The sequence below is a fragment of the Ensifer sp. R-19 genome, from assembly GCF_049905105.1.
GTDB lineage: Bacteria > Pseudomonadota > Alphaproteobacteria > Rhizobiales > Rhizobiaceae > Ensifer.
The window spans coordinates 396,196-621,035 of record NZ_CP184571.1 but is presented as its reverse complement, the minus strand read 5'-3'; the positions used below and the strand labels follow the sequence as shown (position 1 = coordinate 621,035).

General features: G+C 60.6%; 211 protein-coding genes and 28 pseudogenes (1 of these 239 running past the window's edge). 75 read left to right on the top strand and 164 right to left on the bottom strand.

The features are described from left to right. The 4 genes and pseudogenes from ACN9MO_RS33525 to ACN9MO_RS33510 form a co-directional block, all read right to left on the bottom strand. Window positions 1–129, bottom strand: partial view of a hypothetical protein gene (locus ACN9MO_RS33525; RefSeq protein ID WP_057252163.1) — the 5' portion only. The gene continues 96 nt to the left of window position 1, outside the view; only the first 129 of its 225 coding nucleotides appear in the window; the start codon lies at window positions 127–129; its stop codon lies off the left edge, out of view. Between the two features lie 124 nt (window positions 130–253). Next, complete coding sequence (locus ACN9MO_RS33520) at window positions 254–463, bottom strand: cold-shock protein (protein WP_034806062.1); 210 nt, start codon at window positions 461–463, stop codon at window positions 254–256. A gap of 219 nt (window positions 464–682) precedes the next feature. Then, a pseudogene (locus ACN9MO_RS33515) lies at window positions 683–1,608 on the bottom strand (alpha-hydroxy acid oxidase); the annotation flags it as partial. 151 nt (window positions 1,609–1,759) lie between these two features. After that, complete coding sequence (locus ACN9MO_RS33510) at window positions 1,760–2,158, bottom strand: MerR family transcriptional regulator (protein ID WP_057252164.1); 399 nt, start codon at window positions 2,156–2,158, stop codon at window positions 1,760–1,762. A 79-nt stretch (window positions 2,159–2,237) separates the two neighbouring features. On the opposite strand from ACN9MO_RS33510, the gene ACN9MO_RS33505 reads away from it, so the two are divergent. Continuing rightward, the gene (locus ACN9MO_RS33505; protein WP_113133429.1) at window positions 2,238–3,281 is read left to right on the top strand and encodes an SDR family oxidoreductase; all 1,044 of its coding nucleotides are present in this window, start codon (window positions 2,238–2,240) and stop codon (window positions 3,279–3,281) included. 506 nt (window positions 3,282–3,787) lie between these two features. On the opposite strand, the gene ACN9MO_RS33500 is transcribed toward ACN9MO_RS33505, so the two are convergent. Next, window positions 3,788–4,432 (bottom strand): TetR/AcrR family transcriptional regulator, encoded by a 645-nt coding sequence (locus ACN9MO_RS33500; RefSeq protein WP_082615933.1) that lies wholly within the window; start codon window positions 4,430–4,432, stop codon window positions 3,788–3,790. An 89-nt stretch (window positions 4,433–4,521) separates the two neighbouring features. Here ACN9MO_RS33500 and ACN9MO_RS33495 point away from each other — a divergent pair, with 89 nt between their 5' ends. Then, window positions 4,522–5,205: a DAPG hydrolase family protein gene (locus tag ACN9MO_RS33495; protein ID WP_057252167.1), complete on the top strand. Its 684-nt coding sequence runs from the start codon at window positions 4,522–4,524 to the stop codon at window positions 5,203–5,205. 62 nt (window positions 5,206–5,267) lie between these two features. Here the strand turns inward: ACN9MO_RS33495 and ACN9MO_RS33490 are convergent. From ACN9MO_RS33490 to ACN9MO_RS33475, 4 genes and pseudogenes are all read right to left on the bottom strand, one after another. Then, window positions 5,268–5,411 (bottom strand): annotated as a pseudogene (locus tag ACN9MO_RS33490) (fumarylacetoacetate hydrolase family protein); the annotation flags it as partial. Window positions 5,412–5,427: 16 nt separating this feature from the next. After that, a complete protein-coding gene (locus tag ACN9MO_RS33485; RefSeq protein WP_112997388.1) occupies window positions 5,428–5,859 on the bottom strand; it encodes a DUF2721 domain-containing protein in 432 nt (143 codons plus the stop codon). 55 nt (window positions 5,860–5,914) lie between these two features. Next, on the bottom strand, window positions 5,915–6,574 hold the full coding sequence (locus ACN9MO_RS33480) for a hypothetical protein (protein ID WP_113133599.1): 660 nt from the start codon (window positions 6,572–6,574) through the stop codon (window positions 5,915–5,917). Continuing rightward, window positions 6,571–6,732, bottom strand: coding sequence for a hypothetical protein (locus ACN9MO_RS33475; protein WP_156414656.1), 162 nt, complete (start codon window positions 6,730–6,732; stop codon window positions 6,571–6,573). The genes ACN9MO_RS33480 and ACN9MO_RS33475 overlap by 4 nt, the downstream gene beginning before the upstream one ends. A gap of 491 nt (window positions 6,733–7,223) precedes the next feature. Here ACN9MO_RS33475 and ACN9MO_RS33470 point away from each other — a divergent pair, with 491 nt between their 5' ends. Further along, window positions 7,224–7,454 carry a hypothetical protein gene (locus tag ACN9MO_RS33470; protein WP_425988729.1) on the top strand — a complete coding sequence of 77 codons (231 nt, stop codon included), beginning with the start codon at window positions 7,224–7,226 and terminating at the stop codon, window positions 7,452–7,454. Between the two features lie 113 nt (window positions 7,455–7,567). Here ACN9MO_RS33470 and ACN9MO_RS33465 read toward each other — a convergent pair. Further along, window positions 7,568–8,459 (bottom strand): annotated as a pseudogene (locus ACN9MO_RS33465) (LysR family transcriptional regulator). Window positions 8,460–8,550: 91 nt separating this feature from the next. Here ACN9MO_RS33465 and ACN9MO_RS33460 point away from each other — a divergent pair. After that, window positions 8,551–8,793, top strand: a complete 243-nt coding sequence (locus tag ACN9MO_RS33460; protein ID WP_057251547.1) for a helix-turn-helix domain-containing protein — start codon at window positions 8,551–8,553, stop codon at window positions 8,791–8,793. Here ACN9MO_RS33460 and ACN9MO_RS33455 read toward each other — a convergent pair. Next, window positions 8,769–8,936 carry a hypothetical protein gene (locus ACN9MO_RS33455; RefSeq protein ID WP_425989419.1) on the bottom strand — a complete coding sequence of 56 codons (168 nt, stop codon included), beginning with the start codon at window positions 8,934–8,936 and terminating at the stop codon, window positions 8,769–8,771. The genes ACN9MO_RS33460 and ACN9MO_RS33455 overlap by 25 nt on opposite strands. Between ACN9MO_RS33455 and ACN9MO_RS33450 the strand changes: the two are divergent. Beyond that, window positions 8,856–9,056: pseudogene (locus tag ACN9MO_RS33450) on the top strand (helix-turn-helix domain-containing protein); the annotation flags it as partial. The gene ACN9MO_RS33455 and the pseudogene ACN9MO_RS33450 overlap by 81 nt on opposite strands. A 384-nt stretch (window positions 9,057–9,440) precedes the next feature. On the opposite strand, the gene ACN9MO_RS33445 reads toward ACN9MO_RS33450, so the two are convergent. The 4 genes from ACN9MO_RS33445 to ACN9MO_RS33430 form a co-directional block, all read right to left on the bottom strand. Next, entirely contained in the window at window positions 9,441–10,412 is a 972-nt protein-coding gene (locus ACN9MO_RS33445) for an ABC transporter permease (protein WP_113737824.1), read from the bottom strand. A gap of 11 nt (window positions 10,413–10,423) precedes the next feature. Then, window positions 10,424–11,404, bottom strand: coding sequence for an ABC transporter permease (locus ACN9MO_RS33440; protein ID WP_192495080.1), 981 nt, complete (start codon window positions 11,402–11,404; stop codon window positions 10,424–10,426). After that, the gene (locus tag ACN9MO_RS33435) at window positions 11,401–12,942 is read right to left on the bottom strand and encodes a sugar ABC transporter ATP-binding protein (RefSeq protein ID WP_425988724.1); all 1,542 of its coding nucleotides are present in this window, start codon (window positions 12,940–12,942) and stop codon (window positions 11,401–11,403) included. Before ACN9MO_RS33435 ends, ACN9MO_RS33440 begins: the two co-directional genes overlap by 4 nt. A 69-nt stretch (window positions 12,943–13,011) precedes the next feature. Further along, complete coding sequence (locus ACN9MO_RS33430) at window positions 13,012–14,136, bottom strand: sugar ABC transporter substrate-binding protein (RefSeq protein ID WP_057251580.1); 1,125 nt, start codon at window positions 14,134–14,136, stop codon at window positions 13,012–13,014. A 350-nt stretch (window positions 14,137–14,486) separates the two neighbouring features. On the opposite strand from ACN9MO_RS33430, the gene ACN9MO_RS33425 reads away from it, so the two are divergent. Genes ACN9MO_RS33425 through ACN9MO_RS33415 form a run of 3 tightly spaced genes read left to right on the top strand, consistent with a single transcriptional unit; the run spans window position 14,487 to window position 16,690 of the window. Further along, the gene (locus ACN9MO_RS33425) at window positions 14,487–15,398 is read left to right on the top strand and encodes an SMP-30/gluconolactonase/LRE family protein (RefSeq protein WP_057251551.1); all 912 of its coding nucleotides are present in this window, start codon (window positions 14,487–14,489) and stop codon (window positions 15,396–15,398) included. A gap of 15 nt (window positions 15,399–15,413) precedes the next feature. Next, window positions 15,414–15,638 carry a tautomerase family protein gene (locus ACN9MO_RS33420; RefSeq protein WP_113133881.1) on the top strand — a complete coding sequence of 75 codons (225 nt, stop codon included), beginning with the start codon at window positions 15,414–15,416 and terminating at the stop codon, window positions 15,636–15,638. After that, on the top strand, window positions 15,635–16,690 hold the full coding sequence (locus tag ACN9MO_RS33415; RefSeq protein ID WP_309140397.1) for a LacI family DNA-binding transcriptional regulator: 1,056 nt from the start codon (window positions 15,635–15,637) through the stop codon (window positions 16,688–16,690). Before ACN9MO_RS33420 ends, ACN9MO_RS33415 begins: the two co-directional genes overlap by 4 nt. 385 nt (window positions 16,691–17,075) lie before the next feature. Here ACN9MO_RS33415 and ACN9MO_RS33410 read toward each other — a convergent pair whose 3' ends face one another. From ACN9MO_RS33410 to ACN9MO_RS33400, 3 genes and pseudogenes are all read right to left on the bottom strand, one after another. Further along, a complete protein-coding gene (locus ACN9MO_RS33410) occupies window positions 17,076–17,378 on the bottom strand; it encodes a DUF982 domain-containing protein (RefSeq protein ID WP_082615891.1) in 303 nt (100 codons plus the stop codon). Window positions 17,379–17,787: 409 nt separating this feature from the next. After that, window positions 17,788–17,979 (bottom strand): annotated as a pseudogene (locus ACN9MO_RS33405) (hypothetical protein); the annotation flags it as partial. Further along, a pseudogene (locus tag ACN9MO_RS33400) lies at window positions 17,971–18,168 on the bottom strand (hypothetical protein); the annotation flags it as partial. The pseudogenes ACN9MO_RS33405 and ACN9MO_RS33400, both read right to left, overlap by 9 nt. Window positions 18,169–18,536: 368 nt before the next feature. On the opposite strand from ACN9MO_RS33400, the gene ACN9MO_RS33395 reads away from it, so the two are divergent. The 3 genes from ACN9MO_RS33395 to ligD (ACN9MO_RS33385) are packed head-to-tail and all read left to right on the top strand — an operon-like array spanning window position 18,537 to window position 21,409. Further along, window positions 18,537–19,430 (top strand): Ku protein, encoded by an 894-nt coding sequence (locus tag ACN9MO_RS33395; RefSeq protein ID WP_112996537.1) that lies wholly within the window; start codon window positions 18,537–18,539, stop codon window positions 19,428–19,430. Between the two features lie 15 nt (window positions 19,431–19,445). Then, entirely contained in the window at window positions 19,446–20,255 is an 810-nt protein-coding gene (locus ACN9MO_RS33390) for a Ku protein (protein ID WP_057251555.1), read from the top strand. Then, the gene (gene ligD, locus ACN9MO_RS33385) at window positions 20,252–21,409 is read left to right on the top strand and encodes a non-homologous end-joining DNA ligase (RefSeq protein WP_082615893.1); all 1,158 of its coding nucleotides are present in this window, start codon (window positions 20,252–20,254) and stop codon (window positions 21,407–21,409) included. The genes ACN9MO_RS33390 and ligD (ACN9MO_RS33385) overlap by 4 nt, the downstream gene beginning before the upstream one ends. Here the strand turns inward: ligD (ACN9MO_RS33385) and ACN9MO_RS33380 are convergent. From ACN9MO_RS33380 to ACN9MO_RS33365, 4 genes and pseudogenes are all read right to left on the bottom strand, one after another. Beyond that, window positions 21,380–21,998 (bottom strand): annotated as a pseudogene (locus ACN9MO_RS33380) (DUF4334 domain-containing protein). The gene ligD (ACN9MO_RS33385) and the pseudogene ACN9MO_RS33380 overlap by 30 nt on opposite strands. Before the next feature lie 452 nt (window positions 21,999–22,450). After that, a complete protein-coding gene (gene ligD / locus ACN9MO_RS33375; RefSeq protein WP_425988716.1) occupies window positions 22,451–25,084 on the bottom strand; it encodes a DNA ligase D in 2,634 nt (877 codons plus the stop codon). 2 nt (window positions 25,085–25,086) lie between these two features. Continuing rightward, complete coding sequence (locus tag ACN9MO_RS33370; RefSeq protein ID WP_057251557.1) at window positions 25,087–25,392, bottom strand: hypothetical protein; 306 nt, start codon at window positions 25,390–25,392, stop codon at window positions 25,087–25,089. Between the two features lie 38 nt (window positions 25,393–25,430). Next, window positions 25,431–25,664, bottom strand: a complete 234-nt coding sequence (locus ACN9MO_RS33365; RefSeq protein WP_057251558.1) for a hypothetical protein — start codon at window positions 25,662–25,664, stop codon at window positions 25,431–25,433. Window positions 25,665–26,200: 536 nt separating this feature from the next. Between ACN9MO_RS33365 and ACN9MO_RS33360 the strand changes: the two genes are divergently transcribed. The 3 genes from ACN9MO_RS33360 to ACN9MO_RS33350 all read left to right on the top strand — a co-directional run bounded on the left by ACN9MO_RS33360 (window position 26,201) and on the right by ACN9MO_RS33350 (window position 28,109). Continuing rightward, window positions 26,201–26,395 carry a hypothetical protein gene (locus ACN9MO_RS33360; RefSeq protein ID WP_082615894.1) on the top strand — a complete coding sequence of 65 codons (195 nt, stop codon included), beginning with the start codon at window positions 26,201–26,203 and terminating at the stop codon, window positions 26,393–26,395. After that, entirely contained in the window at window positions 26,379–26,603 is a 225-nt protein-coding gene (locus ACN9MO_RS33355; protein WP_156414657.1) for a hypothetical protein, read from the top strand. The genes ACN9MO_RS33360 and ACN9MO_RS33355 overlap by 17 nt, the downstream gene beginning before the upstream one ends. 1,254 nt (window positions 26,604–27,857) lie before the next feature. Continuing rightward, on the top strand, window positions 27,858–28,109 hold the full coding sequence (locus tag ACN9MO_RS33350) for a hypothetical protein (protein ID WP_425988712.1): 252 nt from the start codon (window positions 27,858–27,860) through the stop codon (window positions 28,107–28,109). Between the two features lie 204 nt (window positions 28,110–28,313). On the opposite strand, the gene ACN9MO_RS33345 is transcribed toward ACN9MO_RS33350, so the two are convergent. The 3 genes from ACN9MO_RS33345 to ACN9MO_RS33335 all read right to left on the bottom strand — a co-directional run bounded on the left by ACN9MO_RS33345 (window position 28,314) and on the right by ACN9MO_RS33335 (window position 30,772). Continuing rightward, window positions 28,314–28,619: a DUF1236 domain-containing protein gene (locus ACN9MO_RS33345; protein WP_057251561.1), complete on the bottom strand. Its 306-nt coding sequence runs from the start codon at window positions 28,617–28,619 to the stop codon at window positions 28,314–28,316. Window positions 28,620–29,411: 792 nt separating this feature from the next. Continuing rightward, window positions 29,412–29,765 (bottom strand): hypothetical protein, encoded by a 354-nt coding sequence (locus ACN9MO_RS33340; protein ID WP_255571637.1) that lies wholly within the window; start codon window positions 29,763–29,765, stop codon window positions 29,412–29,414. A 320-nt stretch (window positions 29,766–30,085) separates the two neighbouring features. Continuing rightward, on the bottom strand, window positions 30,086–30,772 hold the full coding sequence (locus ACN9MO_RS33335) for a hypothetical protein (protein ID WP_057251565.1): 687 nt from the start codon (window positions 30,770–30,772) through the stop codon (window positions 30,086–30,088). A gap of 123 nt (window positions 30,773–30,895) precedes the next feature. Between ACN9MO_RS33335 and ACN9MO_RS33330 the strand changes: the two genes are divergently transcribed. Both ACN9MO_RS33330 and ACN9MO_RS33325 read left to right on the top strand, forming a co-directional pair. Then, entirely contained in the window at window positions 30,896–31,216 is a 321-nt protein-coding gene (locus tag ACN9MO_RS33330) for a hypothetical protein (RefSeq protein WP_162770928.1), read from the top strand. A gap of 359 nt (window positions 31,217–31,575) precedes the next feature. Next, window positions 31,576–32,309 (top strand): annotated as a pseudogene (locus tag ACN9MO_RS33325) (transporter). A gap of 24 nt (window positions 32,310–32,333) precedes the next feature. On the opposite strand, the pseudogene ACN9MO_RS33320 reads toward ACN9MO_RS33325, so the two are convergent. From ACN9MO_RS33320 to ACN9MO_RS33300, 5 genes and pseudogenes are all read right to left on the bottom strand, one after another. Further along, a pseudogene (locus ACN9MO_RS33320) lies at window positions 32,334–32,750 on the bottom strand (DDE-type integrase/transposase/recombinase); the annotation flags it as partial. A gap of 14 nt (window positions 32,751–32,764) precedes the next feature. Next, window positions 32,765–33,211 carry a hypothetical protein gene (locus ACN9MO_RS33315; RefSeq protein ID WP_057251567.1) on the bottom strand — a complete coding sequence of 149 codons (447 nt, stop codon included), beginning with the start codon at window positions 33,209–33,211 and terminating at the stop codon, window positions 32,765–32,767. Window positions 33,212–33,292: 81 nt separating this feature from the next. After that, on the bottom strand, window positions 33,293–34,552 hold the full coding sequence (locus tag ACN9MO_RS33310) for an MFS transporter (protein ID WP_425988707.1): 1,260 nt from the start codon (window positions 34,550–34,552) through the stop codon (window positions 33,293–33,295). Between the two features lie 16 nt (window positions 34,553–34,568). Then, window positions 34,569–35,846, bottom strand: coding sequence for an amidase (locus ACN9MO_RS33305; protein ID WP_425988704.1), 1,278 nt, complete (start codon window positions 35,844–35,846; stop codon window positions 34,569–34,571). A gap of 94 nt (window positions 35,847–35,940) precedes the next feature. Next, window positions 35,941–36,108: pseudogene (locus ACN9MO_RS33300) on the bottom strand (LysR family transcriptional regulator); the annotation flags it as partial. Between the two features lie 127 nt (window positions 36,109–36,235). Here ACN9MO_RS33300 and ACN9MO_RS33295 point away from each other — a divergent pair. After that, the gene (locus tag ACN9MO_RS33295) at window positions 36,236–36,964 is read left to right on the top strand and encodes a hypothetical protein (RefSeq protein ID WP_425988701.1); all 729 of its coding nucleotides are present in this window, start codon (window positions 36,236–36,238) and stop codon (window positions 36,962–36,964) included. Next, complete coding sequence (locus ACN9MO_RS33290) at window positions 36,965–37,087, top strand: hypothetical protein (protein ID WP_425989416.1); 123 nt, start codon at window positions 36,965–36,967, stop codon at window positions 37,085–37,087. Window positions 37,088–37,139: 52 nt separating this feature from the next. On the opposite strand, the pseudogene ACN9MO_RS33285 reads toward ACN9MO_RS33290, so the two are convergent. Further along, window positions 37,140–37,265, bottom strand: a pseudogene (locus tag ACN9MO_RS33285) (BBE domain-containing protein); the annotation flags it as partial. Between the two features lie 206 nt (window positions 37,266–37,471). Here ACN9MO_RS33285 and ACN9MO_RS33280 point away from each other — a divergent pair. The 3 genes and pseudogenes from ACN9MO_RS33280 to ACN9MO_RS33270 all read left to right on the top strand — a co-directional run. Next, entirely contained in the window at window positions 37,472–39,391 is a 1,920-nt protein-coding gene (locus tag ACN9MO_RS33280) for an adenylate/guanylate cyclase domain-containing protein (protein ID WP_112996608.1), read from the top strand. A gap of 681 nt (window positions 39,392–40,072) precedes the next feature. Next, a pseudogene (locus ACN9MO_RS33275) lies at window positions 40,073–40,291 on the top strand (tyrosine-type recombinase/integrase); the annotation flags it as partial. A 19-nt stretch (window positions 40,292–40,310) separates the two neighbouring features. Next, a pseudogene (locus ACN9MO_RS33270) lies at window positions 40,311–41,223 on the top strand (IS91 family transposase); the annotation flags it as partial. A gap of 72 nt (window positions 41,224–41,295) precedes the next feature. Here ACN9MO_RS33270 and ACN9MO_RS33265 read toward each other — a convergent pair. Continuing rightward, on the bottom strand, window positions 41,296–41,565 hold the full coding sequence (locus tag ACN9MO_RS33265; RefSeq protein ID WP_112996552.1) for a hypothetical protein: 270 nt from the start codon (window positions 41,563–41,565) through the stop codon (window positions 41,296–41,298). A gap of 299 nt (window positions 41,566–41,864) precedes the next feature. Beyond that, on the bottom strand, window positions 41,865–42,776 hold the full coding sequence (locus tag ACN9MO_RS33260) for a LysR substrate-binding domain-containing protein (protein ID WP_425988696.1): 912 nt from the start codon (window positions 42,774–42,776) through the stop codon (window positions 41,865–41,867). 129 nt (window positions 42,777–42,905) lie between these two features. Here ACN9MO_RS33260 and ACN9MO_RS33255 point away from each other — a divergent pair, with 129 nt between their 5' ends. From ACN9MO_RS33255 to ACN9MO_RS33220, 8 genes are all read left to right on the top strand, one after another. Beyond that, the gene (locus ACN9MO_RS33255) at window positions 42,906–43,142 is read left to right on the top strand and encodes a hypothetical protein (protein ID WP_112996553.1); all 237 of its coding nucleotides are present in this window, start codon (window positions 42,906–42,908) and stop codon (window positions 43,140–43,142) included. A 199-nt stretch (window positions 43,143–43,341) separates the two neighbouring features. Continuing rightward, the gene (locus tag ACN9MO_RS33250; protein WP_112996554.1) at window positions 43,342–43,596 is read left to right on the top strand and encodes a hypothetical protein; all 255 of its coding nucleotides are present in this window, start codon (window positions 43,342–43,344) and stop codon (window positions 43,594–43,596) included. Between the two features lie 34 nt (window positions 43,597–43,630). Continuing rightward, a complete protein-coding gene (locus ACN9MO_RS33245; protein ID WP_425988693.1) occupies window positions 43,631–45,019 on the top strand; it encodes an epoxide hydrolase family protein in 1,389 nt (462 codons plus the stop codon). Window positions 45,020–45,097: 78 nt separating this feature from the next. Next, window positions 45,098–45,838 carry a DUF6875 domain-containing protein gene (locus ACN9MO_RS33240; protein WP_425988690.1) on the top strand — a complete coding sequence of 247 codons (741 nt, stop codon included), beginning with the start codon at window positions 45,098–45,100 and terminating at the stop codon, window positions 45,836–45,838. Window positions 45,839–45,969: 131 nt separating this feature from the next. Beyond that, a complete protein-coding gene (locus ACN9MO_RS33235; protein WP_112996557.1) occupies window positions 45,970–46,440 on the top strand; it encodes a DUF6130 family protein in 471 nt (156 codons plus the stop codon). 221 nt (window positions 46,441–46,661) lie between these two features. After that, window positions 46,662–47,000 (top strand): carboxymuconolactone decarboxylase family protein, encoded by a 339-nt coding sequence (locus ACN9MO_RS33230; RefSeq protein ID WP_112996558.1) that lies wholly within the window; start codon window positions 46,662–46,664, stop codon window positions 46,998–47,000. Between the two features lie 20 nt (window positions 47,001–47,020). Further along, window positions 47,021–47,782, top strand: coding sequence for an SDR family oxidoreductase (locus ACN9MO_RS33225; RefSeq protein WP_425988686.1), 762 nt, complete (start codon window positions 47,021–47,023; stop codon window positions 47,780–47,782). A 139-nt stretch (window positions 47,783–47,921) separates the two neighbouring features. Next, complete coding sequence (locus ACN9MO_RS33220) at window positions 47,922–48,503, top strand: TetR/AcrR family transcriptional regulator (RefSeq protein WP_425988683.1); 582 nt, start codon at window positions 47,922–47,924, stop codon at window positions 48,501–48,503. A gap of 77 nt (window positions 48,504–48,580) precedes the next feature. Here the strand turns inward: ACN9MO_RS33220 and ACN9MO_RS33215 are convergent, their stop codons facing one another. Then, window positions 48,581–49,057 carry a MarR family winged helix-turn-helix transcriptional regulator gene (locus ACN9MO_RS33215; RefSeq protein ID WP_425988680.1) on the bottom strand — a complete coding sequence of 159 codons (477 nt, stop codon included), beginning with the start codon at window positions 49,055–49,057 and terminating at the stop codon, window positions 48,581–48,583. Window positions 49,058–49,219: 162 nt separating this feature from the next. Between ACN9MO_RS33215 and ACN9MO_RS33210 the strand changes: the two genes are divergently transcribed. From ACN9MO_RS33210 to ACN9MO_RS33180, 7 genes are all read left to right on the top strand, one after another. After that, window positions 49,220–49,666, top strand: a complete 447-nt coding sequence (locus ACN9MO_RS33210; RefSeq protein ID WP_425988677.1) for a tautomerase family protein — start codon at window positions 49,220–49,222, stop codon at window positions 49,664–49,666. A gap of 23 nt (window positions 49,667–49,689) precedes the next feature. Further along, window positions 49,690–51,354, top strand: coding sequence for an MFS transporter (locus tag ACN9MO_RS33205; RefSeq protein ID WP_425988674.1), 1,665 nt, complete (start codon window positions 49,690–49,692; stop codon window positions 51,352–51,354). Window positions 51,355–51,434: 80 nt separating this feature from the next. Continuing rightward, on the top strand, window positions 51,435–52,526 hold the full coding sequence (locus ACN9MO_RS33200; RefSeq protein ID WP_425988671.1) for a threonine aldolase family protein: 1,092 nt from the start codon (window positions 51,435–51,437) through the stop codon (window positions 52,524–52,526). Window positions 52,527–52,777: 251 nt separating this feature from the next. Continuing rightward, window positions 52,778–52,966, top strand: coding sequence for a hypothetical protein (locus ACN9MO_RS33195; RefSeq protein ID WP_112996565.1), 189 nt, complete (start codon window positions 52,778–52,780; stop codon window positions 52,964–52,966). Between the two features lie 451 nt (window positions 52,967–53,417). Further along, window positions 53,418–55,337 carry a PAS domain-containing sensor histidine kinase gene (locus ACN9MO_RS33190; RefSeq protein ID WP_425988664.1) on the top strand — a complete coding sequence of 640 codons (1,920 nt, stop codon included), beginning with the start codon at window positions 53,418–53,420 and terminating at the stop codon, window positions 55,335–55,337. Between the two features lie 98 nt (window positions 55,338–55,435). Next, complete coding sequence (locus ACN9MO_RS33185; protein ID WP_425988661.1) at window positions 55,436–55,789, top strand: response regulator transcription factor; 354 nt, start codon at window positions 55,436–55,438, stop codon at window positions 55,787–55,789. 46 nt (window positions 55,790–55,835) lie between these two features. After that, window positions 55,836–56,495, top strand: a complete 660-nt coding sequence (locus ACN9MO_RS33180) for a response regulator transcription factor (protein WP_112996568.1) — start codon at window positions 55,836–55,838, stop codon at window positions 56,493–56,495. Between the two features lie 35 nt (window positions 56,496–56,530). Here the strand turns inward: ACN9MO_RS33180 and ACN9MO_RS33175 are convergent, their stop codons facing one another. From ACN9MO_RS33175 to ACN9MO_RS33135, 9 genes are all read right to left on the bottom strand, one after another. Continuing rightward, the gene (locus tag ACN9MO_RS33175; RefSeq protein ID WP_425988658.1) at window positions 56,531–58,027 is read right to left on the bottom strand and encodes a cyclic nucleotide-binding domain-containing protein; all 1,497 of its coding nucleotides are present in this window, start codon (window positions 58,025–58,027) and stop codon (window positions 56,531–56,533) included. A 91-nt stretch (window positions 58,028–58,118) separates the two neighbouring features. Next, entirely contained in the window at window positions 58,119–59,069 is a 951-nt protein-coding gene (locus ACN9MO_RS33170; protein ID WP_112996570.1) for a 3-hydroxyacyl-CoA dehydrogenase NAD-binding domain-containing protein, read from the bottom strand. Between the two features lie 23 nt (window positions 59,070–59,092). Beyond that, window positions 59,093–60,013: a 3-hydroxyacyl-CoA dehydrogenase gene (locus tag ACN9MO_RS33165; RefSeq protein WP_425988655.1), complete on the bottom strand. Its 921-nt coding sequence runs from the start codon at window positions 60,011–60,013 to the stop codon at window positions 59,093–59,095. Between the two features lie 79 nt (window positions 60,014–60,092). Next, window positions 60,093–60,878 (bottom strand): enoyl-CoA hydratase, encoded by a 786-nt coding sequence (locus tag ACN9MO_RS33160; protein WP_112996609.1) that lies wholly within the window; start codon window positions 60,876–60,878, stop codon window positions 60,093–60,095. A gap of 48 nt (window positions 60,879–60,926) precedes the next feature. Next, a complete protein-coding gene (locus tag ACN9MO_RS33155; RefSeq protein WP_425988651.1) occupies window positions 60,927–62,153 on the bottom strand; it encodes a CaiB/BaiF CoA transferase family protein in 1,227 nt (408 codons plus the stop codon). Between the two features lie 33 nt (window positions 62,154–62,186). Next, on the bottom strand, window positions 62,187–63,038 hold the full coding sequence (locus ACN9MO_RS33150; protein ID WP_425988648.1) for an enoyl-CoA hydratase-related protein: 852 nt from the start codon (window positions 63,036–63,038) through the stop codon (window positions 62,187–62,189). A 51-nt stretch (window positions 63,039–63,089) separates the two neighbouring features. Next, on the bottom strand, window positions 63,090–64,292 hold the full coding sequence (locus ACN9MO_RS33145; protein WP_112996610.1) for an acyl-CoA dehydrogenase family protein: 1,203 nt from the start codon (window positions 64,290–64,292) through the stop codon (window positions 63,090–63,092). Between the two features lie 380 nt (window positions 64,293–64,672). Continuing rightward, window positions 64,673–65,509, bottom strand: a complete 837-nt coding sequence (locus ACN9MO_RS33140; RefSeq protein WP_425989388.1) for an alpha/beta fold hydrolase — start codon at window positions 65,507–65,509, stop codon at window positions 64,673–64,675. 292 nt (window positions 65,510–65,801) lie between these two features. Continuing rightward, window positions 65,802–66,035, bottom strand: coding sequence for a DUF1127 domain-containing protein (locus ACN9MO_RS33135; protein WP_425988645.1), 234 nt, complete (start codon window positions 66,033–66,035; stop codon window positions 65,802–65,804). Window positions 66,036–66,229: 194 nt separating this feature from the next. On the opposite strand from ACN9MO_RS33135, the gene ACN9MO_RS33130 reads away from it, so the two are divergent. From ACN9MO_RS33130 to ACN9MO_RS33105, 6 genes are all read left to right on the top strand, one after another. Next, the gene (locus tag ACN9MO_RS33130) at window positions 66,230–69,661 is read left to right on the top strand and encodes a PAS domain S-box protein (protein WP_425988642.1); all 3,432 of its coding nucleotides are present in this window, start codon (window positions 66,230–66,232) and stop codon (window positions 69,659–69,661) included. Continuing rightward, window positions 69,624–69,998: a response regulator gene (locus ACN9MO_RS33125; protein ID WP_112996577.1), complete on the top strand. Its 375-nt coding sequence runs from the start codon at window positions 69,624–69,626 to the stop codon at window positions 69,996–69,998. Before ACN9MO_RS33130 ends, ACN9MO_RS33125 begins: the two co-directional genes overlap by 38 nt. Before the next feature lie 41 nt (window positions 69,999–70,039). Continuing rightward, on the top strand, window positions 70,040–70,723 hold the full coding sequence (locus ACN9MO_RS33120; protein ID WP_112996578.1) for a response regulator transcription factor: 684 nt from the start codon (window positions 70,040–70,042) through the stop codon (window positions 70,721–70,723). A gap of 299 nt (window positions 70,724–71,022) precedes the next feature. Next, window positions 71,023–73,104, top strand: coding sequence for an FUSC family protein (locus tag ACN9MO_RS33115; protein ID WP_425988638.1), 2,082 nt, complete (start codon window positions 71,023–71,025; stop codon window positions 73,102–73,104). After that, window positions 73,101–73,301: a DUF1656 domain-containing protein gene (locus tag ACN9MO_RS33110; RefSeq protein WP_425988636.1), complete on the top strand. Its 201-nt coding sequence runs from the start codon at window positions 73,101–73,103 to the stop codon at window positions 73,299–73,301. The genes ACN9MO_RS33115 and ACN9MO_RS33110 overlap by 4 nt, the downstream gene beginning before the upstream one ends. Before the next feature lie 15 nt (window positions 73,302–73,316). Further along, window positions 73,317–74,183 carry an efflux RND transporter periplasmic adaptor subunit gene (locus ACN9MO_RS33105; protein WP_425988633.1) on the top strand — a complete coding sequence of 289 codons (867 nt, stop codon included), beginning with the start codon at window positions 73,317–73,319 and terminating at the stop codon, window positions 74,181–74,183. A gap of 144 nt (window positions 74,184–74,327) precedes the next feature. Here ACN9MO_RS33105 and ACN9MO_RS33100 read toward each other — a convergent pair. The 6 genes and pseudogenes from ACN9MO_RS33100 to ACN9MO_RS33075 form a co-directional block, all read right to left on the bottom strand. Further along, window positions 74,328–75,131: pseudogene (locus tag ACN9MO_RS33100) on the bottom strand (transposase); the annotation flags it as partial. 154 nt (window positions 75,132–75,285) lie between these two features. Beyond that, window positions 75,286–76,047 (bottom strand): SDR family oxidoreductase, encoded by a 762-nt coding sequence (locus tag ACN9MO_RS33095; protein ID WP_112996581.1) that lies wholly within the window; start codon window positions 76,045–76,047, stop codon window positions 75,286–75,288. 42 nt (window positions 76,048–76,089) lie between these two features. After that, window positions 76,090–76,983, bottom strand: coding sequence for an alpha/beta hydrolase (locus ACN9MO_RS33090; RefSeq protein ID WP_425988630.1), 894 nt, complete (start codon window positions 76,981–76,983; stop codon window positions 76,090–76,092). 14 nt (window positions 76,984–76,997) lie between these two features. Beyond that, window positions 76,998–77,816 carry an enoyl-CoA hydratase/isomerase family protein gene (locus ACN9MO_RS33085; protein ID WP_112996583.1) on the bottom strand — a complete coding sequence of 273 codons (819 nt, stop codon included), beginning with the start codon at window positions 77,814–77,816 and terminating at the stop codon, window positions 76,998–77,000. Window positions 77,817–77,970: 154 nt separating this feature from the next. Further along, window positions 77,971–78,729 carry a sulfite exporter TauE/SafE family protein gene (locus tag ACN9MO_RS33080; RefSeq protein ID WP_425988625.1) on the bottom strand — a complete coding sequence of 253 codons (759 nt, stop codon included), beginning with the start codon at window positions 78,727–78,729 and terminating at the stop codon, window positions 77,971–77,973. 196 nt (window positions 78,730–78,925) lie between these two features. Then, complete coding sequence (locus ACN9MO_RS33075; protein ID WP_425988622.1) at window positions 78,926–79,078, bottom strand: hypothetical protein; 153 nt, start codon at window positions 79,076–79,078, stop codon at window positions 78,926–78,928. A gap of 270 nt (window positions 79,079–79,348) precedes the next feature. Here ACN9MO_RS33075 and ACN9MO_RS33070 point away from each other — a divergent pair, with 270 nt between their 5' ends. After that, complete coding sequence (locus ACN9MO_RS33070) at window positions 79,349–80,692, top strand: PLP-dependent aminotransferase family protein (RefSeq protein WP_112996586.1); 1,344 nt, start codon at window positions 79,349–79,351, stop codon at window positions 80,690–80,692. A gap of 165 nt (window positions 80,693–80,857) precedes the next feature. Here the strand turns inward: ACN9MO_RS33070 and ACN9MO_RS33065 are convergent, their stop codons facing one another. Continuing rightward, entirely contained in the window at window positions 80,858–81,625 is a 768-nt protein-coding gene (locus tag ACN9MO_RS33065; protein WP_112996587.1) for an alpha/beta fold hydrolase, read from the bottom strand. Between the two features lie 839 nt (window positions 81,626–82,464). Here ACN9MO_RS33065 and ACN9MO_RS33060 point away from each other — a divergent pair. Next, window positions 82,465–82,716, top strand: a complete 252-nt coding sequence (locus ACN9MO_RS33060; RefSeq protein ID WP_112996588.1) for a hypothetical protein — start codon at window positions 82,465–82,467, stop codon at window positions 82,714–82,716. A gap of 20 nt (window positions 82,717–82,736) precedes the next feature. Here the strand turns inward: ACN9MO_RS33060 and ACN9MO_RS33055 are convergent, their stop codons facing one another. The 7 genes and pseudogenes from ACN9MO_RS33055 to ACN9MO_RS33025 form a co-directional block, all read right to left on the bottom strand. Further along, on the bottom strand, window positions 82,737–82,877 hold the full coding sequence (locus tag ACN9MO_RS33055) for a hypothetical protein (RefSeq protein WP_425988617.1): 141 nt from the start codon (window positions 82,875–82,877) through the stop codon (window positions 82,737–82,739). Between the two features lie 235 nt (window positions 82,878–83,112). Continuing rightward, window positions 83,113–83,427, bottom strand: a pseudogene (locus tag ACN9MO_RS33050) (alcohol dehydrogenase catalytic domain-containing protein); the annotation flags it as partial. 19 nt (window positions 83,428–83,446) lie between these two features. Then, on the bottom strand, window positions 83,447–84,526 hold the full coding sequence (locus ACN9MO_RS33045) for a quaternary amine ABC transporter ATP-binding protein (RefSeq protein ID WP_112996589.1): 1,080 nt from the start codon (window positions 84,524–84,526) through the stop codon (window positions 83,447–83,449). Beyond that, window positions 84,519–85,406 carry an ABC transporter permease gene (locus ACN9MO_RS33040; protein WP_057251574.1) on the bottom strand — a complete coding sequence of 296 codons (888 nt, stop codon included), beginning with the start codon at window positions 85,404–85,406 and terminating at the stop codon, window positions 84,519–84,521. Before ACN9MO_RS33040 ends, ACN9MO_RS33045 begins: the two co-directional genes overlap by 8 nt. Before the next feature lie 88 nt (window positions 85,407–85,494). Continuing rightward, window positions 85,495–86,497: pseudogene (locus ACN9MO_RS33035) on the bottom strand (ABC transporter substrate-binding protein). A gap of 117 nt (window positions 86,498–86,614) precedes the next feature. Then, entirely contained in the window at window positions 86,615–89,128 is a 2,514-nt protein-coding gene (locus tag ACN9MO_RS33030; protein ID WP_425988612.1) for a CoA transferase, read from the bottom strand. 24 nt (window positions 89,129–89,152) lie between these two features. Further along, entirely contained in the window at window positions 89,153–90,841 is a 1,689-nt protein-coding gene (locus ACN9MO_RS33025) for a GMC family oxidoreductase (RefSeq protein WP_057251582.1), read from the bottom strand. A 160-nt stretch (window positions 90,842–91,001) separates the two neighbouring features. On the opposite strand from ACN9MO_RS33025, the gene ACN9MO_RS33020 reads away from it, so the two are divergent. After that, window positions 91,002–91,928 (top strand): LysR family transcriptional regulator, encoded by a 927-nt coding sequence (locus ACN9MO_RS33020; protein WP_425989385.1) that lies wholly within the window; start codon window positions 91,002–91,004, stop codon window positions 91,926–91,928. Between the two features lie 705 nt (window positions 91,929–92,633). Here ACN9MO_RS33020 and ACN9MO_RS33015 read toward each other — a convergent pair. Further along, window positions 92,634–92,992 (bottom strand): annotated as a pseudogene (locus tag ACN9MO_RS33015) (winged helix-turn-helix transcriptional regulator). A gap of 126 nt (window positions 92,993–93,118) precedes the next feature. Here ACN9MO_RS33015 and ACN9MO_RS33010 point away from each other — a divergent pair. Further along, window positions 93,119–94,070 (top strand): annotated as a pseudogene (locus tag ACN9MO_RS33010) (aromatic alcohol reductase). An 853-nt stretch (window positions 94,071–94,923) separates the two neighbouring features. Then, window positions 94,924–95,523 (top strand): hypothetical protein, encoded by a 600-nt coding sequence (locus ACN9MO_RS33005; protein WP_425988608.1) that lies wholly within the window; start codon window positions 94,924–94,926, stop codon window positions 95,521–95,523. A 148-nt stretch (window positions 95,524–95,671) separates the two neighbouring features. Here ACN9MO_RS33005 and ACN9MO_RS33000 read toward each other — a convergent pair whose 3' ends face one another. Genes ACN9MO_RS33000 through ACN9MO_RS32990 form a run of 3 tightly spaced genes read right to left on the bottom strand, consistent with a single transcriptional unit; the run spans window position 95,672 to window position 98,139 of the window. After that, window positions 95,672–96,454: an SDR family oxidoreductase gene (locus tag ACN9MO_RS33000; protein ID WP_113736929.1), complete on the bottom strand. Its 783-nt coding sequence runs from the start codon at window positions 96,452–96,454 to the stop codon at window positions 95,672–95,674. 15 nt (window positions 96,455–96,469) lie between these two features. Further along, entirely contained in the window at window positions 96,470–97,663 is a 1,194-nt protein-coding gene (locus ACN9MO_RS32995) for an aminotransferase class V-fold PLP-dependent enzyme (RefSeq protein ID WP_425989382.1), read from the bottom strand. Next, window positions 97,660–98,139: a RidA family protein gene (locus tag ACN9MO_RS32990; RefSeq protein ID WP_057251578.1), complete on the bottom strand. Its 480-nt coding sequence runs from the start codon at window positions 98,137–98,139 to the stop codon at window positions 97,660–97,662. Before ACN9MO_RS32990 ends, ACN9MO_RS32995 begins: the two co-directional genes overlap by 4 nt. A gap of 87 nt (window positions 98,140–98,226) precedes the next feature. Between ACN9MO_RS32990 and ACN9MO_RS32985 the strand changes: the two genes are divergently transcribed. Further along, window positions 98,227–99,183 (top strand): LysR substrate-binding domain-containing protein, encoded by a 957-nt coding sequence (locus ACN9MO_RS32985; protein ID WP_425988604.1) that lies wholly within the window; start codon window positions 98,227–98,229, stop codon window positions 99,181–99,183. Window positions 99,184–99,744: 561 nt separating this feature from the next. Continuing rightward, window positions 99,745–100,839 (top strand): nucleotidyltransferase family protein, encoded by a 1,095-nt coding sequence (locus ACN9MO_RS32980; RefSeq protein ID WP_057251579.1) that lies wholly within the window; start codon window positions 99,745–99,747, stop codon window positions 100,837–100,839. A gap of 334 nt (window positions 100,840–101,173) precedes the next feature. On the opposite strand, the gene ACN9MO_RS32975 is transcribed toward ACN9MO_RS32980, so the two are convergent. The 10 genes from ACN9MO_RS32975 to ACN9MO_RS32930 all read right to left on the bottom strand — a co-directional run bounded on the left by ACN9MO_RS32975 (window position 101,174) and on the right by ACN9MO_RS32930 (window position 112,321). Beyond that, window positions 101,174–102,607, bottom strand: a complete 1,434-nt coding sequence (locus tag ACN9MO_RS32975) for an aldehyde dehydrogenase family protein (RefSeq protein ID WP_425988600.1) — start codon at window positions 102,605–102,607, stop codon at window positions 101,174–101,176. Window positions 102,608–102,669: 62 nt separating this feature from the next. Then, window positions 102,670–103,578, bottom strand: a complete 909-nt coding sequence (gene kdgD, locus ACN9MO_RS32970) for a 5-dehydro-4-deoxyglucarate dehydratase (protein ID WP_057248675.1) — start codon at window positions 103,576–103,578, stop codon at window positions 102,670–102,672. Between the two features lie 78 nt (window positions 103,579–103,656). Continuing rightward, the gene (locus ACN9MO_RS32965; RefSeq protein ID WP_425988596.1) at window positions 103,657–104,862 is read right to left on the bottom strand and encodes a pyridoxal phosphate-dependent aminotransferase; all 1,206 of its coding nucleotides are present in this window, start codon (window positions 104,860–104,862) and stop codon (window positions 103,657–103,659) included. Window positions 104,863–104,934: 72 nt separating this feature from the next. Continuing rightward, entirely contained in the window at window positions 104,935–106,572 is a 1,638-nt protein-coding gene (locus ACN9MO_RS32960; RefSeq protein ID WP_425988593.1) for a hydantoinase B/oxoprolinase family protein, read from the bottom strand. A 14-nt stretch (window positions 106,573–106,586) separates the two neighbouring features. Then, window positions 106,587–108,677 (bottom strand): hydantoinase/oxoprolinase family protein, encoded by a 2,091-nt coding sequence (locus ACN9MO_RS32955; protein WP_057248672.1) that lies wholly within the window; start codon window positions 108,675–108,677, stop codon window positions 106,587–106,589. Between the two features lie 167 nt (window positions 108,678–108,844). Further along, on the bottom strand, window positions 108,845–109,690 hold the full coding sequence (locus ACN9MO_RS32950; RefSeq protein ID WP_057248671.1) for a transporter substrate-binding domain-containing protein: 846 nt from the start codon (window positions 109,688–109,690) through the stop codon (window positions 108,845–108,847). A 38-nt stretch (window positions 109,691–109,728) separates the two neighbouring features. Continuing rightward, entirely contained in the window at window positions 109,729–110,379 is a 651-nt protein-coding gene (locus tag ACN9MO_RS32945; RefSeq protein ID WP_057248670.1) for an amino acid ABC transporter permease, read from the bottom strand. A gap of 10 nt (window positions 110,380–110,389) precedes the next feature. Then, window positions 110,390–111,058, bottom strand: coding sequence for an amino acid ABC transporter permease (locus ACN9MO_RS32940; RefSeq protein WP_057248669.1), 669 nt, complete (start codon window positions 111,056–111,058; stop codon window positions 110,390–110,392). A gap of 9 nt (window positions 111,059–111,067) precedes the next feature. Further along, window positions 111,068–111,823 carry an amino acid ABC transporter ATP-binding protein gene (locus tag ACN9MO_RS32935; protein WP_057248668.1) on the bottom strand — a complete coding sequence of 252 codons (756 nt, stop codon included), beginning with the start codon at window positions 111,821–111,823 and terminating at the stop codon, window positions 111,068–111,070. A 24-nt stretch (window positions 111,824–111,847) separates the two neighbouring features. After that, window positions 111,848–112,321: a RidA family protein gene (locus ACN9MO_RS32930; RefSeq protein ID WP_112997251.1), complete on the bottom strand. Its 474-nt coding sequence runs from the start codon at window positions 112,319–112,321 to the stop codon at window positions 111,848–111,850. Window positions 112,322–112,795: 474 nt separating this feature from the next. Between ACN9MO_RS32930 and ACN9MO_RS32925 the strand changes: the two genes are divergently transcribed. Next, the gene (locus ACN9MO_RS32925; protein ID WP_057248798.1) at window positions 112,796–113,542 is read left to right on the top strand and encodes a FadR/GntR family transcriptional regulator; all 747 of its coding nucleotides are present in this window, start codon (window positions 112,796–112,798) and stop codon (window positions 113,540–113,542) included. Between the two features lie 430 nt (window positions 113,543–113,972). Here the strand turns inward: ACN9MO_RS32925 and ACN9MO_RS32920 are convergent, their stop codons facing one another. The 10 genes from ACN9MO_RS32920 to ACN9MO_RS32875 all read right to left on the bottom strand — a co-directional run bounded on the left by ACN9MO_RS32920 (window position 113,973) and on the right by ACN9MO_RS32875 (window position 123,256). Further along, a complete protein-coding gene (locus ACN9MO_RS32920) occupies window positions 113,973–114,725 on the bottom strand; it encodes an SDR family NAD(P)-dependent oxidoreductase (RefSeq protein WP_057248666.1) in 753 nt (250 codons plus the stop codon). A 5-nt stretch (window positions 114,726–114,730) separates the two neighbouring features. Next, window positions 114,731–115,483 (bottom strand): SDR family NAD(P)-dependent oxidoreductase, encoded by a 753-nt coding sequence (locus ACN9MO_RS32915; protein WP_057248665.1) that lies wholly within the window; start codon window positions 115,481–115,483, stop codon window positions 114,731–114,733. After that, a complete protein-coding gene (locus ACN9MO_RS32910; RefSeq protein ID WP_057248664.1) occupies window positions 115,480–116,511 on the bottom strand; it encodes a proline racemase family protein in 1,032 nt (343 codons plus the stop codon). The genes ACN9MO_RS32915 and ACN9MO_RS32910 overlap by 4 nt, the downstream gene beginning before the upstream one ends. Further along, window positions 116,508–117,977, bottom strand: a complete 1,470-nt coding sequence (locus tag ACN9MO_RS32905; protein ID WP_218374410.1) for an aldehyde dehydrogenase family protein — start codon at window positions 117,975–117,977, stop codon at window positions 116,508–116,510. The genes ACN9MO_RS32910 and ACN9MO_RS32905 overlap by 4 nt, the downstream gene beginning before the upstream one ends. A gap of 37 nt (window positions 117,978–118,014) precedes the next feature. Continuing rightward, window positions 118,015–119,247 (bottom strand): NAD(P)/FAD-dependent oxidoreductase, encoded by a 1,233-nt coding sequence (locus tag ACN9MO_RS32900; protein ID WP_057248662.1) that lies wholly within the window; start codon window positions 119,245–119,247, stop codon window positions 118,015–118,017. 63 nt (window positions 119,248–119,310) lie between these two features. Further along, a complete protein-coding gene (locus tag ACN9MO_RS32895; protein WP_057248661.1) occupies window positions 119,311–120,189 on the bottom strand; it encodes a dihydrodipicolinate synthase family protein in 879 nt (292 codons plus the stop codon). 35 nt (window positions 120,190–120,224) lie between these two features. Next, window positions 120,225–120,890, bottom strand: coding sequence for an amino acid ABC transporter permease (locus ACN9MO_RS32890; protein ID WP_057248660.1), 666 nt, complete (start codon window positions 120,888–120,890; stop codon window positions 120,225–120,227). A 12-nt stretch (window positions 120,891–120,902) separates the two neighbouring features. Further along, window positions 120,903–121,571: an amino acid ABC transporter permease gene (locus ACN9MO_RS32885; RefSeq protein ID WP_057248659.1), complete on the bottom strand. Its 669-nt coding sequence runs from the start codon at window positions 121,569–121,571 to the stop codon at window positions 120,903–120,905. 10 nt (window positions 121,572–121,581) lie between these two features. Next, window positions 121,582–122,352, bottom strand: a complete 771-nt coding sequence (locus ACN9MO_RS32880; RefSeq protein ID WP_057248658.1) for an amino acid ABC transporter ATP-binding protein — start codon at window positions 122,350–122,352, stop codon at window positions 121,582–121,584. 73 nt (window positions 122,353–122,425) lie between these two features. Further along, window positions 122,426–123,256 (bottom strand): substrate-binding periplasmic protein, encoded by an 831-nt coding sequence (locus ACN9MO_RS32875; RefSeq protein WP_057248797.1) that lies wholly within the window; start codon window positions 123,254–123,256, stop codon window positions 122,426–122,428. A gap of 199 nt (window positions 123,257–123,455) precedes the next feature. Between ACN9MO_RS32875 and ACN9MO_RS32870 the strand changes: the two genes are divergently transcribed. The 3 genes from ACN9MO_RS32870 (at window position 123,456) to ACN9MO_RS32860 (ending at window position 125,380) form a co-directional block, all read left to right on the top strand. Beyond that, a complete protein-coding gene (locus tag ACN9MO_RS32870; protein ID WP_057248657.1) occupies window positions 123,456–124,175 on the top strand; it encodes a GntR family transcriptional regulator in 720 nt (239 codons plus the stop codon). A 2-nt stretch (window positions 124,176–124,177) separates the two neighbouring features. After that, complete coding sequence (locus tag ACN9MO_RS32865) at window positions 124,178–124,963, top strand: pyrroline-5-carboxylate reductase (protein WP_057248656.1); 786 nt, start codon at window positions 124,178–124,180, stop codon at window positions 124,961–124,963. A gap of 213 nt (window positions 124,964–125,176) precedes the next feature. Then, window positions 125,177–125,380 (top strand): cold-shock protein, encoded by a 204-nt coding sequence (locus tag ACN9MO_RS32860; RefSeq protein WP_057248655.1) that lies wholly within the window; start codon window positions 125,177–125,179, stop codon window positions 125,378–125,380. Window positions 125,381–125,408: 28 nt separating this feature from the next. Here the strand turns inward: ACN9MO_RS32860 and ACN9MO_RS32855 are convergent, their stop codons facing one another. Further along, window positions 125,409–126,299 (bottom strand): LysR family transcriptional regulator, encoded by an 891-nt coding sequence (locus ACN9MO_RS32855; RefSeq protein WP_057248654.1) that lies wholly within the window; start codon window positions 126,297–126,299, stop codon window positions 125,409–125,411. Window positions 126,300–126,467: 168 nt separating this feature from the next. Here ACN9MO_RS32855 and ACN9MO_RS32850 point away from each other — a divergent pair, with 168 nt between their 5' ends. Then, entirely contained in the window at window positions 126,468–126,686 is a 219-nt protein-coding gene (locus ACN9MO_RS32850; RefSeq protein ID WP_255571634.1) for a helix-turn-helix domain-containing protein, read from the top strand. A 225-nt stretch (window positions 126,687–126,911) separates the two neighbouring features. On the opposite strand, the gene ACN9MO_RS32845 is transcribed toward ACN9MO_RS32850, so the two are convergent. From ACN9MO_RS32845 to ACN9MO_RS32835, 3 genes are all read right to left on the bottom strand, one after another. Further along, window positions 126,912–127,460: a hypothetical protein gene (locus ACN9MO_RS32845; protein WP_425988575.1), complete on the bottom strand. Its 549-nt coding sequence runs from the start codon at window positions 127,458–127,460 to the stop codon at window positions 126,912–126,914. A gap of 109 nt (window positions 127,461–127,569) precedes the next feature. Further along, window positions 127,570–127,983, bottom strand: coding sequence for a SyrB-like regulator (locus ACN9MO_RS32840; protein ID WP_192495105.1), 414 nt, complete (start codon window positions 127,981–127,983; stop codon window positions 127,570–127,572). Between the two features lie 90 nt (window positions 127,984–128,073). After that, the gene (locus tag ACN9MO_RS32835; protein ID WP_057248642.1) at window positions 128,074–128,442 is read right to left on the bottom strand and encodes a hypothetical protein; all 369 of its coding nucleotides are present in this window, start codon (window positions 128,440–128,442) and stop codon (window positions 128,074–128,076) included. Between the two features lie 907 nt (window positions 128,443–129,349). Between ACN9MO_RS32835 and ACN9MO_RS32830 the strand changes: the two genes are divergently transcribed. The 5 genes and pseudogenes from ACN9MO_RS32830 to ACN9MO_RS32810 form a co-directional block, all read left to right on the top strand. After that, complete coding sequence (locus ACN9MO_RS32830) at window positions 129,350–129,721, top strand: hypothetical protein (protein ID WP_192495106.1); 372 nt, start codon at window positions 129,350–129,352, stop codon at window positions 129,719–129,721. A gap of 135 nt (window positions 129,722–129,856) precedes the next feature. After that, window positions 129,857–130,606, top strand: coding sequence for an exonuclease domain-containing protein (locus ACN9MO_RS32825; RefSeq protein WP_112997268.1), 750 nt, complete (start codon window positions 129,857–129,859; stop codon window positions 130,604–130,606). Continuing rightward, window positions 130,603–130,761 carry a hypothetical protein gene (locus ACN9MO_RS32820; protein WP_156414582.1) on the top strand — a complete coding sequence of 53 codons (159 nt, stop codon included), beginning with the start codon at window positions 130,603–130,605 and terminating at the stop codon, window positions 130,759–130,761. The genes ACN9MO_RS32825 and ACN9MO_RS32820 overlap by 4 nt, the downstream gene beginning before the upstream one ends. A gap of 38 nt (window positions 130,762–130,799) precedes the next feature. Next, complete coding sequence (locus ACN9MO_RS32815) at window positions 130,800–131,141, top strand: hypothetical protein (RefSeq protein WP_425988569.1); 342 nt, start codon at window positions 130,800–130,802, stop codon at window positions 131,139–131,141. 757 nt (window positions 131,142–131,898) lie between these two features. Continuing rightward, window positions 131,899–132,080 (top strand): annotated as a pseudogene (locus ACN9MO_RS32810) (DUF6494 family protein); the annotation flags it as partial. Window positions 132,081–132,458: 378 nt separating this feature from the next. Here the strand turns inward: ACN9MO_RS32810 and ACN9MO_RS32805 are convergent. The 8 genes from ACN9MO_RS32805 to ACN9MO_RS32770 form a co-directional block, all read right to left on the bottom strand. Then, window positions 132,459–133,109, bottom strand: a complete 651-nt coding sequence (locus tag ACN9MO_RS32805; RefSeq protein WP_425988566.1) for a GntR family transcriptional regulator — start codon at window positions 133,107–133,109, stop codon at window positions 132,459–132,461. A gap of 198 nt (window positions 133,110–133,307) precedes the next feature. Beyond that, complete coding sequence (gene proC / locus ACN9MO_RS32800; protein WP_425988563.1) at window positions 133,308–134,114, bottom strand: pyrroline-5-carboxylate reductase; 807 nt, start codon at window positions 134,112–134,114, stop codon at window positions 133,308–133,310. A gap of 25 nt (window positions 134,115–134,139) precedes the next feature. Continuing rightward, window positions 134,140–135,042: a DMT family transporter gene (locus ACN9MO_RS32795; protein WP_425988560.1), complete on the bottom strand. Its 903-nt coding sequence runs from the start codon at window positions 135,040–135,042 to the stop codon at window positions 134,140–134,142. Window positions 135,043–135,051: 9 nt separating this feature from the next. Next, a complete protein-coding gene (locus ACN9MO_RS32790) occupies window positions 135,052–135,489 on the bottom strand; it encodes a VOC family protein (RefSeq protein ID WP_425988557.1) in 438 nt (145 codons plus the stop codon). Between the two features lie 103 nt (window positions 135,490–135,592). Then, a complete protein-coding gene (locus ACN9MO_RS32785) occupies window positions 135,593–136,384 on the bottom strand; it encodes an amino acid ABC transporter ATP-binding protein (RefSeq protein WP_425988554.1) in 792 nt (263 codons plus the stop codon). Continuing rightward, window positions 136,381–137,229, bottom strand: coding sequence for an amino acid ABC transporter permease (locus ACN9MO_RS32780; RefSeq protein WP_425988551.1), 849 nt, complete (start codon window positions 137,227–137,229; stop codon window positions 136,381–136,383). The genes ACN9MO_RS32785 and ACN9MO_RS32780 overlap by 4 nt, the downstream gene beginning before the upstream one ends. 15 nt (window positions 137,230–137,244) lie before the next feature. Next, a complete protein-coding gene (locus tag ACN9MO_RS32775; RefSeq protein ID WP_425988549.1) occupies window positions 137,245–138,111 on the bottom strand; it encodes an ABC transporter substrate-binding protein in 867 nt (288 codons plus the stop codon). 83 nt (window positions 138,112–138,194) lie between these two features. After that, complete coding sequence (locus ACN9MO_RS32770; protein ID WP_425988546.1) at window positions 138,195–138,710, bottom strand: gamma-glutamylcyclotransferase family protein; 516 nt, start codon at window positions 138,708–138,710, stop codon at window positions 138,195–138,197. Window positions 138,711–138,849: 139 nt separating this feature from the next. Between ACN9MO_RS32770 and ACN9MO_RS32765 the strand changes: the two genes are divergently transcribed. Continuing rightward, the gene (locus ACN9MO_RS32765; protein WP_425988543.1) at window positions 138,850–139,113 is read left to right on the top strand and encodes a hypothetical protein; all 264 of its coding nucleotides are present in this window, start codon (window positions 138,850–138,852) and stop codon (window positions 139,111–139,113) included. Between the two features lie 18 nt (window positions 139,114–139,131). Here ACN9MO_RS32765 and ACN9MO_RS32760 read toward each other — a convergent pair whose 3' ends face one another. The 5 genes from ACN9MO_RS32760 to ACN9MO_RS32740 all read right to left on the bottom strand — a co-directional run bounded on the left by ACN9MO_RS32760 (window position 139,132) and on the right by ACN9MO_RS32740 (window position 143,646). Continuing rightward, window positions 139,132–139,968, bottom strand: coding sequence for an ABC transporter permease (locus tag ACN9MO_RS32760; RefSeq protein WP_425988540.1), 837 nt, complete (start codon window positions 139,966–139,968; stop codon window positions 139,132–139,134). Beyond that, a complete protein-coding gene (locus tag ACN9MO_RS32755) occupies window positions 139,958–140,998 on the bottom strand; it encodes an ABC transporter permease (RefSeq protein WP_425988537.1) in 1,041 nt (346 codons plus the stop codon). The genes ACN9MO_RS32760 and ACN9MO_RS32755 overlap by 11 nt, the downstream gene beginning before the upstream one ends. A 102-nt stretch (window positions 140,999–141,100) precedes the next feature. Continuing rightward, window positions 141,101–142,111 carry an ABC transporter substrate-binding protein gene (locus tag ACN9MO_RS32750; RefSeq protein ID WP_425988534.1) on the bottom strand — a complete coding sequence of 337 codons (1,011 nt, stop codon included), beginning with the start codon at window positions 142,109–142,111 and terminating at the stop codon, window positions 141,101–141,103. A 31-nt stretch (window positions 142,112–142,142) separates the two neighbouring features. Next, a complete protein-coding gene (locus ACN9MO_RS32745) occupies window positions 142,143–142,532 on the bottom strand; it encodes a cupin domain-containing protein (RefSeq protein ID WP_425988531.1) in 390 nt (129 codons plus the stop codon). A gap of 49 nt (window positions 142,533–142,581) precedes the next feature. After that, the gene (locus tag ACN9MO_RS32740; protein WP_425988528.1) at window positions 142,582–143,646 is read right to left on the bottom strand and encodes an ABC transporter ATP-binding protein; all 1,065 of its coding nucleotides are present in this window, start codon (window positions 143,644–143,646) and stop codon (window positions 142,582–142,584) included. Window positions 143,647–143,766: 120 nt separating this feature from the next. On the opposite strand from ACN9MO_RS32740, the gene ACN9MO_RS32735 reads away from it, so the two are divergent. Next, on the top strand, window positions 143,767–144,432 hold the full coding sequence (locus ACN9MO_RS32735) for a GntR family transcriptional regulator (protein ID WP_425988525.1): 666 nt from the start codon (window positions 143,767–143,769) through the stop codon (window positions 144,430–144,432). Between the two features lie 3 nt (window positions 144,433–144,435). Here the strand turns inward: ACN9MO_RS32735 and ACN9MO_RS32730 are convergent, their stop codons facing one another. The 6 genes from ACN9MO_RS32730 to ACN9MO_RS32705 form a co-directional block, all read right to left on the bottom strand. Next, a complete protein-coding gene (locus ACN9MO_RS32730) occupies window positions 144,436–145,173 on the bottom strand; it encodes an MBL fold metallo-hydrolase (protein WP_425988522.1) in 738 nt (245 codons plus the stop codon). Window positions 145,174–145,278: 105 nt separating this feature from the next. Next, window positions 145,279–146,841 carry an ABC transporter substrate-binding protein gene (locus tag ACN9MO_RS32725; protein WP_425988519.1) on the bottom strand — a complete coding sequence of 521 codons (1,563 nt, stop codon included), beginning with the start codon at window positions 146,839–146,841 and terminating at the stop codon, window positions 145,279–145,281. Between the two features lie 43 nt (window positions 146,842–146,884). Continuing rightward, on the bottom strand, window positions 146,885–147,745 hold the full coding sequence (locus ACN9MO_RS32720) for a 2OG-Fe(II) oxygenase (RefSeq protein ID WP_425988516.1): 861 nt from the start codon (window positions 147,743–147,745) through the stop codon (window positions 146,885–146,887). A gap of 23 nt (window positions 147,746–147,768) precedes the next feature. Then, on the bottom strand, window positions 147,769–149,580 hold the full coding sequence (locus ACN9MO_RS32715) for an ABC transporter ATP-binding protein (protein ID WP_425988513.1): 1,812 nt from the start codon (window positions 149,578–149,580) through the stop codon (window positions 147,769–147,771). Next, the gene (locus ACN9MO_RS32710; protein ID WP_425988510.1) at window positions 149,580–150,479 is read right to left on the bottom strand and encodes an ABC transporter permease; all 900 of its coding nucleotides are present in this window, start codon (window positions 150,477–150,479) and stop codon (window positions 149,580–149,582) included. Before ACN9MO_RS32710 ends, ACN9MO_RS32715 begins: the two co-directional genes overlap by 1 nt. Beyond that, window positions 150,476–151,423 carry an ABC transporter permease gene (locus ACN9MO_RS32705; RefSeq protein ID WP_425989379.1) on the bottom strand — a complete coding sequence of 316 codons (948 nt, stop codon included), beginning with the start codon at window positions 151,421–151,423 and terminating at the stop codon, window positions 150,476–150,478. The genes ACN9MO_RS32710 and ACN9MO_RS32705 overlap by 4 nt, the downstream gene beginning before the upstream one ends. 508 nt (window positions 151,424–151,931) lie before the next feature. Between ACN9MO_RS32705 and ACN9MO_RS32700 the strand changes: the two genes are divergently transcribed. Beyond that, window positions 151,932–153,011: a LacI family DNA-binding transcriptional regulator gene (locus ACN9MO_RS32700; protein ID WP_425988507.1), complete on the top strand. Its 1,080-nt coding sequence runs from the start codon at window positions 151,932–151,934 to the stop codon at window positions 153,009–153,011. Between the two features lie 197 nt (window positions 153,012–153,208). Here ACN9MO_RS32700 and ACN9MO_RS32695 read toward each other — a convergent pair whose 3' ends face one another. The 20 genes from ACN9MO_RS32695 to ACN9MO_RS32600 all read right to left on the bottom strand — a co-directional run bounded on the left by ACN9MO_RS32695 (window position 153,209) and on the right by ACN9MO_RS32600 (window position 172,061). Then, window positions 153,209–153,973: an SDR family NAD(P)-dependent oxidoreductase gene (locus tag ACN9MO_RS32695; protein ID WP_425988504.1), complete on the bottom strand. Its 765-nt coding sequence runs from the start codon at window positions 153,971–153,973 to the stop codon at window positions 153,209–153,211. Between the two features lie 20 nt (window positions 153,974–153,993). Continuing rightward, window positions 153,994–154,578 carry a helix-turn-helix domain-containing protein gene (locus ACN9MO_RS32690; RefSeq protein ID WP_425988501.1) on the bottom strand — a complete coding sequence of 195 codons (585 nt, stop codon included), beginning with the start codon at window positions 154,576–154,578 and terminating at the stop codon, window positions 153,994–153,996. A gap of 119 nt (window positions 154,579–154,697) precedes the next feature. Continuing rightward, window positions 154,698–155,465 (bottom strand): SDR family NAD(P)-dependent oxidoreductase, encoded by a 768-nt coding sequence (locus ACN9MO_RS32685; RefSeq protein ID WP_425988498.1) that lies wholly within the window; start codon window positions 155,463–155,465, stop codon window positions 154,698–154,700. A gap of 21 nt (window positions 155,466–155,486) precedes the next feature. After that, entirely contained in the window at window positions 155,487–156,188 is a 702-nt protein-coding gene (locus ACN9MO_RS32680; protein WP_425988495.1) for an ABC transporter ATP-binding protein, read from the bottom strand. Then, window positions 156,127–156,951 carry an ABC transporter ATP-binding protein gene (locus ACN9MO_RS32675; RefSeq protein WP_425988492.1) on the bottom strand — a complete coding sequence of 275 codons (825 nt, stop codon included), beginning with the start codon at window positions 156,949–156,951 and terminating at the stop codon, window positions 156,127–156,129. The genes ACN9MO_RS32680 and ACN9MO_RS32675 overlap by 62 nt, the downstream gene beginning before the upstream one ends. After that, entirely contained in the window at window positions 156,927–157,922 is a 996-nt protein-coding gene (locus tag ACN9MO_RS32670) for a branched-chain amino acid ABC transporter permease (RefSeq protein ID WP_425988489.1), read from the bottom strand. Before ACN9MO_RS32670 ends, ACN9MO_RS32675 begins: the two co-directional genes overlap by 25 nt. A 3-nt stretch (window positions 157,923–157,925) precedes the next feature. After that, a complete protein-coding gene (locus ACN9MO_RS32665) occupies window positions 157,926–158,876 on the bottom strand; it encodes a branched-chain amino acid ABC transporter permease (protein ID WP_425988486.1) in 951 nt (316 codons plus the stop codon). Window positions 158,877–158,944: 68 nt separating this feature from the next. Further along, on the bottom strand, window positions 158,945–160,063 hold the full coding sequence (locus ACN9MO_RS32660) for a branched-chain amino acid ABC transporter substrate-binding protein (protein WP_425988483.1): 1,119 nt from the start codon (window positions 160,061–160,063) through the stop codon (window positions 158,945–158,947). Window positions 160,064–160,196: 133 nt separating this feature from the next. Beyond that, window positions 160,197–160,958: an SDR family NAD(P)-dependent oxidoreductase gene (locus ACN9MO_RS32655; protein WP_425988480.1), complete on the bottom strand. Its 762-nt coding sequence runs from the start codon at window positions 160,956–160,958 to the stop codon at window positions 160,197–160,199. Window positions 160,959–161,013: 55 nt separating this feature from the next. Continuing rightward, window positions 161,014–161,709: an acetoacetate decarboxylase family protein gene (locus ACN9MO_RS32650; RefSeq protein WP_425988477.1), complete on the bottom strand. Its 696-nt coding sequence runs from the start codon at window positions 161,707–161,709 to the stop codon at window positions 161,014–161,016. An 87-nt stretch (window positions 161,710–161,796) separates the two neighbouring features. After that, on the bottom strand, window positions 161,797–163,230 hold the full coding sequence (locus ACN9MO_RS32645; RefSeq protein ID WP_425988474.1) for an NAD-dependent succinate-semialdehyde dehydrogenase: 1,434 nt from the start codon (window positions 163,228–163,230) through the stop codon (window positions 161,797–161,799). A gap of 25 nt (window positions 163,231–163,255) precedes the next feature. Beyond that, complete coding sequence (locus tag ACN9MO_RS32640; RefSeq protein ID WP_425988471.1) at window positions 163,256–164,359, bottom strand: zinc-binding dehydrogenase; 1,104 nt, start codon at window positions 164,357–164,359, stop codon at window positions 163,256–163,258. Between the two features lie 52 nt (window positions 164,360–164,411). After that, window positions 164,412–165,938, bottom strand: a complete 1,527-nt coding sequence (locus ACN9MO_RS32635) for an AMP-binding protein (RefSeq protein WP_425988468.1) — start codon at window positions 165,936–165,938, stop codon at window positions 164,412–164,414. Between the two features lie 51 nt (window positions 165,939–165,989). Next, on the bottom strand, window positions 165,990–166,763 hold the full coding sequence (locus tag ACN9MO_RS32630; protein ID WP_425988465.1) for an enoyl-CoA hydratase/isomerase family protein: 774 nt from the start codon (window positions 166,761–166,763) through the stop codon (window positions 165,990–165,992). Window positions 166,764–166,894: 131 nt separating this feature from the next. Then, a complete protein-coding gene (locus ACN9MO_RS32625; RefSeq protein ID WP_425988462.1) occupies window positions 166,895–167,701 on the bottom strand; it encodes an IclR family transcriptional regulator in 807 nt (268 codons plus the stop codon). 107 nt (window positions 167,702–167,808) lie between these two features. Further along, window positions 167,809–168,501, bottom strand: coding sequence for a GntR family transcriptional regulator (locus ACN9MO_RS32620; RefSeq protein ID WP_425988459.1), 693 nt, complete (start codon window positions 168,499–168,501; stop codon window positions 167,809–167,811). Between the two features lie 29 nt (window positions 168,502–168,530). After that, the gene (locus tag ACN9MO_RS32615; protein WP_425988456.1) at window positions 168,531–169,280 is read right to left on the bottom strand and encodes an amino acid ABC transporter ATP-binding protein; all 750 of its coding nucleotides are present in this window, start codon (window positions 169,278–169,280) and stop codon (window positions 168,531–168,533) included. A gap of 1 nt (window position 169,281) precedes the next feature. Further along, window positions 169,282–170,391 carry an amino acid ABC transporter permease gene (locus ACN9MO_RS32610; RefSeq protein WP_425988453.1) on the bottom strand — a complete coding sequence of 370 codons (1,110 nt, stop codon included), beginning with the start codon at window positions 170,389–170,391 and terminating at the stop codon, window positions 169,282–169,284. After that, window positions 170,388–171,236: an ABC transporter substrate-binding protein gene (locus tag ACN9MO_RS32605; protein WP_425988450.1), complete on the bottom strand. Its 849-nt coding sequence runs from the start codon at window positions 171,234–171,236 to the stop codon at window positions 170,388–170,390. The genes ACN9MO_RS32610 and ACN9MO_RS32605 overlap by 4 nt, the downstream gene beginning before the upstream one ends. 84 nt (window positions 171,237–171,320) lie before the next feature. Beyond that, complete coding sequence (locus ACN9MO_RS32600; RefSeq protein ID WP_425988447.1) at window positions 171,321–172,061, bottom strand: acetoacetate decarboxylase family protein; 741 nt, start codon at window positions 172,059–172,061, stop codon at window positions 171,321–171,323. Between the two features lie 310 nt (window positions 172,062–172,371). On the opposite strand from ACN9MO_RS32600, the gene ACN9MO_RS32595 reads away from it, so the two are divergent. The 3 genes and pseudogenes from ACN9MO_RS32595 to ACN9MO_RS32585 form a co-directional block, all read left to right on the top strand. After that, on the top strand, window positions 172,372–173,136 hold the full coding sequence (locus ACN9MO_RS32595; protein ID WP_425988444.1) for an acetoacetate decarboxylase family protein: 765 nt from the start codon (window positions 172,372–172,374) through the stop codon (window positions 173,134–173,136). A gap of 16 nt (window positions 173,137–173,152) precedes the next feature. Further along, complete coding sequence (gene proC, locus ACN9MO_RS32590) at window positions 173,153–173,974, top strand: pyrroline-5-carboxylate reductase (RefSeq protein ID WP_425989376.1); 822 nt, start codon at window positions 173,153–173,155, stop codon at window positions 173,972–173,974. A 296-nt stretch (window positions 173,975–174,270) separates the two neighbouring features. Then, window positions 174,271–174,498, top strand: a pseudogene (locus ACN9MO_RS32585) (flagellin); the annotation flags it as partial. 217 nt (window positions 174,499–174,715) lie between these two features. On the opposite strand, the gene ACN9MO_RS32580 reads toward ACN9MO_RS32585, so the two are convergent. Beyond that, window positions 174,716–175,606 (bottom strand): LysR family transcriptional regulator, encoded by an 891-nt coding sequence (locus tag ACN9MO_RS32580; protein ID WP_425988441.1) that lies wholly within the window; start codon window positions 175,604–175,606, stop codon window positions 174,716–174,718. Window positions 175,607–175,845: 239 nt separating this feature from the next. Here ACN9MO_RS32580 and ACN9MO_RS32575 point away from each other — a divergent pair, with 239 nt between their 5' ends. Continuing rightward, window positions 175,846–176,055: a helix-turn-helix domain-containing protein gene (locus ACN9MO_RS32575; protein WP_192495032.1), complete on the top strand. Its 210-nt coding sequence runs from the start codon at window positions 175,846–175,848 to the stop codon at window positions 176,053–176,055. A gap of 134 nt (window positions 176,056–176,189) precedes the next feature. Here ACN9MO_RS32575 and ACN9MO_RS32570 read toward each other — a convergent pair whose 3' ends face one another. The 12 genes and pseudogenes from ACN9MO_RS32570 to ACN9MO_RS32515 all read right to left on the bottom strand — a co-directional run bounded on the left by ACN9MO_RS32570 (window position 176,190) and on the right by ACN9MO_RS32515 (window position 186,806). After that, entirely contained in the window at window positions 176,190–176,552 is a 363-nt protein-coding gene (locus ACN9MO_RS32570; RefSeq protein WP_425989373.1) for a LysR substrate-binding domain-containing protein, read from the bottom strand. A gap of 237 nt (window positions 176,553–176,789) precedes the next feature. Beyond that, window positions 176,790–177,373: pseudogene (locus ACN9MO_RS32565) on the bottom strand (transposase); the annotation flags it as partial. A 318-nt stretch (window positions 177,374–177,691) separates the two neighbouring features. Beyond that, window positions 177,692–178,184: pseudogene (locus ACN9MO_RS32560) on the bottom strand (nucleotide-binding domain containing protein); the annotation flags it as partial. Between the two features lie 325 nt (window positions 178,185–178,509). Further along, entirely contained in the window at window positions 178,510–178,803 is a 294-nt protein-coding gene (locus ACN9MO_RS32555; RefSeq protein WP_425988437.1) for a type II toxin-antitoxin system RelE/ParE family toxin, read from the bottom strand. Beyond that, window positions 178,800–179,108, bottom strand: a complete 309-nt coding sequence (locus tag ACN9MO_RS32550; protein WP_425988434.1) for a type II toxin-antitoxin system RelB/DinJ family antitoxin — start codon at window positions 179,106–179,108, stop codon at window positions 178,800–178,802. Before ACN9MO_RS32550 ends, ACN9MO_RS32555 begins: the two co-directional genes overlap by 4 nt. 238 nt (window positions 179,109–179,346) lie before the next feature. Continuing rightward, window positions 179,347–179,541 carry a 4-oxalocrotonate tautomerase gene (locus ACN9MO_RS32545; RefSeq protein WP_425988431.1) on the bottom strand — a complete coding sequence of 65 codons (195 nt, stop codon included), beginning with the start codon at window positions 179,539–179,541 and terminating at the stop codon, window positions 179,347–179,349. 69 nt (window positions 179,542–179,610) lie between these two features. After that, window positions 179,611–180,513, bottom strand: a complete 903-nt coding sequence (locus ACN9MO_RS32540; RefSeq protein ID WP_425988428.1) for a pyrroline-5-carboxylate reductase family protein — start codon at window positions 180,511–180,513, stop codon at window positions 179,611–179,613. 18 nt (window positions 180,514–180,531) lie between these two features. Continuing rightward, entirely contained in the window at window positions 180,532–182,001 is a 1,470-nt protein-coding gene (locus tag ACN9MO_RS32535) for an APC family permease (protein WP_425988425.1), read from the bottom strand. A 48-nt stretch (window positions 182,002–182,049) separates the two neighbouring features. Further along, entirely contained in the window at window positions 182,050–183,630 is a 1,581-nt protein-coding gene (locus ACN9MO_RS32530) for a hydantoinase B/oxoprolinase family protein (protein WP_425988422.1), read from the bottom strand. Further along, entirely contained in the window at window positions 183,627–185,651 is a 2,025-nt protein-coding gene (locus tag ACN9MO_RS32525) for a hydantoinase/oxoprolinase family protein (protein WP_425988419.1), read from the bottom strand. Before ACN9MO_RS32525 ends, ACN9MO_RS32530 begins: the two co-directional genes overlap by 4 nt. A 47-nt stretch (window positions 185,652–185,698) precedes the next feature. Further along, complete coding sequence (locus tag ACN9MO_RS32520) at window positions 185,699–186,037, bottom strand: antibiotic biosynthesis monooxygenase family protein (RefSeq protein WP_425988416.1); 339 nt, start codon at window positions 186,035–186,037, stop codon at window positions 185,699–185,701. A gap of 190 nt (window positions 186,038–186,227) precedes the next feature. Beyond that, window positions 186,228–186,806, bottom strand: coding sequence for a helix-turn-helix domain-containing protein (locus ACN9MO_RS32515; RefSeq protein WP_425989370.1), 579 nt, complete (start codon window positions 186,804–186,806; stop codon window positions 186,228–186,230). 258 nt (window positions 186,807–187,064) lie between these two features. Here ACN9MO_RS32515 and ACN9MO_RS32510 point away from each other — a divergent pair. Together ACN9MO_RS32510 and ACN9MO_RS32505 are read left to right on the top strand one after the other, a co-directional pair. Further along, a pseudogene (locus tag ACN9MO_RS32510) lies at window positions 187,065–187,337 on the top strand (DUF2726 domain-containing protein); the annotation flags it as partial. A gap of 259 nt (window positions 187,338–187,596) precedes the next feature. Then, a pseudogene (locus ACN9MO_RS32505) lies at window positions 187,597–187,710 on the top strand (hypothetical protein); the annotation flags it as partial. A 110-nt stretch (window positions 187,711–187,820) separates the two neighbouring features. Here ACN9MO_RS32505 and ACN9MO_RS32500 read toward each other — a convergent pair. From ACN9MO_RS32500 to ACN9MO_RS32455, 10 genes and pseudogenes are all read right to left on the bottom strand, one after another. Next, entirely contained in the window at window positions 187,821–189,404 is a 1,584-nt protein-coding gene (locus tag ACN9MO_RS32500; protein ID WP_425988413.1) for an ABC transporter substrate-binding protein, read from the bottom strand. 107 nt (window positions 189,405–189,511) lie between these two features. Next, window positions 189,512–189,784 (bottom strand): hypothetical protein, encoded by a 273-nt coding sequence (locus ACN9MO_RS32495; protein WP_425988411.1) that lies wholly within the window; start codon window positions 189,782–189,784, stop codon window positions 189,512–189,514. Beyond that, window positions 189,781–190,911 carry a DUF917 domain-containing protein gene (locus ACN9MO_RS32490; RefSeq protein ID WP_058320654.1) on the bottom strand — a complete coding sequence of 377 codons (1,131 nt, stop codon included), beginning with the start codon at window positions 190,909–190,911 and terminating at the stop codon, window positions 189,781–189,783. The genes ACN9MO_RS32495 and ACN9MO_RS32490 overlap by 4 nt, the downstream gene beginning before the upstream one ends. Next, window positions 190,904–192,463 (bottom strand): hydantoinase/oxoprolinase N-terminal domain-containing protein, encoded by a 1,560-nt coding sequence (locus ACN9MO_RS32485; protein WP_425988408.1) that lies wholly within the window; start codon window positions 192,461–192,463, stop codon window positions 190,904–190,906. Before ACN9MO_RS32485 ends, ACN9MO_RS32490 begins: the two co-directional genes overlap by 8 nt. 47 nt (window positions 192,464–192,510) lie before the next feature. Beyond that, window positions 192,511–194,181, bottom strand: coding sequence for an ATP-binding cassette domain-containing protein (locus ACN9MO_RS32480; protein WP_425988405.1), 1,671 nt, complete (start codon window positions 194,179–194,181; stop codon window positions 192,511–192,513). Window position 194,182: 1 nt separating this feature from the next. After that, entirely contained in the window at window positions 194,183–195,043 is an 861-nt protein-coding gene (locus ACN9MO_RS32475; protein ID WP_425988402.1) for an ABC transporter permease, read from the bottom strand. Next, window positions 195,043–196,071, bottom strand: a complete 1,029-nt coding sequence (locus ACN9MO_RS32470; protein WP_425988399.1) for an ABC transporter permease — start codon at window positions 196,069–196,071, stop codon at window positions 195,043–195,045. Before ACN9MO_RS32470 ends, ACN9MO_RS32475 begins: the two co-directional genes overlap by 1 nt. 182 nt (window positions 196,072–196,253) lie before the next feature. Next, window positions 196,254–198,581 carry a response regulator transcription factor gene (locus tag ACN9MO_RS32465; RefSeq protein ID WP_425988396.1) on the bottom strand — a complete coding sequence of 776 codons (2,328 nt, stop codon included), beginning with the start codon at window positions 198,579–198,581 and terminating at the stop codon, window positions 196,254–196,256. Window positions 198,582–198,728: 147 nt separating this feature from the next. Next, window positions 198,729–198,947, bottom strand: a pseudogene (locus ACN9MO_RS32460) (IS110 family transposase); the annotation flags it as partial. Window positions 198,948–199,689: 742 nt separating this feature from the next. Continuing rightward, on the bottom strand, window positions 199,690–200,592 hold the full coding sequence (locus ACN9MO_RS32455; protein ID WP_425988393.1) for a LysR family transcriptional regulator: 903 nt from the start codon (window positions 200,590–200,592) through the stop codon (window positions 199,690–199,692). A gap of 84 nt (window positions 200,593–200,676) precedes the next feature. On the opposite strand from ACN9MO_RS32455, the gene ACN9MO_RS32450 reads away from it, so the two are divergent. Further along, window positions 200,677–201,474 carry a phytanoyl-CoA dioxygenase family protein gene (locus tag ACN9MO_RS32450; RefSeq protein WP_425988390.1) on the top strand — a complete coding sequence of 266 codons (798 nt, stop codon included), beginning with the start codon at window positions 200,677–200,679 and terminating at the stop codon, window positions 201,472–201,474. A 512-nt stretch (window positions 201,475–201,986) separates the two neighbouring features. On the opposite strand, the gene ACN9MO_RS32445 is transcribed toward ACN9MO_RS32450, so the two are convergent. The 11 genes and pseudogenes from ACN9MO_RS32445 to ACN9MO_RS32395 all read right to left on the bottom strand — a co-directional run bounded on the left by ACN9MO_RS32445 (window position 201,987) and on the right by ACN9MO_RS32395 (window position 213,190). Further along, a complete protein-coding gene (locus ACN9MO_RS32445) occupies window positions 201,987–202,973 on the bottom strand; it encodes a hypothetical protein (RefSeq protein WP_425988387.1) in 987 nt (328 codons plus the stop codon). 197 nt (window positions 202,974–203,170) lie between these two features. Continuing rightward, window positions 203,171–205,630, bottom strand: a complete 2,460-nt coding sequence (locus ACN9MO_RS32440; RefSeq protein ID WP_425988384.1) for a hypothetical protein — start codon at window positions 205,628–205,630, stop codon at window positions 203,171–203,173. A 152-nt stretch (window positions 205,631–205,782) separates the two neighbouring features. Beyond that, window positions 205,783–207,573 carry a 7TM diverse intracellular signaling domain-containing protein gene (locus ACN9MO_RS32435; protein ID WP_425989367.1) on the bottom strand — a complete coding sequence of 597 codons (1,791 nt, stop codon included), beginning with the start codon at window positions 207,571–207,573 and terminating at the stop codon, window positions 205,783–205,785. 25 nt (window positions 207,574–207,598) lie between these two features. Next, window positions 207,599–208,294 carry a response regulator transcription factor gene (locus ACN9MO_RS32430; RefSeq protein WP_425988381.1) on the bottom strand — a complete coding sequence of 232 codons (696 nt, stop codon included), beginning with the start codon at window positions 208,292–208,294 and terminating at the stop codon, window positions 207,599–207,601. Next, window positions 208,294–208,476: a hypothetical protein gene (locus ACN9MO_RS32425; RefSeq protein ID WP_425988378.1), complete on the bottom strand. Its 183-nt coding sequence runs from the start codon at window positions 208,474–208,476 to the stop codon at window positions 208,294–208,296. The genes ACN9MO_RS32430 and ACN9MO_RS32425 overlap by 1 nt, the downstream gene beginning before the upstream one ends. A 441-nt stretch (window positions 208,477–208,917) precedes the next feature. After that, a pseudogene (locus ACN9MO_RS32420) lies at window positions 208,918–209,265 on the bottom strand (histidine kinase dimerization/phospho-acceptor domain-containing protein); the annotation flags it as partial. Window positions 209,266–209,417: 152 nt separating this feature from the next. Then, complete coding sequence (locus ACN9MO_RS32415; RefSeq protein ID WP_425988375.1) at window positions 209,418–209,618, bottom strand: hypothetical protein; 201 nt, start codon at window positions 209,616–209,618, stop codon at window positions 209,418–209,420. 110 nt (window positions 209,619–209,728) lie between these two features. Beyond that, window positions 209,729–210,754, bottom strand: a complete 1,026-nt coding sequence (locus ACN9MO_RS32410) for a mechanosensitive ion channel family protein (RefSeq protein WP_425988372.1) — start codon at window positions 210,752–210,754, stop codon at window positions 209,729–209,731. Window positions 210,755–210,825: 71 nt separating this feature from the next. Next, complete coding sequence (locus tag ACN9MO_RS32405; RefSeq protein WP_425988369.1) at window positions 210,826–211,242, bottom strand: cupin domain-containing protein; 417 nt, start codon at window positions 211,240–211,242, stop codon at window positions 210,826–210,828. A gap of 59 nt (window positions 211,243–211,301) precedes the next feature. After that, a complete protein-coding gene (locus tag ACN9MO_RS32400) occupies window positions 211,302–212,054 on the bottom strand; it encodes an SDR family oxidoreductase (protein ID WP_425988366.1) in 753 nt (250 codons plus the stop codon). Window positions 212,055–212,221: 167 nt separating this feature from the next. Beyond that, window positions 212,222–213,190 carry an MBL fold metallo-hydrolase gene (locus ACN9MO_RS32395; RefSeq protein ID WP_425988363.1) on the bottom strand — a complete coding sequence of 323 codons (969 nt, stop codon included), beginning with the start codon at window positions 213,188–213,190 and terminating at the stop codon, window positions 212,222–212,224. A gap of 549 nt (window positions 213,191–213,739) precedes the next feature. Between ACN9MO_RS32395 and ACN9MO_RS32390 the strand changes: the two genes are divergently transcribed. Next, on the top strand, window positions 213,740–214,060 hold the full coding sequence (locus ACN9MO_RS32390) for a hypothetical protein (RefSeq protein ID WP_425988360.1): 321 nt from the start codon (window positions 213,740–213,742) through the stop codon (window positions 214,058–214,060). Between the two features lie 265 nt (window positions 214,061–214,325). Here the strand turns inward: ACN9MO_RS32390 and ACN9MO_RS32385 are convergent, their stop codons facing one another. After that, on the bottom strand, window positions 214,326–215,255 hold the full coding sequence (locus ACN9MO_RS32385) for an MBL fold metallo-hydrolase (protein WP_425989364.1): 930 nt from the start codon (window positions 215,253–215,255) through the stop codon (window positions 214,326–214,328). 401 nt (window positions 215,256–215,656) lie between these two features. Here ACN9MO_RS32385 and ACN9MO_RS32380 point away from each other — a divergent pair, with 401 nt between their 5' ends. Beyond that, window positions 215,657–216,628, top strand: a complete 972-nt coding sequence (locus ACN9MO_RS32380; RefSeq protein WP_425988357.1) for an alpha/beta fold hydrolase — start codon at window positions 215,657–215,659, stop codon at window positions 216,626–216,628. Window positions 216,629–216,633: 5 nt separating this feature from the next. Here the strand turns inward: ACN9MO_RS32380 and ACN9MO_RS32375 are convergent, their stop codons facing one another. Next, the gene (locus tag ACN9MO_RS32375; RefSeq protein WP_425988354.1) at window positions 216,634–216,975 is read right to left on the bottom strand and encodes a hypothetical protein; all 342 of its coding nucleotides are present in this window, start codon (window positions 216,973–216,975) and stop codon (window positions 216,634–216,636) included. 49 nt (window positions 216,976–217,024) lie between these two features. Between ACN9MO_RS32375 and ACN9MO_RS32370 the strand changes: the two genes are divergently transcribed. The 4 genes from ACN9MO_RS32370 to ACN9MO_RS32355 are packed head-to-tail and all read left to right on the top strand — an operon-like array spanning window position 217,025 to window position 221,952. After that, window positions 217,025–220,231 (top strand): PAS domain-containing protein, encoded by a 3,207-nt coding sequence (locus ACN9MO_RS32370; protein ID WP_425988351.1) that lies wholly within the window; start codon window positions 217,025–217,027, stop codon window positions 220,229–220,231. Beyond that, window positions 220,228–220,869 (top strand): response regulator transcription factor, encoded by a 642-nt coding sequence (locus tag ACN9MO_RS32365; protein ID WP_425988348.1) that lies wholly within the window; start codon window positions 220,228–220,230, stop codon window positions 220,867–220,869. Before ACN9MO_RS32370 ends, ACN9MO_RS32365 begins: the two co-directional genes overlap by 4 nt. Before the next feature lie 2 nt (window positions 220,870–220,871). Further along, window positions 220,872–221,249, top strand: coding sequence for a response regulator (locus ACN9MO_RS32360; RefSeq protein ID WP_425988345.1), 378 nt, complete (start codon window positions 220,872–220,874; stop codon window positions 221,247–221,249). A 1-nt stretch (window position 221,250) separates the two neighbouring features. Further along, the gene (locus tag ACN9MO_RS32355) at window positions 221,251–221,952 is read left to right on the top strand and encodes a response regulator transcription factor (protein WP_425988342.1); all 702 of its coding nucleotides are present in this window, start codon (window positions 221,251–221,253) and stop codon (window positions 221,950–221,952) included. Here ACN9MO_RS32355 and ACN9MO_RS32350 read toward each other — a convergent pair. From ACN9MO_RS32350 to istA, 4 genes and pseudogenes are all read right to left on the bottom strand, one after another. Further along, window positions 221,885–222,162, bottom strand: a pseudogene (locus ACN9MO_RS32350) (hypothetical protein); the annotation flags it as partial. The gene ACN9MO_RS32355 and the pseudogene ACN9MO_RS32350 overlap by 68 nt on opposite strands. Next, the gene (locus tag ACN9MO_RS32345; protein WP_164829399.1) at window positions 222,138–222,275 is read right to left on the bottom strand and encodes an LPD7 domain-containing protein; all 138 of its coding nucleotides are present in this window, start codon (window positions 222,273–222,275) and stop codon (window positions 222,138–222,140) included. The pseudogene ACN9MO_RS32350 and the gene ACN9MO_RS32345, both read right to left, overlap by 25 nt. A gap of 344 nt (window positions 222,276–222,619) precedes the next feature. Continuing rightward, the gene (gene istB, locus ACN9MO_RS32340) at window positions 222,620–223,501 is read right to left on the bottom strand and encodes an IS21-like element ISRel3 family helper ATPase IstB (protein ID WP_425988338.1); all 882 of its coding nucleotides are present in this window, start codon (window positions 223,499–223,501) and stop codon (window positions 222,620–222,622) included. Then, window positions 223,498–224,758, bottom strand: a pseudogene (gene istA, locus ACN9MO_RS32335) (IS21 family transposase). Before istA ends, istB begins: the two are co-directional and overlap by 4 nt. Between the last annotated feature and the right edge of the window lie 82 nt (window positions 224,759–224,840).

Below are 224,840 nucleotides of genomic sequence, written 5' to 3'. Positions count from 1 at the left end.
CTTGGCATCCCGGGCCTGAGCGACGGATTCCACCTCTTCTATCGCGTTGTTTTTGGAGAAGAACTGCGTCCGGACTTTCATGAAGGCGATCTCCGCCTGCTGACGGGATTTGCTGTGTGCTTCTATCATTGGAACCTCAACTAGTTCGGCTTAGCAACCGAAACAAAAAAGGCCAGGCAAAACGCCTGGCCTTGTTGAAACAGCTTCCGGCAGTGCCAGTACATCCGTGGTCAAAGGGAAGCAAATCTCGATTTTAGGCGGACTGCAGATTGGTAGCAGACATCTTGCCCGACTTATTGTCGCGCTCGAGCTCGAAGCCGATCTTCTGCCCTTCGACAAGTTCGCGCATTCCGGCGCGCTCGACAGCGGAGATGTGCACGAACGCGTCTGCGCCACCGTTATCAGGCTGGATGAAGCCGAAGCCCTTGGTGGAGTTGAACCATTTTACTGTGCCTGTGGTCATGATGAACCCTTTCAAAGCATAGAGTGAGGAACCGCGCAGCCTATGCTGCGCAGGTAGAAACCGACTGTTTTTGAAAGGGAAGTTCGCTTAAGGCGCGGTGCCAATCGCGCGGTAGACAAAGCTCGGCAAGCAAAAGATCGATGCCGCATCTATAAGGGACTTGGATTGCCGCGTCAACGATTAGTTTTCCAACATGCAGAATACATCCTAAGATTGTGCTCATTTCACACTTCCAGACGCCGATACAGCGCTGTCGCGATCACGGCAAACGACAAAACTGCCATCGATGTCGTCTAGCGCCACGGCTCCGAGGAGCGCCATATTCTGATGAATTTCGGTTTTTAGGATGTCGATAGCTTTGAGGATACCTGGACTGCCGGAGGCGACCGCCGCATAGAGGAATGGGCGCCCAACAAAGACGAAGCGCGCACCCAGGGCGATTGCCTTGATTACATGGGTGCCCCGCCTGAAGCCACCGTCGATCATGACAGCGGTTTTGTTGCCGACCCGCGCAACAATCGCAGGAAGCGCACTTAAGGGCGACATGGTCCCGTCGAGTTGACGGCCGCCGTGATTGGACACTATCAGCCCATCCGCACCAACTCATGAACCCGCAACGCGTCATCCGGATGCATAACGCCTTTGACGACGAGCTTTCCCGGCCAACGCGCGCGGATACGCTCGAGATGGACCCAATTCAGGTGATCCCTCCGCCCGAAGTCGCGCATGAAGTTCGATGAGATGATCGGTGCGCCACGGTCCCCATAGGAGTTCTCAAAATGTGGAACGCCATGCACTGCCAGAGTGCGTAAAAAGGTTCCAATCGTCCATCGGGGATGAGTGATGCCTTGCCATGCCAAGCGTAAGCTCGGCCGCAAAGGAGTCGAGAAGCCGGCGCGAATATTGTTCTCGCGGTTTGCCAAAGTAGCCGTGTCGACCGTGAGTACCAACGTCTGAAAACTGGCGCGTAGTACCCGGTCGACCAGCGCGTCAATCCGATCTGGTTCTCCCGGGAGATATGCCTGGAACCAGGCGCCCGGGGCGGTGGCGGCGACTTCTTCGAGCCGTGTCAGCGACGATCCACTCATGATCATGGGAATTCGACGCTCATTGGCCACCTTGGCCAGCACGACGTCACCAAGATAGAAGCGGACATGATACATGCCGCCGAGCTGCAGGTTTGCCCACTTCCAGACCTTACCTCGGAAGCTGCGATCGACGCGTTTCGACCCAGCGCTGCCATTCGCCGATAGCGCCCGACGGCTGGTCGATCGAAGATTCCGTGCGTTTCGCAGGTTAGCAAATCCTGTCATCGGTAAATCGCGGTTCATCGCCCGGCTTGCCGCACGCGACCCAGTCGCGCTTCGCCCGCAGGTAATTGGTCAGTTCGGCCAATTCAGTTGCCTTCTGCTCAAGCCTGACGAGCTGGACGTCCATGATCTCGATCTCACGCGCCGGCGATAAGCCCTCTCGTTGCAGTTCCGTGGCAATCTCCGCGATCTCTTTGAGTGGCAGACCCAGTGATTGTGCGAAACGGATCATCCGAACCGTCGAGGCGTCCTGGGCAGTGAAGATCTGATAGGGATTGCGACCACCTTTGGCGCCGAGTTGCGGCCTGAGCAGACCTTTGCGGACATAAAAGCGGACAGTGTCCTGGCTCAATCCTGTTCGCTGGGCGAATTCTCCGATCAGCATTTTTTCACACCTTAAGCTGTTGACCATGGACCTTAGTCCAGCCTTATATGATGCGTTCCCTCAATTGTGGAACACTTTCATGCTGAACTATCCTAATAACGATTCCCATGAGCCGACTGCCTTCGTGACTGGGGCAACCGGCCTTCTGGGCAATAATCTGGTCCGCGAACTAATCGCCGACGGCTGGGGCGTGCGCGCGCTGGTTCGCTCGCACGAGAAAGCAGCAATGCAGTTTGCCGGGCTGGATTTAGAGATCATCGCCGGCGATATGCTCGACGTGCCGGGTTTTGCGGACGCACTTAGGGGCGTCGACGTGGTTTTCCACACAGCGGCTTATTTCCGGGACTCTTACAAAGGCGGGAAGCATTGGGACGCGCTCTACGCGGCCAATGTCGCGGGTACGCGTGGCTTGCTCGATCACGCTTATCGTGCCGGCGTGCGGCGCTTCGTCCATACCAGCTCGGTCGCAGTGCTGCGCGGTGCAAAGGGACAAACCATAGACGAGTCCATGTTGCGGGACGAGCGGGACGCCGATGATTATTACCGCAGCAAGATCCTGTCGGACCGCGTGGTGCTTGATTTTCTCGACAAACATCCCGATTTCTGGGCGGCCATGGTGCTTCCGGGCTGGATGCACGGGCCGGGGGATATCGGGCCGACGTCGGCTGGCCAAACAGTGCTGGATGTGGCGCTCGAGCGCTTGCCCGGCGTTCCACCCGGCTCCTTCTCGGTGGTCGATGCGCGCGATGTGGCGCGGGCGATGATCCTCGCTAGCCACAGGGGGCAACGCGGCGAACGTTACCTCGCCGCCGGACAGCATATGACCATGGCCGATTTGTTGCCGTTGATCGCACAAGCCACCAGGGCCAAGGCACCGACCCGCCGCATTCCACTCTTCTTGCTTTACCTGATCGGCGCCGGCAATGAGCTCTACGCGCGGATGACTGGCAAGCCTGTACTCTTGAGTTGGGCCATGGCGCGAACAGTTGCCACGGAGAATGACCGATCTCGCTACGATTGTGCGAAGAGCACACGAGAATTGGGTCTGGAGTTCCGGCCCGTGAGCGAAACCCTGCGTGATGAAGTGGCCTGGTTCCGTACGCACGGCTTCTTGCCTAGCTGAAACCTCGCCATACGGCGTTAAAGGGCTACAGCCAAGACAGAGGTTTCAGCCAAAGACCCTTGAAGGCCGGCGACATTCGTTGATTTCGGTCTTAGTGCCCTTTTCTCCTTAGAAATCGCGCACGGATACGAAGGCGTCGATTCATTTTCGCTTCGGTTAATTGTGGCCCGATCTACTGGGCGATCGCAACGCGATCACCCACACTCACGCTGGCTCATCAGTAGTCGTCAACTCAGACGTGAAGGGGCATCAACGTGAACAGGAACGGGAACGATTCTTCCAGAGTTTGACCAGGTTTCGGCTTCGGCTTGGCCAGCCAGCGTGGCGGGGCGACGGCAAAAAACAATGCGCCCGGCGGTATGCATGTGGATTACAACCCCGGAACATTGCGCCGATTGATTGTCGCACCATCTGATCCGGCATTCGTCGCGCTCGCCACCCAATTGCTGTGACACCGCCTCGGCATCCGCCACGAAACTTTAACGCCAGATGCGCCACGATGGCCGCTATGGTGCCGTGCCCAACTCTTTGAACAATATACTTGCGTAGAAATCCACGCACTCTCCAACCCGTGCGGTGACCTCCTCATCGCTATCGTTCCATGGCGTTTCAAGGCCGATAGCGGCCCTGCGCAAGGGCTCAGCAACCAGAGCAGCAAGGATCATCCGGGCAAATCGGATGACATCAAATGACTGGACATCGGCTTGGTACTCGCGCAGCCAGTTCGCCACGGCCAGCACTCCCCGCTCGACTCCATTTCGATTATAGATTTCTGCCAGCCGTTCTCGGCCCTCCTTTTCAGCACAGATGAGACGGAAAAGGGCTACAGCTTCCTTGGATAGGGCGATCCGATATATCCTGCTCAATAGCTCTTGCAGGCTCCCCGGATCAGGACGCGGCTCGCTCGGCCGGTGATCTCCACTCGTTTGGAGTTGCTCAGTCCAAGACGCTACGATTTTCCCGACCAGTTCCTCACGATTGGCCGCCACAGCGTAAACAGTCTTTTTGGCAACTCCTGCGCTACGCGACACCGCATCGATGCTGAACTTGGCAAATCCCTGGTCAAAGAGAAGTTGTGTTGAGGCTTGGAGAATTTTGTTTTCCACCTCAAGCCGATTACGGGCCGGACGCCCTCTCGCTCGCTTTTCCAAATCTTGATCCCCTTGACCAACGTCGTACGAAGGATATACCGATCATATTTAGGAAACGCCATACGTTTCCTAAATATAGGAGATAGGAAATGCAAGAGGATTTGGAAGCAGCAATCCCTGTCGCGCTGCTGCACGCCGACCCAATTAGACTCGAAATGGGTATCAAGCGCTTCGCCTCCGGCACCCTCACGGTCGCCTGCAGAACGATAATGCCAGGGTGCAATGGAGCGATGCTGGAATGGTGGTTCAAGTATTTTGAAACCGACGAACACCTTCGCTGGTGGCACCCGATTGATCACAAGCGCCATTTTGGGTGGGACGAGCTTTGGAAAAAAGGGGAGAACTACATCGGCGCGACGATCAGGGCGACGGAGTCGCTAGGAGAGGTTCCTCCGGTCAAAGCAACCATCAAGTTCCTAAGCCCAGCCGCATACTTCAGTGCCACGGACATCGATGCCGCAAAGCGGGTGGGCGGCGTATCCGCACTTTTCTACGCTGGAATTGGCTTTGGCGATGATGTTGAGATTGACGAGCATGGAATTCCAATAGGCGGCCGGATGATGCACGTCACACGGGACACGCCCGATGGCCTCGTTCTGCGAAGCAGATTCGTTCTTGGTCTCGATAGCGACAAGGGCGGCCACCCTGTCCCGGACGAGATCGGACTGGGGCTGATGCGCCATTGCCATTCGGAGTTCTCGTTCCTCGCGAAGGCACTTCCGTCTGCATATTATGGTGATCTCGCAAATTCTCGACCTGCCGACAACTGGTAGCTTCGCCCGACTGAAATAACGCAAGATAGCCGAGCGTCGAAGCATCAGGAACGCTCGGCCTTCTAAGCTGCCTCGTCGATGATTGTGTTTTTGAGCACTCCTAACTTGTCGACTTCGACTTCAACAACGTCGCCGGGTTTCGTTCAAAGCGGTGGATTGCACTTGGCCCCAACACCAGCGGGGCTGCCGCTTGCGATGACGTCGCCTCCACCAGCACGGCGATCATCGCAACTGACGATCGTCGTGTTCACCTTGCGACAGCCGGATGTCCTGCAGGAATCGGAAGAGCGACCCCGCCAGGAAGCAGAGTGCCGCAACGAATAGCACGGCGGCGCCCGGTTCGTGACGGTATCCCAAAAAGGCTACGACGAAGCCGAAGAGGAGCAGAAGCGTCACGCCGATTCCGGCTAGCAACGCCAGGTACAATGCGCTGTTCAAGAGGCGTTCACGCCGCCTCAGTTCCCCGATTCCCTTCTTCAGCGGGGCTCGGGCGACGTCACCCTCGTCGATCTCGCGGAGGTTTCTGATCCGCTCGGTTACGCCGGAAATCCGATTGACCAGGACCGCCACCATCGCCGCGACGCCATTCAGCATGAACGCCGGCGCGACCGCGTGATTGATCATCGTTGAAAGCTGATCGGCTTCGACTGACATACGGGCACCTTCGATCGGTACGGCACGAATGGACGACCGCGGCGCCGTGGAGGCGCTACGGAATGACATTGACTGCACGCGCAGCCACGAGCACGAGTGTCAGCAGTGAAATGGCACTTTCGAGCATCATCAGCCCCTTCGCACGCCGGGTGAGTGGCAGCACGTCGGTAGGACTGAAAGCGGTCGCCGTATTGAACGCCAACGACAGGTAATCGACGTAGAGCGGCCGCCAGTCTGGCGGCGCTAGTTCGGGAGCCGACGCCTGGGGAAACAGCCAGTCGGGTCTTCCCGCCATCCCACGCGCGATGCGCGACGGGCCACCCGCGTCGATCTGCCAGTAGAGTAGCGAGAAGGTGAGAACGTTGGTGACCCAAATGGTAAATGACGACGTCAAGAGCGACACTGAGCGCGTCTCGGGAGGGTGCACGGTGATGATCCCGACCATATCTCCGAGTTCCGCCGCCGTATTCCCCGCGTAGACGCTGGCAAGCAGCATGACGGCGACGTGCTCGATCCGTAGCCACACAGCGTTGCCGGTCGATAGCGTTACTTGGACCATTGGAACGATAGCTGCTACCAGAACCACGTACGATATCCATCGCGGCATGGCATAGACGTGATGCGGCAGCACCTCCAAGAAGGCGAATACCGCAAGGATCGCCACCACCGGAGGCCAGCGTGGTTCGTCACGGCCTGTTTGGATGACATCGCTCATCGCTGCGCCGTCTGCGGACCTTGGGACATGCTGTCGTCACCCATGATGAAGAGGATGTTGGGTTTCCGGGTCTCCTGCGCGTGCATTGTCGCGGTACTCGCCAGCAGGCTGCCGGCGACGGCAGCCGCCTCTGTGAAGATTTTTGCAGTTCGTCTCATTTCTGATGCCTCCCTCAAAGGCCTCCGCGTAGATGGCCACATTGGTTGAAAGACGTGTCAAGGCAAAAAGAGAGACAATTCGGAGAGCTCCAAGTTGTGACCCAGCAAAATGGACAGAACATGGCGCTTGGTGGCGCGCATATTTGCCTCTCGACTTGCCGAACGAGGGCATCTCCACTCTTCCATAAGTATTCTACACTGTACTAGCGGGCGCAGATATTGCCCTTTAGGGAATCAGCATGGAAGCAATTCTCCTAGCGCGGCTCCTCACGACGCATTAACTGCGGTACTGAGATTGGAGTGTGCACTTCAGGATGCTGCCCAGATTTCGATGCGAACAAAATAACCGAAGCCAACCACGAATCTATCGCCTTGAGCGGATACGAACCGGCGGCCCACGTCTGCAGCCGCCATACAGGGCTCCCGAGGTCCTCGCTGGGAACAGGCGCCATGAAAGCTCGTTATCTAGCTGAAGCCTAGAGGAGCCTACCATGTCCGATTCAGCAGACTTGCCTCTTCTTGCAGATGACCTCGAAGCCGGGCTCGCGGCCTACATGACCGATCCGGACCTTTCACCGCCGCCCGCCGGCCGGGCCGCCGCGATTGAGACTATCTTGCGCGACTGGCTTGTCGCTCATCGGTACATGGCCGACGTGCCGGAGCCCACTCCGGTTCGGTTGGATTCCACGGGAGTGAACCAGTATCCGGGTTTTATCAAGTAGCATCCCTGACACATGTCCGGCTCCTGTCGGCCAAAGGTCGGGGATAGGGCGGAGACGCCGGCAAGCCGCTCCGTTCCTTCGAGGGTCTTACCACTCGTTATGATTTCTTGCCCTCACCTTCCCGGCCGCGCCAGCGAACGGGCAATGTCGATGATGTCGTCGCGGGATGCGGTCGGGTCCTCTTTGTTCCAGGCAACACCGAGCCCGATCTTCAGATCGACGCCACGAACGGGTCTGAGCTCGAAGTTGCGGTTCGGCAAGATCCTTCGTCCATTCCGGCGCAAAGCCGATGCCCAACCCCGCTGACACGAGCGACACCAGCGAGAAGGTATCATCGCAGCTATAGGCAATGTTGCCGGTCAGACCATGGGCCTCGAACATCTCGGAGAAATAGCGCTCCGAGTAGGAGAGATTCTGACGGGAAAAGGCAATGATCTTCTCGGAGCGCAGCTCCTCGATATCGATCTCGCTTCGAAGCGCCAGCGGGCTCGCCTTTACGACCGCCAGCAGATAGCGCTCATGGGCGATCGAGAAGAAGCGCAAGGAACCGATGTTTTCGACCGGGCGGATGAAGCCGAGATTGATCTGGCCGTTTTCGATGGACCGGATGATGTCTGAGGTCGAGCCGCTCGTCACATGCAAAGCGACTTCCGGGAACTTCCGGCCGATGCGCGCCAGAAACGTCGGCAACACGCCTATGGTTGCCGGATAGACGGTTCCGATCTTGATCGTGCGGGCAGCCTTGCCGGCAACCGAGCGCGCCATCTCGGCCGACACACCGACATCGCCAATGATCCGGACCGCCCGATCGTAGAACACCTCCCCTGCCCGCGTCAGCTCGACCCTGCGCGTCGACCGCTCCAGCAACCGGACACCAAGCTCCTTCTCCAGCGCCTGGATGTGCGCACTCAATGCCGGCTGGGCGATGCACATGCGCGCCGCCGCTCGGTTGAAATGCAGCTCTTCGGCGACTGCAACGAAATAGGAGAGTTGGCGTAGTTCCATATGAGCACACTGAAGCTGAGAGCATTATCTGAATTTAAGATAAAAAATCAGATATAAATGAAGTCCCCATCTCAAGGCGGGTGGGCAAATCGTGGCCAAAACTCTCGGTACGGCACGGCATAGAGCGCTAATCGCGCTGCTTATTGCGAGGCGTGAGGCCGCAGGACTCACGCAAACAGAACTTGCGGCAAAGTTAGGCGAGTATCAGTCCTTCGTGGCCCGCCTTGAAAGCGGTCAACGTCGCGTGGACGTCGTGGAGTTTCTACAGCTCGCAGGTCTCCTAGGCTTCGACCCCCACGAAGCTATGGATCAGCTCTCGCGTATCCAGGAATAGTCGTATTCACGGCGAGGTGACGGGCGTATTTTGGCATGTCCCGACGCTATTCGCAGCTGAATCTGGCCGATCGACGCCGCCTCTTCCACTTTGTCGAACGCAAGCTGCCGATCAAAGAAATGGCGCGCGAACTCGGTCGTCATCGATCGACGATCTATCGTGAGATCCGGCGCAACACCTTCCACGATCGCGAGCTGCCCGACTATAGCGGCTACTTCCCAACGGTTGCTGATGATATCCGCAAGGAGCGGCGGCAGCGTCTGACTTTGATCTCGGCGAGTGTTCGCCGTCCAAGCAAAACATATGAAGGGCCCGCTTCGCCCGCTCCGGCAGCGCCTCCATCCTTCTGCGGCCTTCACAGCTGCTCTTCCAACAGGTACCCGTCCTCGCGCGTGTCAATCGTTTGCGGCACGACCCACGAGGACAGGTCGCCGAGGGTAGATCCTTCCGTGACGTTTCTGCCGCGAGCGCCTGGTGGACGGCAGGTCCGTACGATCCGAAATAGAGCGAGGTGAGGACCGGCGAAAGGCTTTGACGGCCCATGTATCATCCAACTCGCGGGTTGGCCTTTCGAGCCCATTGCCGGATCGACTGCCTGGCGAGAAGCCAGATGGATGCGTGTGGCGCTTCCTCTGTTCTCCGCAAGTTTAACGGCTGGCTGGCGCACGACCATAGAGCAGGAGCATGAGTATGATCACCACGCCGTAGATGATCTGGCGACCGGCCTCGGGCATCTGCGTGACGGAAAGGATCGATTGCAGCAGCGTGATGAGGATGACGCCGGCGACCGTGCCGAGATAGGATCCCCGTCCGCCGAGGATCGAGGTGCCGCCGAGCACCACGGCCGCTATGGCAGGAAGAAGGTAGGCGTCGCCCATGGATTGCGCGGCCTTGGAGGCATAACCTGCAAGCAGAACCCCGCCAAAGGCCGAGAGCCCGCCCGAGGCGGCAAAGGCGGTCATGACGATGCGGCGGGTATTGATCCCGGAAAGATAGGCCGCACGCTCGCGATTGCCGATACCGTAGACCGCGCGCCCGAAGCCCGTCCGGCGCAGAAGGAAGACCATCGCCGCGCCGATCAGCGCCCAGATGAAGACGACATTCGGGATGCCCGGGATCAAGGCGCCGGTGGCGAGATAGCGCATGGCTGCGGTCGCGGAATCCTGTGGCGAGAAGCCGCCTGTGTAGACCACCATGACCCCTTGCGCGACGGCATTCGTCGCGAGCGTCACGATCATCGAGGGTATGCGCAGGTATGCCACTCCAACGCCGTTGAAGAGCCCGATGCCGATGCCGCAAAGGATGCCGAATGGTATGGCAAGCGTGGTGCCAAGGGGGCCGTATGCTGCAGCGGCGCAGGCCATCATTGCGCCCGTTGCCACGGTCCACGGCACCGAAAGGTCGATCTGCCCGAGCAGGATGACAAGCATCATGCCGGTGGCAATGATGCCGAGGAAGGATGCCACCTTCAATTGCTGCAGCAGATACTCCGGTGACAGGAAGCTGCGCGAATAGAAGCTGCCAAGGACAAGCAGCAGTACGATGCAGCCAAATGCGGTGAGCACCGCCGGATCGAGACTGCGCATGAAACCCTGCTTCCGCTCCGTTGCCCGCGTCATTGCCGTCTCGCTCACAGAAACCACTCCAATCGATTGCGCACACGAAAGAGGGCGAGCGCGCCGAGGCTGATGGCCGCAAGCAGGATCAGCCCCTGAAACAGCGGTTGCCAGAGCGGATCGAGATCGAAAACGAACAGAAGGTCGCCGATCGTCCGGAACGCCAGCGCGCCGAAGACGGCGCCTATGGCGCTGCCCTTGCCGCCGAACAGCGACACGCCACCCAGCACCACTGCGGCGATCGAAAACAGCGTGTAGGCATTGCCGCTCGCAAAGGCCGCGTCGCCGGTATAGGTAAAAAAGGTGAGGAACAGCCCGCCGAGGGCGGCCACCAGGCCCGAAAGCGTATAGGCCAGCAGCTTGCCGCGGCGGATCGGCATGCCGGACATGTAGGCCGAAGTTTCGGAAGAGCCGGCGGCATAGGCCGCGCGGCCGTAGACCGAGCGGCTGAAGGGCACCCATATCAGGACGACCACTGCCGCGAGCGCCACAAGGCTCGCAGGGACGACAGCGAAAATACGTCCCGTCAGGGCATCCGCGAGGTGCTCGTTGACCGACCCTCCCGGAAAGGGCCGCAGCAACAGCGCGATCCCGAAATAGACCGCCCCCGTTGCGATCGTCGCCACGATCGGCTGCAGACGCCCGTATATCACGATGGCGCCGTTGGTCGCCCCGCACAACGCCCCCACGGCCAGGACGACGAGGACGCCGAAGGCCGTCTCGAGCGGCGAGCCCACGACCAGCCACGAGGCCAGGCAGTTGGTGAGCAGGAAGATCATGCCGACGGAGAGGTCGATGCCTGCGGTAATCACGACCATGGTTTGCGCCATCGCGACGAAGGCGAGCAGCACCCCCTTGTTGGCCGCCGTCTGGATGACATTGGCCGTGAAACCAGCCGGATGGTTCGCGGTGTAGATGATGAACATGACCACGAAGATCGCCAGCGCCGTCAACGTGCCCCGGTGCTCCGCCAGTCGGTATTCCCAGTCCTTCATTGCGCCGGCTCCCGCTGGGTTGGTTCTGCAGACGGAATGTTGAGTGCGCTCGCTATCAGGGCGCGCTCCGTTATCTCTGCTCCTGCCAGTTCCCGTTTCACCGTTCCGTCATAAAGCACGAGCACCCGGTCGCAGCAGCCGATGAGCTCGGCATAGTCGGTCGAATAGAACAGGATGGCTGCGCCCTCGTCCGCAAGGCGCCGCAGCAAGAGGTAGATCTCCTGCTTGGTTCCCACGTCGATGCCGCGCGTGGGATCGTTCAGCAGAATGATGCGCGGCTGCCGCATCAGCCATTTCGCGATGACGACCTTCTGCTGGTTGCCGCCCGAAAGGGCACCGACGGGCGCGTCAATATTACCTGCCTTGATGGCGAGTAGCGTCATCATCTGATTGATGGCGCTCTCCTCTTTCGCCCTGTCGATGATCCCGCCACGCGTCAGCCGATCGAGCGACGCAAGCGAGAGATTGTCGCGCACCGTCATCGGCTGCATCAGCCCCTCGGTCTTGCGGTCCTCGGGGATGAGCGCCATGCCGATGCCGTGCCGGCGCGCCTGCGCAGGGCTGCCGATGCTGATCGGGCTGCCGTCGACGAGAACCGTGCCGCGCAACCCGCGCAGGACCCCGAATAACGCCAGAAGGAGATCGCGCTGCCCTTGCCCGTCCAGCCCACCGAGACCGACGATCTCACCCGAGCGAAGCGAAAACGAGATGTCGTGAAGGCGATCCGCCCAGGACAGATTTCGTGTTTCAAGCACAGGCGCAATCTGTGCAAGCCGGCCGGGCTTGGGAGGATAGACGCTGTGATACTCGCGGCCGATCATCATCTCGATGACCTCCGCATCGCTCCTTGTGCCCGCCGCGTAGCTCGCAACCTTGCTGCCGTTGCGAAACACTGTGCAGTCGTCCGCAAGTTCCGCAATCTCGTTCATGCGATGCGAGATGTAGACGAGCGCCAGCCCTTCCGCACGCAATCGCTTCAGTACGGCAAAAACCTTCGCCACGTCGGCCGCCGTCAGCGCCGATGTCGCCTCGTCGAGGATGAGGATGCGCGGCTTGCGGGCCAGTGCCTTGGCGATCTCGACGATCTGCTTGCGCGACAGCGGCAGGTCCTTGACCAGCGCCAGAGGATGGATGTCGGCGGCACCGGCGCGCGCCAGCGCCTCCTCTGCGATGCGCCGTTGGGCCTTGCGGTCGATCATGCCGAACCGCGTCGGCGGATTGGAAATGACGATATTGTCGGCAACGCTGAGTTCCGGGATCAGCGACAACTCCTGAAAGACGCAGGCGATCCCGGCGGCGTTGGCGGCAGCCGGCGAAGCGAATTTCACCGGCTGTGCATCGAGCGTCATCTGGCCTTCGTCCGCAGCCACGACGCCGGCCATGATCTTGATGAGTGTCGACTTTCCGGCGCCGTTCTCACCGAGAACGGCGTGGATGGCCCCAGCCCTGACCGACAGTCCGGCATTTTCAAGCGCGCGAACCCCACCATAGCGCTTCGATATCCCCTCCATGCGAAAGAGCGGGCCGCCATTTTCCATTGCTCTCTCCGGGAAACCGTTACGGACGACGGGCACTGCACGGCTGTGCAACGCCCGTTCCTGATCGACCTACTGGTTTTCCTTGCTCTGCTTCATGATTTCCTGGGCGGAGAAATTGATCCCGCAGGTAGGGAAGGAATTACCGACGAAGAAATTGTCGGATTCGGACTGGAAGTAGTCCTGGCCCTCCTTGAAATTCGGATCCTCGACAATGGCCAACGGCAACTTGACCGACTGCGGCACCACCTGTCCCTCGAGCGCGGCGATCGCCGTCTTGATGGCAACGGCCACCTGTGCGGGTCCGGTTCCGGCCGACGAGCATTTCAGGCCGTCTGCGGCATGTGCTGCACAGAACTTGCGAAACCCGTTTTCGGTTTCGCCGCCAAACGGCACGAACGGATGTTTGGCGTCGATCATCGCCTGGACAATGCCGGTATCGCCGCCCTGGCCGGTAATGCCGTCGAAGGGACCGCTGGTGGCGATCGCATCCGCCGTCACCTTCTGGGCCACCCCGTCATCCCATTTGCCCACGACCTCGATGACCTCGAAGTTCTTGCCCGACGCCTGGAGTCTCTCATGGATGCCGTTGTGCCGATCGGTGTCGACCGAAGTGCCGGCCACACCGCGCACCTCGAGTACCTTGCCGCCGTTCGGCAGGTGTTTGACGAGCCATTCGCCCCACAATTGGCCGAGCCCCTTCTGGTCGACGTTGACGTTGATCGCGTCCTGGGTGTCGAGGATATTGTCGAAGGCAACCAGCACCACGCCGGCTTCCTTCGCCCGCTTGATGACGGGCGCGAATGCCGTCGGGTTCTGGGCGTTGACGACGATGGCGTCATAGCCGGAATCGATGAAGTTGTTGATCGCCGAGATTTGGGCGGGCACGTCCTCACCCGTCGAAACGACCTTGAACTCCTTTAGCTTCGCCGCGACGTCGGGCTGGGCGGCATAGGCCTTTGCCGTCTGCACCATCTGGATACGCCAGGTATTGGCGATGTAGCCGTTGGCAAGCGCGATGCGGTACGGGCCTTCCTTTTTCGGAAACTTGAAGAATTTTGTGTCCGCCGACCATGGCGCGAAACATTCCGGCTCCGCCGCGGGCCCTGAAACCACTTCCGGCTCCGCGTAGGCGGCCGATCCCAACATAAAAAAGGCAGTGGCAGCAACGATGCCGCCAGCGAGTGACTTCACCATCGACATTTCCTCCCATTGGCGCGCCACTGATTTTGTTCTCCGTTTCGAGAGGGAACTCCTTCCCCCGGAACGGCACGAACTTCTCTGGCACCGGCACGCTGGATGCCTGCTTTCACCATTGACGAGGCGCTCTGGTCTCCTCCCGAAAACACCGCTGTCTCTTAATTAGGTAGCGCTACCACAAAAAATTGTAAAGTAACATTTGCGGATTACCGAGAACCGAACTCCTCAATTTTCAAGTGAAATTCGGCGACGTCGACAGCGATGCAGGAAGGCTATTCCCTTCCGTGATGATAGCGCTATCATGCGATCAGCAGTCAGAGTGCGATCGTTGCCGCATGAGGGTACCCATGGCCGAGGATTTCGAGATCGTAGACCAGCGCTTTGCCAGCCTGGTCAACCACAGCGCCCGAGTGGAACAGCTCTATACGGGGTGTCGCTGGGCCGAAGGGCCGGCCTATTTCGCCGCCGGGCGCTATCTGGTCTGGTCGGATATTCCCAATGACCGGATGCTGCGTTATGACGAAACCGACGGGCATGTGAGCATCTTTCGCCAGCCGTCGAACTTCGCGAACGGCAATACCACCGACCGGCATGGCCGTCTGGTGACCTGTGAGCACGGTGGCCGCCGTGTCAGCCGCACCGAACATGACGGGAGCATCACCACCGTCGCCGATCGCTGGAACGGCAAGCGGCTCAACTCACCGAACGACGTCGTCGTGCGATCAGACGGGTCGATCTGGTTCACCGATCCCGCCTACGGCATCGAGTCCGATTACGAGGGCCACAAGGCCGAAAGCGAAATCGGCGCCTGCCACGTCTATCGTGTCGACCCGGCGACGGGCGCAGTTGCGGCCGTCATTACTGACATGGTTCGGCCGAATGGCCTCGCCTTTTCGCTTGATGAAAAAAAGCTCTACGTCGTCGACACCGGCCGGACGCATGGGCCCGACCTTCCTGCGCATATGCGCGTCTTCGATCTGAACGAGGCGGGCGCGATATCGGGCGGGCGGGTCTTTGCCGATTGCACCGTTGGCCTCTTTGACGGGTTCCGCCTGGACGACGAAGGGCGGATCTGGACAAGCGCCCGCGACGGCATCCATTGCTACCACCCGGACGGCACCTTGCTCGGCAAGGTGAGAGTGCCGGAAAACACCGCCAATTGCGTGTTCGGCGGGCCTAAGCGAAATATCCTCTACATCTGCGCGACCAGCTCGCTTTATGCCGTTCGGCTGATGGTCAACGGCGCAAAACTCGACTGAGACAGGAGGCCAGCCATGCCGTTGGTGCGGATCACCATCGTGCGCGAGACCCTCGCCGACGATCCTGCGGCCAAGAAGGCGGCAATCCGCAGCCAGGTCACTGCGGCGATTGCCGAGGCAACCGGATTGTCCGAGCGCGAAATCTCCGTCGTCTTCGATGAGGTGGACGCAAGGAACTGGTATGTCGGCCGCACCGATGTCGGGACCCTGCGCTCACGCAGCCAGAAGGAGTCGACGTGAAGGACGACATCACTCCCAAAGACCAGAGCCGGAGGGCAAGCCGACGCGGCAGTGGGAGACCGACCATAGCCGACGTCGCAAAACTGGCAGGGGTCGCCGCGATTACCGTGTCGCGCGCGCTACGCGATCCCTCTCTGGTTTCGGCCGAACTGCGCGCGGGGATCGATACGGCGGTGGTCCAGCTCGGCTATGCGCCCGACCCCAATGCGCGCGCGCTCGCCTCCTCCCGAGCCGATGTGATCGGTGTTCTCGTGCCGTCACTGACAAACATCGTCTTCGCCGACACGGTGAGAGGCATCTATGACGAGCTCGGCGACGGTCCGTTGCAGATACAGATGGGCAACACCCACTATTCGCCCCGGGAAGAGGAACGCCTGATCCGGATGTTTTTGAGCCAGCGGCCGTCGGCGCTGATCGTGTCCGGCATCGACCAGACCGAAACGACCCGCAAACTGCTCGAGAGCGCGGATTGCCCTATCGTGCAGATCATGGAGTATGGCGACGATCCGGTCGATATGCTGGTCGGGTTCTCACACTTCGATGGCGGCAAGGCGGCGACCAACCATCTGATCGAGGCTGGATATCGCCGTATAGGCTTCATCGGCGCGCGAATGGATCCTCGCTCGCAGCGTCGCCTCGCCGGTTACCGCTCGGCTCTGGAGACCGCTCAGCTCTTTGATCCCAAGCTGGTAACCACCACGCTGACGCATTCACGCGTATCGCTCGGCGGGCCGCTCCTGGCCGATGCGCTTGGCAAGGTCACCGATCTTGACGCGGTCTTCTGCAACAATGATGACCTTGCCATGGGCGTGCTGTTCGAATGCCAGCGGGCGGGCATCGCCGTGCCGCACAGCATGGCAATCTGTGGCTTCAACGACCTCGACATGATGCACGTCGCCTATCCGTCGCTCACCAGCGTACGCACGCCGCGCTATGAAATCGGCCGGCGCTCGGTGCAGATGGTGCTGGATCGACTTGCCGGCCGGCCAATTGAATCGCCGATCGTCAACTTGGGCTTCGAGCTTCAGATTCGCGAAAGTACGGCGCGATGAAACGGCACATTCTCAAGGATCGGCCGCAGCGCACAATCCAGATGATACATTGTCCGTGAAAGCATTGCGCCGGCACTTCGGTCGTCCGGCATTCTTTCCCAGTTCTCTGCAAGCCGCCGTCCCGCCACCATGGCGGCGGATGGGAGACGAGAAGGTCTAAGCTTTGCCAGCCTTCTGAGGTTTTGTGCCGTAAGTCGATGCCGACATTGCCGTCGTCGGGCGCGATGATTGCGGTGTTGACGCCGACCAGCATGCCGTCTGCTGTCACCAGTGCGCCTCCCGAGTTGCCGGGGTCATTTTTGGCCCGCGGTCGCGAATTGCTATGGTGCGCCGCGGAGCGAATGTTCGAAAGTCGGGCCCTAAGAAGCGCCCGACCCCAGCCATTCTAGATAGGCGAATGTTGACCGCCAGCGCCGGTCTTCGTCGCGAGCAGCCCATCCGCGCTCGTTGACATGCCCGCATCTCGGCAGGCGTCAATGAACGCTTCGCGTGCGATGGCGACTGGCGTCATTCGGTTTAGCGCACGGCGGCACGTTTGAACCGCCCGATTGTATTGTCTGCCGCGATAGATGGCCCAATCGCCTTCCAGGAAATCGAGTGCGTCGTTGACAGAAGCGAAGATATGGGACGCCCCGTCCTTCATGCGGACGGTGACGGGCGTCATCCAAACCAATTCCGGGTGCAGCATGATGTCCTCCTTTCGCATTCACGCCGGATGAAAAAGAAGTGAAAAAAATATTGGCTGCGCCAGAGCGAATTTCAAGACTTTCAAACACCTACCGCATGATCACGTCGACTACCGTCACGCCAGCTTTGGCCGCTTCCAAGGCCCCGGCATTGGAGCAGGGATCGCTCCCACTGCGGAATATGATCACTGATGGGTTCGCTACGCAGCAGTTGCGTTGCAACGGACGGATTTCGGGCGTGCGCATGCCAACATGCGATTGAGGGTGGACACAGACGATGGGTACTTCTGTCTGCTGAGATCGCCCGCGGGCGGCGGCCGATGACTGACGGTCTGTGAGTCCGACCGATCGGCGGCGTTAGAGCGCGCGGGAATGAAGTCAAGAAAACGTTCGTGCCCTTCCTCGCCTTGACTACTTTGAACGGTCCGGCTCGGTTTCATCGAACCCTACGTCCCAGTCTTTTGCGGGTTCCTTATGACCGGGCGCGCTACGGTCGTCGGACATGTCCTCGGACCCAGTCACCACGGTGGGCTTTGCGCTCGATACGCCGGTGCTCTTGCGATCCGCCTGAGATTTGGCGAACTGGCCTTTTGCATCTTGTTTCGTCTTAAGGGCATCAGACGCCCGGCTGCGCTCCGGATCCCGGTTATTTTCGCCCGCGGCGTCTCGATCACTATCCGGGTTATCCTTTGCCGGAAGATACCCACGCGGTCTGCTTTCCTCGGGGCCTTCCCAGCGCGGAGACTGGTCGGTAGTGCCCGGAGCGCCGTCTTTCGGTTTGTTCATTCCCATGTCCACCTCCTGTCAGTCGAGCAAAACTGGTGACGGACGTGGAAGTTCCTCAATCGGCGCCGCGCCTTGAGAGATCTCGTCGCCGCAAGTCACATAACAAAATCGCGCGCGGCCCTCCCACCTACTTCTGGAACACTGCGGCGCAGAACCAACGAGGTGTTTCGACGCTGTCCGCCGTTCTCCTGGAGGTTGGTAAACCCAGAAAATGCGAGTCGCCGCCAAAAGACGAATTGTATCAGGAACCTAGGCGGGGCTCGCAAAACGCGCAGCCGAACAGAGCTAAGTCATTGAAAAATGATTCGTTTCGAGTCGGAACGAATCGCCTCCGAATCACTTGAATCGCTTGATTGTGGTGGAGTGTCGGTGTCATGGCGGGCCCAAGAGCGAATTGGAAGGGTTACATCAAATTCGGAGAGGTTTCCTGTCCGGTGGCGCTCTACACGGCCGCCTCCTCATCCGAGCGCATCGCCTTCAACACGCTCAATCGCAAAACCGGAAACCGGGTTAAACGCGAGTTCATCGACAGCGAGACCGGCGATCCGGTGGAGCGAGAAGATCAGGTCAAGGGCTATGAAGTCGACAATGGCCAATATGTCGTGCTCGAGCCCGACGAGGTCGCCGCGGCAATCCCGGAGAGCGACAAGACTCTCAGGATCGAGGCCTTTATTCCCTGCTCCCAGATCGACACCACCTATTTCGACAAGCCCTACTATCTCGCGCCCGACAAGATGGGCACGGATGCCTTCCTGCTGTTGCGGGACGGCATGAAAAAGCAAGGGGTCGCCGCAATCGCCCAGACCGTGCTCTTCCGCCGGATGCGCACCCTCCTCATCCGCGCGCATGGCAAAGGCCTGATCGCCTCGACGCTGAACTTCGACTACGAGGTCCGCTCGTCGGAAAAGGCATTCGAGGAGATCCCGAATCTCAAAATCGAGGGCGAAATGCTCGAGCTCGCCGAACACATCATCGGAACCAAGAAGGGCACCTTCGATGCCAGCACGTTCGAGGATCGCTACGAGGCCGCGGTCGCCGAACTGGTGAAGGCTAAGATCGAGGGCCGCACGTTGCCGAAGAAGAAGGCGCCGGTGGCCTCCAAGCCGAGCAATCTATTGCAAGCGCTTCGCGAAAGTGCTGGGCTGGGCGCCAAGGAGACGAAGCCGAAGCGCACGGCCGCCAACGCCAACCGCCGCGCCGGTCGCCAGAAGGCAGCAGAAACTGCCGCGAAGTCGAAGCAGGCCGCGCCGCCGCGTCGCGCCGGCTGATCGGAGGGTGTCGTTATGGCCATCCGCCCGCACTGGAAAGGCTATCTCAAACTTTCGCTCGTTACCTGCCCGGTGCAGATGATGCCGGCGACATCCGAAAGCGAGAAGGTCCGTTTTCATACCCTCAATCGCCAGACCCAGAACCGAGTCGTCAGCCATTATGTCGACGCCGTCACCGGCAAAGAGGTGAAAGAAGAAGACGAGGTCAAAGGCTATCAGCGCGGCGAGGACGAATACGTCATTCTCGAAGACGAGGAACTTGAGAACGTGGCGTTGGAGAGCACCAGGACGATCGACATTTCCACCTTCACGCCACGCGACAGCATCGAGTGGATCTGGCTCGACACGCCCTATTATCTTTCCCCCGACGACCCGGTCGGCGAGGAAGCATTTTCGGTCATCCGCGACGCGATGGACGCCCAGAACATGGTCGGCATTTCCCGGCTGGTGATCTCGCGGCGCGAGCGCGCCGTCATGCTGGAGCCACGCGGAAAGGGTATCGTGCTCTGGACCCTGCGCTATGGGGACGAGGTTCGCGAGGAGGATAGCTATTTCGAGGCGATCGGCGATGGGAAAGCCGATTCCGAGATGATGCCGCTGGTCCAGCAACTGATAAAAAAACAGACGAAGGACTGGAGTGCGAAAATGGTAGCCGACCCTGTCCAGGAGCGGCTGCTTGATATCATCGCCGCCAAGAAGAAGACGCTGAAGAAGCCGGTCAAAGGCAAGGCCAAACCGCAGCCGTCGTCACCAGCCAGCAACGTCGTCAATATCATGGACGCCCTGAAGAAATCGGTCGCGGCCGAAAAGCGGGGCGGCAGATGAGACGCCGCACCAAGCCGTTGCTTCAGAACGAACAGCTTTTGAAGTTGAAACCGGCCCGGCCGCGCGATGCAGCGCAACCCCATCTTCCGTTCGATCCGATGCCCGAGCGCATCGAGCCATGCCTGGCCCTCCTGAAGACCGTGCCGCCCAAAGGTCAGGATTGGGCCTTCGAGGTAAAATGGGACGGCTATCGGCTGGCGATCCACATCAAGCCGAAGGGCGTGCGGATCATCACCCGCGGCGGTCACGACTGGACGCACCGTTTTCCGGCGATCGCCGCGGCAGCACGAAAGCTGGGCGCAGGAACGGCCATCCTCGATGGCGAGGCTGTGGTTTTGGACAAAGACGGGCGCTCCGATTTCGGGGCGCTGCAGCGTTCGCTTGGCGGACGCGGCGGCAAGCGCTCGTCGACGGAGTCGGTGTTCTTCGCTTTCGATCTTTTGTATTTCGACGGCCACGATCTCACACGAACCGAGCTTTCCGTCCGCCGGCATCTGCTCGATGGTTTCCTCGACGGCGCCACCGGGGCGATCCAGGTGTCGGAGGAAATCCATGGCGATGGCGCAGCACTTCTGGCAAATGCCTGCTCGCTTGGGCTCGAGGGCATCGTTGCCAAACATCGGGATCAGCCCTATCGCTCCGGCCGTACCGGCGACTGGCTGAAGATCAAATGCGTCCAGAGCGAAAGCTTCATGGTCGTCGGCTACGAGCAGTCCGCCGTTGCACGCGGCGGCATCGGCAGCCTGCTTCTCGCCGGTCGCAAGGGGCATGACTGGGTCTATGTCGGCTCAGTTGGCACCGGGTTCAACACCAAGGATGCCGAGGAACTGCGCGCCAAGCTCGACAAGCTGAAGACCAAGCGGCCGACCGTACCGCTCAAAGGTAAGGACCTGGTGTTCGCCCAGCCAACATTGATTGCCGAGATTGAGTTTCGCGGGTGGACCCACGACGGCAATTTGCGGCACGCATCCTACAAGGGCCTGCGCGAGATCCAGGATAATGCCGCTGTCTTCAACATGAACGAGAAGCCACCCCGGCTGACCGGGCGCTCGGCTCCCCTTGCGGGGAGCGCCCTGTCGGAGCCGGACGACCGTGCGCTTCAGTCAAGCTGCTGGGCAAAACAGTTATTGAAACGGGTGATGCCCGACAGATGATATCCCACCGTCCAGTTTGCAAGGTTCGTCGACGCGGTCGAGTTCGAAGAAATAGATCCGCTCGTCGCCGGTGATCGTCATCGCCCCCATTATCGTGTGCTCGTCGATACGACGGAAATGATCGACGATCGGCTGGTGGTCATAGACCATCGCCGAACTCTCGATTCCGCCAAACACCCTCATCTTCAGCGAAGCGACCGGCCCCCTCGCTCGAAGCCGGCGCTGAAGATAGGAAAACAGGTTTTTCGCCACACGCGTCCGGCCGAGCACGTGCAAACGCAGCGCCAAGGGAAGCGGTATCCATTTGGGATCGATGGCGACCAGACGCGCTCCCCAAGCGGAACAGCAAGGCGTCCGCCCGCATGTCCGGCGTGAACCGCTTGCCGAACCAGCCGAGATTTTCCAGCACACCGTCGAATGGATGTCCGGCCGGAATGCCGCGTCCCTTCCATAGGCCGACGAGATCGCGCGGCTCGATCGGGGCCAAGCTTCGGAATGCCTCAAGGGTGATCTGCTGTTCTCTCACCGGAGACTTTGTCCTTCTGTTCGGCTCGCCGCCTTGATCCAAGTCGCGCCACGCGCAACTCATCGAGCGTTGGCATCCACCAGCCGCGCTCCAGTTCGCGTTGCTCCGGTAGCGTCCACGCCGGCCAGGTTGTCACCAGTTCTTCCAACGTGCCTGTTCGCCAGGACGTCCAGCCCTATTCCTCGCCATTCGCCGCGCGAAAGTATAAGCCATCGAGCAGGGCCCTGTCCGCCAACGCGCCGTCCGTAGCAGAAAATCGCCCCGACCAGCGGGCCGATTGCGCCCGCTGGAGTGGGCCTCATTGGCAGGGACCGGATAGCGTTTCCGCCGGCACTCCCTCGTCCTTGCTTGGACGCCGCCTCTTCCGCCGTGCCCTTGATCGCCTCGCGCCGCACCCGCCGTGCCTCCGGCTCGCTACGCTCCACGGCAGCCTCGATTTCCTTCAAGCGCTTCCGCAACTCCTGGAACGAACGGTAGGGCACGGTCCAGAGGCGACCGTACACACGGTTCATAGATCACGCTGCCCGCCTTGATTTCCCGAGCCGCGTGATCGCCTGCTCAAGCGGACGCTCGCCGTCGCAATAGTCCTGCCAGGCCGAGGTTTTCGCAAGCAGCGCCGGCACGGTGCGCACGGTAAATCGCTTCGGGTTGAGATCGGATTTCACCTGAGTCCAGGTCAGCGGCATCGAAACCGTGGCGCCGGGCCGCGCGCGCGGCGACAGTGGCGCCACGGCCGTCGCCATACGATCGTTGCGGAGATAATCCAGGAAGATCCTGCCGCCCCTCAGGCTCTTGGTCATTTTGATGAGATAGAGGTCGGGATTATCGCGCGCCATCTGCTGACACACGTCGTGCGCGAAGCCTTTGGCCTCAGTCCATGACAGCGGTTTGCGCTTGTTGACGGCAAGAGGCGTGACGACATGCAGTCCCTTACCGCCGGTCGTCTTGCAGAAACTGACGAGGCCGAGTTGGTCGAGCCGGTCGCGCATTTCACGGGCGGCCGCGACCACGGTCGAGAACGGCACGTCGGGCCCGGGATCGAGGTCGAACACCAGCCGGCCGGGTACTTCCGGCTTGCCGGGCTCGCAATTCCACGGATGCAGCTCGACGCCGCCGATCTGGGCGATCGCCGCCAGCCCCTCGATCCGATCAATCTGCAGGTAAGGCCTCTTGTCGCCGAAGACTTGCACCAGCTCGAGGAGGTTGGAGGTGCCGGGCATCGCATGCCGCTGGAAGAACTGTTCTGCGCCGATCCCGTCGGGCGCCCGAATGATCGAACAGGGCCGGCCCTTGATGTGCTCGATCAGCCAGACGCCAACCGCCTCATGATAGCGCGCCAGATCTTCCTTAGTGACGGGCTCGCCATCACCCGCGTCCGGCCACAATGGCTTGTCCGGGTTGGAAATGAGGACGCCCATGACCTCTGCCTTGGCGCCTTTGCGCCGGACGGAGCTGTCCCTCGCAGTCGCCGCCGGCTCCGGCGTGTCGGTTTTGCCGGGCGATGCCGGCTTCTCGGCCTCGACCTCCTTCGCCGGCTTGTCCTCGCGCAGCCCCTTGAACGCTGCCTGACGGACGAGGCCGTCTGCCGTCCACCCTTCGAATTCGATTTCGGCGACCAGCTCGGGCTTCAACCAGACAACTTCGGCCTGCTTCTTCGGAGCGCCGATACCTGTGAACGGCGATCTCGCCGTCTCGATCGCCTTCAGTTTCGGTAGCAGCAACTCGACTTTCCTGGCGCCGTAGCCGGTTCCGACACGACCGACATAGACGAAGTGTTCACCACGATGCACGCCGACCAGAAGAGACCGGAACTTGCCGTTGGTTTTGGCGTAACCGCCGATAACCACTTCATGGCCGGCGCGGCATTTCGACTTCGCCCAGGTTTCGGTGCGGCCCGATTGATAGGGCGCATCCATCTGCTTGGAGATGACGCCCTCGAGATGCAGCTTGCAGGCGGACCGCAGCACCGCGTCGCCGCCGGATTCGAAATGTTCGACATAGCGGATGCGGCGATCGTCAGTCGTCTCATGGAGCAGGCTCTGAAGCCGCTCCTTTCGCTCGACCAATCGCATCGACCGCAAGTCCTTCTCGCCGTCGAACAGAAGGTCGAAGGCGAAGTAGACCAAATTGCCGGTCGTTCCCTCCGCCAGGGCCGCTTGCAGGGCCGCAAAATCGGGGGCGCCGTTCTCATCGAGCGCGCAGATCTCGCCATCAATGATGCAATCGGGCAATACGGAAGCAGCCTCCGCGATCTCGAGGTATTTCGCTGTCCAGTCCAGGCCTTTGCGGGTCTTCAGCGTCGCCTTGCCATCAGCAACCCGCACCTGGATCCGGTAGCCATCGAACTTAATCTCGTGCAGCCAGTCATCGCCGGCCGGTGGCCGGTGAAGCTTATCGCAAAGCTGCGGGTCAATGAACTCCGGCAGGTCGGCGGTGACGGAAGTCGCAGCATCCTTGCGCAACCGCTTCTTACGCTGGCCGGCCGCCAGGCCGTGCTTGCTGTCCCAGACGGCGTCGGCCTCGGCACGTGCATTCGCCATCATGAACGGGCGCGGTTTTCGACCCTTGCCTTCGGCGATCTGCTCCATGCTGCGGCCGGAGGCCACCGAGGTGGCATTTTCCTCAAGGATCGCGGCGCCGTTCTCCTCGACGGAATGATCGTCGTGATGCTTAATCAGCAGCCAGCTGGTCCTTTTTTCGCCGTCGCGGTTGCGCATCCGGACCAGAACGAAGCTGCCGTGCAGACGCTTGCCCTCGAGCGTGAACTTGAAGTCTCCCTTCCTCAAGGCATCTTCCGGTGACTTCCTGCCTTCCGGCTCCCAATAGCCACGGTCCCACAACATCACCGTGCCGCCGCCGTACTGGCCCTTGGGGATCGTGCCTTCGAAGTCACCATAGTCGAGCGGGTGATCTTCGACCTCAACCGCCAGCCGCTTGTCGTGCGGGTCCAGCGACGGTCCCTTGGTCACGGCCCAGGACTTGAACACCCCGTCGAGTTCCAGCCGCAGGTCATAATGAAGACGGGTGGCATCGTGCTTCTGGATCACGAACCGCCGGCGACTGGAAGGCTTGACGTGTGCTTCACCGCTCGGTTCGCGGGTCTTCTGGAAATCGCGCTTGGCACGATATTTCGAGAGATTGTCGGTCATGCTCAGCGGCTCGATATACGGAGTGCGCCGGCGTCACCGAGACTGCGCCGAACGGTCGCTACATCACTGGATGCGATATCCGCCAAGGCCTCGATCTCGCCTGCGACCGGCATGTCGCAACGAGCGCGTCCCCCAGGAGAAGCGTCCCCACCCGGTAGCACGGAGCCCGCTGTTTTGCGGTCACTTGCCGACGCGATGAAGATGTCAGGCCTCGAGATGCAGTTTTGAACGAGGTGTTCGACGGCAAGATCGGCCGCTTCTAGGGTTTGGACCGTCGCCCTGATCTTAGTGTTGCTGACGTCGGCCATTGGGTGTCTCCTGATATGGTTTTATTCAGGGGCTCATTTCAGCGGTTGCGTTTTTTCCAGTCCTGATACGGCGCCAGCAATTGACCCGGAAAGCGCTTTCCGATTTCTTCCTCGATTAATCCAATCCGCGACAGCACCTCATCGCGTTCCGTGCCTTCAACGGATTCGCTTGCAGCTTCCAGATCGCTCATGACAGAAAAAACCTCGTCCTCTGTCATCGCTGTAAGCCGGGCGGCAAATTCTGCGACGGGGATGCTGTTGAAGTTCGTCATGAATAATCTCCAACCTTCCAAGCCATAAATCTTGATGTCGGCCCGAAGTTCCAACGAGACGGGAATCATAAGACTTGCGGCAGGTTTGCGCCTAGGCTCAAAGGCGATCGTAAACGGAGCACACTTGCGCGAAATCGGTGTGTGGGCCGGGATCCTCGCTCGAGGCTGCGGCTGATCTGTCCACCTGCATAGCGCCGGCGCGGGAGCGTTCGGTTCCGACAATCCCGGGAACGCCCGCCGCGACCGGTTCGTGAAAAGGACAGCAAAGCAAGGCGATGGTCCAACCCGATCATAGCCCGGCGTCGCGAAGTATTCCCGCTTCCTCTCATAGAAGCCTCTTGGCAATGCATCCTCACCTCGGCCCCGTGGTCACCCGGAACCAACTGCTAATGCATCTTTTATCCGTATCGACCCCGTGCATCTCGGCTCAAGAAATGACGACCTCAATATTTACGGTGCTGTCGGAACCTTATCGATCGGCCGGGCTTGGGTTCGTCTCGGTCAAATCGACTGGGCACAAACCAAGGAGAACGATAATGGCAAATCAAAGCGGCAGCAGCGAACAGCAGCGAAAAGCTGGTGAGCAAAGCCACAAGAATGATAATAAACGGCAATCCACGAGCCGGAACAGCGGAAGCAGCAAAAGCTCCGGCTCCGGCGGCAAGAGTGGCTCGGGCGGCTCGGGCGGCTCTGGTGGTTCCGGCGGTCGCAGCAGTGATCGAAAAAGCTGAGGGTATGACCGTGGTAAGTGGCCAAGGACGCGAGCGGCCCGATGAACTTCCAGAAGATGGACTGCTTGGCAAAGAGGATTTTCTTGAACCTCGGAACCCGGTTCCGGATGCGGAAGACCAGGACGAGGAGGACGACACCGAGGAGGTCGATGTGCCGCCCCTGGACCCAGACATGGACGACACCGATGATTTACCCCCTCGGGAGTAGACGTATTGCGTGAACCAATACGATCGCCCGTCCCTGGCGATTTCGTTTTACGGACGACTGCAGTTTGAAACTGTCGTGATCACGAGGCGGGGAGGAGCCGCCTCGTTTCACGAGCGCGGTAGTGCCCGGACGTCGACGCTATTCCTGAGTTACCTGCGGCATGTAGACGGCCACATTCCGGCTTCCGTCGCCGGAAAATGCGCCGCCAATGAATAGGTATGCAGCAATCGCCAGCATCGAAAACAGCATTACGCCTATCGGCAATCCGATCGATGCTCTCCGCTCAGGCGCGCCATAACGTTCTCTGTGGTACTTCGCGAGAGTCTTCCTGGTGTTAAAATCGAGTGGTGCCAGAACTGCCCGGAAGGGTCGATGCGGACAGCTCTGGAACCATTATGCGCCCTTGGCCGCAAAGGTGGATGCTTCGCCATGGGCCTGAGTGAAATATGTGTCGCCGGGACAACGCGACAACTGATCTCAGACCTTTGCCGGTGGCGTGTGAGACTGAAGTCCTATGGCGGAACTATAGGGGGGGGTCGCGGGTTCTGCTCCGCTACTTCGATCTTCCCCGATCGAAAACGCCTCTAGGCCCCACCCATCATCAAGTGTCCCCGCGCGGATGGGGCCTACTGCGCCCGTCCGAATTTCGTGGAAACTTGGGAGCCCCGGCAGCGGGGCAGTTCTCTTGGATCTCTGTGCGGAGGCGATTTATGGCTGACGATCTGAGAAGAAGGCTCGGAGCAGAAGGGTTGCCCCAGCCAAGAGCCTGAGGTCGTCTTCATGCAGAGGATCGTTAATGACGCGATCGCCTACAACGCGCAGCTGGCCCGCATCTGGCAGCTCACTTTCGAGGACTTTGCGACGGACATCAAAGACCCCGATAGCCTCGGGAATCTCAGAATCCAGTCACAAGCTGTGTGGGGTTAACAAGGTATCGGTGTAGCTTCGCGAACTGAGCGTGGACGCAGGACGGAAAGCTCCGGCATCCCTCGTTCAAGGGCGTGCGCGAGATGGAAGGGCTGACCGAAGTCTTCGAAATCGATCGCGACGCATAACGTCGTGTAAACGAGATAGGCTGCCCGGCTCACGTGCCGTTGAACTGGCGCGCCGCAACCCGGTTGAACTGGTGGGTCGCGCAGGCCTCATCCTTTCGAATAAGGGGCTACGCTCAAAGATTTAGGAATCAAATCTAAGGTCTGGATGGTTCCTACACGGACAGGATGTATACTGTGTGTTTGCAAAGGAGCCAGGGCCATGGAGAAGAGAAACGACTCAGAAAAGGTGCCTGAGGGACTGGAAACTGAAGCGCAGGCGCGGAGAGATTTTCTCAAGAAGGCCGGGCGTTTTGCCGTTGTAACACCTCCGGCGATTACCCTCCTCCTTGGTACGAGCCTGAGTTCGCGCGCCATTGCCAAGTCCAGTGGCACACGTCCCGGCTGGGGTTTTGGGGACAAGAACCATACCCACAACGGACCTCCGGGTCTCTGGAAGCGGTTGGGCGGCTGATCGGTGGTCCTTCGCCTCACACTCAGTTTTTGATCGTCTTCTTCCACGACTTGGTGTCCACTTATTTTGGTGGACAACCTTATGCGTCAGCTTACTCAAGAGAAGACGGCGCGGGGAATTTCGCGCTTGGCGTTTCCTAGAGCAGAGGTGGCCCTGAACCTGAGCCCCTGACCAGTCAGCAGGGGCTCAGCGAGCCTGCGACGGTTAGTCGATAATCCGGACGATCTTGCGTGTTCCTGGGTCTACCAGCACCGTTCGGTTGTCAACGACGACATAACGATACTTGATGTCCGGCGCATCAATCGTTTGCAGTTCCACGGTTTCCGGAACCGTCGAGCCGACATTGAGCTCCACTCCAGGAAGTTTGATGGAAGCAAGCGGCTTTTTCTTCACGTATTCGCGAACGACCGTTTCCTGCTCTGGCGTGATAACGACCGTCTGAGCCAGGGCAACGCTAGAAGCACTGACCAGAAACAGCCCTGCGAGGGCGGAGCTGACAAGCTTTTTCATGTTCTCCTCCAAGTCTGGTTGTTGTAGTTCCCACTCTCAATGCGGGAACCGCTTACTAAACCTCGTGGCGGAGTTTCCGTTCCGGTGGTCAGACTTTGGACGCATGGGGGTTCGACCTTAGTCTGAGACCTCGAAAATTACGCAAGGCGGTGTGGAGGTTCCTCCCGCAATTGCGCGAACTGGTGATCGAGCGCGGACGCGCCTTCCTCAAGCCGGATGGTGACAGGACCGACGAGATCTCGGCACGGGAGATTGGCTTGGTCGCTGGCGGCTCCACCACGGGCGTCTCGATCTTGGCCTTCACCTCGTCTGGCCATTGGCGATGCCCCTCACGCCCCGACTTCCTAGCCGTGAGAACCTCCAACGTACCCTCAATGGAGAAACTCCTTGTCGCTTTGTTGCGCTGGGCATCGGCTATGAGTTCAACGATCGAATATCGGCAATCGCCGGCTATCGTGCACTGGGCGTTGACTACGACGACGATGGTTTCCTGTTTGATACGGTCCAGCAGGGTCCAATCCTCGGGCTCGCCGTAAAATTCTAAGGCTTGTCGAGTTTAATTCGCCTCATATCCGGCCGCCTCTGCACCGACACGAGATCATGTTGCCATTGGCAACCCGCAGAGCATGTAGCGGCTCGGCCCTGCATGTTGTGCAACCATCAGGCCGATAGACCTGGAGCGCCGCCTCGTGATGTATGTTCCGGAGGAAATTGCGCGGAGATTGCTTTATGGAGTGAGAGAAGAAGCGGGACGCGGTATGTCCCGCATCCCGCTTCAGCGGCTAGGGACGCTCAGCGAACGTAGATCGTCAGTCCGCCGTCAGTGGCCTGTTCGGCGCCGCCGATATTTTCTATCTCGACATTTTGCGCCTTCAACTGTTCCGCAAGCGGCTTGTTGGCTTCGATCGCCGTGACCAGGGCTTTACGCTGCTCCGGCGTCGCGTTTTCCACCCACAAGCGGGTCTGATTCTGTTCCGCCAGCGTGCTGATCTGAACGACGTTGACTTTATCGCCCTTGAATTCACTCACCGATTTTTCGATATTGGCCGGCCAGTTCATTTCAGCCTGAGCATAAGCTATTCCGCCAAAGCTAATGGCGGACAGGGCGGCAATTACGGAAAACACTGCAATGCGTTTCATGGTCATGCTCCTCTCTTGGGTTGCGCTCGTGGCCCAAGAGGCAACGAAACGCGTGGTTACCGGCCTATCCCGTCGCGACCGCACGGGCCGGAACGGCGCCGGATGGCTATTTTTTGTTGAGGCGGTGCAAATACAGCCTTGCTGGTGGCGATTGAATGATGATCGCCCTTACATGTCGGAAGCTGCGTGATCGAGCTTCGCACCCTTTCTTCGTCGCAAGTTCCAATACCGGCGCGTTGTGAACGTATATAGCTTCACACAAGAATGGCCCTGCCAGGTTTGCAAGGGGACGGCTCTCGCGCGCTGGCACATGCCCAAACGCGCTCCTAGTAGCAGGGCGGATAGGGATAGTAGCCACAGGCCCCAGGAGCGTAGTAGCGACGCTCGGCAGCTGCCGCGCCGATCGCAGCCCCGGCGACTACGCCTGCACCGTAATAGGCTCCCGGGTGCGCATACCATCCCCCGCGCCAGACCGGGGCACGTCCACCCACCGCTACCCCGCCGTATGGGCCTCGAGCAGCAAACCAGTCGATAAACAGCGATGCCGGGCCGTCCGCCCCAACCAGATCACCTTCCAGGACGGCAACTTCGAAAGTCAGATTACCACCCTCGAGCTTGGGCGCCTTCAAGACGACCACTGCATCGGCGACCGAGTCACCTCTGCTGCTCAGGACTGATATTGTTGCATTAGGAGGGTCCTTGGCGAAGCTGTCCGTTCCCTCACCCCATTGCTTGATGAACTCGGAGGTGAGGACGTGACCTGCAGATCGCACCGGCCGATCGGCGAAGACGATCGAACTGGCGGTGATGCCGGACATCGTGAGCTTGCCGTTTTCGAGTTTTGCTCCCGCAGAATTAAGAACGGCAAGAGACGGTACCATTTGCGATTTTGTCGCCCCGATCGTCTTTTGCGCCGGCGCTGACATGGCGTCCTGTGCGAACATTGGCGCGGTGGATAGCAGGCCCGCCGCCAGAGCGACCAGGCATATGCATATGCAGGATAATTTGTTCATCTGTATCACTCCCTCTTGTCCCGGTTGGCCCTATTGCGGGAGCCCCAGATTGATTAGCAGTGCGCACCTGTTGTCGGCTGACACGGAATGGCCGGGGGTGTCAGTCGGCCACTCTGCGCGTTCATGATCCGTGATCTGAAAGATAGTTTCCTCGGATTAGTATGGTTTTGCGAAAGGGCCCTTGCCGAACCTTTCCAGTTCCCGCTCGATGTCGATAAGGATGCTGTCTATGAGCTCCTGATACTCGGCGATCCGCTGTTGCCGTCCGGAAGATGTGGAGCGCCGCCATCGGTCCTTCTCCTCATTGGCTATGGCGAAATCCTCACAGAGTTCGCGAAAGGCCTCGCATTGGGCGGCGAGTTCCTCGATCGCCTGACCGCTCGTTTTGAAGTAGCTCGTTACGAATTCGACACCCTTTCCCATTTGATCTATCCGTTTGTGTGAGGCCTGAGTTCAAAGGAAGGACAATGCCAAATACCGGCGCTGCTTTTCGGCCATCGTGAGCGCTGGCAGGAGAGACGCAAGGTACGTAACTGTAACCTACAGTGAGCACGACACGTTTTACTCGCGTAAGATGTGGCTTTCTGGTTGCCGATGAGGCATTGAACCTTTGGCGTTGGAGACTTAGGCTCGATTTCAACAAATTACGAATTTGAAGCCAGATTGAGAGACAGTGGCAGCATCCCCCAAGGGGAGGACGCGACGCCGCATCCAGAGCCCAGCGCCGAAGATATCCCGTGCCAGCTGCAAAATGCTGTCTCCAGCCCCGAATCTCGCACGGGGACCTTGGCGCTGCCTTCCTGATGACGCAGGACGCCGATCTAGCGAAGAAACTGTCAAATCCGATTGCCTCGCTGGTGAGTGTACCCTTCCAGTTCAACTACGACAGCGGATATGGTCCAAGCGACGGGCACAAGGCGGTTCTGAACATTCAGCCGGTCATTCCATTTGAGCTGAACGACGATTGGAACGTCATCTCGAGGACTATTGTCCCGGTAACATCACAGGACGACATCGCAGGGGGCAGCGGAAGCCAGTTTGGACTTGGAAATACGCTCCAGAGCTTTTTCTTCTCGCCCAAGGAATCCGCGGCCGGCGGGCTGATCTGGGGCGCTGGTCCCGCCATCCTTATTTCAACTGCGACGGAGCCTCTGCTTGGCGGGGGGAAGCTGGGGCTCGGTCCCACAGGTGTTTCTTGAAGCAGGAGGGACCATGGACCTACGGCACGCTTGCCAATCATATCTGGTCGTCGCGGGAGACGGCGGGCGTGCGGACATCAGTTCGACGTTCCTGCAGCCGTTCGCTTCCTACACGACGCATGATGCCTGGACCTTCACGTTGGACACCGAAAGCACGTACGACTGGAAAAGCGACCAATGGAGCGTGCCCATCAACTTCTCGGTGTCGAAGCTCGTCACCTTTGACAAGCAACCCGTCAGCTTCCAGGTCGGAGCACGTTACTGGGCGGAATCCCCGGAGGGCGGGCCGCAGGGCTGGGGCGTTCGCGCCCGCCGTTACATTCCTGTTCCCCACGTGAGCGCCACATAAGTGCGTCGAGTGCCTAAGGGTCAGAAAGGCTACGCAAAAGCGCTCCACCACCGGAGAACGGAACTTCCAGTCGATAGATGGCTTTTATCAACCAAAGACAGCGGTAGCCTTGATACACAAGGGCTACCATGCGATTCTTCGGGCATGATCCGAAGGAGATGAGAATGTCGGAGATGCTTGCAGCGCTTACCAACATTCGGACTTGGCGGCGCGGTTTGATCAGTTGCTTCAGCTTGCCCTGATCGGCCTCAACGACGTTGTTCAGATATTTGACCTGCCGGTGCACAAGGCCTCCGGGACATTTGCCTTCGGCCTTCAATTGGGCAATAGCAATGCCATAAGTCGGAGCCTTGTCGGTGTTGATGACGGTTGGCTGTTCCCAGTCCTTCAGGCCATTCAACGCCTTGCCGAGAAAGCGTTTGGCCGCTTTGGCATACGACGCTGCTAATCCCCACACGCTTTGAGCACCGTGACTTTCCCTCCAGGCGCAAGCACAAAATGGCAAACAACTGTCGTGCCTGGCGCAAAAGTCGCGGTACCCCCAAGCTCAACGCGTGCTCCACCTTTGGAAAATTCGATCTCGGGGGCACCAACGCTGTAGAAGCCGCCCTTGACGAGTTCCACGGAATGAATAATCCGGGCCCGGCCCTTTTCGTTCGCCGCTAGCTTCCATTCCGCCACGACACGCGACGAAACGTGTTCGAAACCCTGTCTTACAACGATGATGCGATAGCTGCCTTCTCCAACGCCGTCTTCTCTCCAGTACCCACCTTCCACGACCGCCATAACGTCGGGATCCACCAGCACCTCGGCGAGGGACTCGTGGGCAGCGAACAGAACAAGGCACCCGAACAATTTGCCAAGAATGCGGCCCCTGCTTGCGATGCTCATTGATCGTTCCCCCTTGAATGTTGATTGGCCGGTCTCGCGGTTCCTGCCCCTATGTTTACTCCCGGTTGAGAAGGACCGCCATCAGCTGCAATTCATCTGGTCGTCATGTAGAATGTGCCGTGGGAGGCCGCTCGTCACGAACGCCACAAGCGCGGCCACCGCGTTGGCACCTCTACTGATCACAATGGCCGAGAAGTAACTGTTGCTGGCGTCATAGATAAAGCCAGCGAGGCTCGGACCGATCAGCGTGCCGATTGCGACGCTCGTGTAAAGGAGGCCGATTATCCCACCGACATTGCGGCGACCGAAATGATCGGCAACCACGGCCGGCAGTACCGCGACCCAGCCACCGTAGAACAATCCGAACAGCAAGGCGAAGGCAGCAAGTGCCCAAGATCCGGCAGACGAAGCCCAAATTGCAAGCGAAACGGCGATGCCTGCGTACATTATCACCAGGAAGGTGTCCCGACCCAAACGATCCGCAAGGCCCCCAAGGCAAAAGCGCCCCGCTGTGCTTCCAACGCCGATCACACTCAAGAGTAGGACAGCGACCGCTGGAGCGATCTGGTGATCGACTGCAAACGGCACAAGATGAATAAACGGAACGAATACGCCGACTGCGCTCAACAGACATGCCACGTACATGCCAAGAAAATGCGGCGTGCGTATTGCATCCTTGACTGAGACGCCCTCCTTTGCCGCCGAACTTTCGATGCCGGGTTCGTCCGTGGCCCCGTCCGGCCGCAGTCCACGTTGCCCCGGATCGTCTTCGAGCAGCAGCGAGGCGCCGACGCCGACCGCCGCGGCCGCTCCACCAAGCACCAAATAGGCCCCTCTCCAGCCCAGGGTCGAAATCAACCACGTCGCCAACGGCGGCATGATAAGGGTACCAAAACCGATACCGCTAACCGCGAGCCCCGATGCCAGGCCACGTCGCGCGACAAACCAGCGCTGCACTGCCCCAAGGGCTGGCACATAGGCGCATCCCACGCCAAGACCTATGCCGAGACCGTAAGCTGCATAGGCCTCAGCAATGGTGCGCGCCTGCCCCGCCAATGCAAGGCCGAGACCGACAAGCGCCATGCCGACAACACAGAGCGATCTTGCTCCGAACCGATCGGCAAGCGGACCAGAGATAACGCCCAGGCTAAAGTACAAGAAACCCGCCGTCGAAAAAACAAGCGAAATGGAGCCACGCGATGCCCCGAGATCCCGCTGTAACGCTTCGATGAATGCACTGAAGGTATAGGCACTGCCAAAGCCCACGAATGTCACTGCAAATGTCGCGGCAACGACAACCCATCCGTAAAAGAAGTCCCGGCGTTGATGGAAAGCGATCATGATGTTTCCCTTTCTATCAGCCTTTTGCCGGGTGTCTCTGGTGCCAGGTCGTATGCTCCTGGAATGCAGCTACCGCGCGCACCAGGGTCAGTTCCTGGAACTGCCCCGCCAGCAATTGAACGCCGATCGGCATACCGTCCCTTGCGAAGCCTGCAGGAAACGTCAGTGCCGGATGGCCGCTCATATCGAGGGGGCAGGTGTAGCGCTGCAGCCTGGCGATCAGATCCGGCTGCTCGCCAAGTGTTGCGAGGGAAGCGAGCGTCAGCGGGGCGAACGGCTGTACGGGGGTCAGGATCAAATCGACCGCCGCAAACAAGGCTTCGACCTCACGGCGGAAAATCGCCCGTCGCAGGAGGATCTGCTGATACTCCGCCTCTGAGACGGTTCTCCCCATTTCGATGACGCCGGCAAGGATAGGTCCGTACAAGTTCCTGTTTTCTGCAAAGTCTCGCGCGTGAACCGCTGCCGCCTCCACGGCGCAGTTAGGCACCCAATCGGAGACGGCCTGCCCCACGTCTGGGAACTTGATCTCGACCATGAGCGCGCCGAGATCCGAAAAGACGACGGCGGCGTCGTCGAGAGCAGCTTGTGTCTGGGGCTCCACATCCTCGCTGTTCCAACGTGGATCGAGACCTATCCGTAAACCGCCGATCCCACCGCGCGAAGCGGAAGCGAAATCCGGTACCGGTTGGGCGGCCGCCGTAGGGTCTTTCGGATCAGCCCCCGCGATGGCGGCAAGAATGATCCCCGCATCGACGGCACTTCGCGCAATCGTGCCTATGTGGTCGAGCGAAGGTGCGAGATCGAAGACGCCGTGGCGGCTGACCCGTCCCCATGTCGGCTTGAGGCCGGTGACGCCATTTGCAGCCGATGGCCAGCGGATCGATCCGCCCGTGTCCGACGCTATCGCGCCGAAACAAAGGCCCGCTGCCGCAGCGACTGCTGAACCGCTCGAGGAAATCCCGGTCCAGTAGTCCGCGTTCCACGGATTGACAGATGGGGTTATTGCCGGATGGTAGTCCGAATAGGCCCCCTCGGTCATTTGCGTCTTGCCGATAATGATCGCGCCTGCTTGCCTGAGGCGTCTGACGACGGTGGCGTTTTCGTCGGGTATGAAATCGTGATGGACGAGTGTCCCGGCCCTGCTTGGCACACCTTCGACCCAGCACAGGTCTTTGACGGCAACAGGAACGCCGTGCAGCGGACCGCGATGGCGTCCGGCGGCGATTTCTTCGTCTGCCACTTTCGCCTGTTCCAGCGCGCTTGTGTCCATCACCTGCGCATAGGCAAACATGTCCGGCTCCTGTCGGCCAAAGGTCGGGGATAGGGCGGAGACGCCCCGTTCCTTCGAGGGTCTGACCACTCGTTATAAGGGTGATTTCTTGCCCTCACCTTCCCGGCCGCGCCAGCGAACGGGCAATGTCGATGATGTCGTCGCGGGATGCGGTCGGGTCTTCTTTGTTCCAGGCAACACCAAGCCCGATCTTCAGATCGACGCCGCGCACGGGCTTAAGCTCGAAGTTGCGGTTCGGCAGATCCTTCGTCCATTCCTTCGCCGGACATGTTGGTGAATGGCATGACCGCAATGGACGGCCTGTCGGGCAAGGGGAATTCCATCCGTGCCCTTGAGGCCAACTCAACAGGCGGCGCGCGGTTCATCAGTTGTGGGCGACCAAATTCTATATGGGCGACTATCTGGCCGCCGAGAAGCACGCGGACTGGGGAATGGCGACCTACGACCCCGACAGGGATCATCGTTTGACCTATATCTTTACAGGCCATGATCCCGACTTCTCTGCGCTGATGCTCTGGATTCGTGGGTATCCAGACCAAGCTCTTCAGCGCGGTCGAGAGGGGATGTCGCTGGCAGAGCGAGAATCTCATTCGGTCACAATTGCCCTCGCGCAGTCCACCCTGGCCTTTGTCCACCTCCTGCGGCGCGAACCCGAGGCTGGACTAGAATGGGCGCAACTTCAACTTGACGTAGCCTCTAAGTATGATTTGCCGCTCTTGGCAGGGACAGCCCGTTTCTGCTTTGGGTGGGCGCTCGCTCAGCAAAGAGAATTGCAGGACGGTATTCGGGAAATGCGCAAGGCGGTCGAAGGAATTGCCGCGACCGGTGCAGAAGCGGGTATGAACTTTTATCTTTGTGTCCTCGCACATGCCTATGGTGAGCTCGGCGACGCAAGCGAGGGGTTGACCTTGCTGGAGAAGGCGTTCGGCATTATCGCCAAATCCGGAACGAGGCATCTGTTGCCTGAGTTGCTGCGCACGAAGGGTGAGCTGTTGTCGCGGCTGCATGCGCAGGACGATGCCGTTGAGGGATGGTTTCGGCAATCTCTGATGGCCGCTCGCTCCGAAAGCACGAAATTGCCGGAGCTGAGAGCCGCAACAAGCCTCGCGCGCCTCTAAATGGACCGCGGCCGGGACAAAGAGAGCCGAAGCCTTCTCGACCCCGTCTACGCCTGGTTCACCGAAGGCTTCGATATACTCGACCTTGTCGATGCCAAGGAGCTGCTCGACCATCTGCAATAGGCGATCGCAACGGCCGGGGCTCGAATGTTCTGATCCATAGGAAGAGGTTATCTGGGTCATAAATGCCCTTGACCTCCTGAAGCCGCGCGTAGGTTTCAGCACCGAAAGCATCTCGAACGAAGTTGTCACCCTCCCCAAGGCTGGGGGAATTGGTGGAAGACGTTGGCGTTAAGCTCACAAATGGATCTGAGGGAGATTACGGCAAAATCGCGCACATCACACTTGATGAACGCTGTTTGTCGAATGGCCGGCTTGGGCCGGACGCGGAAATCATTTCCGCTTCGCGCCCCAAAGCAGTCATGCCGTTTTGCCGGTGTGCTAGTTGCGGCGTTTCGATTTGTGTAGACTGCCGACACTATTGCATGTTCATGCAAGGCAACGATGATGAGTACCCCTGCGCTCGACCGTAAGCTGCTCGCGATCCTAGCGGCGGATATGGTCGGCTACTCGAAGGCGATGGAGGCCGATGAGGCCGGCACCATCAAGCGACTGAAGGCCATCCGCGCCGATCTGATCAATCCCGCCATCTCCCAGCGCCATGGCACCGTTATCAAGCTGATGGGCGACGGCGCGCTCGTCGCCTTCGACAGCGTGGTTGACGCGGTTGCCTGCGCCGCGGAGTTTCAGAATACCGTGGCCGCGCGCAACGCCGACCTACCGGAGCCTGAGCGCGTCGTATTCCGCGTCGGTATCAATCTGGGCGATGTGGCTTTGGTGGATGGCGATGTCTATGGGGATGGCGTGAATGTCGCCGCGCGGCTGGAGCAGTTGGCCGAGCCGGGCGGCGTGATGGTGTCGGGGACGGCCTACGATCATCTCCAGGGCAAAATCGACTGGCCGCTCGATTTCGCCGGCGAGCAGCAGGTCAAGAACATCAGCCGCCCAGTGCGGATGTACCGGCTGAGACTCGACGGCAAATGGGCGCGCCGCCCGCTTCTCGGAATGATGCCGCGCTGGGCTAAGACGGCTGCGGCGGCGATCGTGGCGCTGGCTCTGGCGGGCAGCGGGGTCTGGCGGTTCTTGCAGCCCGAACCTTGGAGCGGCAAGCCGTCGGTGGCGGTGCTGCCCTTCAACAACTATGGCGGCGACGAGGCTAGCGGGCGTCTGGCCGATGGCCTGACTGAGGACATCATCACCGACCTCGCGCGTTTTCCGGAATTCGAGGTGGTGGCGCGGAATTCGACGGAAGTTTATAAAGGCAAGCTGGTCGATGCCCGCAAGGTCGCCAGTGCGCTCCATGTCGGCTTTGTACTTGAAGGCTCGATCCAGCGGCAGGGGGGGCGGGTACGGATCACAGCACAGTTGATCGATGTAAAAACCGGCCACCATCTTTGGTCGGAGAATTGGGACCGGCCCGCTGAGGACGTGTTCGCCGTTCAGACAGAAATCGCAGAGCAGCTCAGCAACCGCCTCGGCGGCGGAGTGGGACTGATTCAAGAATCTGAGCGGGCTGCAGCCAAACGTAAACGGCCTGAAAACCTGAATGCCTATGATTACTATCTGCTCGGGTCCGAGAATATTGAAAAGCTCACCAAAGCGGATGCGGCGAAGGCAGTCACGTTTCTCAACCGCGCTATCGAGCTGGACCCGGGGCTGGCACGGGCCTGGGTAGAACTTTACCATGCTCATGATCTATTGGGTGTGTTTGGCGTCGATCCCGAGGGCAACCGCAAGGCTGCTGCTGATGTGGCTGAACGCGCGGTGCAACTTGATCCGAGCGACGCTGAAGCACATGCGGTGTTTGGTATGAGCCTTGCCAATAAGGGCGACATGGGCCGCGCCAAGGCTGAGATGGACACGGCCGTTCGTCTAGCTCCCGGTTCGTCCGAAATCCTGACTTTCTATTCCGGCTTTGCAGCACGCTTCGGTGAACCCGAACGCGGCGCTCAAATGGTCGACAAGGTAATGCGGCTCGACCCGAACTATCCAATGTGGACGTCGAACTTCTTCTCACCTGCCTATTTTATGGCGGGCCGGTATGAGGACGCGGTGAAGATGCTGGAGCGCATGACGCCTAACAACTACCAAAAGTGGAACTGGGTGGTGCGTAGCAGTTCCCTCGCAGCGCTGGGTCGAACCGATGAGGCGAATGCTTCGGTTATAGAAACTCTCAAGCGGCACCCGGACCTGACTGTCGAGAGCATGATCAATGAACCCGGCCTGAGCACAATTGAGCGCACTCGGTTCATAGAAACAATGCCGCTAGCTGGCTTCCCGGCGTGCGCCAAGCCCGAAGCGCTGGCGAAACTCGCCAAACCTGTGCGACTGCCGGAATGCGAGGTGGGGAAGGCGCAGCCGCCATAGAACAGCCTGAGCAACGCGCGCGAGCCCGCTGATCGCCCCGGTATCGGCGAGCGCTGTCGCTGAGGGTTTGGCGCGATTACGCAAATGGTTGCAACGCTGCGCGAAGCAACCACGTAGTCGGCGTTGGGTCATCCACGCCGCCCCGGCTTGTCCGACAAATATCCCTTTCTGCAGCCTGTTGTTGTTCTGTGGCTCAGCCGGCATCTCGTTGACCAAGCTGGAGCAGTGCGAACCTGGTCGCTCGGGTTCTCAGCCCGCAACTTTTTCAGCGCGTTTTCACGAAGGATTTCAGTGTCGGAACGAAGGCCCAGGTCGCAATTCAGACACTGCGGCTGAAAGTTCTCTCTGTTGTTCCGGAGCGTTTTTCGAATGGGCATAGGAATCAGTGCGTTGGGCGTTTTGGCGGGCCGGACGAGATGAAACTGGGCACCGCTTTGTCATTGCGCCTATTGATTTCTGAGATCACCGCTCGGAGCGGAAGGTCCGCTTTGCGCCTTCATGCACGAACCCGCTTCGCGGGAGGGCGCGCGCGGTGAGTTTGGTATGATTATCTGAGGTTCTAGGCAGCCTGTTGGTGTTGCCTAACCATGGCGTTCCCTTCAATGAGAGGAACGTTCAATGGCCAGCTTTCAATACGATGCCCCGACCACACCGCTTCGCCAGCGCATGCAGGAAGACATGGTGATGCGAGGGTTGGGATCCCACACTCGGCAGGACTACATCCGTCACGTCAGCTTTGCCACCCATCTTCTGGAGGATGGCACCGATATCCGCGTCATCCAGGTTCTGCTCGGACATAGCAAGCTGGAGACGACCGCGCTCTATGCGAAGGTCTCCACCCGGACCATTCACGCGGTTGCCGGGCCCCTCGACCGGCTTATGGCGCTGATGGAAGGCAAAAACGCCCAACGGCTGAGCCATGCGCACCTCGGTCGAGGTCGCCGATATCTTCCGTGCCGCCGGGCCAGCTTACCGGATAGCCCACAAAGGACATCTCAGCTTGACCCAGCTTAAGGTGATGTCGGCCGTTTGAGCACTGCCGCACCGCTGCACTGGGCGGCCATGTCGAGGCCTGCGAGGATTGCGGAGAGTGGCGCATTGCCTACAATTCCTGCCGGAACCGGCACTGCCCGAAGTGCCAGGGCGCCGCTGCACGCACATGGCTCGCCGAACGAGAGGCTGATCTCTTGCCGGTCGGATACTTCCATGTCGTCTTCACATTGCCAGCCGAGGTCGCCGCCATTGCCTTCTACAACAAGACGCTGGTTTACGACCTTCTGTTCAAGGCCGCTTCCGAGACGATGCTGACGATCGCCGCCGACCCGAAGCATCTCGGCGCACGCATCGGCATTACTGCCGTCCTGCACACATGGGGATCGGCAATGACCCATCATCCCCATGTTCACATGATCGTGCCAGGCGGTGGTGTCGCACTCGACGGGTCGCGATGGATCTCGTCACGTCCGGCATTCCTCCTGCCGGTGCGTGCGCTCGGCAAGCTGTTCCGTCGCCTGTTCCTCACGCGGCTATTCCAACTCCATGATGCCGGCCGGCGCGCCTTCTTCGGTTCGGCTGCGCATCTCGCTGATCGCCGGGCATTTGGAAGGTACCTGTCGCCAGTCCGCAGGAAGCGTTGGGTCATTTATGCCAAGCCGCCCTTTGCAGGTCCTGAGGCGGTTCTTGCCTATCTGTCGCGCTATACCCACCGGGTTGCCATCTCGAACAGTCGCCTGATCTCGTTCGACAAGGCTTGCGTCACCTTCCGCTATAAGGACTACCGCCGCGACGGCCGCGACCGGCAGCAGATCACGACGCTCGCGGTCGATGAGTTCGCTGTGGCTACCAACATGGGCGAAAGCCGATAAGCAGCCTGGTTCTTCCCGCTCTTGTAGAATCGTCACAGCTCAGTTCCTGAAATACGCGAGGGAGCCATCGGCATTCAGCGCAACCTCTTTACCCGCGAGATAGTCCCTGTTGGTCCAGCCCATGCCTGAAGGGTCAAAGACCGAAATAATCCGTTCGTCGTCGAGCGTGAGAGCGAGCATGTCGCAGGCGGTTCGCTTGATGGATGCGACGCGGGCGGGGGGCATCACGCACCTGCCTTCGCGAGTGTCGCGGACTGCCGCAAGAAGCGTCATTTCTTCGACTGCAGTCCCGTGTTGCTCGAAGTCCATGGAAGCTCCTGTGATTATGATCTGATCGCTGGCTAGCCAGTCAGCGTGAACACAACCTAGACCGTTCCGAAATCGCCGATCCAGTCGCTAAAATCGGGAAGGTTCCTTTCACAAGTGGAAGGCATCGATCGCCTCGGCTGCCGCCGGGAAGTCGGTGCTGTGCGAGGCTGCCTTGCGGACCGGTCCCAGCTTCGTGACCTCGGTGAGACCTCACAGCTCTTTCTATCGGTTTTTCTGCGATGAAAGCCGGTTTGTCGAGGTCGAATGCCGAATAGGAGAAAACGAATGGTCGAAGCTGGTTACGCGCCAAGCCGCTCCCTCAGACGCGGGACAGCAAAGTCCAGGAAGGCGCGTAGTTTCAGTGGCACCTGCCGTTGGCTGGGATAAATGAAGCTGACGGGTATAGGCGAGGGCTCATACGCCTCCAGCAATGTCACCAGTTGGCCCGAGTTAACCAAATCGTCGATCTGGGATGACAACACCCGGGCAATTCCGGCCCCGGCGACTGCGGCGCTAACCGCCGCCTCGAGCGAGTTCACGACGAGCCGGTAGGGGATCGGGACAAACTCAAGAGTCCCTCCCGAACCGAATTCCCAATTTGTCCCGGTCAGGCCCTGCGGGACCACCGCCCCCTCGTACGCCACACAGTCGTGCGAGGCTAGGTCAGTGGGTTTCTGCGGCAATTCCCCGTCTTTCAGATAAGCAGGGCTGGCACAGAGCACCCGGCGTTCCCACCCAGCGCGCAAGGCAATCATGCTGCTGTCGGGTAGTTCGCGTGCGCGGAGTGCCAGATCGACATCCTCCTCGAGGAGATTGACGTTCCGATCAGTCAGCTGCACGCGCATGCGAATGTCCGGATAGGTGCGCAGAAAATCCGCGACCACCGGCATGAGATGGATGCGCCCCATGACCTGGGGCGCGCTGATGGTCAGTTCCCCCCGGGGCGTCAGATATTCGCCGGCGGCAGTGCGTTCAGCCTCCGCAATGTCTTCCATGATCCGTCGACATGAGGCGACGTAGCTGCGCCCAGAGTCGGTGAGCGTCAGTTTGCGGTGCCCGCGCAGCAGCAAACGGATTTTCAGGTGCTCCTCCAGGTCAGAGACCCGTCTGCTGACCGTTGCCAGGGGAAGGCGCAGTTGGCGGCTGGCAGCGGAGAGGCTCCCCGTGTCTACAGCGGCAAGCAGAATGGTCATGGCGTCGAGACGGTCCATAGCCTTTCACCAGTGAAAGGATGCCTCCCGATATTACCGTCTGATCGCCCAAACTGGAACGGGCTAAGTTCTTCACGTCGGCTCCGAAAATTCGGCAAATCCCAACGCTGCTTGGAAGGAGACAATGCAATGACCATGCTCATACAGACGCTTGCCGCCGTCGGCACAGTGCTCGCCACGAGCGCCTTCGCCCACGCCACTACTCAGACCACCAGGGAAATCCGCGGCGCTCTACCCTGCGCCGTGGTCGGGACCGGGACCACACACAAGCCGGTCTTAGATCCCACGCCTCCCCGTTTTCCGAGACGATGGCCGAAACCACCCTCGCTGTGGTCGATTGGCCGCGAATACGAACACGTCACCTGACGAACCGCAATTATTAGCGTGGCCCCCAATATTCGATGCATGTACATCTAATATTGCTTGCATATACATCGATAATCACTAATGTGACCCCGCCGACACGGAGCGCTCCGGAGCGACAGATGTATCTACATCTATATCGACCGGATCAAACCGCCGGCTTGAACACTCGATCTCACAATCGAAAACCAGGGAGAAGCATATGTCCACTGCACCGTCATCACCCAACCGGCGCGGTTTCCCCGCCGCATTGACCCTTCTACTCGCCCTTACTGCGGTTGTTGGCAGCCTGTCCGCATCCGCTGCCATCGCCACCTCCGACCAGGGGTGCTGGTACGCCTTTAAGAAGGGCGTCAACAAGCCCGGCGATCACTGCACCGAAAGCGGCTCGCTCCAGAACGATCGTGACGAGGACCGAGAGAACGCTGCTCTGTCGGCCACCCGCACCAAGAAGTAGCGCCTTGCACCGGCCGGAGCGCAGAGAGGCCGAGATGGGCCCCACTGATTTCTCTGGTCTGAGGCTCGTTAGAAACAAAGGGAACAAATCGATGCGTAAGCAATTTCTTGCCGCCGCTTTTGCGGCACTCTCATCAAGTGCAGTTTTTGCACATGCGGAACACATGTCCAGTGGACAGCCATCCAACAAAACTGCGCCAACCGAAGAAAGCACCAAGTCGGGCGCAATCCGACCATTCCAGGTTCATGTGCCGGATGCCGATCTTGTAGACATGAAACGGCGCCTCGCGGCGACCCGCTGGCCTGACAAGGAGACGGTGACCGACAAGTCGCAGGGTGCACAGCTCGCAAACCTGCAGCAACTCGTGCGCCATTGGGCCACGGAATATGATTGGCGCAAAGGCGAGGCCAAGCTGAACGCGCATCCGCAATACATGACGACCATTGATGGCGTCGACATCCATTTCATCCACGTCCGCTCCCGGCACCCGAACGCCATGCCGCTGATCGTCACGCATGGCTGGCCCGGTTCGATCTTCGAGCAAATCAAGATCATCGGCCCGCTTACGGATCCAACTTCATATGGCGGTCGGGCGGAAGACGCCTTCGACGTGGTGATCCCTTCCCTGCCTGGCTACGGCTTTTCTTCAAGACCCACCGAGACCGGATGGGACGTGGAGCGCATCGGCCGCGCTTGGGACGTACTGATGAAGCGGCTTGGCTACGCGCGCTACGTTGCCCAAGGCGGCGACTGGGGAGCGGGCGTCGTGGAGGCAATGGCTCGGCAGGCACCCAAGGGGCTGCTTGGCATCCACACCAATCTGCCGGCGGTGTTTCCGCCCGAGGCTGCAGATGCAATAGCGAGCGGCGGGCCGGCGCCTGACGGGCTGACAGCCAAGGAGCAGGTGGAGTTCGTTGCGATGCAGGGATTCATCAAGAACGGCGGCTGGGGGTATCTCACAATGATGAGTGCCCGACCCCAGGCCGTTGGTTACGGATTGACGGATTCCCCCGCCGGTCTGGCTGGTTGGATGCTCGTGCACGGCGGCTTCGGAAAGTGGTCTTACGGCAAGGATCCCGAACAGCGGCCAACGCCGGATGAAGTGCTGGACAACTTTTCACTGCATTGGCTGACCAACACCGTATCGTCCGGCGCGAGGCTCTACTGGGAAAACCGCAACCAGAACCTCATCAGTGCCGCCGCACAGAAGACCAGGGAGATCACGATCCCGGTGGCGATCACGACGTTCCCGGACGACGATCTCTTCCGGGCGCCTGAAACGTGGGCGCGTCGCGCGTTCCCCACCCTCAACTACTTCCATGACGCCGAAAGGGGCGGCCATTTCCCTGCCTGGGAGGAGCCGACGATCTTTACGCGTGAGCTCCGCGCAGCATTCAAGCCGCTTCGCGCAAACCTCGATTGACGCGGTGGCGGAGTGGGCTCTCCCACTCCGCCCTTTCCTCAGAGGCAGGTGGAAATAAGCAAACCAGAGGAGAAATTGATGAGAACGAACATTGAGACGCCAATAGCTATCGCGACCGACACCTTAGATGTCATCGCGCCAGGCGGAGATTTTGCGCCGGCACAGACCGCCAATCTCTTCCGCCTCACAGACCTCGACGACCCCACCAGGCCACACAAGCTTGCGGAGGTCGATCTTCGTGCGCTTCGCGCCGTTGCAGACTGGATCACGAGCTTCATCGCCAAGCCTAATGGGGATCTCGGTCGCGCCGGGCCCGTCTGTCCCTTCGTGCCGCGCGCCCTGGAGCTGAATACACTCTGGCTCGCTCCCGAACGGGTCGGTGGACGGGATGCTCCCGACGTTGCCCAGCTTGTAGTAGGTTACGAAAAACTGTTCCTCGATGCCAAACCTGTGGAAGGCGAGGACGCCGACTACAAGTCGATCATCGTCGTTTTCACCGACCTGCCGGCGGATCGCGCAGGCGCCCTCTTCGACGATGTCCTGCAGCGGCTAGCTCTTCCGTCTTACGCGGACGATGGGATGGTGCTGGGCGGATTCTTCGAAACCAACCAGGGGGCCGCGCTCTACAACTCCAGCTTTCGACCGTTTACAGCGCCCGTGCCATTTCTGCTGATGAGAAAGACAGTCGTCACTGACTGGAAGTTCTTCCTGGACAAGGAGGACTGGCTCGCACTTTGGGCGCACAGGCACGGAAGGTCCGCGGTCTCGGCTCTTGCCGAAGAGCTTCGCCGCTTGCCGTGGCAAGCGAAGCGGGACTAGCGGAAGGCGCTTCCCGCAAGTCCACGATCTTTACCCAATCCTTGAAACCAACGCGCCGCCCAAGACCGGGCCCGCGCCGATCCACTGACGCCCCCGAGAAGGTGCGCAACTCATTTTGGAAAGACGATGCCATGAATACCACCATGACAATTGCCGCCGCGGCGATCGCCACCCTGTTCGCAACGAGCGCCTTCGCCCAGAGCGCGAGGGAGATCCGCGGCGGTTCACCTTATGTCGCGATCGAAAACGAGCCCGCGCCGAAGCTGATCGTCGATCCACCGCTTCCAGAAGGTCTGTCCCAGGGCGTCTTCTGGGCGCAGTATCGGGTCGAGAATCTACGTATCCAACAGGTATTCGGGAAAGGCGCGCTCCAGGTTTCGCCGCGCGTCGGACATCTGCACATCATTGTCGACGACCTGCCCTGGTGGTGGGCCGATGCAAGCGACAACAATACGGTCGACATCGCCGGACTGCCGCCCGGCCCGCACAAGGTGACAATTGCCCTTGTCGACCCCAATCACAATGTCTTCCCCGGCCAGGTGCTAACGGTGCCCTTCACGGTGCCTCAGTCCGCCAAACTGTCTCATGACCATCTGAAGTGAGGCGTTAGCGAAAGGGAACACTAGGCTTCGCCACGCACGCGAGGGCCGCCAAGGGAACAACTTTCTCTGTTTGCCACGGAGATAAATTACTGCCCAGGCCGCAAGTTGACATTCTACCTACTAGTAGGTAGACGCACTTCGCGTCGCGGTTTCGAGGGCTCCAGACGGACGCGACCGTCTCCGCCGAACCGCACGCAAAACACAACAGGAAGGACGCCAAATTGATCGACTGGAAGAAGAGAATCCAAGACGTGAATGCGCGGCTGAAGGAACTAGCCTCCCGCACCCCCGATACCATCCGCGGCGCAGCGCTGCTCGCAGGCGCCGGGGCCAAAACCAACCATCTTGATGCCAAGACACGTGAGCTGATCGCCCTGGCAGTCGCGGTCACGACGCGGTGCGACGGCTGCATCGCCTTTCATTCGGCCGAGGCGGTGAAACTCGGCGTTAGCGACGACGAGATCGCGGAGGCTCTTGGCGTCGCGATCAACCTCAATACCGGCGCGGCCATGGTCTACAGCAGCCACGTGCTCGACGCCGTCAGCAAACTCAAAGCCTAACGACAAGGAAGGAATCCAACATGGTCAAAGGCAAAACAACACTTATCACCGGCGGCACCTCGGGCATTGGCCTTGCAACAGCCAGACTCCTTTATCAAAACGGTGCGCGCGTTGCGATCACCGGGCGCGAGCGGGCATCACTTGAGCAGGCGCGAGAAACAATTGGGCAGGATGTTCTGCTCCTCCAGACAGACGTACTTTCTCGGGACGCTCTGAAAAGGATGGCGGATGACGTTCAAAGGGCCTTCGGCGCACTGGACGTCCTCTTTGCAAATGCCGGTGTGGCATATGTGACGCCCCTTTCCACCACCGACGAAGCGCAATACGACCGCCTCATGGATACGAACGTCAAGTCCGTGTTCTTCTCCATTCAAGCGGTGGAACCGATCATGCGGGACGGCGGCTCGATCATCCTGAACACCGCCTGGCTCAATCACGTCGGCGTGCCTGGTCGGGCGATGCTCTCAGCCTCAAAGGCGGCGGTCCGCTCTCTCGCCCGCACCTTGTCGGCCGAATTGCTCGACCGGCGCATTCGCGTCAACGCCGTCAGTCCGGGCCTCATTGAGACACCTATCCTTCGCGGCGTCGGCCAGTCGGAACACCCCGGGCAGACAGAAGCGGAGTTTCGCGACTACCTCTCGGCGGCGAGCAAACTGATCCCGGTCGGGCGCCTGGGACAGCCGGAAGAAATTGCCGCTGCGGTGATGTTCCTTGCCAGCGATGCATCGAGCTACATGCTCGGGTCCGAGCTGGTCGTCGACGGCGGTTTCGGCGAACTCTGAGTGCGCTACAGCCGGGGGCCTTTCCGCCCCCGGCCTTTCCGCATCACTCCAGATGCCGGCCACAGCCAACAATTGACGGATGGACCGATTGATTGGTAGTTCGATCGCTCTTGCGGTTCGACGCATAGGGAGAAGCTAGATGACGGGAAGCACGCGTGGCGCGATCATGGACGCTGCTGAGCGATTGCTCCGTTCAAAGGGTTACTCCGCTTTCAGTTATGCTGATCTCGCCGAGACAGTCGGGATCAGGAAGGCGAGTATTCATCACTATTTCCCGACCAAGGAAGATCTCGGCGTCGCGATCGTCGAGGACTATGTTCGTCAGGTCAGAGACAGGTTCAGCCAGATCGAGGCGGCCTCGGATAAGCTGGACAGCAGATTGGCAGGCTTCAGAGAGGGCTTCCGAGCCGGCGCGGAGGTGGGCATGCTTCCGCTTTGCGGCGCGCTCGCCGCAGAGATGGCCGCCCTTCCCACGCGATTGCAGATACTTACTCGGGAATTCTTCGACCTGCAGCTTAAATGGCTGACGAAAGTCCTCGATGCGGCAGCCGCAACTGGAGAACTTCCTCCGGGCAGCGATAGCGCGCAAAAGGCCTATCTGTTGTTAAGCCTGATGGAGGGCTCCAGCTTCATCGATTGGGCGATGCAGGATGGCCGTCGCATGGATCTGTCTGCCCTTTTGCAACTGGCCAGGTTGCCGCTCAGCGCCTCTCTCAAATAGCACTCGTCCGCCCACACGGTTGTGCCTCGGCGCAATTCGGCGGCGCGTGTCCCAAAGTTTAAGCGCCCGGCCAGGACCTATGCCTTTTGACGCCGCCGCGGCATCTCTGCTGGTTCCGTGAAATCGGCGTCGCCCGAGAGTGCCTGCAACTTTTCAAGCGTATCGATGAGCGGATCATCGATTGAGAGAGCAAAGATCTCTTTTGCGGAGGAGAGGATCTGCCCCTGGGCGACACGCCAGCTTTCCGTTGCGGCATCGAGCTTGCGCGCGCCGGCCTCGCTGAGCTTGATCTTCTTTTCACGCCCGTCGTCGGTTGCTTCAAATGTCACCCACCCTGCCCCGTCGAGAACCTTGACGTTCCTCGATATCGTCGTGGTGTCCAGCACCACCTCCTCAGCGAGTTCGCGAAAGGTCGCAGCACCGAGACGCCTGAGCGCACGTAGCAGCGAAAACTGGGTTATTCGAATGCCGTGGTCCTTGAGCGCCGCGTCGTAGAGCTTCGTCAACGCACGGGCAGACCTGCGGAACTGGGTACAATAGCAGTCAGTGAACATGATTGGTTGCAGTCCTCATTTGTGGCGACTCTAGCATGAGATCGATGCATGTACAATAAATTTTGCTTGCATATACATCGATAACGGGTATCCTCGTTTCGCTCGCAACAAGGGCACCTCGATCATACGCATGTATATGCATCGATATTCGAAGGAGATGTAATGCCCACCTACACAGTCACTAGCGCCAACCTCACCCTTTCGACTTCCCAGAAGGAAAAGATCGCTGAAGCGATCACACAAGAACACCACGGCAGCACTGGCGCTCCCGGTTTCTTCGCACAGGTGATCTTCCGGGCGCTCGACGAAGGCGAGCACTTCATTGGCGGCAAGACGAACCGCTCGCCGCACGTCTTCGTGCACGGATTGATACGAGCCGGGCGCACGGAAGAGGTCAAGCAATCACTGATGTCCGGCGTCCGTGACCGACTGCTGGAGATCGCAGATGTCGGCCAGGAGGATGTCTGGATCTACCTGCAGGACATTGCTGCTCCCCAGATGCTGGAGTTCGGCAGGTTTCTTCCCGAACCGGGTGCCGAGGATGAATGGCGAAGAGGCATTTCACCGCAAAAGCTGGCCGATTTCGCGCGGGCCGGTGTTGCGGCCTGAGAGCTCATTCCTGGGAGGGAACCATGACGGCAATCATCGAAACCACAATCGGGAAACCTTATGCGCGTAGCAGCGAGCGAAAGGTCATTCTCGCTTCATCACTTGGCACGGTCTTCGAGTGGTACGATTTCTATTTATACGGCTCGCTGGCGGCAATCATCAGTGCGCAGTTCTTCTCGGGCGTGAACGAAACGGCAGGTTTCGTCTTTGCTCTTCTCGCGTTTGCAGCAGGCTTCGCAATTCGTCCGTTTGGCGCCCTGTTCTTCGGCCGATACGGAGACATGATCGGCCGCAAGTACACGTTTCTCGCAACCATTGTCCTCATGGGTCTTTCCACCTTTCTCGTGGGCATACTGCCATCCTATGAAAGTTGGGGCATTGCGGCGCCGGCCTTGCTCATCGCCTTGCGCATCGTTCAGGGCCTTGCGCTTGGCGGTGAATATGGGGGCGCTGCGATTTACGTCGCCGAACACGCACCAGAGGGTCGCCGCGGATTCCACACCGCCTGGATCCAAACCACGGCCACCTTGGGCTTCCTGTTGTCGCTCATTGTCATTCTGGTCGTTCGCACCGGTCTCGGAGAAGAAGCGTTTGCGTCCTGGGGCTGGCGTGTCCCGTTCCTGTTTTCGATCTGCTTGCTGGCGATTTCCGTGTGGATCCGTCTGTCGCTCAACGAATCCCCGCTGTTTCTGAAGATGAAGGCTGAAGGTAAGACCTCGAAAGCCCCGCTGACGGAAACCTTCGCGTCAGCCAGCAACGTCAAGCTGATCCTGATTGCACTTTTTGGCATCGTCGCTGGCCAGGCGGTGATCTGGTACACTGGGCAGTTCTACGCACTCTTTTTTCTGACCCAGACCCTCAAGGTCGACTCGGTGACCGCCAGCCTGTTTATCGGGTTCGCGCTCGTCGCCGGCACGCCACTCATTCTATTCTTCGGATGGCTCTCCGACAGGATTGGCCGCAAGCCCATTCTGGTGGCGGGCTTCCTCCTCTCGGTCGTCTTCTACTTTCCGCTGTTTTCACAGCTGACGATCGCCGTGAACCCCAAACTCGCCGCGGCTATTCAATCGTCTCCGGTGGTGGTGGTGGCAGACCCTGAAACCTGCTCGTTCCAGTTCAACCCTGTTGGGACCTCGGCCTTCACCAGTTCCTGCGACATCATAAAATCGTTCCTGGCAAAGGCATCGGTCAACTATTCGAACAAGGAGGCCGCCCCAGGCGACACCGCCCATGTGCTCGTCGGCGATCGACGCATTGACGGTTTCGAGGCGCGAGGACTTGATCCCGCAACCGCAAAGGCACGCAGTCAAGTCTTCGGCAAGCAGCTTGGCGAACTCTTGGCGAGTGTCGGCTATCCTACCAAGGCCGACCCTCACGAGATGAGCTTTGGCCGGATCATGCTGGTCCTCATATGCCTCGTCACGCTCGTCGCCATGGTCTACGGCCCGCTCGCGGCGACGCTTGTCGAGTTGTTTCCAACCCGCATCAGGTATACCGCCATGTCTCTCCCCTACCACCTCGGCAACGGATGGTTGGGTGGTTTCCTGCCGACAACGGCCTTCGCGATCGTCGCCGCCACGGGTAATATCTACTATGGCCTCTGGTACCCGGTGGTTATCGCCACCCTGTCCCTTGTGGTGGCCATTTTCTTCCTTCCCGAGACGGCGAAGAACCGCCTCAGCGATTAGCAATATGGCGCGGCCGTAGCGACGACGCGGACGGCCGCGCCGGAATTCGTCACAAGCCCCATTGGGGTTGGGAGGTTAAAATGATTGATCTGAGAAGTGACACCTGCAGCCGTCCGACGAAAGCGATGCGCGAGGCTATCGCCAATGCCGATGTCGGCGATGACGTCTATGGCGACGATCCTACGGTGAAGGCGCTGGAAGCCGCAACCGCAGAACTGCTCGGCAAAGAGGATGCGGTCTATATGCCGACCGGCACCATGACCAATCAGGTCGGCATCCGCGCTCACACAGAGCCGGGCGACGCCGTGATGTTCGACCAGAACGCACATGTCTACATCCTCGAAGGCGGCGCCCCTTCAGCCTTTGCCGGCGTCTTGCCCAGGCTTCTTCCGGGCGTTCGGGGCATCTTCAGCGCCGGGGACGTAGCGGCGGCCCTGGGCCAGCCTCATCCCTTCTTCCCGGCAACGATCCCCGCCCCTGTTCGGCTGCTTTGCCTGGAAAACACCCATAATATCGGCGGCGGATCGGTCTGGCCGATGGAGGCAATTTCGGCAGTCGTCGACGTGGCCCGTGCGCGGGGCGTGGCGCTGCATCTCGATGGTGCCAGGCTCTGGCATGCGACTGCCGCCACCGGCATTCCGGAATCGCAATACGCCGCCGGCTTCGACACGGTCAGCGTATGTTTTTCCAAGGCGCTCGGCGCACCGGTTGGCTCATGCCTGGCGGGCACCAAGGAGTTCATCACGCGTGCGCGACGCTTCAAGCAGCAGATCGGTGGCGGGTTCCGCCAAGCTGGGATCATCGCAGCTGGCGCGCTCCATGCTCTTGAGAACCATCGCTCGCGGCTGGGAGAAACGCACGCCAATGCGCGCCGCTTCGCCGAACGACTGGCAGAACTCGACGGCATCGCCCTTGATCTTTCAACCGTCGAAACGAACATCGTCCGCTTCCGTCTGACACGATCAAGGGCATCGGATTTTGTCGAAGAGGCGCACAGGCGCGGGCTCTTCATGCTACCCTCCGGAGCAGATGCTGTGCGCGCGGTGTTTTATCTGGACATCGCAGAGGACGATGTCGTTAAGGCCTTGAAGATTGTCGAAGAGAGCCTCTCAGCAGTACCGGTTGTTACCAGCGTCGCCGAGGAAAAAATGCAGCGCGGCGCAGGGTACTAACCCGTTCATCGCAATCCGCGGGGATGGTTCGGACGGGCGACGACAAGGTCGGTTCCCGTCGATACATTATGCGACGCCAAAAGAACGCGACAAGCACATTTAATGTTCGAATTTGCGATCACGTTCAAAGCGACGCGTTGGGTATTCCAATCGGCGATGCGATCATACTTTGAGTCGATTTCCTCAATTCAGATGCAATGGCAACCTTCTCTCAACGCCGGATGGTCTGGCGTTCAAAAAGGAGAAATCAAATGATCGCCAAGCACCTTATCATCGCCGCTGTTGCCTCGTTCGCCGCAATCGCAAGTGTCGGCACCGCATCCGCCACTGGCCGTTATTACGAAGGCATTGACTCGCACGCTTCGCACCGGGCCACATCGTTTGTTCAACAGGCTGGCAAATCTGCGAGCACCAACACCAGCGCAAAGGCGGCCAACTGATGGTTTCTGGGTATCGCCGTCCGTAGCGTTACGGCGGAGAACAAGGGCCGGAAGCGTGTTTACAACTTCGAGCCCGCCAGCTGCCAGCATCGCAGGCGCTTCGGCGCCCGCGATGCATATCCGACAGCAGGGAAACAGTGTCGTGTTCAAGATTGGCCGGCGCCTACGGCCATCGCGGACCCGGTCTCATCGGGTGTGTTGATCGTTCCGCCCCGGATCGCAAAATGAGAACAACATCTGACTAACCCGCCCGGTGCGCCCCCGAATTACTCCTTCCACGCAAGTTCGACTGCACGGCCAATACTATCGTGCAATAGCTTTACCTCACCTACTGGGCGATCTGTGTTGAATCAGATCAACGGCAGGAGCGGACCATGTCATCGCCGTCGCTAGTCACCAAGGGATGCGAACAACAGGGAGACAGGATCGGCAACCGAACATGAACCGCGGTATGGGTGATCTGACAACTGTAGCCGCATCCCGAAACCTACGGCGCAAGCGGCTTGTTGCCACGGCCGCCAGCTTGATCACCCTTGCGGTGTTTGCACTCGACCTATGGAGCCCATTGCAGGGTGCCGTCGCCGTCCTATACGTCATCGTCATACTTCTGGTCGCGCAAATCAGTCCGCATCGCACAGTGCTACTCGCGGGTGTCGCTTGCGCTGTACTTGCCCTGTTCGCCTTCCTTATCGATCACATGGGGAATTTGCTTGACTCGGCTACGGTACGGTTTGGGGTCAGCCTCGTCGCCATCTCGGCCGCGACACTATTGTCGATGCGGGATCGATCAGCTCGCACCACACTTGCCGAGCAGGCACGCCTACTCGAACTCAGTCACGACACGGTCATCATTTGCGATAGGAACGACAACATCATCTACTGGAACGACGGTGCACAGGCTCTTTATGGATGGGCCCGTGACGAAGCCATCGGCCAAAGCTGCAATCGCTTGCTTCAGAGCAACTTCCTGATGCAGGACGTGGGTGCCGCACTGGAACAGGCGGGGCAGTGGTCGGGAGAACTTACCCGCACACGGCGAGATGGCACACAAATCGTTCTTGCCAGTCGCTGGCTGCTGCGCCGTGATCCAGAAGGGAATGCGATTGGCGTGATCGAGAGCAGTGCCGATGTGACCGAGCACAAGCGTGTCGAGGCCGAGCGGCAACGATCAGAGGAACGGTACAAGACCATTTTCAACGGCGCTGCCTTTGCAATGTGGGAGGCGGATTGGACCGAACTCCATGCGCACGTATGTCGGACGTTGCCGGCTGGCGCGAACTGGGCTGATTGGCTCGGCAACCACCCCGAAATCTTGCGGGACGCCCTCGCCCGCGTCTACGTGCGCGATGTCAACACAGCAGCGCTTTCGCTGTTTGATGCACCTTCGCGCGAAATGCTGCTCGGCAATAGTACACTTGCCCGCGTCCCGACCGGCTCGGAGGCAGAATTCGCCAAGGTTCTCGCTTCATTGATGGGGGGGGGGGCCGACCTTCCGGAATACGAAGTGCGCTACCTGGCGCTTTCGGGACGTTCAATCGACGTGCTGTTGCGTGTACGACAGCTTCCAGATGCCGAGCCCTGGTCGCGGGTACTGGTGATGGCGCTCGATATGACCGAGCGCAATGAAGCGCGCGCCAAGCTGGAGCAAACGTCCGCCGAGCTGGCGCATGCCGCGCGGATCTCCACCCTCGGCCAATTGGCCACCTCAATCGCCCATGAGGTGAACCAGCCGCTTTCCGCCATCATCACCTATGGCAAATCGGCCAAGCGTTGGCTGTCGAGACAGGAGCCCGACATAGTCGAGGCGATCAACTGCCTCGATGAGATCGTCTCTAACAGTAGCCGCGCCTCCGATGTGATAGCGGGGGTTCGTACGCTCGCCAAACGCGGCCCCATCGAGACGGTACAGTTGGACCTCGCCGAACTGGTGGACGAGTCCCTGGCACTCATCGAGCGCGAGGCGCGCCAGCATCATATTGCCGTACGTGTTACGAACCGCGAAGGACCGGTGTCGGTGATGGGTGACCGGGTGCAGATCCAGCAGGTTCTGGTAAACCTGGCCATCAACGCCATCCACGCCATGCGCGGCATCGACGGCCGCAGACATGAGCTGCGCGTCGATTTCACGGCCGATACCGATGGGATGGTGCGCGTCAGCGTTCGAGATACCGGCAGCGGCATCCCCGGTGATCCTGCCCGGATCTTCGAACCGTTTTTCACGACGAAGCGTGAAGGCATGGGAATGGGGCTTTCCATTTGCCGGTCGATCGTTGAGGCGCAAGCCGGACGAATTCACGCAGTCAACAACGCCGGTCACGGCGCGACGATATCCTTTACTCTTCCCCCAGCAGCACCGGAAATGAAGACTTAGCTACGACTAGGGTATGATAGTGATGGGACCACGAGGGGCGTATTTTTGGACATCCGGACGTCAAATGGCCGGGCAGGAGCACCCCTTTGAGACATCCAGTGACCATCTGCATTGTCGACGACGATGACGGCGTCCGATCCAGCCTCGCAAACTACCTTCGAGCGGCAGGGCTGTACGTGCGTGCATTCGACTCCGCGGAACTCTTTCTGACGTCTTCCTACAGCACGACTGCCGATTGCCTCATTACCGATCTGCATATGCCGGACCTTGATGGCTTGGGCTTGCAACGGGAGCTGAACAGGATGGGCAGGCGTTTCCCGGTTGTGGTCATGACGGCATTTCCGGCAATGGCTGCTCGGAGGGTCTCGTCCCAGCTTGGCGCTGCGGCCTTTTTCGAAAAACCGCTCGACCCGGACGCATTGCTTGAGAAACTTGAGGAAATCCTGCGATAGCCGAAGCACTGGCATCTGGTGACGGCAAGAACGATGAGGACGTATAATGACCATTCCAGGTGAAACAGCCAACTTGATTTGTGTCATCGACGACGATGCAGATATCCGCGGATCGCTGGACAGCCTGTTGCGCGCGACAGGTTTTGCAGTACGGACATTCGCCACGCCCGACGAATTCTTGGCCTGCGCGGAGGCCGATCACGCGACCTGCCTCCTCCTCGATATCCGCCTGCAAGGCGCGGACGGGCTGGATTTCCAAAAGCTCCTGTCGGACAACCTGGTTCCCGTACCGGTCATCTTGATTACCGGCCATGGCGACATTCCGCAGACGGTGCGCGGAATGAAGGCAGGTGCCGTGAACTTTCTCTCCAAGCCCATTGATGAGGACGCGTTGCTGACGTCCATACGGGAGGCCATCAGCAAGGATCGTGATCGCCGCCTCGCAGAGCGAAAGGGCGAGACTGTGCGCGCCTGCTACGAACTGCTAACCCCGCGAGAACGGGAAGTCATGTCGCTGGTGACCGCGGGCCTTTTGAACAAACAGGTTGCCGGTCAACTCGGTCTCAGTGAAGTCACCGTCAAGATCCATCGCGGCAATATGATGCGCAAGATGCAGGCCCAATCGCTTGCCGATCTGGTTCGCATGGCGGAAGAGCTGGGCGTCCGCGATACGTCCGCTGCCCGATACCGCGCACTGACGCAGTAGATCGCCTCGTCACCCGACACGCAGCCTATCGCTTATTATTGCAAGTCGAAGAGGTGCCGCATGCGCTCCGTCAGTCCGGGGGCCGAAGTTGCACCGAGGTCGTGGGCATGGGCCAACCGCAGCGATTGCGTTGCGACCCGTTTCGACAAGACCGCGCCGAGTGCGTCGGCAATGGCCGGCCGGTCGCGCAAAAGCGGAGAAAGGCCCTCCTGCGTGATCTCGTAGACGACCACGAAGGTCAGCGCCTCGATGGTTCCGGGTTCGCCAGCGCCGGTCAAAAGCCCGGCCTCGCCGAAATAGTCGCCCGGAGCGAACCGTGTCAGCTCCGTCTGCCGCTCGTCTTCGCGGCGGGTAACGGAAACGGTGCCGGTGCGAATGACCATCAGCGATGTCAGTATCGCCCCCTGCTGGACAAGAATGTCGCCCTTGCGGAAGGTCCGGCGGACCATGGTCGCAGCCAGCGCCTCCTTTTCGTCTTCGCTCATGGAGCCAAAAAGCGCGATGGCGTTGAGAAGACGATGCGGGGTTGTGTGTTGGCCAAGCGCCATATCCTCCCTCGTTCCCGGTGTATAGGTAGCGCCGTTGCTTTCTGCCAGCGGCGCGAGGAGCAACCCGCTTGCCTTGGCGTGCCGGTAGATCAGATCGAAGATCTCGGTCTTGGCCCGTCCCTCCTGTGCGATATCGGTGACACTGAACGAAAGCTCCAATTCGACCGCGTTTCCGTCCAGCATCGTGACCTGGATGCCGGGTTCCGGGACCGAAAGGATCGAATTGCTGCTGAGTAGGACCGAGCGCAACACCTCGATCATCGCCGAGGGTGCTCGCGTCGGGCGAAACCGCACGGCAAGTGTCACGCCATGACGCCGTTCCGGGCTACTGATATTGGTCAGCCGCGCCTTCGCCAGGTCGCTGTTCGGGACGATGATGAGGTCGTTGGCGCCAGTCAGAAGATGCGTTGCCCGCCAGTTTGTCTCGCTCACCCGTCCCACCATACTGTCGCCGAGCACCAGCCAGTCGCCGACTGCGTAGGGCCTGGAGAAGTTGAGCGCGATGCCGGAAAATAGGTCGCTCAAGGTGCTCTGCAGCGCGAGGCCGAGGATGATGGCGATAGCGCCGGAGGTTGCGATCAGCGTGCCGACGGGCGCGTTGAAGACATAGGCAACCACCGAAAGGATCGCGCCCACATAGATCACCCCGACGATCAGGTCCTGCAGAAAACGCACCTCGCTCGGCTGCCGCTCGAAGATCAGAAACACTCGGACGACGCTGATCAGCGACCAGGCTCCGTTGATCCACCAGATGGTCTTGGCAACGCCGACAAAAAACCTCTGCAGGATCGAAGTGCCGGCCGGGCCTGGCGCGTAGGGCACGATGTCGTGATAGAGGAGCAGCGTCGTTAACGCCACGAAGAAGACCAACTGCCCCACCATACGGCGCTTTGGATGGTTGCGAAGCAACAGGCGCGTGACGAGCGCGCCCACTGCTGCAAGCAGACCGGTCTGCACCATCGGATCGGCAATGGCATCCAACATCTCGCGGTTCTCTCAGTACGACCGGGCTGGTGAGCCCGGAGGCTTTAGGATCAGGAATCGGTGGGTCCGCGGTCGCTGCCGCAACCCTGAACTACCCAAGCGAGGCGGCTTTGGCGCGCAACTCCAGCAACCCCAGCAACAGCTCGTCGCGCTCTGCCTCCAGTTCTTCGATGGTGCGCGATCCAACTTCGGCGTGAACACTGTCGATGAGCCTTTTTTGCACGTCCGGTGTAAGCTGCGGCGATCCAAGGGATTTCCAGGAAGCCGTCATCGGGCCGGCAAATTGCTGCAAGAAGTGCTCGATGCCGCCCGGTCCGCCGCCGAGGTGGTTCAGCATCATGTTGCCCATGATGCCCCAGCGCAGACCCGGCCCATAGGTCAAAGCCGTATCAACGTCCCTTGCACTCAGAACGTTTTCGGCGACGAGATAATAGACCTCACGCGCCAGTGCTGCCTGCAGCCGGTTGGCGACATGACCAGGCAGTTCCTTGTTGATGCGCACCGTCCGCTTGCCAATCGTCGTGTAGAAATGGTCCGCCTGCTTGACGGTATCTTCCGAGGTTTTTGTGCCACCGACGATTTCGACAAGCGGCATGAGATGCGGCGGGTTAAACGGATGGCCGATGACACAGCGCTCGGGATGGGAGGCGGCACCCGATTGGATCTGGCTCATGGGAAGTCCAGAGGAGCTGGACGCGATGATGACATCCGGCGGCAACATTAAGTCGAGCTGGCGATAAAGGTCCTGCTTGAATTCGAACCGCTCAGGCCCGTTTTCCTGGACGAAATCGGTGTCCTTCACTGCTTCGGCAAGGTCGGGCGTAAAGACCAGCCGCAAGGGAGAAGCCCCCGGCGTCAGCCCCAACCTTTCGAGCGCCGGCCACGCGGCCTCGACAAACCGCCGTAGCGATGCTTCCGCATTCGGTGCAACGTCGGTAGCAACGACGTCAAGTCCCTTAGCCAGAAAGAGCGCTGCCCAGCTGGCTCCAATAACTCCCGTTCCGATCACTGCTACCTGATTGATGGGTTTAATATGAGACATGGATCGATCTCCCTTTAAATTGGTCAAGCAAAGGCGATGCCGGCGAGGTTGCCCTGGGCATAGAGAAGCATGCGTTTTTCGGAGCCATCGAGTTTGGCGGTGTAGATCGATCCGCCGAAGTCGGTGACGAACATTCGGTCGCCCTCTACGTCAAGGGCAATGCCGATGCCCTCCATCAGGCTCCCGAGCACGATCTCCAGCGATCGGGCGTTGCGGCTCGACGGGTCGATGAAAGCGCGGTTGACCGTGTTGCCGAGCGGCGGATTGCCGCGGTCGGTCCAGTACAGGACGCGGTTTTCGAGGTCGAGCTCAAGGTCGATCGGCTCCGGCAGGTTCTCGAACAGCGTCTCGATATCCGAGCGGGTAGCCGCCGTCTCGCCCTCGGGGATGTCCAGCCCCGCGCGGAAGATGCGACCGCAGCCAGAATTGTCGGGCCCCTTCTGCGTCCAGTAGACGTGTCGTCGCTTGGGATCTACCGTAATTCCGACGCACCAGCGGGCAGGATCGCGGCGATCGTCGTCGCCCTCGCCCGTTTGGACCAGCGTCTCGACATCCGTACCGTCGAGATTGGCCCGCATGACGCGCATGCCTTCGCGGTCACACCAGTACAGCTTGCCGCTTCTCTTCTCCAGATGAAGCTGCTTCGGCGTATGCGTGATGCCGGGAGCAACGATGACCCTGCGATTGCCGCCATCGAGATCGACGCGCTCGATGGAGCCGTCGTTCAGCTTGGGCACCCCCATATTGGTCCAATAGATATGACCGGCCGCCCGGTCGACCACGATGCCATCGGGCAGACGGCAGCCGGACACGATGACCTTCTGATCGGTGCCATCCGTCTTCATCGAGTGGATCCGACCGCCGCTCAGTTCGAGGACGAACAGCCGGGACAAGGCATCCTCGTGCTTGGGAGCTGGTTTCGGCTTTCCTGACACAACGTCCATTATCGTCGTTCCTTTCATGGGTGGTGGCTCGATGCCCGCTTGTTCAAGGCATCTCTCACATTGCTGAAGGGCAACAGCCCTATCGGGCCGTCATTGACTTCATGGCTCTGGAGAAATCGGGCGGCCGCTTCTCCAGGAAGGCAGCGAACGCTTCCTTCGCCTCTTCGGACCGGGTCTGCAGGCTGAATGCCCCATTCTCGGCATCCATCGCGCCGCGCACCTGATCACGGAACGGACGCTTCAGAAGACGCTTGGCGGCACGAAGAGCATCTGACGGCTTGGTCGCGAGCTTGTGTGCAGTTTCCATTGCCACCTGCAGGACATCCGGGTCGGGCACGATCTTTGTGACCAGTCCCATCTCCTGCGCACGTCCCGCGTCAAACGGCAGCCCCAGCAAGATCAGCTCCGCCGCGCGGGCATGACCGACGGTCAAAGGTAGCAGGTAGCTCGATCCGAATTCCGGCAGCAGCGCGAGGTTGATGAAGGGCAGCTGGAAGCGGGTGTTTTCGGATGCATAGACAAAGTCGCAATGCAGCAGCATTGTCGTCCCGCCCCCGACCGCAATACCCCTGACGGCTGCGATCAGCGGCTTGTCGAATTCAAGCAGCATATGCATCAGCTTGGACTGGGGGGATCCTCCCGCTTCTGGAGGATTTCCCAGGAAATCGCCGATGTCGTTACCGGCGGTGAACGCATCTCCCGCGCCGTGCCAAAGCACCACACGCACGCTCTCGTCCTTTGCCGCTTCATTGAAGATGCCGGCGAGATCCAGATACATGCTCGAGGTCATCGCGTTCTTTTTCGCGGGCCGGTTCAACGCGACGCGAAGAATGCCTTCGCTCCGTTCGGTGACGATGTCGCCCATCATAAAACTCCTCATCTCGATCGCTTTTGCCGTTGTCGCAGAGCCGCTCTAGGCGGCTCGCCCCACGGCCTTCGGAATGGCGCCACTTGTTCTCAGGCCCTCTATGGCGCTCTTCTCAAAGCCGAGTTCCTCAAGGATTTCATCGGTGTGTTCGCCGAGGTCGGGTGCGCGCCTGGCGGGGACCTTTTCGACACCATGAACGCGGATGGGGCTGCTGATGGTCGATGTCAGCCCGCCCCCGGCCCCATCAAGGGAAACGACGATGTCATTGGCGACGAGCTGCGGGTCGTCGATCACCTCCTGGGGACCGCGGACCTCACCGAACGTGACATCCACGCCGGCAAAAACAGCATGCCAGTGCGGCATCGGCTGCGCGCCGAAAACCTCGTCGAAAATGGCGGTGAGCTGCGGCATGTTCACGGCGAGTTGCGCCGGTTCGGTGAAGCGCGGATCCGTCAGAAGATCAGGGCGACCGATCGCATTCGCCACAGCGGGGAGTTTGTCCGGTGTGACGATGAGCACGAACCAGGTGCCGTCGGCAGCCCGGTAGACGTTCATCGACGCATTGGCGGGATGCGCTCGATCGTGCATTGGCGGGAACTTGGCGCCAGCCAGCGCCGCCTGGATGGAAACGCTTGCCGACCAGACGCCCTCGGCAAGCAGCGATGTCGTGACATAGGAGCCCTTGCCGGTGCGCTCACGGCGATAGAGGGCGGTAACGATCGCCGAATAAAGACCGACCGCGGTCGCATTGTCGCCGCTGCCGCTCACGGGCCAGGTCGGCGGCGCACCGGCGTCACGGGTGAGCGACAGCAGGCCGCTCCGCGCCCAGTAAGAGGTGATGTCGAAACCCGGCAGATCCGCATCGGGGCCCTTTTCGCCGAATCCCGTCAGATCAGCATAGATCAACCGTGGGTTCCAGCCCACGATATCCGCGTATTCGAGACCGAGCCGCTTGCGGGCGACATGCGGGGTGTTGACGATGAGCACGTCCGCCCAGACGACGAGCTCGCGCAGAACCTGGCGAGCGCTCGGCGACTTCAGGTCGAGCGCGATGCCGCGCTTGTTGCGGTTGGCGAGATGCCATTGATAGGGCTTGTCGGCGCGTGGCTGGATCGGGGTCCTGTGCGCCTGTCGCCACGGGTCGCCCCGGGGCGGCTCGACCTTGATCACGTCTGCGCCGAAATCGGACAGGATGACGGCGGCGCTTGGGCCGGCTATGAAGCTCGATAGATCGACGACCTTGAGACCCGTAAAGATGTTTTCGCTTGCCATTGGAATTCTCCCTGAATGTCTGATGAGCTCGGTTCAGCGCCCGCGAAACTGGGGCGGTCGCTTTTCGATGAAGGCTAAGGTGCCCTCCCTCTTGTCTTCGGTGCCTGCGCACAGGCCGAAGTAGGCGGCCTCCAGCGCTAGCCCCTCGCTCTGCGTCGTCTCCATGCCCCTGTTGACCGCTTCGAGCGCATAGCGCACAGCGAGGGGACCGTTGGCGGCGATCTCAAGGAGGATCGCTTCAGCGCGTTGTATGAGTTCGGTAGCGGGCACGATCTCATTGACGAGCCCGATGCGGTGCGCTTCCTCCGCGCCGATCATTCCGCCGGTCAGGACGAGCTGAAGCGCCCGGCCCTTGCCCACCAGGCGCGGCAGTCGCTGGGTACCGCCGCCGCCAGGCAGCAGCCCGAGCCGGACTTCCGGCTGGCCGAACCTTGCATGCGGGGCGGCGATGCGGACGGTGCAGGCCATTGCCGTTTCGCAACCGCCGCCGAGGGCAAAGCCATTTATCGCCGCGACCACCGGCTTGCCGAGGTTCTCGATGGCGTCGAGAACACTTTGCCCGACGCGGCTCGACGCTTCCGCCTCGACTGCTGTCAGATGCGCGAGTTCGGTGATGTCGGCACCGGCGACAAAGGCCTTGTCGCCGGCGCCGGTCAGAATGACGCCTCGGATGGCAGCGTCATTGCGCGCATCCTCGAATGCGGCGCCAAGCTCCTGCCAGGTCGACCCGTTCAGCGCATTCAGCACCTTCGGTCGGTTGACGGTCACGTAGGCGATCGCACCTCTTTTTTCGTAGACAAGGTTGCTAAGGTTCAACCCACTCCGCTCGCCTGTGGTCAGGCTTGTGACAGTTGCGGGCATGGGGGTAACGGCTGACGAACCCATGGTCGTCTCCTCGGTTCACGTTTGATGTTGAATGTCCGGTAGCGCGACGGCTCAGACGAAGGCGCTGAAGCCCGAAACCGCCTTGCCGACGATCAGGTTCTGCATTTGGAAGGTGCCTTCGTAGGAGTAGAGCGCCTCCGCATCGGCAAACAGCCGCCCGACATTGTTGTCGACGATGATGCCGTTTGCGCCGCAGATCTCGCGGGCCCAGGCAACGGTTTCGCGCATCCGGGCCGTGGTAAAGGCCTTAGCCAGCGAGGCATGCTGGTCGAGCAGCTTGTTCTCGTCCTCGATCTCGGAAAGCCGCAGCATCATCGATTGGCATGCCGTCACGTTCGCCAGCATCCGGGCGATGAGATCCTGCATCATCTGGAAGGCGGCAATCGGTTTGCCGAACTGCAGCCGCTCCTGGGCGTATTTCAGCGCGGCTTCGTAGGCGCCCATCTGAACACCCGTTGCCATCCAGCCGACGCCGGACCGGGTAAGACGCAGCACGTGCGCCGTGTCGCGGAACGAGTTCGCATTCTGCAGGCGATTTTCTTCAGGAATCCGGCAGTCCTGCATGGTGATCATACCGTTCTGGACCACCTTGAGGGCCATCTTGTTCTCGATCTTTTCGACGCTGAAACCGGGCGTCGTCTCGTTCTCGACGATGAAGCCCTTCACCTGATTGTCAGCGACGTCGCGTGCCCAGATGATCGAGATGTCGCACCAAGGGGCGTTGCCGATCCACTTCTTCTGGCCGTTGAGGACCCAGTTGTCGCCATCGCGCTTGGCGGTCGTGGTCAGCCCACCGCCGGTTCCCGAGCCGACCAGTGGTTCTGTCAGGCCGAAACAGCCGATCTTTTCCAGACGCGCCATGGTCGGGAGCCATTTCTGCTTCTGCTCCTCCGAGCCGAGGACAGCGATCGACCCCATGGCAAGGCCGGTGTGAACGCCATAGAAGGTAGCGAAGGAGGCGTCTATCCGGCACATCTCCATGATCAGCATGCCGCGAAGCTTGTAGCTGTAGGCGTCACCGATCCCGCCGATGTCCAGTTTCTTCAGCGGCTCGATCAGTTCAAAGGGAAAGGCATCTGCGACCCAGTACTTGTTGATGATGGGCGCAACCTTCGTCTCCATGAAGGCGCGCACCTTGTCCAGGATCACGCGCTCGTCGGCGCTCAAGGTGTCCACGATGTTGTAGAAATCGCCATGGGGGGTCGGCAGCGGCTTGTGCTCGGCGGCCTGCTTTGCGAGGTTTGCAGAAGGCATCTCGGTCTCCATCTCAATGCACCGCTGCTAGTTCGGCTGATTGCCTGGACGGTGCGGTTGACGCCTGAAGAAGATGACAAAGCAAAGCGTCAAATTCCATGACACAAAGGTATCGATTATACTTTAGTATTTCGACAAAAATACATTAGTACCAATATTTATCTGAAAATAAATCGAGACATTAGAAGACAATATTTCGATTTTTCGATGGGTAATATTGGAGGCGGCACGCTCAGGCAGTTCAGCGTCGAGCTGGCACCCAGCGCGATCACAGGCGTGACGACGTCACGCCGCAAGCGACGCACGACAGATACGTGGCCTGCCCAGACTGAGGATGGCTTGACCGGACCGGCTGGGAGGCGCCGATCCGGTCACCGGGCTTACGCGCGGATGAAGGCGAGCAGATCGGAATTGATCGCGTCGGCGTTCACTGTGCACATGCCATGCGAAAACCCGGGGTAGACCTTGAGTGTACTGTTCTTGAGCAACTTGGCTTGAAGCAACGACGCGTCCTGGTAGGGCACGACCTGGTCGTCGTCGCCTTGCAGCACCAGTGTCGGTACCGTGATTGCCTTCAAGTCATCCGTCTGATCCGTCTCCGAGAAGGCCTTGATGCCGTCGTAATGCGCCTTGGTGCCCCCCATCATGCCCTGGCGCCACCAGTTGCGGATGATGCCATCCGAAACCTTCGCACCGGGGCGGTTGAAGCCGTAAAACGGCCCGGAGGCCAGATCGAGGAAGAACTGCGGCCGGTTGGCGGCAAGCGCCGTTCGGAAGCCATCGAACACTTCGATCGGGGTGCCGCCGGGATTGTTATCGGTCCTGACCATGAGCGGCGGAACCGCGCTGATGAGGACGGCCTTTGCGACCCGGCCTTGCGGCTGGCCATACTTTGCGACGTAGCGGGCCACCTCGCCTCCTCCGGTCGAATGACCGACATGGACAGCTTTTTTCAGGTTGAGGTGCTCGGCCACCACAGAAGCATCCGCCGCGTAGTGATCCATGTCATGGCCGTCGCCAACCTGTGTCGAGCGACCGTGCCCACGGCGATCGTGGGCGACGACGCGAAAACCCTTCTCGAGGAAGAACAGCATCTGCGCGTCCCAGTCGTCAGAGCTGAGCGGCCATCCGTGATGAAACACGATCGGCTGGGCATCTTTCGGCCCCCAATCCTTGTAGAAAATCTGAACCCCGTCCTTCGTCTCGACGAACGTCATGGCGTCGCCTCCTTGATGTTGAAGTGATGAACGCGCCGTCGTGCTGCGGGCGATCGTGATTGAGGGCGCGAGCAACGGCACGGAAGCGGCAGCAGCGCCGATTGCGAGAACGGTTCTGCGAGAGAGCGTTGTCGTTTCGTCATCTTGCGGTTTCATGCGGGTCTCCCTTGAAAAATCGAGCATGGTGTCACGGATGCCCGGATCTACGCATCACGCCGGATTGGGCTTGCGCGCGGTCTCGAGCGATGAAAGTGCTATTGTTGATGCGTCGGCGCGCAACCGCGCGAAACCGTCAGTCCCAGAATCGGCGATGCGCCTCGCGGTAAGCGTCGGAGCGCGACAGAGCGAGATCCTTCAGCTGATCGTCGCTCATCGCGAGCAGCGCTCTGCGGGAACGGCGCTTGTCGATTTGCGCTCCCAGCCTTGCCAGCATGGACAAGATGGAGAGATGTGATCCGGAGCGCCGCAAGATGTCGTCATTCCGTTCCCGTGCCACTGGATAGTAGTCTGTTTCAATGGTTGTCATAGTCGTATCCTCGGTTCCAATTACGCCGCCTAATGAATTGCGCCGGTGGAACGAGGATGGCCATTGCACGATGGTATGGCCGATACTTTCGGATGTGTGCGTAGTTGCTCAACCACCGCCCGCATCGACACCAAGGTACAATAGACGTCGGCGGAAACGGTTCTTAGGCTCAGGCTGAGCTTGAAAGGATGGCTATGGACACCGATCCGAGCGGCGTACTGAACGCACTCCCGATCATGGCGCTGACGGCCCTGCCGGATGGAACCATCGATTTTGTCAACACGGGCTGGACCGATTATACGGGCCTCGGTCCGCAGGACGGTAGCGCGTGGCACATGGTCATCGCGGTCAATGATCTCCCCCAAGCCCTTGCTGAGTGGCAGACGATCCTCACGTCCGGGCAGCCCGGCGAGTTCGAGACTATCATCCGGCGTTTCGACGGACAAAAGCGACGGGTTCTCATTCGATGCAACCCAACGCACGATACCGACGGCCGTCGCGACAAATGGTATCTGGTAGCCACCGACATTGAGGATTCACGGCGTGCCGCGCATACGTCGAGGCAACACAACATCGACTTCCAGCGTGTCGTCGACAGCATTCCGTTGCCGGTCGCCGTCACAACGCCATCCGGCGAAGTCGAGGGACTCAATCAACCTACGCTCGACTATTTCGGGAAGACCTTCGAGGAGTTGAAGGACTGGAAAGCCTCGGAAGTCGTGCATCCTGATGACCTGCAGCTTACGATCGAAGCGCAGATTGCCGCGCATCAGAAGGGAAGCTCCTACCGCGTTGAAAGCCGGCATCTGCGTGCAGATGGCGCTTACCGCTGGCACAGTGTTCACGGCCTGCCGCTGCGCGATCGAGAGGGGAAGATCCTCCGCTGGCTGCATCTGCTGATCGACATCGACGACCGCCGGCGAGCCGAGGAAGCGCTGCGGGAAAGCGAACGCAAGGCGCGGGCCGTCATCGACGGCATTCCGGGCTTTGTGGCCATCCTGACACCTGACGGCAAGACCGACGTCGTGAACCAGAGAATGGCGGAGTATCACGGCCAGACGCCCGAACAACTGAGCCAGTGGGAGACGAACGGAACGATACATGACGATGATCTTCCTGCTGTGACCGAGATCTTCAACAGGGCGATTGCCACCAGCATGCCCTATGACATCGAATACCGATTGCGGCGCGCCGATGGCGTCTATCGTTGGTTTTCGAGCCGGGGCGTGCCTCTTCGCGACGATGCTGGAAACGTCGTGTGCTGGTATGCCCTGCAGACAGACATCGAAGATAGAAAGTGCGCCGAACAGGCCGTTGTGGAGCGCGAGCGCGAGCTGAGGCTTACGCTCAACAGCATCCCTGTCCGGGTCAGCATCTACGATGTCAACGGTGTCAGACGCTCCGCCAACAGGCACGCGATCGAGTGCAGCGGCCTACCGGGTGATGCGGATTGGAGAGAGCTTTACCATCCGGATGATCTGGACGCAGCCAAGAAGCAGTGGCGCCGGTGCCTGGAGAAGGAGGAGCCCTTTGAGCGCGAGTATCGCGCGCATATGGCTGATGGCACCTATCGTTGGCATTTGTCGCGCCGCGTGCCGATGCGCGACGAAAACGGTAAAGTGGTGCAATGGTTCGGCGTCAGCCACGACATCGAAGATCTGAAGCGAGCCGAGCAAGCCTTGCAGGAGAGCGAGCGCAACCTGCAGCTCACAATCGACACCATCCCGGCGCTCGCCTGGGCGGCGCGCACAGACGGAACCGCAGCCTTTCTCAGCAAGCACTATCTGGACTATATTGGCATGTCGGCAGACGAGGCACGAGACTGGGGCTGGGCTTCGGCCGTTCATCCTGATGACATGACGGCACTGACTGCGATCTGGCAGTCGGCCTTGGGGTCCGGCGATGCGGCCGAGGCAGAAGCTCGCTTACGCCGCTTCGACGGAGAGTATCGGTGGTTTCTGTTTCGCGTTAATCCGCTGCGTGACGATCAAGGCAACATCGTCAAATGGTATGGGGTCAACACCGACATCGAGGACCGCAAGCACAGCGACGAGATCTTCCGAACGATCGTGGAGACGACCCCCGACTGCGTGAAGCTGATCGCACGGGACGGGACTGTTCTGCGCGTGAACTCGGCCGGTGCGGCCATGGCCGGCGTACCCTATTCGGGCCAGGTGATCGGTCACAACTTCTTCGATTTCGTCGCACCCGAGCATCGCGAACGGTACCGGTCCTTTCACGATAGCATTTGCTCGGGGGAGCGTGGCGTCCTGGAATTCGACCTGATCAACGCGCTCGGTATTCGGCGCCACATGGAGACGCGCGCCACGCCCCTGCGCCGCAGCGACGGATCGATCGCGCAGATGGGGGTCACGCGGGACATCACCGAGCGCAAGCGCACCGAGGACAGATTGCGCCGAAGCGAAGCGTTCCTTGCCGAAGGTCAGCATCTGGCTCGAATGGGCAATCTTTCCTGGAAGGTGGCGAGCGGCGAGATCGTCTGGTCGGAACAGCTATATCGCATCTTCGAGTTCGAACCGGATACGGCTGTAACGCTTGACCGGATTGCCACCCGGGTGCATCCCGAAGACATACCGCAGATGGCGGACATGATCGAGCAGGTGCGGCGCGGCAGAAGCGATTTCGAGTATCAGCTGAGGATCGTGCTCCCCGACGAAACCATCAAGCACCTGCATCTGATTGCACATCGCGTCCACGACCAACAGGACGAGGCCGAATACATCGGGGCAGTCCTTGACATCACCCAGCGCCGGCTCGCGGAAGAGGCGCTTGAGAAGCTAAGATCCGAACTTGCGCAGGTCAGCCGCTTCGTCAGCCTCGGCACTCTTACGGCCTCGATCGCGCACGAAGTCAACCAGCCGCTGTCGGGTATCATAACGAATGCCAGTACCTGTCTCCGCATGCTCGCTGCAAACCCACCGAATGTCGAAGGCGCCCAGGAGACGGCGCGGCGCACGATACGTGACGGCAAGCGCGCGGCGGATGTCATCGCCCGTCTGCGCGCGCTGTTCGCCAATCGCGCCGTGACCATTGAAACGGTTGATCTGAACGACGCCGTACGCGAAGTCGTTGCACTGTCGTTCGGCGATGTGCGACGCTATCGGGCCACCCTTCGAACCGACCTCGACGAGAATTTGCCCAAGGTTTCCGGAGACCGCGTCCAGCTGCAGCAAGTGATCATGAATCTCTTGCGCAACGGCGTCGATGCCATGAATGCCGTCGAGGGACGCCCGCGACAGCTACAAGTCATTACCGCCCGCGAGAATGAGGGACAGGTTCGTCTTTCAGTGCGCGATGCCGGGGTCGGGTTTGCTCCAGGGGAGAGCGAACGCCTGTTCGAAGCATTCTACACCACCAAGAGCGATGGCATGGGTATCGGTCTTTCGGTCAGCCGCTCGATCATCGAAAGGCACAATGGCCGGCTGTGGGCTGAAGCCAATGAAGGACCTGGAGCAACATTCTCGTTTTCGATTCCCTGCTCCCTTGGGGATGCGATGTCTGAGCAATATGGGACAGCGACCCGGGCGGCGGCCCGTGGCGGCTTCCAAAACATGCAGCGGAGTTTTCATGACAGTTGCGAATCCCCTGGTCTCGATCGTCGATGACGACGAGTCCGTACGCGAGTCTTTACCAGATCTGGTCAAGGAGCTCGGCTTCAACGCCGAGGCGTTCTCGTCGGCCGAGGAGTTTCTTGCATCCGAGCACGTCCACCAGACCAAATGCCTGATCCTCGACGTTGCGATGCCCGGCATGACGGGGCCTGACCTCCAGCGCGAACTGACACGCCGGGGCCAGGGGATCCCGACGATTTTCATCACTGCGCTCAAGGACGACAGGGTCCGGCCGCGCCTCATCGAACTTGGCGCCGTCGACTGCCTGTTCAAGCCGTTCAGCGATGACGCGCTTCAGGAGGCGCTGAATGTAGCGCTTCACCTAAACTGACCCCGCGGCTTGATGGTCGCCTGGAAAGAAGGAAGACTGCGATGATTACAGGCTTGTCGACATCCACCGGCGGCTCGCAGAGCCTTGTCTCGGTGCCAACGGAAACACCGGTTGTGTTCGTCGTCGACGACGATGTTTCGGTGCGCGATTCGCTCGAATTGCTCATCCGCTCTGCGGGTTGGGAACCACTCTTGTTCGATTCCGCCAGGCAATTTCTGTCTCAGCCGCGCGCATGCGTTCCGAACTGCATGGTCCTCGATGTTAATCTTCCTGATCTGAGCGGCCTGGATCTGCAGAAAATGATTTGCGTCGAACGGACCGAGATGCCGATCGTTTTCGTTACGGGATACGGTGACGTTCCGATGACCGTGAAGGCGATGAAGGCAGGCGCCATCGAGTTCCTGACAAAACCTTTTGACGACCAGTCTATGCTGAAGGCGATCGAACAGGCCCTTGCACGCAGCACGGTTGCACTTGCCCTCGATGCCGAGATGCGGATGCTGATTAATCGTCACGCATCGCTGAGCCGCCGCGAGCAGGAGGTGATGGCGCTTGTGATCACAGGCCTGATGAACAAACAGGTCGCCTACGAACTCGGCATCAGCGAGGTCACGGTCAAGGCGCATCGCGGCAAGGTGATGGAGAAGATGCAGGCGCGTTCCTTCGCCGAACTTATCAACATGGCCAGCAAGCTCGGCTTAGGAGACCAGCCGAACACCGGCTAATTCTCCCGGAACCACCGTCGTGCGATGAAACTCTAGAATCGGACGGCGTCCGTCACGGCCCCAGCGGCACCCGCCAGCCGCGAACTTGCCCAAAAATTCGGGACCAGTCTTGCGACAACGGCCAAGTGCCTTCGCACTGAAATCGCCGTTTGCTTGCCGGCGTCTTGCATTCCGGGCGTGCGTCCCCGCAAGACCTCTTACTCCGCTCGGCCCGGTTCGCGCGAGCCGTTGGCGCTCACACCAAGGTATTAGCGATACGTTCGTGTAATTGTTTTTAGAGCTCCGTAAGTCGAATTCTGATGGCGACGTTTATCCTGAAAGACAAGCGTGAGATGACAACGGCTCTACCCCTATCTTTTTGGCAACGCGCCACGTCCAACGTGCTACTGCCGCTCGGGATGAACTGGGCGTCCATCGGCTTCGCGGTGCGCACGACCGCGGCATCGCTCACCGCCCTTTACATCGCATTGGCGCTTGACTTTGGCGAAGCCAAATGGGCCGCAATGACCGTCTGGATCGTCGCCCAGCCGAACCGTGGCATGAGCTTGTCCAAGAGCCAGTATCGCCTCGCCGGCACGCTGGCCGGCGCATCGGTTGGTGTCACGCTGATCATCGCCTTCGACCAAATGCCGGAGATGTTCTTTCTGGCGCTGGCACTGTGGCTCGCCCTGTGCACAGCGATATCAACTGCCCTGCGCAATTTTCGATCCTACGGCGCAGTACTCGCCGGTTACACGGCGGCAATTATAGGCATTGCCGGAGCAAGCCAACCTGCAGCCCTCTTCGACATAGCGGTCGCGCGGGTTGCCTACATCAGCCTTGGCATCGCCGTCGAAGCCGGCTTCACAGCAATTTTCTCGCCCGGATCGCCGCTCCAGACAATCGAGCAGGGCCTGGCCAATTTCCTGCAACTGGCCATAACCACGACTGCTCGCACCTTGCGCGGCGAAGACACGGGCGCAGCGTCCAGAAGCGTTTTTGCCAACGCGGTCGCCTTGGATGCCGCCGGCGAATACGCCGCGGCGAGTTCGCCGGTAGTGCGTCGCTATATCGGTCACCTGCGCGCCAGCATTGCGTCCGCTCTGGCACAGATCGTCGCGGCCCACGCGGCAAGGAAATGCCTCATCGAACTTCGAGACGCCGAGCGGTGCCTGGCAGCGAAGTTGGCGAGCGCAGTAGCGACCATCGGGGATCGTCCTCTGGACGCGGCAAACCAACTTGAGAAGATCCGCAACCAGATCCATGGCTTACGCGATACGCGAGCCATGCCCCGGTCAAACGAGATCACTGCGATCCGCCTGCCAGGGATAACCGATCGGCTTGAGCTTCTGCATTTTCATGCCGAAGAAGCGCTGAGCCGCATGACGCTCGGCGGCGATCGAAAGCGGCTGACCCCGCGGACGCGGTTCGCATTCCACATCGATTTTACCGCGGCCGCACTCAATGCCGCGCGCGCTTTCCTTTCACTGCTTGCAGCAGCGACCTTCTGGGTGGAGAGCGCATGGCCCTCGGGTGGCTCTCTCGTGGTGACAGTCGCCATTGTCACCGGTCTGTTTGCATCGCGCCCCGACGGCATTGCTGCCGGCATCGGGTTCATCAAGGGCGCGGCCACCGCTGTGATAGTCGCAGGGATCTGCAACTTCGTGATTTTGCCTGGCCTGTCCGGCTTTGCGGCACTTGCTGCAGTCACCGCGCCGTTTTTCATCCTGGGCGGCATCGGCATGCGCGCGCCGACGATCGCCGCTCCGTCAGCGAGCTTCACGCTCTTTGTATGGGATCTGATCGCCCCGGACAACGCGTCTCGACCCGATTTTGCTGATTTCGCGAACGGTGCGTTGACGCTGCTCATTGCGATAGCCTGCGGCACGCTTATGTTCGCACTGATCTTCCCTTACCGGCCCACGGTTGTGAGACAGCGCCTTCTGGGTGCCGCCCGCCGAGATTTGAAGACGATAGGGGCGAACCGATACCGGTCGACGCCGCAGGAATGGCTCAGTCGTGCCGCCGATCGAATTGGTCGACTTGCCGCTGCAAGCGTCGCTTCGTCGCCGGAACTGCGCGAACGCGAATATCGCGGGTTACTTGCCAATACGATCATGGGCCACGCGGCGATCGCTTTGTTGGACCTATCGAAATTTTACGATCCCGCCGCCTCGCGAACCGTAGGCAGTGTGGTGCGCAGGCTCGCGAGTGGCAGTTCGATTAAGCTTGATGCACAAGCCTCGCGAGCCGCTGCGCGCTTGTCACGCATGGCGGCCGACCCTATGCGTCCTGTCGCCGAGCGGCGCCAGCTCGCACGTGGTGCGGTCCACTGCGAAGACCTGGCGCGCGCTTCTGCAGAATATTCGCGCTTCCTTGCACCCGCAGGAGGCTCGTCATGATTTACCGGGAACTCGACATCTACGGCGTGCTGTTGCCGGGACTGCTGGTGGTGGCCTTGAGCGCACTGATTGCATCTATCGTGCTTCGTCGCGCATTTTCCCGCTTCGCTTTGGACCGGTGGGTCTGGCACCCCGAGTTATTCAATATCGCCATCTTCGTTCTTGTGCTCGCTTCGCTTGCACAAGCTTTACCCTAAATCCGGAACTCGGCCATGAAGAGCATCTCTGCCACTGCTTTCCGCGTCGCCATCACCGGCGTCACCGTCATTCTGGCGGCTTTTGCCGCGTGGCGCCTTTGGGACAACTATACGACGTCACCCTGGACCCGGGACGCGCGCGTCAGAGCCGATGTCGTTTCGCTTGCGCCCGACGTCAGCGGGCTCGTCGATAGCGTTGCGGTCGACGACAATGCCGTGGTTCGCAAGGGCGACGTTCTCTTCACCGTCGACAGGAGCCGGTTCACGATAGCTCTTGAGCGGGCAGATGCCGCCGTCGATGCGGCCGAGGCGACCCGTGATCGGACTGCAACCGACCTCGTCAGGACGGAGAGGCTGCTCGGAACCGCGACGACCGAGAAGCAGCGGGACGAGGCCCGCGAGAGCGCTGCCAAGGCGGATGCGGACTATCGCAGCGCAGTTTCGCAACGTGCTGCCGCCGCGCTCGACCTAGAGCGTGCGCAAGTGCAGGCACCGCACAATGGCGTCATCACCAACCTCTCGCTCCATGCAGGCGACTATGCCGTTGCCGGGAAAGCCGTCATGGCTCTTGTCGACAGCGACACATTCCGGGTCGAGGGCTATTTCGAGGAGACGAAATTGCCGGGCATACGGATTGGAGCCGCAGCCGAGATCAAGCTACTGGGCCGGCCCTCCCCCATAAGCGGGCATGTCAAGAGCATCGCGGCTGGCATCGAGGACCGCGAGCGTTCCGATACAACAGGCAGCCTTGCCAACATCAATCCGTCCTACAACTGGGTCCGCCTGGCGCAGCGGGTCCCGGTGATCATCTCTGTAGACGCGCCGCGCGACGGAACACCGCTCGTCGCCGGCCTATCGGCCACGGTGGCCATCAAGCCTTGAGAGCGCGCGGCCGTCAGCAGTGGATTGCCGTCGCGCAGGTTTGATTATCTCCCGGATTCGCTGACCTGACGGAGCCTTCGCCGATGGGACGCCGCTTTCGATCGCGGCGATGGTGACGGTTTCGGATTTCGTGAGGTTGTCTCAGCTGGTTGTTAAAGGCGAGCAATCGTCCTGGCTGAGGGAGTGCTGGTCAACGATTCCGCATCCGCCTCGTCGGCCCGCGTCACGACCCGGCGCGAACGGGGAAAGCGCCGTGTTCTCATACGCCGCCATGGTCAGTGCCTTTCCGCTTGCCGGCAGCCCATTGTCGAGCCATTCCAGATTCATTTCCAAAGAACTTTCTCGGGATCGAAATACATCGTTTCGTTGCCCTCTGAGTACCTGGCGGACCAAGCCGCGGCTATGATCGGTGCGGCGCACGATTTCCTTGATCGTCATGCCATCCTTTGCCAGTGCCATGATAGCCGCGTCGGTCTGTTCCCGTCGGATATGCCCTTCGTCTTGAAGGCGTTCGGCCGCAGTCAGCAGCTTCGGATCGACGCGCGTTGCGCCGGGCGTCTTGCGGATTTGCCGCGTCGATTTGCGGACCGCGTCCAGGGATGCGCGGCTGGCATTCTCCATCCAATGCCATCGATCAGCGACTGCACTGCATCAGGTATCGCCGTTGCGGCCGCCAGCCCGTAAGCGCCGCCACGGTCGCGGGCAACGATTTGGATTTTGAAGTTCTGCCGCAGCCAAGCCTCCGCCGTCGCTGGCTCGCGGTCTGGCAGCAGACCGACCGGCTGCATAGCGACTTCGGACCGTTCGAGACATTCGTCCGCATGCTGGACAAGCCGCCGTTGCGCTGGATCGGGAAAGCAGGATGCAGGTCTCATCGCCAACGCGCGTGATGCGTTCAGCCATGAAGCCAGCCGGTACCAAGTCAGAAACGCAGAGCTTAGTGCCCATCATGCTGATTCCTTGGTGGACCAGCAAAGCAGCATCGTTACAACTGCATCAAAAATGAGTCAGAGCCAAATTTGCACGCCGAAACACAGGCGAGGGAAGGACAGCGCCAGTACCTCGAGCCCCACGAGGGCCGGAATAGAGGCTCGAAAAGCTCTTAGAGTTCTCCAAATCCGCCATCGACTACCAATTCGGATCCCAACATATAGCTCGACGCATCGCTCGCCAGGAATAGGACCGCCGCCGCAACCTCTTCGGGTTGGCCGAGACGCCCGATCGGAATCCGTTTACTCGCCCCTGCGAGATAGTTTTGGAATTCGGCTTCGCTCTGACCCGGATGTTCGGACTGGCCGACGCCGCGGAGAAGCGGCGTCTCGACAAGGCCGGGGCTGACAGCATTCACGCGTATACGCCGGCTGAGCAGTTCTGCGGAAAGGGTTCGAGCAAACGACCGCACCGCCGCCTTCGATGCCGACAGTATCGCGCGCCCAGGCAAACCAACATGATTGAGCCACGCGGTGTTCAAAATGATGGAGCCGCCCTCTCGGATGAGAGGTTCCACCGCCTGGATCGAAAAGAAGACCGATTTCACATTCGTATCCATCAGGCGGTCGTATTGATCCTCGTCTGTCGTGGTCAACGGTGTCACATAGGCGATACCTGCATTGGCAAAAAAGATGTCGAGCCCACCGAAAGCTGCTTTGACCCCGTTTGCCATGTCCTGAAGCGCGCTACGCGACAGGACGTCCGTCTGAAATGCGACGACGTCTGCCCCGATGCTCGCACGCGCCTTCTCAAGGGATGTTGGGTCGCGACCTGTTATCGCGACGCGCGCGCCGTTCTCATGAAGGAGCCTGGCTGTCGCGAGACCAATGCCGGAGGTTCCCCCTGTGACGAGTGCTGTCTTTCCGTTTAGCATTTTCCATTCCTTTCGGGCGGCCGATCGCTGTCCACGTTCGGGCTACAGGTGGGAACGGAACCATTCGATGGCGGCTCCGGACGCGGTTTCGATTTCGCGGTCGTAGGGATCGAAGTGCCCGCCTTTGAGCATCACGAGGCGCTTGGGGTGCAGAGCACGCTCGTAAGCCTTCAGTGCAAGGTCGGTCACCGCGATATGGTCGTGTTCGGCAACGAGCATCAGAAGCGGCGTCGGCGAGACGCGATCCACCCATTCGCCCGGAGCGTACATTCGAGCCCAGCGGGTCGAGCGCAGGGTCACCTTGTTCTCCCACAATCCGGGAGGCGCCTTCTTCAGATAGTAGTCCACTGCATCGGTTGCCTTGTAGGACGAGTTCTGCGCTGTCTCGGGGCTGACGATCAGCTGTGTCGCCAGCGGTTCCCCCCGAAGCTGCGCACGATCGTCGGCGGCGAACAATTCCTCGAGGTGGGAGACGTTTTCCGGAGAGACGCGGCGCAGGCCCGCGGCATGTCCATCGATTGTCGGAACCTGCGAGACAATCGCTTTCAATCGCCGATCTGTCGCACCGAGAACAAGGGCGTGGCCGCCTGCGAAGCTCGTTCCCCATAGTCCCACGCGGTTCTCATCCACTTCCGGCCTGTCTTGCAGATAGGAGATTGCTCGACGCCAGTCGGTGATCTGTTGCCAGGGATTGATGTCGTGCCGCGGTTCGCCGCCGCTTTCGCCGAAACCCCGGTGATCGTGCACAAGCACGACGAATCCGGCCTTTACAAAGGCTTCGGCTATGGGTTCGATGCCATGATATTTCGTGCCGGCGTATCCGTGCGCCATGGTGATGGCGGGAAGAGGCTGCTTATGCCCCTCCGGAACGAACAGCCACGCGGAAAGCTCGATTCCTCCCTCGGCGGGGAAGCGTACGTCGTGTTTCTTGAACATTAATCGAATCCTTTTCACCGGTTCAGAGAAGCCAGCAGCGGAGCCAGAGCCAGCTCCGCCTCTCGTGTCTGGAACCCTCGTTCGAATGCCTTGCGCATCTGCAACTGAGCGGTTTCATCTCGCACACGCTCGCCAAACAGGTCGGAGTCATGTCGGAATTCCTCGACGGAGGCGAGCGTCACTGCGTTCACTCGGTCCTTGATCACTGCACCGCCTGCGACGGGGAAGCGTGCGATGCGATGTGCAAGCTTCGACACAAAGTCGGCGAGTTCAGAGGCTGGCAAGGAGCGATTGATCCAGCCGTATCGTTCGGCTGTCTCGGCGTCGTAATCCTCAGCGCCGAGCAGGATCTCCAGCGCGCGCCCGCGTCCGAGAAGCCGGGCCAGGTGCTGGACACCGCCGGCGCCGGGAATGAGACCAAACGCTGCTTCGATTTGACTAAATACCGCCGTCTCACGTTCTGCGAAACGCATGTCGCATGCGAGGACGAACTCGCTTCCAGCTCCTCGCACGCGGCCTCTGATCTCTGCGATAGAGATCAGTCGGCTAGCGCTCAGGTATCGGAAGAGCAGACCGATTGATGGCTCGCCGGTGAGCCTGGCGGCTTCGGCGCGGTATTCGCTGACGCGGGTAACGTCGACATGCGGAATGAAGTATTCGGGATCCGCGCTGCGGAAGACGACCACCCTGATGGCCGGATCCTTCTCGGCGCTCTGGATGAGCGAAACGAGATCGCGAACCAACTCGGGACCAAGCAGGTTCATCGGTGGAGCGTCGATGTCCGCAAACAGGACGCCTTCCTCGATCTTTGTCTTGATGGTTTCGAAGTTCATTGCAGTTCTTCCTTCTATCACGTGTGACCGGCCTATGTGGCCGCGTATTCATCGAACCTGGTCGTCCAATTCACGATGGGCAGTGGCGATCCGGAGGGCATAATGGGAGGGTTACTCGCCAAGTCATCGAGTGCTCGGAGGGGCTAGATCTCGCTCATGCGAGATATCCCGCCACTCCGTCCCAAAGCAGCTTCACAGCGGTAACGACCAATAACCCGTAGCAGATGCGGTAGATCTGGCGCTGGTCCAGGACACCGTGTAGCCGCCAACCGAGCGACACCCCGCTGGGGACGGCAAGCAGACAGATTGCCATAAGTTCCCAGAGTTCGGCCGAGGGCCTTGCTAGCAGCAGCCATGGAGCGGCCTTGGTTGCGTTTCCGACGGTGAAGAACATGCTTGTCGTCCCCGCGTAGATCTCTTTGGTGAGGCCGAGGGGCAGCAGGTACATCGCAAGCGGCGGTCCGCCGGAATGCGCAACCATGGTCGTGACGCCCGAGGCAAGGCCGGCGGTGATGGCCTTGGACGTCGAACGTGGACGCGTGATGACATCGGCGCCTCTCACAAGCCATAGACCGACGAAGATCAGAGTGATCACAGCCATCATAATCGCGATCGCGCGGTGGTCCAAAGCGCGGAACAGCAGGTAGCCGCACCCGATCCCGAGCAAGAGCCCCGGCAAGAGCAGCACGAGGTCCGGCCTCGACCATGTCGAGCGCTTGAAGTAGCGCAGGGCGTATAGATCCATCGCGATGAACAGGGGAGCGAGCAAGCCTCCGGCACTGACCGGATCCATTACGAAAGACAGCAGCGGTATGCCGATGATGGAGAAGCCGCCTCCGAACGCGCCCTTCATGAAGCAGATGAGGAACACGCCCGCGAAGGCGACGAGGATAGTGGTAGCTGTCAGTTCCATGTGACTTGCCTTAAAAAAAGGGCGCCAATGACTACGTCAGATGTGCCGAGTTCTCACCGCAGCCTCTGCTGACCTGCCGCGCACAGCAACGATGTTGAAGAGTGGCCCATCGGCCGGGCCTCGCTGATCGAGGCATCTGGTCTCGCGAACACACAGGCGTGTCGCGGTATTAAGCGCTCGCGCCTAGGCCGAAACGCTAGTCTCGCCGAAGCGTTCTGTCGTTCGAAACTGTTATCAGCCCGAATGCCGCCGCCCGGATCTCCGAACGCGCGAGGCCAATATCCCGCAGTTCGTCACCGTCGAGTTCCCGAAGCCGGGCAGCGCCGGCACGACGACTCAGATGGCGCATGATCACTTTCCAAGGTGCACTTAAGATCCGAGAGGATGAAGCGAGGCTTTTTGAAACCTCGCGTCGGTTTGTTGTGATTGATATGCTTCCAGACATTTGCCTTCTCCAATGCTTCTCCATTCCGACGCGATGGCGTCGGGCGGACTGTCGAGTTCCTGCATGGCGTAAGGTTTAGAGGCCTTCGCCGTTTCTGGTACAATGCATTTGATGTAGGTAGAATGTTCCGATATAGATGTCGGTGCAATCGAAACATTGAACTCGGAGCAATAAATGTCGCGATCCGAATATCTGAGGCTTGCCGACACCGTTGCCGCCGAAATAGCCGACGGCACTTTTCGACCCGGCGATCGCCTGCCTCCGCAGCGTACCTTTGCCTATGAGCGCAAGATTGCCGTGTCGACAGCAAGTCGCGTCTATGCCGAACTCCTGCGCAGGGGACTCGTCGTCGGTGAGGTCGGGAGGGGTACTTTCATCTCTGGCGAAGCGAGGCGAGGCGTTGCCGCTCCGGGTGAGCCCCGTGGCATCCGTACCGATCTCGAGTTCAACTATCCGATGCTTCCCGAACAGACTGCGCTTATTGCGAAATCCCTAGCAGGGCTGGAGCAAACTGCCGCCTTGGATGCAGCGTTGCGGCAGGCGACCAGCATTGGCACGCCGTCGATCAGGAGGGTCGCAGCCCTGCACTTATCTAAAGGCGCATGGACCGCCGACGCTGGCCAGTTGATCTTCACTGGCAACGGGCGGCAAAGCATCGGTGCCGCATTGGCTGCTGTGGTCCCCACCGGCGGTCGCTGCGGCGTGGAAGCTTTGACTTATCCGTTCATTAAAGGCATAGCCGCCAGGCTGGGGATCACATTGGTACCATTGGCGATGGATGGAGAAGGCGTGCGGCCGGACTCGGTGCAAAGGGCGCACCGGGAGGCCCACCTTGCAGCCATCTACGTTCAGCCCGCGGTCCAGAATCCATTGGGTACGACAATGTCGCCAGCGCGACGCGTCGATCTTGTTCGCGTCGTGGAAGAACTCGGTATCCCTATCATCGAGGACAATGTCTACGCCTTCCTTGATGATGTGCAGCCCCTTGCTTCTATTGCTCCGGACACCTGTATCGTCATTGATAGCCTGTCCAAGATGGTGGCGCCTGGATTAACTCTCGGCTTCATTGTGTCGCCGCGTCATTTGCGAGAAAGTGTCATGGCCTCGGTGCGGTCGGGCGGTTGGACAGCATCCGGATTTGCCTTTGCTGCCGCCGAGCGGCTGATGGGCGATGGCACCGCCGCCGAGCTCGCAAGACTGAAACGTATCGATGCACTTGCGCGTCAGAAGCTGGCAAGCGAACGTCTCGCGGGGTACGAGATACAATCTCATGCGGGATGCTATCATTTGTGGCTGACGCTGCCATCGCACTGGCGATCGCAGAGTTTCGTCGCGGCTGCCGCCAGACGTGACATTGCATTGACGCCTTCTACGACGTTCGCAGTCAACTCCGGCCACGCGCCAAACGCCGTCAGGCTTGCGCTGGCGGCTCCCACGATGGACCAGCTTGATGCCGGACTTGGCGTGCTGGCCTCCATGCTCGGTGTTGGCGAGGACAATTTCGACTCAACCGAATAGCGGAATCCTAGCAAGGCGAAGCTCGAGCAAGAGAGACAGGACGATCTTGCCAGGAGACACGAGCATTTTCGGTCCGCCCACGCCACTGGCTTTGGGCTCTTTTGGTGAAGTCACGGGGTCAGATGGCGACCGATCAAAGTGACCACCAGCCTGTTGAAAGCGCGCCTAGTTCGCGGATGCCGCCTCTTCGATGATCTTGGCTACCGCTTTCGGATGCGAAACCATCACGACGTGCGAGGCGCCCTCGACGACTTCGGTTTCACGCGCACCCGCGCGCTCGGCCATGAAGGCCAAAGCCTTTGGTGGGATCGCCGTGTCGTGGTCGCCATAGACGAACCAGGATGGAATGGTCTTCCACGCAGGCTCGCTGGCGGCTTCACCAAAGGCGATGTCCGTGATCGGGCGCTGTGTGACCGAAGCCAGTTTCGCCGCCGCTGCCGGAAGGTCTGGCGCGAAGGCTTCTCTGAACTTGTCCTGCTGGACATAGAGATCGTGACCGCCCGCTGCCAGCGGAACTGGCATCAATGCCGAACCGAGAACGCTGCCGGGGAACTTGGTATCGAGGGCGCCGGCGTTCTCGCCCGCTTCCGGTGCAAAGGCCGCGACATAGACCAGAGCCTTCACATTCTTCTCCCCATTTGCAGCATTGCTGATCACCATGCCGCCATAGGAATGACCGACCAGCACTATGGGGGTCTTGATGGTATCGAGAAGCGCGCGTACGCCATCGGCATCGCTTTTCACGCTGCGCAAGGCATTGGGGGCGGCAATGATGGGATAGCCGTCTTTCTCGAGAATGGCGATGACTCCATTCCAGCTCGACGAGTCTGCAAAAGCACCGTGCACAAGCACGATTGTTGGCTTGGTGGGCTCTGCCGCTGCCGCCGTGCTCGCCAGCAGCAAGCCAGCCATGATTGTGGTGATGATCTTCATTTCGGTCTCCTTTGAGGGTTCCACGCGATTATACGATGCCCGCATGCCTTGGCTGGAGCGGGCCATGCCTTCGGCGCTCTGTGGATCAGACGGGGTTGAAGTGCCCGTCGCCCCGCTATCCGTAAAATGCGGAGTCGTCCGGAAAACCTCAGGTCCCTTGCGAGCCACATAGAGGATGGCTTCCGCGCTGCAGAAAGAAAATCATACCTAGGTCTTGTCGAGACCTAGGTATCATGCCGACAGGAGACGGGAATTGATGCCCGTGGCAGCTCGGCGAGGCAGCAGCCGCCGGATGCTCTAGCTAGCATGCGAGGGCCACCGATGGGGGCCGACGGCTTCGAAACTCGGCCGCATGAGACTCACACCTAAGGATGCGTTGCGAGCCATAGGTGCGAGGCTTAGGTGAAGGGTAGCTAAATTATCGCTGGTACACGAGATGAAGATTTCAGAACTGTCCTCGACGCAAAAGGTGCGCTCGATGAAGGGCTCAGCAAGACCAATACGCCTTGTAACCCCTGCCAACTCCAACATTCCAAGTCCGGTGCTGCCCATGAGCCTGCCGATCAGTCAAGAGGCCCGGCCTCGTCCGTCATGGCGTCCGTCGCAGTGATTGTCCTGAGCGTTGTGTTCATCGTTTTCGCGATGGCGGTGATCTTCGGTCCTGATCGTTTCGGCGAACTTAGCGACATGATTTCGAGCCTGCAATTCAGACTGACAAGGTGACGCTGCGCATTGCCCCTTCGATTTTGTCACGACCTTCAGACGTTTTTCACACCATGGTATCATGGACAGCGGAGATGGCCCCTCCTAGGCTTCTCCCAAGACCTGAAGGGCATGCCATGGAGACCGATCAGAGAGACGTACTCGATGCACTCCCTGCCATTATCCTGTCGATGGACATGAACGGCGAGATCAAGTTCCTAAATCAACGGTGGATGCAAAGGGTCGTCGGTTTATCCGACGCCCACGAGACGAGTCTCGAATGGCGGGATCTCATCGATCCCCGCGACCTCTCGAAGGTTTTGAAGCATAGCAATCGATCAGGGCATCTCAGAAGCCAGGCGAAGTGGAAGTGCGCATCCGAAACCTGAACGGCGACTATCGCTCTCGTCTACTCCAGGTCAGTCCTGCTGAGAGCCGCCATGAAGTCGTTCCCGGGCGGTACGTGGTGGCGACAGATGTCGAAGATCTGCGACGCGCCGGCGAACGGCTGCGCCGCAAGGCGATCGAGTTCGAGCAGCCGGAAGGTCAACCGTCCCCTCTTGATCTCGCAAGAGCTGTTTAGACTGCTCCCGAGCAGCCGCTACCTTCGAGGACCTCGGGCCGTTCCGACTGCGCGGCGTGCGGCGCAGGAAGCGGCTGCACGCCGCGCGAAGGGTGCAAGCCTGACACCTAGAGTTTCATTTGATACATTTATGCGATCGTAGACGCACGAAACCGGAACAAGCAGTGTACAGGCGGCGCCGTCGAGACAGTTTCATCACTGGCATTGCCGTGTAGCCGCCGGTCCTTATCGCCATGGCGTCCCGGAGGCTGACGCTTTCCGGTAAAGGCACCAGCCAGTCTCCACTCACACGCGCCCTGGCCGCCAGTCCACCCCACAATGCCGTTCCCCAACGCCCCAGCCGTTCAGACAACCCGATCACCCGGCTCAAAGGCGGAATTGGAACTTTCGGCAACGACGCCCTCAAAATCGATCCCAGGCACCATCGGGAAACTGCGACCACCGGCGAGGCGCCGGTGATCGCAAGAGCTTCCTCCTGCCCGCTGTCGGAGTTCTCGATCAGGACGGCGTCAAACATCTGAGCTTCCCATTCTTGCCTACGCGACTTTCTTTGCGTTGGGCGTAGAGCAGGCCACTTGCGAATTGACCATGGCGTCAACCGCTTGGGGCAGCGTCAGCACACCTATGGCCTGACCGGCGGCATCGACAACGGCGATCTCGTTTTCCCCGGCCAGCGTCATCGCTCTTGCGGCTTCCTCCAACTTCGCGCCGGCCGGCACCGAGATCTTTAACTCACGGGCCGAAGCATTCAGCGCGGTGGCAACCGTCTCAACATTGATGACGCGGGAACGGTTCACCTCCCGAACAAAGTTGGCGATGTAATCGTCGGCAGGGTTCATCACGATGTCCTGCCCGGTGCCCTGCTGTACGACTTCTCCATCCCGCAAAATCGCAATGCGATCTCCAAGCCTGAGCGCCTCGTCAAGATCATGGGTGATGAATACGATCGTCTTCTTGATCTCCTTCTGTAGATCGAGGAGTACGGTCTGCATGTCGACGCGAATGAGCGGGTCCAGCGCAGAAAACGCCTCGTCCATCAGCAGGATCGGCGCATCGTTCGCCAGCGCACGGGCAAGACCGACACGCTGTTGCATACCGCCCGACAACTGATTGGGATATTTGCTCTCGAAACCCTTGAGTCCGACACGTTCGATCCACCGCATGGCGCAGTCGACCTGCCGGTTACGAGGTGCCCCTTGTATCTCCAGGCCATAGAGGGTGTTTTCGAGAACGGTGCGATGCGGGAGAAGCGCAAACTTCTGGAACACCATGGCGGTCTGATGCCGACGGAACTCACGCAACTGCACGGCATCCATCTTGACCACATCCTCGTCGCCGATGACGACCTCGCCTGACGTCGGATCGATAAGGCGATTGATGTGGCGGATGAGCGTGGACTTTCCTGATCCCGAAAGTCCCATGATCACCTGAATGCCACCAGCAGGCATCGAGATGTTGATGTCTCTCAGACCGAGGACATGGCCATGTTTTGCGTTCAATTCCGTCTTCGTAACGCCTTGCTCGACAAGCTTTACACAATCCGCACCGTTGGGGCCGAAGATTTTGTAGAGCTTTTTGATTTCGATGCCGAAGCCACCAATTTTTTTATTACCCATGAACCACCTCCCGGTGCTTTTGAAGGCGCGCACCAAAGGCTTGGCTGACGCGGTCGAAGATAATGGCGATGCCGACGATCGCGAGACCGTTGAAGATGCCCAGCGTGAAATACTGGTTCGAGATCGCCTTCAGCACCGGCTGTCCAAGGCCCTGAACGCCGATCATCGAGGCGATGACGACCATAGCGAGCGCCATCATGATCGTCTGGTTGGTGCCGGCCATGATGGTGGGGAGCGCAAGCGGCATCTGCACGTTCTTCAGCTTCTGCCAGTTCGAGGAACCAAAGGCATCGGCGGCTTCGAGTACATCCTTGTCAACGAGGCGGATGCCGAGATTGGTGAGGCGGATCATCGGCGGGATGGCATAGATGACCACCGCGATGAGGCCCGGAACCTTGCCGATGCCGAGCAGCATGACAACCGGAATGAGGTAGACGAAGCTCGGCATGGTCTGCATGACGTCCAGAACCGGATTGACGATATTCTGCACCCTGTCCGACCGGGACATTGCAATACCGATGGGGATACCGACGACGATCGACAGAACCGTGCAGACGAAGATCATCGAGACCGTCTTCATCGTATCGTCCCACATGTCGAAGTAGCCGATGAGCAGAAGCGTCACGACCGTTCCCGCGACGATCTTCCAGTTGCGGCTGGCGAACCAGGCGACGGCGGCGATGAGCAAGAGGATGATCGGCCAGGGCGTCTGGGTCATGAAGCGCTCGGACCAGATCAGAAAGTGCTGTAGCGGCTCGAATATTGCTTCAAGACCGTCCCCATAAGCCCGCGTGAAACCGCGGAACCCTTCGTCGATCGCCTTCTTGAGATCGCGTAAAGACGCATCATCCATGTGCGGAAAGCTGAACAGCCAATCCAAAATCTATCCTCCTCGATAACGGCGAGCGCATCCTCGGACGCGCTGTTCGTTGCCTGCGCGTTAGGCGCCAGCAACGTCTTGAACGAGATCAAAGCGCCGCCTTGATCTTCTCAGCTGCCTCAGGCGAATACCCATTCCTTCCACATGGCCTCGTTCTCCTCGAGGAAGTGCTTTGCGCCATCATCGCCGCTTGCCTGGTTGTCGGTCATCCAGGCCATAAGCTTGTTGACCGTGTCGTTCGACCAGGCGCGCTTGTTGAGGTAGCCCATGACATCCTCGCCGGCGCGCTCGGAGAACGCTTTGGTCACGAGCGTCTGGACGGTGTCCTTCGGCCATTCATTCTTTTTCGGGTCCGGGCAATCCGCGACGGTATTGCAGCGCTTCCACTCGGCCGCGTCGTACGGCACGCCATAGTCGAGCTTGACCATGTCGTACTTGCCGAGAAGCGCAGTCGGAGCCCAGTAGTAGCCGACCCAGCCTTCCTTGCGCTCGTAGGCCTTGGCGATCGAGCCGTCGAGGCCAGCGGCGGAACCCGTATCGACCAGCGTGAAGTTCGCCGCTTCGCCGCCATAGGCCTTGTAAAGCTGCGAGGTCACGACCGTACCACCCCAGCCCTGCGGGCCATTGTGGATCGCACCTTTCGATTTGTCTTCGGGATCCGGGAACAGCTCCGGATGCTTGAGGACATCATCGATCGTCTTGACGTCCGGATGAGCGTCAGCAAGGTATTTCGGCATCCACCAGCCCTGCACCGCACCATCGGTCAGGACGGTCGATGCAACGACGAGCTTTCCGTTTGCAACGCCGGCGTTGACGACATCGGGCAGAAGATCGACCCATCCTTCGGGCGCGATGTCGGGTTGGCCCTTCTCGGTCATCGATGTGATCGTCGGGACAGTATCGCCCTGTATGATTTCGGCGTTGCAACCGTAACCTTCGTTCAGGATAAACTTGTCCAGGCTGGCGAGCACTTCGGCGCTCTGCCAGTTCATGCTGGCGATGGTGACGTCACCGCAATTCGCAGCCTGCGCAGCATTGCCGAAGGTCAGCATGGCTGCTGCAAGGCATGTCGAGGCGAAGAGTTCTTTCATGGCACTTCCTCCCTATGTGCGATGTTGAAATTCCAAGCCCGTCAACGCCATCGCATATCTCGGCGGGCCGCCGGCGGCTTCGGTATCCTCCTCAGAACCCGAAGCCGCCGTTTCCTGCTAGCTCGGCAGATACTCCTCACTCCAGGTCTCGCTGATCGCACCGGAGGCAATCAGCCGATCGATCTCGGCTTCGGTGTAGTTCAGGGTCCGGAGAACGGCGCGTGTGGACGCTCCGTACTTCTCCGCCGGCGCGACAGCGGTGACCTTGCCGACAGCCGGACGGATGGCGAAGGGGTCGAGCTGCGTGACCTTATGGCCGCTCGGATGGTTCGGGAAGATCGAGAAGGAATAGCTGCCGCGGTCGATCCCCGGCGTGCCGTCGGCAATGCGGGCACTGCGGCTGCGGATCGTTTCGATGTTCTCGCAGAGCGATACGCCGATATCGGCTTCTCGCAGGCGCTGCTGCCAGGTTCCCGCAGGTGCCGTCATGAAGGCTTTCGCCAGATAGGCCTCGCGGTCGGATGCCGACATTTCGACAATCCCCCTGAGACCCTCGACCTTGCCGAAGCGCAGGAGGTCGGCTTCCGAGGCGCACAGAAGAAGGTGATCCCCCGAGGCCGTCTCGTAGAGCCGCGACAGCGCGTTATAACCTTTCGTTTCGCGACCGGACGGCTCATCGAAGGGGCCGCGGTCGACATAGTCATAGCAGAACGGTATCTGCGCGAGGCCGGTCAGCGCCGACAGCGACGTGCGCGGGCGGCCGACGATCCCGGTTCTGGATTTCTGGTAGAGGGCGGCGGCAATGCCCAGCGCCGCGCCGAAGCCGCACATGACATCGATGGTGCCGACATGGGCATGTTCTTCCGGCGTCTCCATCGAGCCGCCGAAGCGCAGCATGATGCCGGTTGCCGATTGCACGAGATCGTCATAGCCGAGATAGTCGGTGCGCGGGCCGGTGCGCACGCCGCCGAAACAATCGAGCTGGCAGAAAATCGCTTGGCGGTTGAGCGCCTTCAGGCTTTCGGCATCGAGCCCCATCGCCTTGACCTGGCGGTCGGTCGCATTCCAGACCACGACATCGACAGAGCGCACCAGTTCCTCGAAGACAACGCGGCCATCGGGCGAACCGATGTTCAGCAGCACGGACTGCTTTCCGCGCATGTGCGACATGCCGAAGATCACGGTATTCCAACAATCATAGAGCGGCTTGGCCGGATCGATCTTGATAACCTCCGCGCCGAAGCGGGCGAGATAGGCGACCGAATGCGGGCCGGCGATTACATTGCAGAGATCAAGGACCCTGATGCCATCCAACCACCCACCGGGCGTGTCGTTTGCGGGCGCCGGCAAGGACGAGCGCTCTATGTCCGCAAGCATCGCCAGCGCATCCTCGACCGTTCCCCAACGCCGAGGGTGCGGCGTCAGCATGGCTTCGGCGCTCTCTTGCAGCCAGGCCATCGGCCCCGGCTGGGTCATGCGGCCAAGGATCGGATCGTCGACCTCGATCATCAGGCCGGCGGCCTTGGCGTGATCGTCGGCGATCCATTCCTTCAACCAGCGTTGCGGCGCGCCCGGAAACAGCCCTTCCCCGAAGATGCGCTCCCATTCGGCCGCCGTCTTCGTCAGGAAGACCTGCTTCATGCGGGCCGCGATCTTGTCGGCCCAGAATTTCGGGAGCGGATAGACGCCAAGCGAAACGTCCGACGACCATTGCGAGACCGGAAGATAGGTGTCTTCCTCCTCGCGCAGTCCCTCGGCCACCAGTTCATCGTAGAGACCGAGGGCTTGCAGGCAGCGCTTCGCATGGTTCTTGTGGCTGGGGCAGACGACGTAGAACATCCGCCCGTCGGCGCACATATAGCTGCGATAGAAGGGATCGAGGAACTCCTGGAGGTCGTCATAGGACATATCCATCGGCATGCCCTCGCCGCGCCGGCGCTCGATCTCCCGCTCGCGCTGGGTCTGGTAACGCAGCGGATAATCATCGATCAGGATCGAATTGTAGGAGAGGCCCTCCATGACGGCACTTGCCAGCGGCACTTCGATATGATCGCCGTGCCCGGTGCGCTCGCACGCCTGAAGCGCCAGCACCGTTGCGGACGCTGCAAGCATTGTGCCGTAAGCGGAAGAGAGCGGCAGCGGCGAGAAAGACGGATTGATGCCCATCAGGACGCGATTGAGTCCCATATCCGTGAAGACGCCGGAGGACGCCGCAATTACCGCCTCGAAGGCCCGCCAGTCACGGCGAAGCTGATCGTCGGAGGCGAAACCGGGGATCGACAGGGTGATCAGTTCCGGCCGAGCCTTGCGCAACGCCGCAAAATCGATTCCAAGCCGGGCGAGCACGCCGGGGCGGAAATTCTCAACGACAATATCGGCCTCGGCGACCAGCGCTTTTGCCTCATCCACCCCCTCTTCCGACTTGAGATCGAGGGTGACGATCAGCTTGTTGCGATTGAGGATGGCGTTGGCGGGATTGTCCCAGAGCGGACCGCCGGGCGGATCGACATGCACGACGGTCGCGCCAAGATCACCAAGAATCATGGCCACGGCCGGGCCGGCAATATATTGCCCGAAATCAACCACCCGAACGCCGGAAAGCGGAAGCGCGGAACGCGCGATCGATGTCATTGCTCTTATCTCCCCAAGAGTTTTCTATGCGCGCCGATCGGCGACGATCCAGCCGGCCGCCTTTTCGGCGATCATCAGCGTCGGCGCGTTGGTGTTACCACTGGTGATCTTCGGCATGATTCCCGCATCGACGACGCGCAGGCCCTCAATGCCCCGCACCCTGAGACGGCTATCCACCACTGCCATCGGATCGTCATCGTGGCCCATCTTCGTCGTCCCGACCGGATGAAAAATGGTGTTGGCGATATCGCCCGCCAACCTGGCCAGTTCCTCGTCGCTCTGGAACTGCAAGCCGGGCTTCCATTCCTCAGGCTGGTATTTGGCCAATGCCGGCTGCGACACGATCCTGCGCACTTGCCGCAAGCTCTCGGCAGCGATGCGGCGGTCCTCTTCCGTGCTCAGATAGTTCGGCGCAATCGCCGGGGCGTCGACGGCCTTATCGGAGCGAATGCGCACGCTTCCGACGCTGGTCGGGTTGAGGTTGCAGACGCTCGCGGTGAAGGCAGGAATGCTGTGCAATGGCTCGCCGAAGGCGTCGAGGCTGAGCGGCTGGACGTGATATTCGAGGTTGGCGTGCGCCTGGCTGTCGTCCGACCGGGTGAAAGCGCCGAGCTGCGAGGGCGACATGCTCATGGGTCCGCTGCGTTTCAGCACATATTCGAGCCCGATCATCGCCTTGCCGAACAGGCTGTTGGCGAGCGTGTTCAGCGTCTTGGCATTGCCGACCTTGAAGACCGCGCGAATCTGCAGATGGTCCTGAAGATTTTCCCCGACGCCCGGCAGGTCGTGGGCGACCTCGACACCATGGCGCTTCAGGAGAGAGCCCGGCCCGATCCCCGACAATTGCAGGATCTGCGGCGAGCCGATGGCGCCGGCCGACAGGATGACCTCCCTGCGCGCTCTGACCTCTGCCCTTTGCCCCTGCCGCTGGACAACGATGCCGGCACAACGCTTGCGGCCGGACGCCTCGGCTTCCAGGATCAGCCGTTCGACATGGGCCTGAGTCCAGACCGTCAGGTTCAGGCGGTTTTTCGCCGGGCGCAGGAAAGCCTTCGACGTGTTCCAGCGCCAGCCGGATCGCTGGTTGACTTCGAAATAGCCGACGCCCTCGTTGTCGCCGCTGTTGAAATCGTCGGAGCGCGGAATACCGGCCTCGACGGCGGCCTCGGCGAAGGATTCGAGGATGTCCCATTTGAGCCGCTGCTTCTCTATCCGCCATTCGCCACCGTGGCCGTGCATGTCGGAGAAGCGGCTGTTGCCGCCGGTCTTTGGGTCCGCGCCGTTGTCCAGCCGATAATGATCCTCATGCGCCTTGAAATCGGGCAGGCAATTCTGCCAGGACCAGGCGTTATCGCCGGTCGCCGCCGCCCAGCCGTCGAAATCGCGCGCCTGGCCGCGCATATAGATCATGCCATTGATCGAGGAGCAGCCGCCGAGCGTCTTGCCGCGCGGATAGCGCAGCGACCGGCCGTTCAAACCGGCATCCGGTTCGGTCTTGTACAGCCAGTCGGTGCGCGGATTACCGATGCAATAGAGATAGCCGACGGGGATGTGAATCCAGTGATAGTCGTCCTTTCGGCCAGCTTCTAGCAGCAGCACGCGCATCGCGGGATCGCGGCTGAGGCGATTGGCGAGCAGACAGCCTGCGGAGCCTCCACCGACGATGATATAGTCAAAACTATCGGCGGCGCGGTAAGAAGCGCGGCTGGTCATCGGCTTGCCCGCCTGCTGCGATGCAACACCGCACAATCATAAGCTTCGACGATTTGCCGTAGCATTTTAGCCTCCTCCTCATCTCTATTTTCAGGAATAGCGGAGGAGCGGCCCGGAAATCCAATGACAAATGACGCAAGGCATTATAAGTAAAATTAATATGCTTCAGTCAATCGACCTGAGAAAATTGAAGGCATTCGTCACCGTCGCGCGCGAGGGCAACGTCACGCGCGCCGCGGAGCAACTGCACGTCACCCAACCGGCGGTCACTCTGCAACTGAAGCGCCTTGCCGCCGATACCGGGCTCACCTTGTTCCGGCGGACGTCCACGGGGCTGGAACTGACGCAGGAAGGAGCCCTGCTGGCAGCCAAGGCGGAGCAGGTGCTGACGGCATTGACGGATTTTGGGCAGACGGCCGGACATTTGGCGACACGTGTGCGGGGGAAACTGCGGATCGGCACGATCATCGACCCGGAGTTCACCCGGTTGGGGGCGTTTCTGAAGGCGCTGATCGAAAGCGGGCCGGGCATAGAAACCACACTGCGCCATGGCATGAGCGGCGACGTTCCGGAGGGGCTGAGGCGAAATGAACTCGATGCCGGTTTCTATCTCGGCGACCCAAGAGATTATGATCCTTCCGCCGAGATTACCGGAGAAAGTGCCGCACCGCTTTTTCATGCCCGCGAGCTGGCGCAATTAACCTATCGCGTCGTCGCTCCACCATCGCTCGCCGGTCTCGTGCGCGGCGCGGATTGGTCACAGCTCGCATCGCTTCCTTGGATCGGCACACCGCAGGCCTCGGTCCACAATCGATTGCTGTCGCGCCTATTTACCGATTTAGACGTCCGGCAAAATATAGTCGCCCAAGTGGATCAGGAGACGTCCATGGTTGCCATGGTACGGACAGGGGTGGGATTGAGCCTTTGCCGAGAGTCGATTGCCCTTCATGAACAACAGGCACACGGCCTTGTCATCGCTGAGAATGTTAAAATCTCCACGACGCTGAGTTTCCTCTGCTTGGAGGCTCGTATCGGCGATCCCTCTATAATGGCTGCTTTCGATGCAATAAGGCGGGTTTGGATATAGTCGGGGCGGTCTGTGTGAAGGCAGTGGTTCGCCGAGACATGGTTTTGAGGGAGGCCTGCGTTACGACAACGCGTTGCCCGATAGCGCTTGTCTACCGTGAAAGACGTAAATTGCCCGTGCGACGCCAGCAAAAAGAGAAGCCACTGCGAGGTTTATCGCTTCAGTCGGCGTGGTCCGTCGGGGGCTTAGCCCAATTAAGAAAGCCGAGCGCAATTGTTGGAAAGGCCAGTTCGCAGGATCGCGGCAGCTATTCAGCTAGCCGCGTGTTGCAACAAGCCGTCCAACGCGCTCGTGAAGAACAGGCCCCTTCTATCACTCTGCACTTTGGCCACGGACACGATTTGGTAATCCGAAGCGGACAATCAATTCGGTACGCAGGGACGGCAGGTTTGCGCCCCATGTCGGACACTCAGGCCGCTGTTGAATTTCTGAAAGCTGCCGTTCGCTTAATCAGATAGGGCGGGGAAGCGGACATTCTGGTCCAACGGTTCGTCCGTATGCTTTGCGGAACCGCCTCGGTCTTGTAGCGCGCCACCAGCGCTTCAGTTTGTTTGATAAGGTCCCGGGCAACAGACGCGCCGTCGTCTGGGCCGTTTCCATCGCGACCGCTCGGAGCGCCTCAAACGCAGTCCTCACAGTGATGCCATGAAGGCCCGACCTCCGTTCGATGTACGACGGAGGCCTGGGCCGCAATTGGCGGCGCAATCAGTCGCCATCTCTCCTGGCGTCGAAGGCCTCCCTAGACTTTCGGAAGCGATCCGCGTTCTCAACGATCCACGTCCACAACGGGATCATGCGCAGGAGCAGATCCATGCCGTTTCGGACAGCTCGTATTCGACCCTCGGTGGGTTTTCTCCGAAGTCGTTTCGGATAACCAGACCGTCACGCTCCAACTGGCGCAACGTCCGTGTCAGCATTCGCTGCGTAACGCCGTGCATACGCCTCCCGATCTCCGCATGGCGCAGCCTACCGTAGACGCCGAGCGTGTGGATGACGCCGAGCGACCAGCGGTTGCCGGCATGCGCCAGCAGTTCGCGGCGCACTCCGTCATCATCATCCCTCAACCCGTCGCAGACGGTCTGGGATCTCTGCTCAAAATCTGGTTCACAGTATCACGCATGTACCTTTTTTCATTTGCATAAGCGCATCGCTAGATCGAAGCCGAAACGCATTCTCAATGAGGCAAAACGATGAGCGATACAGCCTACGATACAACGCCGCGGTCCATTCTCGTGCTGGGTGCCGGGGAACTCGGGCAACCCGTCCTTCGCAATCTGGCACGCCGTGCACGCGAGACAAAGGAGACGACGATCAGCGTCCTCCTGCGCGCCAGCGCCGTCTCGTCAGATGACCCGGATAAGCAGCGCGCCATTGCGGAGATCCGGGAGCTCGGCATCGAGATCGTTGTTGGCGACCTGGTCAAGAGTTCGATCGATGAGCTCGCTTCACTGTTCGCACGATACCATACGGTGATTGGTTGTGCCGGCTACGCCGCCGGGATCGATACGCCGATGAAGCTGGCCAAAGCTGCATTGCAGGCCCGCATCCCGCGCTACTTTCCCTGGCAGTTCGGCGTCGACTTCGACGCGATCGGGCGTGGCAGTCCACAGGATATCTTCGACGCGCAGCTGGACGTCCGCGAGCTGTTGCAGGCCCAGACCCAGACTGAATGGGTCATCATCTCGACCGGGATGTTCATGAGCTACCTGTTCGAGCCGGAGTTCGGCGTCGTCGACTTGAAAAATTTCGAGGTCAATGCGCTGGGAAGTCTCGAGACGGCCGCGACGCTGACAACGCCTGAAGACATCGGGAAGCTGACCACGGAAATCGTGTTCGCCGACCGCGGATCCGCAACGAGATCGTGTTCCTGGCGGGCACACCGTGACTTAGGGCGAGGTTGCTGACAAGCTGGAGGCGGGTCTCGGGCGGCCCTTCCGCCGCTCTGAATGGAGCGTGCCCTTCCTGATGGAAGAACTGGCGAAAGATCCGCAGAACATGATGCGCAAGTACCGCGCTGCATTTGCCTTGGGTCGGGGCGTCGCGTGGGACAAGGCCGGGACGTTCAACACGCGGCAGTCCATTCCGGTCACGGACATCGATGCATGGATCCATGCAAACCTGGATGCCTCCGGTCGGGGGTAGTCCTCGAACCGCCTGGGGTTCGCGATTTCGAGCGGGTGGGTGGGACGACAAATGGATGTCGTACCCATCCGCTGTCCGACCCCACGCCGCGATGCTCGCCACGTACTGATAAGCGACCTCCGCACTTGGATAACCTGAAATCGCGGTTGCCTCTCAGGCACCGAAATGTCCGTTGCCGAAAGTTGTCTCAGTCAGCCGCTATGACCAAAACTGGTTCGGTAGCCGAACAGCAGCTGATCGCAAATCCTAGCCGAAACCCACCAGGCTGGTAACGGCCCCAGAGCGGACTTTCAATCCCTCGCCTTGAGAGGAATCGAACGTGCGGCCCTGTCATTTCTAAGCCGGTCAGACTGCAACTCGCGCGTTACGCAATCCGTCCGGCCACAGAGCGGCGTCTTCGTCCAAGCTACATACGGTCAGCCATAAGACGAGCATAGAGAGCAGCTGCGAAGTCGGCAGGCAGTGCGCAGGCAGCCAGCTTGGCCTCGCTGCTCCTGCCCAGCAGCGCAAGGCATGCCGCCTCGTTCGGTAGCGCGTCCTTGATCGCACCCGCCAACAAGCATTTCCTTACACACGCGCTGGATACAGACAAGCAACGATCTTTCTCGACCGGTGAAAGCCCGATGCTCCTAAAACATTCCCAACGGGCTGCACGGAATCTGCAAATCCGGGCGGCATGCTGTTGTCATGACCCAGACCGAGATTTTCTTCCCCTTCCCCCGAGTTCCATATCGCCTCCGCAAAGACGGATGGTGGCTGCTTTCGCAAGCCAATTGCACGCCCCGCCTTTCCGGTCGCGAGGGCGCGCGAGAATTCGCCACGGCCGGCGACAGCATCAAGGAGATAACAGTTGATGACATCAATCGATAACGCCGTCATTCAGGATCGGAGCGGAAACGCCAGCGCAGTCGTCGGACTTGTACTTGTGGCGCTGGCCGACGCCCTGCTCTTCCAGCGGCCGCTCGGCATCAATGCATTTCTGTTCACCATGGCCGTGGCGGTCGGGATCCTGGTATCCGGCGCCCGCCGCCTGACAGCAGCAGCAGCCGTCGCCCTGGCGGGGGCGTCATTCGCCGCATGCGCGCCGCTGCTGGAGGCGCCATCCGTCCTGGGTGCCCTGTCTTCTTTCGCTAATGAAAATTGTAGAACTCGCCCTGCTCGCAGCTCGAGTTCAAGTGAAAGCAACCCCATTTGGGCAATAGATTTCGCCGAGTTACGCAACCGACTGAATCTTAGCCCGTGTGACGACTTCCCCAAAGTGCCTACGATTGCAATTTATGATATATTAGAAATATGTTGTCAACTAGAGTTTGCGACTGCACGACTATCCTGGATTGATCCAACGCGGCAGGCGCGGACGCCAAAGACCTTGTTTTTTTCTGCCCGCAGGGCCTGCGTGAGGCGGTCGCTCAAAAAGAATAGTCGGGTCAGGTGCGGATCACCGGACAGGTGATGCTACAAAGGAAAGTCCATCTGGACGCCGCACGGGAACGACCTCTGAGTGAGTGTCGTTCCCGTTCGGGTTCCATCCATTATGTCGTCTGTCTGCGAGCATGAATTGCAGTTAGCGAAATGGGCCGCATGCCGCGAGACGTTGGAATTCAAGCAAGCGTCGACCTGAAAGCGCCACCGTCGAGCAGGATATTCTGGCCGACAATATAGCCTGCGTACTGGCTGCAAAGAAATGCCGCGGTAGCGCCAAACTCCTCAATCGTGCCGAAGCGCCCGGTCGGATTCTCCGCATGCGCCTCCTGCCGCGCCTGGTCGATTGAGATGCCCTTCATTTCTGCCCTTCGCTGGAGAAGCACGGCTACACGATCCGTCTCATGCGACCCTGGTAGGAGGTTGTTGATCGTTACGCCATGTTTCGCGACTTGCCTCGCCGTCCCTGCCACGAAACCGGTCAGTCCGCTGCGCGATGCGTTGGACAGGCCCAACTCCGGGATCGGTGACTTTACTGATGCGGAGGTGATGTTGACGACGCGCCCCCAGCTCCTACCGATCATGCCGGGCAGAACCGCTTTCATCAGCAAGATTGGGGTCAGCATGTTGGCGTTCAGTGCGTTCAACCATTCATTCGTCTCCCAATCAGACCATAGCCCAGGCGGCGGTCCCCCTGCATTGGTGACGAGGATGTCGGCTTTCGGTTCCGCTTCGAGAAGCTCTTGCCGTCCTTCCACGGTCGTTACGTCGGCGACCACGGCATAGACTTCGGCGTTTGCCAATTCGCGAAGCTCCCTCGCGGTGGCCTCCAGCGTGTCCCGGCTACGACCGTTCAGGGTAACGATCGCGCCCGCCTCCGCAAGCTTCTGCGCCACGCCTCTGCCCAGCCCTTTTGAACTCGCGCAGACGATCGCACGCTTGCCCTTTATTCCCAGATCCATCGCAGTTCCGTCCTTCTATTGGTTTGCATCTTTTGCGATTTGTTCAACCGCATAGACGAGGCCATCGACCTCCCCCGCGGTATTGAAGTAACTGACCGAGGCTCGGGCTGTTTCCTGTAGTCCGCGCGCGGTCATGTCGAAGGGCGTGTAGGGTATGCCGTTTGCCCCGATTGAGATACTCTTCTCGGCTAGCTTGCTTCTCACAACCGATGCCGAAATTCCCTCCACGGTGAAAGAAACAAGGCCCGACTGTTTCTCCCCGAGATCGCGCACCTCAACCGCCGGAATGCGCTTCAACCCTTCCCGAAGCTGGGTTGCCAGGAGGGCGATGCGGACTTGGATCGCCTCGACACCCAACTCTGAAGCCAGCGCGATCGCTTCGCCGAGCCCCAGGAGCAGTGATATAGGCGCTTCGGATGTTTCGAATAGACGGGCGTCTTTCCTCAACTCGACCTTTCCATTCACCAGAGGGCCGGAGCTCACATCGACGAAACGGGGATTGAGCTTCTCAAGGAACTTAGAGCGAACGTACAAAAGAGCCGTTCCGCGCGGCCCTCTAACGTATTTCCTGCCGGCCGCCTTGAGAACATCGCAACCTATCCTCGACACATCGATAGGGAGCTGACCAAGTGCCTGCCCGGCATCGACGAAGTATGGGATGCCAGCCGCGTTGGCCACCCGCCCTATGGCTTCGGCGTCGTTTATCAGTCCCCCGTTGGCAGGAAGCCATGTAAGCGAGATCATGCGCACCTTGTCGTCGATCATTGCGGAAAGAGCGTTCGGATCGACACTGCCGTCTTCCCTGCAGGGAATGGTCTCGATACTTGCCCCGGCATGGCTTGCCGCACGCTGCATCGATGCGACATTACCGCCCCATTCCTGTCGGCCAATTAGAATGCGCTCGCCCGACCTCAGCTGTGGCAACGCGGCAAACACGCTCCCCCAAAGGGCAGACCCCGATCCACCGAACGCAACCTCGCCTTCGTCGGCGCCGATGAACTTGGCAGCGTTGGTACGAAGCATCGCGAGTTCGTCCGCAACCAGTGCGGCAGCTTCCATCGGACCTCGCGTCGATTCCAGCATCAAGTGTCCGACAATTGCTTCGGTGACCCGCCTCGGTGGGAGCGAAGCTCCGGCGTGATTGAAGTGCCTCCGCTCGGCGCAGCCGGGTGTGTCGTTGCGCAGGCTGTCGATTTTTGCGTCGGTCAGCACCTGGTCTCCTCCAGTTCCACAACCGCATCGATCTCGACGGCTGCCCCCGAGGGAAGCGAACTGACACCAATGGCGGCCCTCGTGTGCTGCCCGGCTTCGCCGAACACCGCAACCATCAGGTCGGAGGCACCGTTTGCAACCTTCGACTGATCCTTGAACTCGCTCGTTGCCGCGACGAATACGCCAAGCTTCACGATGCGACGGACAGACGAAAGCGAGCCGTCTGTATTGGCAGCGATCTGTCCGAGAAGGTTGAGGGCTGCGATACGCGCCGCTTGCACCCCCTGCTCGTGAGATATGACCGCACCCAGGGTGCCTGCAATGATCTCACCATCCGGGGCCTTGCTGATCTGACCGGAAATGAACAAGAGGTTGCCCGTGTGGACCACCGAAATGTAGTTCGCAGCCGGAGTAGTCGGTGCGGGCAGTTCTAGGCCAAGAGTAGCCAGTTTTTCACGGATGGAAATCGTCATCGCTTTCTCCTTTTCTTTCTTGCTTCATGAAAGAAATCCGAGGAGCCCGCCAATTCAAAGCTTTGCGCCCTGCGATCGAATTCGTTAATGTCAGCCGTCATTCATCCGCGAGGCATCGGCACGTTGCGCAGTTCCCCATTCCTCCCACCCCTTTCCGCGGCCAGGGTCTTCCAGGTGGTAGCAAATCGAGGGAGCTTTCGATTGGCGGGCGAGGAACTGCTAATTACGCAAAGCGCGGTGAGCCACCACATCAAGCAGCTCGAGAGTACTCTGGGTACTCCACTCTTTCGTCGCAAGAGTAAGAGCATAGAGCTGACCGAGGCAGGCACGATGTTTCTTGCCACCGTCGACGAGGCCTTCACTGTGCTGTCGGAGGGCACCGCGAGGGTGCGCTCGCGATCCGGGCAGACCAGGTTGCGTGTGAGCCTGCTCCCCTCTTTCGCCGCGAACTGGCTGGTCAACAGACTTGGCGGTTTCCTCAAGAGCCATCCAGCGATCGAACTCGAATTGGATCCGACCCTGCGAATTGTCGATGTAGGGCGCGGAGAAGCGGATATCGCGATTCGATTTGGCGATTTTGGCGCGAGCAAGCAGTCCTGTGTGCACCTCGCAAACGAAGATTTGTCTCCGGTGTTGAGCCCGGCGCTGTACGCAGACGGCTCCCAGTTTCAATCCCCCCTGGACCTTCTCAACCATGAGATACTGCAGGCCAAGAGCGGCCTCGAATGGCAGCTGTGGTCGGAGGCAGCCGGATTTCCACTTGAGAAGGCCAAACAGACCCGCCTGACGGACTACAACATTGTATTGCAAGCTGCTCTTGATGGTCAGGGTGTCGCCATGGGGCGAGGCCTTCTTGTTCGGGAGCATATTCGGACGGGGCGGCTGGTCAGGCCCTTGTCAGCTTCCTTGAGCTCACAGAAAGCAGCGTACTGGGCAGCCTTCGACCCGCTCTCGAGGAAACTTCCAGCGATAGACGCTCTTGTCGGCTGGTTGAAAAACGAAATGACCCCATCGGCGCAGAGAACGTCCGGCACCATTTTTTGATCGATGCAATCGCCGTCCCAGCGGTAAGATCTGCCGGCGGATACCTCTTGGCGCGCCCCACCAAGTATTTCTGCACAATGCCCGAATTTTGGATGAACATGCAGGCCGACTTTAACCTCAAGACAGAGGAAATTCGTCAAGTTTGTTAAGTTCGTAAACATACGGCGGCATTCGGGTAGTGCAGGTTCGCGTCCTGCCGGGCCCACCATTATCACCTCGAGCGTCACTACCCTGCCCGGCACACCCAGAAGCGATGATCAGTACGGCCCGTATTCGGTGCCATTCATTCCGTGGAATAGAGCTCCTCCTCGCGCGTGTTTAGCATTCCCGCCAATGTGCGCAAGCCGCTGTCGAGCTGATCCATCGTCGGGGTCCCGACGGCGCGCGGTTATAATGCTTTGGCAGAAACTTATAACATTGACAGTTTGCTCACAGCGTTATAAGTTCTTGGCAGAAAATTATAACGGCGACCAAGATGAGCGACCACGACTTTGGTCAAAGGGAAGCGCGCGTCAGGCAGATCGCTGCGCTTGTCGGCGCTTTCAAAAGGACGAAATGCCAATGATGAGAGAGATCGACATCAGCTATCGGACGATGTTCGCGGAGCTGACGCAACGGACGCTCGACGGTCAGTTTTTGGCAGACTTCCCCATGGAAGGATGGTTCGTGACCGTGACCGTCAAAGACCGCAATTACTGGTATTTCGACCTCCCAGATGGCGAGGGCAAATACAAGCGAAGCTATGTCGGTCCAGAAAGCGACGAAGAGATCACGGCACGGGTGAAGGCGCACAAGCAGATCAAGGACGATCTCCGGGAGCGGAGGCGCATGGTGAGCACGCTACGTCGTGCCGGTCTCCCCGGTCCCGACACCTTCGCGGGCGATATCACGAAGGCGCTTGCCGACGCCGGCTTGTTCCGGCTACGTGCGGTGCTGATTGGGTCGGTGGCATTCAGCACCTATGCGGGGATGCTTGGCGTCCGACTGCCCTCGTCTGCCATGCAGACAGGCGACGCGGATTTCGCGCAAGACTTCGCGATCTCGGCCGGGGTGCAGGACAGCCTTCCGCCCATTCTAGATATCCTCCAGTCGGTCGATCCTGATTTCCGGACCGTGCCGCACCAAGCGGACAAAGCCAAGGTGGTCGCCTTCCAGAACGGTAGGGGCTACCGAGTGGAGTTCCTGACTGGAAACCGAGGATCGGACGAATACACGGGCAAGCCGTCTCCCATGCCCGCCCTCGGCGGCGCTTCGGCAGAAAACCTCCGGTTCCTGGACTTCCTGATCTACGAACCTGTCCGCACGGTGCTTCTCTTCCGCGAAGGCGTGAACGTCCTGGTCCCCGCTCCCGAGCGGTATGCCGTCCATAAGCTTATCGTTGCCTCGAGAAGGCTCACTGACACGCTAGGACGCGTGAAATCGGACAAAGACCTGGTGCAGGCCTCCCTACTATTCGAAGCCCTAGTAGAGACGCGCCACGAATACGAGTTAGTCGATGCTTGGGAAGAGGCGTGGGATCGGGGAGATTCTTGGAAGGAAGGCCTTTGCAACGGCCTCTTGAGGCTATCAGCCAAAGGTGTGAAGGCGCTTGGTAAGGCGCTCGGATCGAAGATGCCTGACTTGGAAAAGTTGAGAGCTGATGATCGTTCCAAATGACTTCCCCGGCCACGCAAGCCGCTCCTTCGCGCCGCAACGGCCGTCGGCGTCGCGGATCGCCAGCAAGGGCCTCTGGTCTCACGTCGACACGAACAGCGTCCCCGGCGTGCGTTTGTCAGCCTTCCCTAAAGCAGCCACCGTGGGCATCAACGCCGGTGGCCGTGCGGGTGACTAAAAAACCGGCCACGAAAAACAGCATTCCAGTCGATACATTATGCGATTTTGGAAGCGCATAACGAGAACGCGCCCACGTCCAGCGTTCACGCAAGACGCCGAATTTGGTTCATGACAGCATTTCTTCAATCAACGAACCCGGACAGCAACAACCAGTCACTTAAGCCAGCGTGTAGGCGGTCTTGACGGTGGTGTAGAATTCGGCGGCGTAGCGTCCCTGCTCGCGCGAGCCATGGGACGAGCCCTTGCGGCCGCCGAAGGGCACGTGGAAATCGACGCCGGCCGTCGGCAGGTTGACCATGACCATGCCGGCCTCGGCATTGCGCTTGAAATGGGTCGCATGCTTGAGGCTGGTGGTGGCGATGCCCGAGGACAGGCCGAAGGGGGTGTCGTTGGCCACAGTGAGCGCCTCGTCGTAATCGCGGACGCGGATGACGGACGCGACCGGCCCGAAGATTTCTTCCCGCGAAATCCGCATCTGATTGGTCGCCTCGGTGAACAGCGCTGGCTGCAGGTAGAAGCCGGGCGTGTCGCGCTTCAGGAGCTCGCCGCCGAAGGCGAGCTTCGCGCCCTCCTGTTTGCCGATGGCGATGTAGTCGGTGTCCTGGTTGAGCTGGCTCTCATCGACCACCGGGCCGATATGGGTGCCGGCCTTGAGCGCATCATCGATCGTCAGCCCTTTGATCCGTTCGCCCATGGCGGCCACGAAGCGGTCGTGAATGCCCTCGGTGACGATGATGCGCGAGGAGGCGGTGCAGCGCTGGCCGGTGGAGAAGAAGGCGGAGTTGACCGCGGCCTCGACCGCCACGGACAGATCGGCATCATCAAGCACGACGAAGGGGTTCTTGCCGCCCATTTCCAGCTGGTACTTGCGATTGTGCTCGACCGAGGCCAGCGCCACGCGTTTGCCGGTGCCGGTCGAGCCGGTGAAGGTGATGGCGTGGATATCGGGGCTGTCGAGCATCGCCTGGCCGACGACCGAGCCCTTGCCCATGACGAGGTTCAGGACACCCTTCGGCAGGCCGGCGCGATGGAGGATGTCGACGATGGCCCAGGAACTGCCGGGCACCAGTTCGGCCGGCTTGAAGACGACGGTGTTGCCGTAACAAAGCGCCGGCGCGATCTTCCAGGCGGGGATGGCGATCGGGAAGTTCCAGGGCGTGATGATGCCGACGACGCCGACCGGCTCGCGGGTGATCTCGACGCCGATATTGGGTCGCGCCGACGGCAGAACTTCGCCCGCCAGTCGCAGGCATTCGCCGGCGAAGAAGTCGAAGATCTGGCCGGCACGCACCGTCTCGCCGATGCCTTCGACCAGCGTCTTGCCTTCCTCGCGCGACAACAGCCTTCCGAGCTCGTCCTTGCGGGCAAGGATCTCGTCGGCGGTCTTCCTCAGGATCGCGTGGCGCTCGAGGATGCCGGAGCGCGACCAGGTCGGGAACGCAGCCTTGGCAGCGGCGATCGCGGCGCGGGCATCGTCGGCAGACGCACGGGCATATTCGCCGACCACGTCATTGGTGTTCGAGGGATTGATGTTGGCAACCCCGTCACCGCCGACCCATTCGCCGGCAATCAGGTTCTGGTGGATGGTCATGGGCTTTCCCCTTTTTCATTCTGCGACGAGGGCCGCCTCCGCGCGAAGGCGGCCCACTTTTCTCACTGACGCTTATGTTTTCCGATAAGGGCGTCCATCATAGCCATTTCCTCTGGTGTCAGGTCATGGAGTGGCGAGCGAACCGGACCGGCATCGAAGCCCTGGAGCCGCACCCCGGCCTTGATGGCCGAGACGGCATAGCCCTTCGCACGGCTACGGATCGCCATGAACGGATAGAAGAAATCAATCAGGATTTTCTCGCACCTGGCGCGTTCGCCCGCGCGCAATGCCTTGTAAAAATCCATGGCGAGGCCGGGCACGAAGTTGAAGACCGCCGAAGAATAGGTGGTAAAGCCTGCACCAAGGTAGGCCTCAGCGAAGAGTTCGGCCGTCGGCATGCCGCCAAGATAGGTCAAGCGGTCCCCCATCTTGGCGGTGATCTGCCGCACGAGGCCGATGTCGCCGGTGCCATCCTTGAAGCCGACGAGGTTCGGGCAAGCGTCGCAAAGGCGCGCCAGCGTATCGGCCTGCAGAACGGAATTGTCGCGATTATAGACCATCACGCCCATACCCGTGGCCTGGCACACGGCCTTGATATGCCGGTAGAGCCCTTCCTGCGGCGCATCGATCAGGTAGTGCGGCAAAAGCAGGATGCCGTCTGCGCCGGCCTTTTCGACGGACTTGGCGATCGAGACGGCGATATTGGTGCCGTAGCCGCAACCCGAGACGATCGGCGTCTTGCCGGCGGCTTCCTTGGCGACGCGGACGATCTGCGGAATTTCCTCCGGCGCCAGCGAAAAGAACTCCCCCGTACCACCAGCGGCAAACAGCGTGGCCGCCTCAAAGCCGGAAAGCCAGTTGACGTGTTCGGCATAGCTTTTGGCGTTGAAATTGCCCTCCGCATCGAAATGCGTCACCGGGAATGAAAGCAGACCGGCGCCAAGCGCATGTTTCAATTCTTCAGTTTTCATGGGTGTGACCCTCCTTTGAAGGAAGCATCGGGGAATGCCGATGCCCCTGGTTGATCTGGTTGGCTGGGGGACGCTTCCTTAGGCCGCGAGCGACCGCACCATCGCGGCAAGGCGGTCGCAGGCACCCTCCAGCTCGCGGTCGGATGCCGCAATTGACAGGCGGATGAAACCGGGCGCGCCGAACGCGGCGCCGGGTACGCTCGACAGGCCGAACTGTTGGAGCAGATGGGAGGCAAGGGCCATGTCGTCGGCGATCACCGCTCCTTCCGCCGTCGTCCGGCCGAGCAGCTTTGTAACGCCGATGAAGGCATAGAAGGCGCCATCCGGCGGGGTGAAATCGAGCTTGTCGATCTGCGCAAGGCGCTGCGAAACGATCTTCGCCCGGCCGGCGAAGGTTTCCGCCGCTTTCGCGACGAAAGCCTGGTCACCTGTCAGCGCGGCGAGAGCCGCCACCTGCGCCACCGTCGAGACGGATGTCACGCTCTGCGACTGCATCTTGTTGAGCGCGGCAATCAGGGTTTTCGGACCGGCGGCATAGCCCACACGCCAGCCGGTCATCGCATAGGCCTTTGAGACACCGTTGACGATCAGCGTCCTGTCACGCAGTTCGGGGCAGGCCGACACAAAGGATGCGAAGGGTACGTCCTTCAACAAAATGTGCTCGTAGATCTCGTCCGAGAGCACCAGGATCTGCGGATGGAGGGCGAGCACCTCCGCAAGCGCGCGATATTCATCGGCGGAATAGATTGCGCCCGTCGGATTGGACGGCGAATTCAGCATCAGCCAGCGCGTCTTCGGCGTGATCGACGCCTCCAGCCTCTCGGCGGTGATCTTGAAGCCGGCGTCAGGCCCGCAATTGACATAGACCGGCTCGCCGCCATGCAGGGACACGATATCGCCGTAGGATACCCAGCAGGGCGTGGGGATGATGACCTCGTCACCGGTTTCCAGCGTCGCGAGGAACGCGTCAAACAGGATCTGCTTGGCGCCATTTGCGACCATCACCTCGTCGATGGCATAATCCAGCCTGTTTTCCGTCTTGAACTTGCTGACGATTGCCGCGCGCAGGCTTTCCATACCCGCCGGCACGCCATAGCGCACCCTGCCCTTGCGAATGGCTTCGCAGGCTGCGTCGGCGACGTGGGCTGGCGGCTCGAAATCCGGCTCGCCGAGCGACAGATCGATGATGTCGCAGCCTTCGGCAGCCAGTTTCTTGGCGGCCATGGCGATCGCCATGCTGGGGGACGACTTGATGCCCCCAGCGCGCTTGTTTTCGAACTTCATCTCCGGCTTCCTTGAATTGATCTGGCATTTGGGACCGGACGACGCTCTCGCCTCGCCCGGTCCCCGGGAGGACTATCTGGCGACGACGTAATCGAAAGCACTGTCGCGCTTGGCGGCAGCCGGATCGCGCTTATCGGCCGGACCATAGCCGCCACCGCCGGGAAGCTCGAGGATGAGCCGGCGCCCCGCCGGCACATGCTGCCGTCCCTTCGACGTAAGGCGTGTGCCGTCATCGAGCAGCACGGCTCCGGGGGCACCGTTCTCGCCGCCCTCACGGCCGCGCGCCGGATGCTCGACGCGGTCGAACATGGCGTTGAAATGAATCTCGTGACCTTCGGTCGGCGAGATTTCCACGACCTGGCCAAGGCCGCCGCGGAACTGGCCGGCGCCGCCCGATCCGTCGCGCAGTTCCTTGCGCCAGAAGATGACCGGGCCGACATGCTCCGTCGCCTCGATCGACATTGAGTGCACGCCGCTCGGGAATGCCGTCGCGCTCAGGCCGTCAAGCGTCGAACGCGCACCGGCGCCGCCGCTGTTGAACAGCAGCACTTCGGCGCGCTGACCGCCGTCGGCCGGGGCCTTCTCGCCCTGCAGCGGGCGTACACTGACATGCAAGTTCCAGAGCGCACCCGCCCCTTCCGCCGGCACGCGGCCCGGCAGTATCTTGTGCACGGCGCCGAGCACGGCATCGGGAACGAGATGGCCGAGGACGTGACGCACAGATACAGGCGCCGGATGCTGCGCGTTGAGGATGCAGTTCTCCGGCGCTATGACGCGGAACGGCAGCAGGGATGCGTGATTGTTCGGAATCTCTGGCGCGATCGAGCACTTCAGACCATAGCAGGCATAGGCTGCGGAATAGATGAACGGGCAGTTGATGCCCTTCGGGCTCGGCGGCGACGTGCCGTCGAAATCGGCTAGGATATGGTCGTCGGCCACATCAAGGCGAACGGCGATATCGATCGGCGAGCCATAGCCATCGACGCGCATTCCATTGGAATAGGAGCCCTTCGGCAGGGCCGCGATCCGCTCCAGCGTCGCATCGTAGCTGCGATTGAAGATGAAGTCGGCCAGCGTTTCCAGATCCGCAAGATCGAACTCGTCCATCATGTCCATCAGGCGGCGATGGCCGATCTCGTTGCAGGCCGCGAGCGAGTAGACGTCGCCGACCACCTGATGGCTTTCGCGCACGTTGTTGCGGAGAATGTTCACGAGATCCTTGTTGACCTTGCCACGCTCCGCAAATTTCATGATCGGGACGAAGATGCCTTCCTCGTAAACCTCGTTTGCATCCGGGCCGAAGCCACGGCCGCCAACATCCACCACATGCGCGGTGCAGGCGAAGTAGCCGACCAAAGAACCGTTGCGAAAGCTCGGCGAGACGACGGTAAAGTCGTGCAGGTGGCCGGTGCCCTTCCAGGGATCATTGGTGATGTAGACGTCACCTTCGAAGATGTTCTCCGGACCGATATCGCGGATGAAATGGCCGACGGCTTCCGCCATGGCGTTGACGTGGCCGGGCGTGCCGGTCACCGCCTGGGCGATCATCTTACCGCCGCGGTTGAACACGCCGGCGGACAGGTCGCCGGATTCTCGTACGCTGGTGCTGAAGGCGGTTCGGATCAGCGTGACGGCCTGCTCCTCGACCACGGAGATCAGCCGGTTCCACATGATCTGCATGTGGACGTCGGAAAGTGCATTGGTTTTCATGGATTATCCTCCGTTCAGGCGGCTTGCTTGGCGCACACGAGCAGGCAGCCATCGGCCTGCATGACGACCTCGCGGCTCGCCGTAATGATGGTCGAGGTTTCGCGTTCGGTGATGACCGCCGGACCTGCGACCCAGTCGCCCGGCTTCATGTCGTGGCGGGAGACGACCGAGGCCTGCTGGAAGCGGCCTTCCTGGACATCGAAAATCTCGCGGGTGCCGCGCACCGTAGCGCCGCCAGCCTTCCCGACCTTGCTGATCCTGGCCGGCGGCGTGACTTTCGATGTCGCTCTCAGCGACCAACTGACGATCTCGACATCGAGGCCGCCAATCACTCGGCCGAAGAAATGCTCGTACTGCGCGTCGAAGAGAGCGCGGAATAGGGCACCATCGACATCGGCATAGTCACGCACATCGATCGTGATGGGAACTTCCCAGCCCTGGCCGACATAGCGCATGTATGCGGTACACTCGAGATTAGGATCGGCATCCGGTGCGCCGGAGCGCACGAAGGACGTCGCTTCCGCGACGAGCTCCGAAATCGTCCGGTTGATCGCATCTGCGTCGAAACGGCTGAGGCGGCTATAGGCGCTGCGAACCGACTCGAAGCCGAAGGGCGCGCGCAGGAACCCGATGGCCGAGCCGACGCCGGCTCCCGGCGGGATCAGTAGATTCGCCATGCCGAGCTTCTCGCAAAGGCGGGCGGCGTGGATGGGCGCGGCGCCACCGAAGGCGATCATGGTGAACTCTGAAAGCTCCTTGCCATTTTCGACTGCATGCATGCGGGCGGCGTTGCTCATGTTCTCGTCCACGACCTCGCTGAGGCCGTAGGCCGCAGTGGCAATGTCGGTGTCGAGTTTCGACGCGATGTCGGCATGCATCGCCCGATCGGAGGCGGGCGCATTAAGCTTCATCGCCCCGCCTGCAAACTCGTCGGCATCGAGGCGGCCGAGGATCAGGTCGGCGTCAGTTACCGTCGGGCTTTCCCCGCCACGGCCATAGCAGGCCGGCCCCGGTTCGGAACCGGCACTGTGCGGCCCGACACGGATCTGACGCATACTGTCGACGGTGGCGATCGATCCGCCGCCGGCGCCGATCTCTACCATCTCGATAACCGGGATGGAGATCGGCATGCCGCTGCCCTTCTTGAAACGCCAGGTGCGGGCCACCTCAAAGGTTTTCGAGGTCTTCGGCGTCTGGTTCTCTATCAGGCAGATTTTTGCGGTCGTGCCGCCCATATCGTAGGAGAGGACCTGATCGAGCCCGTAACTGCTGGCAATATGCGCGGCGAAGATCGCGCCGCCCGCCGGACCGGATTCGAGGAGGCGAACCGGAAACTCGATAGCGCTCTCGACGCTGATGATACCGCCGCCCGAATGGATCATGAAGACCGGGCTGCGCATGCCCTCTTCCGCCAGCCTGCCGACGAGACGATTGAGATAAGACGCCATCAGCGGCTTGACGAACGCGTTGGCGCAGACCGTGTTAAAACGCTGGAACTCGCGCATCTGCGGCGAGACCTCCGAGGAAATCGAAACGGACAGATCCGGCTTCCTCGCCAGCAATCGGTCGCGCACCGCCTTTTCATGCGCGCCATTCAGGTATGAATGGATGAAGCCGATTGCGACGCTTTCATAGCCTGCGGCGATAATACGGTCGCAGAGGGCGTCGACCTCGGCAAGATCGAGCGGCTTCAGGACACCACCGTCGGCGCCGATCCGCTCGTCGATGACGAAGCGTTCGTTGCGGGGCACAAGCGGCGCAGGCAGCACAATATTGAGATCATACTGTTCGAAGCGGCTTTCGGTCCGCATCTCGATGACATCGCGAAAGCCCTTGGTGGTGATGAAGGCAGTGCGCGCGCCGCGCCGCTCGATCAGCGCGTTCGTCGCGAGCGTCGTGCCATGGATGACGGTGTCGATCTCTGACAGTTCGACGCCTGCCAACTCGGCGACCTGCCGGATGCCCCTGACGATCGCGTTTTCCGGATAGGAATAATCGGTCAGCACTTTGATCGAATGGAGCGTGGTGCCTACCTCCATCGCAACGTCGGTGAAGGTGCCGCCGATGTCGACACCGACCCTGATCTGCATACCATCTTTCGCCATTTTCTTGACTTTGCTCCGTGAACGAACTTCTCTTCCACACCGCGCCCAAGGGCTTGCTTTCGACATGCGGTGGGCATTCCCCGCCCGCACTTGCAGGCGGAGGCTAAAGCTCTTCGATTGTTGATGTTTCGGGGTGCCCTGCGCAGCGGTTGCGCAGGGCAGGCGCGTTATTGCTTGCCGGTGAAGTCTACGCCCGGCAGCGTTGTCGGAAGTTTTGCGCGATCGACGCCGATCCATTTCTTGTAAAGTGCGTCGAGCGAGCCATCAGCCGTGTGACTGGTCACAAAATCGGTGAGGAAGTTGAGCATTTCCCGGTCGCCCTTGCGAACGGCCATGCCCTGAAAATTATCGGCCACCTTGTACTTGCGCTCGAACTCCGCTTCGTGTCCCGTCTCCTTGATGACGAGACCGTAGGTCACGCTGCCAAGGATGGCGTCGACCTGGCCGGACAGGAGGGCCTGCACGGTCGTCGCATCGTCGTCAAAGCGTTTGATCTCGGTCGTTGGCGGTGCAGCCTTGACGAGGATCGGCTCGAACACGCTACCACGGTTCACGCCGATGACGTATTTGCCAAGGTCGTCGTTGCCCTTGATCGCCGCATCCTTCTTTGCCCAGACCGTGATATCGTTCGACGAGTAGGGGATGACGTACTGGATGACCTTGGCGCGCTCCTCGGTGATCGTCATCGATGGCACGAGGAAGTCGACATTGCCGTTGACCAGCAGCGGAATGCGATTCTGCCCGGTGATGCGCTCGAACTTGACCTCTACACCAAGTTCCTTGGCGATCAGCTTGGCGATTTCGATGTCGAAGCCGTCATTCTGGCCATTCTGGTCGATGAAACCCCAGGGGAACTGGTCCATCTGCACGCCGATGGTCGCCGTGCCCTTGGCCTTCAGTTCCTCCGGTGTTATGGCCAGCGCCGTCGTCGCGAACAAGGTCGTGGCCAAAAGCGCGGCGGCAAACACGCCGGGAACGTTCGAACGCGAAAAGGGCAATGCTATCTTGAACATGTGGTCACCTCTGGTTGGTTTTGTCATGCGTTCTTGTTTTACCGATCGGCATTCAGCCGCCGTTCGATCCGAGCGCTGCTGAAGGTCAGCGGAAGGCATATGAAGAAGTAGACGAGGGCGACTGCGCCATAGACCTGCAGCGGCTGGAACGTGATGTTCGCCATCAGCTGGCCGGACCGGGTGAGCTCCGTCAGTCCGAGCAGAGCAGCAAGCGCGGTACCCTTGATGAGGTTCACAAGGAAGCTGATTGTCGCAGGCAGGCCGATGCGGAACGCCTGCGGCAGGACGACGTCCACCATCCGGTGCACATAGCCGATCCCGAGAGCGCGGGCGGCCTCACTCTGGCCACCGGGAACCGCCTGGATGCTGCCACGCCAGATCTCGCCTAGGAACGCGCTGGTATGCAGCGAAAGCCCGATCGTCAGCGCCACCCAGACATCCACCTTAAGACCCAGAAGCGGCAGGCCGAAATAGACGAAGAACAGCTGGACCAGCAGCGGGGTGCCCTGAAAGATCTGAATGTAGGTGGCCATCAGGATACGCAGCAGCCTCCACTTGCTCGTGCGGCCGAGCGCCACGCCCAACCCGAGCGCGCCGCCGAAGGTGAAGGCGAGAAGCGTCAGGACCACCGTCCAGCGCGCGCCTTCGAGCAGAAAGAGGAACTCTCCCCAGCCAAATTGACGGATCATCGCAAGGCCCTCACTTCGTCGGATAGGAGAAATAGACCCTGCCGATCACGCCAAGCGCGGCAGAGAAGAACTGGGACAGCACGAGATAGATGACGCCAAGCGTGAGATAGATCTCGAAGCTGCGGAACGTCTGGGAATCCAGGGTCTGGGCGAAGTACGTCAATTCCTCCGCCGAGACGGAAGACACCAGACTGGAGTTCAACATCATCAGGATGAACTGGCTGCAGAGCGCCGGGTACACCGCACGGATAGCCGGACGAAACACAACGAAACGGTAGATGTCGGCCGTGTGTAGGCCGAGCGCCCTGCCAGCCTCGATCTGCCCGGGTCGGATCGACTGTACTCCGCCGCGCACGATCTCCGCGGCATAGGCCGCGCAGTTAAGCGTCATGGCGAGGATCGCCGCCTGTTCCCCACTCAGCCGGATACCGATGGCCGGCATGCCGAAGAAGACGAAGAAGACCTGCACGAGGATCGGCGTGTTGCGGATCAGCTCGATGTAACCGATCGCCATCGCCCGAAGAGCGTTGCTTTTGCTCATGCGCATCAGCATGAACACGATGCCGAGGCTCAGGCCGAAGACCATGGAGAGCGATGACATTCTCAGTGTGCCGATCACGCCCTCCAAAAGCATGGGCCATGCGGCAAAAACCGGTGCGAAATCGAAGGAGTAGTTCATCGGCCGCCCTCAGTGGTTGAGGATCTGGCTGAGGAACGCCCTGGTGCGTTCGTGGCCCGGATTATTGAAGAAGACGTCCGGCTTGGCGCTCTCGATGATCTCGCCGCGGTCCATGAAGATGACACGGTGCGCGACGGCACGCGCGAACCCCATTTCATGCGTCACGCAGATCATCGTGATACCGTCGTCGGCAAGCGAGATCATCGTGTCCAGCACTTCCTTGACCATTTCCGGATCGAGCGCCGAGGTCGGTTCGTCGAACAGCATGATCTTCGGATCCATGCAGAGCGCGCGGGCGATCGCTACGCGCTGCTGCTGGCCGCCGGAAAGCTGAGCGGGGTATTTCTGCGCCTGCTCGGCAATGTGCACGCGCTCCAGATGCCGCATCGCTTTCGCCTTGGCATCCGCCGCCGACGCCTTTCGGACCCGGCGCTGGGCCAGCATGCAGTTTTCCAGAACGGTCATATGGGGGAAGAGGTTGAACTGCTGGAAAACCATGCCGACGTCGCGGCGAATGTGATCGGCGTTCGACCCTTTCTGGTTGAGCGCAGTGCCATTGACGACGATCCTGCCCTGCTGGACTTCCTCAAGGTGATTGATGCAGCGAATGAGTGTGGACTTTCCCGACCCTGACGGGCCACAGAGGACGATATGCTCGCCCCGCGCAACGTTGAGTTCGACGCCCTTAAGTACCTGCAACGGACCATACCATTTGTTGACACCCGTCATTTCGATGGCTTTTTCGTTGCTTTCATTCTCGCCCATGGCCAATTCCCTTTCCTGTAACCGTCAGGATTTCGCTGCGACTTCAAACACGGCGTCCACTTCGACCGACGATCCACGTGGAAGCGATCCGGCCCCCAGCGCCGTGCGCACATGACGCCCCTTTTCGCCCAGAATTTCGACGAAAAGGTCGGACGCACCATCGACGATCGCGGGGTGACCTTTGAAATCCGCCTTCGCGTTGACGAAGCCACGGACCTGAACGCAGGCCACTACCCGGTCGAGATCGCCGTCGAGCGCGTCGTTGACACGGGCAAGGATGTTCAAGGCACAAAGCCGCGCCGCCTGATAGCCCTCTTCAAGCGAGACATCCTGCCCCACGACCCCGGCAAAATGCTCCACGCCGTCAATCCGAGGGATCTGCCCGGAAACGAAGAGAAGGTTCCCGGCAAACCGATACGGAATGTAGTTGCCTGAGGGCGAGGCAATCGAAGGCAACACGATGCCGAGCTCGGAGAGGCGTGCGGAGACGTCACCCATAGCGGTTTTCCACCTGATTTTGTGTGCGCGCCGTTGGGCGCAGTTCCTGTTCCCGGAGCTATTCGCCACGTTCGCTTGGGGATCGTGGCGCTGGCTCGCTTTTTCTGACGAAGAGATTAGTGAAATAGTATCTCATGTCAACATAAAAGTTAGAGATACTATCTCTTTGCTCTGAGAAACCAGCCCAGCGGGATTAATCACAAAATATCAAATAGTTAACCACTAAGCATTGGTTCTATAAAACTGTGAATTCTCGCCAACGTCAAAAAAAATTTCGCAACGAGCTCCAAAAAAAGCCAGAAATGAGATGGCCAGGCCCCACTATTCGGCAGAGAGTGCGCACACCTGACGAGCGAAAATTTCAGTTGAGGTAGCATCACCTCACTGCGTCATGCTACCTTGTCAAAGACACAACAAATCCCTATCAGTTGGCAAACGCCGCTCACGCGTGCGACCAAGCAGACGGGTGGAATCTTGAGTACTTTGGCAAGCCGGACGATACAGGCCCTGAAGGCCCATATCGTCGACAATCAACTGGACAAGGGCCACAAACTTGGATCGCTGAATGAACTGGCGCAGCAGTTTAACGTCAGCCGCACGATCATCAGGGAGGCCGTCTCCGCGTTACGGTCGGAGGGAGTTGTCGAGGCACGTCATGGCGTCGGTGTGTTCGTGCACGAGAAACCTAAGCCGGAAGACCCATACGACTACGATCCGGAACTTGTCCTGGCGCCCTTGCAGCGCCTGAAAACATCATTCATGGACCTCCTTGAACTGCGGATGGCATTCGAGGTCCATGCCGCAGGCCTTGCTGCGACTCGCCGTTCATGGGCGCAGGAATCGAATATCTGGAATGCCGCACGGCAGTTCGAAGCCTCGCTCGACGACGAGGCCGCCCTCGACCACCTGGATTTCGTGTTCCACCGATCGATCGCGGAAGCGACGAATAACGGCGCCTTCATAGAGTTCTTTAACCTGATGAGCCTCCAGATCCTCCCCCAACCGGCTTTCTCGAAACAGGTGAACCCCGAGCTCATCACACCAGAGTATGTGCAGAACACGGTTCGGGAGCACAGGGCGATCTGCGAAGCGATCAGCACCGGCAATTCCGAACAGGCCCGTGAAGCGATGCGGGCGCATTTGAACCGTAGCCACTTACGCTACAGGGGCTTCTCGAATGGTGGCACTTCTCCCTTGAGCAATGTCGCGCGGGATGAATAGAAGGCGATCGCTTGACCAGATTGAACTGTCGACATGCCAACGGCCAACGTAAGACCTGCAGAAAACGAACATGGTCATTTGGCCACTATGCAGGTATTGATGGATTGAGAGTGCAACAGGAAATAGCGCCCCTCCTCGCGAAACGCCCTTCCAGTCGATACATTATGCGATCCTAAACGCACAAACCGGAAACAAACTCGGCACATGATAGTGGCGGCTTCCTACTTTACCTCCCCATGCAGATCCTCCTATTTAAAATACAAATCATCGAAATTCAGTTGATCTGGGGAAATAAAAGGGTCGTGCAGTTTGTTACTTGACGGCGCTGGCGCGACAAGCGGCCTGTTCAAGATCATGCGGCTTACGTCAGCTTCCTTTGGGACAGCTGTTGTGGCATCCATGCTGCCGCCGGAGTGACTTCAGCCTTTTGTCAGGCGACCGCCTGTGCACCGGTGATTTCCACCAGCGATCCACACATGAAGGCTGCCTCGTCGGACGCAAGGAAGGCGACGAGGGCTGCGACTTCTTCCGGCTTGCCAATGCGGCCAAAGGGAACGAGTTTGTCAAGGTCAGCAATCGTTCGTCCGGAGCGCTTTACACCGGCTTCCAACATGGGCGTGTGAATTTCGCCCGGGCAGACGGCATTGACGCGGATCTTGTTCGGCGCGTAGTCGCGGGCAAGGTTCTGCGTGAAGCTCGCCACGGCCGCCTTCGTCACGTTATAGGCGATGTGGTTCGGCGCCGGATAAAGCCCCCACTGGGATGCCGTGTTGACGATGGCGCCGCCGCCCGCCTGGATCATGTGGGGCAGCGCCGCCTGGCAAAGATGGAAAATCGCGTCGACATTGACTGCAAAGCTCAGCCGCCAATCCTCCCGCGTCAACGAGAGAAGATTGCCGCGGCGGTTGATGCCGGCATTGTTGCAGAGCACATCGATGCGCCCTTCGGTCGAGATCACATTGTCGATGATGGCGCGGCAACCCTCAGCGCCCGAGATATCGCTGGCGAGCGCCCGCGCGCTGCCGCCCTTGCCCGCAATCTCCGCGACGGTCGCCTCGGCGCCCTCCCCATTCATGTCGGTGACGATGACCCTTGCGCCCTCGTCAGCGAAACGGGCACTGATCGCCCCGCCGATGCCACCTGCTGCGCCGGTGACGATTACGATCTTGTCCTTGAAACGCATGGAAATTACCTCAGATAGCTGCCGCCGTTCACGTCAAGCACAGCGCCATTGAGGGAGGCCTGCGAAGGACGGAAGGCAAATGCGGTGATCTCGCCGATCTCTTCAGGCGCGGCCATCCTGGCGATGGGAATGCCGGCCAATGCCGCAGCCTCGCCATGCTCGGCGATATAGGCTTCGGCCATTTCGGTGCGCACCCAGCCGGGGGCCAGTGCCACCGCGGTCACGCCTTCATGTCCGTGGCTCTGCGCGATGGACTTGGTGAGGTTGATCAGTGCCGCCTTCGAGGCTCCGTAGGCCATCGCGCTGGAGGTGTAGCCGCGCTGTCCGGCGCGGCTTGCCATGTTGATGATCCGCCCACCGCCATGGGCGCGGAAATGCTGGATGGCGAGTTTCGACAGATCAACCGCCGAAAGGAAGTTGACGCGCATTTCACGCGCCCAGACCCGCTGCCATTCGTCCATGGGCGCATCGACTGCAACCTCGGAGCGGATGCCGGCATTGTTGACCAGCCCTGTGAGCCGGCCAGCAACGGAGACGGCCTGAACCCACAGGGCCTGAGGGCCGGCCGGGTCTGACAGATCGGCCGGCACGCACCAACCTCTGCCGTCGAGCCCGTTCACAAGCGCCTCGGCGGCATCGCGATTGCGGCCGTAGTGGACGACGACATTCGCCCCATCAGCCGCGAGAGCATGGCAGATCGCCTGCCCGATGGCGCCGGTTGCACCCGTTACCAAAACGGTTTGTCCCTTGAGGTTCATAGCTCCCCCACCTGCGGTCCCCACGTGTCCGACATGGCAAAACCCTGAGCGAATGGATCATGCGGGTCCAGCCGCAACTGCTGACGGCCAAAGACGTAGCCCTGGCCTGTGATACGCGGCAGAACCGCGGGACGACCGCCGACCGTGGTCTCGCCCAAGATCTCGGCGGTGAACGTGCCTCCGATTATGCTGCGCGAAACACGCTTGTCGCCGACCCGCGCCGCGCCGCGCGCATGGAGGACGGCAAGATTGGCAGAGGATCCGGTACCGCAGGGCGAGCGATCCACACGACCGGGCTTCAGCGTCGTGCATGTTACCACTGAATCATCCTGCTGGTAGTCGCGGAACATCACATAGGCGATCTCATTGAGGTCGGGGATATCAGGGTGGCTTACCGCGACTTCGTCCGTGAGCAGCGCCTTGATCTCGGTTCCGGCCTCGGCAAGCGCCCGGGCCGCATCCGGTACTATGCGAAGCCCGATCTGATCCACGTCGATCTGGGCATAGAAGACACCGCCGAATGCGATGTCGCCGTTGATCCGCCCCCATCTCGGTGTGTCGATCGCGACGTCGAGCTGCTGAACAAATGCGGGAACATTGTCGAGGCTGACCGAAAGGCATCGACCGCTTTCGCAACGCGCCCGCGCAACGATCAGCCCTGCCGCCGTGTCCAGCCGCACGACGGTTTCCGGTTCAATCATTTCCACCCGACCACTTTCCAGGAGCGCAGTAACCACGCAGATGCAGTTGGACCCCGACATCGGATGGGCGCGGTCCGGCTGCAGGACGATGAAGGCGGCGTCGGCGTCCGGCCGGGTCGGATCGAGAAGCAGGTTTGTCGTATGAACGACCTGCGCGCGCGGTTCGCGCGTCAGGAACAGGCGCAATGACGGGTCGACATTGTTCAGGTAGTTCATCTTTTCAAGAATGGTCGCGCCCGGAATAGCTGGCGCGCCACCGATCAGGACGTTGCCGCTTTCGCCCTGGCAATGGACAAGCAGGATATCGAGGGACTTGTCGAAGGTCATTTCAGATACCATCCCCAGGGTTCATCGCTGACCAGGCGGGTGATCTGTTTGGTCTCGAGATAGTTGTCGAGGCCCCAGCGACCAAGCTCGCGGCCGATACCGGACTGCTTGTAACCGCCCCAAGGCGCCTCGGTGAATGTCGGTTGCGAGCAGTTGATCCAGACGATGCCCGCGCGGAAGGCAGCGGCAACGCGCTCGCAGCGCTCGTCATCGGTCGACATGACTGCGGCGGCAAGGCCGAAGCGGGAATCGTTTGCGAGGCGGATCGCTTCCTCCTCGGTCTCGAACGGACGAATGCAGACGACCGGACCGAAGATCTCCTCGACCCAGGCATCACTATCGAGCGTCATATCGGTGAGGATCGTCGGCGCGACCCAGAAGCCCTTGTCGAATCCGTCGTATCTGCCACCGCAGGCAACTCTTGCGCCCTGCTCGACGGCGCGCTCGATGTGGCCGAGGACATCTTCATACTGCCCCTTGTTGACGAGCGGCCCGAGCAGCGTGCCCTCCTCCAGACCGTTGCCGACCCTGATTTTCCCGGCTTCCTCGACCAGCCGCTCCAGGAGCTTCGGGTAGAGCGGCGCTTCGACCAGAACCCGCGAAGTCGCCGAACACACCTGGCCCTGGTTCCAGAAGATACCAAACATGATCCATTCGACGGCCTTCTCGATATCGCTGTCGGCAAAGACGACGAAAGGAGACTTGCCGCCGAGTTCGAGGCTGATGCGTTTGATGTCCTTGGCGCCGGCGGCCATGATGCGGGAGCCGACCGGGCCCGACCCGGTGAACGCCACCTTGTCCACCTGCGAATGCTCGACCAGCGCCTGGCCGACGACCGAACCCTTGCCGGAGAGGATGTTCAGCACGCCTTTGGGAAGGCCCGCAGCCTCCGCGATCGCACCCAGTTCCAGCGCGGTCAGCGAGGTGGTTTCGGCGGGCTTCAGGATCATGGTGCAACCCGCCGCAAGCGCCGGTGCCACTTTCCACGAGGCCATGAGCAGCGGATAGTTCCATGGAACGATAGCAACCGCCACTCCGAGCGGCTCGCGCACGGCCTTGGAGACGAAGCGCTGGTCCGCAAGCTTCACTTCTTCGACTTCGCCATCGAGTTCCTCAGCGAGATCGGCATAGAAGTCGAAGCAGCCGGCGGCGTCCGCCAGGTCCCATTCGGACTCGGGCAACGGCTTGCCGTTGTCGCGGGTTTCCATGTGCGCCAATTCCGGCAGTCGATCACGGATGCCTTGTGCCATGGCGCGCAGATATCTTGCACGCTCCTTGCCCGAAAGGCGTGGCCAAGGACCATTGTCGAAAGCCTCGCGGGCCGCCTTGACCGCTGCGTCGGCGTCTGCGACGCCGGCGGCAGCGATGTGGTGAAAGACCTCTTCGGTCGCCGGATCGATCACGGGAAGCAGGCTTCCGTCGGCTGGTGCGATCCATTGTCCATCGATGAAAAGCTTGTTCTGCATGGTGTCCTCACATGGAATGCGTTTGTGCGGTCGCCCTTTAGAAGCGGTCGACGCGATAGGGGCGCATGTCGATGGGTGGCGTCCGGCCAGTGATGAGGTCGCCCATCAGGCGCGCGGTCGTGGCCGCATAGGTGACCCCCAGATGCCCATGGCCGGCGGCGTAAAAGACGCCTGGAGTTTTGGCCGAGGCCGACATGACAGGCACGGTGTCTGGAAGCGCCGGACGATGGCCCATCCACTCGGTAAAGTTCTCGCAGCGCAGGTTCGGCAACGCCGTTTGGGCCCGCCGCACGGTTATCTTCGAGCGGCGATAGTCGGGTGCGGCGTCGAGGCCCGCCATTTCGACCGTGCCGCCGACTCGGATACCGCCTGCCGTCGGCGTGACCATGAAGGCGCGGGCTGGCCAGATGATTGAGTGGCGCATGGAAACGCCGGGGGCCATGATCTGGGTATGATAGCCACGCTCGGTTTCGAGCGGCATCGGTTCGCCCAGCATCTTCGACAGCAGGCCGCTATGGGCTCCCGCTGAGATCACAACCTCATCGGCGGCGATTGGATCTCCCCCGACGAGCCGGACGGCAGTGACGCGGGAGGAGCGGTCGAAGCCAGCCACGGCGCAGCGGCGGAATTCTCCACCGAGTGCGGTGAACCTTTGCGCAAGTTTGTTCACCAACCGAAACGGATCGCGCAAACTTCGGTTCTCGGGGAAGAGGACGGCGAGACCGATGCGGTCCGACAGCTCCGGTTCGAGCTCCCGCGCCTCAGCACCCGTCAGGCGCTGGTGCGGAAAGTCGAAACGCTCGAGGATTTCGATATGTTCGCGGTCGGCGCGAAACTCCGCTTCGTTGCTGTAAAGCGACAGGCAGCCCTCTTCCGTCAATTCGCTTTCCAGCCCCGTCTCGCGCAGCAAGGGCAGGAGGTCGTCATAGACACGGCTGCAGAGAGCTGCCCCTTCGGCCTCCAGCTGTCGAAGCCTGGCCGGTCGCGAGGCGGCGACAAAACGTGCAAACCAGGGGAGCAGTTTCGGCATGTAGCTCGGGCGGACACGGACGGGACCTTCCGGATCAAGCATCCATCCGGGAATCTGCTTCCAGATCGACGGGCGCGAGGCAGGCATGAACTCGGTCACCGCGATCGACGCCATGTTGCCGTAGGAGGCGCCGCGCCCCACCTCGCCCTTGTCAAGCAAGATGACCCGCCGCCCTCGCTTTTGCAGTTCGTAGGCGATGGTTGTGCCGATGATGCCTGCGCCGACAACCACGGTGGTCATACTAGCCTTGCTCCTGCTCGTTTTCCTTGGATGGCGGCCGGACGTCAGCCCGGCCGCACTCGATTACCAATTGAGGATCGGTTCCATGGCGGCGCGGAATTCGGCTTTTTCCTCGTCCGTGAGCGGACCGAGGGGCGCTCGGCACTCGCCGACCGGCGTGCCCTGCACTTCGCAACCATATTTGAGCTTCTGCACGAACTTGCCCGATTCCAGGATGTTCATCGCCTTGTAGAGGGTCGCCATTTGCCTCTTGGCTTTGGCGAGATCGCCAGACTTGAAGGTGCGGTCGAGATCGCAGACGGCTTTCGCCATGCAGTTGGCCGGGCCGCAGATCCAGCTCTCGGCGCCCCAGATCATGAAGTCGAGCGCGATGTCGTCCGATCCGGAAACCAGCTGGAGGCGTCCCTCGTAGCGGGTCGCAATGCCGATGGCGCGCTGAAGCGACCCGGAGCTTTCCTTGATGCCGATGATGCGCGGATCGTCGGCGAGCGCGTCAAGAACCTCCCAGCCCAGCTCAACTCCGTCCTTGTCCGGATAGCTGTAGAGCACGATCTTCATGTCGGTCGCTTCAAGGACAGCCTTGAAGTGCGCAACCAGCTCGGCCTGCGTGGGTTTCGTATAAAAGGGCGTTGCGAGAAGCACGGCGTCGTAACCCATCGCCTTGGCGCGCAGCGTGTTGGCAATGACGCCGGCCGTCGATGGCGCGTTGGTGCCGGCGATCAGGATCTCGCCAGGCTTGGCGAATTCCTTGACGAACTTCAGCACCTCATCGCGCTCTTCATCGGACATGAAGCTGTATTCGCCCGAGGAGCCGCAAGGCACCCAGCCCGTGACGCCTGCTGCGCGCAGATTGGCCAGATGCTTTCCAAATGCGGCAAAGTCGATCCTACCTTGACGGTCGAAGGGGGTAACGAGGGCTGGCAAGACGCCTGAAAGTTTCATGGGACTATCTCCATTCGGGGGTTCGAAGGGTGGCGTCAGAGAGCCAACCGCTTGAGAATGCGTCGCTCGATGACCGTGACGGCGCGCGTCAGCGGAAAGGCGATGACGAAGTAGATGAGTGCGACGATCGTCAGCACCTCGATTGGCCGGGCCGTGTTGTTGGAAATGTTCTGGCCGACGAACATGAGGTCCGCCATACCGACGGCCGAGACGAGTGCGCTTTCCTTGAAGAGGCTGACGCAATTTGACAAAAGCGTCGGCGCGGCGCGTAGCACGGCTTGCGGAAGGACGACGTTGGTCGTGCGCGCCCAATGAGAAAGACCGAGCGCCACGCAGGCATCCAGCTGCTCGCGGCCGACCGATTTGAGCGAGGCCCGGAACGTCTCGCTGCTGATCGCCCCCATATAGAGCGTCAAGGCGATCACGCCGGACGTCATGTTGGACAACTCGACACCGAGGATCAGCGGCAGGCAGAAAAAGATCCAGAAGAGTTGAACAAGCACGGGCGTGCCGCGGAAAAATTCCACATAGACACTCGAGGCTGCACGCAGGATGGCATTTTTCGAGGTCCTCGCAAGCGCAACAAGGAAGCCAAGGGCGCAACCGAGCACGATGCAGATCAGCGTCAGTTTGAGCGTCATCCAGAGGCCAAGAAAGAGAGCCTCCTGGAACTTGAGTACGACGGCAAAATTGAAGGTCATCGTTTGTCTCCCTCAGCTTGCCAGGGCTTCGCGGCGGCGTTCCAAATAGCCAACGATCTGGGAGACCGGGAACGACACGGCGAAGTAGAAGAGTGCAACGATCGTGAAGGTTTCGATCGGGCGGTATGTCTGCGTGGCCAAGGTCTTGCCCTGGTACATCAGGTCCTGGACGGCAACGATCGCGACCAGCGCGCTTTGCTGGAAAATGCCGATCCCGTTGGTCAGCAGAACCGGTATCGAATTGCGGACCGCCGTCGGCAGAACAATGTAGAACACCCTCTGGAACGGGGTCAGGCCGAGCGCCACGCCGGCGTCAAGCTGCTCCCTTGGAACCGCCTGGATGGCGGCACGATAAGCCTCCGCGTTGAATGCCGCGAGATTGAGCCCGAGCGCCAGGATGCCCATCGTGACCGATCCGAGGAACACGTTGAAAAGCATCGGGACGCAATAGAAGAACCACACGATCTGGATGATCGCTGGCGTGCAGCGGAAGAACTCGATGAAGAGTGTGACCGGCAGCCGGACCACCGGCGAGCGGCTCATGACAAGCAATGCCAGCACGAAGCCGAATGTCAGTCCGATGGCATTGGCAGCGATCGTCAGTTCGATCGTGACGAGCAAACCGTCCCACAATGGTCCGAAATTGCGAAAGACGGACGCGAAGTCAAAACTGTAGTTCATCGTTCGTCCTTCAGTGCTTGATGTGGAAGACCCGCTCGATGAACTCGCGCGTTCGCTCTTCTCTCGGAGAACCGAGCACCTGTTCCGGCGGACCGTCTTCCACGACCACACCGCCGGCGCAGAAAATCACCCGGGAGGCGATATTCTTGGCGAACCACATGTCGTGGGTCACGATCACCATCGGCATCTGCTGCTTGGCAAGCTGCAGGATCACCTGCTCGACTTCAGCCACGAGTTCCGGATCGAGCGCCGAAGTGACCTCGTCGAAAAGCATCAGCTTCGGATCAAGCATCAGGGCGCGGGCAATCGCGACACGCTGCTTTTGACCGCCGGAAAGCTGCGCCGGATAGCTTTTTGCCTTTTGCGCAAGTCCGAAACGCGTCAACAGCGCCATCGCCCTTGCCTCAGCCTCGGCCTTCTTCTCCCCCCTCACCTTCATCGGCGCGAGGATCAGGTTGCCGATGACATCGAGATGCGGGAAGAGCGTGTAGTGTTGGAACACCATGCCGATCGAGCGACGGACCTTGGCATCGATCGCGGTCTTGCCGTTGCCATTGGCCGAAATGTAGGGCTTGCCGCCAAAGACGATGGACCCGCCGTCGATTTGTTCGAGCCCCATCAACACGCGCAGGAGGGTGGACTTGCCGCCGCCGGACGGCCCGATGACGACTACGCGGTCGCCCGCCTTCATCTCGATGTCCAAGCCCTGCAGCACCTTCACGACGCCGCCATAGCTCTTGTGCAGTCCTTCGATCTTAACCAGGGGTGCGGTATCCGACATCGTCCAAAACTCTCCACCTCAGGGACAGGGAACGGAGCCGCCACAGGCAGCTCCGTAGGCTTGGTGACCGGGCTCAGTTGCCGGCCTTGAGGACTTCGTCCACGGCCTTCTTGATCAGGGCATCCACGTGGCCGGTCGCGACCCGCTCCTCGAGGAAGATGTTGACCACTTCGACATCTGACGCCGAAAGCTGATGCGGCAATCCGAACGCCACGCCCTGCTTGGCGAGCGCCGGCGCCGGATTGAGCGCTACCGCCCAGTCGGGGTTCGACTGGGTGAAAAGCTGGTTTGTGTCGGAGGCATCGACCAGGATGTCGGCACGACGCGAAACGACCGCAAGGCGTGTTTCGTCGTTGGTCGGCAGGCGCAGGATCGTCGCTGTCTTGACCGCGGCGGAAATCGCCTTGTCCTGTGCCGTGCCGGACATGACGGCAAGCGTGACGTCCGCCTTGTCGATGTCGGCAACGGAAGCCGCACTCGCTGGGATCTTCGGGTTGTCCTTGTTGTAGGCGAGTGAGATCTGGTACTCCATCGCCGGTACTGAGAACTGGACAGCCATGGCCCGAGCCGGCGTACGATTCAGCGCCAGGGAGACGTCCCATTTTCCGGCCTGAAGGCCCGCAACGATGTTGTCCCAGGTCGTGTCGACGAATTCGGGCTTCACCTGCAGAACTTCAGCGAATTCGCGGCAGAGGTCGGCAAAGAAGCCGGAGTACTCGCCGCTGGCAGGATCGCGCATCACATAGGGCGGCGCAACAGCCGCTCCGCAGCGCAGCGTGCCGCTCTTTTGGACACCCTGCCAGTATCCTTCGGCCGTTTCAGCCATCGCCGTAGTCGACAGCCCAACCGCCAGGGCGAGCGCGGCCGTCGCCCGCAGAGCGGACGTCATCACATTTCTGAACATGTGCATTCCCCAATTTTGAGCGCGTGAGACGCGCGGTTCCACCTGTCGGCTTTGGCCGTTCTTAGTGTTTTCGTGTCGGCTCCGTGTCGACTGAAGAAACTATGTCGTCTCCGTGTCGACAAAGTCAAGCAGAAAGTTTACGATTGCTGCGTCCCGGTTTTTCTGGCCCAATGACCGGGAGAGACGAAAAGGGACGTAAGTGTCTGACGAAATTGAAATGAAACGGGTGCGCGGTACGGGCTGGAAAAGTGTCTACGACACGCTGCGCAATGAGATCCTTGCCCTCACCTTGCCGCCGGGCCAGTTGCTCGACGAAATGACGCTCGCCGAGCGCTTCGACATGTCGCGTTCGCCAGTGCGCGAAGCGCTCATACGGCTTGCCGGCGAAGACCTGGTGGTCACGCTTTCCAACCGCAGCACCATCGTCGCTCCCATCGAGGTGGCGAGCTTTCCGAAATATGTCGAGGCGCTCGACGTCGCCCAGCGCATGAACACTCGGCTGGCGGCAGCCTTGCGCACCGAGGCGGACCTGAAGATCATCGCAAAGCGTCAGAAGGAATTCGAAATAGCGGTCAAAACCGGCATTCACCTGAAGATGTCGGAGGCCAACAAACAGTTTCACATGGCGGTCGCCTATGCGGGCAAGAACGGCTATCTGGCGTCGTTCTACGAGCGACTCCTGAACCAGGGTCAGCGCATGCTCCACCTCCATTTCGAATACCTGGAGCGCACCGGTGACGGTTATCTTTTGACCGACGAGCACGAATTGATGTTGGAGGCGATCCGCGCCAAGGATGTCGAGCGTGCAGACGAGCTGGCGCATGCCCATACCCGCCAGTTTCAGGACAACTTCATCGCCTTCCTGCGCGAAAACTACACGACCGAAGTGTCTTTCGGGCCGCTTGCGGCGGCGGAGTAACCATGCCCCTGCCCGAACGCATAGGTTTTATCGGCACTGGCGCGATCACGGATGCGATGGTGCGCGGCCTTCTTGCAGAACCTGCCGCAGTTCCGCAGGTCGTCGTGTCTCAACGCAGCGCGGACATTTCGGCCAGGCTTGCCTCCGATTTCCCGCAGGTACACGTGTCGCCAGACAACCAGGCGATTGTTGACGGCTGCGACACGGTCGTGCTGGCAATCCGTCCGCAAGTCGCCGAAGGGGTTATTCGTCCTCTGCAGTTTCGCGAGGGCCAGAAGATCATCAGTGTCATTGCGGCAACCGACCGGCCAAAGCTCCTCGACTGGATCGGCACAGAGGTCCACCTCACCCAGGCGATCCCCCTGCCCTTCGTCGCCCGCCGCAAGGGCGTCACCGCGGTCTTTCCGGCGGACGCAGGCACGGCCGCAATCTTCGACGTGCTTGGCAACGCCGTCGAATGCGAGACCAAGGCGGAATATGACCTTTTGGCCGCAGCAAGCGCATTGATGGCCACCTATTTCGGCATCCTGCACCGCACGACCGAGTGGCTCGCCGAAAATGGTCTGCCGGAAGATAAGGGCCGCTCATATCTCGCGCCGCTCTTTGCCGGTCTTTCCGAAGCAGCACTTCACGCTGGTACAGATGTCGACTTCTTCGAGATGAGCCGCGAATTTGCCACCAAGGGCGGCCTCAACGAACAGGTTTTCCGGGATTTCGACGAGCGGGGCGGAACCGAAGCGCTGACGCGAGCGCTAGGCAGAGTGTTCGAGCGCATCACCAACCGTTAGCAGACGGCTCTCGCCACGATCGAACCTCAGACCAGGCATGCGGCGCGCGACGACCCCCATGAGACGCTACCCGCGTACCGTGCTAGAGAAGGGGTCGACAACCCTGCCGAGCTCGAAAGCCGCATTGCGGGTACACGCGCGATTGCCGCCAAGACCGCCGCTGGATAAGGTCTTGCGGCAAAAACGAAAGATACTCAGCCGACGAGGACGACTATGGCAACCGGTACAGTTAAATTCTTCAACCAGGACAAGGGTTTTGGCTTCATCACGCCCGACAACGGCGGAGCGGACGTCTTTGTCCATGTGTCGGCGATCGAGGGCGCAACATCACTTCGCGACGGCCAAAAGGTCAGCTATGAACTTGGCCAGGACCGCAAGACCGGAAAATCGAAGGCCGAAAACGTTAGACCAGCCTGATCCTACGGACTCAGGAATTCGTTTCTCATCACCTGCCCGGCCGCGCCAGCGACCGGGCTATATCGATGATGTCGTCCCGCGACGCCGTTGGATCGTCCTTGTTCCAGGCAACTCCAAGCCCGATCTTGAGATCGACGCCGCGCACGGGCCGAAGTTCGAAGTTGCGGTTCGGCAGATCCTTCGTCCATTCCGGCGCAAAGCCGATGCCGAGACCTGCCGAGACGAGCGACACCAACGAGAAGGTATCGTCGCAGCTATAAGCAATGTTGCCGGTGAGCCCATGGGTCGCGAACATCTCCGAGAAATACCGTTCGCTGTAGGAGAGGTTCTGACGGGAAAAGGCAATGATCTTCTCGGAGCGCAGTTCCTCGATATCGATCTCGCTTCGAAGCGCCAGCGGGCTCGCCTTTACGACCGCCAGCAGATAGCGCTCATGGGCGATCGAGAAGAAGCGCAAGGATCCAATGTTTTCGACCGGACGGATGAAGCCGAGATTGATCTGGCCGTTTTCTATTCCGCGGATGATGTCGCTGGTCGAGCCGCTTCTCACATGCAATGCGATATCGGGAAACTTCCGGCCGATGCGGGCGAGAAACGCCGGCAGCACGCCGGTCGTTGCCGGATAGACGGTCCCAATCTTGATCGTGCGGGCAGCCTTGCCGGCGACCGAGCGCGCTACCTCGGCCGATAGCCCGACATCGCCGATGATCCGGACTGCGCGGTCATAGAACACCTCCCCTGCCCGCGTCAGCTCGACCCTGCGCGTCGATCGCTCCAGCAGCCGTACACCGAGCTCCTTCTCCAGCGCCTGGATATGCGAACTCAACGCCGGCTGAGCGATGCACATCCGCGCAGCCGCCCGATTGAAGTGCAGCTCCTCTGCCACGGCAACGAAGAACGAGAGTTGGCGCAGTTCCATGAACGCCCTTTCAATCAATTTTGGGTGCGCGCAAAAGGCGAAACTGAAATCGTCGTTCTGCAACTTTTAACATCTTTTCGTATAGAATAGCCAGTTATTTAATTGGACACGCAATGGTCATGTGCGATCATGACACCGCGTGATCTTTTGGCTTGGAACGTTCGGAAATTGAGGGTCAAGCGCGGCCTCTCACAGGAACGCCTTGCGCTCGAAGCGCAGTTGGAACGGGTGTCGATCTCTCAACTCGAGCGCAAACAGGTCAATCTCGGCGTGGATTCATTGGGCAAGATCGCGACGGTGCTCGAATGCAAGATCTTCGAATTGTTCATCGAGCCAAAAGTCGGCGAGGAAGCGCCCTCCAACCTGCCGCGGGGACGCAAGCCCTAATCTGCCAAGCAGAGTTCCGGTCGATACATTATGCGATCCTGAACGCACAAAACCGGAACATAGGGAAACCGCTGCCCCAAAAGCCTGGAAACCAGGGCAGCACTGGATATCGACACCGGCGAACCTACCCGGCCGCACCACGTTCCTACAGAAGCGACGGATTGGGTTTCATGATCCCAGAAACTAGCGTTCGTCCATCGGTTTGGCTCGTGCAAGCCGCTCAGATCACGATGCGCCAAACCGCGATAGCAATCTTTCAAGCTGCTTGTTCTGCAAACGCAGTTTTTCTGTAAGCTGCCGTCTCAGCTGCCGGACCTCTTCATCCAGAGCAGCAACTTCCTCGGACAACGTCGGCGGCGACCGCACATCCCAGGGCGCCTCTCGGGGGCGGATGTCTTCAGCCACAGCAACGGGTCTGACGCCTGTCTTCCTGGCGCGCCGCGGGACTGTCTGCGGGCGCCGCTGGGCCGATGGTGCGACTTCCGAGGCGTGATCGACGGCGCGAGGCCGGTCGACCCTGATGGCCGCAGCCACCTGCTCGATTATCTCAACTGGGTCAACAACGTTCCCGGTCAGGTCTGCCGTCCGGCTCGACGCGTCAACTGTCGGGGTTGCAGCACCTTCCGCCCGATCCAAGGGTGCCGGAGTGCCTTCTTCCGGAGCTGCGGATAGTCTGTTCTGCTTCGCAATCTCGGCCTCCGGCGGGCTCGCAGACTCCTTGGCTGTCCGGCCAAGCGACGCCAGTTCAATCAAATATTTCCAGGGTGACTTCATCGTGCGCCCTCAGCTCAACCGCTCGCACCGGCACCCATTGCGAGGCCGCTCGGCAACCAAAATGTAGGGAGGGGGCCGATCGCGAACTCCAATCGGCCAGCACCGGGGATCAGGCAAGACCAAGGCGCTTGCGTAGATCCGCGTTTTCGGCCCGCAGTTTCTCGGCCAGCGTCTTGCGCAAGCGCGCATTCTCTTCTTCGAGGTGAAGCAGGTCCGTAATGTCATCAAGAACCGGAGCCACCACTGGGGTGGCTTGCTTCTGAGCTGAGGTTTTACCGGCGCCCTTGGCTGCTTTCTTTGCCCGGGTCTTGCCGACGGTCTCGACCAAGGCCACGTCGTCGGCCGACCTCGAGGCATTCTTCCGGCGTCCCCTTCCCGCCTTGGCACCATCTGCCGTCGGAGCGGTCTCGGCGGTTGCTTCCGTAGCGACGTTCTTCGCCCTTGGCCCCCGGCGTTTCTTCGCCGGCGCAATTTCTGCCGGGGTCGTCGTCTCGACGGTCTCGATATTGTTCTCGTCTGCCATGAGTTGTTCCCTCTTCAACTAGCAGTCTTATTTCAAACGCGGACAGAGCAGAGTCAATGAGACCAATCGGACCGGAAACGCGTAAGTGACTCACCATAACCTGCGGTCTAGTTGCGCGGTGAGCAACGGTACCGCCGCGGCCCCCGGGGCGCCGAGACGAAACTCCTGTACCAGACGCGCGAGAACAAAGGAGGTCGCAGCCGTGACGACAATCCTCAGCCAGGAGTGAAGGACGCCGCGCGATCGAGGCGTATCTATCCCATCCGTCTGTTCACGGATTGCTACCAACCGAGCGTGGAGCTCTGCGACCACGCCGCGCAACTCCGCGATCTCTTCCGCAGGGGAAAGAACGGCTTCTGCCACCGAGGGATCTTCGGCGGGACTTTCCTGCTCAAGCTCGTCCAGGTGCTCCCGCAAATGCGATGGGCTCTCAAATCCCCTGGCTTTAATATTTGTCATCGGGCTTTCTCTCCTTTTGCCGCCACTCGATCCTAGTGAAACTCATGCGACAGACGGGAGTTCCCCCGAAGCCACACAAAGAAGATCTTGAGGGAGACCGCACCGGCGCCGAAATGCCGCTGTTCGCCTCCCTCGTCCTGCTCGACAGCCCAGAGGGGCGCGAGATGCTGCGACGCTACGCGGTTTCGTATTTCGACTTGGCTCAGGTCGCGAGTCGGGGCTTTGTGACACGCCGACCTGGGCGCCAATGGCGGCTGGGGGCCGAAAGTTCGGGCTCGACGACGCTGGGATCCGGGACGTCAACCGGTGCGCCATCGCCTTCGCCCGCGATCTGCGTGGCGCCCATTGTCATTCGGTTTGCAAATTTTAATGCCAAGCAAACAATTAACCATTACCCTGAATTGGTATGAACCAATTTACGTAGCGCGGTCGGGGACGGGAACGAAAGCCGCGCGCTCCGGGGGTCTGCCAACTTTCGCGCTAAAGGGGGGTCAGCTTGCACATGAATGATTGGAGCAAAGACGCACGGGGAAATCTTCGAGCATCAACCGTCATCGATTGGAAGGCCGAAGCCGTCACCGCAGACGGGAGTGGTGACATCGTCTTGAGGATCGAATTCAGTGTTGACCCGGGGCGAACGGATGTGTCGTCACTGCAGTTTAGATTGACCGAGCAGCAGGCAAAAAGCATGGGTGCGGCGTTGAGTTCAGCCTCTAACCAACCACCGCAATCGTCGGATCTGATCTACCGCAGCGCCCGACAGCGCGTGCGTACATAGGCGCGGAGCAACAAATGTAGCGCGGCGCCTATGCCAATTGGCATCCCGCGGTTCAATCCGTTCAAACCCATCGCAAGCGAGTACCCTTCGCTGTAGCGCCAAGCATCACGAGCCTGCCAGAGGTACGCAATGAAAACTGACGAAATGTCGCTCAAGTATTTCACTCTCCGGCCCGATGGGGCTGTTGTGGAGATTGAGTTGAATCAGGATATCGCCGCCACGCTCGCACGGCTTCCTGATGATCCTTCGCTTTACTTCGATCTTGGCGAACCACACCTCCTTATTCCGCTGAAGCAGTTGGTCAACGCGCGTGCGCGCGAAAGAGGCATCGTCAATGCCAACCGCCATATGTTGGCCGCGGCGAAAGGCAATCAGGAGAAACGCAAACCCCTGACGGTTCACTCCTTGGACAACGCGCTGTGGCTCGTGGTGGACGGCAATTCGACTTTGCTCAACGCTCGTCATTCGAAGTGGCGGGCGATACCTTGCTGCACTAGATAGTTAGATCCCACTGTCTCGATCACCGGAATCGGCCTCAAGGGTCGAAACAAAACCCACGATGAGCAGGCGGAGAGAAACCCGTGGCGGCCGGCTCGCACTAGAAACCGGGCGACCGCACTAGGACGAGAGAAAGCAGTGTCGACATCCCGCGTTCGCGTCATCGATCTGGAAACGGCCGGCAATGGACCGAACGACGTTTGCGAGATCGGCTGGCAGGATGTGGTCCTTGAAGACCATGGACGTTGGGCCGTCAACGATGAACGTGGCGCGCTGATGGTCAATCCAGGACGGCCGATTTCGCCCGACACGATGGCCATCCATCACATTCTCGACGAACAAGTCGCCGGCGCGCCCTACTGGAAAGATGTCGCGCCAGGAGTGTTGCGTCCGCCCGGCAGGATCGACGCTCTTGCTGCACATCGTGCGGCCTTCGAGCAGCGGTACTGCACCACTCGCCTGACCGGCGGCTCACCCTGGATTTGTACCTGGAAGTGCGCCCTACGGGTTTGGCCCGAGCTCCCGCGGTTTTCCAATCAGATGCTCCGCTACCAGCGTATGCCGGAAGGTCTCGTTCACGAGATAGGACTGCCGGCCCATCGAGGCATGCCGGATGCCTATGTCACGGCTCATCATCTGCGCGACCTGTTGAACGCGACATCGCTCGATCAGTTGCTGGCGTGGAGCGCCGAGCCGGGGCTCCTGCCGCGCGTGCCGTCCGGGCCAGATCGCGGGAAGGGTTGGGATCGTCTTAGCACCGAGACGCTCACGGAATTTCTTCACGATAGAGATAGCGATATCCGTTTCAGCGCCCAGACCGAGTTGGCAAGGCGGGGTGAACTCGAGCCGCCCGCTGTTATCGAGCCAGCGCAGCGAACCTTGCTATGAAAGCGACCGACGCGTCGCGCACGCGCCGGAGGGTGGGCGATGCCAAGGTGGCGCTTGGTGAAGATGGCCCTATCTGGTGGGACGACGGCGAACCGGATCTTAGCCGGCGTCTCGTGAAGAACACGCAGCCTGCGCTTGCACATCTGCCGTCGTAAGGCACATTGCCCCCACCCAGCATCGACAGGACTTTGGCTTGAAGACCCGCAAACCGCTCATCCTCACCGCCCGGATCGCGGAGACAGACCTTGAACCGTTCGATCGCCTTCGAAAGGCGCATTTTCCGTCGGATCGAAACTTCCTTCGAGCTCATCTGACGATGTTTCAGCGGCTACCGGGTGAACACCTCGAGCGGATCGTCGGAGAATTGCAGTCTGCTGCCACCAAGCGTGGCCAGATTCGCGCGGAGGTAGCCAGTGTTCGCCATCTCGGCGCGGGTGTCGCGTTCACGATAAGAAGTCTTGCACTTGAGCAGCTCTATGCAGAGTCAAGAACCGCTTTCATGCCATGGTTGGGTGGCCAGGACATGCAGGGGTGAGGTCTTCAGTGCAAGAATACCACGTGAGACCTCATGACATCTCTTTTCCGGGACACAATCGCCATCCCCAGCAGGTTACTTTGTCCGCACCCAGCACAAGGGTTCTTGTCTAGGTGCCGATGGCTCACCCCTTACACTGGTAAAGCGATGGACGGCAGATGTCCGTCCTTGATTTGCGTCCCGAGCTTCCAAGGGCGCGACCTCATCAGGCGATGGTGAAATATCCCTTTTGGACGGCTGTTGTCGCATCCATGCTGGCGCCGCGTTCATCTCCGATGAAACCGCGGACCGCTTTAAGGTCGCGGGCGTTCAGATGGAGCTCATACGTGGTCTCCGGCGCTTTCTTCCGGTGCTGGCAGGAACGAGACGTTCTCACCGTCGCCGAGTAGAACCCCGGAGGTATACTCAGTCCGTCGATGTGAACGTCAGTCTCCGCTATGAGACCTATAATCCTTCCTCGGCTTGGCATTATTTTAGACCCCTGGCGGTTCCTTCAGAACGGAGCGATCCTGCCTTATTCTACGGCGCACCAGTCGCGGATATGCGAGATTGCGAACCGCATCTGAAGCCCCGGTATTCTACGACCAACGTGTCCGCTTCCCGACGCATGAATATTCCATTCTGCTTGAGTGAGACTTACGCCGAATGGATCTGGCCGGGTCGCACTCTGTTTGTAGCGCACCGCACCTGACAGGTCTGCTGCCTTGACCACCCGTCGTCCCTTACAATGGCTTCCTGAACACAGTGGAGTTCCGCCATGAGCGAAGACGCCTTCAACATGTCGATCCGCACGTTCCTAAAGGAAGTCGGCATCACCTCGCAGCGCGAGGAGACGGTGCGCGGAGGGCAGGCCGGCGGCCAAAGCTGAAGGTCCGCATGACGCTGGCGGCGGAAGGCACCGACCTCGACCACGTAGTGAATGGCGAGATGGAACTTCGCGACGTCCCCCAGCCGCCTAGGGAAGCCGACGGGTGGGCTACAAGCCTCGGCCAATGCACGGCATCGAACCCTGACCCAGGGACATGATCCAAGGTAGGAAAGGCGCGACTTACATCGCATGCCGTCGCAGCAGGTGTTCAAATGAGGATCTGTTGCGGTTCAACGAATTGGTTTCGGGTCTTCGGCAACCCCAAAGGTCAAATGCAAGGGAGGGCGGCGACCGGTCGTCGCCCTACCTCTCTGAGCACGAATTTGCAGGGACGTTTGCTCAGAAATTCTGCCAAGCCGCCACTAGAAAGCGTGACGGAAAGGGCTTGTCTGTAACCGAAGTGGATTCCTCAGATCTATTGTGCCGCTGGTCGTCCCAACACTTTGGAATCACAGATCAATGGCCGGTTCGACGATCGCCATCGTTGCCTCGACGTGATGTCGCGCGGCGCGCTCCGCTTCGTCTTCGTTGCGGTTGACGAGCGCTTCAAAAATGCGTCGATGTTGAAGATTGGTTTCCTTGACCTCAGACTCGGAAAACAGGATCGGCACCCGAAGCATCCAGTAGTGGAACTGGGTCCGTTCATGGAACTGCGCTAGGAACAGGTTCTTCGACGCGGTCACGATCAATTTGTGGAACTGGGTATTGAGGCTGTTCAGTTCGCCGCGCGTCAATGTTTCGCCGGGCTCCATCGCCTCGATCAGTCGAGCCAATTCATCCAGCTCGCTTTGCTCGGCGTGGCGCACGGCAAGCCGGGCGGTGGCCGCCTCGATCGCGGCGCGGCTTTCGAAGATGGCGCGCACCTGGCTCCGGTCGACCGTTTCGACGACCCATCCCCGTTCACGGCTGAGGAACCCTTCACCTTGAAGGAGCAGCAGCGCTTCGCGTACGGGGGTGCGCCCGACATTCAAACGCTCGCATAGATCGTCTTCGACCAGACGCTGGCCCGGCTTAAGTTCGACACCGAGGATCATGCTGCGTAGGCGATTGCGAACATCCGACGCAATGAACTCGCCAGCCGAGGCCTTTCTTGACGCCATCGATCTTTTACCTTTCAAACGCTATCCAAGAGCAGCCCGTACTTATGACGTCCCTCACCGGCGCAATGCAAATAACTCTTCGATCCACCAGAGGATTGAATATATCAATTCGTATATGGACTAAGGTTTCGCGACATTCAAGAGCGCTGGAAGGGACAGAAAAGACTATAGCTCTCCACCATGACCACTTTTTCTAACCTATTCACCCAGCTCTCGGGAACGCTGGCATGCCGCTTCGACAGCGCGCTGCATAAGGGGCGCCAGGCCATGGTCGGCGTCCATGAGGACCGAAAGAGCGGCTGCGGTCGTGCCGTTCGGGCTTGTCACCTGCGCCCGCAATACGGACGGATCGACCTGCGGATCCAACGCCATCTTCGCCGCCCCGAAGAGGGTCTGCTTGGCAAGCGTCATGGCAAGGTCCGGCGGCAGGCCGGCGGCAACGCCTGCCACGTTGAAGGCTTCGAGGAGGTAGAAGACATAGGCGGGCCCCGAACCGGACACGGCCGTCACCGCATCCATCATCCCTTCGTGCTCAACGAAAGCGACGCGCCCGATGGCCGAAAGCAGGGCGTGCGTGCGTTCAAGGTCCGGTGTGTGTGCATTCGCGCTCGCGCAGCAAACGATCATGCCTTCCCCGACGGCAGCCGGCGTATTCGGCATGCCGCGGACGATCACAGGCCCCTCTCCCGCATTGCGGCGCATTGCGCCGATGGTGACGCCCGCGGCGACCGAGATTAGCAGCCCGCCCGCCCGCAGACATCCGCGACTGGCGGCGATCGCATCCGCAACCGCCTGCGGCTTGGTGGCGACCACCAGGATGTCAGCCTCGTAGCCCGACGGCAGATCGGCCGCGGCGGCATAGGCCTGCGCGCCGACCTCTTCCGCCCTTTGCCGCAAGCCCTCGTTCACTTCCACGACAGAGAAGCGGTGGCCAGCCATTCTGGTCCAGATCCGCAGCATGGCGAACCCCATATTGCCCGCTCCGATCAGCAGAACCTGTTTCATGACGACACTCCCTTCCGACGTGGTTTCAACCGGGTTGTCCCTCTCCCCTGCGGGCGACCAGGCCGCTCGCAATGATCAGGGCTGCCCCTGCGACCGTCATGGCGTCCGGTATCATGCCGAACACGAGGTAGCCAAAGCCCGTGGCCCAGAGGAGGTGGGTGTAGGAAATCGGTGCGAGGCGGGACACCTGCGTCTCCGGCCGGCGATAGGCGAAGGCGATGGCGACATGCGCCGCCAGCCACAGCGAGGCCATCGCGACCGACAGGACCACGTCAACGGCGGTCAATCCCCGGAAGACGAACGGCAGCGCCCCGGTCAACAGCACGAAGCCCGTCAGGGCGGAATAGGCGAGCGTGGTCGACAGGCTGTCGGCCATCACCGCACGTCGCGTCATCACCAGGGCCGTCGCCCAGCAGGCGGCAGAGGCGATCGAAAAGAGAGCGGCGGGATTGTAGCCGGCCAGGCCCGGACGCAGGATGACCATCACCCCGAGCAAGCCGCCGAAGACGCCCACCCACCGCCAGGCGGGCACACGCTCCTTGAGAATCAGCACGCAGAGAAGGGTGACGAGGCACGGGGAGATGAAGACCAGCGCCGTCGCTTCGGCCATTGGCTGCAGGCGTAGGGCCGCCACCAGCAGGATCGTCGCCCCGGCCATGCCGAGGCCGCGAACGACCTGGCCGGCGGGAAAGACGCTGCGGGCAGGTCTGCCAAAGCGCAAGCAGATGCATGTCAGGAACAGAGAGGCCACCAGATAGCGGAACCAGGCGATCTGCAAGGGATGGAATCTCACCGACAGGTGCTTGGCGATGACATCCGACGCCGCGAACAGAAACATTGCGGCAAGGCAGAGCAGGACACTTTCGCGTCCGCGGACGACGGCGCGCGGATCGATGCCGGTCCCCGCGACGGAAAAGAGGCGCGCCATCGCTAATCCTCAGGACTTACGGATTTCGAGCACGATGCCGGCCTTTTCACGGGTGTCGAAATAGCAGAAGCCCGATCCGTCCGTCTTCTTGCCGCGGGCGATCACCGCAAGGCCGAGCGACCGGCCCCGCGCCTCGGCCCCATCGCGATCTTCCACTTCGAAGCCGAGGTGATAGACGCCTTCGCCGCGCTCATCGAGAAAACGCTTTTGAGGCGAGTCCAACTCCCCCGGCTGGCAGAGCTGGATCTGCACGTTGTCGAGATCGCAGCACTTGTAGCGCATGGCGTCCGAAGCCGCCCTGTTCGGCACATCAAATTCCACATAGGCGCCCTTCTTCGGATAATCGAACCAGGGGCCGACGCCAAGGCTCTCGTAGTAGGAAACCGTCTTCTCAAGATCGTGGACGACGATACAGACGTGGTGCAAATGCTGGAAAATGCCAGTCATGGCGAGGCCCTCATTCGGGATTGTAGGCAAAGGCTTTGGCCGCGCCGGAGCGACGCAGGCAAGCGGACGGATTGGAAATCGACGGGCGGCTGACAAAATCCGCCTACTGCGTTGCCGGTAGCAACCGCGCCAGGAACTGCCGGGCGCGATCGCTCTCCGGCGAGGTGAAGAATGCCTGCGACGTCGCATCTTCGGCGAGGCGGCCCCCCTCCATGAAGATCACACGGTCGGCAACGTCCCGGGCGATGCCCATGTCGTGGGTGGCGATCAGCATCGTCTGGCCCTCTTCGGCGAGCTTGCGGATCGTCTCAACCACTTCCTGCGCCAGCTCCGGATCGAGGGCGGAGGTCGGCTCATCGAGCAGGAGGACACGCGGCTGCATGGCAAGCGCCCTGGCGATGGCGACGCGCTGCTGCTGGCCGCCGGAGAGTTCCGACGGATAGGCGCCCGCCTTGGCCTTCAGCCCCACCTTGGCGAGCAGGTCCAATGCCAGCGCAGCCGCTTCCGCCTTCGATCGTTGCAGAACGTGGATTGGGCCGCTCATCACGTTTTGGAGCGCCGTCATGTGCTTGAACAGGTTGAAGTGCTGGAAGACCATGCCGATCTTTTGCCGCTGACGGCTGATTTCCGCGTCGGACAGCTCATAGAGGGCCCGGTCGCCCAGCCGGTAGCCGATCAGGTCGCCGTGCACGTAGATCCGGCCAGCGGAAATGGTTTCCAGATGGTTGACGCAGCGTAGGAGCGTCGACTTGCCGGCCCCGGACGGGCCGAGCAGCGCCACGACCTCGCCCTGCGGCACGTCGAAGCTGACATCGTTGAAGGCCGAGACGGTTCCCCATTTCTTGGAGACGCCGACCACGGAAACGGCGTAAATTTCTTCGTGTGCGGTGCTCATCTTTGGGGGAAAACCTTTTCGAGAACGGTCTGGATCGCCGTGGCGAAGGCGGTCATGACGAGATACCAGAAGGCGGCGACCGCCAGCAGTTCGACGACCTGGAAATTGGAGGAGTAGATGTCGGTCGCAACGCGCAACAGCTCGAGATAACCGATGGCCGATGCGAGCGACGACGCCTTCAGCAGCATGATGTACTGGTTGCCCGCCGCCGGAATGATGATGCGGCCGGCCTGCGGGATGACGACCTGCGTGAGCACCTGGCGCTGGGTCATGCCGAGTGCCGTCGCTGCGGCCCGCTGCCCCTTGTCGACCGCGAGAATGCCGGCGCGGATGATCTCGCTCATATAGGCGCCCTCAGCGAGGCTGAGGCCGGCGAGCGCGGCAAGGAACGGCGTCACCAGCGACGTCGTCGGGGTACTGAACAGCGGCTCGGCTATGAAAGGCAGGCTGATGGTAATCGAGGGGAACATGATTGGCACCGCGTTGAACCAGAAGATGAGCTGGATCAGCATCGGGGTGCCGCGGAAGAGATAGACGTAGGTCGAGGAGATCGCGACCAGGATGGGATTGCCGCTCACCCGCATCAGGGCAGCGACGAAGCCGATCGTGGTGGCGATGAAGAGTGCCAGCGTGCCAAGCATGAGGGCGTTGACCGCCCCCATCACGATGAGCGGATCGAAGATGTAGTCGGCAAAGACGCCGAGATTGACGATCCGCGCGCGAATGGCTGCATGGACGACCGTGACCACAACCAGCAGGGCGACAGCGCCGAGGATCCAGGCACCCCAGCGGCGTCGATGCACGATCGGAAGTTCGGAGGCAGAGAGACGGTGCGTCACGGCCATGGCCTTTCCTCCCCGTCAGCGCTTGCTGGCCGGCAGATTGACGGTGATCTCCGGCAGCACGGCGCCACCGACGCCCCACTTGTCCATGATCGTCTTGTAGGTGCCGTCCGAGAGCATTTCCTGCAGCGTCGTTTTCACAGCGTCGCGCAGCCCCGCATTATCCTTGGAGAAGCCCCAGGAGGTGATGTAGGGCGTCAGCATGTAGTTCCCGCCGACAATGGAATATTTGCCGGGAAACTGCGTATCCATGTAGACGAGCGCCGGGAAGTCTCCGAGATAGGCATCGACGCGCTTGAGATCGAGTTGCATGCGTGCGTCCGGCGCGGAGGGAAGCTGCTCGGCGCGGATGGCCGCTTCGCCTTTCGCTGTGCAGGCGGCGGACGCTTCCTCGACCTTGGCCATGATGACGCGGCTGCCCAGAAGCGTTGCGACCGACTTGCCGCAGAAATTCGCGATGGTCTTGTACTTGTCCGCATCTTCGGCGCGCACCATGGCAGAGCCGCCGGAGGCCATGTAGTTCACGAAATCGAGCTTCTGCTCGCGCTCCTCGGTGTCGCTGATGCCGCCGGAGGCGACGTCGAAACGTCTGGCTTCGATGCCGGGAATAAGGGCCGCATATTCGGCCTGGACATATTCGAGCTTCAGGTCGAGCCGTTTGGCGATCTCCTGCAGGAGATCGGCGCTTGCGCCGGTGACTTCGCTGGCGCCCGGTTGACGAAATTCGATGGGTGGAAAAGTCTGCTGCGAGCCCACAGTGATCTTGCCGCCCTGGCGGACGGCCTCGGGCAAGAGCTTTGTCCCCTCCCCGGCGTAAACGGCGCCGGCAAAGACGGCCGTCGTCGCGGCCGCTAGCATGAGCGTGCGGATTATCCCATGTTTCATTGCATTACCCCTGTCATTGTTGATCTTGTCTGCAATCGGTCTGGGCGGACAGCGGCATCGGCAGACCGACGCCGCCGCAGTCGTCAGCGCGAATCGGCGCCCTTGCCCGGGATGGCCGACGGATTCGGGCGGTCGGCGCGCGGGCACTCGGCGGCATTGTCGAAGACCGCCTGCACCTTCGCGATATAGTCTGGCGAGAAGCCCCACTGCTTCATCCCGGCCGGGATATGCTCCCAGTAGAAGTTCGGCGGTCGCATGGCGATGCCGGGCGTGATCAGACGATAGGTCCAGCAATCATATTGCTTGCCGTCCTCGCCATAGACCGTCACGCAGCAGCGTTCGAAATCGTCGTAATCCTCCTCAAAATGCGACTCGTCATGCTCGAACACGACGCCATGGGCGCGCTCGCCCCAGGCTTCCGCTGTGCCCAGGAGATGGCACCAGCCGCGATCCTTGCGGTCGCCCGCCGCATGGAAGCGCAGCGCATGGTTGGCCGCATAGGCCTTGGTCACCGGCTTTGCCTCCGGCATGAACCGGGCGATCTCGATGTCGTGCAGCCATGTGCAATAGGCGAAGTAGTACATGAAACCCTCTTCCATGGGGCGAAGGCTCGCTCCCATCGTTGTTACGTTAGAGTGGAGATTGCCGTTTGCCAGATCTCCATATATGGTTTCGTATATGACAAAATATCCGCAGTCAAGCCATCGGCCGCGCGCGCTTTCGGAAGGGAGAAAAAGGATGATCAAAATCTTGGACAGCCATGCCTATCCGGGCTGCCCGGCGATCGCCGCGGCGGGACAGCGGGACGGAGCTGAGCATGTGGAATTCAGTGACGGCACGGTGGCGGGCGCACATGTCGAGCGCCTGGGTGACGGCCGGATCGTCCTGACGATCGATGCCTACAGAACCAGCAAGGGCACAGCGATCGCGCGAAAGTCGTGGGAGTTGGAAAACCGGGGCGGCGATCGCTGGCGCCTCAGCCGCCGTCTCGACCGAGACTGACTGTGATCTGCGGGGATGTCAGTTCGGCTGCCGTCCGGAAATTTTTCCCGAAAGGACGACGAGGCCGAGGGACACAAGGAAGATAAGCGTGCCGACCACGGCGATCTGCGGCGGCAATTCGCGGCGCATCAGGCCATAGAGCCAAGTCGGAAACATGATCGTTCCGCCGGCGGTGAAATTGGTCAGCACGAAATCGTCGAGCGAGATGGCGAAGGTGAGCAGCGCGCCGGAGAGAATGCCCGGCAGGATGATGGGGAGCCAAATTGTGCGGAAGACGGTGAAGCCGGAGGCACCGAGGTCGCGCGCGGCCTGTTCTAGCGTCACGCCGGCGCATATGACGCGCGATCGCACGTTGATGATGACGAAGCTGAGGCCAAGCGTCGTATGGGCCGCGATGACGCTTGGAAAGCCGAGGGGATAAAACAGCCCGCCCGTCAACGTCTTCAGGAGCGGGATCGTCGCCGTCGCCACGAAGAGGATCAGCATGCCGGCGCCAAGCACCACTTCCGGGGTCGCCAAAGGAATGAAGGTGAGGCCCGAAACCGTTCCGCGCCCGATGAACTTGCGACTTCCCAGCGCGAAGCCAACCGGCGTACCTAGCAGGGCCGCCAGCAGCGCCGAGACCGCAGCCACGACGAGGCTGTTGCGGATCGCCACGCCAAGCTGCGGCACGGCGAAGGGGTAGCGCCAGGCCTCCAGCGAGAAACTGCCCAGCTCGTAATTGAAGCGGCCGCCGGGATCGTTGAAGGAGAAGACGGTCATCGTGGCGACGGGTGCGAACATAAAGACGAGGGCAAGCCCGATCATGAGCCTGACAGCCCAGCCTTCGCGCGCGGTGGTGGTGCTAGACGACATCGAGAAGCTCCGTGCCGCGGATGAGACGCAGGAGAAGGGTGAGCAGCAGCATGGCGGCGATCAGCAGCGTCGTGGAAAGCGCGGCCGCCCCGGCATAATCCAGCTCCACCAGGAATTTCGCCTGGATGACGTTGCCGAGCATCTGCGTGCGGATGTCCCCGAGCAGGGCGGCGTTGACGTAATCGCCGAGCGCCGGAATGAACGACAGCACGGCCGCCGCAATGAAACCGTTGCGGCTGAGCGGAAAGACGATCAGGGCAAAACGCTCCGTCATCGTGCCGCCGACAGCCGCGCCGAGCAGCATCACCGCCAGCGCGAAAGCAATCGGCCCCGGCGCGGCGATGCTGCCCCCACCGAAGAAGACCGCGGCGAGCAGGAGCCCGATGGCGAGGCCGCCGGCCCCGCCCATCGCCGCACCGCGTGCGCCGCAACGGCCGGAATAGAGATCGTCCGCCGCCGCGCACTGCGTGCGGTCGATGCGGTTGAAGGCGGCGTAGAGCGGCAGGAGGACGAAGGGCACGAGCTGGTAGGTCAAGCCCGCTACCACTGCGAAGGGCGTTCCAAGCACCCGCACCTCTAGGCCCGTCACCGCATGGATGGGAGCGAAGAGCGGACCGTTGGCACCGAGCAGCGTCTGCCAGGCGACAATGCGGATGAGATAGCTCGTTAGGAAGGGCGCGAAGAAGGCGAAGAGCAACACGGCCTTCCACCGCCCGCCATAGAAGGAAATGCCATAGGCGACCGGCATGGCGATGGCGAAGGCGAGAAGGGTGGCCGAGAGGCCGATCAGCACGGAATTGAGCAGGTTGTTCCAATAGAAGGGGATGGAATCCGCATAATTGGCAAGCGACCAGCCGGTCGCCGTCAGCGCGAAGGGATCCGCGCTGACGGACATGCGCAGAATATAGACGAGCGGTAGGACGAGGAGGGCGACGAGCCAGGCCAGCGTCGGCAGCATTTCCGGCCAGCCGGCCCGCGCCCGGGGAGCGCGCGCGCCGGCCGCCTTTGCGAGCGGAACCATCTCAGCCACTGATCATCTGCGTCCAGGTCCGGGCGATCTGGGCGCGTTCGCGCTGGTCCCAGGACGCCGGATAGGGGAACAACCGGTCGAGCACGTCGGCAGGCGGGAAGATCAAGGGATTGGCAGCAAGCGCCGGATCGACCTTCGCAAGCTCCTCCTTGACGCCGACGGCATAGGGATATTGCAGCGTGTAGCGGCAGAAGCTCGCGGCATTCTCCGGCCGGAACCACCAGTCGATGAAGGCGAGCGCGGCAGCCGGATCGGCGGCCCCTTGGGAATGCCGAGCCGGTCTACATAGGCTGGGGCGCCCTCCTTGGGCACGGCGAAGCCGACCTTGGTCGGATCGAGCTGCGAGATGTTGACGGGCGGCGCCATGGAAGCGATCAGGTCGCCGTTCGAGAGTTTCTGGCCGGCATTCTCGCCCTGCGCTGGGAGGAGCTGCCCGCTTTCGATATGCGGCTTTAGGAAGGACAGGACCTCCAGGGCCTCCTCGAGCGTCATCTCAGCGGGAACGTTGTCGATCTTGCCCTCGTCCTTGAGATAAAGCCCCCAGGCCGCAACGTTAACAACGGGAGTGGCGTAGAGACCGACTTTGCCCTTCACCGCCGGGTCGAGCAGTTGGCCCCAGGACCCCAGACCGTCCTTGAAATGCGCTCGGTTGAAGGCAAGGCCTACGGGCGCGAAGTCGAAGGGGATGGCGATATCGGCATGTTTGACCGATTTCAGCGACGGCAGCAGGTTCTTCTGCACATTGGGGAGCGCAGCGGGATCGAGCGGTTCGAGCCAGCCGTTCTCCGCATAGAAGGACGTATAGGCGCTGGAGATGCAGATCACGTCATAGCCGATCGGCAGGCCGGCGGTGAACTGCGGGCGGACGCTGGCGAAGAACTGGTCGGCATCGGAGATGACCTCGCGATAGTCGACCGTAATCCCCGTCGCTTCCTTGAAGCGGGCGATATCGGCCGGGTCGCATTCGCCGGAATTGGCGGCCCAGGTAATGGTGCCCTCCGCGGCATGGGCCGCGGAGAACGGAATGGCGAAGCGGCCGCCCATGACACCCGCACCGGCGAGGATGAGCTTGAGCGCCTGCCGGCGATTGGCCGTGAAGCGATACCTGTTCATGGACGTTCCCCTTTTTGATTGGTGAATCTGGTCAGTCGCGTACGTGGATGAAGATCTTGCGGATCGGGCCGGGCTGCTCCCAGCTTCCCTCGTCTTTCTCATTGTAGATCAGGAGGTCGCCGGAATTGGCGACATGCGTGGCGCCGTGCTGGTCGGTCACGGTGACGTCGCCTTCGATGACAAAGTCGAAGCACTGGCCGGTACCGAGCAGGTCGCCGAAGTCGGCGTCGCGGCGCCATAGGCCGACCGTTACGCGGTCATCGGCCGATTTCCAGACGGACGCGTGCTGGCCGATTGGATTGCCCGGCGTGCGGTCCCCCGGCATGTCGCCGTAGTCGTGCCAGTCATTGGCCGGATCGCCGAATTTAATAACCTGCACGCCGCTCTTTGCGGCAGTTTCGATGATGTTGTCCTTGGGCATGCGCTTCCTCTTTCACATGATGGTGCCGCCGGGCGGCTCGGTTTGCCTGCTAGGATGCAGGGATGACGTGCGCCTTCGTCTCGTCGAAGGCGATGCGGCAGGGCGCGCCGGGGGTGAGCGACGGCCGGTCCTGCTGCTTGATCGTGACCGCGCTGCCATCGGCCAGCGTGGCGAGTAATTCGTGGTGATCGCCGACATAGGTGCATTTGGCGAGCGTCGCGGCGATGCCGCCGGCCGCGCCGTCCTCCACCAGCCGCATATGCTCTGGCCGAACCATCAGCAGGCAGCGCTGCCCTTCGGGTGCGAGCGCGCCGGCAAGGCACACCGTGATCCCAGCATCGAGAACGAGGGAAAGGCCATCCGCCACGGTGGCCCTGCCAGGCAGCAGGTTGGCGCTGCCGACAAATTCCGCGACGAAGCGGCTCTGCGGGCGCTCGTAGATCTCGCCCGGCGTGCCGATCTGCTCGATCCGCCCGGCATTCATAACAGCGATGCGGTCGGACATGCTGAGCGCTTCCGACTGGTCGTGCGTGACGAAGACCGTGGTGGTGCCGATATCGCGCTGGATCGCCTTCAATTCCTCGCGTAACTGTTTGCGCATCAGGAAATCGAGCGCCGAAAGCGGCTCGTCGAGAAGCAGTACGGCGGGTCGGTTGACGAGGGCGCGGGCGAGCGCCACGCGCTGCTGCTGGCCGCCGGAAAGCTGGGTGGGCCGGCGGCCGGCAAAACCCTGCATGCCGACGCGCTCCAATTCGGCCAGCACACGCTGGCGCCGTTCACCGGCCGGCACCTTGCGACGCTTCAGCCCGTATTCGACATTCTCCGCCACGCTCATATGCGGAAAGAGCGCATAGTTTTGGAAGACATAATTGGTCGGCCGGCGCGCCGGCGGCAGGTGCGTGATGTCCTCGCCGCCGGCGAGGATCTGCCCACCCGACGGGCGCGCGAAGCCGCCGATCGCCTGGAGCGTCGTTGACTTGCCGCAGCCACTCGGCCCAAGCAGCGTGAAGAACTCGCCCGGCGCGATGGCAAGATCCATCGAGCGCACGGCCTCGACCGGCCCGTAGCGGCATACCAGAGAGCGCAACTCCACGCCAGCTTGCGATATGGACATCGGGCAAACCTCGCATCTAAAGTTTTTGTTATTCGCAAACTGAAATTTCAGTCAGCGTATCTTTTCTCGTGCGCTTGTCAACGCTATTTCTGGGCAAACCGACCGAAACGGGAACCATGCATGCGATCTGAAATTTCTGAAGTGGGCAAAAACCAGCGCGACGGCGGAAGCTCCGCCGTCGGCCTTGCTTATGAGAGCATCCGCGACCGGATCATCTCGCTTACGCTTTCCCCCGGCGCGCCACTGAACGAGACGGATCTAGCGGGGGCCCTCGGGGTCGGTCTGACGCCAGTCCGCGATGCGATCAAGCGCCTGGCGCTCGAACACCTGATCGTCGTCTATCCACGCCGCGGTACCTTTGTCAGCGAGATCAACCTCGCCGACGAGCGCTGGCTAACTGAGGCGCGCGTGGAGATGGAGGGCTTGGCGGCAGAGCTGGCGGCTTCGCGCGCCAGCGTCGAGGAACGGCGGGCGATCATGGCCTGTGTAGAGACCCTGCTCGGAGAATCGCACCCGCTGCGCATCAACGCGCTCGACACAGAATTCCATCGCCTCCTCTATCGCGCCGCGCACAATCCCTTCCTGGAAGCCTCCCTCAACCAGTATCTCAACCTCAGCGTCCGGCTCTGGTACTATTGCCGCGACCGCCTGCGCGCAAAATCCTCCGACGGGGACTTCCATAAGCAGGTGGCGGATGCCGTGATGGCCGGGGATCCGCAGGCCGCACGGGCCGGCATCGTCGCCCATCTGCGCCAGTCGTCGGCTGACCTGCGCGAGGTGATGTGATGCTCAGCCCGTGTAGGCCGCAACGAGCTGCTTCAACCGCGTCGGCCCAAAGCTTGCGAAATGGCCACCATGCACGATGCCGACGGGAAAATCCGCCACGCGCGCCAGCGAGGCGCGATAGGCCGCCCTGTCGGAGTGGAACGTGTCGTCGATAAGGTCGCCGTCATAGACGATGTCCCCGGCAATCAGCGTGCCGGTCGCCCGTTCGAACAGCGCGATGCCGCCCGGTGAATGGCCGGGTGTGTGGATGACCTCGAAGCGCCGATCGCCGAGATCGACCACGTCGCCGTCCTCGACGAAGCCAGTCGGCGGGCACGGTTTGACGCGATAGGCGGCGCTTTCCCAGCCTTCCGGCGGGGCGATGAACATGTCCTCGTTCGCATAGCCGGCCGCGAGCGTCCATTCCGGCCGGGGATCGACGAAAATCTCCGCTTCGGCCGGATGGGCAAGGTGGGTGTCGAATTCGTGGGTGCTGCCGATATGGTCGAAATGGGCATGGCTCGACACACAGACGATCGGCCGCCCGCGGAGCAGCGGCACATGCGCCCGCAGGCCGAAATGGCCAAGGCCAGTATCGACAAGAAGATCGCGCTCCGTCCCGCGCACGAACCACATGTTGCAGCGGAAAAAAGGGTGGATCCAAGGTTCGTGGATCATGAAGACGCCATCGGCGAAGGGGACGACCTCATACCAGTCTTCCGCGCGGATACGGACGGCAGGGTTTGAAAGGTTCAGTGTCATCGCATGGCCTCGTGGTAAAAACCGATCTTGCGCACCGCCCGGTGACCGGACGGCGCGCAAGGCGGGGGAGGAAACAGGGCGTGGCGCCGGAGCGCCACGGTTGGTTTAAAGTGCCCACACGCCGGACAAATCGTGCATGTTGACGCCCCGCAGGGACGGCTCCAGCCCGCCGAACTTGCCACTGACGGCCTGAAGGCTGTCGCGGAAGCCCCAGACGATCCAGCCCGCCTTGTCGTGCACGAGTTGCTGGAAGTCGTTAAGATACTGGCGCGCCTTGTCGCTGTCGCCGGTGGAAGAGGCCAGCTTAAACAGTTCTGCCGCCTTCTCGTCCTTCCAATGAGACTCGTTGTAGGGCGAATCCGGTAGCAGCGAGTAACCGGCCGTCACCGACAGAGGGTTGGGGCCGAACATGTCCTGGCTGAACTCGACCTTCAGGTATTTCTGGTCATAGAAGCTCGACAGGTCGGCTGAGGCCACTAGCTTGACGGTGACGCCGACCTTCTTGGCCTGCTGGGCGAGAACCTGCGCCGCCGCGGAATTCCACGGGGCCTCGGGGCTCGGATGCAACTCGATCTGCAGCCCTTCCTGGCCAGCTTCCTTGAGCAGGAACTTCGCCTTGTCCGGGTCGTAGGCCCGCTGGGGGATACCGGCGTTGTAATAGGGGTCCTGTGCCCAGCCGAGATCGTTGCCGATCCGCCCGCGCCCGGCATAGACGTTGCGCACCAGCTGCTCGCGGTCGACCATCAGTTTGAACGCTTCGAGTACGCGCGGATCCTTAAACGGCGGCTGGTCCACCCGCATGGTGAAGGGCTCAAAGGAAGCGCCGGCTGCTGAAAGCAGCTTGATATCCTCCCGCCCCTCGATGGTTTTCGCCTGCGTGAAGGCGAGGTTGGGCATGGCGTCGATCTGGCCGCTCATCAGAGCGTTCAGGCGCGCCGTCGTCGGATCGGCAAAACCGATCACCTCGATACGGTCGAGATAGGGCTTGCCGTCGAGCCAGTAGTTCGCGTTGCGCTCGGCGACGAACTTCTGGTCCTCGAAGCTGACGAACTTGAACGGCCCCGAGCCCACCGGCTTCTTCGCGTCGAAATCGCTCGGCACGATCGATAGGCACGGATGGAAGAAGGCCTGCTTGAAGAACGAATAGGGATATTTCAGCTTCAGGCGGGCCGTGAGCTTGCCGTCCTTCTCGATGCCCTTAGGATCGAGTGCCTCCAGGCTGCGCGCGGCAAGCGAACCGGTCGTCGTCATGGCGCGCGTGATAGAGAAGATGACGTCGTCGATCGTCACCGCCTTGCCGTCATGGAAGGTCACGCCATCCCGGATGCGGATGGTCCAGACCTGCGCCGTGGCGTCAGGCTCGAAGACCTCCGCCAGCGAGTCGTAGGGTTTCCCGGTCGCATCCTCTTTCACGAGCGAATCGTACATCGCCCGGCACATCATGGCGGCAAAGCCGGAAAAGGCGAGCGCCGGATCCATGTTGTCCTTGGAACTCGCATCCTCCGCGCCGACCCGGAAGGTGCCACCCCGTTTCGGGGTCGCATTGTCGGTCGCGTGAGCACTCCGCAACAGGGAGGGGCCGGCGAGCGCCGCGGCTGCGGCAATGCCGCCGCCGAGGAGGACATTGCGTCGTGTAACCATTGCGGGCATGAGCAAACTAGGTTTCATCACCGGCTCCTTCGGCCTTGGAGTGATCAGGAGTTTTGCAGGTTCAGTTGGCAGCATCCGCCATGGCGCTGAGCCGCGGCGACACGTAGAGCGGCGTCGTGCGTCCCGAGGCGTTCATGTGGACCTTCTCGTTGAAGACGAAGCCCGGCGCGTTGTCGTAGGAGAAGGCCGCCACCATGCGGTCGCGCGTGCCGTTAGACGGCGCGACACGGTGCAGCGACTGGTCGCCGTAGAAGAGCACGAGCGTACCGGCGTCCTGGGACACGGAGATCACCTCGTCTGAAGTGCCGCGTAGCACCGCCTCGACACGATCGAGGCCCGGATTGTCCTTGTCGCGGGTATGTGGCACGAACTCGAATTCGCCGCCCGATTCCGGGCGTTGCAATAAGAGCGTGACCACCCAGTCATTGCCGTCGAAGTGCCAGTCGTGGGTCTGGCCGTTGTTCATCATGATGACGGCGAGCGACAGGAACGGATCGACGATGTGGTGGACGCTCTGGTCCAGGATTTCCGCGAAGAACGGCGGCAGGCCGCCCCATTCGTAGATCTTGCGCAGCTCGCTCTCGCCATCGAAAATATCGGCCGACAGCATGCGCTGGATCAGCGGCTGCGGCTTACGGAACGGATGGTCGGCCGGCAGCGACGGGTCGAGCGTTTCCTGCGGATAGATGAAGCGCAGGAGGTCGCGGGCATAGGCCTTGCTCTTGAGACTTTCCACCTCGGCGACGCAGGTCGCCAGGCCCCTCTCGGTCAAGAAACCCGGAAAGCTGGCAAGACCACTTTCACGCAGCGAGGCCTTGGCATTCTCGATCAATTCACGGCGCTTCGGGCTCGCCAGATCATCGATCGGGTAGCGCTCGAGGTCGACCAGATGGCTGACGTCGGGGGCTTGCATCGTGCTCATTTCTTCACTCCTCATTTGGCTGGTTAGCTCCACCAGAGCCGCGGCGTGCTCTGGAGTAGATTCCGTGTGTAGGCGTCTTGCGGCGCATCGAGCACTGCATCGCTCGGCCCCTCTTCCACGAGCACCCCGGATTTGACGACGGCGACCCGGTCGGCGATGGCGCGCACGACCGCGAGGTTGTGCGTGATGAAGACGATCGTGGTGCCGGACTGCCGGTGCAGCGTCTTCAGAAGCTGGACGATCGACGCCTGAACAGAGACATCAAGCGCGCTGGTGATCTCGTCGCAGATCAGGATTTCCGGGTCGGCCGCGATCGCACGCGCAATCGCCACGCGCTGGCGCTCGCCGCCGCTGAGCTGCTGCGGGTAGCGGTCGTGAAGACGCGGGTTGAGGGCCACCATCGACAACAGGTCGGCCACCGATTGGCGCGGCGCCCCGCCCTTTTCTGTGAAGGCCGCGATGGATTGCGCGATCAGCTCCTGCACCGTGCGGCGAGGATTCAGCGAACTGTAGGGGTTTTGGAAAATGTACTGCACCGCGCGCCGCTGTTCCGTGCTGCGCCGGCGGGTGCCAAAGGCAAGCGTCTCGCCGTGCAGCTGGAGGCTACCCTTTGCGTCTGTGTGCAGGCCGCCGAGACATTTGGCCAGCGTCGTCTTGCCGCTGCCGGATTCGCCGACGATGGCGGTGCACAGGCCTTGCCGTATCTCCAGGTCGAGGCCATTTAGGATGCGGACATTGCCGTATCCGGCATCAAGCCCCGATACGCCGAGCAGCACGGGCTTTTCCACCCTTTCCGCCGCCGCCTCGATGGCCGGCACCCGGAACGGAACGGTATCATCCGTCGTCTGCCGGCGCAGGCACGCCACCTTGTGCTCATCCGAATGGAGCCGCAGCAGCCGCGGCTCCGAGCGGCGACAGCTGTCCAGCACGTCCGGGCAGCGCGAGGCGAAGACGCAGCCGCCGTCCCGGCTCGCCACCGAGGGGGCATGGCCGGCAATGCCGCGCAGCTTGCGGCGGACCAGCGGATCGGGGATCGCCGAGATCAGCAGCCGCGTATAGGGATGTTCCGGGGAGCGCAGCGTGAGACGGGTCGGCCCAGATTCGACGATGCGTCCGAGATACATGACGGCCACGCTGTCGGCGAGATCGTTCACGACGGCGAGATCATGGCTGACATAGACCGCCGCCGTGCCGTAGCGCGCGCACAGATCCCGGACCGTCGCCAGCACATGGGCCTGGGTGGTGACGTCGAGCCCCGTCGTCGGTTCGTCGAGGACGACGACAGCCGGCCTGCCGATGAAGGCCATGGCAAGGCCGACGCGCTGCTGCTGGCCGCCGGAAAGCTGATGCGGAAAACGCTTGAGGAATTCGGGCGTCGCCGGAAGGGCGACATCCGCGAGCGCCTGCGCCACGCGCTCGGCCGCGCCAAAGTCCTTGCCATCCTTGTTGAGAGCTTCCAGCATCTGCGCGCCGATGCGCATGGCAGGGTTCAGCGAGGCGCCGGGGTCCTGCGGCACATAGGAAATCAGGCGTCCGCGCTGGCGGCGGATTTCCTGCCAGGCAAGCGGCAGAAGATCCGTGCCCCGTATGCGAACCGATCCTGCTGTTATCGCCGTGCCGATCTTGGCATAGCCGAGCAGCGCCAGCGCCGCCGTGGTCTTGCCGGAGCCGGATTCGCCGACGAGACCCATAATCTCGCCCGGCTGCAGGCTGAAATTGATGTCGGCGACGATATTGGTCTTCGAGCCGACGACATCGACCCGCAACCCCTCAACCTGAAGGGCGGCCTGCGTCCCGCCCGCCGGCACGCCGAGGTGGTTTGGCGCAACGTTCATCATTCACCCCCGGATGTAATGGTGCGGCTCACGCCGGCAGTTTTCTGGCTGAAGGCGTCGGTGAAGAGGTTCGCGCCGATCGTCGCGATGCAAATCGCCGCCACAGGCAGGAGGACCGGCCAAGGTTGCAGGAGCAGGCCCGGCTGGTTCTCGTTGATCATCAGGCCCCAGTCGGCGGCCGGCGGCTGGACGCCGAGGCCGATGAAGCTGAGCGAGGCGACGATGCCGATCGACCAGGTTGCCCGCAGGCCCAGTTCGAGCGCGACGAGGCCGGCAAGATTAGGCAGCAGTTCGCGCAGCATCACGCCGAAGCGGCTGGCGCCGATCATCTCCGCATAGACGACGAATTCGCGCTCCGAGAGCTGCAACGCCGAGGCATAGATGACGCGCGCCGTGCGCGGCACATGCGAGAGCGCCACCACGATGCAGACGAGCGGCAGCGAGGTGCCGATCATCGAGGCGACGAGCAGCGTGAGGACGAGGGCGGGAAAGCACAAGAGCACATCCAGCGCCCGCATGATGATCGAACCGACCGTGCCCTTCATATAGGCCGCAACCAGTCCGAGCGCCGTGCCGAGCCCGACGCCGAGAAGGGCCGAGATGGCCGCCAGCACCATGATGGCGCGCCCGCCGTGCAGGAACCGGCTCAGCGTGTCGTGCCCCAGATAGTCCGTGCCGAACAGGGCGTCCGGTCCGGGTGGATCGAACGGTATTCCCACAAGGTCTTCGGGATCGACCGAGGTCAGCCAGGGTCCTAGGATCGCGAGCAGCACGACCGATCCGAGCAGAATTGCGCCGATGCGGCCCTTGGGGGTGCGGAGCGTAGAAAGAAAGATGCCGGCGGGCTTTTTCCTGACGACGGGCGCGGGATGGTCTTCGTGGGCTTGCAGGACAGTCATGCCGTCACCTTTGTGCGCAGACGCGGAGTGAGAGCGACGACGACGAGGTCGGCCAGGATGTTCACTCCGATATAGATTATTGCGAGAACCAGCGTCGTTGCCTGCACCACGACCAGATCGCGGTTGCGCACGGCTTCCACGAGGGCGCTTCCCAGTCCCGGGAACTGGAACACGGTCTCGACGATGATGGCGCCGCCCGCCATGTAGACCAGCGTGACGGCAAAGACCTGGATGAGCGGGCCGGCCGCGTTGGCAAGCGCATGGCGCAGCACCACGCGTCCCTCCGGCACGCCCTTCAGCCGCGCCATGGCCACGAAATCGCTGTCGAGGATCTCGATCATCGACGCGCGGATGGTGAGCGCGATGTAGGGCAGGATCGTCAGCACGAGCGTCAGGATCGGCAGGACGAGCATGTCGAATTGCGCGAAGATCGACTGGTCCGCATTATAGATCGACACGGCCGGGAAAAGCTGGAAGACGGTCGTGCTGAGGACGAGCACGGTCAGCACCGCCAGCGCGAATTCGGGAATGCCGGTGATCACCAGCATGGTGAGGGAAATCGCGTGGTCCGCCGGGCTGTTCCGCCGCACGGCCGCGAAGACGCCGATGGCCGTGCCAAGTGGAAAGCCGATAAAGACGGCGAAAGCCATCAGCGTCAGCGTCCTGAGCCCCCTGCTGACCATCAGGTCGCCCGCCGGCTCCCCACTGACGACCGACACTCCGAAATTGCCCGTCGCCAGATCGCCGATCCAGGCGAGGTAGCGCAGCGCCGCCGGCTGGTCGAGATGATGCTCGGCGCGGAAGGCAGCAAGCGATTCCGGCGTGGCGGTCTTGCCAAGAACGGCGACGGCAGCATCCCCCGGCAGCGCGATCGTCGCCACGTAGATGATCAGGGACACGAGCACGAGCGTCACCGCGCCGCTGCCTAAGCGTCTCATTAGCATCCTCACCATTTCAAAAACCTCCCGTGAGGCCGTCAGTCGCTCGGCCACCACCGCGCCGCGCGCAGCCGTTCCAGGGCATGCCACAGGGCGGGGATATCCCCTCGAAGGGGCAGATATCCGTTCTCGCGACCGCAGGCGGATTTGCGCCTGTGACCAACGTCGGCTCGCTTCGACGGGGCGAACCGCACGCTTCTGCACTTTGCTTATTGTCATTCATGGCGCGCGTTCCCTTGCTATTCGCCACTTCATATACGAAACGGTATACGAAAGAATCTATTGGTCAAGAGCCTAAGATCATCCTTGCTCAACAAACTTTAACGATATAAACATTAGAACCATGAAATACGAAAAGCGCAAGGGTGCCGGGGCAAAAAAACCCAAAAGGCCCTGAATTAACCCGAGTGCGCGAGATGGTTTAAGGCAATGAGCCGTTCGCAATTTTTGGCTGAAGCAGCAAGGGACCGTTGTTGGACTGCGGGATCACGTACTAACCTGCTGCCGACCTGCAATGCATGCCGAGGGAACACACGTGGACACCAAACGTAAGCCACCAACCATCGCGGACGTCGCAGCTCTTGCCGGCGTTTCGGCACAGACAGTGTCGAATTTCCTCACCGGGCGTTTCAAGCCGCGGGGTCAAAACCTCCAACGCCTTGAAGCGGCCATCAGCGAACTCGGCTATAGGCCCAGCGCTGCCGCGCGAGCCCTTCGATCAAAGCAATCCGGTATCATCGCGATGCTACTGGAAGACGGAGCAGACGTCCCTGACGAGCATATCCGCGAAGGCTGGGAACCACTGCATGCCATGTTCCTCTACGGCGCCACCCACAGGGCGCGCGAACTCGGATTCTACGTGACGCCCGTTCTGACACGCCAGGGATCGGCTGAAATGGAGGCCATCCGGCTGGTTCGGGAAGGGCGCGCGGACGCCTTGATCTGCAGCACCGAGATGATGCCGGACGCGCAGATGGAACGCCTGCAGCAGATTGCCCAAACTGAAAAGGTACCAATCGCGATGCTCCAGGAGAACCGCAAGCGGGATTTCATATGCAGCGTCGCCGCGGCGGACGAGGACGGCGGCGAACAGGCCGCAAAACATCTCGCCGCGCTTGGCCATAAGTGCGTCGCTATTATGACCGTGAAACCGAGCTGGCCTGGTCCCGTCCGACGCCGCGCCGGTTTTGAAGGGGCAGCTACGAGGCTGGGCCTTTCGGTCGAGGTGTGGGAAGCCGAGGCCTATACCGTCGAGGCAGTGCGCATGCGAGCGGCACCGGAATTGGTTCGCCAGGACCGGCCGACGGCCGTTTTCGCGGTGAACGACGTGATCGCGGTCGCCCTGATGCAGCAGGCGATTGAGCTGAGGCTGGATGTCCCAAACGACCTGTCTGTTTTAGGCTTCAATGACCTCGACATAGCAGCCTATTTCCGGCCCGCGCTGACGACCCTGCGTACGCCCGGAGCTGCCATGGGCGCGCGCGCGGTCGAAGTGCTTGTCGATGCAATTTCAGGAAGACCACTCGCCTCCACGGAACTGCTGCCTATCGAATTCATCCCTCGCGACAGCACGGGACCGGCATCCGGGAAGTAAGCGGTAATGCACATCTTATCGATACATGTCCGCGAGCTTGCTGGGATGGATCACGGGTAAGGATTTCAACTCTTGAAGAAGTTCCAACCGGTGATCGCACATTTAGACTCCGAACGTCCTAAGACTGTTCGCCGAGCACACCGTTTGGCGAGCAATGCTCTCTGCTTTGTGCTCCTACAGGTACGTGAGCGCCTTCCTCATTTCGCGAGGTATCCACCGTCAGCTTCAAAACATGCGCCTGTGACGAAGGACGCGGCATCCGAGAGCAGGAAGAGAATAACATTGGTGATCTCATCCGCCTGCCCGACCCGCTGCACCGGGTGAAGTGCGGCTGCGGCCTGGCGCTTTTCGTCGCTCAGATGGCCGAGCAACGGCGTGTCGATGAAGCCCGGCGCGACGGCGTTGATGCGGATGCCTTGCGCTGAATGGTCGAGTGCGGCCGCCTTGGTGAGGCCGATCACGCCATGTTTGGCGGCGGTATAGGCCGGCTGGCCGGCAAAGCCGCGAAACCCCATGATGGAAGAGACATTGACGATGGAACCGCCGCCGCGCACCAGCATGGCCGGAACCTGGTGCCGGACCGCGTTGAACACGCCGGTCAGGTTGACCGCAATGATCTTGTCCCATTGCTGAGGCGGATAAGACGCCGTCTCGCAGCGCGGCAGGTCGATGCCGGCGGAATTGACGGCGAGATCGAGGGCGCCGAAATGGCCGACACCACGCACGATTGCCTCTTCCACGCTGGTGATCGCCGTAACGTCGACTTCAATCGCCAGCACGTTCTCCGGTGCGAGTGTTTCGGCGAAGGCGTCGAGGCGCACCTTGTCCCGATCGGAGAGAACAAGTTTTGCACCGAGATCGGCTAGTCTACGGGCGGTCGCAGCGCCGATACCCGAAGCGGCGCCCGAAACGAAGGCGACCTTGCCCGAAAATGCCGCGGGATCGAAAAGGGAAGATGCCATGCGTGCCAGCCTGCCGTGATCTACTTGTAAACGCCGACCCAGATGATGATGGTCGGTTCGGTATTCGAGGGATTATGGGACCGATAGGTCGACGAGCGGTCGAAGCGGTAGCTGTCGCCCTCGAAAAGCTCGAACTTTTCCTCGTCGACCCAGAGTTCCAGGCGCCCCTTGAGGATATAGCCGTATTCGGCACCTGCCGTCGGCACATTCTTGGGTTCCGTTTCCAGGCCGGGCTCGAAGGTCGACATCATGAATTCGACATCGGAATCGAGCTGCGGCGTCAGGAGTTCGGTTCGTGCACCACGATGCAGCATGAAGCGGCGCTGCCCGCTGCGAACGACGATATCCTTTTCGCGCTCGGCTTCCGGCTGCTTCTCTTCCAGATCGACAAACCAGCTCATCGGCACGCCGAAGATCGTACAGGCCGCGTATAGATCTTTCAGCGTCGGCTGCGACAGGCCGCGTTCGAGCTGGCTGACATAGCCCGTTGAACGGTTCAGCCCCTCGGCAAGCTGCTGGATGGTGATGCGCCGCGAGCGTCGGAGCTCACGTAGCGTCTTCCCCACATGATCGGGCGTCGGGGCTTCGAAAACGGAACTGGACATAAAGCACAACCTGATAAATTCACCTGAATGATGGAATTGATCAAACACTTCACCAAAGTCAACGCCCGCCGCAATTTGCAATCGCCGCTGGGCCGGCTGTCCCCATCTACCGGCGCATTTTAGCCAAACGTACCCGCTGTCGTGCCACCATCCAGCATATAGACCATGCCGTTGGCATAGCTCGCCTGCGGCGACAGCAAATGGCCGATGGCATCCGCCACTTCGTCAGGCCGGGCAAAACGGCCGAGGGGCACACGGCGCTCGTAGAAGGCGCGGTCGTAGCCGCCGCCGCTTTCCTTCAGGAGGCCGCCGGCCATAGGCGTGTCGACAAAGCTCGGACAGATGACATTGCTGCGTAGGCCCTCGGGGCCATGGTCGAGCGCCATGCAGCGTATCAGGCCGACCACGCCATGCTTGGATGCGCTGTAGGCGGCATAACCGCGTGAGCCACGCACGCCAGAATCCGAGCTGACCGCGACGAAGGCGGAGGACAGGTTATGCAACAGGTACGGAACCGCGTGCCGCGCCAACAGGAAGGGGCCGGTAAGGTTCACGGCCAGCGTGATCTCCCAGGTCTCGTCCGTCAGCGTCGTGACGTCGCCTTTTCGCGCGACGCCGGCTGCAGCGACCACGCCGGAGAGAAAACCGTGTGTTCTGACAGCTCGACCGACCGCAGCGGCGACGTCGGCATCCGAGGAGGCGTCACCCGCCACCACGAGCACAGCCGCGCTTTGGCTTTGGCAGGCATTGGCCACCTCCGCCATCGCCGACGCGTTGCGATCGAACAGGGTGAGCGCGACACCGTCTTTCGCCAGGCAGAGCGCGGTTGCCCGCCCGATCCCGGAGGCTGCGCCGGAGATTAGGATGGATGTCTCGGCTTTCGACATGTTTCTCTCCGTATTTCCCGGTCAGGCGCCGAGATAGGCAGCCTTGAGGTCGGGATCGTTGAGCACGTTGTTTGCGCCCCCCTCCACCGTGCAGCGGCCGGCATCGATCACATAGGCATAGTCGGCGATTTCCAGTGCCACCGCCGCGTTCTGCTCGACGACGATAAGGCTGATGCCCGACTTCGAGAGCGTGATGATGATCTCGAAGATCTGGTTTATGATCTTTGGCGCCAGGCCAAGCGAGGGCTCGTCCAGCATCAAAAGCTCGGGCGTCGCCATCAGCGAGCGACCAATCGCCAGCATCTGCTGCTGGCCACCGCTCATGCGGCTCGCCAGCGAATGGCGCCGTTCCTTGAGGATTGGAAACATGTCATAGACTTGGGTACGAATCTCGTCGAAACTCCGCCCACGGCCGGGGATATAACCGGCCAGCAGGTTCTCCTCGACCGTCAGCCGCTGGAGGATTTGGCGACCCTCCGGACAATGGGCAAGGCCAAGGCGGGTGATCTCTTCCGGGGGTAGACCCTTGATCGGTTGCCCCCTGAATTCGATCTCACCGGAATAGATTTGCGTCAGGCCGGAAATCGAGCGCAGCGTCGAGGTCTTGCCCGCACCGTTCGCGCCGATGATCGTGACAATCTCGCCGGCGCGGAGTTCCAGATCAATACCGAACAATACCTGCGTTCGCCCGTAGCCCGCCTTGAGTCCGGCGACTTTGAGCAAGCTTGCGGATCTCGTCGAGTTCTTCAGTGGTTCCAAGGTAGGCCTCCTGCACTCTTTCATTCGTGCGCACCAGATCCGGCGCACCGGAGCAAAGCAACTCGCCATAGTTCAAGACGTCGATCCGGTCGGAAATGGACATGACCATGTCCATGTCGTGCTCGACGAGGATGATCGCGCGGTCTTCACGTTTCAGGCTGGCGATCATCGCCGCCATGTCCTTCGTTTCGGTATGGTTGAGACCCGCCGCCGGCTCATCCAGCAGCACGATCGGCGCCTGCGTGACGAAGGCGCGCGCCAGTTCGAGGATCTTCTGCCGTCCGTAAGGCAGGTCCCCCGCGAGAACATCCGCCACATCCGACAGATGAAATTCAGCGAGGCAGGTGTGGCAGATATCGAGCCGCTTCGCCTTGCTCAGCCGTTTCGCACCGGTGAGGAAGGTCAGCCACGACTGCGGGAAGAAGCAGACTTCAAGATTCTCCAGAACCGTCATGCCGTCGAAGAGGCGGAGGTTCTGGTACGTCCGCGACACGCCGAGCTGGGCGATTCGGTGCTTGGGCAGCCGGTTGAGCGCCGTCGAGCCGAGCCGGATCGTGCCCGATGTCACCGAGTAGGAGCCGGCGATCATGTTGACGACGGTCGACTTGCCGGCACCGTTTGGCCCGATGATCGAATAGATCGAGCCGAGGTCGAAGGACAGCGACAGGTTCCGGATCGCGACCAATGAGCCGAAATGCTTGCTTACGTTTTCGAGGGCGAGAGCCATAGGGTCCGGACCTTTCGAAGGATGAAGCCGAGGTTGAATCGAGGCGAGACGAGGCCGCCTGGGCGAAGCACGATGACGGTCACCAGGACGACGCCGTAGATCAGCAGGCGGTATTGCGCGGCGAAATGCAGGACTTCCGGCAGGATCACGAGCACGACCGCCCCCGCGATGACGCCGACGATATTGCCGACGCCGCCGATAATAATGATCAAGACGACGAGCAGCGATTCCTGGAAGGTGAAGCTTTCCGGGCTGACGAAGCGCTGGAAGGAGCCGAAGATCACCCCGCCTGCCCCACCGATCGCCGCACTGAGCGCGAAGGCCAGCAGCTTCAACGTCGTCGTGTTGATGCCGAGGCCCCGCACCACGTCCTGGTCCTCACGCAGCGCCCGCCAGGCTTTGCCGAGGATCGAGCGTTCCATATAATAGACGCCGGCGCAGACGATGGCGGTCAGCACTAGCAGCAACCAGTAGAAATGCACGGGGCTGGTCAGCGGCAGGCCGAAGAGGTTCGCCCTGTCGAGGCCGGCAATGCCCTGCGGACCGTTGGTCAGCTCATCGGCATTGTTGATGGCGATGCGGATGATCTCGCCGAAGGAGAGCGTGACGATGGCAAGATAGTCGCCGCGCAGCTTTAGCACCGGGAAACCGAGGAGGACCCCCGCTATGGCGCCGGCCGCCGCGCCGATGAACAGGACGACGATGAACGGCAGGTGGACGTCGAATTGCCCGCTGGCAAGCAGGGCATAGGCATAGGCACCCACCGCGTAGAAGGCGATGAAGCCGAGATCGAGCAGACCCGCATAGCCGACCACGAGGTTCAGGCCGACGGCGAGGATGATGTAGATCAGGATACTGTCCACGACGCGGACGTAATAGGACGGAAGGTACGGCACCAGCGCCAGCAGAACCACGCAAAGCGCGAGAACTGCAAGAAGGCCGAGCCGCCGGGCGATCACCGAATTCCCCATGGGTCAGTAATCCTTCTTTGCGACGGTCGTTTCTTCCGAGACGGTCTCGCCGAGCAGGCCGGCGGGCTTGAACAGAAGAACGAGGATGAGGACGGCGAAGGCGAAGACGTCGCGATATTCCGTGCCGATATAGCCGAAGGAGAGGATCGGCAGGAAGGCAGTGCCGAAGGTCTCGATGGCGCCGAGCAGGAAACCGCCGAGCATGGCGCCCGGAATGGAGCCGATGCCACCGAGAATGGCCGCCGTGAAGGCTTTCAGGCCGATGACGGAGCCCATGGTCGGTTGCATGATGCCGTAGTAGGACGCGTACATGATGCCGGCCATGGCGCCGAGCCCGGGGCCGATGAAGAAGACGAGGCTAACGGCGCGATTGACGCGGATGCCGAGCAGGCTCGACGTCGTCCAGCTTTCGGACGCCGCGCGGATCCAGATGCCGAGCCGCGTCCCGTTGACGAAGAGCGTGAGCCCGACCATCAACAGGACCGCGGCGGCGAGGATGCCGAGCTGTACCGTGGTCACCATGCCGCCGAGCGCATCGATCGGCGTGCTCGGCACTATTGCCGGGAAATGCACCGGTTGCGGGCCGACCGTCACACGCACTGCGCTCTGCAGCACGATGGACATGCCGAGCGCGCTCAGCATCGGCGCAAGGCGGCCGTAGGCACGCAGCGGCCGGTAGGCGAAGCGCTCGATCGCCACGCCAAGCAGGCCGACAATCACGAAGCTCACGACGATGGCGATGGCGGAATCCAGCACCGGGGCTAGGCCGCCGAGACCAAGGAGACCGCTGAAGAGGAACGTGTAGATATACGGACCGAGCATGAAGAACTCGCCGTGGGCGAAGTTGATCAGGCGCATCACGCCGTAGACCATCGTGTAGCCGAGGGCGATCAACCCGTAGATCGCACCGATGGCCAGCGCGAAGATCAGCTGTTGGAGAAAATAGTCGAGCAAGGGGATCGCCTTTATGACGACGGGCCGGCACGGACTGCGCCGACCCCGTTGAACAAACGTCGGGCTGATTACTGCTTGATTAGCTCGAACTTGCCGTCCTTGACGACGTAGAGGTACATCGGCGCGGTGGTGTTTTCACCATTCTCGTCGAAGGCGACCGGGCCGAGCAACGTCTCGACCGTCACGCCATGCAGCTGTGTGAGAACGCCTTCGCGGTCCAGGCTTTCGGCCTTTTCCACCGCGGCGGCCATGACTTGCGCATTGGCGAAGCCGAGCGAGGCATAGGGGCCGGGTGCGCGGCCGAAGCGTACCTGGTGGCGATCGGAGAAATCCTTCAGTTCCGGCGAGGAATCGTAGGGTGGAAGCTGGAAGGTCATCAGCGCGCCCTCGGCGGAGGCAGCACCGACCTGCGTGATGAAATCAACGGTGAAGCCGATATCGGGGCCGATGAACTGAGCCTTCAGGCCCTGCTCGCGCATCTGCTTGAGGAACAGAGCAAGCTGCGGCATGCCGGCGCCCATATAGACGACGTCAGGGTTTTCCAGCTTGATCGAGGCGATTAGCGCCGAGAAGTCGACATCCTCGGGGTTCGTGCCGTAGGTGCCGGAGACCTTGCCGCCGCCGGCTTCGAAATTGTCCTTGAACACGCCGGCAATGCCCTGGCCGAAGACGGTCTTGTCATGCACGAGCACGGCATTCTTCAGGCCGAGCTTCTCCGTCACGTATTTCGCCGGGAGCGCGCCCTGGACGAAGTCGTTGGCGACGGGCCGTACGACGGTCTTGAAGCCCATGCGCATGAGTTCCGGATTCGTGGCGGGCACAACCTGCGGCATGCCGCATTCCGAGTAGATATCAAGGGCCGGCATAGTGACGCCGCTGTTCATGTGGCCGATGACGCCGATGACGGCGCTGTCATCGCAGAACTGCTGGGCAACAAGCGTGCCCTGGCGCGGGTCGGCGCGGTCGTCGAGCGGGCGGAAGACCACCTTGTTGCCCTTGATGCCGCCCTTCTCGTTGAGCTGGTCGAAATAAAGCTGGGCGCCGTCGATCTGCGACTGGCCGAACTCGGCCTGCGCGCCGGACATCGGCGCACTGCCGCCCAGCACGATGTCATCCGCCAGCGCCGGCATCGCACCGGAGGCGAAGAGGAGTGCTGCGGCGGAAAAAAGTATACGGGTTCTATTCATTTTGGTTCCCCTTTTGCTGTTGAGATTCGTTGCACGGAACTCCCATTCCGACAACACATCCGTGAAATTATTAGATGCATTCTTCACGATAGTGACCAGGCGTGCGACTACCTGAAGTTTCCCTTAACCCTCCTCATTTCGCGAGATAACCACCGTCCACCGCCAGCACGTGGCCGGTGGTCATTGCCGAGGCCGGTCCGGCCAGAAAAATCATGGCGGAGGCCACTTCGTCCGGTTCGGCCAGCCGCTTCAGCGGCGTCAGGCTGCGGATCTTTTCCATCTGCGCGCCATCAGCCATCAGATGATCGATCAGAGGCGTACGGACCCAGGTCGGTGCGACCGCGTTAACGCGAATGTCGTGGTCGGCCCATTCGACGGCCAGCGTCCGGGTGAGGTTCACCACCCCGGCCTTGGTCGATTGGTAGGAGACGTTCGGATGGAGGCCGCCGCCCGAATAGCTCATGATCGAGGCCGTGTTGATCACCACGCCGGGAATGCGGCGAGCGATCCAGGAGCGGGCAGCCGTCCGAGAGCATAGGAACATGCCCGTCAGATTGACCGAGACGACGCTGTTCCAGTCCTCGATCGCAAGCTCGGTCGATGGGCGGCGGATAGAGATGCCAGCATTGTTGACGAGGATGTCGAGGCCGCCGGCTTTCTGTTCCGCAGCAGCGAAAACAGCGAGAACATCGGCTTCGTCGGTGACGTCGAGGGCGGAGGCCGTCGCCGCACCGCCAGCCTCCCGCACCTCCCGGCAAACGGCTTCCGCCGCCGCCCGATCCCGGTCGAGGACCACCACATGCGCCCCGAAAGCAGCAAACATCAGCGCCGCAGCGCGGCCGATGCCTCCACCGCCACCGGTGATGAAGACCCGCTTTTCATCGAGTCTGAACATCTTTTCGGGCGCTTTTGCACACATCATGTGTACGGTTCCCTGTTAATCCCGGTCTTCAGCCAACGATCTTGCCGAAGCCGAGGATGAAGTTGGCGACGATCATTTCCGCGCCGACGATCTCGCGGATCTGGAAATCGGAGAACGGATCGCTGGCACTGCCACCGATCTTGATCTCGGCCGTTCCGAGGGCATGACGGAGCGTTTCGGACTGACCCAGCGAATTTTCGATGATCTGCGTTTCGACTACCGCACTTTCCGGCGAGGGAATGATGCGGGTCTGGAAACGCGGATGCAGAGCCGGCTTCTCGAAGGCCGGGCCGTCGGCCTTGAAGTCGATCTCGATCAACGAGGTGCCGCGGCGCGAGAGCTTGGCCGTGATTGCCGTGTCGCTCGCCTTCCAGTCCACTTCGCCCATCTTCTTGGGATAGCCCCAGACCTCGCGGCCGACCGCCATCGAGTCGTCATTGGTGACGATCTCGTAAAGCACGTGACCGCCCGGGCGCCCCTGGTAGCTCACCGGCACGACGATGCCGCCTTCCGCATAGGATCCAAGCGAGCCGCCGGCCGGCACGTCCATGATGAAGAATTCGATCACGTCGGCCCGGACGTCGAACTGCGCCGGCAAAGCCGCGCGGATTGCCGCTTCGTCAACGCGGCAGAACACGCTGACCTTGCTGAAGGCTTTGTAATCGAACGGCGGCGCCTGGTAGAGGGGCGCGCGCTGCGGGAGGGCATAGGCGTTCTGGGACATAGCAGAGAGGGTCTTTCGTGTGAGTTCACTTCGACATGAAGTTCACACTAATGAAAAAATGAAGTCAACATTTCATTTGAATGATTTTCACAAATTCGTCTGTGAAACGAATTTGATCGTCTGGAACGTCTCCAGGGCCTCCGGACCGCCCTCGGAGCCATAACCGGAATCCTTCACGCCGTTGAAGGGAACCTCCGCATAGGCAAGGCCGTAATCGTTGATCGAAAGCATGCCCGTTTCGATGTCTTCGGCGAAACGCTGCGCATTTCTCTGGGACCGTGTGAAGGCATAGGCGGCCAAGCCGAACGGCAGCCGGTTCGCCTCGACGATTGCCGCATCCACCGCCGCAAAGCGGTTGACGACGGCGACAGGCCCGAACGGCTCCTCGTTCATGATCGCGGCGTCCTGCGGCACGTCGGCCAGCACCGTCGGCTCGAAGAAGAAGCCGGCATTACCGATGCGGTTGCCGCCGGTCAGCAGGCGGCCGCCCTTTGCGACGGCGTCACCGATCAACCGGTCCATCGCGTCGAGCCGGCGGGCATTCGCCATCGGCCCCATGTCTATGCCGTAGGAAAGACCATCTCCTACCCTCACGGCCTTCGCCGCATTGACGAAGTCGTCGAGGACATTGTCGAAGGCAGGCTCTTCCACCAGCACGCGCGTCGGCGCGATGCAGACCTGGCCGGCATTGTGGAACTTGTGGCCGGCCAGCATCGAAACGGCGGACGGAAGGTCCGCGTCGGCGCAGACGATGTACGGTGCGTGGCCGCCGAGTTCCATCGTCACCCGCTTCATGTGGGCGCCGGCGAGCGCGGTGAGATGTTTGCCGACCGGCGTCGAGCCGGTGAAGGACACCTTGCGGATCACCGGATGCGGAATGAGGTATTCGGAGATTTCCGACGGCACGCCGTAGAGGAGGTTGATCGCTCCATCCGGAAAGCCGGCATCGGCAAAGGCGCGGACCATGGCCGCGCAGGAGGCCGGCGCCTCTTCGGCGGCCTTCAGGATGACGCTGCAACCGGCGGCAAGGGCGGCGCAAATCTTGCGGATCGCCTGGGCGACCGGATAGTTCCAGGGCGTGAACGCGGCGACGACGCCGATCGGCTCCTTCATGACCATCTGCTGCACGCCGGGCTTGCGCGCCGGGATGATGCGACCGTAGGAGCGGATGGCCTCTTCCGCGAACCAGCGGATGACGTCATCGGCATTGCGCAGTTCCGAGCGGGCTTCGGCAAGCGGCTTGCCTTGCTCGATGGTCAGGATGGGCGCGATGTCCTCGATGCGGGCGCGCAGATTGTCGGCGGCCGCGTGCAGCAGTTTTGCACGGTCGCGCGCCGTGGTCTTGCGCCACTGTTCGAAGGCCATGGCAGCAGCGGCGAGCGCACGGTCCATATCGCGGGTAGTTGCTTTCGCGACACGGCCGATTTCGCCGCCGGTCGCCGGATTGAGCACCGCTAGCGTTTCGCCGTCCGAGCCGTTCGTCCATTCGCCGGCGATGAAGAGTTGGGTGTCGGGATACATGATGTGTCTCGTTCGATTTCGTTGGTCAGCGGTCGAAGCACACGAGCGTGCGTGCAAGAACGCCCTGCTCCAGCCAGCGGAAGGCTTCATTGATCTGTTCAAGCGGCACGCGCGCGCCGACCTGGCGGTCGAGGTCGAAACGGCCGGCCCGGTAGAGGCCGAGGATGCGTTCGAAATCGCGCTCCGGAACCCCGCCGCCATAGTTGCTGCCGATGATGCGCTTCTGGGTATTGGGCAAGGTCGAGGCCGGCAGGGAGACCATCTCGCCCTTGGCGGCGATGCCCACGGAAATCACCGAACCACCGAGCCGGACGCTGTCATAGGCAAGCGCGATGGCTGCTGGCCGTCCGGTGCAGTCGATAATGCTGTCGGGTCCACGGCCGCGGCTCAGCGCCTTCAGTTCCGCGGTGACATCCTGCGTTGCGGAGTTCAGGAAGTGCGTCGCGCCGAACGAACGCGCGACCGCCTCCTTTTCCGGATTGATATCGATGGCGACGACCGCTTCCGCCCCGGCGACCGACGCCGCATGGATGGCGTTGATGCCGACACCGCCGACGCCGATGACGCCGACGATCTCGCCGGGCTCGACGCCCGCATCGTTCACCACCGCCCCGAAACCCGTCGTCACCGCGCAGCCGACGAGTGCCGCGACTTCGAAGGGAATGTTGTCCTCGATCTTCGAGCAGCCCGCTTCCGGCACGACCGCAAGCTCCGCAAAGCTCGACACGCAGGTGAAATGATGGACCGGCTTTTGGGCGCTGCCCAGCCGGCCGGCGCCGTTCCAGAGCGTTCCGCCGCCGGCAGCCTCGCCATAGGTGTCGCACATGGTCGGCAGGCGTTTGTGGCAGTAGAAGCATTCGCCGCAATTGGGCGCCCAGGAGAGGATGACGTGGTCCCCCTTCTTCACCTTTGACACCGCCGAGCCGGTTCGCTCAACGATGCCGGCCGCTTCGTGACCAAGGATGATCGGCAGCTTGGGACGCGACTTGCCCTTTGCGGCGCTGAGATCGCTATGGCAGACGCCGGTCGCGATGATGCGCACAAGCACCTCGCGGTCACCCGGATTCGCGATCGGCACATCCTCGATGACGAGGTCTTCGTTGAACGTGTAGAGAACGGCGGCCTTCATTCTGACTGTCTCCCCTTGGGGTATGCGGTTGTGTGCGTATCGGGACCGGACCTCATCGGCCGGTGCGTTGCTGCCTGTCCCAGCTGCCTTCGACGGATACGGGCAGCCGGTGCTTCATGATGCGCTGGCTCGGCGTACGCTCGAAATCTTCGACCAGGGCGAGGTAGCGCGGGTTCTGGAACGGAGCCAGGCGATGTGCAAGCCAATCGGAAAAAGCCGGATAATCGATAGCGGCCCCTTCCTTCGGCTTGATGAACAGCTTTATCTCCTGTTCGCCGACCTCGGCCTTGACGCCGATCAGCGCGCAGTCCTCAACCATCGGATGGCTGCCGGCCACATGCTCCACCTCGAAGGCCGAGACGTTCTCGCCCTTCACCCGCACGCTGTCCGTCAGGCGGCCGAGGAAATAGAGGTTGCCATCCGCATCGATCATGCCGAGGTCGCCGGTGTGGAAACCGTCCGGCCGGAGCGCCTTGGCAGTCGCCTCTTCATTGCGGAAATAACCGGCGAAGACCGCGCCAGCCTGACGCGGATGGACAACGATCTCGCCATGCACGCCCGCTGCCACGGGCGCACCCTGTTCGTCGAGAATTTCGACGGAAAGCCACGGCACGGGCGTGCCGACCGAACCGAGCACGCCCGCCGCGTTGAACGTGGTGATGCTGGAGGATTCCGTCATGCCGTAGCATTCGCGGAGCGGCATGCCGAAGCGCTCCTCGAAGGCGCGCCAGATATCCCGCGGACACCCGCCACCCCAAGCGACGCGCACCTTGTGGTCGCGGTCGCGCTCGCTCTCTGGCTGTTTTAGGAGGATCTGCAACACACCGCCAAGATAGTGGATCTGCGTCGCGCCGCACTCGCGCACCTGGTCCCAGAAGCGGCTGGCACTGAAGCGCTGCACCATGGAAAGCGTGACGTCGCGTAGAAGGGGGATCGGGATGAGCTGCGCACCGCCGATGTGATAAAGCGGTTCCCAGACGAAGAAGACGTCGCCATCGCGCGCATCCGAGCAGAGAATCGCGCCCTCTGCTGCATAGCGCAGCATGCGATGGGTGACGCGGACACCTTTCGGGCGGCCGGTCGTACCGGACGTATAGTTCAACGCGAAGAGGTCATCGGCACACGGCAGCGGCTCGGCGAAGACGTGATTGCCGCTGGCAAGCCGGTCGAGCGATTCCGTATCACCCGCCTCTGCGACGAGCCGGAACACCGAGGTGTCGGCACCACACTCCGAAATATTCTGGAACAGATCGCGATCGGCGAAGACGACACGCGGATCGCAATGTTCCAGGATGTATTTCAATCCATCGCCGCGCAGCTGCACGTTCACCGGCACCCACACGGCGCCGCACTTGGCGATGGCAAACAGCACAGCGAGGCTGTCGGGGCTGTTGCGCAACATCAGCGCGACACGATCACCCTTCTCGACGCCAAGACGACGAAGCGCGACCGCAACACTGTCCGACTTGCGATGAAGATTGGAAAAGGTGATCGGCTCGCCGTCGAACGTCGCATAGATGGCGTCGGGCGCGGCGGCGGCCCGGGCTGGCAGGCGAGAAATGAAACTTTGGTCTTCCACGCAACAGTCCTGAAAAGTCATTGATCTTGGAAAGCGGATTGCCAGCGCGGCTCAGCCGGATTTCGCCTTTGATCTTGCGGCGAGGAATTGTTCCATCATGCGATTGGGCTCGCCATCGCCATAGGCAATGCGCTGGTTGCGCACGCCGGCCGCAAGCGCGTCGCGGAAACGGGCCTCGGTTACTTCGCGGAAGCGCTGCTTGTTGAGCTTCATGGCAAGCTGCGGCTTGGCGCCAAGCTGTTCGCCGAGCGCCAGCGATGCTTCCAACACTTCCTCGCGCGGGACGATCCGGTTGATGAGGCCGATAGCGACACACTCCGCCGCGTCCATCATGCGGCCGCTTAGGGTCAGGTCGGTGGTTCGCGCGAGCCCGATCATTTCCATCATGATCCACGGACCGGTCGTGCTGGCGATGCCGGAATTGATCTCGGGTTGCCCCATCTTCACGCCGTCATGGCCGATGCGGAAATCGCCGAGCAAGGTTACCTGGAAGGCCGAGCCTGCGGCCAGGCCGTTCAACGCCATGATCAACGGCTTGGAAAGGCTGCGGATACGATCGTAGAGCCGCTCCCATTCGCCGATCCAGAGTTCCGCGCGGTCCGGGTCGAAGGTCTTGGTCTCGTTGAGATCCTGCCCTGCGCCAAAGGCGCGTTCGCCCGCCCCGGTAATGATGATCGCACCGACGGAGGCGTCCTCTTCGGCCGACGCCAGCGCAGCCACGAGATCAAGGCGCATCTGGGAATGCCAGGCATTGAGAACCTCGGGGCGGTTTAACGTGATCACGCGGCAGGAGCCGCGCTGCTCTGTCAGAATGAAATTTGTCATGCGATCCATCGTATCGTATTGTGATACTAAATATCGTATTTCAATACGTGAAATTGTCAACGGAATTTTCACGGCACGAAAAATCATCCGCCGGCAGACTGGCGAAGGCTCAAAAGCTGCCTTTTCCGAAATTAGAAGGTGGTGGACGCCTGCGAGATCGAGCGCGTGGCGGCGACGACGAGAGGCGCGAAAGTCTCTTCCGCCTTTTCGGGGGTGTAGCGCGCGTTGGAAACACCGATATTGACCGCCGCTACGGGACGTCCGGTCTGGTCGAGCACCGCGGCGGCGACCGAGAGATCCCCGGGGAAGAACTCGCCCCAGGCCGTGGCATAGCCGGCATTGCGCGCGACATCGAGCCGCTCGACCAGCGCGTCGACGGTGTGCACCGTCTGCGGCGTGAAGGCCTGCAAGGGCGACCGCTCGATGAGGGACAGGGCTTCCGCGGCCGGCAGCCGGGAGAGGATCGCCCGGCCCGGGGCCGTGCAGAAGGCGGGCATCCGGGTGCCGACAACGACATCGGTATTCAGCATGTGCCGGCTCATAAACCGGGCGGCAAAGACGATCTCCGCTCCATCCGGCAGGGTCAGGTTCACCGCCTCTTCCGTCTCGCGACTGAGATGAAGGAGATAGGGCATCGCCTGGTTGACCAGAGGATTGGCGGTGATGAAATGGCGCGCCATTTCGAGGCTGCGCAGACTGAGTTCGAAACGCTTGGTCACGGGGTCCTTCTGTAGGTAGCCCAGTTTATTCAGCGTATGGGTGAAGCGCTGCGCGGCACTCTTGTCGAGGCCGACATTCGCGCCGATCTGCGCAAGGCTGAGACTCCGATTGGTGCCGTCGAAGGCCTCCAGGACTCGGAACGCCTTCTCCACCGACCGCACCATCAGCGGATCGGTATCGTCGACACTCTTCGGGTCATCAGAGGACAAGCGCGTCACCTTGGCAATTGCTTCGCCGCACCCAGGGGCGGCATGGCAGATCTTGTTTCGTGTAACCCGGCCTCGCGGTATCGGCAAGCCCGCCGGATTACAGCGCGCCGGTAAGATCAGGCGGAGCCCTTGAACAGCAACTCGCGCACGCGGTCGGAATCGTGGGCGACATGCTGGCTCATCAGCGCGCGGGCCGTCTCGCTGTCCCCAGACAGGATCGCGTTGGCCAGCGGGCGGTGGTCCACCGCTTCCGGTTTCGGCGAGGGGGCGTTCTGATTGCAGAAATACCAGAGCCTGAGAGCGAGGTTGAAATTCTGTGTCAGCATGGCCACGAGGTAATCGTTGCGTGCCATCCGGTAAATTCGCCGATGCAACTCGGCATCGCCGGCGATTTGCAGGGAGATGTCGGTCTCTTCGACAAGCCTGTCGGCCAGCTTGGCGAGCGCCTGCCGCTCCTGCGGCGTGGCGCGCACGGCCGCCAGGGCTGCCGCCAGCCCCTCGATTTCGAGCCGTATCTCCTTGATCGACTGCTGGTCGCGCAAGCCGATATCGGCGGCGAAGATGCCCCGGCGCGGATAGATGACCACTAGGTTCTCGCCTTCAAGCCGCCGCAACGCCTCACGGATCGGCGCAAGGCCGATCTCAAGTTCCACGGTGAGTTCACGCTCGTTGAGGGGTTGCAGCGGCTGATAATGCAGGCGGACGAGTCGGTCGAGCAGGATGCCGTAGACCTTGTCACTGAAGCGCTCTTCCGATTTCGCCGCCTTCTCGCTGCCAGAAAGCATGGCCGCGCCGGCCGCGATCGTCACCATGTTACGTCCTTCATTTGCCTGCATCCTCAAAGCCGCCCCGCAGCGGTTACCCGCCGCAGAAAGGACTGGGTCGCCATCTCGCGCGGGGCTGAAAACACCTGCTCGGGCGGCCCCTCCTCCAGAATCCTGCCGGCATAGAGAAAGCACACTTTATCGGAGATTTCCCGCGCAAAACTCATCTCATGCGTCGTGAGTAGCATCGTCATGCCCTGCTTTGCCAAATCGCGCACCAGATCGAGCACCTCCATCACCAGTTCCGGATCGAGCGCCGAAGTGATCTCGTCTAGAAGAAGTACGTCCGGCTGCATGATCATGGTGCGGGCGATGGCGACGCGCTGCTGCTGGCCGCCGGAAAGCTGGTCGGGAAAGGCATTCGCTTTGTCGCGCATGCCGACGCGCTCCAGCATGGCGAGCGCCCGCGCTTCCGCCTCCTCCCGGCCGCAAGAACCTGTCGTGACGGGTGCGACGGTGCAATTGCCGAGCACCGACATATGCGGGAAGAGATTGTAGCTCTGGAACACCATGCCGATGCGGCGACGCAGCGCCACGTGATCGATGCCGAGGCCGGAAATCACCTCGCCACCTAGCCGGATTTGGCCCTCTTGGATATCCTCCAGCCCATTGAGGCAGCGCAGCAACGTCGATTTTCCCGATCCGGACGCGCCGATCAGCGACACGACCGAATGGCGCTGGATATCGAGGTCGATGCCGTCGATGACGCGGAATTTGCCGTAGGACTTGCCGATGCCCTTGAGTTCGATGAGCGGCTTTTCCATCTCAGCGGCCCTCCTTGCTGTCGGCGCGGGCAACGAGATAGTCGACCAGCCGGGTCTGCGGAATGGTGATGGCGATGAACAGGATGCAGACGACCGTGACGGACGACAGGTTGTAATAGTTCGCGGAATAGATCTTGGCCTGGGTGAAGGCATCGACGATGCCGACGATGTTGACCAGCGCCGTATCCTTCTGAAGCGCAATGAAATTGCCGAGCATGGGACCGGCGATGCGGCGCATCGCCTGCGGCAGCACGATGAGGCGCAACACAGCGTCGGACGGGATGCCGAGCGACTGGGCGGCGGAAATCTGGCTGTGATGAATGCCGTTGAGGCCGGCGCGGAACTGCTCGCCATTATAGGCCGCATAGGTGAGCGAGAGCGCGACGATGGCGTAGAGCATCGGATCGCCGTTGCTGATCACCGGAATGCCCATAAGCGGCACGCCGAAGCAGACGAGATAGATGATGACGATGGCCGGCAGGCTGCGGAAGATATCGACATAGAGGACGCAGACCGCACGCACCAGCGCAAAACTCGACCCCTGCAGGGAACGACCGATAGCCAGCAGCAGCCCGAGCAGCATCGACAGGATCTGGGCGGCGATCGCGATCGAGATATTGGCGCCGAAAGCCTTGGTAACATCGACCAGGCTGGCGAGGATGACATCGCCGCGCAGGAAAGTTTTGTAGACCACAGCGTCATTGATGGTGAGGAAAGTGGCGATGGCGAGCACGGGCAGCAGGAAACCGCCGACGCCCATCGCCGTGAAGGCATGGTGGCGCGCATGGGCGGCTGCCACACGGGCAGCAACGTGATCGCCGGCCGTCCAGGCCTCGCCGGACCGGCTGCGGGCGGCAAGCGCCCGGCGGATCGGCACGGCAAGCACGAGGGCGATGCAAAGTGCTCCTAGCGCCGCACCCGGCAGTCGCGCATTCTCGCCGATTAGCGCGGCGGCGCTGCTGCCGGCGAGCAATGCGATGCCGACCGAGGCCGCCGCGAGCGCGACAGCCATGGCCAGCGGCCAGACGGTTGGCAGGGGCGGCGTCTGGCGGGCTGCCCCGCCCGCCGCCGCTGCCGAAAGCGAATCGCCCATGGTCTTTACCATCGTCATTCGGTGGACCACTCCGCAATGGTGGAGACCGGCGCGCCGAGGATCGGCGCCAGCCACTTGACCTCGATGCCTTCAAGCGAGCCGTCGGCGCGCATATCCGCGAGGATCTGGTCGGTGGGCGCGACGTTCTTCGAGCCCTTCGGGAACAGGATCGCCACATCGCCGCCGACCGGATAGCGCCCAAAGACTTTTAGCGCACCGTTCGAGGCCGTTGCACGCGGCAATGCCGTTTCGGTATCGGCCAGCGCCGCGTCGATCTGGTTGGCCATCAGCGCCGCCCACATGTCGTCGTTGGATTGGAAGATGCGCAGGTCCCCGGTGAGCTTCAGCTTCTCGCGCACGAACTTCTCCTGCACCGAGCCGAGCAACACGCCGATGCGCTTGGCGCCCAGCGTCTCGGCGGTGACGTCGCTGCCGGCCTTGGCGATCACGCCCGTATCGGTGAAGCGATAGCTGCCGGAGAAATCGACGGATTTCTTGCGCTCCTCGGTCGGGAACAGGTCCCAGATCGACATGTCGAAATCGGTCCCCTTGCCTGTCACCAGCGACTCGAAGGAGGCGTTTTTCACGACGATCTTGCCAAGGCCGCCGCGATTGGCGATTTCCGCGCCAAGACAATAGAGATAGCCGCCGTCGACGGTTTCGGGCGTATTGCCCTGGTAGGCCTGCGGCGAGGGCAGCGGCACGGCGATGGTCAGCACGCCCTCCTGCGCCGGCGTCAAGGCATGTTTGGCGGCGTCAGCGCGCAACTCGCAACGGCCGAAAGCGCCGTCTGCCGCCATGGCCGGAACCGCGGCAAACAGAACCACGGTGGCCAGCAGCGTCTTGATGGATACCTTGCTCATTCTTTGTTCTCCCCTCAGGATCGAGCGTTCATGCTGGTATCGATGCGCCGAACCCGGAAATCCGGATTCGGCCTGGCAAATGCGTCAAACAAGCGACGCCACGACAATTGGCACGCCGTTTTCCGGCGTGGAGGCGAAATCGCCGATAGAATATTCCGCGCCCAGAACCTCGACCACGCGCAGCCGCTCGTCGCCGGCCGCAATCGTCGCGCCGAGCGAGACGCTGCCGCGGCCGACCTTGCGTTCGGTCAACTTGTAATCCTTGATCGTGTTGCGGCTGATGATGTCGAAAGACTGGAAGCCCGGCCCGTTGACCTCCGGTACCGCCCGCACCTGGTAATGCGGGAAGAGTTGCAGGTCGGCCCAGGCCTCGCGGCTGACGGACGGGTCGAAATCGACGGCGATCTCAAGCATCACATCGTCGTAGAGCGAGGTCCGGCCGCGCATGCCGGTTTCCGTCGCTTCCAGTTCGATGCGGGCGAAATGCTTGGGATAGCCCCACAATTCCCGCCCGCCGGCGACGGTGGTGTGCTTGTCCTCATATTCGAAATAATAGGTGCCGCCGACATGCTCGCCGTAGCGGATCGGCAGGATGATCGCCGCATCGAAATAGGTGCGGCCGGAATTGTTGCCGAAATCGGCGATCGACACGACGAAACGGTCATCTGCCAGTTCGAAGGGCAGCGGCTCCAGCAGCCGCTCCATCTGTGCGCGCTCACCGCGGCAATAGACTGAAAGCGTCTTCAGGCCGGGGCAGGCATAGGTGACGTTTCCCGGTCCGAAACGCAGGAAATTCCAGAATTGTAGCGGGTCGTATTGTTTCATTTCGCTCACTGTCGTTCAGATTCTTGTTGCACTGACATTTCAGATCAATTTTTCATCGCTGTCAAGCAACCCAATCGATGCTGATTTTGAATCAGGTCGCAACTGATTGTTTTCACGGTTATATTTTATGTCTCTCACGGTCTGAACTTTTGCAAAGCGCTCTGGTAACCCAGTACCGGCATCGGGGAAAACCGCTTGACGTGTCAAAAACCTGCGCTATCACATTCACTTGTATGAATTTTTGTGAATATTTTTTCATCTGACCCTATCATCTCCCTCCCATCATCTCCTTACAGTGCCGAGGACCGCCATGACCCGCATTCCGCTCCACAATGCCAACAACATGCCGCTCCAGGCGCCGCTGATCCCGGATCCCTTCGTGCCCTATGAATGCCCGGGCAATCGCAGCCTCAACGCCATCTGCCAGGGCGATCCGGCAATCCTCGGCCAATATCTGGAGAACACACCGTTCACGCTCGCCGGCGACCGGTTCCTGGTCTACGTTTCGGACTTCACCAACTGCCGCAAGGCGCCCTTCATGGATGCCGGCATCGTCATCCCGGTGCGTTTTGGCGACCACGAGGGCGGCTACTTCCTCTTCGAATACGAGGACAACGACGCTGCCATCGCCGCCGGCCGCGATCTCTGGGGTTACCCGAAAAAATTCGGCACAATCGAACTGACCGAACGCGCGGGCGGCGCAACGGCAAGCGTCGTCCGCCATGGCGTTCCGCTGATCACCATCGACTGCACCTTCGACGGCACGCAAGCCGCGCCGCTGAAGACCACGCCGCATCTGAACATTCACATCCAGCCGGCGCCCGACGGAAAGATCTTCAACAAGCGGGTGATCGCCCGCGACACGTCGCCGGATTTTCAGATGACCTCCTGCCGCTGGGGCGCGGCCGCGGTCTCGCTCGGTGCCCTCGCCACCGATCCGCTCTCGCCGCTGGGGCCGGTGCAGGTTCTGGCCGCCAATTATGTGATCGGCGATTTCTTCGCCACCGAGCAGAACGGCTGGGGCAGGACCATCGCCGACCTAGTCGTCAACGGCGTTCCGGCACGAGAGATTTGACATGAGCGATGATACGATGAACGGCGCACTGCTTCTGGTCGGCTGCGGCAATATGGGGCGGGCGATGCTGCAAGGCTGGCTGGCGGCCGGATTCGTCCGTCCCGACGCCGTGCATGTAGTCGAGCCGGTGGAGGCGCTGCGCGCCGAGGCCGGCGCGCTCGGCGTCAGAACCCATGCTTTGGCCGAGGCGCTGGACGCCAGTTTCAGGCCGACGACCGTCGTACTAGCAGTGAAGCCGCAGGTCATGGCGGCGGTGCTGCCGGCCTACCGGCCCCATGTGGCGGAGAGCGTCGTCGTCAGCATCGCCGCCGGTATCCAGCTCGCGACGATAGAGGCTGACCTTGGCGAGATCGCGGCGATCAGGGCAATGCCGAACACGCCGGCGGCGATCGGCAAGGGCTCAACGGTCGTCTTCGCCAACGACCGCGTGAGCCCGCAGCAGGCTGCACAGGTGACAAGGCTTCTCTCCACCGGCGGCGCAGTGCACCACGTCGACCATGAGGCGCTGATCGACGCGGCCACCGCCATATCCGGTTCAGGCTCGGCCTATGTGTTCCATTTCATCGAAGGCCTGGCCGAGGCAGGCACGCAGCTCGGTCTCTCGCCGCGAACGGCCCTGGCGCTTGCAAGGGAAACCGTTTTTGGCGCCGGCGCGCTAGCCATGGCGGCGGACACTCCGCCTGCTGAACTGCGCCGACAAGTCACCAGCCCCGGCGGCACCACCGAAGCGGCCCTAAGCGTGCTCACCGAAAACGATGCTCTGTACATTCTACTGAGCCAAGCTGCGAACGCTGGTTATCGCCGCGCTGTCGAGCTTGCGAAACTGGGGGAAAGTTGAATGCTGCCATGGTCGAGGAAACCCCGGCCGCAAGCCACAACATGTCGCGGCCCTGCGACGACAGTTCCGCATCGGCCAGGACACGGCGCCGATCGAGACGCAGGGTCACGCCGAGGAACGCGTCATGCGCGGCGGACAAAGACAAGCCCTCGCCGTCGCACCATTAAACGACGGATGGCGGAATTTCTGAGCGATCGTCCCTTCAAATTCGCCGGCGAGAAATCGCCGCCTTCTCTGTATTGCATAGCAAAGCGCGCCCCGAGGAGGTTGGCTTTGGCCGCCCGAAGGGCGCGATTTCGAGTGCGAGCCTGCTCGGCTCCCTGCAAATGCGCATCGACCTGCAATCCGACTTCACCAGCGCTCTGATGGAGAGCATCGATAAAGGCGTCGGGCGCCTTGTCGACGCTGACATGAACGAAGCATCGGCGCGCCTGAAAGCTACTCAAGCATAGGAGCAATTGGCGATACAGTCGCTGCAGATAGTCAACACAAGCGCCGCCAACGTGCTGTCGCTGTTCCGATAGGGGCGGATTTAGCCTTAAGCTGCGGAACGACTTTCCAAACCGAGCGTTATTTGACCGGGCTCCGTTCCCTTCCCCCGGAGCCCGTTTACACAGCACACTCCTGGCCCCCGTCGTCGCCTTTCGGGGCCATTTTCTATGAGTGAATGGGAAAGAAGAAACGCCCCGGACTTAGGTCTGGTGCGCCGCCGAAGGGCGCAGCCTACTGACCTTGCGTGACTCACCTACCCGGCCGCGCCAGTGACCGGGCAATGTCGATGATGTCGTCCCTGGCCGCGGTCGGGTCTTCTTTATTCCAGGCAACCCCGAGCCCGATCTTCAGATCGACGCCGCGCACGGGCCGAAGTTCGAAGTTGCGGTTCGGCAGATCCTTCGTCCATTCCGGCGCAAAGCCGATACCGAGCCCCGCTGAGACGAGCGACACCAGCGAGAAGGTGTCGTCGCAGCTGTAGGCAATGTTGCCGGTCAGACCATGGGTCTCGAACATCTCGGAGAAATAGCGCTCCGAGTAGGAGAGGTTCTGACGGGAAAAGGCGATGATCTTCTCTGAACGCAGATCCTCGATATCGACCTCGCTGCGAAGGGCAAGCGGACGCGTCTTTTCGACGGCCAGCAGATAGCGCTCATGCGCGATCGAGAAGAAGCGCAAGGATCCGATGTTCTCGACCGGACGGATAAAGCCGAGATTGATCTGACCGTTCTCTAGTCCACGAATGATGTCGCTGGTGGACCCGCTTCTCACATGCAGTGCCACGTCAGGAAACTTCCGGCCGATACGGGCCAGGAACGCCGGCAGCACGCCGGTCGTTGCCGGATACACTGTCCCGATCTTGATCGTGCGGGCCGCCTTGCCGGCGACCGACCGCGCCACCTCCGCCGACATCCCGACATCACCAATGATCCGGACCGCCCGATCGTAGAACACCTCCCCTGCCCGCGTCAGCTCGACCCTGCGCGTCGACCGCTCCAGCAGCCGAACACCGAGCTCCTTCTCCAGCGCCTGGATGTGGGAACTCAACGCCGGCTGGGCGATGCACATCCGCGCAGCCGCCCGATTGAAGTGCAGCTCCTCTGCCACGGCAACGAAGAACGAGAGTTGGCGCAGTTCCATGTCGTGCTCCGCGCTTAATGCGAGCAACTCGATCGCCGTGTCTTCAGCGACGCCTTGCCTTGCTAAAAACGATAGGCGCGGCAGGTCGCACGCTCGCGCGCGCTCCTTTGGCTCGCTATAGTCCGAATAGAATCACCTCTAAGCGCAATGCGCTCCGAGGTTGTAAATACTCACCAAAATTCGCCACGTCAAGGCGAAATCGATATGGAGAGGCGATTTTGTTGCCGGTTCAATGCAGAATGGCTCGCACGGCTCTTCAGATGAGCGTCAAGGAGCTTGCTGAGGCAGCGACAGTCTCCACCAACACGATCGTGCGTTTCGAACGCGGCGAAGAGCTTAAACCTCGCACGGTTGCTGACATTCGTTCTGTCTTGGAAAACGCCGGCATAGCATTCATCGACGGCGACTACGCAGGAAGTGGTGGGCCTGGCGTGCGACTGAGCAAATAGTGCCGCTCTCCCGAACGACAGCATTCCAGTCGATACATTATGCGATCCGAAAGGCACATAACAAGAACATCGGATCTGTTTGCAGAGCAAAGCGCGGAAGGCGCCAAGCTACTTGAAAGGCTTCTAACCCTCCGTCAACTTATTGCAGAAACCTCGCGCAGCCACTCAATGAACAGCCGCCCACTTTCCTTTTTTGGCTTCCTCGCCGGCACTACAACAAAATAGGCCGCCCTGGTGCGGATGGACGCTTCGGTAAGGCGGACCAAGCGGGTTTGCTGGATAAGGTCGGCGACCAGACGATTCCAACCGAGCGCAATGCCTTGCCCGTTCATTGCGGCATAAATGGCCTCCGTGTAGAAGCTGGATCGTAGGCCGCGGGCCTTTTTCGGCGCTTTCACGGAAAAGGCCGCAAGCCATTCGTCCCAACCTGTCCAGGTCGGGTCGTCAATATCGCTCGTAATTAGTGGATGACCGACAAGATCTTGCGGTGTGCGGATCGGGTCGACCGTGAGTAGATAATCCCTCGCCGAGTGCTTGCTTCTGTCCGCAGTCGGAGCTTTGCCGCTGCTCTATGGGGTCTGCTGAGGACCGGTTGGCCAATCTAGAACGGCGCAGTCACCGCGTGCTGCTGATCGCATAACGGCCTAACCCATCCATCGTCCCGGCGAAGGGACCTTGCTGCGGAGGGCTGATGGCTGTGCCCGTCCGAAAGCCTGTCTTGTCGTCTCCTCCGATCAAGCCGCCAGGGCTGGCGCTCCCTTATGAGCGATGAAGATGGTTCGGTCCCTGAGCATGCGATGCAACACCACCGCCAGCTTGCGGGCCAGCGCGACGCGCGCCTTTCTCGGACCGGCACGTCTGGCGACGGCCAACGCCAGCCCTTCAGATCGGAACCTTTGACCGGTCGCGTCAGGACCTCGTAGAGCACGGTTCGCACGCTGCCATCGCCGATCTTCGAAATGCGACCGCTATGATCGGTCTCGCCCGATTGATATTTCTTCGGCGTCAATCCGAAATGTGGCTCGACCGCCCGCGACGATCGGAATCGCTCCGGTCCATCGACGGCCGCGACAAACGTCAGCGCCACCAGGACGCCAACGCCTGGCGTCGTCATCAACCGAAGTGCGTTGTCGACCTGACGGGCGATGGCACGCAGCTTGCGCTCAAACCCTGCAAATTCGTGCACAAGCGCGTCGCGCACCTTCAAGAGTGCCGTGGCGATAGCTTCCAAGGTCAAATGGCCTGCAATCAGCGCGCGGATGCGCCCCGCGAAAGTGCGCCGCGTCGTCGGCCCGACCTTGAGGCCGAAGCCGCGCACTGCCGGGATTGTGCGAGGCAGTTTGATGTCGGCATGCACCGTTCGGCGCTCGATCGAAGCGCCACGATTGCCAGCACCTACGGCATGGTGGAATGCCGGCCACGGATATCCCGCCCACAGCATTCGGCGCGGAGCCGCCCGCTGAATAATTGGAAGGACGGAGGTTGGGTGGCCGTCGGGATCGCAGCCAGAGCACCTTTCAGCGGCCCGACAGGCATGCAGCAAGCGACGGACCGAGCGAAGGCGTCATGCGGGCGCGACTGTGCCATCAGCCGCCGGCGCCTGAGAAAGAAGGAGACAAAACCGTGTTTTCGGCTGTTAGACCTCGCCAGCCCGGATCATGGAGAAGTAGTCGTCGCCTCCAACCTGACCGCCCTTGAGCGCAATCTGCAGGCCGTCCGCCGGGCCGCCATGGGCAATGCATAGCGGAGAGCCGGGCGTTTGCGGCAGTGGCATTTTCAGCGTGAGGGCGGAAATGCCCATTTCGCCGAGCGCATGGCTGGACGTGTCGCCACCGGCCACCACCGCGCGGGAAAGGCCGGTGCGCGAAACGAGTTCGGCCTGGATATGGCCGAGCGCCCGGCCAAGCCGATGCGCGCGCCCTTGAATGAATCCAGCTCGCCGCCGCGATCGGCGGACGGCCCCATCGCCGTGTAAAGAGCGACGCTTCGGCCGCTCTCGAGCACGCTCAGACCGGCTTCGACCGCCGTTCCGATTGCGGCTGCGCTGCCGTCACCGGACAGGGCGAGCGGGTCAAGCTGCAACCGAAGCCGTTGGTCAGTGCATGGCAAATTTGCCGCTCGGTCGTGGGGAGGCACACCCGCAATTTGTGATCGACGAACAGCCGCACGATGAGCACCGTCAGCGCTTGGCGGGTCTCCTCCGGCAACTCCGGCCGTCCCTTTGGACAGCGCCTCATGGACGTGAACGAGCCGCCCCGACCAGGATGCCACAGATACAAAAGCTCGCGAACCTCGGTCCGTGGGCATACCTTGTGCTCCAATTCGAGCGGCCGCTCTCGTTTTTTCGAGAGAAAAAGCTGCCGGTCTGTTCACGGCCCCAATTAACACGCTCGCCCCTATCCTTCGCCTTGAAAGGAATCGAACCGCCGACAGCCAAAAGAATTGGCGTAGGATTCACTCGTCGCCGTGCTCAAAGGGCCATATCTGGGCACCGTGCAGAATGCGCAGAATGCGAACACAGTCGACTGTCACCGTGTAGGCGGCGATGTAGGGAGTGCGCGGAATTACCAACTCCCGCGTTCCCTCAATTCGACCAGGGCGGCCGCTTTCGGGAAAGTCGAGGAGACGCCGAACTGCATGCGCAATCTCCTCGTCGACGTGCACCGCCGCTTTCGGGTTTTCACTTTCAATGTAGCTGAAGATAGCGTCTCGATCGTCAAGCGCATACTGCGCCCAGACAAGCCTCATCGGTCGCCAGCCCCGGCCTTACGCGGAGCTGCCGCCCGGCGCTCGCGAAAGCGAGCCTCAGCATCCGCATCCTCGTAATCAGGTCGCGTATCCTCGAGAGCCTCCAACACTTTGGCGCGGAACCAGGCATCGTGGGCGTCACTGCTACCGACCATCTCGAGCGGTAATGAGCCTTCGTTCGCCGTTCGCGTCAGAAGGATACGAACAGCATCCGAGACAGTCAGCCCCATGTTTTGCAGGACAGCCGTGGCGCGGTCCTTGATGTCAGCATCAATCCGCGTCTGGACCAGTGCATTTGCAGCCATGACAAATCTCCTTCACAAGGCCAATGTAATGCACCTGCATGACAAAATCCAGTATCATCGCGAATGGTGAGACTTCGGAGTTTAGCCGCTTCCCTACGATACATTATGCGATCGCAGAGGCACGAAACGGAACATCGACTGAACAAAATTGTCGCCTTGATGTCAGAGAACCGATCGTGCCGATTTGCCTCTCTTGCCCGACAGCGAAAACTTGCCGGACAAGAGATTATTGAATGCTCTATGGCTTGCCGCGTTGTGAGAGAAGCTTGCCGCCGAACGCCCAATTGTCGTCGCTGACGTCATTGAAGACGATGCTGACGGTTCCGGGCGTGCACCCACAATGCTCGACCAGGGCACGTGTAACGGCCTCGGCCGTTTTCTGCTTTTGCTCGACGGTACGACCTTCAGACAGGTCAATTCTTATCCAGGGCATGGTGGTTTCCTTTCCAGAAATGGTTGATGGATCAAAAAGTCGCGGTTGATGGCGTACCGGGCGGAATCGCTAATCTCGCTCCATTGCCAATTCCTTGGCTCGCGCCGCTGCTGCAATGGTTTGCCCTATGATGCGTGGCATAGCCGCCGCCTGCTCGAACACGGCCAACCCCGCTGCAGTGGTGCCGCCGGGACTTGCGACCGCATGCTTGAGTTCGAGCGATGATCGCGGGTCTTCGTCGAGGAGCCCGGCCGCACCAACGATGACCTGGCGCGCGAACCTGTCGGCCGTTTCCTTTGAAAAGCCTATTTGTTCGGCCGCCTCCTGCAGATGTTGCGCGAATGAGAAGACGTATCCCGGTCCGCTGCCGGTGATCGCTGTTGCAACGTCGATCTCGTTTTCCGATCTCAACCAATGGAAGTGTCCTACAGCCCCGAAACCGACCTCGACAAACTCTTGATCCTCGGACGATATCGCGCCGTCGGCATATCCGACGCTGATAGCCTTGCGTACGATCGCCGCGAGATTTGGCATCACCCGCACCAACCGTGAATTCACTGCAGCGCCCTGTCGCAGCGAAGCAAGCGATGTTCCCGCGGCGATCGATATGATCAACGATGATTGCAGATTTGCCCGGGCACTGAAGAGGGCCTCAACCGCGTCACCTGGTTTGACCGCTACAACACAGACATCAAATTGCTCAGCGCCCAGTGCAAGGCTGTCGCCGACAATTCTGGTGTCGAGTTGCCCTCCCAAAAGCTTCCTCGCCTTGTCTTCATCTGAATCGACCACGGTCAGGGAGAGGTTCGCCATCAGCCCGTTAAGGGCAAGTGCGATTGCCGATCCCATGTTGCCGCAGCCAATCAGCAGTACAGAGCACCGTTTCGATAAAAGCGACACGATCTTTGGACTCCAGGGTTTGTGAAACTCCTCGTCGCTTCCGCAAACGATCTGCGGAAGCGACGTATGCAAGAGGTGGTACTCCGGTCGCTACTTCTCTCCCCAATGGCCGATCAAGCGATACTCAGCGGGACGGTTGCGGCGCATCCAGATGGCGCGACTGATGCCGAGCGCCAGAACGACGAGATTGATCGCGGGCAGAATCCAGTTGATCGCACCCTCCCGCCCGGTGAACATCGGTATGTTGATGAGCACATAGAAGACGACGACGGCGAGCGCGACAGCGGAGATAGCCGGAGCGATCTTGCCTTCCCACATCGAGACGCCGCGGCCGTCGCGCCAGAAGAACGCGAGAATAGATATCGCGGTCAGCAGTTCCATGGCCGGAATACTGACCGCAACCGGCACGCTTCCGACGACGAAGAGATCGAGGTATGGATCGAGCCCCTGCCAGGCGCAGTACAAAAGCACGATGGCGCTGAAGGCGGTGTGGCTCAGGCTCGCCACCCAGGCCGAGCCGCTATCCTTCGATTTCCTTGCAAAAACGGGATTGATGGCGCGGTCCCGACCGAGTGCATAAAGATAGCGAGCGGTGGCGTTGTGGAAGGCGAGAATGGATGCAAACCAACTGCCGACGACGAGCAGCGTGATGACCTCGGCAAAGCTGGCGCCGACATACTGGCTCGCGGCCATGGTGAACATTTCGGTCGGCTTCTCGTTGGCAACGGCGACAGCCGTGCTGCCGAAACCTTGCACGATGGCCCAGGTGACGATGGCCTGAAACACCGCGATCAGGGCAATGGAAGCGAAGGTCGCCTTGCGCACGGTCGCCACGGGATCGCGCACATCCTCTCGAAAAAGCGCCGTGGCCTCGAAGCCGGCAAAGGCAGCAAAAACAACGAGCAGAACAACGCCGATTTCACCGCCGGTAATCGTATCCGGTCGAAACGGCTGGAGCGATAGCCCCTCTGCACCGCCCGCAACGACGATGCCGGTCGAAAGCACAAGCAGTACGGCAACTTCGACCAGCATGATGACGCCGAGAACACGGATATTCAGTTCGACATTCAAGACGCCGAGAACACCCATGGCCGTCAACGCCCCGAACGCCCATGGCTCCCAGGAGGTTTGCACGCCCGTCATCGAGGCCATGGCCTGGCTTGCGAAGACGGCGAAGGGGCCGATCGCTCCCGTTGCCGCGATCGCATAGGCAAGCACGGCCACGAAGGCGGTACCGAGGCCGAGTGGACGCCCGAGGCCGGCGGCAATGTAGGAAAAGAGAGCGCCTGCGTTCGGCACGAAGCGCGTCATCGCGGTGTAGCCGACAGCGAAGATCGCTAGGAAGGCGCCGACCACCAGAAACATGCCGGCAGTTCCGATGCCGCCCCGTCCGATCGCCAGCGGCGTCGAACCGACGGCAAAGCCCAGAGGCGCCGCCGCCGCGACCACAAAGAAAACCACGTCTTTGGCGCCCAGCCGCCCTCCTCCAGCGCGGGTCGTTGTATTAGTCAAGCTCTGCGCCCCCGGTCCGGGTTCTTCCGACGAGTATGTGTTGGTCATAACGTTCCCCTTTTTGTTGCTATTTGAAGCTTATCTTGCGCGTCGTCCTCAGACCGCCTTGCCGAAACCACCGCCACCGCCGGTCATGATCGACAACCGATCGCCCGCAGCGAGCAGGATCCCGTTGGCTTTCAGAAGATCGACCCTGTTAACGCTGCCGGATATCTCGACGCGCGGCGGAAGGCCGGGCTCGCCGCCCATCAGTCCCCAGGCCGGTGTTGTCGAACGGTCCAGCCAGAGATAGAGCTGGGTCGGCGCGTCGAAACGATAACGCCGCACGATGCCGCAACCGCCGCGATGCTGGCCAGCCCCACCGGAACCCTGGCGGATGGCGTATTCGGTGACGGTCACCGGATAGCGCGCTTCCAACGCCTCTACCGGCGTGTTCCGGAAGCTGCCATTCAACACATTGATGATGCCGTCCGCACCGTCGGCCTTGGCCGATGCTCCCCATCCACCGGCATGCGCCTCAACGCACATGTAGGACTGATTCGGATCGTGCGGATCCTGACCCGCGAAGTAGGTGATCATCGAGTCACCGAACTGCGCAGCGGTCACGCGATCGGGCAACACGGAGGAAAACGCGCTGATAAATAGGTCGATCAAGAGACCGAACGACGAGTAGTACCAGGCGCAGGCGGCCGGCTCGAGCGCGTCATGCAGCGATCCCGGTCGGGTGACGATCTCGATGTTGCGGAAACATCCACCGTCAAACGAGCGCTCAGGCGCCAAAAGCATCTTGTAGGCGACCCGCAAAGCGGCGACCGTCTGGGCGCGACCGCAGTTGATCGGTCCCCTCGTGGCGTCAGGGCTATCGCTCAGGTCGACAACCAGCCGTTCACCCTTCACATGGACCTTGATTGCGATCGGAACCGCCTGTCCGAGCACGATGCCATCATTGTCCAGATAGCCCTTGCCTTCGTAGGTTCCGTCAGGGATTGCCGCGACCGATTGCCGATCTGCCATTTCGCTTTGACGGAAGATCTCGTCGCGGCAGGCTTCGACGGTGGCGAGGCCGAAGCGGTTGATGATCTCCAGCATGCGGCGCTGACCCGTCCGGCAAGCGGCGATCATGGCGTTGATGTCACCGACGATCAGGTCCTTGCTGCGGCTGTTCCGGCGAATGATGTCGATGATGTCTTCGACCGGTCCGTGCTTGTTGCCGATCTTTACCGGCCCGAAGCGTATCCCCTCCTGGTAGACCTCGGTGGTCTCGGTTCCGCCGCCGGGATCGCGCCCACCGACATCGGTAACGTCGGCGCGTGCGGCGACATAACCAACGAGTTCCCCTTCGAGAAACAGCGGCGCAAACATCGTCACGTCGGTGAGGTGCGTCCCCTGAATATAGGGGTCGTTGAAGAAGACGATATCGCCGTCCTGAAGCCAGGCTTTCCCGCCGCGCAACCGCACGGCTTCCTTGACCGCCTGATCGAGGCTGCCGAGGAAGAGCGGCAGGCCGCTCGACTGGCCGAGAACGTCGGCATTACGGTCGAGCAGCGCGACGGCAGCGTCGCCGTTTTCATAGATCAGCGGCTGAAAGGCAGATCGCACCAAGGTCGCGAGCATGTCGTCTGCAGCGGACAGGAACAGGTTTCGAACGATCTCGGTGGTAACGACGTCGACGGTCATGGGTTGATCTTCCTGAGGATAAGAGTTCCGAACTGTTGTTGACGCGCGGCCCATCCGGGCGGCACCAGCGTGGTCGAACCGTCTTCCAGAATGATTGCAGGGCCGGTGATGACGTCCTGGCGCTCGAGGCTTTCGCGGTGGACGATGCGCGCTTCGTGGCGCTTGCCATCGATTGTCACGGTGCGCTTCGTCTCTCCTCGCACCTCGGCCGGCTTGTGCCGATCGACAAAATCGGCGCCGATCTTCCCGGTGGCCGCAAGCCGCATCTGGACGAGTTCGACCGGCGCGCCCGGCATCGCGTGCCCAAAGCGTTGACGGTAGGTGTCGTGGAACGCCTGCAGCAAGCTTTCCGGATCAACCATCTCCACTGAGACGGGATGGGCCTGGCCGGCGTAGCGCATCTCCACTGTCGTGACGTAGCTGGACGCCGCTTCCTCCACGCCTTCCTCCTTCAGAAGCCTAGCGCCCTGTTCACGAAGCAAGGCATGTGTCCGCTGAAGGAGTGAACTGGCGTCTAGGTCGTGCGCGAGACCGCTCAACGGCGCCGAGACGTCGTGGCGAACGTCGGCGTGCAGCATGCCCCAGGCGGACAGCACGCCAGTCCCGAATGGAACGATGACCTCGGAAATTCCAAGCTCGTCGGCCAAAGCCGCCCCGTGCAGAGGACCTGCCCCGCCAAAGGCGAGGAGCGTGAAGTCGCGTGGATCGATGCCGCGACGCATGGTCAGCGTGCGGATGGCATTGGCCATCATGGCGTTCGCCACCGCAAGCACGCCCGCGGCAGCGGCGTCCACGTCGATGCTGAGTTCACGGGCCAACGAGCCCATGGCCTCCTTGGCGGCGCGAACATCGAGGGTCATCCGGCCGCCGAGGAACCAGTCGGGATCGATCCGCCCGAGGAGAAGCTGTGCGTCAGTAACGGTCGGCTGCTTCCCGCCGAGCCCGTAGCAGGCTGGACCAGGATTGGCGCCGGCGCTCAGCGGCCCGACGCGCAATCCGCCAGCTTCCGCCCGCGCGATCGATCCGCCGCCAGCACCGATCGTGTGCAATTCCACCACCGGCATCTTCATCACGTTGTCGGCGATATCGCCTTCTGCGGACAGGGTTATTCGCCCGCCGATCACCAGGCTTACGTCCGAGGAAGTGCCGCCCATATCGATCGCGATGATGTTCGGCCGGCTCAACGACTTCGAAATGGTCTCGGCCGCAACCACCCCTCCGGCCGGACCCGACAGGATCGTCTGAATGGGCTGACGCGCCACGAGTTCGGCCGAACAAATACCACCGCTCGATCGCATCACGTGCAGGGGTGCTGCGCATTCCCGCGCGCCAAGTTCCCGTACGAGCGCGGCGAGATAGGTCTCGACCGTGCGGGCAACATAACCCGTCGCGACTGTCGTCGACGTCCTCTCGAACTCTCCTTGCTCCGGCGCGATTTCATGAGAGAGCACCACGGAGACCTGCGGCAACCGCTTCTGCAGCAGGGCCTTGATCTCCAGTTCGTGCGCAGGGTTCTTGTGGGCGTGCAGGAGACATACGGCGACGCTGCGCACGCCTTCGGCGCTCAGCCAACCGGCAAACTTGTCGATGTCCGCCACGTCTAGCCTTGTCTCGACGGAACCATCATGACGGATGCGCTCGCGCACAGTATGGATGTCCTGCGCGCAAACCAACGGGTCGGCCTTTTTGGGTTTGAGGCTCCAGATATCCTTGTTGCCCGCTCGGCCGAGCGACAGCACATCGTGAAACCCTTCGGTGGTCACGAGAGCGATCCGCTCGCCGGTACGGGACAGAATGGCGTTCAGCCCCGCCGTCGTGCCATGGACGAGAAACTCGATATCCCTGGCAATGCCAAGTTCATCCAATCCCTTGAGCATTCCCTTTGCGGGCTCACGGGGTGTGCTGAGCACCTTGTATGTTCGAGTGCTGTTCGCGTGGGTATCCATGATGACGATATCAGTGAATGTTCCTCCGATATCGACCCCGACACGCAAATGGGGCGAACTCATTTCTTCCTCCAATTCTATCATATATTCAATGCATTACGCTTGCGAGCGGTGACCGCCGGCTAACGAGATACGGATGTGTTGTGGTGAGTGACGCAGCGTGCAACCTCGTAGAGCCTTGCAGGCCCCAGCGCGCCACCGTCTTCGGCAAGCAAAGGCAGCATCTGCACGCCATCCTCGTGGCGCCCGGCAGACTCAAGCCATGTCCGGTAACTATCGACCGACGCCCAGAGCGCCGTCACAAGCACCTCGTCGCCGTCAGGCAATAGCTTCTGCACCTCGACGCCGAGACAGCCCGGAGATGCCAGAGCCCGTTCTGGAATCTTTCGGGCCCCGAAAAACCGGACCAGGTCCTGGCTCTGCCCCGCCTTTGGCTTCAAACTCAGTACACTTCGGATCATGAACGTCTCACCGTCAGTTTGGGTTGGCGCTGGCGCGAACCCGTTGAACCTGCTCTCGGCTTGCTTTCTTGAGCCAACGAGTGGTCGTCTTCCGTCGGCGGACACCGGCGGAAAGCGCGACTGCGTTGGATCTGAATTTTCCTAATTGCGTGCGCTGCTACTCAAGGAGCGCCCGGGTATTCGCCGGAGATCAGGCGGTGGCATCCGCCCCGTCTCCGAAATACTCCATCGTGCAAGTGTGGAGCATCACCGCAATGCGGTCCGTATGATTCCAGGTCGTATGCGTTCGCGTCGAGGCGAAGTGCAGGGAGTCACCCTGCTCCAGCACATAAACCGTACCCTCCACCTCGACGGTCAGCGCCCCCTCGACCATGAAGATGAACTCCTCTCCCTCGTGGTGCATCGGTTCGGTGCGGCGCCCCGGCGGCTCGGTAATGAGCGCGCTGCTCAAGACACTTCCGGGAAACTTGGTGGAGAGGCGCTCGTAGGTCGCGGAGTTCGGGCCGATCGCATAGGGGACCCGCTTGTTGTGGCGGGTTTCAGCACTGTCCCCGGCCGGCTGATCCAAAAACAGATTGATGGAACTGTCGAGCGCACGCGACAACGCAACCAGTGAGGTGAGCGACGGCATCGCCTGGCCACGCTCAATCTGGGAAATGAAGCTAAAGGAAAGTCCCGACTTCTCGGCGACCTCCTTCAAGGTGAGCTTCAGTTCCTTGCGGCGACGGCGCAACCGCTCCGTAAGCGGCACGACGGCAGAACCGATCATCTGGTCCACAGTAAATCCCTCCCAGAATTGTGCTGTGGCTACAATTTCACGGAAACCGGCGTCGCCGTCAAGAGAAATTGTGATGGCAGTACAATTTTGAATCGGAATATGTCGCCCTTTGAAAAGAGAAGCGAACCTTCCGTCCAGGCATTTCGAGCAATAGCTTCTGGCTCGGCGTCCGCGGAACCTAATGCTTTTGGGTGACTTTTCGCGCGTCCTCCGCGCGTTCTACTATCTTGGCGAAATCTGGAGAGGGGTATGCACTATCGCCAAAGGTCGGTGCTGTTCGCAGCGCCTTGGCTAATCATCGGAGCGGCCGCAGTAGTCGCTTCGGGCGGTATAACCGTTGCAGACTTCGAAAAGCCTGAACTGCTGATCGCCGCGCTGTTTATCGGCCTCCTGATCGGCATGGCCATTGAGCAGTTCCTAGCCACGATGAGAAATCAGGCGTGGCGTGAGAAAAACAGATCACGCTGGGAAGAAAAGCGCAGCAATGAGCGCATCACACCGGGACCCTGGCTTCAGAAGCCAATTTAATCTATACAATAAAGGCCTTATGTCTATACAAATAAGTGCCGTGGCTTGCGCGGAGTTGCCTAAGTGGGGCGTCAACGGCGTTTCAACACTCCTCCCTCTCCTAACCCGCCGGCCAGCGCCAGCGCTCTTCGGTCACGCAAGGCGCTTGCCGAACCCTGTTCTGATGCGCGAAAGCAGACTTGCGGCTGACTCGACCGCATCGTCCAACGGGTCAAGTCTTGTTTCGATTATGGGTCTTCGGGACTAAAAGTCATCCGCCCAACTAGAGGAGCTCTCGGATATTCTTGACGCCCTCGGTTTTGTACCGGAGGTACCTTCTGACGGCATCAATGAGAGTGCCGACCGATCACGATCGCCCGGCCGATGAACGGTTTGAGCGGCTGAAATCTACCTCTTCAGCCGCCCGAACCCGCTCCCCTCGCAATCGGAAAGTTGATTTGAGGCCCTGCTCCAGGATGAAACAGGACCCTTACGTTGTTATTCGGCCTGGCAGTCCCACCAGAAGCGCGAAAAGTTCAGGTCCCAACTCTGCATCGGGATGAAAGCATAACCCTGCAGGCACTTGCTTGCGGCATATTGCTGTGCCTCAACGGTCAGAAAAACGTCGGCCTGCGTTTCAACGATCTTGCGCTGGATATCCTTATAAAGAGCGTTCTGTGCGATCGGATCGAGCGTCTCGCGCGATTTATCGATCAGTGCATCGATTTCCGGATCATCGAGCCATTCCATAGAGGCCCACGTGCCCTTGGCCTTCGAATGGTATTGTACATAGAAAACGCTGTCGGGGGATGGATAGGTAGGGCCGTAGACGACCTGAGTGGTCGCCGGCGTCGTATCGGCCTTTGCCGCCAGCTCGGTGATCCGATTCCACGGTTCCGGCTTGATATCGAGCTCGATTCCGATCTGCTCCAGGTTGGCTTGCATCAGCAGAGCAAGATCCTCCTCGAATGCCAAGCCTGTCACGTAAGTGTGGGTGACCTTGATCGGCCCTTTGCCCGCATATTTCGACTTCGCAAGTTCCTCCTTGGCCTTTTCCAGATTGTACTCCGGCGCGGCAAGCTCATCGAGATAGGCGTCTTTGAAAACCGCAGCCAACGGGCCGTTCATCGGTTCGCCCGGATGGATCACCTTGCGCACCGTGTCATAGTCCGTTGCATAGGCAATCGCGCGGCGAACATGGATATCGTCGGTCGGCGGCACCTTGGTGTTCATCTTGATGTAGTAGCCGGTTGCCGTGGTGCCGTTCAGAATCTTGTAGCCCGGCATTTTTCCGATTGCATCGAAGGTCTCGTTTGCCTGGGCGCGCGCCGACATTCCGAGCTCGCCCTTGGCTGCGAGCGCCTTTACCGTCGCCTCGTCATGCGTGATGACGAAACGGATTTCGTCGATCGGTTTTCCCTTGTTCCAGCCGCCGTGGTAACCCTCATAGCGATTGATGACCATCTGGGACGCGCGCTGCCAGGACGAAAGCGTGTAAGGGCCAGCACCTGCCGGATGGTCGGCAAGATAATCCGCTCCCCATTTTTGGCTGCTGTTTGCCTTGATCTGCTTTTCGTTTAACACGAGGATGAGCGGGGTACTGGCGATGAAGGGCGCATAGACTTTCTTCAGCCCAATCTCCACGGTCTGCTCGTCGACGGACCTCACCTTGTCCGGATCGACGATGTCAATGAACAAATATGACGGACCTTCATTGCCTGCCAGCAGCCGCTTGACCGTGTAGACGACATCCGACGCCTTGACTGGCGTTCCGTCCTGGAACGTGGCTCCCTGCTTCAGCTTGAAGGTGTAGGTTTTATCGTCGTCGGAAACGCTCCAGCTTTCGGCAAGGTCTGGAACCACGGAACCGTCGGGGTTGACGGTCGTGAGGCCCGAGTACAGGTTCACCGCGGCCATGTATTCGGTATAATCGTTTATCTTGGCGGGATCGATCGTCCCAAATTCCTGCGTCGCATTCACGACGATCGACACTTTCTCTGCAGCTGCAGCCGCGGCCGCGGCGGTGAGCGCTGTCGTCTGCAACAGCCCCAAAAGCAGGCCCGTGATGAGGGTGTTCTTCATATCCATGTTCCCTTTTGCTTGTTGTCGTTGAGTAGGCCGGCCGCTCAATGACGGCCGGGTTTAGTGTTCACCGTTGCCGGCAAATCCCAGGTCTCTTGGCTGCGGCGCTATCGCCGGCCGGACGCAAAGCCGGTGAGCTTGACCGTGAACCCATCGCGAAGCTGTTCCAGGGTCACGGGCATGTGGCCATCAGCATCAAGCGCCACGCGGGCCTCAGATGCATACTGAAACACAACTTCGAGCCGGCGGCCGGCAAAGACTTCGATGCCGTTCAACACACCCTTGCCGCATCCAAGTCCAGACTTCTGCGTCCGTGCGGCAAGGCCGCCGCCCGTCGCCATCGCATCGATGCTGCAGCCGGCCTCCGAACCAACTGTCACGCCGGCATCTCCTCAATCGGGCGGAAAATAACGTCGTCAAAGCCAAAAGCCTTTGGTCCAACGACTTCGAGTGCCGCTTGAGATCGCAACAGCGCATGGCAGGGCAATGCGACGATTGCGACGCGCTGGCCGTAGCGAAGCATCTCGGTGGTGATTGCGATGCCGCTATCGACATCGAGCACGATGATCAGATCCGGCACGGATACTTCGACACTGCCGTTGCGGCTGAAGACCAGGTTTTCGTTCTGGATCATCACCGAGGCGGTGTCGCCGTTGAACCTATCGATGCCTGCAAGCTTTGCCTCGCCGAGAACAAATCCGCCGCGCAACTGGCGCTCCAGATCGACGATCTTGCCGGTGAACACGGTGCGACCCTTCTCCTGCGCGCAGATTGCCGCCACCGGATCGGCATGCTCCCGCCGCGCCTTCAATACCGCGCGCCCAAGTGCGATGGCCTGTGTATAGGAATGGGGAACCGCGTATTTCTTCAGGAACGCACCGGTCATCGGTGACGAGGCAAGCATGGACGAGCCACCTTGGGAGACGACGCAGGCACGCGCCATGCGCTCATGCCAAAGCTCCGACGCCGCATGCTGAAACAGGACGGTATTGCCATGCAGGTCGCACATCACGCTTGGGGTCGAGCGGTGTCCATAGATCGAAAAGGTCGTCATTTGCATTTCGGGGAACGCTCGTCCCATCCCATCGCAATCGACAACCGGAAGACCGGCAAAGGCGGCCGCGATCAGCGGTTCCATCGAGTTTGAACCTCCGATTTCCTCGCAGACGATCGCGTCGATCGAAATGTTCAGGTGCTCTTCCAGCGCACGCACACATCGCAGCCCCTCGCGGCCTTCCTTCAGACGTTCGTAAGCCACAACCGGTGCGCCGATCGCGCCGATTGAAACACAGCGCGCGTCATCGGGGAGACGATCAAGCGGCAGGATCGACAAAGGATAGCCACTGCGCATGGCAAGACGCGCACGCAGCTTGCCAATATAGGGGTTACCGCCGCCGCCAGTTCCGAGAATCCCGGAGCCGATTTCGAGCGCCTCCAGGTCTTCCTCGTTAAGCACCCAAACGTCAGAAGGATCGTAGTTCAAAGTCTTAAGCGCGCGCTCAGCCATGGTAACCTCCCATTTCGCCGACGACTTTCACGTGAATGCGGGTTGCATTACCCGGCAGATAGGCAAGCGGTACGTCTTCCCGCTCGATAACTTGGATCGTGTCGGCAATGGCGCCTGCAGAAAGCGCCCGATCGGTCGCTTCCTGCTCCGCCTGCTTCAAGCAGGCTTCTCGCGTGAGCCCATTTTCGAGTGCAAAAACCCTATCGACCTCGCCGCTGATCTGGGCGATTGCTGCACCTACGGCGTTGGCCACTGCAAAGTTCTCCGGGCGAATGACTTCAAGGTCACCAAGGCGGTCCGGCATCAAAATAGATCCGCCGCCAACGGCGATCACCGGGATCGGATCGGCGGAAACGCGGCTGCGTTCAACCGAGTTTTCGAGCATCGAGACGATCTTCGCATGAGCCTTTTCGGCAAGAGCCCGATCAAGGTGAGCTACTTTGGAGGCGTCGCCGACACTGGCCTTGCCGAGTGCGACAACGACGTCCGTCGTCGTGAGTGTAGAGCCACCGAAGACGAGCGCTTCCTTCGCAATACGGTAACCAACCGATTGCGGTCCAACCGTGACCTCGCCGCCAGCAAGCTCGCGCACAAGGGAGCCACCGCCAAGGCCGATCGAGAAGACGTCCGGCATGCGGAAATTGGTGCGCACGCCGCCAACATCGACGATGGTTGCCGCCTGGCGCGGAAAGCCGTGATGCAACGCCCCCACGTCGGAGGTAGTCCCTCCGATATCAACGACGATTGCTTCCTTTCGTCCGGTCAGAAACGCGGCTCCACGCATCGAATTGGTGGGCCCGGACGCGAAGGTCAGAACAGGGAAACTGCGGACCGTCGCGGCGGCCATGAGGGTGCCGTCGTTTTGGGTAATGAAGAAAGGGCAGGAGAGCCCGGCTTCGGCAAGCGCCTTGCCGAAGGCGTCGACGGTCTTTGCCGCCAACGGAAGCAGGCTTGCGTTCATGATCGCAGCACTTTCGCGCTCAAGCAATCCAATGCGTCCGATATCGCCGGAGATCACGACCGGAAGACCGGGGCAGTGCTTCTCGATAACGGCCTTTGCCCGCTTTTCCATCTCAGAATTGATTGGGCTGAAGACGCAGGTGATCGCTGCGGCTTTGACATTCTTTGCCCGGATATCCTGGGCGATGCGGACGAGTTCTTCCTCGTCGAGCGGCGCGATCGCACGCCCGTCGAACTCATAACCCCCACGAACAAGATAGGTGTAATGGCCGACGGCTTCCGCCAGATCGTCCGGCCAATCGACAAGCGGCGGCAGGCTGGAGGTTGCCGGCAGGCCGAGGCGGATGGCGGCGACATGGCTGATATGCTTGCGCTCGATCACGGCATTGGTGAAATGCGTCGTTCCGATCATCACGGTTCCGATCTTGGAACGATCGATCCCGGCTTTCGAAACGGCGCCTTCCAATGCCTCGATGACACCGGTGGTCACGTCTTCAGACGTCGAAGCCTTGACCCCCGAAAGGACGTGCTGTCCCTCCATGATGACAGCGTCGGTGTTGGTACCACCGACATCTATTCCCAATCGATACACGGATAGTCTCCTTGTTGGCGGGTCTTGCCCGGTTGTCTCGCTCGGCTTCAGGCCGTGGTCTTCACCAGAAAGCGCCCTCTCTCCTCGGCGCTGACCGTTGGCTTGAGAGCCTCTTCCTCATCGCTCATCACCGGGATCGCGGAGATCAGCGCGCGGGTATAGGGGTGGCGTGGATCGGCAAAAACGTCCGCCGTTCGGCCTTGTTCGACGATCTCGCCCTTCAGCATGATCGCGATGCGGCTGCAGAAGTTGCGCATCAATGAGAGGTCGTGGGAGATGAACAGATAGGTCAGCCCGAGCTCATCCTTAAGTTTCTGCAGGAGCGCGATGACCTGCTTTTGCACCGACACATCAAGGGCAGACGTCGGCTCGTCGAGGATGATGATCTTCGGTTCCGCAGCCAGCGCGCGGGCAATTGCCACCCGCTGTTTCTGTCCGCCTGAAAGCTCGTGCGGATACTTCGAGAGATAGGCTGAAGGCAGATTGACGAGCGCCATTAGCTCCTCCATGCGCTTCGTGGCCGCTTTTCCGCGCAGGCCGACATGGGCAAGCGGAACAGACAGCGTTTGGGCCGCAGTTCGTTTCGGGTTCAGCGATGTCCCGGGATTTTGATAGACAATCTGCGTCAGCCGTTGCGCTGGGGGTTGTCCGGCGCCTGTCGAAATTTCTATCGTCCCGCAACTGGGCGCGATCAGCCCCATGATCATGCGGGCGATGCTCGTCTTGCCGGAGCCGGACTCGCCCGCCAGGCCGAAAATCTCGCCTTCCGACACCGAGAAAGTCACCGGCTTGACCGCCTCATAAGCTTTACCGGCGCCAAGGAACGGCTTCAGAACATAGGTCTTGCCGGCGCCCTTGACGGTGATGATCGGTGGCTTTTGTGAAAGGGGCTGGTCGAAAACCTTGGGACCGTAGAGTGGCGGGATCGCATCAATGAGGTCGACCGTGTACTTCTGCCGCGGCGCGCCGAAGATCTGATGCAAGTTGCCGCTTTCGACGATCTCGCCCTGTCGCATGACCAAAACGCGGTCGGCCGTCTGGCGAACGACGCCGAGATTGTGCGTGATCATCAGGAGCGACAGCCCCTCGCTGTCGACGAGACGATTGATCAGCTTTAGAATCTCGTCCTGCGTGGTCACGTCGAGCGCGGTCCCGGGTTCATCGGCGATGAGCAACTGCGGTTGGTGCAGCAGTGCCAGGCCGATCAGCACGCGCTGGCGCATGCCGCCTGAGAGTTGGGCTGGATATGCCTCGAACACACGCTCGGGATCCTGCAACTGCACCCGGCGCAAGACGTCGAAAATGCGCTGTCTGCGTTCGCTGCGCGAGCTTGCCAGGCCATCGCGGCGATCGGCATAATACATGACGTCATCCAGGTGCCGTCCGATCCGGAACACCGGATTGAACGACGACAACGGGTCTTGCATGATGATCGAAAAGGCCGTGCCTTTGAGGGCCTCGCGCTCTCGGGAACGCATGTCCAGGATCGAGCGGCCTTCAAATTCAATGCTGCCACGCTCAATGCGGGCGTTGTCGGGAAGCGTGCCGAGGATCGCCTTGGACGTCACCGATTTGCCGGAACCGGTCTCGCCAATGAGCGCGACGCGTTCGCCCTTGCCGATCTCGAACGAGATATCCTTCAGGATATGGTGACGTCGACCATAGGTGGAGAAGGCGATATCGAGGTTCTTGACCGCGAGAAGAGGTTGCTTCGTCATCTCACGCCTCCACGTCGAACATGTCACGCAGCCCGTCTCCGAGCAGGTTGAAGCCAAGCGTCGCGTAGAAAATCGCAGCACCCGGTGCGAGCACCTCCCACCATTTTTCGGGCAGGAACTGGCGGCCGTCGGCGACCATCGACCCGAGGTCCGGGGTCGGCGGCTTGACGCCAAGACCGAGGAAGGAAAGCGTTGCGCCAAAGAGAATGACGAAGGCGGCATCAAGCGTCGTCTTGACCGAAATCACCGAGATGCAGTTCGGCAGGATCTCTTTGAAGAGAATGTGCAGATGGCTGGCGCCGGCGAGCCGTGCTGCTTCGATGTAGTCGTCAGCAACAATCGATTTCGTCACGCGATAAACAAGCCGGGCATGCCAGGTCCACCACAGAAGTGTGATCGCGAGCATCGCATTGACGAGGTTGGGCTCGAGCACATTGCCGATAGCAAGCGCCATGACGAGAGGCGGGATTGCCAGCATGATGTCTGTAAAGCCCGTGAGAAGACGTTCCGTCAGGCCGCCCGCGTAGCCGGCGATCATGCCGAGCGCCGAGCCTATCGGGACCGCGATCCCAAGGACCCCGATGACCAAAAGCAGCGAGACGCGAAAACCGAACACCGTGCGAGAAAAGACATCGCGGCCGGCCTTGTCAGTGCCGAACCAGTTGACGATGTCTGGCGGCGTATGACGGTTGCGGAAGTCGACGACCGCGCCGACATGTTCGGGAAAGCGGGCGATCAGCGGCGCGAAGATCGCCACGAGGATCACCGAGAGCACGATTGCTGCGCCGACAAGGGCAGCGGAATTCCTGCTGAAGCGGTACCAGGTCATGTAGCTGGCGGACAGGCGGACGGGCTCCTGCATCAGCGGGCCTCCTTGAAACGAAGCCGCGGGTCAAGGATGCTGATGATCAGGTCGATGACGATATTTGCGGCGATGAAGAAGATGCCCGACACGAGCACCACGGCCATAACGGCGTTGAGGTCCTTCTGCAGGATGGCGTCGAGCCCATAGGAAGCAAAACCACCCCAGGAGAACACCATCTCGACAACGAAGGCGTTGCCTATCAGCGAAGCGAACTCGAGCCCCATGATTGTCAGCGGTGCGATCGAAGACAGCTTCAGGAGATAACGGAATACGATCACGCGATCGGGAACGCCGAAGGATTTGAGCGTCAACACGTGATCACGCCGCTGATGGTCGATCATCGCAGAGCGTGTAATGCGCGTGATTTGTCCAATGCCGCCCATGGCAAGGGCAAGCGTCGGAAAAACAAGGTGCTGGGCGGCGCTCACAAACACCTCCGGCCGACCGGCCAGGAGGCTGTCGACCAGCAAGAGGCCAGTTGGACCCGTCGGCGCGCCAAGGGAGAAATCAACGCGGCCGAGCGTTGGCCACGATGGGAAATGGTCAGCTGCGATGATCTGCATGATGACCGCGAACAGAAAGCTCGGGATCGTCACGCCAATCAGTGAAAAGAAGCGCCCGGTGTTATCGATCCAGCTGTTGCGGTAGCGCGCTGTGATCACCCCGAGAGGTACTGCAACGACAAAGACGAAAATGATGGTCGCGAGGACGAGCTCAAGAGTGGCCGGCAGGAAGGTGGCGATGTCGGAACTGACCGCGCGTCCAGAAGCAATCGAGCGTCCGAGATCGCCCGTGATTGCGTGGCCCATATAGGTCATATACTGGCTGAACAACGGATCATCGAGGCCCATGCTCTGGCGGAGTTGATCGACCTGCTCTTGAGTGGCGCTCGGGCCAAGTGCCATGCGCGCCGGATCGCCTGGCACGACACGGGCAAGGATGAAAATCATCAGTGACAGCACGAAAAGCACCAGCAGAAAGCCTGCGGCGCGTCGCGCAAACAATGCGACGTAGTAGTTACCCATCGGGAAACCTCCCCTCGGCCGGTTATGGTCCGGTCCTCATTGCCGCTTTTTGCGGTCGGGGTAGTTTCCAGCCAACAAGGCCACCCGCACAACGGGGTGAAAGGCTAGGTTTTGATGAGAAAGGTATAGGTTTTGTTTTCGGCAGCGAAACGCTAAAGCGCGTCCGAATGGGATGACAACCGTTACGTGATCAGACCAATGCCCTTGGCAGCCTCGATCGCCTCCCGCCGGCGATTGCAACCGAGCTTGCGATACAGATTGCCGAGATGGAATTTGACTGTCGCCTCACTGAGCCCCAGAGCATTTGCAATGAATTTGTTTGAAGCGCCCTCTGCGATCATCAGGAGGAGACGAGCCTCGCGGCGGGTCAGTTCGCTTTCTGCGCCGAGTTTTTCCCCTGAAAAGCCGGCGTCGCGAAGGCGACGCAGGATCGATTGCGCGGTCGGCATCGTCGCCAGGAAGTCTGTGATCCGCTTGTCGGTCGTCAGCTCGTGCAAGAAGACGCGCTCCTCGGAAAGCGGTGCGACCGTTCCGAGACGGGCTGCCTTTTCAAAGGCTTTTTGGAGGATGGATCGAGCAGCTGTGAGGTCGCGTTGGCGTCTGGCCACAAAGGCCTGCCAGACCTCAACGCACAAGCGCTGACGTCCGCTGAGGTTGAGATTGTTAGCGAGGGCGGCAAGTTGCCGGCCAAGATGCGCACGATCAGGTTTGTTGAAAACAAGATGGCGCAGCCAGACCACCGCCAATGCGATTTCGTCTTGATCCTGCAGGCGCGCCAACTCGTCCACTGCGGCCTCCACCCAGGTGCGATTTATCCGTGATTGAATCGAAGCCAGTGTTTCTGCGGCCTGCTGCCAGCGGTTACCATTTTGCAGGATAACGGCCTCGCGAACCTCGATCATCACCCGGAACTGACGATTATAGACTTGGTAGGTTCGCCAACGATCAAGAAAGCCACGCGCGGCGTTGACGGAGAAATGCTCGCTGAGCGCCTGGCTTCCATATTGCAAGGCAAATTCGATGAGGGTTGCCCAAACCTCGCCGTGGGAGAATTCGTCCATTTCTGTCGTCAAAAACTGGGCAAGCGGCTCCGGCTTGCCATCCTCATAAGCAACGCAGGCCTCGAGCAATCCGAGAAGACGGGTATCAATAGGGCTGTGGAATGGCGCCCGTGCGAGCTTCACCGCGGCCTCTTCCGCACTTCGCCTTGCCCGGATTGCGTCGCCGATCATCAAGTGAATCATCGCCTGATGCAGATTGATGTAAAACGACAGTAAGGCGACACCAGCCTGCTCGTAATGCGAGAGTGCTCGGGCAGCGAGGTCCAGGGCGACTTCGAAACGCCTGCGGCGGATGTAAAATTCCAGAATCGCGTTGTAGATACTTCCCCGTTCCAGATGGGCGTTAAGAGGAAACTCGGATAGAAGCGCCGTCGCCTGCTCAAGAAGTTCATCGCTGAGCGGGATATCTTCATAGATCAGCATGACGAGGCGGAAAGAACGAAAGGTCGCGGAAAAAGCGGCGCGGTCGCTGAGAACTTTCAGAACGTTGTTGGCCCTCGATCCGTAGCAATCTGCCAACAATCGCTGGGCACGCGGGACGTCGCCCTTCTTCAGCGCCTGCAATGCGAGCGACGTTACAATGGTCTCGTTCTGACCGGCCAATTCGGCAGGAAAGCCGTCAAGGACCCGGTCAAAGACATCCGGTCCGAACACATAGATGAAGAATGTGCCGTAAGCTGAGAACGAACGTAGCGCTAATTCATGAAGGCCAGCGCGCTGAAGAACCAGAATGGCGTCAGTCTCGTGACCGCGGGCTGAATAGGCGGCGGCGATGCCGGGCGCGCGGGTCGCCTCAGCGGTCCAGCGTGACATAGTCTTATTGACCGCTGCCGAAACAGGCTCTTTTACCGCGTCAGCAAGAAGATAACGGACCTGGGTCGATCCTGGCCGCTCGCCAGACAGGGCAAGACAAAGATCAACAAACACGCCGTCACTCATTCTTTCGAGAACTTCGTCCATCAGAAACCGAACGATATCGCCCTCGTCGTGAATACCTTGGGTCAAGAGATGCACCAAGAATGGCCAGCCGGCGGTACGATCGCTCAGCGCCTGGGCGGCAGCATCGCCGAAGGCAGCAGTAAGTTCGTCGACGGAATAACAAAGATCCCTCTCGTCAAGGCGCAATACCCGCCCGTAGACAATGGCCCGATTGAGGCCACGGATGAGCGTCTGAGGGCGCTTGGCGATGACAATTCTGCGGTCGCCATCCAGAAAATCGCCATCGAGTTCGATCTCGACCGATGCCGGCGGCACATCCCAAATGACGGCGCCCGGAGGACCATCATGGCTGGGTGGGAGATCTGATCGCCACACGTTGGTTCCCAAGCTCGACGCGAGTTGCGACACGAGGACTGACTTGCCCATCCCCGCCACGGCGTCGACGACCACTATGGGCTCGTGCGCGCTTTCAATGCGCTGAAGCAACCCATGTCTGATGATTTCGACCATACCCGCGAAGAAACGCTCTTCAGTGCAGCTGTCAAGGTGCAAGCAGCCCCCGCGAGTGTTGGCCAATGGACACGCAAGAACCGAGACGCATCATTGGGGAACTTCAAGGCGCTCGCCATGTTTGATATCTTCAGTGGCCATTTTTTGCCCTGCCTCCTGAATCGGAATGATTGGAAAGAGGTGGCCAGTCCGGCCGCGAACCTTCTCCTGAAGGTGGGCGAAGCGGGAAAGCAATTCGCCGACGTCACCGCCTTGAACCGCATGCTTCGACATCTTTTCACCGCCGCCTGGCGACAATGACGTGACCAGCCAAGTAGCCCGGCTCAACTCAAGGGACACAAAAATAGCACCCAGATCGGTGCGGATCGCGGTCGATTGTCGTACTGGCTTTGGGGAACTTGGATGACCGTCTCCTGGAGATTGATTGCATCTGTGCAACCACACTCTCGCAGAGCGCCGGGCGCGGTTCACGCCTCATGGAATCTAAAGCCGAAGACGATCATCACCCGCCCTTGGCCTACCCTCTGCAACCCCGGCCAGCGCCGGGCAGGCCAAGCGCTGATCTACATTACCAGGGGGGTCAAAATTGGATGCCGATAAGGGGTGAATTTTGGGCGCTGATTGACAATCGTCGACCGGCAGCTTTGGGCCAATCCGGGACGTTGCCTTTACCTGTCACCGGCGACCGCTTCGGGTCGCACCATGCCGTCTTGGTGCCCGTCCAATCACCGTTGTATGGCGGAAACCGGCCATATCCCCGCCGTGGGAACGTTGCCATGGCGCTTAGGGTGTCATTTCGCCCCCTACCGGAATCGACCCCCGCATGGGTTACGCCGGTCACTTCGCAGGCCGCCCGACTGCGGGAATTTGCCCGCGCCAGGCTTGTCGATTTCAAGGTTCCACGCCGGGCCGTCGTGGATGACATCCCGAAGCCTCCACTGGCAAGCTTCAGCGCAGCATTCTCGCCGAACGCCATGGTTTGACTTATGCGGAAAATTCCTAAGCTACGACGGGAAAACGCCTGAAAGGACTTGGCGACCGAAGCGCTTCCTATGCGAGCCAGTCGCCCGCCGCCTGCACGACACAGCATTCATTCCAGGCCCCGTGATCACTTCGCCGGGGTTTGCACGACAGAGGCCAGGATGGCGGCGCGGATGGCGGGCAAAGGGGCCGGCTGATCGCCGCAATGGACTAGGACAATGGGCTCCATGGCTTGCGCATCGGCGATCGGCACCCGCGCAAGCGGCTTGCCGTCGTAGCTCAGCGCGCCGGCCGGATTGGTGTAACTGACGCCGACACCCTCGCCATTCGCGGCCAGGCTGCGCAGTACTTCGACCGAGGTCGCCCGATGAGCCACGAGCGGCGTCACTCCCACGGACCGAAACAGCCCCAGCATATGGCGGATCGACAGGCCCTGATTGGAGAGGATCAGCGGTCGGTCGGCGAGATCGGCGAGCCTGATTTCGTTGCGCCCGGCCAGGGGATCGTCCGGCTGGAACCACGCCTGCGGCGACACGCTTGCAAAGTGCTGGCGCTGGAAACTGGCGTCCAGCCCCAGGTCATAGGTCAGGGCCACGTCGATCTGACCTGCGAGGACGGCCTCGGACAGGATCTCGAATGAGGCCACGCTTGTCCGGATCTCGACATCGGGGAACTCTCCGCGCAGCCACCGCAGCAACGGAGCCAGATAAATTGGCGCCAAGTCCTCGAAGATACCCAAGGTGATTCGCGCCAACCGCCGCAGGCCCAGTGCTTCGGGATCCTCCAGCCGGGCCGCATCGGCCAGGAGTGCCTCGGCGTCCGCCAGAAAAAGGCGCCCAAAGCCGGTGAGCATCACCGGCACCCCCTTGCGCCGCAGGAAGAGTTTTCGGCCTAGATGGGCCTCGACCTGGGTCACGGCGACCGACAGTGCCGGTTGTGAGACGTTCACCTGCTGCGCGGCAATAGTGAGGCTGCCCGCATGGGCCACCGCCACCACATATTCGAGCTGCCTGAGCGAGATATATAGCATCAGCTTATATCTATCTTATGGATATATTATTGGAAGTTAAAATTGGTAAGCGCCATGATCCGGGTAGTCAACAGGGAGACTGGCATGCCTCATCCACTCATCACCCAGGATCATATCGACAGCTATCGGCGGGACGGTGTCGTGCTGATCAAGGGCCTTTTCCGGGATTATGTGGACGCTCTGCGCCGGGGAGTCGAGACCAACATGGCCGAACCCGGCGAATACGCGGCCGAAAACCTTAGGGCAGGTGAAGGCGGCCGCTTCTTCGACGATTACTGCAACTGGCAGCGCATCTCGGAATTCGAGGATGTGATCCGCGCATCGCCGGCCGCCGAAGTTGCCGCCGACCTGATGCAGTCGGACACAGTGCAACTCTTCCACGACCATGTGCTGGTCAAGGAGCCGGGGACTTCGAAACCGACCCCCTGGCATCAGGACGCGCCCTACTACTTCGTCGAAGGTGAGCAAACGGTCAGCTTCTGGTCGCCGCTCGATGCGGTGCGGGAAGCTTCGCTACGTTGCGTGGCGGGATCGCATCTGTGGGAAAAGCCGGTGCTGCCGACGCGCTGGCTGTCGGATGCGAATTTCTATCCCGAGGCTGAGGCTTACATGCCGGTGCCCGATCCGGATGCCGAAGGGATGACGATCCTGGAATGGGAGATGGAGCCGGGCGACGCGGTGGCCTTCAACTACAAAACCCTTCACGGCGCCCGCGGCAACCAGAGTCAGTCGCGACGCCGAGCCTTCTCGCTGCGGCTGCTGGGCGACAATGCGCATTATGTGGAACGGCCAGGACGCACCTCGCCGCCCTTCCCCGGCCATGGAATGCGGCCGGGCGAGAAGCTGCGCGAAGACTGGTTCCCCGTGATCTTCCAGCGCTGAGAACGCTGGTCCCAACATTTGCGGGCCGCTGGCCATCGTGCCGGCGGCCCGCAGGCATTGCCCTTGCTTCGGCAACGCAGCACTGTCGGCACCTCGTCGCAGGTTGCAGTCGGAGTTGGCGGTCGCGTCCGCGAAATTGCGATACGGTGATCAGTTTCGTTGCGACAAGGAGAATGCACCCGGAAGCACTTGGCGGATCGTATCGTAGAACGGTCAAGGAGGCGGCTTATATCATGCGGCGCCAGCCTCTGGACCTCGTAGGCGTATCAGCTCGGAGATGAAGACGCGTCGGTGCTCCTATAACGATTCAATTCCTGAATGCCGGTTCGAGAAAGCCCGGGTATTTCACAATGAACCCGGGCACTCCGGGCGCGCCCACATCATTTCCAGTCGATACATTATGCGATCCTTTGAGCACATAATAAGAACATCGCCCTGCACAGCTCAGGCTGTGGATTCGGTGTTCGGCTTATCATCTGCGTGCGTCATTGCAGAAACAGCGAGGGGGACCCTCAAATAGCTATGTTCAAGGCCTGAATAACGGCTTCGATTGGAGAGGCGATGGTGTATTCTCGCCCCGCGTCCTCGTTTTTCCCCCACAAAAGGCCCATCACACGCAGGTCGCCGTCAGGATCGCGAACAAGAACGACGCTGCCGCTGTCTCCGTGATCGCTGAAGGGAGCGTGATTGTTGCCCTCGATCGCGAACTGATTGAATTGTTGGGGCGAATCCACCGATAAGTATCTTACTGTCCCGACAGTAATTCCAGTGGTCAAGCCAGACTTGATCACTTGATCACCGATCTGGATCTGTGTGCGAGGAATCTTACCGACTACTAGCTCATCCGTACCGAAAACCCTCGTCGGATCAGCCGTCCGCGTGTCAAGGACGGAAGCGACCGCTGCGTCAATGAATGTCTGCCGGCCATTAAACGCGATATTGCCTCGGTGAGCGACGAGGTTGTCGCCGGCGAGATGGTTTCTCACCGAGTTCCCGCGTGCAGGCTGGCAAACGGTTGTCGTCTGCTGGTCGTAGAACATGACATGTTCATTGCTGAGGATGCCCAATTGGGTGCCGCGTCGCACGGCCAACCCCAAGGTCCCGTTCCACGGCGCCTTGAGCATGTTCACATCCGGGCCACACGCAATCCCACCGATCATGGGATTCATCGCGTCTTTCCGAGCGTTTCCGACTGTGGCCTGATCCGCAGAGCCTTCGGTAAGCGGTAACGGAACAAAGGTGTTACTGTGTTCGATGATGTCGATAGCCACGCCTGTCGAGCGGATTTTGTCGAACACCGCGATGGATGGATCGTTCGCGAGAATGGATGATCCCCTGTCGACAAAAATTACGAGAACGGGCTCGCCCCGCTCCCCGGTTGGCGTGGTGTTGAGCCCGACCGCCGATCCGTTGACGCCGTTGATGGCGTAAAGTTCGGTCCTGAATCGATCTTGTGCCTGCTCTATGCTTCTGTACTGGCTTAGCTCTCTGTTTTTCATCTTTGCCTCCGTTATGGAAATTGGAAACGTCTTCAACTCGGAACGATCCGGAGAAGCGATGGGGGGCGGAGTCGACTGCGATAACTACAGATCCGAACGACGACCTGATCGCAGCCGCCCCACGAGTTGGATCGGCCATGAGAGCAACCTGGATCAACAGTCTAGGTACCCGCATGTCCTTGATGCTCACTCGGTTCTCACCGAGGCGGCGCATCACGCTTTGGAGCGATTTCCTTATGCGAGCGGAGGCTTGTTATGCTGCGCGTAAGCTGTTCCGGCACCTGAAACTTCAAAATGCGTTCGAGCGCATTAGAATCCAGATAGCGGGATTGATCGGACGGCAGAATCTGGTTCCACACGCCAATGATTTGAGGAGACGGAATCCGGAACACATAGTCTCCGCCCATCGCATAACTGGTAGTCGCCTTCCTGTCGGCCGAGGAAGCCTCCGTGCGCGAGACGCTAAAGCACAAGAAGCCGCCGCCGTTGGAGACATTGCGCTCGGAATGCTCTTGAAGAGCTTTCGTAGCGGCGGCTTTGATCTTGAGCTTGATAGTGACGTCCTTGACCAGCAGCAAGGCAACCGGATAGCCGGGGAGCGTGTTGCCCGCAAGCCTTTGGCAGTTGGCTGTGGCGTTTTCACGGGTCGTCTCGCCGCCAAGCAAACGCGCCAGTAACGTGCCTTTGGTCATACTGGCATCGGGTGGAGTGGTAACGACGGTATCAAGGGCCTTGAAATACTGCTTGGTCAATGCAAAGACTTCGGGATGCATCCATGGCCGCTCGATCAAGACCTTCGTCGCGAGCATGCCGATCTGGATCTCAGAGCCGTTTTCCATGTAGTCCGCTGCAAATTTCTGCGACGCCTCGGTGCTCTGCCCCCCAGCGCTGCCGAAAAACAGATCGACATTCCAATTGGTCTGCGAGAACGACGTGCTGGTATTGGATTCCGCCGCCATATCGTTCTGCGTCACGGTCAGCGTAATAGGACTCCAACGACGATTGATGACGGCGTCCGCGACAGACGCAAATTCTGGGGTGTCGGGCGTACCAGCAGCCAATGAGGCGACGCCGTCGCCATTGAGAACGATGGCGCGTCCGGCAGACGCATTGAAATTTTTGGACGATGACAGCAGGGTTTCCAACTGCGCGTTCAGCTTGGCCAAAATCGGCTCAATCATTTCGCGCAGCCCGGCGCCAGCTCCAGATTTCAGATATTTGGTTGCTGCATCGGCCAGGCGCTGCCCTTTGGACACCATGCTACCGGTGTCGTCGACCAGCTTCTTTTGAGCGGCGCCAACGGCCTCGGCCACTTCCTCCCAGTTCGGCGTGCCCGGTTTGGCTACGAGTGGTTTTCCGTTGCCCTTGTTCTGGGTGTTCAATTTTCCGATCAGATCATTTGCGCCAGTGGTCTTCTGCGCGTCGCTGCCCTGCTTATATTGCAGGTAGGTCTTGACAGCCAGAACCGTGTTGTCGGTGTAGTTCTTGATTAGGTCGCTTGTCGCTGTGTAGTAGGCCTCGCGCGCCGAATTGAAGTCCGTCAGGGCCTGGGCGATAGCTTCCTTGTCGGGCGAAGCCGGAATTTGCGAAAGCAAGGCGTTGAACGCGTAGATCTGCTGCGTCAATTGCTCGATGCAAAGGTCCTGGTAGCGTTGCAGCGCGTCTGGCGCCGCCAGCAAATCCGTGAACGTTGTCGACGGCTTTAAAGCGAAACCCCAGTCGCTTGGTGTGGCCCTCGTATTGTAAAAGAAGCTGCCAACCTCGGGCGGGATCGGCGTGGCGGCATTGCGCATGTCCTGCTTTGCACGCAATAGAGCGGCTGCATCGTGCGTATCGAGAATGGCAAGGGCGTCCTCGAACTCCGAGAGCGGAAAATCGGCCAACATTCGGTTGTAGGCAGCATTGATCGCGTCGACATGTCCCTCAGCGTTGTTCTCATACCAGGTGACGTAACGATCCCACCAGTCCGCGTCGCCGTTCGTCTTGAGACGCTCGTATTCGTCTGACTTGAGTTTGGCCCAATCCTGCTTCTTTTCGATCCACCGCTCCTGCAGTATTGAGAATTTCTCCAGGAGCGTCACCGTTGTCTGCACTCCGTTGATGTCCACCTCGACCTTCTGATCAAGCCGGCTGCGGATAACACGCTGCAGATCAAGCAGCCGTTCGTTGGGAACAGGACCGAATGTCTCAAGCGCTTGGCGGTAGCGGTCCGAAACGCGCGTTCCGTCAGGCTGCGTGATCGGCGCTATCGGATAAAACTGATCGAACAACACCGACTGGGCGATTTGCGCCAACGTGTCTGGCGTGCCTGATTTGCCTTCGGGCAGCTGATACGGATCATAATCCAAGACCGTGCCCGGCCACACGAGCGAGAAGAGCTGTTTTGGGTTTTCGTTGCCGAATATACTGGCGAACGTTGAGTAGAGCTTGTCGGTCGGCGACGATGCTTGCTCGCCGGCTGCCAAGAGAAGTACAGGCGCTATTCCGGACTTCGCGCTGTCGGTTACTTCCTTCTTTCGCCCTTTTGCAATCAAACGCTCATCGGTTTCGAGGGGATTCAACTCGCTCTTGGCGATCGGAGTGAGGGCGATCTCTGGTGCCACGAGTGTGGCCTCGGGAGCAGCTTTAGAGTCTGCATTTGCCATCTGGGTCGACATCTGCGTGTTTCCTCTTATTGGCAGAGCTCTGGTGTCGCGGACTTTTCGACGCGATCGTGTGCGATGTTGAAGATTTATCGCCCAGGTTGTAGCTACCACGATAGAAATACGTTCGAAATACCTGAAACTAGGTAGAGTAAGGACGCCACGGATTAAGTCGGAAGGGGTATCGCCGCTTCGATGACGGTGGCGCCCGGCTGCGAATCGATGCTGAGCGTTCCATTGAGGCGGCGGGTTCGTGTCTTCAAGCCTTCAAGGCCAATGCCCGGGCCAGGTTTCGTGACGTCGAAGCCTCGGCCATCATCCTCGACGCGCATCAGCAAGAAATTGTCCTCCACCCGTAGCGCAATACTGATATTGCGTGGCTCGGCGTGTTTCAGGGCATTGGTCACGCATTCCTGCAGCATCCGCATCAGTTCGCGGCTATACCGGGATGGCATGTAGCGGTTTTCCAGTCCTGCGAGGTGCCAGTCGCAGGTGACATCACGGTTTTCGCATAGAAGGACGTAACGGCTTCTAAGCGGCGCAAGCCACTCAGCCAGACTTTGCGGTTCGTTGTTTTGCCCCGTCGACGTGTCGACGACGATGCGCAATTCCTCGCGCAACTCTTTCAGAATGGAGAGGAAGCGGTCGGAGCCAAATCTCTTCGGTTTGCGCTCGAGCAAGGCGATATTGTTAACCAGCGTGCCTCCGAGGCCGTCATGAAGATTGTGTAGAAGGGACATACGCTCGGCCTGGCGCGTATTCGACAGAGCCATCTCGTGCTGTTCGCGCAAGGTCAGGGCCAATTCCTGCTTTGCGACAGTGATCTTATCGACCAGTTCCTGATTGAAGCGTTCGATGCGTGTGAGGCTGGCAACGAAATGCCAGGCCAGCACGAATGCCATAGACACCACGCGGAGCTGGGTCGTGATCGGGAAATAGTAGAGTGTGCCGGGCAACCCCCCGGTGAACAACAGTATGTCGTGAACTGCTCCCAGCAGCACAATGAAGTTGACGATGTTGAGGGCGATAACGTCGAGACGCCTGACTTTGCGGGTAAGCACGAGAAAGGCGATACAGGCTACCAGATAGAGAATAAGGGAAAGCATCGAAAGCGCGATACGCGTGGTCGCGATATCAGACGATAACAGCATCCAGACCGTGGCAAGTGCGAAGCTGGCGAGGACCGCCTGTTCGAGCCTCGGAAAGCGACGCTCGCAGAACCGCATCGTAAACATGAAGAAAGCCACGCAGCACAACATGAACATGATCATGTTGATCCGGCTCCAGCTGTTCGTGTTGTTCAGCGGCCATGTGCTGGTCGCGATCTGATTGATCGAATATCCCGCCCAAGCCAACGACATCAGAGCGTACCACCCGTAACCGGCTTCGCTCTTGCGTAGGAGCCAGACGATCAGGAAGAAGATGGCGAGCGCCAGCGTAAAAGCGATTTCGAACACCGGTATATCGTGGCGCAGGAATTCGATGTCGCTGAAGTACGCCTGGATGGCTACGGCATCGCCGGCCGTGACAGCGCCTAGCCCTGGTTGAAAGGCGGACAAACCGGAAACGCGGATCAACAGCGTGTTTTCACCGACGACTAGCGTCGGCGGCGAAAGATAGAAAAGGCGCGAAACATTCCAAGAGCGCGACAAGGGTTCGACCAGGCTCGCGTCCCGATAGAGCAACGAACCGTTTAGCCAGACCGCGCCGGCGAGCGACCAGTAGTCGATCATCAAGGCTGCCTGTCCGGTGGTGCCGGGAGCATCAAAAGTTAGTCGATACCAGACGACACCGTCGAAGCCTCCCCAACGCCTGCTCCAATCGTCTGGCAATTGAACGGGGGTCCAGCCGCTCGTGGGCGGAGTTTTATCGCTCCAATCCGACTGGGCCGCCTCGATTGTCTTGAAAGCGACGGTCGGCGCGGGCGCCGCGAAAGCCACGCCGGCAACGAGAAGCATCGCCACACTTAGCTGCGCGATCAGCCTAAGGCAAAAGACCATGAATGCGGGCCTCGAAAACCGCCTCGGTACGAGAGCCCACGGCGAGCTTTTTGTAAGTATTCTTTATGTGGCACTCCACGGTGAACCGTGACAGGCATAGCACGTTGGAAATTTCTTTGTTGGTGAGCCCCTTTGCGACCATTCCTAGAATTTCGATCTCGCGCGTCGTCAGGGCCGGGCCTTTTGCCGACAGCGATGCGCCAGGGGGCGATGCAATGGTGTTCATCATTGCTAGAATGCGTTTGGCGACGAAGGGATCGATGGGGGCGCCGCCTCTCAGCGAACTGCGGATCGACAGGCTGATCTCGATATCGTCCCGCTCTTTCAGCAGATATCCGATAGCACCCGCCTGCAGCGCCTCAAGGATCACCTGGTCGGAACTCCAGGCAGAAATGACGATGATGGGTAATGCAGCATCTTGCCAATGCAGTTCCCGGATCAACTCGATACCGTTGCCGTCTGGCAGACCGATATCGACGAGGACCATCGCGAATGGCTGGTTCGAGAGCTGATGACGCGCCTCGAGCATGCTGCCGGCAAATGACAGGGCAGTCGCCTCGTAGCCGAGACCGACCAGTATGGTGTACAAGCGCTCATGCATCACCGGTTCGTCTTCAACGACAAGCAATGGGCTCGGCACTAGCGGGCCCGGTGCGTCGAGAGATAGATCTGTCGTCATCACCCTACCGGCCGCATGAGAGTAGTGAGGAAGCAGCAATACCCATAATTGCACCAGACGGACACCCTGAGATCAGATGGGGTGGGGCGGTTCAGGCTATATTCGCTTCGGCAATCTTCGAGGATCTCACTAGCATGGAGGTAGCTGACGAACAGGTGCTCGTTGAGGCATTCGCCGCGCAAGCGTCCGTTGAAAGGGCCTTATGAGGCCGAATGCCAGAAGACTACCAATCTGCTTGCCGTGCTTCTCAGCTTTGGTTGCTGGCTTGGTCGAGCACAGGCTCAGCAAGAACTAGGCTTTGGTCGAACGCTTCGCCAATGCAGCTAATGGCATGTCCCAACAAGAAATCGAACTCTGTGTGATACAGGCAGAGGCAATTGTCGCCGCCAAAAACCGGGCCTAACCTTTGCCCTTCAGGCATTCCACTCGATACATTATGCGATTCCGGACGCACAAACCGGAAACAAACTGGGCACATGAACCGCTAACATTACGCAGCTTGTCTCAGTTGCCCTGGCGGCAAGCGGGCGAGCTACAGGCGGCGCTGGCGCAAAGAGCAGTGGAAAGTGCGCGACTTGACAGCGGACGAGCAGGACGACGCGCTAATAGGCTGGTCAATCAGGCATGTTCTTTACGATGGAATCGGCTCGTCTTCCGTGCTGCAGAATCTTTTGCAGATTGTCCTTCAAAAGACCGCGTAGCTCGTCGAGTTCATCGCGAATATCGTCCGGCAGCACGACCGGCGTAAGCGCATCATTCAACTCATCCGTCAATTCGACTGAAAGCGCCGCGAAATTGTTCACGAAGTTGAGGGGGTTCTTGATCTCGTGAGCAATGCCGGCAGTCAATTGACCGAGCGAGGCAATTTTTTCGGTCTGCACCAGACGATCCTGTGCCCCGCGCAGATCGTCGAGAGATTCGGCGAGAAGTGTGGTGCGCGCCTGCACCTCCTCAAAAAGCCGTGCGTTTTCTGAGAGTTCGCGTCGGCTGCTCGGCGGTCAAACGGCACTGTAACGCGCGTCGTACGTGACATGCTTCACCTGGCGGCGTGCACCGCGGGGAGCCTAGCCAGCCACGAGGAGACTCGGGCTTCATTTCCTGCTCCGCTGACATCATCAGGGATTCACAGCCGAGCCGCAATGAACTCGGTCATGGAGTTTCGCTCCGATATCGAAACCGAACCCGGCGTGCCTGAAGCCGTCAAGGAGATGGCGCGCATCAGGGGATACCGAAGCATCATCGTGGTGCCCATGCTTTGCGAGGGCGTCGCCGTCGGCACGATCGGTGTTTCGCGCGCCGAGCCGGGGCCTTCAGCGATAGCCATATCAACCTTCTGAACAGCTTCGCCGATCAGGCCGTAATCGCTTCTCGGTCGCTGCGGAGCGCAGTTGCTGCTCAAGGTCGCCAATCCTGCGCTTCAGTTTGACGTCCATGTTAAACCGTGCTGGATGAGAACGGAGTGACGATAGCTGCGGGCTCACTGCCCGCAACGGCTGGCCCCCAGAGCAGGCTCTCGGGCGGCCTTGCCAGAGAAAGGCCGTTCGTCTTGCAACCGCGATATACAAGGTCAATGATCTCGTTTTTCGCCGGTAACCGGCTCGCAGGGCTCACCACACAGAACTGCAGCTCGACCTCGATCGCCGTCGCATCGATCGCCTTGAGCGCGATGGCCGGCGGCGGAACCTTAACGATGCTCGCACAGCCTTGCAGAATACCCAGCATGACCTCCTCCACGAGGGACGGCGCGTGAGTTGCGGCAATGCGGACGACAAACGCAATCCAGTGCGTTTCGTCAGGACGGCTGAGGTTGGTCACACCCTGCTTCGCCAGGACGCTGTTGGGTACCACCACCACATTATGCGCGCTCGTCAGCAGATTCGTCGAGCGCCAGTTGGTTTCGGCGACCCGCCCTTCCGTTCCGTCGCTGAGCCGGATCCAGTCGCCGACGACATACGCCCGCCCCAGCGTAAGCGCGATCCCCGAAAAAACGTCGGCAAGCGTATTCTGCAGCGCCAGACCGATGATGACGGCAACCACGCCCGAGGTGGCAACCAAAGGGCCTATTGGCGCGCCGAAGACGAAGCCGACAATCGAAAGTGCCACGCCGAGATAAACAACGGCGACGATCAGATCCTGTAGGAGATGCGCCTCCCGCGGCCTATGGTTGAGGCTGATATAGATATGAACGAAGCCGATGAGCGTCCACGCAAGATGGGTCCACCAAAGAATCCTCGCGGACTTGGCAATCAAGACGCCGGTGCCCTGGAACTCGGCTTGATCGAGCCTGTAAGGTGAAATTCCGCCTAGGCCGAGCACGAGACTCATTGTGGCGAAGCACAGAATTTGCACGATCAGGCGCCCGGTCGGACGGCGCCGCCCTTGAATGTGCCATACGAGAATACCGGCAAACCCCAGAATATTGATCAGGAGGAGCGGCAGGGAATGATCTTCGTCGAACATGGCACTCACCAGCGATGATTTTTAACGATTGGGAAAGGGGCCAAATGCGCAGACAGCGGCTGGCCCTTTGCCTACTTCTTGATCGGGAAGGTCAGTTCCTTTTGGCTGCTGTCGACGACGAAAACAGCCAGCAGCTTGGCGGGCTTGGTTTTGCTGGCATTTTCGCTGACACCATGGCGATCGCCCGGCATTTCGGAGAAGCTTTCGCCCGCTTTGTAGACCTTGGCCGGCGCCTCGTTCACCTGGCTGCGAATGGCGCCCTCCAGCACCGTCGCATAAATGAAGGCCGAGTTGGGATGCGTGTGCGCTGAGGAAGAACCGCCGGGACCGTATTCTACAAGAATGCCTTTCATGCTTTTGCCCGGAACATTCGGTAATTCATGCTCGTAAACCAGCGTAACCTTTGCGTCCTTGCTACCGGCATCAGCAACTGCGACTGCGGACAAGAGAGCACTCACGGTAAGGGCAGAGAAAATTAACTTGATCATAGAGAAACTCCTTTCGAGGTAGGAAGGTGCGCCGCCATATGGGACGCATTGCGGCTCGGTCATTTCCGCGCAGCGGTTGCGAACCACTGCTCGAAGGAAATGCGGCCGATGCGAGGATTGTTGTCGGAGACGAGCGAGCCGTCCTCGAGCTTGGTGCCGAAATAGAGGGCTTCGGGATCGGCGACGACCTTGCGGGTGTCGCTCATCGCCTTCAGGTAGCGAGCGACGAAATCGCCAAGCCGAGCTCGCTCGGGGCCGGAAATCTCAATGATGCCGTTCACTGGCGCCGCAAGGGCCGCATCCGTCACGAAGTCGGCGACGTCATCGGAGGCGATCGGCTGCAAAAAGCCGGTCGACAGGTGGGTCGTGTCGCCGACCGTGCCCGCCTGGGCGATGCCACCGAGAAATTCCATGAACTGCGTCGAGTGGATGATCGTATAGGGAATGCCGGCGCCCCTGACGATCTTTTCCTGCGCAACCTTGGCGCGCATGTAGCCGCTCTCAGGCAGGCGGTCGGTGCCTATGATGGAAAGCGCGATGTGGTGCTTTACACCAGCGGCCTTTTCCGCCGCCGCCAGATTGCGGCCTGACGTCTCGAAGAATTCGAGCGCGGCTTTGTCCTCGAAGGACGGCGAGTTTGTGAGGTCGATAACGACGGAGGCCCCGGCGAGCGCCTTGGCGAGACCTTCACCCGTGATCGTGTTGACGCCGGTGTTCGGAGCGGCGGCAATGACTTCATGGCCTTGCTTGCGAAGGCGGTCGGCTGTCTTCGAACCGATCAGGCCGGTTCCGCCGATGATGACGATTTTCATGAACTTCTCCATTTTTGCGGCCGCTTTGCGCACCGCACTGTTCATTCGTTTTTGAATGATTGGTCGAGGATCGGGCCGGCCCTGCCGGTTCTGCAAATCCACTCAGATGAGCCGGGGCGTGGCCTTAAAGGGGGCCGTGCGCCGGCTCACTCTGGTGCAGCAGGCGGTTAGTAGTCCCAGAAGACCGGCACCCAACGGAAGTGTTCGCCGTCGGCAGCCACATGGCCGACAGAGGGGAACGGCATATGAGTGGCCACCAGAAGCTCGCCGGTCTCGGCCAGCTCCCGCAAAAGACGAACGCGGACGCGGGCAGCTTCTTCCGGGTCGTGTTCGAAGCCATTGAACCAGTCGGGGTGATCGAAGCCGACCGCAAACACCGCATCGCCAGCAAACATCAGCCGGTCTTTACCCGATGCAACGCGGACCACGCTGTGCCCGGGTGTGTGGCCACCAGTTCGAGAGACCACCACGCCTGGCGCCACCTCGTACTCATCGTCGAACAATCGCAGGTGGCTCTCATATTCTTTTCTGAACTGCTTCGCAGCCGCCCGAAGAGCGTCCGGGAAGCCGGGCGGCATGGACACGTGAGAGAAATCGGGTGACTCCCAGAATTTGACCTCTGCCGTCGCCACATGGATCCGAAGGTTTGGACGGAGCCGCTCCTTCACCCCGTCGACGAGCAGCCCGCCAACGTGGTCCATATGCATGTGGGTCAGCACCACGTCGGTTACGGATCCAAGGTCGATGCCGGCGGCTTCCAGTCGCTTGATCAATTGCCCAGCTCGAGGCAGGTTCAATTCCGGGTCCAGCCCCAGGCCGGCGTCGATGAGGATCGTCTGCTTGCCGCTGCGCACCACGACCACGTTCAGCGCCCAGTCGAACGCGTCCGGTGGCAGGAACATGTGGTTCAGCCAGGCCGCGCGCTCGGCCGGATCGGCATTGTGTCCCAGCATCTTCGTCGGCAGCGGCAGCACGCCGTCACTGATCACCAGCACCTCAATATCACCGATCTGCACCGCGTAGCGCGACGGGACCAGTTCGTCGGCGCCTGTTCTCCCGACGCGTGAGTTGTTTTCCAAGCTCATGTTAGTCTCCTGCTGAGCAATCGAACGGGGTTTTGTTTCTGTCTGCGACATGATGCGCTCCTGTTTTGCGTGATCGAAACGTGTCGGTTACAAGCCACGGCGCGGATTTTATGTTGAGGCACGTTTGGCGGTCGATCCGGCGGGAGAAGAGGAAGGGCCATACCTGAGGATAGGGTAGCCTATGCTTTCAGGGCGGCCATTGATCTGTGACACGCGCACCTTGAAGAGCTCCATTAGTTTGGGATCGAAGCGCTTGGCAATTCAGGCCTCGACGGCGAGGAAGCGATGCCGCCATCTTCCTTGCGAATATGCTCAACCCTCTGGTCATCTTGCCCCCGCGGGAGCGTCCTCCCGGCCAGATAGGTGATCCGCCATACCGTGAATAATTGGTGATCCGGGCACCCTCTTAGCCACGACCCGATCGCAACCAATTCGCCGACTAACATCAGATGGAGCTGAGCCTTGCCAATCGATCAGGTTTCACCGCTGTTTGGCCATCCAATCCCATACTTAGGCAATGCAAGGGCCTGTCCTACGCAGAGCGACCTCAAACCCCGCGCATTCTCCAAGCGTAAGCAACCGCGCGTTAGGAGAAAGCAGATGTTCAGAACCATCAAGGCCTTTGGCCCTTGGCGCCGTGATCGCCACATTGACCGTCGCCAGCGCACAGTCCCAAGATCACGATCTCAAGTCGAGTCGACAATCGTTCTCATGGCGCTTTTGCCGAATCCTGAAGCTGGGATCGCCCGCCTGACCAAGGATGGCTATGTGGCGATCGCGGCAGCCAACCCGCTTCGCAGTGTCGCGTCGGATGCGGTGTCCGTCGCGGCGGTCGTTCGCGCCATCGACCGGCCTGGGGTTCTGGTCGGCCACTCGTACGGTGGACCGATCATCACCGAAGCGGCAAAGGGCAATCCGTAAGACTGTCATGGTCGACGGGGCTCGCACGCGCTAATGGTCTCACATACTGGCGAGGTTATCGAAGAAAGCGGCATCCGCTCGCCGAACGGAGCGTCACTGTCGGTGTGGAGAAGTTTCGCCCCAAACGAAATCGCGGCGTGATTCTTGACTTAGCCCGGACGGCGTTCAAGCGAAGCGCTCCACAATCCGAACAAGGGGGCATGCCATTGTTGCGAAAATCGGCGCATCAAACGATGCGCCGGCTATCTATCTACAAATACTGAGCTCAGTAGTCCCACCAGACCGGCACCCACCGGAAGAGGTCGCCGGCCCCCGCGACGCGACCCACGGACGGGAACGGCATGTGCGTTGAGATCAGCCAGGAGCCATTATCTGCAAGCTCGCGCATGAGCCGAAGACGAACGCGCGTGGCTTCTTCCGGATCATGTTCGAAGCCGTTATGCCATTCCGGATGATCGAACGATACCGGGAAGATCGCGTCGCCGCCGAACATCAGCCGTTCCTTGCCAGACTTCACGCGGACGACACTATGTCCGGGCGTGTGACCGCCTGTACGGCTTACGGAAACGCCGGGAGCCACTTCGGCCTCGTCCTTGAAGGTGCGTATCTGGTTGCCATAGACATTCATGAAATCAAGCGACGCCTTGCGGGCCAGCGCGGCGAGTGTCGGCGGCATAGCGGTGCGGGAGAAGTCCGGCGACTTCCAGAATTCGGTTTCAGCGGCACAGACGTGTACCCGCAGATCGGGACGCATCTTCTCCTTCACACCTTCGGCAAGAAGCCCGCCCACATGGTCGAAATGCATGTGGGTCAACACGACATCCGTAACATCCCCGAGATCGACGCCAGCCGCCTCCAGCCGGTGCACGAACTGTCCTGCACGCGGAAAGTCCGGATATTCCTCGCCGAGGCCGCTGTCGATCAGTATCGTCTGCTTCCCGGTGCGGACCACGACCGCGTTGAGTGCCCAGTCGAAGGCCTCCTTCGAAAGAAATTGATTATCCAACCAAGCCCCACGGGTGGCTGGATCGGCGTTTGTTGCCATCGATTCAGCCGGCGGCGTCAGTACACCGTCGCTGATCACCATTACGGCGATATCACCGACTCGCACCGCGTAGCGCGATGGAACCGGCTCGCCGGGTCCCGGCTTGACCTGCCGACCCGCCGGTCGAGATGTTGCTTCTACGTTCGACATAATACGCTCCAATTGTAGGTTTTGAGGCGTGGCAATCACGGGCCACGTAGCGAACTCTAGGTTCGTGAATTTTGCCGGTCAGCTATGCGTAAGTTTGGATAGGGCAATCAAAAAGGATTGTTCCCTAAGACATCTCAAACGTCAGCGCGGCTGAATTGCTTCCTGCACCGTAAGGAAGTCTCCGACGTCCTCTACTATTCCGACGATCACCTTATCCCACGCGGTCAATCGTTGTCGTTCATATCGGCTTCGCTCGTCATCAAGGCCGACAGACCTGCTGTCTAGGCGTCCGATCCGATCAGCTAAACTTTCGCACAGTCCGCAGATGCTTTCGGCCAATAGTTTTTTGGGCCGCCGGTCGCCATCCTCTTTCGCATTTCAATCATCGTGAAGGAAAAAATATGCAGAACCCATTGCCTGTCGGCGTTACACGCCGCGAAGCCCTGCTCGGCAGCCTCACCGCTGGTATCGCAGTGGGCTTGCCCGCGGTTGCCGCCGCAAAGACTTCGAAGCAGCCTCTCCCCGCCACCATCAGTCACGGAAAGCAAGCCATGAGCACGATCACCACCAAGGACGGCACAGAAATCTATTACAAGGACTGGGGCACCGGTCCGATCGTCACCTTCTCGCACGGCTGGCCGCTGAACTCCGATGCGTGGGACGGCCAGATGCACTTCCTCGCTCAGCACGGCTTCCGCGTCGTGGCGCACGATCGCCGTGGTCATGGACGCTCCAGCCAAACGGCGTCGGGGAACGACATGAACGGCTATGCCGACGATCTGGCCGCCGTTATCGAGGCGCTGGATCTCAGGGACGCAACGCTGGTCGGTCACTCTACCGGCGGCGGCGAGGTCGCCCGCTATATCGGCCGGCACGGTACGAAGCGCGTCGCCAAGGCCGTCCTCATCGCTGCTGTGCCGCCGGTCATGGTTAAATCGGCGACCAATCCGGAAGGGTTGCCGATCGAAGCGTTCGACGCGATCCGCGCGGGCCTCGTCAAGGATCGCTCGCAATTCTACCGTGACCTTGCCCCACAATTCTACGGCGCTAATCGACCCGGCTCGAACGTTTCCCAGGGCATGCTCGACCAATTTTGGCTCTGGAGCATGCAGGCGGGTCTCCTGAACGCCTATGAATGCGTCAAGGCATTCTCGGAAACCGACTTCACCGAAGATCTGAAGAAGTTCAATGTGCCGACGCTCGTCCTGCACGGGGAGGACGACCAGATCGTTCCGGTAAAGGATTCCGCCGTCAAGTCTGCTCGGCTGATCAAAGGCGCCAAGGACATCTACTATCCCGGCGCCCCGCACGGCATTACCGCCACGCATCAGGACCAGGTCAACGCCGACCTGCTCGCCTTCCTTAAGGCTTGAATTCGCTACGGATCGCGGAGCAAACCGCCGTGCTCCGTCCCGTCCAGAACTGGCGCGGCCTTGCCGCGCCAGTTCCTCGATCCCGTGGTCCGATCGACAGCCGCACTGCAGTGGAACAAGGTCAGCCGTCGACGGACTTCGACGAGGATGCCACGCCCTTGCTGTTTTTGGACTGAGACAAAAACATCCAAGCGTTGTCGGATATCATTGAGGCTTGACAGTTTTTCACCAGGGTTGCCAAGCGACGGTATTCCCGCCAATACATGGATTTCCATAAGTTGCGGCCGTGCAATGGCGCGAATAGGGTGCGACAGGGGATCGCTGGCGCTGATGTCGAGACTAGCCATTCGACATGCTGGCGCCGCCCAAGCTTTATGTTCCCTGCAGGAGTCGCCGATGACGCGTGTCTGGTCGAACCGCCCCCAACTCCTGCACCTGGGTCTGTTTTTTGTGGCCTATGTCCTGGGTTGCGGCTTCGCGCAGGCTCTTGCAATCGTTCCTGGAACGGGCATTTCCATCTGGGCTCCGAGCGGGCTGTTCATCGCCACCCTCATCCTTGCCCCCATGAAGAGTTGGCCATGGTGGGTGATAGTGGGTGGGCTGGCTGAGCTACTCGCCAATGTCCTTTGGTTCCATAGCCCGCTGCCTGCAGCCTTCCTGATATATGCAGGCAATGCGCTCGAAGCCGTGTTCGGCGCGTGGGTCGTGAATCGGGTCCTAGGCCGACCGGCTCGACTGGAAACGCTGCAGGAAGTTCTCCTATTCGCCGCACTGGGCGCGGTGGCTGCGCCAGTCGTGAGTGCTACGCTGGGTAGCGCGACGCTTGCCTGGTTCGGCATATTTTCGCAGGCCTTCTTTGGGGCGTGGCCTCTCTGGTGGATCGGGGATGCGGCTGGGATCTTGATCGTCGCGCCGCTCGCGCTGGTCGTAATCGAGAACTGGAACGGCAAGGCCAAGCTGTCGGCTGCGCGATGGATTGAAGCGTGCGTCCTGGGACTGATTCTTCTCGGCGTAGCGGCCCTTTCTCTCGGCGGCTACCTGCCTTTCGCTTACATCATCATGCCGCCGCTGCTTTGGGCTGCTGTGCGCTTCGAATTCAAGGGGGCTGCCGTTACTCTCGCCCTGCTCGCGGTGATAGCCGCGATCTTCACGATATCCGGCGCCAGCCAGTTTGCCGGAAATGTGGAGAATCAGCGCCACAACCAGATCATGCTGCAACTCTTCCTCGCGATCTCGGCCTTTTCGGCCTTGGTCGTGGCCGCCATATCGCGGCAGCACCAGCTCGCGTTGCTGACATTGCGCGAGAGTGTGGCGGCCCTGCGCGATCGAGAGCGGGAGCTCTCGCAGATCGTGAACATGGTCCCAGTCCACATCAGACGGCTGACGCCTGAAGGCGAGCCGACCTTCTTCAACAAGCGCCTGGTGGATTTTTTCGGGTTTGACCTGCAACAGTTGAAAAGGCCGGGCACAAGCCAACTGGCGACAAACGTCGAGACTCTTGTCCATCCGGATGATGCGCCCAGTCTATTGCAGGCGGTGCGCTACGCCGTCGCCACAGGCGAATCATACTCGATGAAATATCGCATGCGTCGCGCCGACGGCGTGTATCGCTGGGTTGACGGCCGGGCGGAACCACTGCGGGACGACAGCGGCAAGATCGTGCAATGGTACGCAATCTCCATCGACATCGATGATGAGGTGCGCGCACAGGAAGCCTTGCGCGACCGGGAGCGCGAGCTTTCGCAGCTTGTGGACGCCTTGCCAGTCCACATCTGGAGCTGGACGCCTGATGGCAAGCTGGCCTACGTCAACAAGCGATCTTTGGAGGATCTCGGCCTTACAAAGGCGAACTTCGAAGAAAGTGTCCGGGTGGCGCAAAAGCTGGTTCATCCCGAAGATGCCCCCGAGGTGCTGCGAGCGTCAGCCAACTCGCTTAAAACTGGCGACGCCTTCATGATGCGGTATCGCCGGCGTTGGAAAGACGGCAACTATCGCTGGATGGAGGCGCGCGCGCAGCCTCTGCGCGATCAAGACGGAGCGATCGTTCACTGGTATCAGGTATCTATCGACATCGACGATCAGGTGCGGGCCGAAGAAGCGCTGAAGAGCAGCAAGCGGCAATTGGAACAAATGATCGACGCCATGCCCTTCAATATCCTGAGCTTTGCCGCTTCAGGCGATATGACCTACACCAGCAAGAGATATCTCGACGACGTTGGTTCGCCGACGGCGGACATTAAAGACTTCGATGCGCTGGCCCGAGACGTGGCCCACCCAGACGACTTTTCAACAATGTTTCAGAGGGCGATGGATGGCTTTGCAACCGGTCAGCCTTTCGTGAACCGGTTCCGCCGGCGCAACAAACAGGGCGTCTATCGCTGGATAGAGGCGCGCGCACAGCCTCTGCGCAACGCAGATGGCACAATCGTGCAATGGTATATTGCTTCGATCGACATTGAAGACGAGATGAGCGCACAGACCGCGTTGCGCGAGAGAGAACGCTTCCTTTGGCAACTAGTTGAAACACTCCCGGCGATGATCGATTGTGCAGCGCCGAACGGCGAACCGGTCTATCGCAGCCAGCAACTGCGCGAGTTCCTTGGATATGAACTGGAGGAACTGGATGGGAAGGCTAAATCGCGTCTGAACGGCACGCTCGATGCCGGAGTTCATCCCGACGATGTGGCGGGCGTCAAGGAGCAATATGCCCATTGCCTGGCCACCGGCGAACCCTATCGCAGAAAGCACCGCCTGCGGCGCTTCGATGGCGATTATATCTGGGTCGAAACGCGCGCCGCGCCGATGCGGAAGGACGATGGCACCATCGTGCAATGGAACGTCATCTGCCTGGATGTGGACGGCGAGGTCCGCGCGCAGGAGGAGCTGCGTCTAGCGCAAGAACGGCTTGCGCGCGCCAGTCAAGCTGCGAGCCTCGCGGAGCTGTCTGCCTCCATCGCCCATGAGGTGAATCAACCGTTGGCAGCGATCGTTGCCAATTCGCATGCGTGCTTCCGCTGGCTCTCGGCTGAGCCCGTCAATGTTGCGCGCGCCAAAATCACCACCGAACGGGTCATCCGAGACGCCAACTCGGCGGCGGAAGTAGTCAGCCGTATTCGGGCCCTCTTCAAGCAATCCGTGGAGGATAGAGCCAGCCTGGCTCTCCCCGGCGTCATTGCAGAAGCATGCAACCTCGTGGCTGGGGAGGCGTTGCGTCGTCGCATCCGCATCGACATCAACGTGGAAAGTGATCTTCCGCCTGTCGCTATTGACCGCATACAGATCCAGCAAGTGCTGATCAATCTCATGCGCAATGGCATGGAGGCAATGGAGGACGTCGCAATGGAAAAATCGGTCACCGTGCGCGCCCATCGCGTGGGCAGTGAGGTGCAGACCGAAATAGGCGACCAAGGAAATGGCATCGAGTTCCCGGATCAGATCTTCGAACCCTTCTTCACGACGAAAGCGAACGGAATGGGCATGGGGCTTGCCATCTGCCGCTCTATCGTCGAGGCACATGGTGGACGTTTGCGGGCCGAGAAAAATGAGCCGCATGGCGCGAGGTTCATATTCACCTTACCAATCATAGGGAAAGCGGCACCATGACGACGGATGATCCTGTTGTTTTCATCGTCGATGATGACCAACGCATCAGGGAGGCGCTCGGCGAGCTCCTGGAAACCCACGCCATGCGCGCCATCGCGTTCGGTTCGGCGGGCGATTATGTGGACGCCGAGAAACCGGATCTACCGGCCTGCCTGATACTCGACTTGGAATTGCCCGATATTAACGGCTTGGAACTACAAAGGCAGATTGCCGACGGCGATCATCCGCCGATCGTCTTCATTACGGGCTATGGCGACATCCCCTCCTCGGTGCGGGCGATTAAGCACGGTGCGGTGGATTTTCTCACCAAACCGTTCAGCGACGCGGACCTTATGACTGCGGTGTATACGGCAATTTCCGTGGATCGGCGAAACCGATCAGAGCGGGCTGAACTCGGCATGCTGAGACAACGCTATCTCGAATTGACGCCACGCGAACGGGACGTACTGCCGCTCGTCGTCAGTGGCCTGCTCAACAAGCAGGCGGCATCACAACTCGGAATCAGCGAAGTGACACTGCAAATCCATCGGAGGAATGTAATGCAGAAAATGGCGGCAGCATCGCTCGCCGACTTGGTGCGCATAGCAGAGCGATTGGGGATACCAATCACCCATTCGCGCCGTGCGGGAGGAAACTGAGCATGGACAAGACAAGACCGACCGTCGCGGTGGTTGATGACGATCCTCGGTTGCTTGAGTCGCTTGAGGAGCTACTGGAATCCGCTGGATATGCAGCCTGCTGTCTCCGCTCGGCCGAGCACCTTCTCGCCCGCGGCCTCGCGGACCTGGACCTTCTGATCACCGATATCGGCATGCCGGGCATGAACGGCTTTGAACTTCGTGACATCGTCAACAAGGAGCGTCCAGAACTACCGGTGTTTCTGGTTACCGGCCGCCACGAGATCGGCGACCAACGCCGCGCCAAGGGCGTGGACGGTCTTTTCCGGAAGCCATTCGACGCGCCTGCCCTACTCAACGCGATAGGCGAAGCTTTTCAGAAATCGACTAAAGGAGGGTGACATGAGAATTGACCAGCCGCTCCGGAGATCGCCACCGCCCCCGCGGCAGCAGAATGACACAAGTGAGCCCATCGTTATCATAGTTGATGACGATGCGGCTGTTCGTGAGGCCTTGTCGGAGCTGATCCTCTCGGCGGGCCTGAAGCCCCTGAGCTTTGCCTCGACCCGTGAAGTGCTCGACGCCGACATACTGGACAGGCCCGGCTGTCTGATCCTCGATGTGCGCATGCCGGGAGCGAGCGGCCTTCACCTGCAGCGCCATCTGGCGGAAAACGGCAACGCGAAGCCGATCATCTTCCTGACCGGACACGGGGATATTCCGATGACCGTGCAGGCTATGAAGGCGGGCGCCGTCGACTTTCTTACAAAGCCAGTGCGCGACCAGACGCTGCTCGATGCAGTAATAACCGGCATTGCGCTCGACGCCGCGCGACGGGCCAACGCCTTAATCGTCAGTCGCAACATTGAACGCCTGGAGACGCTGACGCACCGGGAACGCGAGATATTGCGCGAAGTCGCACAGGGGCGGCTCAACAAGCAGATCGCCTTCGACCTCGGAATAAGCGAGGTCACAGTCAAGCTGCACCGGGCCAACGTCATGCGCAAGATGGGAGCCGGGTCGATCGGCGAGTTGATCAGGGCTTGGGAGACCCTGCCCATGGTGATGCGTGAGGCCAGCGGCGCCCGGTTCTCTCGCGATTGATCCCGCTTAGGGATACCGACGCCGCAGATCGTAGCGCCGAACGTTCGCCTGCGGAAGGTTCGACTGCGGCGAGCTCGTCCGCGTCCCAGGCGCTCGTAAGTTCGGCACAACGCTCGCGCCGCATCAAGCGAAGATAATTTCATAGGCGATCAGAATCGTCCGCGGGCGACCGTTCTTGGTGATAATCAACGTTTCGCGTATCGCTGCATCTCCGGATTGGTGATCTTGAAACCGTGCCCGGCGGCAAGCTCGACAGCGAGCGCGTTGTAGCGATCCGTGCCGTTGATCGTCAGCGAGCCCCATTTCTGTGAGGCGACTTGCATCGGTCCCTCCAGTGTTGCAGACCAGCTTCAACCTCAAGACAGAGGAAATAGCGCTTCACGCCGCAAACAAGCTGGTCGTGAGCCTTTTCATCTGTGCAGCGCTGCCCGCGGGGACTACAAGCCGGATAGCGACCTCGATTTGAACCGGTCGCAAGGCCAAGATATTCTTTTCAAACTTGTAAGGCCATCAGGGAGGGGTTGCGGGACCCGTCGATGACTTTGGTTTTCTGCCTAACGTCGTGGGGGCTCGACCTCAACGATGGGCGGGCTGTCACTCGGAAACAACCCTTCATTGTGAATGCCGCGTGAATTTTCCCCGGAAGTGCCGAAGTAAAATTCCCCACTTATGCCGACGTGGACGCCAAGGAGAACTGAGGATTTTTCGGCGGTCGTCCTCGTGGCTTTTGCGGCGGGGCGAATGCCGGCGGGGCAATGAGGGCTTTGGAGCGGACATGCTCCGGCATAAGTTCAGCATGCTGCCGCAACCGGTAGCTGGATCCTTCGATCTGCACGACAACGGCGTGGTGAAGCAGTCTGTCGAGCAGCGCCGTTGCGACGACAGGATCTCCAAAGACATCGCCCCATTCTGCAAAGCCGCGATTGGACGTCAGGATCATTGCACCTCTCTCGTAGCGGGCGTTGACGAGCTGGAAGAACAAATTGCCGCCACCGGCGATGACCGGGAGATACCCGATCTCATCGACGATCAGCAGACTTGGCCTGCAGAAGAAGCGGATGCGTTCTTGCAGCCGTCCCTCGCGTTCGGAACGGGCGAGCGAACCGATCAGGTCAGCGAGCGTCGTGAAGTACACGCTCTTTCCAGCTTTCACGGCTTCGACGCCCAGCGCTGTGGCAAGATGGCTCTTTCCCGTTCCCGGTGGGCCGAGGAAATGAACTGCTTCGTGACGGTCGATGAACCCAAGCTGCGCCAGGGTAAAGATGCGATCTCGGTCGAGCGAGGGTTGGAACGTAAAGTCGAAGCCGGCTAGCGTTTTGATCGTTGCAAGCCTGCCCATTCGCAGGGCGGTCTTGATGCGGCTGTTCTCGCGCAGCGTCAGTTCCTCGGACAGGAGGATGTCGATGGCTTCAAGTGCCGATAGTTCACCGTGCTCGAGGCGGCGCACGACATGGTCGAGAGCTTCCAGCGCCCGTGGCATCTTCAGGCCGACGAGATCATGACGGATGCGATCGATCATGGACGGAATGGCATCGAGGGTCGCGCTCATGGGCGGTTCTCCTGTGCCAGGACTTTGCCGACAGCGTCGTAAAAGGCGAGGGGTCGCTGATGTGACCGTGTCGCCGGCAGGCTTGACGATGATGGCGTCGTCCCGTGTCCTGGACCGATGTTGCGGCATGAGTGCTCGTCGATGGTCAGGATGAACCCGGCGCTGTTTACGACCCTCCAGGACAGGATGGGCTGCGATCAGGATGCCGTTCTCGAAGATGCGGACCTCGTCGGCGAGAGAATGGACTTCCACCATGCGGCTTCGTGTCGCATCCGGAACGCTGTAGGTGTTTCCGCCGACGCTGACCATACCTTCCCGCGACACGCGGCGCTCCAGCTTCAGGACGGATTTGAACGGGGCCAGCGGTAATGGTCGCAGGTGCGGCCGTTCCTCGGCGAAGGCTTCATTGATGACGCGCAGGGGCGTGGCGTGCTTCCTTGGATTGGCGACGGTATCCAGCCAGTGCCGAAGCTGAGCATTCAAATCATCGAGGTTACGGAAAGAGCGGGCGAGGAAGAAGTCTTCGCGAATATAACGGAATGGCCGCTCGACCTTGCCCTTGGTCTTGGCACGATACGGTTTGCATGCCTTGGGATGGAATCCGTAATGGCGCGCCAGGTCTATGAGGGCACGGTTATAGACGATGCCCTCTGTCTGGCCTTCACCGATGACGGCCGTCTTCATCCGGTCGTAAAGCACTTCCCGCGGAGCACCACCAATGGCCTCGAAAGCCGCCATATGGCAACGCAGGACGGTCGGTAGGTTCTGATGCATAACAAAACGCGCCCAGATGAGGCGGCTATGGCCCAGCACCATGGAAAACAGCCAGACGATCCTCGGCATCATCGGCTCGTCGGTGAAAACGACGTGGAACTGGGCGAAGTCGACTTGGGCCTGCTCTCCGGGCGGCGTCTCGAAACGAACTTCGAAGCCCTGACTTGCAGCAGGGCGCACATCACGGAGAAAATCCGTCACCGCCGTGTAGCCGCCGGTATAGCCCCTCTCGCGCAGTTCTCGAAGCAATCGACTGCCAGTCAAACCGGGATAGGATTTGATCCGCTCCCGCAGGTATGAAGCGAACGGGTCGATAACCGTTGCCCGAGGCTTTCTTGGACCATAGGCCGGAGCCTCGAGGCCCCGCTCAATGTATTTGCGCACCGTCTTGCGATCGATGCCCGTTTCTCTGGAAATTGCCGACACCGTCAGGCCCTGCTGATGCAGATCCAGGATCATGATCGTCTCCCTCAGCTTGATCACCAAAATCCCCCTTCCGACCATCGGAAGGAGTATCGGCGATGACGCGCCGCCGGTCTTCCGGGGCGCGCCCCGGAAGACCGGC

Excerpts from the sequence above, each read along its gene's own strand:
- ACN9MO_RS32535 (WP_425988425.1), bottom strand. The coding sequence starts at position 182,001 with ATGACCAACACATACTCGTCGGAAGAACCCGGACCGGGGGCGCAGAGC.
- ACN9MO_RS32470 (WP_425988399.1), bottom strand. The coding sequence starts at position 196,071 with ATGGGTAACTACTACGTCGCATTGTTTGCGCGACGCGCCGCAGGCTTT.
- ACN9MO_RS33305 (WP_425988704.1), bottom strand. The coding sequence starts at position 35,846 with ATGTTTGCCTATGCGCAGGTGATGGACACAAGCGCGCTGGAACAGGCG.
- ACN9MO_RS33280 (WP_112996608.1), top strand. The coding sequence starts at position 37,472 with ATGAGTACCCCTGCGCTCGACCGTAAGCTGCTCGCGATCCTAGCGGCG.
- ACN9MO_RS33205 (WP_425988674.1), top strand. The coding sequence starts at position 49,690 with ATGACGGCAATCATCGAAACCACAATCGGGAAACCTTATGCGCGTAGC.
- ACN9MO_RS32860 (WP_057248655.1), top strand. The coding sequence starts at position 125,177 with ATGGCAACCGGTACAGTTAAATTCTTCAACCAGGACAAGGGTTTTGGC.
- proC (WP_425988563.1), bottom strand. The coding sequence starts at position 134,114 with ATGAAACAGGTTCTGCTGATCGGAGCGGGCAATATGGGGTTCGCCATG.
- ACN9MO_RS33000 (WP_113736929.1), bottom strand. The coding sequence starts at position 96,454 with ATGGATCTGGGAATAAAGGGCAAGCGTGCGATCGTCTGCGCGAGTTCA.
- ACN9MO_RS32530 (WP_425988422.1), bottom strand. The coding sequence starts at position 183,630 with ATGACCGTCGACGTCGTTACCACCGAGATCGTTCGAAACCTGTTCCTG.
- ACN9MO_RS32745 (WP_425988531.1), bottom strand. The coding sequence starts at position 142,532 with ATGCCCAAGGACAACATCATCGAAACTGCCGCAAAGAGCGGCGTGCAG.
- ACN9MO_RS32645 (WP_425988474.1), bottom strand. The coding sequence starts at position 163,230 with ATGTATCCCGACACCCAACTCTTCATCGCCGGCGAATGGACGAACGGC.
- ACN9MO_RS32980 (WP_057251579.1), top strand. The coding sequence starts at position 99,745 with ATGATGAGAGAGATCGACATCAGCTATCGGACGATGTTCGCGGAGCTG.
- ACN9MO_RS32550 (WP_425988434.1), bottom strand. The coding sequence starts at position 179,108 with ATGGCTGCAAATGCACTGGTCCAGACGCGGATTGATGCTGACATCAAG.
- ACN9MO_RS33235 (WP_112996557.1), top strand. The coding sequence starts at position 45,970 with ATGAATACCACCATGACAATTGCCGCCGCGGCGATCGCCACCCTGTTC.
- ACN9MO_RS33195 (WP_112996565.1), top strand. The coding sequence starts at position 52,778 with ATGATCGCCAAGCACCTTATCATCGCCGCTGTTGCCTCGTTCGCCGCA.
- ACN9MO_RS33170 (WP_112996570.1), bottom strand. The coding sequence starts at position 59,069 with ATGTCTCATATTAAACCCATCAATCAGGTAGCAGTGATCGGAACGGGA.
- ACN9MO_RS32705 (WP_425989379.1), bottom strand. The coding sequence starts at position 151,423 with ATGCTAATGAGACGCTTAGGCAGCGGCGCGGTGACGCTCGTGCTCGTG.
- ACN9MO_RS32360 (WP_425988345.1), top strand. The coding sequence starts at position 220,872 with ATGGACAAGACAAGACCGACCGTCGCGGTGGTTGATGACGATCCTCGG.
- ACN9MO_RS32655 (WP_425988480.1), bottom strand. The coding sequence starts at position 160,958 with ATGTTCAGACTCGATGAAAAGCGGGTCTTCATCACCGGTGGCGGTGGA.
- ACN9MO_RS33045 (WP_112996589.1), bottom strand. The coding sequence starts at position 84,526 with ATGGGTAATAAAAAAATTGGTGGCTTCGGCATCGAAATCAAAAAGCTC.
- ACN9MO_RS32435 (WP_425989367.1), bottom strand. The coding sequence starts at position 207,573 with ATGCTTCTCGTTGCCGGCGTGGCTTTCGCGGCGCCCGCGCCGACCGTC.
- ACN9MO_RS33165 (WP_425988655.1), bottom strand. The coding sequence starts at position 60,013 with ATGGACGTTGTGTCAGGAAAGCCGAAACCAGCTCCCAAGCACGAGGAT.
- ACN9MO_RS32855 (WP_057248654.1), bottom strand. The coding sequence starts at position 126,299 with ATGGAACTGCGCCAACTCTCGTTCTTCGTTGCCGTGGCAGAGGAGCTG.
- ACN9MO_RS33365 (WP_057251558.1), bottom strand. The coding sequence starts at position 25,664 with ATGACGAACTTCAACAGCATCCCCGTCGCAGAATTTGCCGCCCGGCTT.
- ACN9MO_RS32555 (WP_425988437.1), bottom strand. The coding sequence starts at position 178,803 with ATGAGGCTTGTCTGGGCGCAGTATGCGCTTGACGATCGAGACGCTATC.
- ACN9MO_RS32700 (WP_425988507.1), top strand. The coding sequence starts at position 151,932 with ATGCATGCCGAGGGAACACACGTGGACACCAAACGTAAGCCACCAACC.
- ACN9MO_RS33475 (WP_156414656.1), bottom strand. The coding sequence starts at position 6,732 with ATGAGACGAACTGCAAAAATCTTCACAGAGGCGGCTGCCGTCGCCGGC.
- ACN9MO_RS33435 (WP_425988724.1), bottom strand. The coding sequence starts at position 12,942 with ATGGAAAATGGCGGCCCGCTCTTTCGCATGGAGGGGATATCGAAGCGC.
- ACN9MO_RS32345 (WP_164829399.1), bottom strand. The coding sequence starts at position 222,275 with ATGCAAGTCGCCTCACAGAAATGGGGCTCGCTGACGATCAACGGCACG.
- ACN9MO_RS33180 (WP_112996568.1), top strand. The coding sequence starts at position 55,836 with ATGACCATTCCAGGTGAAACAGCCAACTTGATTTGTGTCATCGACGAC.
- ACN9MO_RS33080 (WP_425988625.1), bottom strand. The coding sequence starts at position 78,729 with ATGGAACTGACAGCTACCACTATCCTCGTCGCCTTCGCGGGCGTGTTC.
- ACN9MO_RS33005 (WP_425988608.1), top strand. The coding sequence starts at position 94,924 with ATGACATCAATCGATAACGCCGTCATTCAGGATCGGAGCGGAAACGCC.
- ACN9MO_RS33295 (WP_425988701.1), top strand. The coding sequence starts at position 36,236 with ATGGGCGACTATCTGGCCGCCGAGAAGCACGCGGACTGGGGAATGGCG.
- ACN9MO_RS32945 (WP_057248670.1), bottom strand. The coding sequence starts at position 110,379 with ATGATCCGTCAATTTGGCTGGGGAGAGTTCCTCTTTCTGCTCGAAGGC.
- ACN9MO_RS33020 (WP_425989385.1), top strand. The coding sequence starts at position 91,002 with ATGCTTCAGTCAATCGACCTGAGAAAATTGAAGGCATTCGTCACCGTC.
- ACN9MO_RS33160 (WP_112996609.1), bottom strand. The coding sequence starts at position 60,878 with ATGGGCGACATCGTCACCGAACGGAGCGAAGGCATTCTTCGCGTCGCG.
- ACN9MO_RS33085 (WP_112996583.1), bottom strand. The coding sequence starts at position 77,816 with ATGAACTTCGAAACCATCAAGACAAAGATCGAGGAAGGCGTCCTGTTT.
- ACN9MO_RS32600 (WP_425988447.1), bottom strand. The coding sequence starts at position 172,061 with ATGAAACAATACGACCCGCTACAATTCTGGAATTTCCTGCGTTTCGGA.
- ACN9MO_RS32770 (WP_425988546.1), bottom strand. The coding sequence starts at position 138,710 with ATGGAAGAGGGTTTCATGTACTACTTCGCCTATTGCACATGGCTGCAC.
- ACN9MO_RS33030 (WP_425988612.1), bottom strand. The coding sequence starts at position 89,128 with ATGACATCGATCGCGCGTTCCGCGCTTCCGCTTTCCGGCGTTCGGGTG.
- ACN9MO_RS33445 (WP_113737824.1), bottom strand. The coding sequence starts at position 10,412 with ATGACGCGGGCAACGGAGCGGAAGCAGGGTTTCATGCGCAGTCTCGAT.
- ACN9MO_RS32765 (WP_425988543.1), top strand. The coding sequence starts at position 138,850 with ATGATCAAAATCTTGGACAGCCATGCCTATCCGGGCTGCCCGGCGATC.
- ACN9MO_RS32880 (WP_057248658.1), bottom strand. The coding sequence starts at position 122,352 with ATGTCGGATACCGCACCCCTGGTTAAGATCGAAGGACTGCACAAGAGC.
- ACN9MO_RS33495 (WP_057252167.1), top strand. The coding sequence starts at position 4,522 with ATGCAAGAGGATTTGGAAGCAGCAATCCCTGTCGCGCTGCTGCACGCC.
- ACN9MO_RS32935 (WP_057248668.1), bottom strand. The coding sequence starts at position 111,823 with ATGGGCGAGAATGAAAGCAACGAAAAAGCCATCGAAATGACGGGTGTC.
- ACN9MO_RS32835 (WP_057248642.1), bottom strand. The coding sequence starts at position 128,442 with ATGACAAATATTAAAGCCAGGGGATTTGAGAGCCCATCGCATTTGCGG.
- ACN9MO_RS33480 (WP_113133599.1), bottom strand. The coding sequence starts at position 6,574 with ATGAGCGATGTCATCCAAACAGGCCGTGACGAACCACGCTGGCCTCCG.
- ACN9MO_RS32650 (WP_425988477.1), bottom strand. The coding sequence starts at position 161,709 with ATGTCCCAGAACGCCTATGCCCTCCCGCAGCGCGCGCCCCTCTACCAG.
- ACN9MO_RS32490 (WP_058320654.1), bottom strand. The coding sequence starts at position 190,911 with ATGGCTGAGCGCGCGCTTAAGACTTTGAACTACGATCCTTCTGACGTT.
- ACN9MO_RS32830 (WP_192495106.1), top strand. The coding sequence starts at position 129,350 with ATGAAAACTGACGAAATGTCGCTCAAGTATTTCACTCTCCGGCCCGAT.
- ACN9MO_RS33520 (WP_034806062.1), bottom strand. The coding sequence starts at position 463 with ATGACCACAGGCACAGTAAAATGGTTCAACTCCACCAAGGGCTTCGGC.
- ACN9MO_RS32785 (WP_425988554.1), bottom strand. The coding sequence starts at position 136,384 with ATGAGCACCGCACACGAAGAAATTTACGCCGTTTCCGTGGTCGGCGTC.
- ACN9MO_RS33065 (WP_112996587.1), bottom strand. The coding sequence starts at position 81,625 with ATGAAGATCATCACCACAATCATGGCTGGCTTGCTGCTGGCGAGCACG.
- ACN9MO_RS32725 (WP_425988519.1), bottom strand. The coding sequence starts at position 146,841 with ATGAAACCTAGTTTGCTCATGCCCGCAATGGTTACACGACGCAATGTC.
- ACN9MO_RS32610 (WP_425988453.1), bottom strand. The coding sequence starts at position 170,391 with ATGACGATGGTAAAGACCATGGGCGATTCGCTTTCGGCAGCGGCGGCG.
- ACN9MO_RS32630 (WP_425988465.1), bottom strand. The coding sequence starts at position 166,763 with ATGACAAATTTCATTCTGACAGAGCAGCGCGGCTCCTGCCGCGTGATC.
- ACN9MO_RS32920 (WP_057248666.1), bottom strand. The coding sequence starts at position 114,725 with ATGCGTTTCAAGGACAAGATCGTAATCGTCACCGGCGCAGCAGGTGGC.
- ACN9MO_RS33105 (WP_425988633.1), top strand. The coding sequence starts at position 73,317 with ATGAAGAGCATCTCTGCCACTGCTTTCCGCGTCGCCATCACCGGCGTC.
- ACN9MO_RS32910 (WP_057248664.1), bottom strand. The coding sequence starts at position 116,511 with ATGACCTTCGACAAGTCCCTCGATATCCTGCTTGTCCATTGCCAGGGC.
- ACN9MO_RS32450 (WP_425988390.1), top strand. The coding sequence starts at position 200,677 with ATGCCTCATCCACTCATCACCCAGGATCATATCGACAGCTATCGGCGG.
- ACN9MO_RS32775 (WP_425988549.1), bottom strand. The coding sequence starts at position 138,111 with ATGAAACATGGGATAATCCGCACGCTCATGCTAGCGGCCGCGACGACG.
- ACN9MO_RS32445 (WP_425988387.1), bottom strand. The coding sequence starts at position 202,973 with ATGAAAAACAGAGAGCTAAGCCAGTACAGAAGCATAGAGCAGGCACAA.
- ACN9MO_RS33260 (WP_425988696.1), bottom strand. The coding sequence starts at position 42,776 with ATGGACCGTCTCGACGCCATGACCATTCTGCTTGCCGCTGTAGACACG.
- kdgD (WP_057248675.1), bottom strand. The coding sequence starts at position 103,578 with ATGAAAACTGAAGAATTGAAACATGCGCTTGGCGCCGGTCTGCTTTCA.
- ACN9MO_RS32545 (WP_425988431.1), bottom strand. The coding sequence starts at position 179,541 with ATGCCCTGGATAAGAATTGACCTGTCTGAAGGTCGTACCGTCGAGCAA.
- ACN9MO_RS32670 (WP_425988489.1), bottom strand. The coding sequence starts at position 157,922 with ATGGGGAATTCGGTGATCGCCCGGCGGCTCGGCCTTCTTGCAGTTCTC.
- ACN9MO_RS32805 (WP_425988566.1), bottom strand. The coding sequence starts at position 133,109 with ATGGCGTCAAGAAAGGCCTCGGCTGGCGAGTTCATTGCGTCGGATGTT.
- ACN9MO_RS32895 (WP_057248661.1), bottom strand. The coding sequence starts at position 120,189 with ATGAAACTTTCAGGCGTCTTGCCAGCCCTCGTTACCCCCTTCGACCGT.
- ACN9MO_RS32375 (WP_425988354.1), bottom strand. The coding sequence starts at position 216,975 with ATGGCTAGTCTCGACATCAGCGCCAGCGATCCCCTGTCGCACCCTATT.
- ACN9MO_RS33410 (WP_082615891.1), bottom strand. The coding sequence starts at position 17,378 with ATGCTGCACCCGGAATTGGTTTGGATGACGCCCGTCACCGTCCGCATG.
- ACN9MO_RS33075 (WP_425988622.1), bottom strand. The coding sequence starts at position 79,078 with ATGCGCCATCTGAGTCGTCGTGCCGGCGCTGCCCGGCTTCGGGAACTC.
- ACN9MO_RS33440 (WP_192495080.1), bottom strand. The coding sequence starts at position 11,404 with ATGAAGGACTGGGAATACCGACTGGCGGAGCACCGGGGCACGTTGACG.
- ACN9MO_RS32695 (WP_425988504.1), bottom strand. The coding sequence starts at position 153,973 with ATGGCATCTTCCCTTTTCGATCCCGCGGCATTTTCGGGCAAGGTCGCC.
- ACN9MO_RS33290 (WP_425989416.1), top strand. The coding sequence starts at position 36,965 with ATGGACCGCGGCCGGGACAAAGAGAGCCGAAGCCTTCTCGACCCCGTC.
- ACN9MO_RS33390 (WP_057251555.1), top strand. The coding sequence starts at position 19,446 with ATGGCCATCCGCCCGCACTGGAAAGGCTATCTCAAACTTTCGCTCGTT.
- ACN9MO_RS32500 (WP_425988413.1), bottom strand. The coding sequence starts at position 189,404 with ATGAAGAACACCCTCATCACGGGCCTGCTTTTGGGGCTGTTGCAGACG.
- ACN9MO_RS33330 (WP_162770928.1), top strand. The coding sequence starts at position 30,896 with ATGATCCGTGATCTGAAAGATAGTTTCCTCGGATTAGTATGGTTTTGC.
- ACN9MO_RS32900 (WP_057248662.1), bottom strand. The coding sequence starts at position 119,247 with ATGACCACCGTGGTTGTCGGCGCAGGCATCATCGGCACAACCATCGCC.
- ACN9MO_RS32390 (WP_425988360.1), top strand. The coding sequence starts at position 213,740 with ATGTTCAGAACCATCAAGGCCTTTGGCCCTTGGCGCCGTGATCGCCAC.
- ACN9MO_RS32750 (WP_425988534.1), bottom strand. The coding sequence starts at position 142,111 with ATGAACAGGTATCGCTTCACGGCCAATCGCCGGCAGGCGCTCAAGCTC.
- ACN9MO_RS32480 (WP_425988405.1), bottom strand. The coding sequence starts at position 194,181 with ATGACGAAGCAACCTCTTCTCGCGGTCAAGAACCTCGATATCGCCTTC.
- ligD (WP_082615893.1), top strand. The coding sequence starts at position 20,252 with ATGAGACGCCGCACCAAGCCGTTGCTTCAGAACGAACAGCTTTTGAAG.
- ACN9MO_RS33395 (WP_112996537.1), top strand. The coding sequence starts at position 18,537 with ATGGCGGGCCCAAGAGCGAATTGGAAGGGTTACATCAAATTCGGAGAG.
- ACN9MO_RS33210 (WP_425988677.1), top strand. The coding sequence starts at position 49,220 with ATGCCCACCTACACAGTCACTAGCGCCAACCTCACCCTTTCGACTTCC.
- ACN9MO_RS32845 (WP_425988575.1), bottom strand. The coding sequence starts at position 127,460 with ATGAAGTCACCCTGGAAATATTTGATTGAACTGGCGTCGCTTGGCCGG.
- ACN9MO_RS32940 (WP_057248669.1), bottom strand. The coding sequence starts at position 111,058 with ATGAACTACTCCTTCGATTTCGCACCGGTTTTTGCCGCATGGCCCATG.
- ACN9MO_RS32575 (WP_192495032.1), top strand. The coding sequence starts at position 175,846 with ATGGCTCGCACGGCTCTTCAGATGAGCGTCAAGGAGCTTGCTGAGGCA.
- ACN9MO_RS33335 (WP_057251565.1), bottom strand. The coding sequence starts at position 30,772 with ATGAACAAATTATCCTGCATATGCATATGCCTGGTCGCTCTGGCGGCG.
- ACN9MO_RS32965 (WP_425988596.1), bottom strand. The coding sequence starts at position 104,862 with ATGAAGTTCGAAAACAAGCGCGCTGGGGGCATCAAGTCGTCCCCCAGC.
- ACN9MO_RS32595 (WP_425988444.1), top strand. The coding sequence starts at position 172,372 with ATGACCCGCATTCCGCTCCACAATGCCAACAACATGCCGCTCCAGGCG.
- ACN9MO_RS33115 (WP_425988638.1), top strand. The coding sequence starts at position 71,023 with ATGGCGACGTTTATCCTGAAAGACAAGCGTGAGATGACAACGGCTCTA.
- ACN9MO_RS33425 (WP_057251551.1), top strand. The coding sequence starts at position 14,487 with ATGGCCGAGGATTTCGAGATCGTAGACCAGCGCTTTGCCAGCCTGGTC.
- ACN9MO_RS33255 (WP_112996553.1), top strand. The coding sequence starts at position 42,906 with ATGACCATGCTCATACAGACGCTTGCCGCCGTCGGCACAGTGCTCGCC.
- ACN9MO_RS32580 (WP_425988441.1), bottom strand. The coding sequence starts at position 175,606 with ATGGAACTGCGCCAACTCTCGTTCTTCGTTGCCGTGGCAGAGGAGCTG.
- ACN9MO_RS33310 (WP_425988707.1), bottom strand. The coding sequence starts at position 34,552 with ATGATCGCTTTCCATCAACGCCGGGACTTCTTTTACGGATGGGTTGTC.
- ACN9MO_RS32615 (WP_425988456.1), bottom strand. The coding sequence starts at position 169,280 with ATGGAAAAGCCGCTCATCGAACTCAAGGGCATCGGCAAGTCCTACGGC.
- ACN9MO_RS32735 (WP_425988525.1), top strand. The coding sequence starts at position 143,767 with ATGCGATCTGAAATTTCTGAAGTGGGCAAAAACCAGCGCGACGGCGGA.
- ACN9MO_RS32885 (WP_057248659.1), bottom strand. The coding sequence starts at position 121,571 with ATGAACTACAGTTTTGACTTCGCGTCCGTCTTTCGCAATTTCGGACCA.
- ACN9MO_RS33360 (WP_082615894.1), top strand. The coding sequence starts at position 26,201 with ATGGCAAATCAAAGCGGCAGCAGCGAACAGCAGCGAAAAGCTGGTGAG.
- ACN9MO_RS32840 (WP_192495105.1), bottom strand. The coding sequence starts at position 127,983 with ATGGCAGACGAGAACAATATCGAGACCGTCGAGACGACGACCCCGGCA.
- proC (WP_425989376.1), top strand. The coding sequence starts at position 173,153 with ATGAACGGCGCACTGCTTCTGGTCGGCTGCGGCAATATGGGGCGGGCG.
- ACN9MO_RS32605 (WP_425988450.1), bottom strand. The coding sequence starts at position 171,236 with ATGAGCAAGGTATCCATCAAGACGCTGCTGGCCACCGTGGTTCTGTTT.
- ACN9MO_RS33090 (WP_425988630.1), bottom strand. The coding sequence starts at position 76,983 with ATGTTCAAGAAACACGACGTACGCTTCCCCGCCGAGGGAGGAATCGAG.
- ACN9MO_RS33145 (WP_112996610.1), bottom strand. The coding sequence starts at position 64,292 with ATGCCTTCTGCAAACCTCGCAAAGCAGGCCGCCGAGCACAAGCCGCTG.
- ACN9MO_RS32780 (WP_425988551.1), bottom strand. The coding sequence starts at position 137,229 with ATGGCCGTGACGCACCGTCTCTCTGCCTCCGAACTTCCGATCGTGCAT.
- ACN9MO_RS33200 (WP_425988671.1), top strand. The coding sequence starts at position 51,435 with ATGATTGATCTGAGAAGTGACACCTGCAGCCGTCCGACGAAAGCGATG.
- ACN9MO_RS33125 (WP_112996577.1), top strand. The coding sequence starts at position 69,624 with ATGACAGTTGCGAATCCCCTGGTCTCGATCGTCGATGACGACGAGTCC.
- ACN9MO_RS33245 (WP_425988693.1), top strand. The coding sequence starts at position 43,631 with ATGGGCCCCACTGATTTCTCTGGTCTGAGGCTCGTTAGAAACAAAGGG.
- ACN9MO_RS33120 (WP_112996578.1), top strand. The coding sequence starts at position 70,040 with ATGATTACAGGCTTGTCGACATCCACCGGCGGCTCGCAGAGCCTTGTC.
- ACN9MO_RS32675 (WP_425988492.1), bottom strand. The coding sequence starts at position 156,951 with ATGGCTCTCGCCCTCGAAAACGTAAGCAAGCATTTCGGCTCATTGGTC.
- ACN9MO_RS33370 (WP_057251557.1), bottom strand. The coding sequence starts at position 25,392 with ATGGCCGACGTCAGCAACACTAAGATCAGGGCGACGGTCCAAACCCTA.
- ACN9MO_RS33155 (WP_425988651.1), bottom strand. The coding sequence starts at position 62,153 with ATGGCAAGCGAAAACATCTTTACGGGTCTCAAGGTCGTCGATCTATCG.
- ACN9MO_RS32985 (WP_425988604.1), top strand. The coding sequence starts at position 98,227 with ATGTCAGCCGTCATTCATCCGCGAGGCATCGGCACGTTGCGCAGTTCC.
- ACN9MO_RS33110 (WP_425988636.1), top strand. The coding sequence starts at position 73,101 with ATGATTTACCGGGAACTCGACATCTACGGCGTGCTGTTGCCGGGACTG.
- ACN9MO_RS32515 (WP_425989370.1), bottom strand. The coding sequence starts at position 186,806 with ATGATCGGTTCTGCCGTCGTGCCGCTTACGGAGCGGTTGCGCCGTCGC.
- ACN9MO_RS32410 (WP_425988372.1), bottom strand. The coding sequence starts at position 210,754 with ATGTTCGACGAAGATCATTCCCTGCCGCTCCTCCTGATCAATATTCTG.
- ACN9MO_RS33470 (WP_425988729.1), top strand. The coding sequence starts at position 7,224 with ATGTCCGATTCAGCAGACTTGCCTCTTCTTGCAGATGACCTCGAAGCC.
- ACN9MO_RS32890 (WP_057248660.1), bottom strand. The coding sequence starts at position 120,890 with ATGACCTTCAATTTTGCCGTCGTACTCAAGTTCCAGGAGGCTCTCTTT.
- ACN9MO_RS32430 (WP_425988381.1), bottom strand. The coding sequence starts at position 208,294 with ATGACGACAGATCTATCTCTCGACGCACCGGGCCCGCTAGTGCCGAGC.
- ACN9MO_RS33315 (WP_057251567.1), bottom strand. The coding sequence starts at position 33,211 with ATGAGCATCGCAAGCAGGGGCCGCATTCTTGGCAAATTGTTCGGGTGC.
- ACN9MO_RS33060 (WP_112996588.1), top strand. The coding sequence starts at position 82,465 with ATGGAGACCGATCAGAGAGACGTACTCGATGCACTCCCTGCCATTATC.
- ACN9MO_RS32720 (WP_425988516.1), bottom strand. The coding sequence starts at position 147,745 with ATGAGCACGATGCAAGCCCCCGACGTCAGCCATCTGGTCGACCTCGAG.
- ACN9MO_RS32690 (WP_425988501.1), bottom strand. The coding sequence starts at position 154,578 with ATGTCCAGTTCCGTTTTCGAAGCCCCGACGCCCGATCATGTGGGGAAG.
- ACN9MO_RS32455 (WP_425988393.1), bottom strand. The coding sequence starts at position 200,592 with ATGCTATATATCTCGCTCAGGCAGCTCGAATATGTGGTGGCGGTGGCC.
- ACN9MO_RS33345 (WP_057251561.1), bottom strand. The coding sequence starts at position 28,619 with ATGAAAAAGCTTGTCAGCTCCGCCCTCGCAGGGCTGTTTCTGGTCAGT.
- ACN9MO_RS32955 (WP_057248672.1), bottom strand. The coding sequence starts at position 108,677 with ATGGCGAAAGATGGTATGCAGATCAGGGTCGGTGTCGACATCGGCGGC.
- ACN9MO_RS32520 (WP_425988416.1), bottom strand. The coding sequence starts at position 186,037 with ATGATCCGAAGTGTACTGAGTTTGAAGCCAAAGGCGGGGCAGAGCCAG.
- ACN9MO_RS32790 (WP_425988557.1), bottom strand. The coding sequence starts at position 135,489 with ATGACTGGCATTTTCCAGCATTTGCACCACGTCTGTATCGTCGTCCAC.
- ACN9MO_RS32465 (WP_425988396.1), bottom strand. The coding sequence starts at position 198,581 with ATGGTCGAAATCATCAGACATGGGTTGCTTCAGCGCATTGAAAGCGCG.
- ACN9MO_RS33095 (WP_112996581.1), bottom strand. The coding sequence starts at position 76,047 with ATGCTAAACGGAAAGACAGCACTCGTCACAGGGGGAACCTCCGGCATT.
- ligD (WP_425988716.1), bottom strand. The coding sequence starts at position 25,084 with ATGACCGACAATCTCTCGAAATATCGTGCCAAGCGCGATTTCCAGAAG.
- ACN9MO_RS32930 (WP_112997251.1), bottom strand. The coding sequence starts at position 112,321 with ATGGGTGACGTCTCCGCACGCCTCTCCGAGCTCGGCATCGTGTTGCCT.
- ACN9MO_RS32385 (WP_425989364.1), bottom strand. The coding sequence starts at position 215,255 with ATGTCGAACGTAGAAGCAACATCTCGACCGGCGGGTCGGCAGGTCAAG.
- ACN9MO_RS32975 (WP_425988600.1), bottom strand. The coding sequence starts at position 102,607 with ATGACCATCCACCAGAACCTGATTGCCGGCGAATGGGTCGGCGGTGAC.
- ACN9MO_RS32795 (WP_425988560.1), bottom strand. The coding sequence starts at position 135,042 with ATGGCGCGCCTCTTTTCCGTCGCGGGGACCGGCATCGATCCGCGCGCC.
- ACN9MO_RS33455 (WP_425989419.1), bottom strand. The coding sequence starts at position 8,936 with ATGACGACCGAGTTCGCGCGCCATTTCTTTGATCGGCAGCTTGCGTTC.
- istB (WP_425988338.1), bottom strand. The coding sequence starts at position 223,501 with ATGAGCGCGACCCTCGATGCCATTCCGTCCATGATCGATCGCATCCGT.
- ACN9MO_RS33485 (WP_112997388.1), bottom strand. The coding sequence starts at position 5,859 with ATGTCAGTCGAAGCCGATCAGCTTTCAACGATGATCAATCACGCGGTC.
- ACN9MO_RS33240 (WP_425988690.1), top strand. The coding sequence starts at position 45,098 with ATGAGAACGAACATTGAGACGCCAATAGCTATCGCGACCGACACCTTA.
- ACN9MO_RS33025 (WP_057251582.1), bottom strand. The coding sequence starts at position 90,841 with ATGACCAGCCGCGCTTCTTACCGCGCCGCCGATAGTTTTGACTATATC.
- ACN9MO_RS33505 (WP_113133429.1), top strand. The coding sequence starts at position 2,238 with ATGCTGAACTATCCTAATAACGATTCCCATGAGCCGACTGCCTTCGTG.
- ACN9MO_RS32760 (WP_425988540.1), bottom strand. The coding sequence starts at position 139,968 with ATGTCGTCTAGCACCACCACCGCGCGCGAAGGCTGGGCTGTCAGGCTC.
- ACN9MO_RS32990 (WP_057251578.1), bottom strand. The coding sequence starts at position 98,139 with ATGACGATTTCCATCCGTGAAAAACTGGCTACTCTTGGCCTAGAACTG.
- ACN9MO_RS32640 (WP_425988471.1), bottom strand. The coding sequence starts at position 164,359 with ATGAAGGCCGCCGTTCTCTACACGTTCAACGAAGACCTCGTCATCGAG.
- ACN9MO_RS32395 (WP_425988363.1), bottom strand. The coding sequence starts at position 213,190 with ATGTCGCAGACAGAAACAAAACCCCGTTCGATTGCTCAGCAGGAGACT.
- ACN9MO_RS33340 (WP_255571637.1), bottom strand. The coding sequence starts at position 29,765 with ATGACCATGAAACGCATTGCAGTGTTTTCCGTAATTGCCGCCCTGTCC.
- ACN9MO_RS33070 (WP_112996586.1), top strand. The coding sequence starts at position 79,349 with ATGTCGCGATCCGAATATCTGAGGCTTGCCGACACCGTTGCCGCCGAA.
- ACN9MO_RS32875 (WP_057248797.1), bottom strand. The coding sequence starts at position 123,256 with ATGTTCAGAAATGTGATGACGTCCGCTCTGCGGGCGACGGCCGCGCTC.
- ACN9MO_RS32820 (WP_156414582.1), top strand. The coding sequence starts at position 130,603 with ATGAAAGCGACCGACGCGTCGCGCACGCGCCGGAGGGTGGGCGATGCC.
- ACN9MO_RS32740 (WP_425988528.1), bottom strand. The coding sequence starts at position 143,646 with ATGTCCATATCGCAAGCTGGCGTGGAGTTGCGCTCTCTGGTATGCCGC.
- ACN9MO_RS33135 (WP_425988645.1), bottom strand. The coding sequence starts at position 66,035 with ATGACAACCATTGAAACAGACTACTATCCAGTGGCACGGGAACGGAAT.
- ACN9MO_RS33175 (WP_425988658.1), bottom strand. The coding sequence starts at position 58,027 with ATGTTGGATGCCATTGCCGATCCGATGGTGCAGACCGGTCTGCTTGCA.
- ACN9MO_RS33510 (WP_057252164.1), bottom strand. The coding sequence starts at position 2,158 with ATGCTGATCGGAGAATTCGCCCAGCGAACAGGATTGAGCCAGGACACT.
- ACN9MO_RS32405 (WP_425988369.1), bottom strand. The coding sequence starts at position 211,242 with ATGATCAAGTTAATTTTCTCTGCCCTTACCGTGAGTGCTCTCTTGTCC.
- ACN9MO_RS33225 (WP_425988686.1), top strand. The coding sequence starts at position 47,021 with ATGGTCAAAGGCAAAACAACACTTATCACCGGCGGCACCTCGGGCATT.
- ACN9MO_RS32415 (WP_425988375.1), bottom strand. The coding sequence starts at position 209,618 with ATGGCTATCGCTGAAGGCCCCGGCTCGGCGCGCGAAACACCGATCGTG.
- ACN9MO_RS32475 (WP_425988402.1), bottom strand. The coding sequence starts at position 195,043 with ATGCAGGAGCCCGTCCGCCTGTCCGCCAGCTACATGACCTGGTACCGC.
- ACN9MO_RS32915 (WP_057248665.1), bottom strand. The coding sequence starts at position 115,483 with ATGAACCTCAAGGGACAAACCGTTTTGGTAACGGGTGCAACCGGCGCC.
- ACN9MO_RS33150 (WP_425988648.1), bottom strand. The coding sequence starts at position 63,038 with ATGGGTTCGTCAGCCGTTACCCCCATGCCCGCAACTGTCACAAGCCTG.
- ACN9MO_RS32400 (WP_425988366.1), bottom strand. The coding sequence starts at position 212,054 with ATGAAAATCGTCATCATCGGCGGAACCGGCCTGATCGGTTCGAAGACA.
- ACN9MO_RS32905 (WP_218374410.1), bottom strand. The coding sequence starts at position 117,977 with ATGCAGAACAAGCTTTTCATCGATGGACAATGGATCGCACCAGCCGAC.
- ACN9MO_RS32365 (WP_425988348.1), top strand. The coding sequence starts at position 220,228 with ATGACGACGGATGATCCTGTTGTTTTCATCGTCGATGATGACCAACGC.
- ACN9MO_RS32950 (WP_057248671.1), bottom strand. The coding sequence starts at position 109,690 with ATGTTCAAGATAGCATTGCCCTTTTCGCGTTCGAACGTTCCCGGCGTG.
- ACN9MO_RS33130 (WP_425988642.1), top strand. The coding sequence starts at position 66,230 with ATGGACACCGATCCGAGCGGCGTACTGAACGCACTCCCGATCATGGCG.
- ACN9MO_RS32730 (WP_425988522.1), bottom strand. The coding sequence starts at position 145,173 with ATGACACTGAACCTTTCAAACCCTGCCGTCCGTATCCGCGCGGAAGAC.
- ACN9MO_RS32710 (WP_425988510.1), bottom strand. The coding sequence starts at position 150,479 with ATGACTGTCCTGCAAGCCCACGAAGACCATCCCGCGCCCGTCGTCAGG.
- ACN9MO_RS32960 (WP_425988593.1), bottom strand. The coding sequence starts at position 106,572 with ATGAAAACCAATGCACTTTCCGACGTCCACATGCAGATCATGTGGAAC.
- ACN9MO_RS33265 (WP_112996552.1), bottom strand. The coding sequence starts at position 41,565 with ATGGACTTCGAGCAACACGGGACTGCAGTCGAAGAAATGACGCTTCTT.
- ACN9MO_RS33220 (WP_425988683.1), top strand. The coding sequence starts at position 47,922 with ATGACGGGAAGCACGCGTGGCGCGATCATGGACGCTGCTGAGCGATTG.
- ACN9MO_RS33190 (WP_425988664.1), top strand. The coding sequence starts at position 53,418 with ATGGGTGATCTGACAACTGTAGCCGCATCCCGAAACCTACGGCGCAAG.
- ACN9MO_RS32660 (WP_425988483.1), bottom strand. The coding sequence starts at position 160,063 with ATGAATAGAACCCGTATACTTTTTTCCGCCGCAGCACTCCTCTTCGCC.
- ACN9MO_RS32715 (WP_425988513.1), bottom strand. The coding sequence starts at position 149,580 with ATGAACGTTGCGCCAAACCACCTCGGCGTGCCGGCGGGCGGGACGCAG.
- ACN9MO_RS33215 (WP_425988680.1), bottom strand. The coding sequence starts at position 49,057 with ATGTTCACTGACTGCTATTGTACCCAGTTCCGCAGGTCTGCCCGTGCG.
- ACN9MO_RS32865 (WP_057248656.1), top strand. The coding sequence starts at position 124,178 with ATGCCCCTGCCCGAACGCATAGGTTTTATCGGCACTGGCGCGATCACG.
- ACN9MO_RS32380 (WP_425988357.1), top strand. The coding sequence starts at position 215,657 with ATGCAGAACCCATTGCCTGTCGGCGTTACACGCCGCGAAGCCCTGCTC.
- ACN9MO_RS33430 (WP_057251580.1), bottom strand. The coding sequence starts at position 14,136 with ATGGTGAAGTCACTCGCTGGCGGCATCGTTGCTGCCACTGCCTTTTTT.
- ACN9MO_RS33140 (WP_425989388.1), bottom strand. The coding sequence starts at position 65,509 with ATGACGTTCGTCGAGACGAAGGACGGGGTTCAGATTTTCTACAAGGAT.
- ACN9MO_RS32355 (WP_425988342.1), top strand. The coding sequence starts at position 221,251 with ATGAGAATTGACCAGCCGCTCCGGAGATCGCCACCGCCCCCGCGGCAG.
- ACN9MO_RS33420 (WP_113133881.1), top strand. The coding sequence starts at position 15,414 with ATGCCGTTGGTGCGGATCACCATCGTGCGCGAGACCCTCGCCGACGAT.
- ACN9MO_RS32370 (WP_425988351.1), top strand. The coding sequence starts at position 217,025 with ATGACGCGTGTCTGGTCGAACCGCCCCCAACTCCTGCACCTGGGTCTG.
- ACN9MO_RS33250 (WP_112996554.1), top strand. The coding sequence starts at position 43,342 with ATGTCCACTGCACCGTCATCACCCAACCGGCGCGGTTTCCCCGCCGCA.
- ACN9MO_RS33350 (WP_425988712.1), top strand. The coding sequence starts at position 27,858 with ATGGAGAAGAGAAACGACTCAGAAAAGGTGCCTGAGGGACTGGAAACT.
- ACN9MO_RS32685 (WP_425988498.1), bottom strand. The coding sequence starts at position 155,465 with ATGTCGAAAGCCGAGACATCCATCCTAATCTCCGGCGCAGCCTCCGGG.
- ACN9MO_RS32440 (WP_425988384.1), bottom strand. The coding sequence starts at position 205,630 with ATGTCGACCCAGATGGCAAATGCAGACTCTAAAGCTGCTCCCGAGGCC.